Source organism: Ruegeria sp. S263 (genome assembly GCF_056780525.1).
This window is the reverse complement of the sequence record NZ_CM165558.1, coordinates 1,590,648-1,814,896: the sequence shown is the minus strand read 5'-3', so window position 1 is coordinate 1,814,896 and position 224,249 is coordinate 1,590,648. Positions and strand designations below refer to the sequence as shown.

General features: G+C 57.1%; 227 protein-coding genes, 1 tRNA gene and 3 pseudogenes (2 of these 231 cut by a window edge). 113 read left to right on the top strand and 118 right to left on the bottom strand.

Going from position 1 to position 224,249, the window contains the following annotated elements:
- From ACT2B1_RS09095 to ACT2B1_RS09085, 3 genes are all read left to right on the top strand, one after another.
- Positions 1–823, top strand: partial view of an ammonium transporter gene (locus tag ACT2B1_RS09095; protein WP_171240690.1) — the 3' portion only. 359 nt of this gene lie to the left of the window's left edge; the window shows 823 of its 1,182 coding nt (coding positions 360–1,182); its start codon lies off the left edge, out of view; its stop codon occupies positions 821–823.
- A gap of 143 nt (positions 824–966) precedes the next feature.
- Positions 967–1,644 carry an orotate phosphoribosyltransferase gene (locus ACT2B1_RS09090; protein WP_171211359.1) on the top strand — a complete coding sequence of 226 codons (678 nt, stop codon included), beginning with the start codon at positions 967–969 and terminating at the stop codon, positions 1,642–1,644.
- Between the two features lie 238 nt (positions 1,645–1,882).
- Complete coding sequence (locus ACT2B1_RS09085; RefSeq protein WP_170383012.1) at positions 1,883–3,373, top strand: replicative DNA helicase; 1,491 nt, start codon at positions 1,883–1,885, stop codon at positions 3,371–3,373.
- 1 nt (position 3,374) lies between these two features.
- Here the strand turns inward: ACT2B1_RS09085 and ACT2B1_RS09080 are convergent, their stop codons facing one another.
- Entirely contained in the window at positions 3,375–3,917 is a 543-nt protein-coding gene (locus ACT2B1_RS09080) for a GNAT family N-acetyltransferase (protein WP_171240688.1), read from the bottom strand.
- A 228-nt stretch (positions 3,918–4,145) separates the two neighbouring features.
- On the opposite strand from ACT2B1_RS09080, the gene alr reads away from it, so the two are divergent.
- Genes alr through ACT2B1_RS09065 form a run of 3 tightly spaced genes read left to right on the top strand, consistent with a single transcriptional unit; the run spans position 4,146 to position 6,702 of the window.
- Positions 4,146–5,180 carry an alanine racemase gene (gene alr, locus ACT2B1_RS09075; protein WP_171121611.1) on the top strand — a complete coding sequence of 345 codons (1,035 nt, stop codon included), beginning with the start codon at positions 4,146–4,148 and terminating at the stop codon, positions 5,178–5,180.
- The gene (locus tag ACT2B1_RS09070; RefSeq protein WP_171240687.1) at positions 5,177–5,959 is read left to right on the top strand and encodes an MlaE family ABC transporter permease; all 783 of its coding nucleotides are present in this window, start codon (positions 5,177–5,179) and stop codon (positions 5,957–5,959) included. The genes alr and ACT2B1_RS09070 overlap by 4 nt, the downstream gene beginning before the upstream one ends.
- Positions 5,956–6,702 carry an ABC transporter ATP-binding protein gene (locus ACT2B1_RS09065; RefSeq protein WP_171124778.1) on the top strand — a complete coding sequence of 249 codons (747 nt, stop codon included), beginning with the start codon at positions 5,956–5,958 and terminating at the stop codon, positions 6,700–6,702. The genes ACT2B1_RS09070 and ACT2B1_RS09065 overlap by 4 nt, the downstream gene beginning before the upstream one ends.
- On the opposite strand, the gene ACT2B1_RS09060 is transcribed toward ACT2B1_RS09065, so the two are convergent.
- Entirely contained in the window at positions 6,699–7,202 is a 504-nt protein-coding gene (locus ACT2B1_RS09060) for a hypothetical protein (RefSeq protein WP_481668972.1), read from the bottom strand. The two genes, ACT2B1_RS09065 and ACT2B1_RS09060, sit on opposite strands and share 4 nt — an antisense overlap.
- A gap of 31 nt (positions 7,203–7,233) precedes the next feature.
- Between ACT2B1_RS09060 and ACT2B1_RS09055 the strand changes: the two genes are divergently transcribed.
- The 7 genes from ACT2B1_RS09055 to ACT2B1_RS09025 all read left to right on the top strand — a co-directional run bounded on the left by ACT2B1_RS09055 (position 7,234) and on the right by ACT2B1_RS09025 (position 14,118).
- Positions 7,234–7,686 carry a paraquat-inducible protein A gene (locus ACT2B1_RS09055; RefSeq protein WP_171124769.1) on the top strand — a complete coding sequence of 151 codons (453 nt, stop codon included), beginning with the start codon at positions 7,234–7,236 and terminating at the stop codon, positions 7,684–7,686.
- A gap of 286 nt (positions 7,687–7,972) precedes the next feature.
- Entirely contained in the window at positions 7,973–8,617 is a 645-nt protein-coding gene (locus tag ACT2B1_RS09050; RefSeq protein ID WP_254449233.1) for a DNA repair protein, read from the top strand.
- 120 nt (positions 8,618–8,737) lie between these two features.
- The gene (gene radA, locus ACT2B1_RS09045) at positions 8,738–10,102 is read left to right on the top strand and encodes a DNA repair protein RadA (protein WP_171240783.1); all 1,365 of its coding nucleotides are present in this window, start codon (positions 8,738–8,740) and stop codon (positions 10,100–10,102) included.
- A gap of 41 nt (positions 10,103–10,143) precedes the next feature.
- The gene (locus ACT2B1_RS09040; protein ID WP_171121617.1) at positions 10,144–10,761 is read left to right on the top strand and encodes a CvpA family protein; all 618 of its coding nucleotides are present in this window, start codon (positions 10,144–10,146) and stop codon (positions 10,759–10,761) included.
- A 628-nt stretch (positions 10,762–11,389) separates the two neighbouring features.
- A complete protein-coding gene (purF, locus tag ACT2B1_RS09035; protein WP_171121618.1) occupies positions 11,390–12,913 on the top strand; it encodes an amidophosphoribosyltransferase in 1,524 nt (507 codons plus the stop codon).
- A 269-nt stretch (positions 12,914–13,182) separates the two neighbouring features.
- Positions 13,183–13,431 carry a hypothetical protein gene (locus ACT2B1_RS09030; RefSeq protein ID WP_171121619.1) on the top strand — a complete coding sequence of 83 codons (249 nt, stop codon included), beginning with the start codon at positions 13,183–13,185 and terminating at the stop codon, positions 13,429–13,431.
- A 42-nt stretch (positions 13,432–13,473) separates the two neighbouring features.
- Positions 13,474–14,118 (top strand): SDR family NAD(P)-dependent oxidoreductase, encoded by a 645-nt coding sequence (locus ACT2B1_RS09025; RefSeq protein ID WP_171240683.1) that lies wholly within the window; start codon positions 13,474–13,476, stop codon positions 14,116–14,118.
- Between the two features lie 61 nt (positions 14,119–14,179).
- On the opposite strand, the gene ACT2B1_RS09020 is transcribed toward ACT2B1_RS09025, so the two are convergent.
- From ACT2B1_RS09020 to ACT2B1_RS09005, 4 genes are all read right to left on the bottom strand, one after another.
- Positions 14,180–15,022: an ATP-binding protein gene (locus ACT2B1_RS09020; protein WP_171240682.1), complete on the bottom strand. Its 843-nt coding sequence runs from the start codon at positions 15,020–15,022 to the stop codon at positions 14,180–14,182.
- 118 nt (positions 15,023–15,140) lie between these two features.
- Complete coding sequence (gene tatC, locus ACT2B1_RS09015) at positions 15,141–16,019, bottom strand: twin-arginine translocase subunit TatC (RefSeq protein WP_171121622.1); 879 nt, start codon at positions 16,017–16,019, stop codon at positions 15,141–15,143.
- Positions 16,016–16,474, bottom strand: coding sequence for a Sec-independent protein translocase protein TatB (gene tatB / locus ACT2B1_RS09010; protein ID WP_171121623.1), 459 nt, complete (start codon positions 16,472–16,474; stop codon positions 16,016–16,018). Before tatB ends, tatC begins: the two co-directional genes overlap by 4 nt.
- 6 nt (positions 16,475–16,480) lie before the next feature.
- Positions 16,481–16,696, bottom strand: a complete 216-nt coding sequence (locus ACT2B1_RS09005; protein ID WP_039531114.1) for a twin-arginine translocase TatA/TatE family subunit — start codon at positions 16,694–16,696, stop codon at positions 16,481–16,483.
- A 218-nt stretch (positions 16,697–16,914) separates the two neighbouring features.
- On the opposite strand from ACT2B1_RS09005, the gene ACT2B1_RS09000 reads away from it, so the two are divergent.
- Both ACT2B1_RS09000 and ACT2B1_RS08995 read left to right on the top strand, forming a co-directional pair.
- Positions 16,915–17,220 (top strand): hypothetical protein, encoded by a 306-nt coding sequence (locus ACT2B1_RS09000; RefSeq protein WP_171121624.1) that lies wholly within the window; start codon positions 16,915–16,917, stop codon positions 17,218–17,220.
- Between the two features lie 21 nt (positions 17,221–17,241).
- Entirely contained in the window at positions 17,242–17,913 is a 672-nt protein-coding gene (locus ACT2B1_RS08995) for a helix-turn-helix transcriptional regulator (protein WP_481668971.1), read from the top strand.
- A 63-nt stretch (positions 17,914–17,976) separates the two neighbouring features.
- Here ACT2B1_RS08995 and ACT2B1_RS08990 read toward each other — a convergent pair whose 3' ends face one another.
- From ACT2B1_RS08990 to ACT2B1_RS08955, 8 genes are all read right to left on the bottom strand, one after another.
- Positions 17,977–19,134, bottom strand: a complete 1,158-nt coding sequence (locus ACT2B1_RS08990) for a peptidoglycan DD-metalloendopeptidase family protein (protein ID WP_481668970.1) — start codon at positions 19,132–19,134, stop codon at positions 17,977–17,979.
- 62 nt (positions 19,135–19,196) lie between these two features.
- Positions 19,197–19,847: a protein-L-isoaspartate(D-aspartate) O-methyltransferase gene (locus ACT2B1_RS08985; protein WP_171121627.1), complete on the bottom strand. Its 651-nt coding sequence runs from the start codon at positions 19,845–19,847 to the stop codon at positions 19,197–19,199.
- Positions 19,844–20,626 carry a 5'/3'-nucleotidase SurE gene (gene surE / locus ACT2B1_RS08980; protein WP_171240678.1) on the bottom strand — a complete coding sequence of 261 codons (783 nt, stop codon included), beginning with the start codon at positions 20,624–20,626 and terminating at the stop codon, positions 19,844–19,846. The genes ACT2B1_RS08985 and surE overlap by 4 nt, the downstream gene beginning before the upstream one ends.
- Before the next feature lie 121 nt (positions 20,627–20,747).
- The gene (locus tag ACT2B1_RS08975; protein WP_171121629.1) at positions 20,748–21,833 is read right to left on the bottom strand and encodes an ABC transporter ATP-binding protein; all 1,086 of its coding nucleotides are present in this window, start codon (positions 21,831–21,833) and stop codon (positions 20,748–20,750) included.
- An 80-nt stretch (positions 21,834–21,913) separates the two neighbouring features.
- Positions 21,914–22,960 carry a methyltransferase domain-containing protein gene (locus ACT2B1_RS08970; protein ID WP_481668969.1) on the bottom strand — a complete coding sequence of 349 codons (1,047 nt, stop codon included), beginning with the start codon at positions 22,958–22,960 and terminating at the stop codon, positions 21,914–21,916.
- A gap of 101 nt (positions 22,961–23,061) precedes the next feature.
- Complete coding sequence (locus ACT2B1_RS08965; RefSeq protein WP_481669016.1) at positions 23,062–24,174, bottom strand: hypothetical protein; 1,113 nt, start codon at positions 24,172–24,174, stop codon at positions 23,062–23,064.
- Between the two features lie 3 nt (positions 24,175–24,177).
- Positions 24,178–24,957 (bottom strand): SDR family oxidoreductase, encoded by a 780-nt coding sequence (locus ACT2B1_RS08960; protein ID WP_171121719.1) that lies wholly within the window; start codon positions 24,955–24,957, stop codon positions 24,178–24,180.
- Positions 24,958–25,030: 73 nt separating this feature from the next.
- Positions 25,031–25,393, bottom strand: coding sequence for a SnoaL-like domain-containing protein (locus ACT2B1_RS08955; RefSeq protein ID WP_171121632.1), 363 nt, complete (start codon positions 25,391–25,393; stop codon positions 25,031–25,033).
- 109 nt (positions 25,394–25,502) lie between these two features.
- Here ACT2B1_RS08955 and ACT2B1_RS08950 point away from each other — a divergent pair, with 109 nt between their 5' ends.
- The 4 genes from ACT2B1_RS08950 (at position 25,503) to ACT2B1_RS08935 (ending at position 30,371) form a co-directional block, all read left to right on the top strand.
- The gene (locus ACT2B1_RS08950) at positions 25,503–27,107 is read left to right on the top strand and encodes a peptide chain release factor 3 (protein WP_171211342.1); all 1,605 of its coding nucleotides are present in this window, start codon (positions 25,503–25,505) and stop codon (positions 27,105–27,107) included.
- Positions 27,108–27,902 carry a hypothetical protein gene (locus ACT2B1_RS08945; protein WP_481668968.1) on the top strand — a complete coding sequence of 265 codons (795 nt, stop codon included), beginning with the start codon at positions 27,108–27,110 and terminating at the stop codon, positions 27,900–27,902.
- A complete protein-coding gene (locus tag ACT2B1_RS08940) occupies positions 27,899–28,828 on the top strand; it encodes a glycosyltransferase family 2 protein (RefSeq protein WP_481668967.1) in 930 nt (309 codons plus the stop codon). The genes ACT2B1_RS08945 and ACT2B1_RS08940 overlap by 4 nt, the downstream gene beginning before the upstream one ends.
- 184 nt (positions 28,829–29,012) lie before the next feature.
- The gene (locus tag ACT2B1_RS08935; RefSeq protein WP_481668966.1) at positions 29,013–30,371 is read left to right on the top strand and encodes a DEAD/DEAH box helicase; all 1,359 of its coding nucleotides are present in this window, start codon (positions 29,013–29,015) and stop codon (positions 30,369–30,371) included.
- Here the strand turns inward: ACT2B1_RS08935 and ACT2B1_RS08930 are convergent.
- From ACT2B1_RS08930 to ACT2B1_RS08920, 3 genes are read right to left on the bottom strand one after another with little or no spacing between them, the layout of a single operon-like run.
- Positions 30,368–31,270 (bottom strand): DMT family transporter, encoded by a 903-nt coding sequence (locus tag ACT2B1_RS08930; protein ID WP_171240672.1) that lies wholly within the window; start codon positions 31,268–31,270, stop codon positions 30,368–30,370. The genes ACT2B1_RS08935 and ACT2B1_RS08930 overlap by 4 nt on opposite strands.
- A gap of 21 nt (positions 31,271–31,291) precedes the next feature.
- On the bottom strand, positions 31,292–32,176 hold the full coding sequence (locus ACT2B1_RS08925) for a fatty acid desaturase (protein ID WP_481668965.1): 885 nt from the start codon (positions 32,174–32,176) through the stop codon (positions 31,292–31,294).
- Positions 32,169–32,372 carry a DUF2061 domain-containing protein gene (locus ACT2B1_RS08920; protein WP_171121639.1) on the bottom strand — a complete coding sequence of 68 codons (204 nt, stop codon included), beginning with the start codon at positions 32,370–32,372 and terminating at the stop codon, positions 32,169–32,171. The genes ACT2B1_RS08925 and ACT2B1_RS08920 overlap by 8 nt, the downstream gene beginning before the upstream one ends.
- Positions 32,373–32,479: 107 nt before the next feature.
- Here ACT2B1_RS08920 and ACT2B1_RS08915 point away from each other — a divergent pair, with 107 nt between their 5' ends.
- Together ACT2B1_RS08915 and ACT2B1_RS08910 are read left to right on the top strand one after the other, a co-directional pair.
- The gene (locus tag ACT2B1_RS08915) at positions 32,480–33,340 is read left to right on the top strand and encodes a helix-turn-helix domain-containing protein (protein ID WP_171124734.1); all 861 of its coding nucleotides are present in this window, start codon (positions 32,480–32,482) and stop codon (positions 33,338–33,340) included.
- A gap of 71 nt (positions 33,341–33,411) precedes the next feature.
- A complete protein-coding gene (locus tag ACT2B1_RS08910; RefSeq protein ID WP_171121641.1) occupies positions 33,412–33,594 on the top strand; it encodes a hypothetical protein in 183 nt (60 codons plus the stop codon).
- On the opposite strand, the gene ACT2B1_RS08905 is transcribed toward ACT2B1_RS08910, so the two are convergent.
- The 3 genes from ACT2B1_RS08905 to bcoG all read right to left on the bottom strand — a co-directional run bounded on the left by ACT2B1_RS08905 (position 33,595) and on the right by bcoG (position 36,801).
- On the bottom strand, positions 33,595–34,356 hold the full coding sequence (locus ACT2B1_RS08905; protein ID WP_171240668.1) for an SDR family oxidoreductase: 762 nt from the start codon (positions 34,354–34,356) through the stop codon (positions 33,595–33,597).
- Complete coding sequence (locus ACT2B1_RS08900) at positions 34,353–35,819, bottom strand: carnitine 3-dehydrogenase (protein WP_171240667.1); 1,467 nt, start codon at positions 35,817–35,819, stop codon at positions 34,353–34,355. Before ACT2B1_RS08900 ends, ACT2B1_RS08905 begins: the two co-directional genes overlap by 4 nt.
- Positions 35,820–35,886: 67 nt before the next feature.
- Complete coding sequence (gene bcoG / locus ACT2B1_RS08895; protein ID WP_171240666.1) at positions 35,887–36,801, bottom strand: 3-dehydrocarnitine:acetyl-CoA trimethylamine transferase BcoG; 915 nt, start codon at positions 36,799–36,801, stop codon at positions 35,887–35,889.
- 132 nt (positions 36,802–36,933) lie between these two features.
- On the opposite strand from bcoG, the gene ACT2B1_RS08890 reads away from it, so the two are divergent.
- The gene (locus ACT2B1_RS08890) at positions 36,934–37,920 is read left to right on the top strand and encodes a GlxA family transcriptional regulator (protein WP_171124727.1); all 987 of its coding nucleotides are present in this window, start codon (positions 36,934–36,936) and stop codon (positions 37,918–37,920) included.
- A 73-nt stretch (positions 37,921–37,993) separates the two neighbouring features.
- Here ACT2B1_RS08890 and ACT2B1_RS08885 read toward each other — a convergent pair whose 3' ends face one another.
- The 3 genes from ACT2B1_RS08885 to ACT2B1_RS08875 are packed head-to-tail and all read right to left on the bottom strand — an operon-like array spanning position 37,994 to position 41,006.
- A complete protein-coding gene (locus ACT2B1_RS08885) occupies positions 37,994–39,040 on the bottom strand; it encodes an aldo/keto reductase (RefSeq protein ID WP_171121646.1) in 1,047 nt (348 codons plus the stop codon).
- A 36-nt stretch (positions 39,041–39,076) separates the two neighbouring features.
- Positions 39,077–39,535: a DNA polymerase III subunit chi gene (locus ACT2B1_RS08880; RefSeq protein WP_171121647.1), complete on the bottom strand. Its 459-nt coding sequence runs from the start codon at positions 39,533–39,535 to the stop codon at positions 39,077–39,079.
- A 4-nt stretch (positions 39,536–39,539) separates the two neighbouring features.
- Positions 39,540–41,006, bottom strand: coding sequence for a leucyl aminopeptidase (locus ACT2B1_RS08875; RefSeq protein ID WP_171240664.1), 1,467 nt, complete (start codon positions 41,004–41,006; stop codon positions 39,540–39,542).
- 240 nt (positions 41,007–41,246) lie between these two features.
- On the opposite strand from ACT2B1_RS08875, the gene lptG reads away from it, so the two are divergent.
- From lptG to rsmA, 5 genes are all read left to right on the top strand, one after another.
- On the top strand, positions 41,247–42,347 hold the full coding sequence (lptG, locus tag ACT2B1_RS08870) for an LPS export ABC transporter permease LptG (protein ID WP_171240663.1): 1,101 nt from the start codon (positions 41,247–41,249) through the stop codon (positions 42,345–42,347).
- Positions 42,347–44,509, top strand: a complete 2,163-nt coding sequence (locus tag ACT2B1_RS08865; protein WP_481668964.1) for an LPS-assembly protein LptD — start codon at positions 42,347–42,349, stop codon at positions 44,507–44,509. Before lptG ends, ACT2B1_RS08865 begins: the two co-directional genes overlap by 1 nt.
- Positions 44,500–45,753: a peptidylprolyl isomerase gene (locus tag ACT2B1_RS08860; RefSeq protein ID WP_481668963.1), complete on the top strand. Its 1,254-nt coding sequence runs from the start codon at positions 44,500–44,502 to the stop codon at positions 45,751–45,753. The genes ACT2B1_RS08865 and ACT2B1_RS08860 overlap by 10 nt, the downstream gene beginning before the upstream one ends.
- The gene (gene pdxA, locus ACT2B1_RS08855; RefSeq protein ID WP_481668962.1) at positions 45,750–46,715 is read left to right on the top strand and encodes a 4-hydroxythreonine-4-phosphate dehydrogenase PdxA; all 966 of its coding nucleotides are present in this window, start codon (positions 45,750–45,752) and stop codon (positions 46,713–46,715) included. Before ACT2B1_RS08860 ends, pdxA begins: the two co-directional genes overlap by 4 nt.
- Before the next feature lie 84 nt (positions 46,716–46,799).
- Positions 46,800–47,642, top strand: coding sequence for a 16S rRNA (adenine(1518)-N(6)/adenine(1519)-N(6))-dimethyltransferase RsmA (gene rsmA / locus ACT2B1_RS08850; protein ID WP_171121653.1), 843 nt, complete (start codon positions 46,800–46,802; stop codon positions 47,640–47,642).
- Positions 47,643–47,698: 56 nt separating this feature from the next.
- Here rsmA and ACT2B1_RS08845 read toward each other — a convergent pair whose 3' ends face one another.
- The 3 genes from ACT2B1_RS08845 to prfA all read right to left on the bottom strand — a co-directional run bounded on the left by ACT2B1_RS08845 (position 47,699) and on the right by prfA (position 50,409).
- The gene (locus ACT2B1_RS08845) at positions 47,699–48,274 is read right to left on the bottom strand and encodes a DUF4167 domain-containing protein (RefSeq protein WP_481668961.1); all 576 of its coding nucleotides are present in this window, start codon (positions 48,272–48,274) and stop codon (positions 47,699–47,701) included.
- A 237-nt stretch (positions 48,275–48,511) separates the two neighbouring features.
- Complete coding sequence (gene prmC, locus ACT2B1_RS08840; RefSeq protein ID WP_171124712.1) at positions 48,512–49,357, bottom strand: peptide chain release factor N(5)-glutamine methyltransferase; 846 nt, start codon at positions 49,355–49,357, stop codon at positions 48,512–48,514.
- Complete coding sequence (gene prfA, locus ACT2B1_RS08835) at positions 49,354–50,409, bottom strand: peptide chain release factor 1 (protein ID WP_171211326.1); 1,056 nt, start codon at positions 50,407–50,409, stop codon at positions 49,354–49,356. The genes prmC and prfA overlap by 4 nt, the downstream gene beginning before the upstream one ends.
- Before the next feature lie 64 nt (positions 50,410–50,473).
- On the opposite strand from prfA, the gene ACT2B1_RS08830 reads away from it, so the two are divergent.
- Positions 50,474–50,761: a hypothetical protein gene (locus ACT2B1_RS08830; RefSeq protein WP_171121657.1), complete on the top strand. Its 288-nt coding sequence runs from the start codon at positions 50,474–50,476 to the stop codon at positions 50,759–50,761.
- Here ACT2B1_RS08830 and ACT2B1_RS08825 read toward each other — a convergent pair.
- The 4 genes from ACT2B1_RS08825 to ACT2B1_RS08810 all read right to left on the bottom strand — a co-directional run bounded on the left by ACT2B1_RS08825 (position 50,702) and on the right by ACT2B1_RS08810 (position 54,327).
- Entirely contained in the window at positions 50,702–51,109 is a 408-nt protein-coding gene (locus ACT2B1_RS08825) for a DUF1499 domain-containing protein (RefSeq protein WP_171121658.1), read from the bottom strand. The genes ACT2B1_RS08830 and ACT2B1_RS08825 overlap by 60 nt on opposite strands.
- A gap of 65 nt (positions 51,110–51,174) precedes the next feature.
- Positions 51,175–52,122 (bottom strand): agmatinase, encoded by a 948-nt coding sequence (gene speB / locus ACT2B1_RS08820; RefSeq protein WP_481668960.1) that lies wholly within the window; start codon positions 52,120–52,122, stop codon positions 51,175–51,177.
- A gap of 63 nt (positions 52,123–52,185) precedes the next feature.
- Positions 52,186–53,151 carry an agmatinase gene (speB, locus tag ACT2B1_RS08815; RefSeq protein ID WP_171211324.1) on the bottom strand — a complete coding sequence of 322 codons (966 nt, stop codon included), beginning with the start codon at positions 53,149–53,151 and terminating at the stop codon, positions 52,186–52,188.
- Positions 53,152–53,163: 12 nt separating this feature from the next.
- Entirely contained in the window at positions 53,164–54,327 is a 1,164-nt protein-coding gene (locus ACT2B1_RS08810; RefSeq protein WP_481668959.1) for a M20 aminoacylase family protein, read from the bottom strand.
- Positions 54,328–54,393: 66 nt separating this feature from the next.
- Between ACT2B1_RS08810 and mazG the strand changes: the two genes are divergently transcribed.
- From mazG to ACT2B1_RS08795, 3 genes are all read left to right on the top strand, one after another.
- Positions 54,394–55,251 carry a nucleoside triphosphate pyrophosphohydrolase gene (gene mazG, locus ACT2B1_RS08805; protein WP_481669015.1) on the top strand — a complete coding sequence of 286 codons (858 nt, stop codon included), beginning with the start codon at positions 54,394–54,396 and terminating at the stop codon, positions 55,249–55,251.
- Between the two features lie 63 nt (positions 55,252–55,314).
- Positions 55,315–56,256: a nucleoside hydrolase gene (locus ACT2B1_RS08800; protein ID WP_171240656.1), complete on the top strand. Its 942-nt coding sequence runs from the start codon at positions 55,315–55,317 to the stop codon at positions 56,254–56,256.
- Entirely contained in the window at positions 56,253–56,702 is a 450-nt protein-coding gene (locus tag ACT2B1_RS08795; protein WP_171240655.1) for a GNAT family N-acetyltransferase, read from the top strand. The genes ACT2B1_RS08800 and ACT2B1_RS08795 overlap by 4 nt, the downstream gene beginning before the upstream one ends.
- Positions 56,703–56,750: 48 nt before the next feature.
- Here ACT2B1_RS08795 and ACT2B1_RS08790 read toward each other — a convergent pair whose 3' ends face one another.
- The 6 genes from ACT2B1_RS08790 to ACT2B1_RS08765 all read right to left on the bottom strand — a co-directional run bounded on the left by ACT2B1_RS08790 (position 56,751) and on the right by ACT2B1_RS08765 (position 61,281).
- Positions 56,751–56,918, bottom strand: a complete 168-nt coding sequence (locus tag ACT2B1_RS08790; RefSeq protein WP_171121664.1) for a hypothetical protein — start codon at positions 56,916–56,918, stop codon at positions 56,751–56,753.
- A gap of 176 nt (positions 56,919–57,094) precedes the next feature.
- Positions 57,095–57,607, bottom strand: coding sequence for a GNAT family N-acetyltransferase (locus ACT2B1_RS08785; RefSeq protein ID WP_481668958.1), 513 nt, complete (start codon positions 57,605–57,607; stop codon positions 57,095–57,097).
- 40 nt (positions 57,608–57,647) lie between these two features.
- Positions 57,648–58,925 carry a phosphopyruvate hydratase gene (gene eno / locus ACT2B1_RS08780; RefSeq protein WP_481668957.1) on the bottom strand — a complete coding sequence of 426 codons (1,278 nt, stop codon included), beginning with the start codon at positions 58,923–58,925 and terminating at the stop codon, positions 57,648–57,650.
- 145 nt (positions 58,926–59,070) lie between these two features.
- Positions 59,071–59,952 (bottom strand): DMT family transporter, encoded by an 882-nt coding sequence (locus tag ACT2B1_RS08775; RefSeq protein ID WP_171240645.1) that lies wholly within the window; start codon positions 59,950–59,952, stop codon positions 59,071–59,073.
- A gap of 136 nt (positions 59,953–60,088) precedes the next feature.
- Positions 60,089–60,502, bottom strand: coding sequence for a Fur family transcriptional regulator (locus ACT2B1_RS08770; protein ID WP_171122310.1), 414 nt, complete (start codon positions 60,500–60,502; stop codon positions 60,089–60,091).
- A gap of 74 nt (positions 60,503–60,576) precedes the next feature.
- On the bottom strand, positions 60,577–61,281 hold the full coding sequence (locus ACT2B1_RS08765; protein ID WP_171122308.1) for an endonuclease/exonuclease/phosphatase family protein: 705 nt from the start codon (positions 61,279–61,281) through the stop codon (positions 60,577–60,579).
- A gap of 236 nt (positions 61,282–61,517) precedes the next feature.
- On the opposite strand from ACT2B1_RS08765, the gene ACT2B1_RS08760 reads away from it, so the two are divergent.
- Complete coding sequence (locus ACT2B1_RS08760) at positions 61,518–62,405, top strand: DMT family transporter (RefSeq protein ID WP_171240644.1); 888 nt, start codon at positions 61,518–61,520, stop codon at positions 62,403–62,405.
- A 10-nt stretch (positions 62,406–62,415) separates the two neighbouring features.
- On the opposite strand, the gene ACT2B1_RS08755 is transcribed toward ACT2B1_RS08760, so the two are convergent.
- A complete protein-coding gene (locus tag ACT2B1_RS08755) occupies positions 62,416–63,834 on the bottom strand; it encodes a protein adenylyltransferase SelO (RefSeq protein ID WP_481669014.1) in 1,419 nt (472 codons plus the stop codon).
- An 84-nt stretch (positions 63,835–63,918) separates the two neighbouring features.
- Between ACT2B1_RS08755 and ACT2B1_RS08750 the strand changes: the two genes are divergently transcribed.
- Positions 63,919–64,338, top strand: coding sequence for a cupin domain-containing protein (locus ACT2B1_RS08750; protein WP_171240642.1), 420 nt, complete (start codon positions 63,919–63,921; stop codon positions 64,336–64,338).
- 3 nt (positions 64,339–64,341) lie between these two features.
- On the top strand, positions 64,342–65,232 hold the full coding sequence (locus tag ACT2B1_RS08745) for a fatty acid desaturase (RefSeq protein WP_171240641.1): 891 nt from the start codon (positions 64,342–64,344) through the stop codon (positions 65,230–65,232).
- Here ACT2B1_RS08745 and ACT2B1_RS08740 read toward each other — a convergent pair.
- Entirely contained in the window at positions 65,198–66,322 is a 1,125-nt protein-coding gene (locus ACT2B1_RS08740; RefSeq protein ID WP_171240640.1) for an anhydro-N-acetylmuramic acid kinase, read from the bottom strand. The two genes, ACT2B1_RS08745 and ACT2B1_RS08740, sit on opposite strands and share 35 nt — an antisense overlap.
- Positions 66,323–66,505: 183 nt before the next feature.
- Here ACT2B1_RS08740 and tyrS point away from each other — a divergent pair, with 183 nt between their 5' ends.
- A complete protein-coding gene (gene tyrS, locus ACT2B1_RS08735) occupies positions 66,506–67,750 on the top strand; it encodes a tyrosine--tRNA ligase (RefSeq protein WP_171240639.1) in 1,245 nt (414 codons plus the stop codon).
- 85 nt (positions 67,751–67,835) lie between these two features.
- Here the strand turns inward: tyrS and ACT2B1_RS08730 are convergent, their stop codons facing one another.
- Entirely contained in the window at positions 67,836–68,807 is a 972-nt protein-coding gene (locus ACT2B1_RS08730; RefSeq protein ID WP_481668956.1) for a hypothetical protein, read from the bottom strand.
- A 242-nt stretch (positions 68,808–69,049) separates the two neighbouring features.
- Here ACT2B1_RS08730 and ACT2B1_RS08725 point away from each other — a divergent pair, with 242 nt between their 5' ends.
- Positions 69,050–69,805, top strand: coding sequence for a 3-hydroxyacyl-CoA dehydrogenase (locus ACT2B1_RS08725; protein ID WP_171240638.1), 756 nt, complete (start codon positions 69,050–69,052; stop codon positions 69,803–69,805).
- A gap of 3 nt (positions 69,806–69,808) precedes the next feature.
- On the opposite strand, the gene ACT2B1_RS08720 is transcribed toward ACT2B1_RS08725, so the two are convergent.
- From ACT2B1_RS08720 to ACT2B1_RS08710, 3 genes are all read right to left on the bottom strand, one after another.
- Entirely contained in the window at positions 69,809–71,617 is a 1,809-nt protein-coding gene (locus tag ACT2B1_RS08720; RefSeq protein WP_254449230.1) for an ABC-F family ATP-binding cassette domain-containing protein, read from the bottom strand.
- Positions 71,618–71,658: 41 nt separating this feature from the next.
- Complete coding sequence (locus tag ACT2B1_RS08715) at positions 71,659–72,393, bottom strand: GNAT family N-acetyltransferase (protein ID WP_481668955.1); 735 nt, start codon at positions 72,391–72,393, stop codon at positions 71,659–71,661.
- A 97-nt stretch (positions 72,394–72,490) separates the two neighbouring features.
- Entirely contained in the window at positions 72,491–72,967 is a 477-nt protein-coding gene (locus tag ACT2B1_RS08710) for an outer membrane protein assembly factor BamE (protein WP_171122288.1), read from the bottom strand.
- An 85-nt stretch (positions 72,968–73,052) separates the two neighbouring features.
- On the opposite strand from ACT2B1_RS08710, the gene ACT2B1_RS08705 reads away from it, so the two are divergent.
- From ACT2B1_RS08705 to ACT2B1_RS08670, 8 genes and pseudogenes are all read left to right on the top strand, one after another.
- Positions 73,053–73,589, top strand: a complete 537-nt coding sequence (locus ACT2B1_RS08705; RefSeq protein ID WP_171240636.1) for a YceD family protein — start codon at positions 73,053–73,055, stop codon at positions 73,587–73,589.
- A 206-nt stretch (positions 73,590–73,795) separates the two neighbouring features.
- Positions 73,796–74,002, top strand: a complete 207-nt coding sequence (rpmF, locus tag ACT2B1_RS08700; RefSeq protein ID WP_481668954.1) for a 50S ribosomal protein L32 — start codon at positions 73,796–73,798, stop codon at positions 74,000–74,002.
- A 24-nt stretch (positions 74,003–74,026) separates the two neighbouring features.
- Positions 74,027–75,116, top strand: a pseudogene (gene plsX, locus ACT2B1_RS08695) (phosphate acyltransferase PlsX).
- 21 nt (positions 75,117–75,137) lie between these two features.
- The gene (locus ACT2B1_RS08690) at positions 75,138–76,109 is read left to right on the top strand and encodes a beta-ketoacyl-ACP synthase III (protein WP_171126589.1); all 972 of its coding nucleotides are present in this window, start codon (positions 75,138–75,140) and stop codon (positions 76,107–76,109) included.
- A gap of 96 nt (positions 76,110–76,205) precedes the next feature.
- Positions 76,206–76,508 carry an integration host factor subunit alpha gene (ihfA, locus tag ACT2B1_RS08685; protein WP_008755922.1) on the top strand — a complete coding sequence of 101 codons (303 nt, stop codon included), beginning with the start codon at positions 76,206–76,208 and terminating at the stop codon, positions 76,506–76,508.
- 18 nt (positions 76,509–76,526) lie between these two features.
- Positions 76,527–77,141: a MerR family transcriptional regulator gene (locus ACT2B1_RS08680; protein WP_171122280.1), complete on the top strand. Its 615-nt coding sequence runs from the start codon at positions 76,527–76,529 to the stop codon at positions 77,139–77,141.
- 61 nt (positions 77,142–77,202) lie between these two features.
- Positions 77,203–77,279 (top strand) — tRNA-Pro (locus tag ACT2B1_RS08675).
- 61 nt (positions 77,280–77,340) lie between these two features.
- Positions 77,341–78,420 carry a 2'-deoxycytidine 5'-triphosphate deaminase gene (locus ACT2B1_RS08670; RefSeq protein ID WP_171212720.1) on the top strand — a complete coding sequence of 360 codons (1,080 nt, stop codon included), beginning with the start codon at positions 77,341–77,343 and terminating at the stop codon, positions 78,418–78,420.
- On the opposite strand, the gene ACT2B1_RS08665 is transcribed toward ACT2B1_RS08670, so the two are convergent.
- The 6 genes from ACT2B1_RS08665 to argS form a co-directional block, all read right to left on the bottom strand.
- Positions 78,417–78,659 carry a hypothetical protein gene (locus tag ACT2B1_RS08665; RefSeq protein WP_171240633.1) on the bottom strand — a complete coding sequence of 81 codons (243 nt, stop codon included), beginning with the start codon at positions 78,657–78,659 and terminating at the stop codon, positions 78,417–78,419. The genes ACT2B1_RS08670 and ACT2B1_RS08665 overlap by 4 nt on opposite strands.
- Positions 78,660–78,723: 64 nt before the next feature.
- On the bottom strand, positions 78,724–79,380 hold the full coding sequence (scpB, locus tag ACT2B1_RS08660; protein WP_171122275.1) for an SMC-Scp complex subunit ScpB: 657 nt from the start codon (positions 79,378–79,380) through the stop codon (positions 78,724–78,726).
- A complete protein-coding gene (locus ACT2B1_RS08655) occupies positions 79,373–80,167 on the bottom strand; it encodes a segregation and condensation protein A (protein ID WP_171126585.1) in 795 nt (264 codons plus the stop codon). Before ACT2B1_RS08655 ends, scpB begins: the two co-directional genes overlap by 8 nt.
- Entirely contained in the window at positions 80,157–81,164 is a 1,008-nt protein-coding gene (nagZ, locus tag ACT2B1_RS08650; RefSeq protein WP_171240631.1) for a beta-N-acetylhexosaminidase, read from the bottom strand. Before nagZ ends, ACT2B1_RS08655 begins: the two co-directional genes overlap by 11 nt.
- A complete protein-coding gene (locus ACT2B1_RS08645) occupies positions 81,161–82,225 on the bottom strand; it encodes an SPOR domain-containing protein (protein ID WP_481668953.1) in 1,065 nt (354 codons plus the stop codon). Before ACT2B1_RS08645 ends, nagZ begins: the two co-directional genes overlap by 4 nt.
- Before the next feature lie 88 nt (positions 82,226–82,313).
- The gene (gene argS / locus ACT2B1_RS08640) at positions 82,314–84,059 is read right to left on the bottom strand and encodes an arginine--tRNA ligase (RefSeq protein WP_481668952.1); all 1,746 of its coding nucleotides are present in this window, start codon (positions 84,057–84,059) and stop codon (positions 82,314–82,316) included.
- A 132-nt stretch (positions 84,060–84,191) separates the two neighbouring features.
- Here argS and ACT2B1_RS08635 point away from each other — a divergent pair, with 132 nt between their 5' ends.
- Positions 84,192–84,743 carry a putative pterin-binding protein gene (locus ACT2B1_RS08635; protein ID WP_171240628.1) on the top strand — a complete coding sequence of 184 codons (552 nt, stop codon included), beginning with the start codon at positions 84,192–84,194 and terminating at the stop codon, positions 84,741–84,743.
- On the opposite strand, the gene ACT2B1_RS08630 is transcribed toward ACT2B1_RS08635, so the two are convergent.
- The gene (locus ACT2B1_RS08630; protein ID WP_481668951.1) at positions 84,725–85,897 is read right to left on the bottom strand and encodes a deoxyguanosinetriphosphate triphosphohydrolase; all 1,173 of its coding nucleotides are present in this window, start codon (positions 85,895–85,897) and stop codon (positions 84,725–84,727) included. The genes ACT2B1_RS08635 and ACT2B1_RS08630 overlap by 19 nt on opposite strands.
- Before the next feature lie 76 nt (positions 85,898–85,973).
- On the opposite strand from ACT2B1_RS08630, the gene ACT2B1_RS08625 reads away from it, so the two are divergent.
- Positions 85,974–86,297 carry a HesB/IscA family protein gene (locus ACT2B1_RS08625; protein WP_171122261.1) on the top strand — a complete coding sequence of 108 codons (324 nt, stop codon included), beginning with the start codon at positions 85,974–85,976 and terminating at the stop codon, positions 86,295–86,297.
- 282 nt (positions 86,298–86,579) lie between these two features.
- Positions 86,580–87,359, top strand: coding sequence for an exodeoxyribonuclease III (gene xth, locus ACT2B1_RS08620; protein WP_171122259.1), 780 nt, complete (start codon positions 86,580–86,582; stop codon positions 87,357–87,359).
- A 4-nt stretch (positions 87,360–87,363) separates the two neighbouring features.
- Here xth and ACT2B1_RS08615 read toward each other — a convergent pair whose 3' ends face one another.
- On the bottom strand, positions 87,364–88,515 hold the full coding sequence (locus ACT2B1_RS08615) for an FAD-dependent monooxygenase (protein WP_171240626.1): 1,152 nt from the start codon (positions 88,513–88,515) through the stop codon (positions 87,364–87,366).
- A 70-nt stretch (positions 88,516–88,585) separates the two neighbouring features.
- Complete coding sequence (gene dksA, locus ACT2B1_RS08610; RefSeq protein WP_171122255.1) at positions 88,586–89,008, bottom strand: RNA polymerase-binding protein DksA; 423 nt, start codon at positions 89,006–89,008, stop codon at positions 88,586–88,588.
- A gap of 373 nt (positions 89,009–89,381) precedes the next feature.
- On the opposite strand from dksA, the gene ACT2B1_RS08605 reads away from it, so the two are divergent.
- The 7 genes from ACT2B1_RS08605 (at position 89,382) to ACT2B1_RS08575 (ending at position 96,183) form a co-directional block, all read left to right on the top strand.
- On the top strand, positions 89,382–90,227 hold the full coding sequence (locus ACT2B1_RS08605) for an AAA family ATPase (protein ID WP_171240625.1): 846 nt from the start codon (positions 89,382–89,384) through the stop codon (positions 90,225–90,227).
- A 177-nt stretch (positions 90,228–90,404) separates the two neighbouring features.
- Positions 90,405–90,794, top strand: coding sequence for a GNAT family N-acetyltransferase (locus ACT2B1_RS08600; protein ID WP_254428722.1), 390 nt, complete (start codon positions 90,405–90,407; stop codon positions 90,792–90,794).
- Between the two features lie 77 nt (positions 90,795–90,871).
- Complete coding sequence (locus ACT2B1_RS08595; protein WP_481668950.1) at positions 90,872–92,155, top strand: DUF2927 domain-containing protein; 1,284 nt, start codon at positions 90,872–90,874, stop codon at positions 92,153–92,155.
- A gap of 3 nt (positions 92,156–92,158) precedes the next feature.
- The gene (locus tag ACT2B1_RS08590) at positions 92,159–92,329 is read left to right on the top strand and encodes a hypothetical protein (RefSeq protein ID WP_171240622.1); all 171 of its coding nucleotides are present in this window, start codon (positions 92,159–92,161) and stop codon (positions 92,327–92,329) included.
- Between the two features lie 3 nt (positions 92,330–92,332).
- Positions 92,333–93,517 carry a vWA domain-containing protein gene (locus ACT2B1_RS08585; protein ID WP_481668949.1) on the top strand — a complete coding sequence of 395 codons (1,185 nt, stop codon included), beginning with the start codon at positions 92,333–92,335 and terminating at the stop codon, positions 93,515–93,517.
- A gap of 171 nt (positions 93,518–93,688) precedes the next feature.
- Positions 93,689–95,410: a hypothetical protein gene (locus ACT2B1_RS08580; protein ID WP_481668948.1), complete on the top strand. Its 1,722-nt coding sequence runs from the start codon at positions 93,689–93,691 to the stop codon at positions 95,408–95,410.
- A gap of 83 nt (positions 95,411–95,493) precedes the next feature.
- Positions 95,494–96,183: a M48 family metallopeptidase gene (locus tag ACT2B1_RS08575; protein ID WP_171122241.1), complete on the top strand. Its 690-nt coding sequence runs from the start codon at positions 95,494–95,496 to the stop codon at positions 96,181–96,183.
- Between the two features lie 13 nt (positions 96,184–96,196).
- Here ACT2B1_RS08575 and ACT2B1_RS08570 read toward each other — a convergent pair whose 3' ends face one another.
- The 4 genes from ACT2B1_RS08570 to ACT2B1_RS08555 are packed head-to-tail and all read right to left on the bottom strand — an operon-like array spanning position 96,197 to position 101,025.
- Positions 96,197–96,739 (bottom strand): RSP_2648 family PIN domain-containing protein, encoded by a 543-nt coding sequence (locus tag ACT2B1_RS08570; protein WP_171122239.1) that lies wholly within the window; start codon positions 96,737–96,739, stop codon positions 96,197–96,199.
- Positions 96,736–97,938 carry an RSP_2647 family RNA methyltransferase gene (locus ACT2B1_RS08565; protein ID WP_171126572.1) on the bottom strand — a complete coding sequence of 401 codons (1,203 nt, stop codon included), beginning with the start codon at positions 97,936–97,938 and terminating at the stop codon, positions 96,736–96,738. The genes ACT2B1_RS08570 and ACT2B1_RS08565 overlap by 4 nt, the downstream gene beginning before the upstream one ends.
- 38 nt (positions 97,939–97,976) lie before the next feature.
- Entirely contained in the window at positions 97,977–98,249 is a 273-nt protein-coding gene (locus tag ACT2B1_RS08560) for a hypothetical protein (protein ID WP_171212706.1), read from the bottom strand.
- Positions 98,236–101,025 (bottom strand): [protein-PII] uridylyltransferase family protein, encoded by a 2,790-nt coding sequence (locus ACT2B1_RS08555; protein ID WP_481668947.1) that lies wholly within the window; start codon positions 101,023–101,025, stop codon positions 98,236–98,238. Before ACT2B1_RS08555 ends, ACT2B1_RS08560 begins: the two co-directional genes overlap by 14 nt.
- Positions 101,026–101,245: 220 nt before the next feature.
- Here ACT2B1_RS08555 and ACT2B1_RS08550 point away from each other — a divergent pair, with 220 nt between their 5' ends.
- From ACT2B1_RS08550 to ACT2B1_RS08535, 4 genes are all read left to right on the top strand, one after another.
- Entirely contained in the window at positions 101,246–101,668 is a 423-nt protein-coding gene (locus tag ACT2B1_RS08550; protein ID WP_171122230.1) for a DUF2852 domain-containing protein, read from the top strand.
- 67 nt (positions 101,669–101,735) lie between these two features.
- Positions 101,736–102,167, top strand: coding sequence for an RDD family protein (locus tag ACT2B1_RS08545; protein ID WP_171122228.1), 432 nt, complete (start codon positions 101,736–101,738; stop codon positions 102,165–102,167).
- Between the two features lie 78 nt (positions 102,168–102,245).
- On the top strand, positions 102,246–103,070 hold the full coding sequence (locus ACT2B1_RS08540) for an arginyltransferase (protein ID WP_171240614.1): 825 nt from the start codon (positions 102,246–102,248) through the stop codon (positions 103,068–103,070).
- Between the two features lie 6 nt (positions 103,071–103,076).
- The gene (locus tag ACT2B1_RS08535; RefSeq protein ID WP_481668946.1) at positions 103,077–103,466 is read left to right on the top strand and encodes a VOC family protein; all 390 of its coding nucleotides are present in this window, start codon (positions 103,077–103,079) and stop codon (positions 103,464–103,466) included.
- A gap of 138 nt (positions 103,467–103,604) precedes the next feature.
- Here ACT2B1_RS08535 and ACT2B1_RS08530 read toward each other — a convergent pair whose 3' ends face one another.
- From ACT2B1_RS08530 to ACT2B1_RS08520, 3 genes are all read right to left on the bottom strand, one after another.
- Positions 103,605–105,959 carry a TRAP transporter large permease gene (locus ACT2B1_RS08530; RefSeq protein WP_171122223.1) on the bottom strand — a complete coding sequence of 785 codons (2,355 nt, stop codon included), beginning with the start codon at positions 105,957–105,959 and terminating at the stop codon, positions 103,605–103,607.
- Between the two features lie 17 nt (positions 105,960–105,976).
- Positions 105,977–106,903: a TRAP transporter small permease subunit gene (locus ACT2B1_RS08525; protein ID WP_171122221.1), complete on the bottom strand. Its 927-nt coding sequence runs from the start codon at positions 106,901–106,903 to the stop codon at positions 105,977–105,979.
- 122 nt (positions 106,904–107,025) lie between these two features.
- Positions 107,026–108,108 (bottom strand): TRAP transporter substrate-binding protein, encoded by a 1,083-nt coding sequence (locus tag ACT2B1_RS08520; protein WP_171122219.1) that lies wholly within the window; start codon positions 108,106–108,108, stop codon positions 107,026–107,028.
- 248 nt (positions 108,109–108,356) lie between these two features.
- Between ACT2B1_RS08520 and ACT2B1_RS08515 the strand changes: the two genes are divergently transcribed.
- Together ACT2B1_RS08515 and ACT2B1_RS08510 are read left to right on the top strand one after the other, a co-directional pair.
- Positions 108,357–109,790, top strand: coding sequence for a cache domain-containing protein (locus ACT2B1_RS08515; protein WP_171240611.1), 1,434 nt, complete (start codon positions 108,357–108,359; stop codon positions 109,788–109,790).
- On the top strand, positions 109,787–110,434 hold the full coding sequence (locus ACT2B1_RS08510) for a response regulator transcription factor (RefSeq protein ID WP_171122217.1): 648 nt from the start codon (positions 109,787–109,789) through the stop codon (positions 110,432–110,434). The genes ACT2B1_RS08515 and ACT2B1_RS08510 overlap by 4 nt, the downstream gene beginning before the upstream one ends.
- Positions 110,435–110,525: 91 nt before the next feature.
- On the opposite strand, the gene ACT2B1_RS08505 is transcribed toward ACT2B1_RS08510, so the two are convergent.
- Positions 110,526–111,371, bottom strand: a complete 846-nt coding sequence (locus tag ACT2B1_RS08505) for a HalD/BesD family halogenase (protein ID WP_481668945.1) — start codon at positions 111,369–111,371, stop codon at positions 110,526–110,528.
- A gap of 422 nt (positions 111,372–111,793) precedes the next feature.
- On the opposite strand from ACT2B1_RS08505, the gene ACT2B1_RS08500 reads away from it, so the two are divergent.
- The 3 genes from ACT2B1_RS08500 (at position 111,794) to ACT2B1_RS08490 (ending at position 115,218) form a co-directional block, all read left to right on the top strand.
- The gene (locus ACT2B1_RS08500; RefSeq protein WP_481668944.1) at positions 111,794–113,545 is read left to right on the top strand and encodes an acetolactate synthase 3 large subunit; all 1,752 of its coding nucleotides are present in this window, start codon (positions 111,794–111,796) and stop codon (positions 113,543–113,545) included.
- A 67-nt stretch (positions 113,546–113,612) separates the two neighbouring features.
- Positions 113,613–114,173, top strand: a complete 561-nt coding sequence (gene ilvN / locus ACT2B1_RS08495) for an acetolactate synthase small subunit (RefSeq protein ID WP_171122214.1) — start codon at positions 113,613–113,615, stop codon at positions 114,171–114,173.
- 292 nt (positions 114,174–114,465) lie between these two features.
- The gene (locus tag ACT2B1_RS08490; protein ID WP_254428709.1) at positions 114,466–115,218 is read left to right on the top strand and encodes a helix-turn-helix domain-containing protein; all 753 of its coding nucleotides are present in this window, start codon (positions 114,466–114,468) and stop codon (positions 115,216–115,218) included.
- 9 nt (positions 115,219–115,227) lie between these two features.
- On the opposite strand, the gene ACT2B1_RS08485 is transcribed toward ACT2B1_RS08490, so the two are convergent.
- The 6 genes from ACT2B1_RS08485 to ACT2B1_RS08460 form a co-directional block, all read right to left on the bottom strand.
- Positions 115,228–116,010, bottom strand: a complete 783-nt coding sequence (locus ACT2B1_RS08485) for a DUF2189 domain-containing protein (protein ID WP_171240608.1) — start codon at positions 116,008–116,010, stop codon at positions 115,228–115,230.
- 36 nt (positions 116,011–116,046) lie between these two features.
- A complete protein-coding gene (locus ACT2B1_RS08480; protein ID WP_171240607.1) occupies positions 116,047–117,441 on the bottom strand; it encodes an amidase in 1,395 nt (464 codons plus the stop codon).
- Between the two features lie 186 nt (positions 117,442–117,627).
- Positions 117,628–118,752: a peptide chain release factor 2 gene (gene prfB, locus ACT2B1_RS08475; RefSeq protein WP_171240606.1), complete on the bottom strand. Its 1,125-nt coding sequence runs from the start codon at positions 118,750–118,752 to the stop codon at positions 117,628–117,630.
- A gap of 90 nt (positions 118,753–118,842) precedes the next feature.
- Entirely contained in the window at positions 118,843–121,332 is a 2,490-nt protein-coding gene (locus ACT2B1_RS08470) for a penicillin-binding protein 1A (protein WP_481668943.1), read from the bottom strand.
- 95 nt (positions 121,333–121,427) lie between these two features.
- On the bottom strand, positions 121,428–122,648 hold the full coding sequence (locus tag ACT2B1_RS08465) for an N-acetylmuramoyl-L-alanine amidase (RefSeq protein WP_481668942.1): 1,221 nt from the start codon (positions 122,646–122,648) through the stop codon (positions 121,428–121,430).
- A 72-nt stretch (positions 122,649–122,720) separates the two neighbouring features.
- Positions 122,721–123,878, bottom strand: a complete 1,158-nt coding sequence (locus ACT2B1_RS08460) for a pyridoxal phosphate-dependent aminotransferase (RefSeq protein WP_171122208.1) — start codon at positions 123,876–123,878, stop codon at positions 122,721–122,723.
- Between ACT2B1_RS08460 and ACT2B1_RS08455 the strand changes: the two genes are divergently transcribed.
- Positions 123,877–125,259: a M48 family metalloprotease gene (locus ACT2B1_RS08455; protein WP_481668941.1), complete on the top strand. Its 1,383-nt coding sequence runs from the start codon at positions 123,877–123,879 to the stop codon at positions 125,257–125,259. The two genes, ACT2B1_RS08460 and ACT2B1_RS08455, sit on opposite strands and share 2 nt — an antisense overlap.
- A complete protein-coding gene (locus ACT2B1_RS08450) occupies positions 125,256–126,014 on the top strand; it encodes a DsbA family protein (RefSeq protein WP_171122206.1) in 759 nt (252 codons plus the stop codon). The genes ACT2B1_RS08455 and ACT2B1_RS08450 overlap by 4 nt, the downstream gene beginning before the upstream one ends.
- Before the next feature lie 42 nt (positions 126,015–126,056).
- On the opposite strand, the gene ACT2B1_RS08445 is transcribed toward ACT2B1_RS08450, so the two are convergent.
- The 4 genes from ACT2B1_RS08445 to hemA all read right to left on the bottom strand — a co-directional run bounded on the left by ACT2B1_RS08445 (position 126,057) and on the right by hemA (position 130,578).
- Complete coding sequence (locus tag ACT2B1_RS08445; RefSeq protein ID WP_481668940.1) at positions 126,057–126,725, bottom strand: DUF1194 domain-containing protein; 669 nt, start codon at positions 126,723–126,725, stop codon at positions 126,057–126,059.
- A 93-nt stretch (positions 126,726–126,818) separates the two neighbouring features.
- Positions 126,819–127,940 carry a flavodoxin-dependent (E)-4-hydroxy-3-methylbut-2-enyl-diphosphate synthase gene (ispG, locus tag ACT2B1_RS08440; RefSeq protein WP_171240600.1) on the bottom strand — a complete coding sequence of 374 codons (1,122 nt, stop codon included), beginning with the start codon at positions 127,938–127,940 and terminating at the stop codon, positions 126,819–126,821.
- A 71-nt stretch (positions 127,941–128,011) separates the two neighbouring features.
- On the bottom strand, positions 128,012–129,226 hold the full coding sequence (locus ACT2B1_RS08435; RefSeq protein ID WP_481668939.1) for a helix-turn-helix domain-containing protein: 1,215 nt from the start codon (positions 129,224–129,226) through the stop codon (positions 128,012–128,014).
- Between the two features lie 128 nt (positions 129,227–129,354).
- The gene (gene hemA, locus ACT2B1_RS08430) at positions 129,355–130,578 is read right to left on the bottom strand and encodes a 5-aminolevulinate synthase (RefSeq protein ID WP_481668938.1); all 1,224 of its coding nucleotides are present in this window, start codon (positions 130,576–130,578) and stop codon (positions 129,355–129,357) included.
- A 332-nt stretch (positions 130,579–130,910) separates the two neighbouring features.
- Here hemA and ACT2B1_RS08425 point away from each other — a divergent pair, with 332 nt between their 5' ends.
- Positions 130,911–132,296 carry a M20/M25/M40 family metallo-hydrolase gene (locus tag ACT2B1_RS08425; protein ID WP_481668937.1) on the top strand — a complete coding sequence of 462 codons (1,386 nt, stop codon included), beginning with the start codon at positions 130,911–130,913 and terminating at the stop codon, positions 132,294–132,296.
- Between the two features lie 141 nt (positions 132,297–132,437).
- Here the strand turns inward: ACT2B1_RS08425 and lpdA are convergent, their stop codons facing one another.
- Positions 132,438–133,832, bottom strand: coding sequence for a dihydrolipoyl dehydrogenase (lpdA, locus tag ACT2B1_RS08420; RefSeq protein ID WP_171240596.1), 1,395 nt, complete (start codon positions 133,830–133,832; stop codon positions 132,438–132,440).
- 216 nt (positions 133,833–134,048) lie between these two features.
- On the opposite strand from lpdA, the gene ACT2B1_RS08415 reads away from it, so the two are divergent.
- The gene (locus ACT2B1_RS08415; protein WP_171126552.1) at positions 134,049–134,483 is read left to right on the top strand and encodes a hypothetical protein; all 435 of its coding nucleotides are present in this window, start codon (positions 134,049–134,051) and stop codon (positions 134,481–134,483) included.
- Here the strand turns inward: ACT2B1_RS08415 and ACT2B1_RS08410 are convergent.
- The 4 genes from ACT2B1_RS08410 to ACT2B1_RS08395 all read right to left on the bottom strand — a co-directional run bounded on the left by ACT2B1_RS08410 (position 134,480) and on the right by ACT2B1_RS08395 (position 141,027).
- Entirely contained in the window at positions 134,480–135,055 is a 576-nt protein-coding gene (locus ACT2B1_RS08410; protein ID WP_171212686.1) for a DUF924 family protein, read from the bottom strand. The two genes, ACT2B1_RS08415 and ACT2B1_RS08410, sit on opposite strands and share 4 nt — an antisense overlap.
- 110 nt (positions 135,056–135,165) lie before the next feature.
- On the bottom strand, positions 135,166–136,437 hold the full coding sequence (locus tag ACT2B1_RS08405; protein ID WP_171122197.1) for an MFS transporter: 1,272 nt from the start codon (positions 136,435–136,437) through the stop codon (positions 135,166–135,168).
- A gap of 112 nt (positions 136,438–136,549) precedes the next feature.
- Positions 136,550–137,596 (bottom strand): tRNA preQ1(34) S-adenosylmethionine ribosyltransferase-isomerase QueA, encoded by a 1,047-nt coding sequence (gene queA, locus ACT2B1_RS08400; protein WP_171240652.1) that lies wholly within the window; start codon positions 137,594–137,596, stop codon positions 136,550–136,552.
- A 44-nt stretch (positions 137,597–137,640) separates the two neighbouring features.
- Positions 137,641–141,027, bottom strand: coding sequence for a YhdP family protein (locus tag ACT2B1_RS08395; protein WP_481668936.1), 3,387 nt, complete (start codon positions 141,025–141,027; stop codon positions 137,641–137,643).
- A 68-nt stretch (positions 141,028–141,095) separates the two neighbouring features.
- Between ACT2B1_RS08395 and ACT2B1_RS08390 the strand changes: the two genes are divergently transcribed.
- The 3 genes and pseudogenes from ACT2B1_RS08390 to ACT2B1_RS08380 all read left to right on the top strand — a co-directional run.
- The gene (locus ACT2B1_RS08390) at positions 141,096–141,557 is read left to right on the top strand and encodes a peroxiredoxin (RefSeq protein WP_171122195.1); all 462 of its coding nucleotides are present in this window, start codon (positions 141,096–141,098) and stop codon (positions 141,555–141,557) included.
- Positions 141,558–141,641: 84 nt separating this feature from the next.
- On the top strand, positions 141,642–142,322 hold the full coding sequence (locus tag ACT2B1_RS08385) for a ferritin-like domain-containing protein (RefSeq protein WP_481669013.1): 681 nt from the start codon (positions 141,642–141,644) through the stop codon (positions 142,320–142,322).
- Between the two features lie 249 nt (positions 142,323–142,571).
- Positions 142,572–142,757, top strand: a pseudogene (locus ACT2B1_RS08380) (IS3 family transposase); the annotation flags it as partial.
- A gap of 197 nt (positions 142,758–142,954) precedes the next feature.
- Here the strand turns inward: ACT2B1_RS08380 and ACT2B1_RS08375 are convergent.
- Together ACT2B1_RS08375 and ACT2B1_RS08370 are read right to left on the bottom strand one after the other, a co-directional pair.
- Complete coding sequence (locus ACT2B1_RS08375; protein WP_481668935.1) at positions 142,955–143,974, bottom strand: CobW family GTP-binding protein; 1,020 nt, start codon at positions 143,972–143,974, stop codon at positions 142,955–142,957.
- A gap of 43 nt (positions 143,975–144,017) precedes the next feature.
- The gene (locus tag ACT2B1_RS08370) at positions 144,018–145,676 is read right to left on the bottom strand and encodes an amidohydrolase (protein WP_481668934.1); all 1,659 of its coding nucleotides are present in this window, start codon (positions 145,674–145,676) and stop codon (positions 144,018–144,020) included.
- Positions 145,677–145,912: 236 nt separating this feature from the next.
- Here ACT2B1_RS08370 and ACT2B1_RS08365 point away from each other — a divergent pair, with 236 nt between their 5' ends.
- Positions 145,913–146,245 (top strand): antibiotic biosynthesis monooxygenase family protein, encoded by a 333-nt coding sequence (locus ACT2B1_RS08365; RefSeq protein WP_481668933.1) that lies wholly within the window; start codon positions 145,913–145,915, stop codon positions 146,243–146,245.
- Positions 146,246–146,630: 385 nt separating this feature from the next.
- Here ACT2B1_RS08365 and ACT2B1_RS08360 read toward each other — a convergent pair whose 3' ends face one another.
- The 9 genes from ACT2B1_RS08360 to ACT2B1_RS08320 all read right to left on the bottom strand — a co-directional run bounded on the left by ACT2B1_RS08360 (position 146,631) and on the right by ACT2B1_RS08320 (position 158,497).
- On the bottom strand, positions 146,631–148,142 hold the full coding sequence (locus ACT2B1_RS08360) for a Na+/H+ antiporter NhaC family protein (protein ID WP_481668932.1): 1,512 nt from the start codon (positions 148,140–148,142) through the stop codon (positions 146,631–146,633).
- A gap of 203 nt (positions 148,143–148,345) precedes the next feature.
- Positions 148,346–150,433 carry a mechanosensitive ion channel family protein gene (locus tag ACT2B1_RS08355; protein WP_353392271.1) on the bottom strand — a complete coding sequence of 696 codons (2,088 nt, stop codon included), beginning with the start codon at positions 150,431–150,433 and terminating at the stop codon, positions 148,346–148,348.
- A complete protein-coding gene (locus tag ACT2B1_RS08350; RefSeq protein WP_170724471.1) occupies positions 150,430–151,695 on the bottom strand; it encodes a threonine/serine exporter family protein in 1,266 nt (421 codons plus the stop codon). Before ACT2B1_RS08350 ends, ACT2B1_RS08355 begins: the two co-directional genes overlap by 4 nt.
- Before the next feature lie 53 nt (positions 151,696–151,748).
- On the bottom strand, positions 151,749–152,201 hold the full coding sequence (locus ACT2B1_RS08345; protein ID WP_171127162.1) for a VOC family protein: 453 nt from the start codon (positions 152,199–152,201) through the stop codon (positions 151,749–151,751).
- Between the two features lie 71 nt (positions 152,202–152,272).
- Positions 152,273–153,631: a serine hydrolase domain-containing protein gene (locus ACT2B1_RS08340; RefSeq protein ID WP_170724469.1), complete on the bottom strand. Its 1,359-nt coding sequence runs from the start codon at positions 153,629–153,631 to the stop codon at positions 152,273–152,275.
- A gap of 39 nt (positions 153,632–153,670) precedes the next feature.
- Complete coding sequence (locus ACT2B1_RS08335) at positions 153,671–153,937, bottom strand: hypothetical protein (protein ID WP_481668931.1); 267 nt, start codon at positions 153,935–153,937, stop codon at positions 153,671–153,673.
- A 64-nt stretch (positions 153,938–154,001) separates the two neighbouring features.
- Complete coding sequence (locus tag ACT2B1_RS08330) at positions 154,002–155,006, bottom strand: linear amide C-N hydrolase (RefSeq protein WP_170621463.1); 1,005 nt, start codon at positions 155,004–155,006, stop codon at positions 154,002–154,004.
- A gap of 66 nt (positions 155,007–155,072) precedes the next feature.
- Positions 155,073–156,368 (bottom strand): serine hydrolase domain-containing protein, encoded by a 1,296-nt coding sequence (locus ACT2B1_RS08325; RefSeq protein WP_170724468.1) that lies wholly within the window; start codon positions 156,366–156,368, stop codon positions 155,073–155,075.
- Between the two features lie 443 nt (positions 156,369–156,811).
- Positions 156,812–158,497, bottom strand: a complete 1,686-nt coding sequence (locus ACT2B1_RS08320; protein ID WP_170788792.1) for an aspartate-alanine antiporter-like transporter — start codon at positions 158,495–158,497, stop codon at positions 156,812–156,814.
- Positions 158,498–158,823: 326 nt separating this feature from the next.
- Here ACT2B1_RS08320 and ACT2B1_RS08315 point away from each other — a divergent pair, with 326 nt between their 5' ends.
- The 7 genes from ACT2B1_RS08315 (at position 158,824) to ACT2B1_RS08285 (ending at position 164,893) form a co-directional block, all read left to right on the top strand.
- Positions 158,824–161,001, top strand: a complete 2,178-nt coding sequence (locus ACT2B1_RS08315; protein ID WP_481668930.1) for an FUSC family protein — start codon at positions 158,824–158,826, stop codon at positions 160,999–161,001.
- A 13-nt stretch (positions 161,002–161,014) separates the two neighbouring features.
- Positions 161,015–161,227: a DUF1656 domain-containing protein gene (locus ACT2B1_RS08310; protein ID WP_353392282.1), complete on the top strand. Its 213-nt coding sequence runs from the start codon at positions 161,015–161,017 to the stop codon at positions 161,225–161,227.
- A 4-nt stretch (positions 161,228–161,231) separates the two neighbouring features.
- Complete coding sequence (locus ACT2B1_RS08305; RefSeq protein ID WP_481668929.1) at positions 161,232–162,371, top strand: HlyD family secretion protein; 1,140 nt, start codon at positions 161,232–161,234, stop codon at positions 162,369–162,371.
- A gap of 260 nt (positions 162,372–162,631) precedes the next feature.
- A complete protein-coding gene (locus ACT2B1_RS08300) occupies positions 162,632–163,156 on the top strand; it encodes a hypothetical protein (RefSeq protein ID WP_480686594.1) in 525 nt (174 codons plus the stop codon).
- A 323-nt stretch (positions 163,157–163,479) separates the two neighbouring features.
- Positions 163,480–163,989 carry a hypothetical protein gene (locus ACT2B1_RS08295; protein WP_481668928.1) on the top strand — a complete coding sequence of 170 codons (510 nt, stop codon included), beginning with the start codon at positions 163,480–163,482 and terminating at the stop codon, positions 163,987–163,989.
- A gap of 102 nt (positions 163,990–164,091) precedes the next feature.
- Complete coding sequence (locus ACT2B1_RS08290; protein ID WP_481668927.1) at positions 164,092–164,373, top strand: hypothetical protein; 282 nt, start codon at positions 164,092–164,094, stop codon at positions 164,371–164,373.
- 187 nt (positions 164,374–164,560) lie between these two features.
- Complete coding sequence (locus ACT2B1_RS08285) at positions 164,561–164,893, top strand: hypothetical protein (protein WP_481668926.1); 333 nt, start codon at positions 164,561–164,563, stop codon at positions 164,891–164,893.
- Positions 164,894–164,961: 68 nt separating this feature from the next.
- Here the strand turns inward: ACT2B1_RS08285 and ACT2B1_RS08280 are convergent, their stop codons facing one another.
- The gene (locus tag ACT2B1_RS08280) at positions 164,962–165,204 is read right to left on the bottom strand and encodes a helix-turn-helix domain-containing protein (protein WP_170676400.1); all 243 of its coding nucleotides are present in this window, start codon (positions 165,202–165,204) and stop codon (positions 164,962–164,964) included.
- A 106-nt stretch (positions 165,205–165,310) separates the two neighbouring features.
- Here ACT2B1_RS08280 and ACT2B1_RS08275 point away from each other — a divergent pair, with 106 nt between their 5' ends.
- From ACT2B1_RS08275 to aqpZ, 7 genes and pseudogenes are all read left to right on the top strand, one after another.
- On the top strand, positions 165,311–165,613 hold the full coding sequence (locus ACT2B1_RS08275) for a hypothetical protein (RefSeq protein ID WP_170724461.1): 303 nt from the start codon (positions 165,311–165,313) through the stop codon (positions 165,611–165,613).
- Positions 165,614–166,159: 546 nt separating this feature from the next.
- Complete coding sequence (locus tag ACT2B1_RS08270) at positions 166,160–166,966, top strand: ferritin-like domain-containing protein (RefSeq protein WP_481669012.1); 807 nt, start codon at positions 166,160–166,162, stop codon at positions 166,964–166,966.
- A 383-nt stretch (positions 166,967–167,349) separates the two neighbouring features.
- A pseudogene (locus tag ACT2B1_RS08265) lies at positions 167,350–167,529 on the top strand (DUF455 family protein); the annotation flags it as partial.
- A gap of 179 nt (positions 167,530–167,708) precedes the next feature.
- Complete coding sequence (locus ACT2B1_RS08260) at positions 167,709–169,034, top strand: DUF5930 domain-containing protein (protein WP_481668925.1); 1,326 nt, start codon at positions 167,709–167,711, stop codon at positions 169,032–169,034.
- Complete coding sequence (locus ACT2B1_RS08255) at positions 169,024–169,524, top strand: bactofilin family protein (RefSeq protein WP_171122193.1); 501 nt, start codon at positions 169,024–169,026, stop codon at positions 169,522–169,524. Before ACT2B1_RS08260 ends, ACT2B1_RS08255 begins: the two co-directional genes overlap by 11 nt.
- A 122-nt stretch (positions 169,525–169,646) precedes the next feature.
- Complete coding sequence (locus ACT2B1_RS08250; RefSeq protein WP_171212682.1) at positions 169,647–170,456, top strand: M90 family metallopeptidase; 810 nt, start codon at positions 169,647–169,649, stop codon at positions 170,454–170,456.
- Between the two features lie 89 nt (positions 170,457–170,545).
- Positions 170,546–171,232 carry an aquaporin Z gene (gene aqpZ / locus ACT2B1_RS08245; protein WP_481668924.1) on the top strand — a complete coding sequence of 229 codons (687 nt, stop codon included), beginning with the start codon at positions 170,546–170,548 and terminating at the stop codon, positions 171,230–171,232.
- Positions 171,233–171,283: 51 nt separating this feature from the next.
- Here aqpZ and ACT2B1_RS08240 read toward each other — a convergent pair whose 3' ends face one another.
- Positions 171,284–171,832 carry a peptidylprolyl isomerase gene (locus ACT2B1_RS08240; protein ID WP_171212681.1) on the bottom strand — a complete coding sequence of 183 codons (549 nt, stop codon included), beginning with the start codon at positions 171,830–171,832 and terminating at the stop codon, positions 171,284–171,286.
- The gene (locus tag ACT2B1_RS08235; protein ID WP_481668923.1) at positions 171,825–172,331 is read right to left on the bottom strand and encodes a peptidylprolyl isomerase; all 507 of its coding nucleotides are present in this window, start codon (positions 172,329–172,331) and stop codon (positions 171,825–171,827) included. Before ACT2B1_RS08235 ends, ACT2B1_RS08240 begins: the two co-directional genes overlap by 8 nt.
- A gap of 132 nt (positions 172,332–172,463) precedes the next feature.
- Between ACT2B1_RS08235 and ACT2B1_RS08230 the strand changes: the two genes are divergently transcribed.
- From ACT2B1_RS08230 to ACT2B1_RS08200, 7 genes are all read left to right on the top strand, one after another.
- Entirely contained in the window at positions 172,464–173,654 is a 1,191-nt protein-coding gene (locus tag ACT2B1_RS08230; protein WP_171240592.1) for a phosphoglycerate kinase, read from the top strand.
- A 125-nt stretch (positions 173,655–173,779) separates the two neighbouring features.
- Positions 173,780–174,079, top strand: a complete 300-nt coding sequence (locus tag ACT2B1_RS08225) for an FtsB family cell division protein (protein ID WP_171122187.1) — start codon at positions 173,780–173,782, stop codon at positions 174,077–174,079.
- Positions 174,080–174,232: 153 nt separating this feature from the next.
- Positions 174,233–175,228 (top strand): pyruvate dehydrogenase (acetyl-transferring) E1 component subunit alpha, encoded by a 996-nt coding sequence (gene pdhA / locus ACT2B1_RS08220; RefSeq protein ID WP_481668922.1) that lies wholly within the window; start codon positions 174,233–174,235, stop codon positions 175,226–175,228.
- Between the two features lie 3 nt (positions 175,229–175,231).
- A complete protein-coding gene (locus ACT2B1_RS08215) occupies positions 175,232–175,621 on the top strand; it encodes a VOC family protein (protein ID WP_171126542.1) in 390 nt (129 codons plus the stop codon).
- Positions 175,622–175,624: 3 nt separating this feature from the next.
- The gene (locus tag ACT2B1_RS08210; RefSeq protein WP_171122184.1) at positions 175,625–176,995 is read left to right on the top strand and encodes a pyruvate dehydrogenase complex E1 component subunit beta; all 1,371 of its coding nucleotides are present in this window, start codon (positions 175,625–175,627) and stop codon (positions 176,993–176,995) included.
- 12 nt (positions 176,996–177,007) lie between these two features.
- A complete protein-coding gene (locus ACT2B1_RS08205; protein WP_171122183.1) occupies positions 177,008–178,306 on the top strand; it encodes a pyruvate dehydrogenase complex dihydrolipoamide acetyltransferase in 1,299 nt (432 codons plus the stop codon).
- 156 nt (positions 178,307–178,462) lie between these two features.
- Positions 178,463–178,699, top strand: a complete 237-nt coding sequence (locus ACT2B1_RS08200) for a hypothetical protein (RefSeq protein WP_171122182.1) — start codon at positions 178,463–178,465, stop codon at positions 178,697–178,699.
- Between the two features lie 7 nt (positions 178,700–178,706).
- Here the strand turns inward: ACT2B1_RS08200 and cysE are convergent, their stop codons facing one another.
- Entirely contained in the window at positions 178,707–179,516 is an 810-nt protein-coding gene (gene cysE, locus ACT2B1_RS08195; RefSeq protein ID WP_481668921.1) for a serine O-acetyltransferase, read from the bottom strand.
- Positions 179,517–179,600: 84 nt separating this feature from the next.
- Here cysE and ACT2B1_RS08190 point away from each other — a divergent pair, with 84 nt between their 5' ends.
- Positions 179,601–179,939 (top strand): TraR/DksA family transcriptional regulator, encoded by a 339-nt coding sequence (locus ACT2B1_RS08190; RefSeq protein WP_171122180.1) that lies wholly within the window; start codon positions 179,601–179,603, stop codon positions 179,937–179,939.
- A gap of 158 nt (positions 179,940–180,097) precedes the next feature.
- Here ACT2B1_RS08190 and ACT2B1_RS08185 read toward each other — a convergent pair whose 3' ends face one another.
- Complete coding sequence (locus tag ACT2B1_RS08185; protein ID WP_481669011.1) at positions 180,098–181,360, bottom strand: DNA-packaging protein; 1,263 nt, start codon at positions 181,358–181,360, stop codon at positions 180,098–180,100.
- Positions 181,269–181,631: a hypothetical protein gene (locus tag ACT2B1_RS08180; RefSeq protein ID WP_254429222.1), complete on the bottom strand. Its 363-nt coding sequence runs from the start codon at positions 181,629–181,631 to the stop codon at positions 181,269–181,271. The genes ACT2B1_RS08185 and ACT2B1_RS08180 overlap by 92 nt, the downstream gene beginning before the upstream one ends.
- 515 nt (positions 181,632–182,146) lie before the next feature.
- Here ACT2B1_RS08180 and ACT2B1_RS08175 point away from each other — a divergent pair.
- Positions 182,147–183,409: a DEAD/DEAH box helicase gene (locus tag ACT2B1_RS08175; RefSeq protein ID WP_171240590.1), complete on the top strand. Its 1,263-nt coding sequence runs from the start codon at positions 182,147–182,149 to the stop codon at positions 183,407–183,409.
- Between the two features lie 34 nt (positions 183,410–183,443).
- On the opposite strand, the gene mltG is transcribed toward ACT2B1_RS08175, so the two are convergent.
- The 7 genes from mltG to fabD all read right to left on the bottom strand — a co-directional run bounded on the left by mltG (position 183,444) and on the right by fabD (position 189,774).
- Positions 183,444–184,604 (bottom strand): endolytic transglycosylase MltG, encoded by a 1,161-nt coding sequence (gene mltG, locus ACT2B1_RS08170; protein WP_171126536.1) that lies wholly within the window; start codon positions 184,602–184,604, stop codon positions 183,444–183,446.
- Positions 184,605–185,870 carry a beta-ketoacyl-ACP synthase II gene (fabF, locus tag ACT2B1_RS08165; RefSeq protein WP_481668920.1) on the bottom strand — a complete coding sequence of 422 codons (1,266 nt, stop codon included), beginning with the start codon at positions 185,868–185,870 and terminating at the stop codon, positions 184,605–184,607.
- 201 nt (positions 185,871–186,071) lie between these two features.
- On the bottom strand, positions 186,072–186,815 hold the full coding sequence (locus ACT2B1_RS08160; RefSeq protein ID WP_171122175.1) for a 1-(5-phosphoribosyl)-5-[(5-phosphoribosylamino)methylideneamino]imidazole-4-carboxamide isomerase: 744 nt from the start codon (positions 186,813–186,815) through the stop codon (positions 186,072–186,074).
- Positions 186,816–186,933: 118 nt separating this feature from the next.
- Entirely contained in the window at positions 186,934–187,473 is a 540-nt protein-coding gene (locus ACT2B1_RS08155) for a GNAT family N-acetyltransferase (RefSeq protein ID WP_171126535.1), read from the bottom strand.
- A 140-nt stretch (positions 187,474–187,613) separates the two neighbouring features.
- Positions 187,614–187,847 (bottom strand): acyl carrier protein, encoded by a 234-nt coding sequence (locus ACT2B1_RS08150; RefSeq protein WP_008756330.1) that lies wholly within the window; start codon positions 187,845–187,847, stop codon positions 187,614–187,616.
- 209 nt (positions 187,848–188,056) lie between these two features.
- Positions 188,057–188,794 (bottom strand): 3-oxoacyl-[acyl-carrier-protein] reductase, encoded by a 738-nt coding sequence (fabG, locus tag ACT2B1_RS08145; RefSeq protein WP_171122173.1) that lies wholly within the window; start codon positions 188,792–188,794, stop codon positions 188,057–188,059.
- A 41-nt stretch (positions 188,795–188,835) separates the two neighbouring features.
- Positions 188,836–189,774, bottom strand: coding sequence for an ACP S-malonyltransferase (gene fabD / locus ACT2B1_RS08140; protein ID WP_481668919.1), 939 nt, complete (start codon positions 189,772–189,774; stop codon positions 188,836–188,838).
- Between the two features lie 171 nt (positions 189,775–189,945).
- On the opposite strand from fabD, the gene ACT2B1_RS08135 reads away from it, so the two are divergent.
- The gene (locus ACT2B1_RS08135) at positions 189,946–191,172 is read left to right on the top strand and encodes a cytochrome b/b6 domain-containing protein (protein WP_481668918.1); all 1,227 of its coding nucleotides are present in this window, start codon (positions 189,946–189,948) and stop codon (positions 191,170–191,172) included.
- A gap of 57 nt (positions 191,173–191,229) precedes the next feature.
- Here ACT2B1_RS08135 and ACT2B1_RS08130 read toward each other — a convergent pair whose 3' ends face one another.
- Both ACT2B1_RS08130 and ACT2B1_RS08125 read right to left on the bottom strand, forming a co-directional pair.
- A complete protein-coding gene (locus tag ACT2B1_RS08130) occupies positions 191,230–191,802 on the bottom strand; it encodes a YceI family protein (RefSeq protein ID WP_171122170.1) in 573 nt (190 codons plus the stop codon).
- A 126-nt stretch (positions 191,803–191,928) separates the two neighbouring features.
- Entirely contained in the window at positions 191,929–192,447 is a 519-nt protein-coding gene (locus ACT2B1_RS08125; RefSeq protein WP_171122169.1) for a hypothetical protein, read from the bottom strand.
- A 288-nt stretch (positions 192,448–192,735) separates the two neighbouring features.
- Here ACT2B1_RS08125 and rpsF point away from each other — a divergent pair, with 288 nt between their 5' ends.
- From rpsF to ACT2B1_RS08095, 6 genes are all read left to right on the top strand, one after another.
- Complete coding sequence (gene rpsF / locus ACT2B1_RS08120) at positions 192,736–193,089, top strand: 30S ribosomal protein S6 (RefSeq protein WP_171122168.1); 354 nt, start codon at positions 192,736–192,738, stop codon at positions 193,087–193,089.
- Between the two features lie 27 nt (positions 193,090–193,116).
- Positions 193,117–193,344: a 30S ribosomal protein S18 gene (gene rpsR, locus ACT2B1_RS08115; protein ID WP_005608650.1), complete on the top strand. Its 228-nt coding sequence runs from the start codon at positions 193,117–193,119 to the stop codon at positions 193,342–193,344.
- Between the two features lie 12 nt (positions 193,345–193,356).
- Positions 193,357–193,980, top strand: coding sequence for a 50S ribosomal protein L9 (gene rplI, locus ACT2B1_RS08110; protein WP_171122167.1), 624 nt, complete (start codon positions 193,357–193,359; stop codon positions 193,978–193,980).
- A gap of 154 nt (positions 193,981–194,134) precedes the next feature.
- The gene (locus tag ACT2B1_RS08105; protein ID WP_481668917.1) at positions 194,135–194,611 is read left to right on the top strand and encodes a transglycosylase SLT domain-containing protein; all 477 of its coding nucleotides are present in this window, start codon (positions 194,135–194,137) and stop codon (positions 194,609–194,611) included.
- 196 nt (positions 194,612–194,807) lie between these two features.
- Positions 194,808–195,509 carry a LuxR family transcriptional regulator gene (locus ACT2B1_RS08100; protein ID WP_171122165.1) on the top strand — a complete coding sequence of 234 codons (702 nt, stop codon included), beginning with the start codon at positions 194,808–194,810 and terminating at the stop codon, positions 195,507–195,509.
- A 95-nt stretch (positions 195,510–195,604) separates the two neighbouring features.
- Positions 195,605–196,459, top strand: a complete 855-nt coding sequence (locus ACT2B1_RS08095) for an acyl-homoserine-lactone synthase (RefSeq protein WP_481668916.1) — start codon at positions 195,605–195,607, stop codon at positions 196,457–196,459.
- 97 nt (positions 196,460–196,556) lie between these two features.
- Here the strand turns inward: ACT2B1_RS08095 and tig are convergent, their stop codons facing one another.
- The 3 genes from tig to ACT2B1_RS08080 all read right to left on the bottom strand — a co-directional run bounded on the left by tig (position 196,557) and on the right by ACT2B1_RS08080 (position 201,123).
- Positions 196,557–197,888, bottom strand: coding sequence for a trigger factor (tig, locus tag ACT2B1_RS08090; protein ID WP_171240586.1), 1,332 nt, complete (start codon positions 197,886–197,888; stop codon positions 196,557–196,559).
- 182 nt (positions 197,889–198,070) lie between these two features.
- A complete protein-coding gene (locus tag ACT2B1_RS08085; protein WP_171126527.1) occupies positions 198,071–199,195 on the bottom strand; it encodes a porin in 1,125 nt (374 codons plus the stop codon).
- Positions 199,196–199,497: 302 nt separating this feature from the next.
- On the bottom strand, positions 199,498–201,123 hold the full coding sequence (locus tag ACT2B1_RS08080; RefSeq protein ID WP_481668915.1) for an NAD(P)H-hydrate dehydratase: 1,626 nt from the start codon (positions 201,121–201,123) through the stop codon (positions 199,498–199,500).
- A 169-nt stretch (positions 201,124–201,292) separates the two neighbouring features.
- Between ACT2B1_RS08080 and ACT2B1_RS08075 the strand changes: the two genes are divergently transcribed.
- The 5 genes from ACT2B1_RS08075 to ACT2B1_RS08055 all read left to right on the top strand — a co-directional run bounded on the left by ACT2B1_RS08075 (position 201,293) and on the right by ACT2B1_RS08055 (position 205,764).
- On the top strand, positions 201,293–201,631 hold the full coding sequence (locus tag ACT2B1_RS08075; protein ID WP_170354532.1) for a P-II family nitrogen regulator: 339 nt from the start codon (positions 201,293–201,295) through the stop codon (positions 201,629–201,631).
- 32 nt (positions 201,632–201,663) lie between these two features.
- Positions 201,664–203,070 (top strand): type I glutamate--ammonia ligase, encoded by a 1,407-nt coding sequence (glnA, locus tag ACT2B1_RS08070; protein ID WP_171122160.1) that lies wholly within the window; start codon positions 201,664–201,666, stop codon positions 203,068–203,070.
- Between the two features lie 94 nt (positions 203,071–203,164).
- Positions 203,165–203,794, top strand: a complete 630-nt coding sequence (locus tag ACT2B1_RS08065) for an MSMEG_1061 family FMN-dependent PPOX-type flavoprotein (protein ID WP_481668914.1) — start codon at positions 203,165–203,167, stop codon at positions 203,792–203,794.
- Positions 203,795–203,889: 95 nt separating this feature from the next.
- Positions 203,890–204,651 carry a lytic murein transglycosylase gene (locus tag ACT2B1_RS08060; RefSeq protein ID WP_180886901.1) on the top strand — a complete coding sequence of 254 codons (762 nt, stop codon included), beginning with the start codon at positions 203,890–203,892 and terminating at the stop codon, positions 204,649–204,651.
- A 198-nt stretch (positions 204,652–204,849) separates the two neighbouring features.
- Positions 204,850–205,764, top strand: coding sequence for a hypothetical protein (locus tag ACT2B1_RS08055; protein ID WP_481668913.1), 915 nt, complete (start codon positions 204,850–204,852; stop codon positions 205,762–205,764).
- Between the two features lie 36 nt (positions 205,765–205,800).
- On the opposite strand, the gene ACT2B1_RS08050 is transcribed toward ACT2B1_RS08055, so the two are convergent.
- Entirely contained in the window at positions 205,801–206,544 is a 744-nt protein-coding gene (locus tag ACT2B1_RS08050) for a heme-dependent oxidative N-demethylase family protein (RefSeq protein WP_481668912.1), read from the bottom strand.
- A 123-nt stretch (positions 206,545–206,667) separates the two neighbouring features.
- On the opposite strand from ACT2B1_RS08050, the gene dddP reads away from it, so the two are divergent.
- Positions 206,668–208,011: a dimethylsulfonioproprionate lyase DddP gene (dddP, locus tag ACT2B1_RS08045; protein WP_481668911.1), complete on the top strand. Its 1,344-nt coding sequence runs from the start codon at positions 206,668–206,670 to the stop codon at positions 208,009–208,011.
- A 4-nt stretch (positions 208,012–208,015) separates the two neighbouring features.
- Here the strand turns inward: dddP and ACT2B1_RS08040 are convergent, their stop codons facing one another.
- Positions 208,016–208,204, bottom strand: coding sequence for a hypothetical protein (locus ACT2B1_RS08040; RefSeq protein ID WP_171240580.1), 189 nt, complete (start codon positions 208,202–208,204; stop codon positions 208,016–208,018).
- A gap of 241 nt (positions 208,205–208,445) precedes the next feature.
- Here ACT2B1_RS08040 and ACT2B1_RS08035 point away from each other — a divergent pair, with 241 nt between their 5' ends.
- Entirely contained in the window at positions 208,446–209,660 is a 1,215-nt protein-coding gene (locus tag ACT2B1_RS08035; RefSeq protein WP_481668910.1) for a bifunctional alpha/beta hydrolase/OsmC family protein, read from the top strand.
- A 5-nt stretch (positions 209,661–209,665) separates the two neighbouring features.
- On the opposite strand, the gene ACT2B1_RS08030 is transcribed toward ACT2B1_RS08035, so the two are convergent.
- The 5 genes from ACT2B1_RS08030 to ACT2B1_RS08010 form a co-directional block, all read right to left on the bottom strand.
- Positions 209,666–210,022 (bottom strand): hypothetical protein, encoded by a 357-nt coding sequence (locus tag ACT2B1_RS08030; RefSeq protein ID WP_171126520.1) that lies wholly within the window; start codon positions 210,020–210,022, stop codon positions 209,666–209,668.
- 10 nt (positions 210,023–210,032) lie between these two features.
- Entirely contained in the window at positions 210,033–210,590 is a 558-nt protein-coding gene (locus tag ACT2B1_RS08025; RefSeq protein WP_171122152.1) for a hypothetical protein, read from the bottom strand.
- Positions 210,591–210,723: 133 nt separating this feature from the next.
- Positions 210,724–211,311: a biotin transporter BioY gene (locus ACT2B1_RS08020; protein WP_171122151.1), complete on the bottom strand. Its 588-nt coding sequence runs from the start codon at positions 211,309–211,311 to the stop codon at positions 210,724–210,726.
- 76 nt (positions 211,312–211,387) lie between these two features.
- Positions 211,388–211,810 carry a DUF6314 family protein gene (locus ACT2B1_RS08015; RefSeq protein WP_481668909.1) on the bottom strand — a complete coding sequence of 141 codons (423 nt, stop codon included), beginning with the start codon at positions 211,808–211,810 and terminating at the stop codon, positions 211,388–211,390.
- The gene (locus ACT2B1_RS08010) at positions 211,807–212,139 is read right to left on the bottom strand and encodes a hypothetical protein (protein ID WP_171210748.1); all 333 of its coding nucleotides are present in this window, start codon (positions 212,137–212,139) and stop codon (positions 211,807–211,809) included. Before ACT2B1_RS08010 ends, ACT2B1_RS08015 begins: the two co-directional genes overlap by 4 nt.
- Before the next feature lie 88 nt (positions 212,140–212,227).
- Here ACT2B1_RS08010 and purB point away from each other — a divergent pair, with 88 nt between their 5' ends.
- The 4 genes from purB to ACT2B1_RS07990 all read left to right on the top strand — a co-directional run bounded on the left by purB (position 212,228) and on the right by ACT2B1_RS07990 (position 216,642).
- Entirely contained in the window at positions 212,228–213,532 is a 1,305-nt protein-coding gene (gene purB, locus ACT2B1_RS08005; RefSeq protein ID WP_171122148.1) for an adenylosuccinate lyase, read from the top strand.
- 376 nt (positions 213,533–213,908) lie between these two features.
- Positions 213,909–214,451 (top strand): tetratricopeptide repeat protein, encoded by a 543-nt coding sequence (locus ACT2B1_RS08000; protein ID WP_171122147.1) that lies wholly within the window; start codon positions 213,909–213,911, stop codon positions 214,449–214,451.
- 68 nt (positions 214,452–214,519) lie between these two features.
- Positions 214,520–215,611 (top strand): flagellar motor switch protein FliG, encoded by a 1,092-nt coding sequence (locus ACT2B1_RS07995; protein ID WP_481668908.1) that lies wholly within the window; start codon positions 214,520–214,522, stop codon positions 215,609–215,611.
- 107 nt (positions 215,612–215,718) lie between these two features.
- Positions 215,719–216,642: a lysophospholipid acyltransferase family protein gene (locus ACT2B1_RS07990; RefSeq protein ID WP_171122145.1), complete on the top strand. Its 924-nt coding sequence runs from the start codon at positions 215,719–215,721 to the stop codon at positions 216,640–216,642.
- On the opposite strand, the gene ACT2B1_RS07985 is transcribed toward ACT2B1_RS07990, so the two are convergent.
- Positions 216,643–217,344 (bottom strand): DUF1223 domain-containing protein, encoded by a 702-nt coding sequence (locus tag ACT2B1_RS07985; protein ID WP_171240575.1) that lies wholly within the window; start codon positions 217,342–217,344, stop codon positions 216,643–216,645. It lies immediately after the preceding gene.
- Positions 217,345–217,573: 229 nt separating this feature from the next.
- Here ACT2B1_RS07985 and acnA point away from each other — a divergent pair, with 229 nt between their 5' ends.
- Positions 217,574–220,264 (top strand): aconitate hydratase AcnA, encoded by a 2,691-nt coding sequence (gene acnA / locus ACT2B1_RS07980; protein ID WP_171240574.1) that lies wholly within the window; start codon positions 217,574–217,576, stop codon positions 220,262–220,264.
- A gap of 106 nt (positions 220,265–220,370) precedes the next feature.
- Here acnA and ACT2B1_RS07975 read toward each other — a convergent pair whose 3' ends face one another.
- From ACT2B1_RS07975 to ACT2B1_RS07945, 7 genes are all read right to left on the bottom strand, one after another.
- Positions 220,371–220,910 (bottom strand): DsbE family thiol:disulfide interchange protein, encoded by a 540-nt coding sequence (locus tag ACT2B1_RS07975; RefSeq protein WP_171126513.1) that lies wholly within the window; start codon positions 220,908–220,910, stop codon positions 220,371–220,373.
- On the bottom strand, positions 220,903–221,061 hold the full coding sequence (gene ccmD / locus ACT2B1_RS07970; protein WP_171240573.1) for a heme exporter protein CcmD: 159 nt from the start codon (positions 221,059–221,061) through the stop codon (positions 220,903–220,905). The genes ACT2B1_RS07975 and ccmD overlap by 8 nt, the downstream gene beginning before the upstream one ends.
- The gene (locus tag ACT2B1_RS07965; protein WP_481668907.1) at positions 221,058–221,831 is read right to left on the bottom strand and encodes a heme ABC transporter permease; all 774 of its coding nucleotides are present in this window, start codon (positions 221,829–221,831) and stop codon (positions 221,058–221,060) included. Before ACT2B1_RS07965 ends, ccmD begins: the two co-directional genes overlap by 4 nt.
- A gap of 61 nt (positions 221,832–221,892) precedes the next feature.
- Positions 221,893–222,549, bottom strand: coding sequence for a heme exporter protein CcmB (ccmB, locus tag ACT2B1_RS07960; RefSeq protein ID WP_171126510.1), 657 nt, complete (start codon positions 222,547–222,549; stop codon positions 221,893–221,895).
- The gene (ccmA, locus tag ACT2B1_RS07955) at positions 222,546–223,154 is read right to left on the bottom strand and encodes a heme ABC exporter ATP-binding protein CcmA (protein WP_171240572.1); all 609 of its coding nucleotides are present in this window, start codon (positions 223,152–223,154) and stop codon (positions 222,546–222,548) included. Before ccmA ends, ccmB begins: the two co-directional genes overlap by 4 nt.
- A gap of 180 nt (positions 223,155–223,334) precedes the next feature.
- Positions 223,335–223,688 (bottom strand): Mth938-like domain-containing protein, encoded by a 354-nt coding sequence (locus ACT2B1_RS07950; protein WP_171122137.1) that lies wholly within the window; start codon positions 223,686–223,688, stop codon positions 223,335–223,337.
- Positions 223,689–223,697: 9 nt separating this feature from the next.
- A protein-coding gene (locus ACT2B1_RS07945) for a sulfite exporter TauE/SafE family protein (protein WP_171122136.1) crosses the window boundary here: on the bottom strand, positions 223,698–224,249 show its 3' portion. It continues 195 nt past the right edge of the window; the window shows 552 of its 747 coding nt (coding positions 196–747); its start codon lies off the right edge, out of view; it ends in the stop codon at positions 223,698–223,700.

Genomic DNA, 224,249 nt, shown 5'->3' with positions numbered 1-224,249 from the left:
TGGTTTTGGCTTCGTGCTGACCTTCTCGGGCCTGTGGATGCTGCTGTGCTATGCGCCGGTGGTGCATTGGATCTGGGGCGGAGGCATGCTGACCGATGGCGGTATTCTGGGTGAGGTCGGCGTGCGCGACTTTGCAGGCGGAATTGTGGTGCATGAAACCGCAGGTCTGGCCGCGTTGATCATTGCCGTGGTGCTTGGTCCCCGCCTTAACCGCACGACGCCGCCGCACAACCCCGGATTCGTGATGATTGGTGCCGCGATGCTGTGGGTCGGCTGGTTCGGCTTCAACGGCGGGTCGCAACTGGCCGCTGACGGCGGTGCCGCGATGGCGATGACCGTGACACATATCTCGGCCGCAACCGCCTCGCTGACATGGGCGCTGTACGAGCGGATCAAGTACGGCAAAGCCTCGATGGTTGGTCTGGTGACCGGCACGATTGCGGGTCTGGCGTCAATCACCCCGGCTTCGGGCTATGTCGATCCGGTGCAGGCGCTGATCATCGGTGCTGTCGCAGGTGTGTTGTGCCAAGAGGCCGTCAATGTCATCCGCAACGTGCTGAAAATCGACGACACGCTGGATGTCTTTGCCGTGCATGGTGTCGGAGGCATTTTCGGCACGATCATGATCGCGGTGTTCGGCCTTGGCGCTTGGACCGCACAGTTGGGCGGGTTGGTTATCGTGGGTGCCTTTACGGCAGTTGTCACATTTGTGTTGATCAAGGTGGTTGCACTGATCACCCCGCTTCGCGTAGACGCCGAGACCGAGACAAACGGCCTCGACCTGTCGGTACACGGTGAGCGGGCCTATGACATGAGCAGCTAAGCCCACCTTGGCGCTCGGGCCCTTTTGGGCCATGGCGGGCCTCGCATCTGCGGGGTCCGCTTTTCTTTTGCCCGCCCTCTCGACTCTGGGTGGCGGGGCGCGCTATCAGCCCGCAACGTGTTTTCAGCCCAGAGGTTTGCACCATGATCCCCAGCTCGTACCCCGACAGCACCGAAATCGCCCGCCTGACCGCGCGGATGCTGCTGGAGATCAAAGCCGTCCACTTCAATTCGCGTGAGCCGTTCACGCTCGCTTCGGGCCTGCCTAGCCCAACCTATATCGACTGCCGCAAGCTGATTTCATATCCGCGCATCCGCTCGACTCTGATGGATTTCCTGACCGTCACCGTGATGCGCGACGCGGGGTTCGAAGCGTTCGACAACATCGCGGGTGGAGAAACCGCTGGCATCCCGTTTGCCGCCATGGTGGCCGAACGCATGGCCCTGCCGATGACCTATGTACGCAAAAAACCCAAAGGCTATGGCCGCAATGCCAGGATTGAGGGCGCAATGTCCGAGGGTGAGCGGGTCTTGCTGGTCGAAGACCTGACCACCGATGGCGGTTCCAAGCTGTCATTCGTCGACGCGATCCGCGATACGGGTGCCATCTGCGGCCATACGGCGGTGATCTTCTACTATGGGATCTTCCCCGAGACCGAAAAAACCCTGGGCGACCACGGCGTGAAGCTGCATCACCTGTGCACCTGGTGGGATGTTCTGGCCGAAGCAAAGGCGCAGAAAGCCTTTGATGCAGAGACACTTGATGGGGTCGAAGCCTTCCTGAATGATCCGCGTGGATGGCAGGAAACCCACAAAAGCTGATAATCCACCTGTGCATAAGCTGGGGGTAACTCGGCGTAGAATCGCCCCCAGACGCTTGCATCTAGTGTCGCCGGCTGGATGGCGCACTAAATGTTGCGCGGCGCAGCGTTCTTTGGCAAAGTTGTCCAAACTTATCCCAAGCTGAAGCTGAGTTATACGCAACTTATCTTCAGAGATTTACAGATGGCCCAACGGGCGCCGGATTGATTAGAACTGTCGCACGGGCAGCGGGGACAAAATGAACGAGATTAGCAGCATCGAGCAGGCAGCGGCGCAGATTCAGAATGCCGAAACTATGCCGCACTCCATCGAGGCCGAGCAGCAGCTTCTGGGCGCGATCCTGACGAATAATGATCTGTATGACCGGGTAGCCTCGATCATCGGGGCCGAGCATTTCTATGACCCGGTCCACGCCCGCATCTATGAAGTCGCCGCCAACCGCATCGCCAAGAATGCGCTGGCCTCACCCGTCACGCTGAAATCCTTCATGGCCGAGGATGAGGGCCTGAAGGAATTGGGCGGCCCCGCCTATCTGGTCAAACTGGCGGGCGCTTCGATCAGTGCGTTTGCCGTGCATGATTATGCCCAGATGATCTATGACCTGGCAATTCGGCGCGAGTTGATCCGACTGGGTCGGGACATTTCGGACAAGGCGGCGCGGGTCGATGTATCAAGCGAACCAAAAGAACAAATCGTCGAGGCCGAGCAACAGCTTTATCAGTTATCCGAGCAGGGCCAGACCGAACAGGGATTTCAATCCTTCCTCAAGGCGGTCACAGAAGCCGTCAACGTCACCAACGAAGCGTACCAGCGCGGCGGTGGCATGGCGGGGATATCCACCGGTCTGGCCGACTTGGACAAACAGCTTGGGGGCCTGCACCCCTCGGACCTGATCATTCTGGCCGGGCGTCCGTCGATGGGGAAAACCTCGCTTGCGACCAACGTGGCGTTCAACGTGGCCAAAGCATACAAGCGCGGCACCAAATCGGATGGGTCCGAAGGAGCGGTTGACGGCGGCGTGGTCGGGTTCTTTTCACTGGAAATGAGCGCCGAGCAGTTGGCGGGCCGGGTTCTGGCCGAAGCGTCCGAAATCTCAAGCCACAAAATCCGTCAGGGTGACATGACGGAATCCGAATTCCGCCGTTTCGTGGATGCCGCGAAGGAGTTGGAAGCCTGCCCGTTGTTCATCGACGACACCCCGGCCCTGCCGATCTCACAACTTGCCGCCCGCGCGCGGCGGTTGAAGCGGACACATGGGCTGGACCTGCTGGTGATCGACTATTTGCAACTCTGCCGGGGTATGTCCGACAATCGGGTGAACGAAATTGCCGAGATTTCGATGGGCATGAAGGCCATCGCCAAGGAACTGAACATCCCGGTCATCGCTCTGTCGCAGCTTTCCCGTCAGGTCGAAAGCCGAGACGACAAGCGCCCGCAACTGTCAGACCTGCGGGAATCAGGCTCGATCGAACAGGATGCCGACGTGGTGATGTTCGTGTTCCGCGAGGAATATTATAAGGAACGCGAAAAGCCCGGCGATCATGAGCTGGAAAAGATGGAAGAGTGGAAACAGGCGATGGAACGCCTGCACGGCAAGGCCGAAGTCATTGTCGGCAAGCAGCGACATGGTCCCATTGGCACGGTCGAACTGTCGTTCGAGGCGCAATTCACCCGCTTCGGCAATCTGGTCAAACCCTGGCAGCAGGACGGCCAGATCGAAGGCTACTGACCTACCACAATTCAGGCTTGTCAAACGCGGGAACGCAGCGCGACGGACCAGAGAAAGGGGCCGCGTCGCCCTCAGCCAACGACTGGCCAATCCATCCGTGCGGCTGACTTAGCGTCTGCGGTGGACGGGCGAAATCCTGCGCCATCGGTTTGAACCCTGTCTTTCCGTAGTAGGCAGGATCACCGTAAGTTATCGCGAAATCAACGCCTTGCCCCTTCAGGTCGTCCAGCGCGAAACGGATCAGCCTTTGCCCAATCCCTGCTTTCTGGCGATCGGTTTTAACGGCGACCGGCGACATCAAAACGACGTTGCGCGGGTCTTCATCGTAAAACAAGCGCGAAAAGAGGATGCACCCCAAAAGCTCTTCACCTTCGCTTGCCAGATAGCAGCGCAGATCGTCGTCTTCGGATGTTCCCATCAAATCCTGCACCAACGACGTCAAAGCCTGACCTTCGGCCACTCCTTCGGAGGCTGTGAAAACGTCCCCATAAAACGATGGTATCTGCGCCTCAAAACCGGCGTATCCCGACGTAAGTTCAATCATGTTCGCCCTTTTCCCGCCGTCACAGCCCAAGTGAACGATTCCCCTGGCTGACCGCTGTTGATCACAAGTTAAACACAATAGGGCACCCGTAAAAACGAAAACTCGACCGGCAATTTGGCGCGCCCGTTTCGAAATACAGGCCGCATGCCGCCCAAGTTCCCGTCAATCGAGGCAATAATCGGCCCGTACCCCCTTGACCTGCCGCGATCCAATGTCATGAACAGAGCCATGAGTACCGCACGTTTGACGATCAACCTTCATGCGCTGGCCAGCAACTGGCAGGCGCTCGACGCGAAAACCAATGTCGAGACCGGCGCCGTGGTCAAGGCCGACGCTTATGGCCTTGGGGCCGAGCCCGTTTCGGCAACGCTGGCCGAAGAAGGCGTGCGCAAGTTCTTTGTGGCGGCCGCGGAAGAAGGGGCCGCCGTCCGTCAGGCCGTCGGGCCTATGCCAATGATCGGCGTGTTCTCGGGCCATATGGAAGGCGACACAGATCTGTTGCGCGACCATGACCTGACACCTTTAATCAATTCACCCGAGCAGTTCCTACGCCATGTCGAGGCCCTGCCCGATCAGGCGTTCGGGGTTCAACTGGACAGCGGCATGAACCGTCTGGGCCTAGAGCCTGCGGACTGGGCGGAACTGCGCCCCAGGATCGAACCGCTGAAACCGCTTGTTGTGATGTCGCATTTGGCGTGCTCGGACGAACCTGACCACCCCATGAACCAACAGCAGTTGCGAACCTTCCGCGAGATGACCGATGGAATTTCCGCGCCGCGTTCACTGGCGGCCACTGGGGGAACGCTGCTTGGCCCCGAATTCCATTTCGACTTTTGCCGCCCAGGGATCGGTTTGTACGGTGGAATGCCGTTCGCTGACGCAAAACCGGTGGTGACCGTAGACTTGCCTGTCATTCAGGTCCGCCAACTGGCGGTCGGAGAAACGGTTGGCTATGGCAACAGTTGGACGGCCCGGCGGCCGTCGCGCATTGCAACTGTCGCGGCGGGATACGCGGATGGGTTGCACAGGGCGATTGGCGGCGGGATCGACGCGTTCGCCGGTGGTCAGCCCTGCCCAGTCGTTGGACGCATTTCGATGGACCTGATTACCGTCGATGTCACCGATTTGCCCAATGACCCCGAGCGTATGCGTATCCTGAACGGTCACCAGACTGTCGATGATCTGGCCGAGGCCGCTGGCACCATTGGATATGAAATCCTCACATCGCTAGGCGCGCGATATTCCCGAGGCTACGTGGAATGAGTGCGCTGGACTTGCTGGGCGGTCTTGGTCGCGCAGTGCTGACCCTGCTTGCGACCTTTGGCAAGGTGGCCTTGTTTTCCATTGACGCCATCTCACACATCTTCAGGCCGCCTTATTACCCACGCGAATTTGCCGTTGCGCTGATGAATATCGGATGGCTGTCTTTGCCCGTTGTCGGATTGACCGCCATCTTTACCGGCGGTGCGCTAGCGCTGCAAATCTATGCAGGCGGTGCGCGTTTCAACGCCGAGGCCGTGGTACCGCAGATCGTTGCCATTGGCATGGTGCGCGAGCTTGGTCCGGTTCTGGTCGGCCTGATGATCGCCGCCCGTGTTACCTCGTCCATCGCGGCTGAGATTGCGACCATGAAGGTGACCGAACAGATCGACGCGCTGGTTACGCTGTCGACCCACCCGATGAAATACCTAACAGCGCCCCGCGTTCTGGCCGCGCTAATTACCGTGCCCCTGCTGGTAGGCATCGGGGATATCATCGGCATCGCCGGAGGGTATGTCGTCGCGACCGAGAATCTGGGCTTCAACGCAGCGACCTATCTGCAAAACACGGTCAATTTCCTTGAAACACGCGACATTGTCTCGTCGCTGGTCAAAGGGGCGGCTTTTGGCCTGATCGCGGCGATCATGGGCTGCTACTACGGCATGAATTCGGGACGCGGCGCGCAAGGCGTCGGTCGGGCGACCAAGTCCTCGGTCGAATCTGCTGCAATCATGATTCTGGCCGCAAACTTCATTCTGACAGGGGTGTTCTTCTCGGTATGATCAGGATGGAAAATGTACACAAAGCCTTTGGCTCCAATCAGGTTCTGCGCGGCATGAGCCTTGATATCCCCAAGGGCACCTCGATGGTCATCATCGGCGGGTCGGGCACCGGAAAGTCCGTTGCACTGAAATGTATTCTTGGCCTGATCAAACCCGACAGTGGCATGATCTATGTTGACGGCAAAGACGCCACCAAGGGCGACCGGGATGCGTTTCTGGCGCGGTTCGGGATGTTGTTTCAAGGGGCGGCGTTGTTTGACTCGCTCCCCGTCTGGCAAAACGTTGCCTTCCGCCTGCTGCGTGGCCCGTTAAAGCGCCCCCCGGAATATGCGCGCGAGATTGCGATCGAGAAACTGCGGCGGGTTGGTCTGAAATCCGATGTGGCAGACCGCTTTCCGTCTGAACTGTCGGGCGGGATGCAGAAACGCGTGGGCCTCGCCCGTGCCATCGCCGCCGAGCCCGAGATCATTTTCTTTGACGAGCCCACAACCGGTCTGGACCCGATCATGTCCGGCGTCATCAACGACCTAATCCGCGAAATCGTGACCGAGATGGGCGCCACCGCGATGACCATTACCCACGACATGAGTTCGGTCCGCGCGATTGCCGACAACGTCGCCATGCTGCACGGAGGGGTGATCCAGTGGACCGGCCCGGTCAGCCAGATGGATGCCTCGGGCGATCCTTATGTGGAGCAGTTTATTAGTGGCAGCGCTGAGGGTCCGATTGAGGCGGTGCGCTAACTCACATTTGCCTGCTGTTCACGCTCCAATTTGTCAGAGGCACGTTTGGCATAGTCATATCGCAACAAATATTGTCTGCCAGCGACGACAAATTCCGGCGCCTGAATTCGGACAACACCCAATGCTTGCATCAAATGAGCTCCTGAAACCGGGAAATAGTCCGGATCTTCGCCGGAGAGCCTGTTGTAAATTCGCCCTCCGAACCAACTTGCTCTGCGTCTGGCACGGTCCGTTTCGTGCAACCGAAAATGCAGAACTCCAAGAAGCTGTTCGCGATCAAACGGCAATCTGTCTGCAGCGGTGCTTCCTTTCGAAACCAAAGAATTTGCACCGCCTGTTACGGCACTAGAAATACCCTTGCTGAACGCAGAAGGGCCATTCGGTATTTTTATGACTGGATCAACCACTTCAACCCACACAAGAACACCCCAGTCAAAATACACCTGAACCAAAGCTTTGTCTGCGACAACAAATACTTGCAGCCCTTCATGCAGCCTCATAGGTATTCATACGGATTATTCGGGATTGCCAATGACCCTCCGCCTCGCCACCCTCTCGCTACTGATCCTCTACCCTATCGCGTGGTTCGCCCCGCTGATGCGCGCGGGGCTGTTGCCAATCTTCGGCCTCAGTGAGATCAGCGTCATCACCGGCCTGCAATCCCTGTGGAAATCCGATATCTTCCTGGCGCTGATCGTCACCGTCTTTGCCCTGTTCGCGCCCTACATCAAGACAATTGGAACGGCTCTGGTGCAGTGGGACCTGCTGGATGCCCGCGTTCAACCCGCGCTCAACATCATGGGCAAGTTGGCGATGGCCGACATCTTTCTGATCGCGCTGTACATCACGCTGGCCAAGGGCATTTCCTATGCCACGATCGAAACCGCATGGGGATTGTACCTGTTTACAGCCTGCATTCTGGCCTCGATCGCGCTGGGATACATTACGGAAATGACATCCAGTTCACGAAAACCTCAGACCTAATTGATTGAAAACCTTCATCTGGGTATCATCTTAATATTTCGAGCAGCAACAATTAGTAGTTTCAGGTCCGCAGCGGATCAATCTGCGTGTGTTAATTGCATCCCGCTCTGGCCTGGTTTGTACCGGTTTGAGAAGGAGTTCGTCTATCATGACCGCCCTCCATAATATGACTTTGCAATTTCAGAATGCGTTTTTAAGACTTACTTTTTTGCTGATTTGTGCTGCGGCACTGTTCTCTGTTTCAACGACAATACTTTCTGCTTTCGGCGTGCTGCCATGGTTGTCCATGCAAGCCGGTTTCGGCACGGGAACCTATGTTGATGCGGGTATGTTCATACAGATAGCACTGACAGCACTGATTCTCATGCTGGCGTTCTATCTGCCGGCAAATGCGCGAATGATGGCGCTGGAAAACGCCCATCGGAAGTTCTCGCTGAACATGCAGGACATCTCTTACGCGTACCAGTTGGCGCATGCGGCTGATCGTGGGGATACCTTTCTACTGTCCTCGGAATTCGATGCGGTCAAGGAACGGATGGCGTTTCTGCGCCACCATCCAGACCTGCAATCGCTTGAGCCGGAAATCCTGGAACTGGCCGCGCAGATGAGCCAAATCAGTCACGAGCTGGCTGAAACCTATGGCGATGCCAAAGTTTCCCGCGCGCGTATGTTCCTGCAACAGCGACAGGAAGAGATCGAACAATTCCAGCAGCGGATCGGCGACGCCCAGACCATTCAGCAGGAACTGCGACAGTGGACACGCGATATCGAGATCGAAGAATCCATTGCCAAGTCTCAGCTTGCTCGGCTGCGCGATGAGTTGTTCGAACTTCTGCCAGAGCTGTCAGCCCAGTTACAGACGCCGGCCGAAGATCGTGAAACTTCGGCATCCAGCGTAATTGCAATGTCACCACCACGCGCGGCGGAATAGGCGCGTCAGCGCCTGCTGTCGACGATGACCCGTCGGGTCTGAGGACGCAGCCCGCCACCGTCGGAGAGGAAAGCCCATAAGGGCTTGAAGAACCGACCGTCCTCGGGCACCAAGGACGGCATGGTGAAGACGACTTCTTTTTCTTGTTCGGCCTGTGGTGCTACCCATTCCCGTTGGTCCGGGCGATGCGACAGTTGCGGCGAATGGAACACGATTGCGCAGGATGTACCCCTTTCGGCTGGCCCTGCAAAAAAATCCCTCGGCGGCAAACGTGGCCAGCCCATCGCACTCACGGACCTGTCGACCGAGGAAACTCCCCCGCCCCGCACGCTGTGCGGGGTTGATGAACTGGACCGTGTTCTGGGTGGCGGCCTTGTTCCGGCCTCGGCCTTGCTGGTGGGCGGTGACCCCGGAATCGGCAAGTCCACTTTGCTGCTGCAGGCTGCCGCCCGGTTCTCGCGTGCTGGCGTCAAGACCATTTATGTGTCCGGCGAAGAAGCCAGCGCGCAGGTGCGGATGCGCGCGCGTCGCCTTGGGCTAGAAGACGCACCAGTGCAACTGGCGGCGGAAACCAACTTGCGCAACATCCTGACCACGCTTGAGACGGAAAAGCCCGGCCTTGCCATTATCGACTCGATTCAGACCATGTGGGCCGACAATGTCGACAGCGCCCCCGGCTCGGTTTCACAAGTAAGGGCCGCTGCGCATGAATTGACCACGTTTGCGAAACGACACGGGATTTCGATCATCATGGTCGGCCATGTCACGAAAGAGGGTCAAATCGCAGGCCCCCGGGTCGTCGAGCATATGGTCGATACAGTGCTGTATTTTGAGGGCGAACGCGGTCATCAGTTCCGTATCCTGCGCGCAGTCAAGAACCGTTTCGGCCCTGCAGATGAGATCGGCGTGTTTGAAATGACGGGCAAAGGTCTGGCTCAGGTCACGAACCCTTCGGCCCTGTTCCTGTCCGAACGTGGCGCTCCCAGCCCCGGTTCGGCAGTATTCGCTGGGATCGAAGGTACGCGCCCTGTTTTGGTTGAATTACAAGCACTTGTCGCACCTTCCCCACACTCTCAGCCCCGCCGCACGGTCGTGGGTTGGGACAGCGGGCGACTGGCCATGATCCTGGCCGTGCTAGAGGCACGGTGCGGTGTGCCCTTCACCGGGCTTGACGTTTACCTCAACGTGGCCGGTGGCCTGAAAGTCAGCGAACCCGCTGCCGACCTTGCGGTTGCAGCCGCATTGCTCAGCGCACGCGAAGACACGGCCCTGCCCGCAGACACGGTCGTCTTCGGGGAAATCTCGTTATCCGGGGCACTTAGGCCAGCCTCTCAAACTGAAAATAGGTTGAAAGAAGCCCAGAAACTTGGTTTCACATCAGCCATAGCTCCGGCAGGTGGCAAAACTGGTAGTGTGGCAGGTCTGACACTCACCCGACCCTCTGATTTGGTGGGGTTTGTTGGCGAAACCTTCGGAGCAGGTTAAGGTAACGCCTTGAGAGGCTAAAAAAAATACAGGCGAGGGCCATGGAAGGTTTTACAATTATTGACGGGGTGGTTGCCCTGATCGTCGTGGTGTCGGGCCTATTGGCCTATTCCCGCGGCCTTTTGAGAGAGATTCTGGCGATTGCGGGTTGGGTCGCAGCCGCCGTGCTTGCCTTTATTTTCGCACCCCAAGCTGTGCCGCTGATCAAAGAGATCCCCGTCGTTGGTGATTTCCTGCGCGACAGTTGCGAATTGTCGGTGATAACCGGGTTCGCAGCCGTATTTGCAGTGGCCTTGATCGTGGTCAGCATATTTGCACCCCTGTTTTCCTCGGTCGTGCAACGCTCGGCGCTGGGTGGACTGGATCAGGCGCTTGGGTTCTTTTTCGGTATCGCGCGCGGCATCTTGTTGGTCGCCATCGCGTTCTTCGTCTACGACACGGTCATGACCGGCCAGTCCTATACCATCGTGGACGAAAGCCGTTCGGCGAAAGTTTTCGAACAATTCGGGGAAAAGATCGAAGAGCAAAACCCCGAGGCCGCTTTGGGTTGGGTCACCCAGCAATACGAAGAACTGGTCGCAAGCTGCACAGAGGGGTCAGCCCCCACCGAAAGCTCTACTCCGACCGAAGAAACGACGACACCAACAACGAACGAATAACAAAAAAGCCCGGCTCAGACCGGGCTTTTTCTTTGGCCGTGAGACTTTGCTTCAGGTAAAGCCTTCACCCGCGCACACCGTACAGCGGACGTTCTTCAGGCCGAAACAGCCGGTACAGTTGCTGTATATAGGTTTTCCATAGACATCGCGGCTTTTGACGACCTCGCCCGCCCCATTGCAAATCGGGCACGGAGCACGGCCCATTCCACGACAACGATGGCATCGCCGCTTGGACGGCTCTTCCTTTTTTTGTCCTTGTTTGTGCTGCCACATTTTTCAAAACCCTGCCCGATATTTTTCTATATCAGACAATCATTCTTGCGGAATTGACAGCATAAGCCGCACCGAACGTCACCTTTTGATGCTCATTGTGACAAAATCCACCTGCGTCAAATCGCAAATGTGATCCTTTGATGACACCGGCACCGTAAGGCATTATGTGAGAGCCGAACTGACATGGAATCGGAGCCACCGATCTTGCTGTATCTGTTTTTCTTCGCGCCAACCCTTCGTGACGCAGGCGCGTCTGCCCCTAAGTTTAGACGGGCAGTACAAAGCATAGATACTCCCATGCGCCCGTTCCAAACCGCGTCGCACGTCAAAACGTCATAGAAATTGGAGCCCGTACATGTGTGGGATTTTGGGGATCGCAAGCAGAACGCATGATGTGTTTGCGGAAATCTATGACGGGCTGCTGATGTTGCAGCACCGGGGTCAGGATGCCTCGGGGATCGTCACCTATACCGGAGAGTTCTTTCGCGAGAAAAAGGCCAACGGTTTGGTCAAGGACGTGTTCAACGCCAAGGACGCGGAAACCCTGCTGGGCAAGGTCGGGATTGGCCACGTCCGCTATCCGACCGCCGGGTCGCTCAGCGCGTCTGAGGCGCAGCCATTCTTCGTGAACGCCCCCTACGGCATCTATCTGGTCCACAACGGCAACATCACCAATACCGCCCAACAGCGTGCAAAGGTAACGGGCAAATACAGCCGCCACCTGCGCACGACATCAGATTCCGAGATTTTGCTGAACGTTTTGGCCGACAAAGTGGCCGATGCGATCAAAGTCAACGGCAATGCCGATCCGATCCGCAACATCTTCGCCGGTGTGAAGATGACGATGGAACGTGTTCAGGGTGCCTATTCCGTCATTTGCCTGATCGCTGGGGTCGGCATGTTGGCGTTTCGTGACCCGCATGGCATCCGCCCGCTGTCCGTTGCGATCCGCGAGGAAGGCGGCAAAGGAGATGACTATGCCTTTGCCTCGGAAGATGTTGCTTTTGGGATCAACGGGTTCAGCAAATTGCGTGACCTGCGTCCGGGCGAAGCGATCCTAATCGACCTTGACGGAAACAAACACGAGTTCCAGGCCGTCGAAGGCAAGCTGACACCCTGTATCTTTGAATATGTGTATCTTGCACGTCCGGATTCGTTGCTGGATGGCGTATCCGTTTACAAGACCCAGATGCGCATGGGGCAGACTCTGGCCAAACAAATTCAGGATTCAGGGCTTGAGATCGACCGGATCATCCCGGTTCCCGACAGCGCCCGCCCCGTCGCACTTGAGGCTGCCAAGATTACTGGTATTCCCTATCGCGAAGGTTTGGTGAAGAACCGCTATGTCGGGCGTACCTTTATCATGCCCGGTCAGGAAGAGCGTCAGAAATCCGTGCGCCGCAAGCTGAATGCGGTTCCGCTGGAGTTCGATGGGCATAACGTGCTGCTGATCGACGATTCCATCGTGCGCGGCAACACGATCAAAAAGATCGTCCAAATGTGCCGTGAGGCCGGTGCAAAAAAGGTCTATATCGCCAGCGCCTCGCCTCCGGTGAAGTACCCCAACGTCTATGGGATCGACATGCCCACCAAGCATGAATTGATCGCCAACGGTAAAGAGATCGAGGAAATTCGGCAGGAGTTGGGTGCAGACGCTTTGTTCTATCAGCACCTCGACGACCTGATCTGGGCGGCCAAGGAAGGCAACCCCGAGATCGAGGCCTTTGACTGTTCATGCTTTGACGGCAAGTACATCACCGGCAGCGTCAGCGAAGACTATTTAGACACGCTGGAAAACAGCACTCGGGTCAGCAAAAAGCGCGAGGACATGCAGATACCGGGCGGGTCGTGGAACGCGGCCAAGCTAGCCTCTGGCTAAGAGCTACATCGCGAATCAGTTGTGACAATGGCCCGCGTTGCTTAGGCGATCGGGCCATTTTTCATGCCCAGAGAGGGAACGATTGGTTGATTTCCGCGCACAACCCTCTGGCGAAGGAGGCGCATTCGCAATGGGTTCGCTGGGTCGGTATAGTATGTGGCGGAACGGCCTGCCAACCGCACCTTTTGTTCCGGCCGCGCCTTTGATAGCCCCCCTGTCACCAACCACTCAACACAAGGGGTTGGGGCCATGCGCCCCGGCCGCAGTTCATGTCAAACGCCACCGTCAAAAGCGCTGCCACGCAGAAGGGCGCGTTAAAAAAGAACTCAGTTTCCTTACTTGGAATTTTTGGCTCCAAAACCGATATGCGTGCTTTGGTGCGCTTGTCATCGGGCCGCGTGAAAGAGGTCAAACCGGGTAGCCGCATTGCCTCGGGCACCGTGGTCGCCATTGATGACGACGGAGTGATGCTGCGACAAAGCGGCCAAACCAAGCGGATCGCCATCCCCGGCAGCTAATCCTGTCTTGACGCTTTGCGCCCAGGGGTCCAAACCGCATCCATGACCGATCAGACCAAAATCGCCCTTATCACCGGGGCCTCGCGCGGCCTGGGTGCTGCTTTGGCCGAGGCCCTCGCGCCGGAGTATCACATTGTTGCCGTCGCCCGCACGACCGGCGGGTTGGAAGAACTGGACGACCGCATTCAGGCCAAAGGTGGCTCAGCGACGCTGGCCCCCATGGATATCGCCGATCCAAACGCAATGGCCACCCTGTGCCGCAGCATCCATGACCGTTGGGGCAAGGTGGATTTGTGGGCGCATACTGCTATCCACACCTCGGCGCTGACGCCCGTTCATTTTGTAGATCCCAAAGAGTGGGCAAAGGCCGCAAGCATCAACGCGACGGCAACGTCCGTTCTTATCCCATACGTGGCCCCTTTGTTGGGTGAAACTGGACATGCCGTGTTTTTCGACGATCCAAAGGCGGGCCAAAAATTCTATGGTATTTATGGTGCGACCAAAGCAGCCCAGATCGCGTTGGCGCGGAGTTGGGCGGCAGAGACCGAACGCACCGGTCCGCGCGTTTCGATCATTGAGCCTGCGCCTATGCCAACGGCTGTACGCGCCAGGTTCCACCCCGGTGAGGATCGCGCCGCGCTAACACCCACGACAGACGAAGCCGCGCGGATATTGGCCCTGCTCTAGGAATGGCCCTTTCGGGCCATGCCTCCGGCGGGGATATTTTTAGCCAGATGAAGCGGGCGGATCAGCCTATTTGGGTGCCGCTGCGCCCAGCCAGATCGACGAAGAATTGCCACGCGACGCGGCCCGAGCGCGCGCCACGGGTGGCCTGCCATTCGATCGCTTCGGCGCGCAGAGTGTCAGCGTCGACCGTGACTCCGTAGGCGGCGCAATAGCGATCGATCATCGCAAGGTATTCATCTTGATCGCAGGGGTGGAAGCCCAACCACAACCCGAAGCGATCGGACAGCGAGACCTTTTCCTCGACCGCCTCGGACGGGTTGATGGCGCTGGAGCGTTCGTTTTCGATCATGTCCCTTGGCATCAGGTGGCGGCGGTTCGAAGTAGCATAGAAAACAACGTTTTCCGGGCGGCCTTCGATGCCGCCATCCAACACGGCCTTGAGCGATTTGTAATGCTGGTCATCATGGCTGAACGAGAGATCGTCACAGAACAGGATGAACCGGTACGGCGCGGCGCGCAAATGGTTCAGCAGGCGCGCGACCGAGCCCATATCCTCGCGCTGGAGTTCCACCAGTTTCAGGTTGGGGTGGTCCGATTGCAAGGTGCCGTGGACCGCTTTGACAAGGCTGGATTTTCCCATCCCGCGCGCTCCCCACAAAAGCGCGTTGTTGGCTTTGAAACCGGATGCAAAGCGGCGGGTATTATCCAGCAACGTGTCTCGGGACCGGTTGATCCCAACCAGTAGGTCCAGATCAACCCGGTTGACCTTGGTCACCGGCTCAAGCCGGTCGGGGTCCACGTGCCAGACAAATGCCGGGGCCGCACTGAAATCAGGTGCGGCCAAGGGTGCAGGGGCCATCCGTTCCAGAGCGTCAGCAATGCGGTTCAGGGCTTGGTTGTCCATCGGGGCCTCCGGTCTTGTCGTCGCGGTTTCAAACCATGTTCCGGCTTGCGCAACAAGGTCCAGAAAAGAAAAAGGCGCGCCTAGCGGTGGCGCGCCCGATTTTCAGTTCAAAGAGCGGTTATTTACCGTCTTCGTCGCGAATAATCTCGGCATCCGCCTCTTCTTCATCATCATCGTAATAGCCATCGGCGCGCAGCTGTTCCTCGCGCTTTTTCTCGACGCGGGCGACGAGGAAGATCGAGATTTCATACAGCCCGTAGACCACCACAAACAAAATGACCTGAGTGATCACGTCCGGTGGAGTCACCAGCGCGGCCAGCACCAGAATGGCGACCACGGCGTATTTGCGGACTGATCCCAGGCCTTCGGCCGTCACCAGCCCCGCCTTCCCCATCAGGGTCAGCAGAACCGGCAGTTGAAAGCACAGGCCAAAGGCCACGATGAACTTGATCGTCAGGTTCAGGTATTCCTGCGCCGAGCCCTGGAAGACCACGCTCAGCGGGGCGGCAGTTGCACCTTCGGTCACCACCTCACCTTCGGCCCCGAATTGCTGGAACCCAAGGAAGAAGTCATAGGCCAACGGCGTAACGACGTAGAAGGCAAAACTTGCACCCAGCAGGAACATGAAGGGCGAGGCCAGCATGAACGGCAGGAACGCGTTCTTTTCGGATTTATACAACCCCGGAGCAACGAACCGCCACATCTGCATCCCGATATAGGGGAACGCCAGAATGAACCCGCCAAGCAGCGAGACCTTGATGGCCACAAAGAAACCTTCCTGCGGCGAAATGAAGATTAGTCCGCAATCCTGCCCGCGTTCGGCCAGAACATCGCATAACGGGCGCGTCAGGAAGTTAAAAAGCGGCGTGGCCACCGTAAAACAGATGATCATGCCAATCAGAAACGCTACGACGCAGTGAATAAGCCGCGTGCGAAGCTCCGCCAGATGCTCGATCAATGGGGCCGAGCTGTCCTCGATCTCGTCGGTCTTGGTCATGTCTTGCTTTCGGTATTCAGCGCGGCCTCGGCTTCTTCCGCTTTGGCCAAAGCTTCAGCAGCTTCCTTGGCCTTGCGTTCGGCAGCCGCGCGCGCGGTCGAGGCCTGAATCTTTTTCGCCTGCTCTGCCCGTTCAGCCGCCAGTTTGCCGGTTTCGCTGTCGGGGTCGAACTTGGTCGGATCCATGCTCTTGGCCATTTCCTGTGCGGCTTCTTTCACGCCGTCCATGGCTGTGCCAACCGGATTGGTCGCCGCGTTCAGCCCCTTTTTGATTTCATTGACACCAGCCTGATCTGCGGCCTCGTTCATCGCACTGCTGAATTCGCGCGCCATACCACGTGCCTTGCCGACCCAACGGCCAACATTGCGGAACAGCACAGGCAGGTCCTTTGGCCCCACAACGATCAGGGCCACGATGCCAATGACCAGAAGCTCGGTCCAGCCCAGATCAAACATCTGGTCTTATGCCTTATCTTTGTCAGTCTCGGGCGTGACGTCCTTTGCGAGCTCGGACGCGTCCTGCTCCAACTCATCCGCGCCTTCTTTGACGCCCTTTTTGAACGAAGTGATACCCTTGCCCACTTCACCCATGAGCGAGCTGATCTTGCCACGGCCAAACAGCACTAGCACCACAACCGCAATCAGCAGAAGACCGGGAAGGCCGATATTGTTGAGCATGTCATATCTCCTTGTACATCGACGCACTGCGCCGGGAATGTGATCTGAGTTCGTGTCTACGCCCGGATCCCCGATTGCAAAAGTCAGGGCTTGCAATTTGTGCAGTAAATTTGATCGCCCTACCCTTTTTTTGAGGCTCGCTTTTTGCAACTGACAGGTTTATGTCAGTTGTAGTTGGCTAGGTAGAGGACATCGAAACCTGGTCAACGGAGACTCAAATGACCCATGTTGCAGAAATCGTCACCTTCAGCCTCGCCAATAGCACCACGCCGGAAGAGTTTGTGAAACTTAGCCGGGCCTCCGAAGGCTTTGTCCGGTCTGCTCCCGGCTTCACCCATCGACACTTAAGCCAGGGCGAAGATGGCCGCTGGACCGACTATGTGGTCTGGACGGATATGAAAGCGGCCAAAGACGCCGCCGCGCAATTCCCGCAGCAGGACTTTTGCGCGGATCTGATGGCTGCGATCGATCCGGAAAGCATCCAGATGCGCCATGAGAATGTGCTATGGAACATGACCGCCTGATCGCGGTCGAAACGGTGTGTCATGCGCCGCACTGACCGCCTGTTCGACATCATCCAGATTCTGCGCGACGGTAAACTGCACCGCGCGCAGGACGTTGCGGACCGGCTTGAGGTGTCGGTTCGCACGATCTACCGCGACATGGATACTCTCGTCGCCTCGGGCGTCCCGGTCGAGGGGGAGCGCGGCGTAGGCTACATGGTGCGCGAACAAATCACCCTGCCCCCCCTGAACCTGACCCCAGCCGAGCTAGAAGCGCTGAACCTCGGCATGGCGATCGTGGCCGAAGCCGCCGACCCGGATCTGAAAGCCGCCGCCGAAACTCTCGCCGACAAGATCGACGCGGTGCTACCGGCACAGGTCGTGGCCGAGGCCGACGCCTGGAAATTCGCCGTTTATCCCTTTGCCGATGCCGCGCGCGGGCTGGCGCATATGGCGCCAATCCGATCCGCCATCAAGTCGCGCCAAAAGCTCCTCCTGTCCTACCGCCGCATCGACGGCGTATTGACAGAACGCACGATCCGCCCACTGCATATGGACTACTGGGGCCGCGTCTGGACCCTGACGGCATGGTGCGAATTGCGCGCAGGCTTCCGTGTCTTCCGCGTAGACCTGATCGAATCCGTGCACCCCTTGCCAGAAATCTTTGCCGACGAGCCCGGCAAAAGACTAAGCGACTTCGACCCCGAAGCGTGATCCGCGCTTCATCTGGCTAAAAATATCCCCACCGGAGGTATGGCCCGATCAGGGCCATTCCCTTTAGTTCAAGTAGGGTTCCGGATCGACGGCCTCGAATCCTTTCCGAACCTCGAAATGGACATAAGCATTGTCGCCGCCGCGCAATGCAGCAATCTTTTCGCCCCGGCGCACACGATCGCCCTTTTTCACCGCGATGTTTTCGACATTGGCATAAACGGTTAGCAAGTCGTTCTTGTGCTTCACAACGATGATCGGCACCTGATCAGCGTCTGCGGTGATCGCGGCCACCGTACCGGCTTCGGCGGCTTTCACCGCAGTTCCCGGTGCCGCCGCGATATCAATGCCCTCGTTCTTTCCCTTGCTATAGGTACGGATAATCGTCCCCGTGACGGGCAGACCCAACAGGGAGTTGCTCTGGTTGGTTGGGGCTTCGGCCGTAACATCAGGCGCAGGTTTTGCTGGCGCAATCACTTCTTCCGGCAAAGGTTGCGTCGCGCTTGGCGGAGTGGGCGTCGGCGACCCCTGCCCCGGCTGCGTGACATTGGTTGCCGGTTGGCTTACCTGTTGCGGCGCAGGCTGGCTTTTGATCGGGATCAGCAGGAACTGCCCCTCACGCACAGTAAAGTCTGAATCCAAGCCGTTCCAATCGGCAAGCGCGTCCACCGGCACATCGTAAAGCCTTGAGATCGTAAAGGCTGTTTCACCCCGCTTGACCTTGTGCCGGATCGGTTCTGGGCCAGCTGGGGCCGGGACTGGTGCCGCGGCAGGTTGCGCAGGCTCCAGTGTCGACGTTCGAACAGACCCATCCGTCGGCGCGTCGTCAATAGCTGTTCCGGCGATCGTTGCGATATCCACTGTACTGGCGGCACCAACCGCCCGAGGCAGGGCAACAACCTCGCCATCACGCAGGGTGTCCGTCGGCTTGAGGCCGTTGAAGGTGGCAAGCTCGCCCTCGGGCAACCCGACCCGTGCGGCCACGTCCCTCACTGTGTCACCACGGCGCGCTATGGCGACCTGATACGTCGGATAGGTGATCACGCCGCGTGCATCCGGCGCCGGTCGGCTTGTTGTCGCGGATTGCGCCGCGTCAGTTGTCGAAAACCCGCCGACCTGCCCGCGCAGATCATAATCGAGCGGACCTTCACATCCCGCCAAAAGGGCCAGAGCCGCGGCTCCGGTTGCGCAGCGTCGTATCGCTGACTTGGAAACTGCTCTCATTTTGCTGTCCTCATCACCTGCCCCTGTTGGCCGGGGTTCCGGTGCATCTGCAAAGTAATCCTTTACGCCCCTTCTTTTCCCAACCCCTCTAGCAGAGGTACGAAACGAACGGGCAACAATTCATCATATTCCAGACCGGTCTCGGTTCGCCGCACGCGGATCAACGTCTGAACCGCATCCGACTGCCCCACCGGTAAAACCATGATACCGCCGATTTTGAGCTGCGCCAAGAGCGGCCCGGGAGGGTCTTCCGCAGCCGCCGTCACAATGATGCGGTCGAACGGTGCCTGTTCCGGCAGACCAAAGGATCCATCCGACAGCATCGCTGTCACGTTGGTCAGCCCCATATCGCGGAACAGTTCCCCCGTTTCACGGACCAACCTCTTGTGGCGCTCGACGGTGTAAACCCGGCGCGCCAGCTTGGACAGGACGGCGGCCTGATATCCGGACCCCGTGCCGATTTCCAGAACTGTATCGCGCGGACGCACGTCCAGCGCCTGCGTCATAAGCCCAACAACTGACGGCTGACTTATTGTTTGACCACAGGCAATCGGCAACGGAGTGTCTTCATAGGCGCGCTCAGAAAACAGGCCTTTGACAAACTTTCCGCGATCAATCTGCTCCATCGCGGCCAGAACACGTGCATCCGTCACCCCGCGCGAGCGCAAGGCAAACAGAAATTGCATAATGGTTTCTGCGCTTGGTCCGCTCATTCGATCGACTTCAATGCCTCAAGCGTGTCATGCGCTGTCAGGTCCGCGCGCATCGGCGTAACCGAAATATAACCGGCCAGATTTACTGCGGCGTCCGTTCCGGGCGCGGTCGGGTTGTGCTGATAGCCCCCCTTGATCCACAAAAAGCGCCGCCCCGAAGGAGAGCTGTGAGGTTCGACCGAGAAATGTGTATCCCGGCGGAACCCCTGCGGCGCGATCCGCGTCCCCAACACTTCGTCCGCAGGAACCGGAGGGAAATTCACGTTATAAAACAATCGGTAATCGCCCTGTTCTGCTGGGGTAGCATCCAGAATTTTCCGCACAAGGTCGGCGCCGTGCCGGGTTGCTGTCTCAAAGGGATCGTCCAGCCCAAGATTACGCGGGCCGAAATACTGCGACAACGCGATCGCGGGGATACCTTGTAAGGCAGCTTCCATCGCGCCGCCCACGGTTCCGGAATACAGCGTGTTTTCGGCCGAGTTGTTTCCACGATTCACACCCGACAAAACCAAATCCGGCAGCGCATCCTTCATCACGTCGTGCAAGCCAGCCAGCACGCAATCGGCGGGCGACCCTTCAGCCGCAAACCGACGTTCACCCAACTGGGCCATCATCATCGGATGCGTATAGCTGATGCAGTGACCAACGCCGGATTGTTCGAATGCCGGCGCGACGACCCAAACCTCCCCATCCGGCCCTGCAAGTTCTGCGGCAATCGCCTCGAGCGCGATAAGCCCCGGGGCGTTGATTCCATCATCGTTGGTCAGAAGAATACGCATATGCCCCATCCGTCCCTGCGTTTTTTCCTTGATAGACCCGCCCCTGCGCGGCGGCAAGCGACCCGCGCACGCAATCTGCGGCTTTCACGCACCACTTGGCCCTAATCTGTGGTTACAGGCGTTACTCGGGGAACACGAAACACCGGTCCCGGCGGACCGTCAGCCACATAACGCGTCCCGGCTGGGGCACAAAGACGTTGGGTACCGTCGCTTTCAGGATCGAGCCGTCATGATCCATGCGAAACTCAACAAGGCTTTCGTTGCCCAGAAACCGCGAACGCTCGACCACGCCTCGGGCCGCGACGCCATCCGTCGCCGTTGGGAGCGGCCCTTTGCCGTTGCGATCAAAGTCCAAGCGAACGTGCTGAGGGCGGAAAACGATCTCGACATTCGTGCCATCAGCGACGCCGGGCGCCAGAAACTGCCCAAACGGCGTGTCCGCCAAGGCCCCATTCACTTGCGACCTTAAAGTATTGAGATCGCTAAAAAAGGCCACGGCCGCCTTATCAGCCGGGCGTGTATAAACGTTATAGGGCGCGCCTTGCTGAACGATCTTGCCCCGTCGCATCAACGCGATTTCGTCTGCCATGCGCATGGCCTCTTCGGGTTCATGAGTGACCAGAACCACAGCCGCGTCTTCCTGCTTGAGGATCGCCAGGGTCTCATCCCTGATGCCATCGCGCAGCCGGTTGTCCAGCCCCGAGAAGGGTTCATCCATTAACATGATACGCGGGCGCGGTGCCAGAGCACGCGCCAATGCCACCCTTTGCTGCTCACCCCCTGACAGGTGATGCGGAAAATCGTCTATGAACCGCATCATGTCGACCTTGCGCAGCAGTTCTTCGACGCGGGCGCGTTTTTCGTCCTTGCGCCCTTTCAAGCCAAAAGCGACGTTGTCCGCCACGCTGAGATGGGGAAACAGGGCAAAGTCCTGAAACATCAACCCAATTTCGCGACGTTCCGGAGGCACGCGAAACACGGTGTCGCAGATCAGTTTCCCGTCGACGTAAATCTCACCGGATTCCTGCATGTCGACCCCTGCGATCATCCGCAGCGTCGTTGACTTGCCACAACCCGACGGCCCCAGCAAACAGGTGACCTGCCCCGCCTGAACGGTCAGCGAGACATCGTCAACCACAACCCGCCCTTCATAGCGCGCGACCAGATTGCGAATTTCCAGACGTGGAGGAGTTGCGTCTACTGTCACCGATGGACCCCGTTGCCTTTCCCGATCAATTCCATCGGACTTGGGCGGGGATAGCAACCCCGCCCCTCAGGCGCAAGGGATCAGCAACACCCGCCGGACAGAGCTTCTCCGGCGGCTTCAAACGGGCTTTCCCCGCCACACCCTTCGAAAATGCCATAATGGGTCGAGAAATCGCCGATAAAGTCGAAATGCCGGGCAAATCGTGTGTCTTTCAACATCATCCACGTATTACCGCAAACCGGAAAGACCTTGCCGGTTTCAATCGCATGATGGTCATCCAACTCAAACAGATGCGGAGCATGAGGGATGGTGCCCTTGTAGATCACCGCCTGCCCGTAATCCTCGCAAGCTGGCTCCAGCTCCGGCAGCTTGAACAGACGATACGTCGCGGACAGGAACTTCAACGGCGCAACGCGCTCCTCCAGCACCGGGTTTTCAATGGTCAGCGGTCGGTGAGTCACACGGCGTGGATCGCCAAATCCTGCCTTGCGCGAGATCGACAGGAAATCATTCCAATACAGCGCCCCGGACAGGCATTCACCGTACAAAACCTCATCCTCGGCCATAGCCTGAGGCACGCGTCGATCGGCGTAGACGTCCGAGAAATACATCTCGCCGCCTTCTTTCAGCAGGCGGTGCGCCCCGCGCAAAACCGCCTCTTTATCGGTGGCCAGATTGATGACGCAGTTCGAGACGATGATGTCGAACGAGCCGGGCTCAAGGTCCAATTCGTCCAGTTTTTCGATATAGCCGTGATGGAATTCAACATTCGACGCTCCGTGACCAAAGGCCTGTGCGTGATAATCCTGATGCGCTCGGGCGACGTCCAGTTGCTCGGGCGTCATATCCACACCAACCACGCGGCCTTTTTCGCCCACCATAGCGGACAGAGCGTAGACGTCGCGCCCGGCCCCACAGCCCAAGTCGAGGATGCTCATCCCCTCAAGATCCAGCGGGGCGATCAACCCGCATCCATAGTAACGGGTCAACACATCGTCATGAATTTGCGAAAGAATTTTCTTTACATGATCCGGCATGTCATCCGGCGTGCAACATGCGTTGGTCTGCAGGTCAGAACTGCCTTGCAAGACTTCGCCATAGTAATTCTGCACCGACTCATGCTTCATCCCGAGCTTCCCTCTGTTTCGCGACAGACATCAGCTAGATCAGAGCGGTGTCAGGTGCAATCCAAGCCTTCGACATTTAACAGAACTGTGAGTTGCCCGCCTCAACCCAGCAGTTCGAAATCGACGCCCGCGCGCACCCGACCATTCACCTGAATTTCCAACCGATGTGCGCCGGGGACCAGCTTGAAGGTTGTCGCATCGGCTTTAAGCTTGTGCTTCTTTCCCAGTTTTAACGCCCCGTCGCGCAAAGCCGATTGCTTGAGTTTATGCACCTTTGTTGAAGTTTTTCCTCCAGGCCTTTGAAAGTGAATAATATAATCTACCAAAACGGGTTGATCACTCTCTCCGGTCAAAGCCACATCAAACTCCAACGCCCCGCTAATCCTGGCCTCACCAAGAACAGCGATGCTTGCCGAAACCTCGGCTTCTGGGTCAAAGCCCAGCATCTTCATGGCCTTGGGGTGGCCCGATTTGACTAGCCCGCGCAGAGTGTGCGTTGTCATCCATCGCAATTCGTCAGCGTCTTGATGCGCGTCCTGCGACCAGCTTTGCAAGCGGCTCAGAACCAGTTCGGGGTCCTTCTTTGTGATATCATTCAGATGATTGGCGACCGAGCGTGTCACGTAACGAGTCTTGTCCACGTGAAGCCGGTCCAACAATGGTAACGGATCAGTCAGGTCCAGCCCGACCGCCTGCCCCCACGGCAGCCTTGGCCGCGTTCCTTCGCTAACCAGTCTGCGCACGTGATAGCTGTCGTGATCGCACCAAACTTCCATACGCGCCATCACCTTATCAGGATGGTGGTTAAGGAATGGGCGAATGGCCCATTCCATTGAGAACCTCTGCGTCAGTTCTTCGATCACGTCCAGCGCCAGATCGGGATGGTCCAACCCAACGTCCACAACCCAATCGCCCAAGGGCGCAAAGATGAAGTCACCGAAATCATCATCCGTCTTGGTCGGGTCCAACGGAGGGGGCAAGGCTTTCAACAACGTCGGCGCAACGTCCGGCAGATCACCGGGAACGGCCTGTTGCAGACACGTGGCGATCCACGCCATACGCTCTTTCAACTCAAGACCAGACAGGCGGGACATGACCTGCGCTTGAAGCGCATCCACATCGAAACCGGGGTCGGCTGCCGCGAAAAGCCCCGCCAGATAGCGGGTCTTTTCTGCATTAAATAACTGATCTTTCAGTGAAAAATTTTTCGCCATCATCTACATCGTCAGGTTGGTCCCGCCGCCGTCCAGCAGGATATTCTGACCCACGATAAACCCCGCGTGCTGGGAACACAGAAAAGCGCAGGCCGCGCCAAATTCCTGCCGTGTGCCATAGCGGCGCGCGGGGATCGTGGCGGCGCGTTCGGCACGGGCGTCTTCCATCGAGATGTTCTTTTGCAAGGAAACCCCGCTGTCCAGCGCATCGGCGCGGTCGGTGGCGTGAATGCCGGGCAACAGATTGTTGATCGTCACCCCTTGGGGGGCCACCTGACGCGCGGTTCCGGCGACATAGCCAGTCAGCCCCGTCCGCGCCGCGTTCGACAGGCCCAGCACGGCGATGGGCGCGCGCACGGATTGCGAGGTGATATTGACCACGCGCCCCCAGCCTTTGTCCATCATTCCCGGCAGCAAGGCCTTCATAAAGGCAATCGGCGTCAGCATGTTGGCGTCCAGCGCTTTGATGAAATCTTCACGCTCCCAATCCGACCACATACCCGGAGGGGGACCACCCGCGTTTGTCACAAGAATATCAACACCCTGCGCAGCTTCTATGACCTGCTCCTGACCGTCCGGCGAAGTGACATCGCACGCGACCGTCTGAACGTCCACGCCATGGTCCGAGCGCAACCGCGCGGCTTCAAACTCTAACGCCTCGGAACCGCGCGCGTTCATCACGAGATCGACCCCCGCTGCAGCCAATGACTCGGCACAGCCCAGACCCAATCCCTTGCTACTGGCACAAACCAGCGCGCGTTTTCCTTTGATTCCCAGATCCATCTGATCCTCCCCATCTGTTGTTGTTGCCATGTCTAGCACCGGCCAGACAGGGAAGACCAGAATTCAAGAACGATCAGTAAAAGAACTCTTCCCGAACAATTTTTCCGTTCGCCACATGATAGACGCCAACCTCTTGCATATCAAAGGCTTCACCGGTTTCTTTCACCTTGCCCTGCACTGAAAAAATCACCGCAAAGCGATCTTCACCATGAGGAAAGGGATCACTGACCGAAGCGCCCGAGACCTCGTGCGCGCCTTCCCACCATTCGTGTTTACCTCGAATGGCGTCGCGACCGTGGGTTTCACGCCCCATATCCATGAAATCCTGCCCTTCGACCGAAACGGCATCCTCGGCATAGAGCTTATCCAGATTTTCCTTGGCGCGGTCTTCGCGACAACCAGCCACCAGCTCATCGGCAATCTCTTTCAAATTCATTTATCCACTCCACTATTTGTTCACTATATGTTCTTATTGCCATAGCTGTACGATTCGAACCACCCCCTTTGTCTTGCCTCGGCAGGATTCCCCGCCTATACGCGCGATTATGCTTGATACCTCGAACCAACCCTCCCTGCCGCCCGAGATCGCCCGTCGCCGGACCTTTGCGATCATCTCGCACCCGGATGCGGGCAAGACGACGCTGACGGAAAAGTTCCTTCTATACGGAGGCGCGATCCAGATGGCCGGTCAGGTCCGCGCCAAAGGTGAGGCGCGGCGCACACGCTCGGACTTCATGCAGATGGAAAAGGATCGCGGTATCTCGGTTTCCGCTTCGGCAATGTCGTTCGACTATGGGAACTTCCGTTTCAATCTGGTTGATACACCCGGTCACAGCGATTTCTCGGAAGATACCTATCGGACGCTCACCGCTGTAGACGCTGCTGTGATGGTGATCGACGGCGCGAAAGGTGTGGAAAGCCAGACGCAGAAACTGTTCGAGGTCTGCCGCCTGCGCGATCTGCCGATCCTGACCTTCTGTAACAAGATGGACCGCGAAAGCCGCGATACGTTCGAGATCATCGACGAAATTCAAGAGATGCTGGCCATCGACGTCACTCCCGCCGCCTGGCCGATTGGCGTGGGGCGCGATTTCATCGGCTGCTATGACATGCTGCGCGACCGCTTGGAACTGATGGACCGCGCCGACCGCAACAAAGTGGCCGAGAGCATTCAGATCGACGGTTTGGACGATCCCAAGCTGGCCGAACACGTCCCAGAACATCTGCTGGAGAAACTGCTGGAAGAGGTCGAAATGGCGCGCGAATTGTTGCCCAAGCTCGACCCGCAGGCAGTGCTTGAGGGGCATATGACCCCAATCTGGTTCGGCTCGGCGATTAACTCGTTCGGCGTCAAGGAATTGATGGAAGGCATCGGTGCATACGGCCCGCAGCCACAGGTTCAATCGGCTGAACCGCGTCAGATCGCGCCGGATGAAAAGAAGGTCGCAGGCTTTGTCTTCAAGGTGCAGGCCAATATGGACCCTAAGCACCGCGACCGCGTAGCGTTTGTGCGAATGGCCTCGGGACATTTCAAACGCGGCATGAAGCTGACTCATGTACGGTCGAAAAAGCCCATGGCGATCTCGAACCCGGTGCTGTTTCTGGCCTCCGACCGCGAATTGGCTGAAGAGGCATGGGCCGGCGACATCATCGGCATCCCCAACCACGGGCAACTGCGCATCGGGGACACCCTGACCGAGGGTGAGGCGTTGCGCGTCACCGGAATTCCGTCCTTTGCGCCGGAACTGCTGCAAACCGTCCGCGCGGCAGATCCGTTAAAAGCCAAGCATCTGGAAAAGGCTTTGATGCAGTTCGCCGAGGAAGGTGCAGCCAAAGTGTTCAAACCCTCGATCGGGTCTGGCTTTATCGTAGGTGTGGTCGGTGCGCTGCAATTCGAAGTGCTCGCCAGCCGGATCGAGATGGAATACGGCCTGCCTGTTCGGTTCGAGGCGTCGCAGTTCACTTCGGCCCGTTGGGTCAGCGGTGACAAGGTCGAGGTTGAAAAATTCGTCAACGCCAACAAACAGCACATCGCGCATGACCATGACGGCGACATCGTTTATCTGACGCGCCTGCAATGGGATATCGACCGGGTTGTGCGGGACTATCCGGCATTGAACCTGACGGCGACCAAGGAAATGATGGTTTGATTGCAGTGGCAAACACCCCGCCGCAATCTCTTGGGCATGAAAGAGATTGATCTGACCTATCCCGACGGTCTGACAGGCGTCCTGGACCGTTTTGAGGGCCGCCGCGCCCCGTTCGACTTTGGCGCTGAAATGCTGCCGCCTGCTGATGCTGCTCTGGAGCCTTTGACTGTTCAGATCGTTGCTGAGGATGCGGCGCGGCTGGGTCCGGGGTCGCCCAACACATCTTGGGCGCGCAAACGGGCGCGGATCGCGGAAGAAATCGTAGGCACGACCGAACTGGCATTCCTGAACGCTCAGTTGATCGCAAACCTGCGTAAAAGGGATTTTCCGACACAATGCCCGACCCTGTTTCAGCGCCTCTGGGCCGAGCAATCGGCGCATCTGTTGCAGGTGTTGGACCTGCGTTGGCTGGTATCCTCGGTGCAGACATTTGCAGATCACGGCATGACCCCGACCCAACGTGAGGTCGGTCATGCCTTGCGCATGTTGTTTGGTCTGGTCAAACTGTATGAGTTTGAACGTCTGTTTTCCGGCCACCTACCCTCGGATGCCTTTCGGTTGCGACACAAAGTCGATGCCGCCCTAACAATGGGGATGGAGGGGTTTTCGCTGGATAGTGGTGGTCTGGATATCAACCTTATTGCGCCGATCTGGTCCAAAGCTTTGACCGACCCAACCATAGCGCTGTTGGCCGATCATCTTCTGAACAGGCTTAACGCGGACCCCGGCACTGTGTTCCGACGCCTGAAACTAATGCGAGAGATGCGGGCGGCGCGGCAAAGGGCGCGGCAGTGACAACTTGGGGCATCGTATCGACTGTTCGGGGAACAGCAAAGGACATCCTGCGATTTGTGGCCTATCACCTCGATCTTGGGGCCGATCAAATCTTTCTGTTTCTGGACGAGCCCTGCCCCGACGCCTTCAACGTGCTTATTCGCCACCCGAAGGTCGAGGTTCGCATCTGCGACGCAAGGTTCTGGACCTACAGGCAACGCAAAAGGCCCGATACGCATCAGGTGCGACAGACCGCAAATGCCAGCTTTACTTATCGAAAGGCACAAGTTGACTGGCTGACTCATATTGATCTGGACGAATTCCTGTGGTCCCAGACCCCTATTGATGAACAGTTGGCAGAGATTCCGGATGACGTCCCCGCGGTTCGTGTCCGTCCGATTGAACCCGTCGGGGGCACGCAGGATCAGTACAAGGCCTATATTCCTACCGGTCAGGGCCGCGACGGGATTATGCAAACGCTTTATCCGAATTACGGCGCATTTGTACTGGGTGGATTCCTCAGCCACGTTCAGGGCAAGCTCTTCGTGCGTACCGGCCTGCCCCAGATCAATTTCCGCATCCACAACCTGTTTCAGAACGGAGAGATGTGCCCGGTAAAGACCGAGTTACCCGGAATCGACCTGTGCCACCGCCACGCGCCTGACTGGGATCATTTCCGGGCGCATGTCCAATTTCGGATGCAAAGCGGATCATACAGGGCCGGAATGTCCCCGAACGTGCCACGCGAACATGGCGGGTTGAACATGAACGAACTGCTGAGCTGGATAATGACCGAAGGCGGCGAAACCGGGCTTCGTGCGTTTTACGATGAAATCAGCGGTACAGACCCCGAGGTTTACGCGCGATTGAAGCAACATGGGTTGATCCGCTATCGCCCGTTCAATCTGGACGAAAAGCTCGCGAAACACTTCCCCGGAACCGCCTGAATTGTTGCTCGAAATCCAGACTATCACGGACCGCCGTTACGTTAACGTGTCTTCATTTGACGCTGATCGACGTTTTTGTTATGTCCCCGCCCAAGCCGAAATGCGCGCTGCTGCGTATGGTCATCCGGACCCGGCATTCCTTTGACGCGCGGGCCAGGTCTAGTGTCCGCAAAAACGGACATACATGACAAAGTTTAACGAACTGAACCTGAACCCGAAGGTCCTCAAAGCCATTGAGGAAGCCGGATACGAAACCCCCACCCCGATCCAGGAAGGTGCAATTCCCCCTGCGCTTGAGGGCAAGGATGTTCTGGGTATCGCCCAGACCGGCACCGGGAAAACCGCAAGTTTTACTCTGCCGATGATCACCCTGCTGGCCCGTGGCCGCGCACGTGCGCGGATGCCGCGATCGCTGGTGCTTTGCCCGACGCGGGAACTGGCCGCGCAGGTGGCCGAGAACTTCGACACATATACCAAGCACCTGAAACTGACCAAGGCGCTGTTGATCGGAGGCGTCAGCTTCAAGGAACAAGAGGCGCTGATAGATCGGGGCGTTGACGTTCTGATCGCCACGCCCGGCCGTCTGCTGGACCATTTCGAACGTGGCAAACTGCTGCTAACCGGCGTTCAGATCATGGTGGTGGATGAGGCTGACCGGATGCTGGATATGGGCTTTATCCCCGATATCGAGCGCATCTTTTCGCTGACGCCGTTTACGCGCCAGACACTGTTTTTCTCGGCCACCATGGCCTCTGAGATCGAGCGTATTACTGACACGTTCCTGTCAGCCCCTGCCCGCATCGAGGTTGCCCGCCAGGCGACGGCGTCTGAAACAATCGAACAGGGCGTGGTGATGTTCAAAGGTGGTCGCCGCGACCGTGAGGCCAGCAATAAACGCAAGGTCCTGCGCGCACTGATCGACGCCGAAGGCGACAAATGTACGAACGCGATCATCTTCTGCAACCGCAAGACGGATGTTGATATCTGCGCGAAGTCGCTGAAGAAATACGGCTATAACGCCGCCGCCATCCATGGTGATCTGGACCAGTCGCAGCGTATGAAAACGCTGGACGGGTTCCGCGACGGGTCTCTGCGCCTGTTGGTGGCCTCGGATGTGGCCGCGCGGGGTCTGGATATCCCGTCGGTCAGCCACGTGTTCAACTTTGACGTGCCCAGCCATGCCGAAGATTACGTTCACCGGATTGGCCGGACGGGTCGTGCCGGTCGTGAGGGCAAGGCAATCACCATCTGCTCGGGCCGCGACGAAAAGGCGCTGGATGCAATCGAAAAGCTGATCCAAAAGGAAATCCCCCGGATCGACAACCCGATCAAGGACGAGCCGAAGTCGGACGCGCCCAAGCAAGAGAAAAAAGCCAAGCCGTCGGATGAAAAGAAAAGCGACAGCAAAAAGAGCGACCGTAAAAGGGAAGAAGAACCCAGGGGCCGCAATCGTCGCGACGGTGGTGGCGCGAATGTTGTAGGAATGGGCGATCATATGCCCAGCTTTATCGCGCTCAGCTTTGATGAGCGCCGAGCCGGTTAAATCGACAACACCAGCACAACTATCGACGCACCCAGCAATGTCATCCCGGCGATCTCGCGCCGGGTGATGGTCTCGCGGAAGAACAGCAGCGAGGCGAAAAGGCTCAGGATCAACTCGACCTGCCCCAGCGCTTTGACATATGCCGCGTTCTGCAATGTGAAGGCTAGAAACCAGCAAAATGACCCGCTCAGGCTGGTGAGGCCGACAAATACTCCGGTCCGGCGGGTGTCCCAGACAGCCCGTAATTCGGCCCGGTCCCGCCACAAAAGCCAAAGCCCCATGCTGAGAAACTGGAACGACACCACAACAGCCAGTGTCACCAGCGCACGGAACCACGCGTCGATATCACCCAATTCCAACGAAGCCCCGCGGTAACTGACCGAGGAAAACGCGAACAGAACACCCGACCCAAGCCCCAATCGCGAGGCGCGATTGGTCAGGTGTTTCCACCACGCGCCATCCCCGCCGGGGTTTTTCGACAGCAACAGAACCGCCGTCAGCCCCAGAATGATCGCCGCAAACGCCCCCGCCGACACCTGATCGCCAAGGACCAGAAAACCCACAATGGCGGTCTGGATGACTTCGGTTTTCTTGAAGGTGATCCCGACGGCAAAATTGCGCTGCTTGAACAAAGCGACCACACAGATCGTCGCAAGAATCTGAGTTGTCCCGCCAATCACTGCGAACATCCAAAATTTGGCGGTCAGATGCGGAAGGCCATACCCTGTCAGCATCAAAGCCACAGCCAACCCTAGCACCGCCAGAGGCATCGAATACGCAAACCGCGCAAATGTCGCGCCAGCCGCACTCAGCTTCACGCTACTCAGCGATTTTTGCAGCATGAAGCGAACGGTTTGAAACGAAGCAGCCGCGAGAGTGACGGGAATCCAAAGGCTCATGCCGACCCTTGTGGCCTTAAATCAATCCCTTGGCCAGAGCGGATGCGCAACCGGGTCCTTCGCACGCACGAAGAACGTGCGGAAAATTTCTGCGTAAGAGCGATACACATAGGCGCTGTTTCTAGCCAGATAGCGGTCTTTCCCCTCGTGATACAAAGATGGCAGCTTGTACCAGGGCGCTGCAGGGTTCATGTGATGAACTACGTGCAAGTTATTGTTCAGAAACAGAAACGCCAGCGGACCACGGTCTTCGACGATGACGGTTCTGGCACCTGCATCTTCGTGTGCCCGGTGTTCCAGAAAAGTTCGGATCTTAACCAGACCCAACCCGATATATGCAGACGTGACATAGGCCCAAATCGGCATACCGGACTGCGCAACGACCCCAAGAACAACAGCAACTCCGACAAGATGCAGCGCCCACGCCCTCAGAACATTCCGGTCACCGCGAAAGGTGGCGCGCAGCTCATCCCGCGTGAAGACATATTGCCCAATCGCCGGGCCCAGAACGATACGCCCCAGCAGAGTGTTATTCGCAGACAGCAACAGCCGTTGCCAACCGCGTAGACGACCCCAGACCTTCGGATCGAGGTAATTCGACTCCGGGTCGTCGTACGGGTCGGTCAAGGTTGCGTCCCTGTGGTGGGCAAGATGCAGGTCTCGAAAACGCTGATACGGAATGAACAGCGTCAACGGCAGGGCCATCAAAGCCTCGTTCAACCAGTTTTGCCGGAATGGATGCCCGTGCAACGCTTCATGCGTCAGTGAGGAATGCATGGCGGCGACACACCCCATCGCCGGGATTGCCACCCATAAAGGCGCGTAGAAAATCACACCCAGCCAAGCTGCATAACATGTCAGAATCAGCGCGAAGGTGATCCACTCGGGCCCCTCACGCTCAGACATTGCGACCCCACGTGATACCAGCCCAAACGCGTTCATAAATTACGTACAAGGTCAGACCGATCGCGGTGTTCACAATCGCCAATGTCCCGCCGATTGCAGCGGACCCAGTTGCCACCAACCCAACAAGGGTCATGACAATCAGCCCCATCGCATTCCACAGCACCGCCTTCACGACCGATCTTCGTCGTGTTTCCATTCCGTCACCCATATTCTTGTTATGTCTCAAGAATTACGGACAAGAGGTCAGGTTGAAAATTCTGAATATGATTAACAAAATTCATCAAATGTGATATTTTCAAACATATGCAGAATAAAATCGACAAACGAGACCGCGCAGCACAGTTCCGACAGCGCCTTGCTCGCGCCATGGAAGAAAGGCGGGTCAGTCAAAGCGCGCTGGCACGTGAGATCGGAGTGGACCGTTCAACTGTGTCGCAGCTTTTGACGCTCGATGGCGCTCGGCTGCCGAACGCGCATGTGGTCGGCAGTTGCGCTTCGGCCTTGGGTGTGTCGGCGGATTGGCTGCTGAGCCTTTCTGACCGCCCTGAAAGCGCGGCAGAGTTACTGGCAAGCTCGCTCACCATGACAGAAGCGCCACGCGCCCTTGTGGATGAACGGATATTTGAATGGCACAAAGAGGCTGCAGGCTACAAAATCCGTTATGTTCCAGCAACTTTGCCTGACATGTTGAAAACCCGCGCAGTGCTGGAATGGGAATACGCGCCGCATCTGGGCAGAACAGCAGATCAAGCAATCGGGGCGTCAGAAGACCGCCTGACCTGGATGCGCCAGGCACAATCAGACTACGAAGTCGCGATGCCGCTGTTTGAAATCGACAGCTTTGCTAACGCGACCGGTTACTATCACGGACTGGACCTTCAGACGCGTCGGGAACAGATCGACCATCTGCTTGCCTTGTGCGAACAACTTTACCCCCGAATGCGCATCTATCTTTTTGATGCAAAGCGACTTTATTCTGCGCCCGTCACGATATTTGGCCCGCTGCTGTGTGTGTTTTATGCCGGAAGTCATTATATGGCGTTCCGAGACCGTGATCGTATCGAAACCTTCACGCGCCACTTTGACACACTGGTCCGCGAGGCCGACGTGACCGCGCGGGATTTTCCATGCCACCTGAAGTCGTTACGCGAAAGGATGCGTTAACCTCCAACCTGTGTTATCGTCGATTGGCGCGAACTTACGGGCATTCCGACCACAGACGGAGGACCACAGGAATGGACGCACTACAAACCGCACAATACGCACGCGCCCTTTATTCGGCGCACGGTGACCGGGCCGAGGCCGAAGCCGCGCTTAAAATGCGCGAATGCCAAGCCGCTGGAAACATACAGCAAGCGCAGGACTGGCAGGCGGTTCGTCAGACCATCCGCCAAATACGCGGGCCAAATCAGGGATAGTCAGAGTTTTGGATCGGGGTTGACGGTATGGCCGTCCACGGCGATCACCTGCCCCGACACCAGCCGTGCCGAATCCGAGGCAAGGAACACGGCCATATCCGCGATGTCCCGTCCCTCGACAAACCGGCCCATCGAAGTGCCGGACGCATAGCCGTTATACACTTGGTCGCGGGTCATCCCCTTGGCCGCCGCCTCACGCTCTAGCACACCTTCCATGCGCGGGCCTTCTACAGCGCCGGGGCAGATCGTGTTGCAACGCACGCCAAACGGCCCAAGCTCCATGGCAAGCGTCTTGGCCAGTCCGATCACCCCCCATTTCGCCGCCGCGTAGGGCGCGCGATTGGGGTATCCGTATTGTCCGGCAGTCGAGGATGTGATCACCACAGCCCCGCTTTTTTGACGCTTCATGATCGGCGCGGCGTATTTCGCGCACAAGAACGCACCTTCAAGATTCACCGACAGGCACGCCCGCCAATCCTCAATAGCCACGTCCTCTACCACGGCCGTCGGCCCGGCAACGCCTGCATTGGCGCATAACGTATCCAAACCGCCCCACTCGGCTTCGATCTTCGCGAAGATATCCGCGACGGTGATTTCCTCAGCCACGTTGATTTCGGACTTTCGCCAATGCGACGGGCAATGCGACAGGGCCTCGGGATCCAGGTCCGCCACCCAGACTTGCGCACCCGCCGCGTCAAACGCTTCGGCCATGGCCCGACCGACGCCCGAAGCGCCGGCTGTAATCAAAACACGCCCGCTCATGACGGTTTGCGGATCGCAGCACCCGCGCCTTCGGGATACGGCAAGGCGGCCTGCGCTTCGGAAATCCGGGCCATCGCTGCCTCAATCTCAGCTGACGGAGCACCGGGGCGGCGGGTCTCAAGACTGACATGAAGCAGGAAGCTCTCGCCCGTGGCCAGCAGCTTGTCACCCTCATACATGCTGTGGAAAACATGCAGCTTCTTGCCCTGCCCCAGCAACAACTGCGTGCGCACCTCAATCTTCGCGCCCGCATGTACTTCGTCGATATACCGAATGTGGTTTTCGGCGGTAAAATAGCTACCGCCCGAGGCGATATAGTCCGCATCACAGCCCATGATCTCCATGAACCGGTCAGTGGCGGCGGCAAAGGCTTCCAGATAGCGCGCCTCGTTCATGTGGCCGTTATAGTCCGTCCAATCCAACGGCACTGCACGCGCGACGGTCAGAATCGGCTGGCTCAGGTCGGCTTGGTCGATCGTTGGCAGGGCACCGGGCTTCAACACGGAATCGTGTTGGTTCAGGACCGCCCCCGCACCCCAGTTCTGCGCCTTGAGCGCCCGCATCATCCCCACAAGATTGTTGTCCCGAATACGCTCCAATTCACGAATCGAGTGCATACCCGACTGCGCATCCGACTGGTCGGCGATCATATCGACCAACTCATCAGTGAACTCGGGCACATCCATCAGCTTGGTCCATGGCCATTTCAGCGCTGGCCCGAACTGCGCCATAAAGTGCCGCATCCCGGCTTCACCGCCTGCCACGCGGTAGGTCTCGAACAGGCCCATCTGCGCCCAGCGGATGCCAAACCCCATGCGGATCGCCTCATCAACCTCTTCGGTGGTGGCGATGCCATCCTTGACCAGCCACAGCGCCTCGCGCCAGACGGCCTCAAGAAAGCGGTCTGCAATATGAGCGTCGATCTCTTTCTTGATGTGCAAAGGGAAGAAACCGACGGATTTCAGCAGCCCCTGCGCGCGCTCGACCATTTTTGTCGGGTTCTTGTCGGTCGGCACCAGTTCGATCAGCGGCAGCAGATAAACCGGGTTGAACGGATGCGTCACCACGATCTGTTGAGGCCGCAGCGCACCTTCTTGCAGTTCCGAAGGCTTGAATCCGCTGGTCGACGACCCGATGATCGCCGCCGGGTCACACGCCTCTTGCAGGCCCTTGTAAACCTTCAACTTCAGGTCCAACCGCTCGGGCACGCTTTCCTGAATCCACTCCGCGCCCTGCACGGCATCGGCCAAATCGTCATGGAAACTCAGCACGCCCTCGGGCGGCAACGGCACATCACTTAACCCCGGCAGCGACCGCCGCGCATTGTCCAGAACCTCCCCGATCTTGCGCTCGGCCTCAGGATCAGGGTCAAAAACCCGCACATCCCAACCGTTCAGCAAAAACCGCGCGGCCCACCCGCCGCCGATCACGCCACCACCAATGATTGCCGCCGTGTTTGTCATATCACGCCCCAAACTTCATCTTTTCCAAAATACTCCGGGGGTTTGGGGGCTGGCCCCCAATCCATGCCTACTTCGCCACAGGCGCACGCTTGGTCAAACCAAGCTTCTCGCGCACCTCGGCAGGCCCAATGACCTTCGCCCCCATATTTTCGATGATCGTCCCGGCACGTTCCACCAACTGCCAGTTCTCGGCCAGCACACCCTTGTCGAGCCACAGGTTATCCTCCAGCCCCACGCGCACATTGCCGCCCGCCAGCACCGAGGCCGCAACATAAGCCATCTGGTTTCTCGCCAGCGAGAACGCGCTGAAGGTCCAGTCATCCGGCACATTGTTCACCATCGCCATAAAGGTGTTCAGATCATCCGGCGCGCCCCATGGCACACCCATGCACAGTTGAACCAAAGCGTTGGGTTCCAGCACCCCCTCTTTCACCAGTTGCTTGGCGAACCAAAGATGGCCGGTATCAAAAGCCTCGATCTCGGGCTTAACGCCCATGTCTGTCATCATCTGCCCCATCGCCCGCAGTGCACCGGGCGTGTTGGTCATGACATAATCCGCCTCGGCAAAGTTCATGGTGCCGCAATCCAAGGTACAAATCTCAGGCAGGCATTCGGCGATGTGCGCCACACGCTCGGACGCGCCGATCATGTCTGTCCCTTCAGCCACTGGAAACGGGCTTTCCACCCCGCCAAACACGATGTCCCCGCCCATCCCGGCGGTGAGGTTCAGCACAACGTCCACATCAGCGTCGCGAATGCGGTCCGTAACCTCACGATACAGGTCCAGACGGCGGCTGGGGACTCCGGTCTCCGGGTCGCGCACATGGCAATGGACAACGGCGGCCCCGGCCTTGGCTGCTGCAATCGCACTGTCGGCAATCTGCTGCGGTGAACGCGGCACATGTGGGCTGCGATCCTGCGTTCCACCTGATCCAGTAATGGCACAGGTGATGAAGACTTCGCGGTTCATTTCCAGAGGCATGACGTTTTCCCCAAGTTATACCCGGTTTTGCCTTGAGTATTCCCCAGACTTCTCCCCGGATTCCGATTTGCTTTCGGGCCCGAGTTTGACGCAGCCTTGTGAAAACACTTGCCAGAATACGAATCAGACTTGATGAAATCCGCAAAAAACATACTGCAGCCCGAACACCGCGCCCTGAAAACGGCGGTTTTGGTGCTGGACGAATGCAACACGCTCAGCTTCGCCTCGGCCGTTGACCCGATGCGCGCAGCCAATCGCCTGGCAGATCGCCCCGCCTTTGACTGGGACTATGTAACCGCCACACCAGAACCCGCGATGCTGACCAGCGCGCTGACCGTTCCCGGAATTCCCCTGGCCCGCCTGCAGGGCTGCGATCTTATGATCGTGGTTGCCGGGTTCCAACTGGCGCGCCACGCCACCCCCAGCCTGCTGGCCGGTTTGCGCCGCATTGCCAGCAGCGGCGCAACCATCGCTGGCATAGACGGCGGCCCCTGGCTGCTCGCCGAAGCTGGTCTTCTGGACGATCATGCCGCCACCACACATTGGGAAGATTTGGACAACTTTGCCAACCGGTTCCCCGAGGTTGACGTGCGCCCTGACCGTTTCACAGTCTCGGGCAATCGCCTGACATCCGGCGGGGCCATTCCAGCCGTTGAAATGATGCTGCACATAATCGCCGCCCGGCACGGGGCGGGATTTGCCGCGCGGGTGTCTGGTCTGTTCCTCTATGACGGTGCCCCTGCCCCGACAAAACCCCAAAGCCGCATTGGCGCACCGCACCGCCACACGGCGCTGACAGCCAAAGCCAACAGCCTGATGGAATCGTCCCTGGATGAACCCTTGCCGCTTGCCGATATCGCCGAGACCCTTGGAACCAGCCCCCGCACACTACAGCAGCAGTTTCGCCTGCGCCTGAACACCACACCGCAAGACCACTACCTGCAACTGCGTCTGGCCGAGGCGCGTCGTCTGGTCACCGACACCGACATGCCTCTGATGGATGTGGCGCTTGCTACGGGCTTTGGCTCACAATCCAGCTTCGCACGCGCTTTCCGAACGGCCCACGGCCTCTCGGCCCGCGATCTGCGACAAGACCGGACGCACCCCACCCATCACTGAGCTGGATCCCCCTTCATCTGGCTAAAAATATCCCGGGGGAGTCGCGCGGCACGCGCGGCGGGGGCAGAGCCCCCTAGAACGGCATTGGATGCGCGCGGTGCGCCTCGGTAATGTCCGCCAAAACCTCGTCCGACAACTGCAGGTCCTTGCCGCTCAGGATGTGGGCAAGTTGCTCGACTGATGTTGCACCAAAGATCGCGGACATCATGAATGGGCGTGTCTGACACCAGGCCAACGCCATATGCACAGGGTCCAGTCCATGGCGCGCGGCAACCTCAAGATAAGCCCCAACCGCATCAAAGGCACGCGTTCGATGCCGCCCGCCCATTTCTGGTACCAATGACATGCGCGACCCTTCAGGCACCGCGCCACCCTGGTACTTTCCAGTGAGGAACCCGGCAGCCAGAGGCGAAAAGGCCATCAGACCCACATCCTCATGAACACTCAGCTCGGCCATATCCGTATCGAAGTGCCGGCACATTAACGAGTATTCGTTCTGCACCGAAGCGACTCTGGGACCCGCTCCGTTCTCAGCCAGACGCAACCACTGCGCGGTGCCCCAAGCGCTTTCGTTCGACAGGCCAAAGGCGCGGATATTGCCCTTGTCGACCTGCGCCTGAAGCGCCTCAAGACATTCCCGCATATTGTCCAGCACCTCGTCGGTGTTGTGGCCCGACGGCGCATAGGTCCAGTTCTGGCGGAACATATAGCTGCCCCGGTTCGGCCAGTGGAACTGATACAGGTCGATGCAGTCCGTTTTCAGGCGGCGCAGCGACCCTTCGATCGCCTCGGGGATTGTCTGACCCGAGATCGGCGCTCCATCTCGCGCATGTGCAAAACCGGCCCCCGAGTGTTTAGTGGCCAGAACATAATCAGCCCGCCGGGACGGTTGCGCGGTGTTCCAGTTACCCAGTATCTCTTCTGTGCGCCCTACAGTCTCTTTCGATATGGGGTTCACCGGATACATCTCAGCCGCATCGACAAAGTTAATACCGGCGTCCAGTGCCATGTCGATCTGCGTATGTGCATCGGCTTCGGTGGTCTGGGTGCCAAAGGTCATGGTCCCCAAACACAGGTCGGTGACCATGATACCCGTGCGGCCCAAGGGCTTCATTTCCATCTGTCAATCTCCTGAAATATCATTGAAGAAAAGGCGTTACGCCTCGGACTTCATCTCCCATCGGCCCGACTCCTCGGACCAGTATTTGGCGGCGCATCCAGCACCGGTCAACGCTTTCCACTGCCCCCGGGCATGTTGAACCGCCTGCGGGTCATTGCCGTCAAACAGGATGCAGACACGTTCCAGAGCGTTCACCTCATCCGGTTCGACAGGTGCGCCGTCGACGGCCATCACGCAGGACGGTCCGTTGGCGGCCTGCATCTCGGTCGTCAGTAAAATGGGCTGCCTAGCATCATGCGGGCCGCCTTCCCGACCATGTGGTAGGAACCCGTCATCCGGCCCCAACCACAGTCTTTCGTCCAGCCAGTCCATCCGCGCAGGATTAGTACCCCGCACGGCGATCTTCCACCCGGCCTGCCGCGCCTTGTCCAGAAGAACCGGCAAAGTATGTTCCAGCGGCTGGCGGGTCAGGTGGTAGAAATAGACGGCACCCACGGACTTACTCGAAATTGTCCTGCACAAATCGGCTCAGTGCGCGCACACCCCACCCGGTTGCGCCTTTCGGCGCATAGGATGTCTCGGCCGCGACCGAGGCGACGCCGGCGATATCAAGGTGAATCCACGGGGTTTCCTCTTTCACGAAGCGCTGCAGGAACTGCGCCGCTGTGATCGAGCCCGCAGGCCGTCCGCCCACGTTCTTCACATCGGCGATGCGCGACTTCAGCAGGTCGTCATAGGCCTTGCCCAAAGGCATCCGCCAGGCACCCTCGTCCTCAGCCCCAGCCGCTTTCAGGAAGGCGTTGCAGAATGTGTCATTGTTCGAAAACACCCCTGCGTTTTCGTGGCCCAACCCGATAATGATCGCACCCGTCAGCGTGGCCAGATCAACCATGCCCACGGGGCTGAACCGCTCTTGCGCGTACCACATGACGTCGCACAGGACCAAACGGCCTTCGGCGTCTGTGTTGATGATCTCGACCGTGTCGCCCTTCATCGACTTGACCACATCACCCGGGCGCGTTGCGTTGCCCGAGGGCATGTTCTCGACCAGCCCCACAAGCCCGACCACATTGGCCTGGGCCTTGCGTTTGGCCAGCGCGCGCATTGTGCCAGCGACGACACCCGCACCGCCCATGTCCATGGTCATATCTTCCATGCCACCGGCGGGCTTCAGTGAAATGCCGCCTGTGTCGAACACAACCCCCTTACCGACAAGGGCAAGCGGTGCGTCACCTTTATTGCCGCCGTTCCACTGCATTACCACAACCTTGGACGGGCTGACCGAGCCCTGCCCAACGCTCAGCAGCGTGCGCATTCCTAGTTCGGCCAGCTTGTCTTCTTCCAGTACCTCGACCTCAAGACCTAGGTCTTTCATCTCGGCCAGACGGTCAGCAAATTCGGTCGTGGTCAGAACATTGGCCGGTTCGTTGGTCAGATCGCGCGTCATCCGCACCCCGTCCGCAATGGCGTAAAGCGGTGCAAACGCAGCCTCAACCTCATCCGGTTTTTGGTGGCTGATCGTGACATTGGCGGTGCGTTCGGATTCTTTCGACTTGTGCGCATCGAAATCATAACTGCGCAGAGCGATCCCAAGCGCCAGCTCTTCGGCCCGAACCTGATTACCGGCCATCAGCAGCACATCCCGGTTGTCGGCCAGTTTCGCCAGCTTTGCACCGGCCTTGCGGGCCTCGGCCGCGTCCGGACGGCGCGACAGAACCAGAATGTCCAGCGCCTCGGCCGCCATGCCGGTTGGCCAAGCAAGCGACAGCACATCCCCTGACTTAACCTTTGCAAAGCGGTCGCTTTCAATCAGACGCACCACGGTGCCGCGGGTCAGACGGTTCGCGCGGCGAACGGCGGGGCTCATCTTGCCGTCCGGCGATATGATGATGACAACGCGGCCTTCAGCCTGCGTCATTGCGTCGACGTCAAAAGCCTGAAACTGGATCGGGATTAGACTGCTCATTGCGAACTCCTGAAAATCTGTTCCCCAAGACCTAGCCCGCACTGGCGCTATTGACCAGATAGCAGTTTTCCCCGACCGGCAATTGCAGTACAGTCCCGAAAAAATTCCGGCAAGATCGGGGGAAAGTACAGTGGCAAGACAGGGCAGGCATAAGCCATCGCTTCGTGGCGCATGCTGCAATGATTCCTGCTTGAACCTGACAGTGCCCGCTTTGCGCCCAACCCCTGCGGGGTTTCGCCCGTGATCCTTGACCGCTATTTTGCCCGCCGGTTCATCCAAAGCTTTCTGGTTATCGGCGGCATCTTCCTGTCTTTGTTGATTCTGATCGACCTGATCGAACAGGTGCGACGCTTTGACGAAGTTGACCTGTCCTTTGGCCAACTTCTGCACCTGACGCTGCTGAATACCCCGGCGGCCATCAGTGAAATGCTGCCCTTGCTGGTGATTCTTTCGACAATCGCGCTGTTTGTCGGCCTTGCGCGCAGTTCTGAGTTGGTCGTGACCCGAGCCATTGGCCGTTCGGGTATTCGTGCGCTGCTGGCCCCTGCAGGATTGGCCCTGGCGATCGGGGCGGCTGCCGTTGCCCTGCTGAACCCGATTTCGGCAGCCACGTCCGAGGAATACTCACGACTGTCTGACTCGTATCGCAACAACGGCGGGTCGGCCTTTTCGATCAGCGGCGAAGGTATGTGGCTGCGGCAGGGCTCGCAAAACGGCCAGTCTGTGATCCACGCGCGGGGCACGTCAAATGGCGATACGCTGAAGTTGAACGAAGTGACGATCATCGCATTTTCGCCGGACGGTACGCCGACGCAACAGATTGCCGCTGACAGCGCTGTCCTAGACGACGGCAACTGGACTTTGTCCAACGCCAAAGTCTGGTCCTTGAATCAGGACATCAACCCGGAAACCAACGCCGTCGAGCATTCGACGCTTGAAATCCCTACGTCGCTGACGCGCGAGCGCATTTTGGACACGCTGGGGCGGCAAGGGGCCGTTTCGGTCTACGACTTGCCACAGCTTATTCGTGACCTAGGCGAAGCCGGGTTTTCCACCAAGCAATACGAAGTCTGGCTGCAAGTGCAACTTGCGCGCCCGATCTTCTTGGTGTCGATGGTCCTGATCGGGGCAGCGTTCACCATGCGCCATGTCCGCTTTGGCGGAACCGGGATCGCGGTTCTGTCCGCGGTACTGTTGGGTTTTGGCATATACTTCGTGCGCAACTTTGCCCAAATTCTGGGGGAAAACGGACAACTGCCTATCTTTGTTGCGGCGTGGGCTCCGCCCTTCGCAGCCATATTGCTGTCCCTCGGTCTGTTGTTGCACGCGGAGGACGGCTGATGCGGCTTCTATCCTGCCTGTTTTTGTCCGGCGCTCTGGCGTTGGCCATACCACAGGGCGCGGGCGCCCAAAATCAGCCCGCTGGCGGCCCGCCGCAAAGTACTCCGCAAGAGGAAGAACCAGCCCTTCTGGTTGCAGATCGGATTTTCATCACTCCGCAAAGAGTGCTTGTCGCCGAGGGCAACGTCGAAGCGTTTCAAGGCGACATCAAAGTTACTGCGCAACGGATTACCTATGACCGCGACACCGGCGAACTTTTGCTTGAGGGACCGGTCCGCATTGATCAGGGCGGCGCAACGACTCTGCTGGCGGATTCAGCGGAATTGGACAGCGGCATCCAAAACGGCCTGCTCATCGGCGCTAGAATGGTGTTCCAGCAGCAAGTCCAGATCGCGTCGGTCCAGGCCAAGCGTGCGGCTGGGCGCTATACGCAATTCAGCAAGGTCTCGGCCACGTCGTGCCACGTCTGCGCCAACGGTAAACCTCCGATATGGCAGATCCGTGCGCGCAAAGTCACCCATGACCAGCTGGAACGGCAGTTATATTTTGAAGGTGCACAGTTCCGAATTCTGGACTTTCCGGTATTCTATTTTCCGTACCTGCGTCTTCCCGATCCTACACTGGACCGCGCGACGGGCTTTCTCGTCCCCTCGGTCAGAACCACGTCGCAACTGGGCACCGGCCTACAGGTGCCGTATTTCTTCAAGTTGGGCGACCACAAGGACCTGACGCTGACGCCATATGTATCGTCCAAGACCAAAACGCTGGGCTTCCGGTATCGTCAGGCGTTCAAACGTGGACGTATCCGAATCTTGGGCGCCTATACAAAAGATGACCTTCAACCAGACGAGCAGCGCGGGTATCTATTTGCGGATGGCGCATTCAACCTGCGGGACGGCTATCGGTTCACCTTTGACCTGAAGACCACGTCTGACGATGCGTATTTGGCCGACTACGGCCTGCCCGATTTCGACCGATTGCGCAGCGAAGTCGCGCTGGAACGGATCAAACGGGATACGGCGTTCCGCACCAGCTTCATCCACTACCAGACTTTGCGCGACAGCGAAGATCAGGATGAAATCCCTTCGCGCGTGTTCGACCTGTACTATCAGAAACGCCACTTCCCGACCGCAGTGGGTGGCGAGGTTCGGCTCGGCTTTGTCGCACACGCCCATGAACGTACTAGCGACGAAGACATTGTGGGCCGTGATGTCGCGCGAGCAACTTTCGATGCCGTATGGATGCGCAGTTGGATATTCACCACGGGACTGCGCGCGGACGCCAGGTTGGGCGCGTCTGTCGATACGTTCAATATTCGTCATGACAGCGGGTTCCCTAGTCAGGTTACCCGCACCACACCACGCGCGGCGCTGACGCTGCGCTACCCAATGTCACGGCGGGAAAAGTCGGGCGCGACCCAAGTCCTTGAACCGATCGCACAAGTCGGCTGGACCCATGTTTCAACCAACGACGTGCCGATCGACGAAAGTACGTTTCAGGAATTCGATCAAGGCAACCTTCTGTCCCTTTCGCGATTTCCGGCCCCCGACCGTCGGGAAGACGGCGCAACCGGAGTGGTCGGCATAAACTGGGCCCGATACGGAGCAAAGGGATGGCGCGCACTGGCAACAGTTGGTCAGGTCTTTCGCGCGGATGCCGACCCTGAATTCAACGTAACCTCGGGTTTGCAGGGAACAGCGTCAGACCTGTTGATTGCTGGTCAGTTGGAAACGGCCAATGGCTGGTCATTGGCAGGGCGCGGATTGCTCAACGGTGACTTCAGTTTCGCCAAGGCTGAATTGCGCGCCGCCTGGAGCCAAGAAACAACCAGCCTGTCGGGCACTTATGTCTGGCAGGAACCCGATCCAGCGGAAAACGCGGAAGATGAAATCTCGGAAGTTCGCGTCAATGGTCGTTACCGTATCGACCAAAACTGGCTGACCCGTGCATTCGCCCGCTATGACCTCGCCGAGTCCGAACCGATCCGTTATGGGTTGGGCGTGACCTACCAAAACGAATGTGTACAGGCAAATATGATCGTGAGTAGACGATTTACCTCGTCTTCGAGTATTGAGCCTTCGACAGAATTCGGCTTTACCGTAGCCCTGACAGGATATTCTGTTGAAGGTGGCGGACAACAGTTCAAGAGAAGATGCAGTTGATTTCACGTTTCTCCAGTTTCGTTCGTTCCGGTTGGCTGCCCTCGGTGGCTCAGGCACTGGCCGTTGCGGTAGTGAGTCTTACGCCCATGGAAGCGCAAGCCCAAAGCCCATTCTCGCCTGCGATCAAGGTTAATCAGGATATTGTCACCTGGTATGAACTGGACCAGCGCCTGCAGTTCCTTTTAGCTCTGGGCGCTCCCGGAGCATCCGAGGACGAGGTGCGAGAGGCCCTGATCGACGACCGTCTGCGCAAGCAAGCCATGCGAGAGGCGGGAATTGAAATCAACCCAGAGGATGTTCAGGTCGGCATTGACGAGTTCGCTGCGCGCGGGCGGTTGTCGACGGATCAGTTCCTGCAACTTCTTGCCGATGCGGGTGTGTCCCAAGAAACCGTCAGGGATTTTGTCGCAGACCAGCTTTCGTGGCGCGACTATGTCAGCGCCCGTTTCCTGTCGCAGGCGCGCCCGTCCGAGGATGAAATCAACCGGGCGCTGGGACAAGCCGGTGGCGGTGGATTGCAGGTTCTGATGTCCGAGATCATAATTCCGGTCAATCAGCAGACCATCGCCCAGGCCGAGTTGTTGGCCGAAGAGATCGCGCAATTGGAAGGATTTGATGCCTTTTCAGCGGCAGCCACCCAATATTCCGCCGCCGGCACACGGGACAATGGCGGTCGGTTGGAATGGCTGAACCTGACCGATCTGCCCCCTGCCTTGCAGCCGGTTATCCTTGGCCTCAAGAATGGGGATATAACACAGCCCATCAACCTGCCAAACGCCATTGCCCTGTTCCAGATGCGCGGCCTGCGCGAGGTCGCGTCTGGCGCGCCGCGTTATTCGAAAATCGACTATGCCATCTACAACCTTCCCGGCGGTCGCAGCGCCGACACGCTGGCCCGCGCCGCCAAATTGCGGGAAGAGATCGACACCTGCGATGACCTCTATGGAATTGCACAAGACCAACCGGCTGAGGTTCTGCAACGGATCGAAGCCAGCCCCTCGGAAATTCCGCGGGACGTCGCACTGGAACTAGCCAAGCTGGATCTTAACGAAGTTTCGACGAATCTGACCGCCAATAACGGCCAGACCCTCCGTTTCCTGATGTTGTGCACCCGGACGCTCGACCGAGGCGAAGAAACTTCGCGCGTTGATGTGGCCAATGCGCTGACGCAACAGCGGCTGCAGGCCTTTTCCGAAAGCCTGCTAGAGCAGCTACGCGCGGACGCAACGATAATCGAGCAATGATCGCCCCGATCGCGCTCAGTTGTGGCGACCCTGCCGGTATAGGCCCAGAGATCGCGGCTAAAGCATGGGCAGAACTACGAGATACCTGCCCGTTTTTCTATATCGGGGACGCGGCGCATATTCCTCAGGGAACTCCGGTGCATCAAATCAGCGACCCGGCAGAGTCACTTCGTATCAGCGCCTCGGCAATGCCTGTTCTGCAACTGAACTTCCCCGAACCCAATCGCCCCGGTACACCCTCAGCCGCAAATGCGCCCGGCGTCATAAACGCGATTGAACGAGGCGTGTCACTGGTTCAGTCGGGCGCGGCGTCGGCCCTCTGCACCGCGCCGATCCACAAGAAAGCACTGATTGACGGGGCCGGGTTCGCCTATCCCGGCCATACCGAGTTTCTTGCCGCGCTGGCCGGGCGTAAACGCGTTGTGATGATGCTGGCCAGCGATGAATTGCGCGTGGTGCCCACAACGATCCATATTCCCCTGTCCCGCGTCCCGTCCGAACTCACGCCAGCCCTGTTGCGCGATACGATTGAAATCACAGCCGAGGGGTTGCGAAAGCAATTCGGCATTGCTCACCCCCGCATCGCCATTGCCGGGCTGAACCCCCATGCGGGGGAAGGTGGTAAGATGGGGCTTGAAGAGCTGGACTGGATCGGCCCGCTGATTTCTTCGCTTCCTTCGGAAGACTACACTGTCAGCGGCCCAAACCCTGCGGACACCATGTTTCATGCCGCAGCCCGCGCCCATTATGACGCAGCCATTGCAATGTATCATGATCAGGCGCTGATTCCGATCAAAACGCTGGATTTCGACCGCGGCGTAAACGTGACGCTCGGCCTGCCTTTCATACGCACATCGCCCGACCACGGCACCGCCCTTGATATCGCAGGGCAAGGTATCGCAAACCCATCTAGCCTGATCGAAGCTTTGAAACTCGCCCACCGCATGGCAAAAAGCTCTTGATCCTTCACCTGGCTGAAAATATCCCCGCCGGAGGCAAAAAATCTCTGGTGCACGCAATCCCTCCTGCGCCACGGTAATCTGAAAATGAGCGCTATCGACAATCTTCCCCCTCTGCGCGAGGTCATCGCAACCCACCAGCTTTCGGCGCGAAAGTCGCTGGGCCAGAACTTCCTGCTGGACCTGAATCTGACCGCCAAGATTGCGCGACAGGCCGGAGATCTGTCCGCGTGCGATGTGTTGGAAATCGGCCCTGGCCCAGGAGGTCTGACTCGGGGTTTGCTGTCCGAGGGCGCGCGGAAAGTGGTCGCGGTCGAGAAAGACACCCGCTGCATTGCGGCCCTGAACGACATTGCCGCTGCATATCCCGGCCGTTTGGAGGTCATCAACGGTGACGCGCTCGAGATTGACCCGCTGACACATCTAACGCCACCAATCCGCGTCGCAGCCAACCTGCCCTACAACGTCGGAACTGAGCTTCTTGTGCGGTGGCTGACCCCCCCCGAATGGCCCCCGTTCTGGCAAAGCCTGACCTTGATGTTTCAGCGCGAGGTCGCTGAACGGATCGTGGCGCAGCCCGGCGGCAAAGCCTACGGACGCCTTGCCATCCTTGCGCAATGGCGCGCCGAGGCTCGGATTGCCATGTCTTTACCTCCCGGCGCGTTTACGCCTCCGCCCAAGGTTTCAAGCGCCGTGGTCCATCTAACTGCCCTGCCCGAACCCAGGTATCCCGCGAACCCCGCCACACTATCCCGTGTCGTGGCTGCAGCCTTCAACCAACGCCGCAAAATGCTGCGCGCATCGCTAAAGGGCATCGCCCCGAATATCGAAGACAGGTTATTGGCGGCCGGGATTCAACCAACTGAACGGGCCGAGCAGGTGCCGCTTGAAGCCTTCTGTGCATTGTCGCGCGAGGTTGATAACGCTTGAAACAAAAAAGCCCCGGGTCGAACCTCGGGGCTTTGTCTTGTTTTGTGCGCCTTTGATTACTCGGCGGCCTCGGGCGCATCACCTTTGTCCGACGATGCGTCTTCCGACGGCGCAGGCTTGGGCTTGCGCGTACGGGGACGGCGCGCCGGTTTTTCCTTCTTCTCGGCAGCTTCGCCTTCAGCACCCTTATTTTCAGGGGTCTCCACCAAACCGGATTCAGGCGAAGCGGCTGCGGGTGTGAAATCCATCACGTCAGGTTGCGGTGCATCGGCCGGATCTGATTGGCGCGCGGCTTCGCGTTCCTGACGCTCAGCGCGTTCGCGATCACGTTCAGCCTGACGTTCACGGTTCTGCCGCTCCTGTTCTTCGCGGCGCGCTTCCATTTCGCGTTGCGCTTCACTTAGCAGACGCAGGTAGTGCTCGGCGTGTTGCTGGAAATTTTCCGCGGCCACGCGGTCATTAGACAACTGCGCGTCACGAGCAAGCTGGTTGTACTTGTCAATGATCTGCTGGGGCGTGCCACGCACTTTACCCTCTGGGCCCGAGCTGTCGAAAACCCGGTTTACTACGTTGCCTCCAGAAGGACGATTGCGGTTATTCTTGGCCCGCGAGCGGGATTTGGAAGATCTCATCTACTTTCGTCAGCCTTGTCATTCGATGTCGAACCTTTCGCGTCTTGCACTGCTCAAAGGCTTTTGCTGTGACGCGATGTCGACTTTTTGGGCTTGGCGTCAGGGGCGCGCTGTAACGGCGTCAACCTCGCTGACTAATCCTGAGTAAACATGTCCGGCGCGTGCAGACAAGGGGTTTGTACTAAATTTCGCAGCTTTTTTACATCAATCGGCGTATTTCAGCCTCAGCGCACAGATTCACTGCGACATTCTGGCAAATACAACACGGTCGCGACCATCCAAATCGGGAATTATCCTTATGTCGACCAATCCAGCAGCATCAAACAGCGCAGAAACGCTCAGGCCCTGCGTCGGCCCAATTTCGACCAGCAAACGCCCACCGGGTAACAGAAAATCAGGAACACCGGCAGCAATACGACGGTAAGCTCCCAAACCGTCGCCCTCGTCCGTCAGTGCCATGCGCGGTTCATGCTCACGCACTTCGGGGGACAATTCCGCCATTTCCGGCAGAGAAATATACGGCGGATTGGAAACAATCAGGTCAAAGTTACCATTAATGTCTCCGAACCAATCAGACTTGATAATCTCGATACGGTTTTGAACTTGATGCTGAACCGCGTTCGCGCTGGCTTGCAGGCAAGCAGCCTCACTTAGGTCAACGCCTAGCCCCGTTGCGCTGGTTCTTTCCGCCAATAAGGTGATCAGAATGCACCCGGACCCGACCCCAAGGTCCAGAACATGACCGAAAGGTTCGCTCAACGCCGCCTCGATCAGCGCCTCGGTCTCCGGTCGAGGGTCCAACACATCGCCGCTGACCCGAAAGCGGCGGCCATAAAACTCCCTTTCCCCCAGCAGGTGGGAGACCGGCACTCGAATGGCGCGCAAGGATATCAATTGGTCGTACCGTTCGGCGATCTCCGGCGAAAGCTCCTCGGGGGCGATCAACGTGACGCGGCTGGCTTCGATTCGCGCGGCATGGGCCAACAACACTCGGGCGTCACGCGCCGGATCAGCAACCCCGGCAGCCCGAAGCCGCGCCGTTGCAGCGACCATGGCCTGCGCCGCTGTCAACGCAGCAATCATTGCGCCATCTCAGCCAGCAGGCGGGCTTGGTCATCGGCTGTCAGCGCATCTATGACCTCGTCCAGATCGCCCTGCATGACCTGATCCAGCTTGTACAAAGTCAGGTTTATGCGGTGATCGGTCATCCGGCCCTGTGGAAAGTTATACGTCCTGATCCGCTCGGAACGGTCGCCAGAGCCCACTTGGCTGGCTCGGTCGGCGGACCGTTCGCTGTCGATCCTCTGACGCTCCAAATCATAAAGTCGCGTCTTCAGAACCTGCATTGCGATTTCACGATTACGGTGCTGGGACTTCTCAGAGCTTGTAACCACAAGACCGGTCGGAAGGTGGGTGATGCGCACAGCCGAATCTGTCGTGTTCACGTGCTGACCACCCGCACCCGAACTGCGCATGGTGTCGATACGAATGTCATTCGCGTCAATCTGGATATCCACATCTTCGGCCTCGGGCAGCACCGCAACCGTCGCAGCCGATGTGTGAATCCGCCCACCGCTTTCCGTTTCGGGAACGCGCTGAACTCTGTGAACTCCGGATTCATATTTTAACCGCGCAAAGACGTTGTCGCCCTTTATATGCGCCACGACCTCTTTGATGCCCCCAAGGTCCGAAGCCTGTTCTTCGATGATCTCAAAACGCCAGCCGTGTGCCTCGGCATAGCGTTGATACATGCGCAACAGGTCTCCCGCGAACAAGGCAGCCTCGTCCCCTCCGGTTCCGGGGCGAATTTCCAGCATCGCAGGGCGCGCATCGGCCGCGTCACGGGGCAGCAATGCCAATTGCAGCGCGTGTTCCGCTTCGGGGATGCGGGCCTGCAAGTCTGGGATTTCTTCTTCGGCCAACTCCTTCATATCGGGGTCTGCCAGCATCGCCTGCGCTTCCGCCAAATCCGCCACCAACAGTCGCCAGGCCGTGATCTGTTCGACAACCGGTTTGAGGTCAGAATACTCCTTGGCCAAAGCAGCAATGTCCCCACCCGCCGCGCCGTCTGACATCGCCGCTTCGAGGTATTGGAATCGCTGAGTTATCTGTTCTAGGCGTTCTTCGGGGATCATCCCCGGGGGTGTCTAACAATCCGGGGCTTTGGTCAAGGGCCGACCGTATGCTAAGCTGCTGCGCATGAGATGGTTTACGCTTGTCCTGACGCTGTTTTCCACACCGGCCATGGCCGACTATGTTGGCCCGGATGGCAAGGTGCGCGATTGCTATTGCACCGATACATCCGGCACCCGCATCGAACTGGGCGAGATGATCTGCCTGCAGGTCGATGGCCGTATGTTCATGGCACAGTGCCAAATGTCGCTGAACGTACCAATGTGGCGCGAAGTGCAGGAAGGCTGCCTGTCCTCAGGGCTTGAGCGCAGTCAGCCACCCATCAACACGGTTGCGGTTTACCCCAAAATCTGAGCGCCCAAAGCGCAGGCGCGCGTGGATGCGCAGCGTGTCGCCATCCTGCTGGGCGGTCGCGTAGTCGGGAAAGCCGATCACTTTGGTGCGGGTGACATAGGTGACCATCCCTTTGTCCACTGACCCCGCCAAAACCGTTGTACGGGGTGTGTTACGCGCAATTGCATCCAGACGCGCCAGCCCGTCGGGGCCAGTTTCCAAAACCCGAAACACTCCGCCTTGCATATCGCGATCCGCCTGACCGGTGGGCACTACGTGCCATCGCGTAGGATCGGACGGTGCCAGCCTGATATAAGCGCCCAGTACGACGACCGCCGCAACAACAAGGAAAATGAGCATTTTCTTCATCCCGACCCTATTCTTTTAGCAACCTTATTCGGAATACAGGCCTGGACAAGTCGTGAGGCAGGCTTTTACCGCGACGTCACACCTGGCAGGATGCACATAAGCTCGAACAAAAGGTTAGCCGCCGTCAGCGCCGTGTTGCCGGTCGTGTCATAGGGCGGCGAGACCTCGACTAGATCGCACCCCACAACGGTCAGACCGCTGAGTGCATGGATCAACTGCAAGGCCTGCGGCGTGGTTAGCCCCGCTATTTCTGGCGTGCCCGTTCCCGGAGCAAAAGCCGGATCAAGGCTGTCAATGTCGAAGGTGATATAAGTCGGGTGATCCCCGATTGTCTTCCGTATCTGAGAGCCAACTTCCGTCAGGTTCTGCTGCCACAATTCCAACGCCGGAAACTGCCGAAATCCCCATTCCTTTGCTTCGTTGAAATCCGTCGTTGAATAACCCGAACCGCGAATTCCGACCTGAAAGACCTTGTCAGGAACGATCAGACCTTCTTCGTAGGCGCGGCGAAAGACGGTGCCGTGTGTCTCACGCTCACCAAACATTTCGTCGTCTACACCTGCGTGGGCATCCACGTGAACCAACGCCACAGGCCCGTGCTTGGCCGCAATTGCCCGTAAAATCGGCAGGGTGATCGAATGATCACCTCCCATCGCGACGGGCGTCACATCCTGCGCCAGAATAGCATCATAGCTTTCCTTAATGATCTCGAGGCTTTCGGACAGGGAAAACGTGTTGATCGCAAGATCACCGATATCGGCAATCTGCAGGTTGTCGAACGGAGCCGCGAATGTGGCCATGTTGAAAGGCCGGATCATCGCGCTTTCGCTGCGGATCTGTTTCGGCCCGAACCGTGTGCCCGACCGCCATGAGGTGCCGATATCCATCGGAATACCCAAAACGGCCACATCCAACCCGGCCAACGAATCCACTTGCGGCAAGCGCATGAACGTATTCGGCCCGGAAAACCGTGCCAGATCATTGCCGCTGAGGGGCTGGTTGAAGTCTTTCATGCCAGTATCTCTCCCATCCGTTATTTTGGTTAACGTGATAGAGGAAAGATGGCTAACCAATTGTTAAGGCTGCAACTTGTTCCACCCCAAAAGGCAAATAATCTGCGTGGCGACATGCGCGCCGGCGATCGCCGTTGCGCCGGATGTATCAAACGGCGGAGATACCTCGACAACGTCCCCGCCCTTGATGTTGATACCGGCGATATCGCGCAAGATGATCTGCGCCTGAATGGAACTCAGCCCACCCCAGACGGGTGTACCTGTACCCGGCGCAAAAGCGGGATCCAGACCGTCGATATCAAAGCTAAGGTAAACGGGACTGTCACCCAGAATGCCCTTAATCTTCTGCGCGACGGCAGCGGGGCCGGATTCATAAACCTCGCGCGCGTCGATGATGTTGACACCCAGCGTGTCCTCGTTGGTGGTCCGGATTCCGACCTGCACCGATCGCTTGGGATCCACGATGCCCGACTTCACCGCCTTGTAGAACATCGTTCCGTGATCCACGCGCGACATGTCGTCATCGGCCCACGTGTCCGTATGCGCATCAAACTGCAGCAAGGAAATCGGCCCGAATTTCTCGGCATAAGCCTTGAGGATCGGAAAGCTGATATAGTGATCCCCGCCCAAAGTGACCGAAGCCACATCGGCGGCTAGTATCGTGCGGATATGATCGGTCAGCGTATCTGGAAACGCCGGGATATTGGCGTAGTCATAGGCCATGTCACCATAATCGACGATCGCCAGTTCACTCAGCGCGTCAAAAGGCCAGCCATAGGGCGCATCGGGTGATTGCAGCGCACTGGCCTCTCGGATTGCGCGCGGGCCAAGTCGGGTTCCGGGGCGGTTGGTCACCGCCTGATCGAACGGCACTCCAGTCACGGCTATGTCCACGCCCTTTAGGTCCTTGGTGTACAGCCGCCGCAGAAAGGACGTCGCCCCGCCAAACGTATTTTCATAGGACAACCCCTTGAGGTCAGGATTGGTAAACGCCTCGTCTACCTGATTTTTTGCATCTTCCAGTGCCATTTATTCCCCCGTTCAGCCCAGCGGCTGCGCCTTTTCGACAATCCGCGCGAAAAAGGATGCCCCAACCGGCGCGATCTCGTCGTTAAAATTGTATTTTGGATGATGCAACCCGGCACTTTCACCTTGCCCCAGAAACAGGTACGCCCCCGGACGCGCATTCAGCATGAACGAGAAATCCTCGGCCCCCATCATCGCAGATATGTTCGTGAACACCCATTCGTCTCCCGCCACGTCCCGCGCGACATCGGCGGCAAACCCGGCTTTGTCTGCGTCATTGATCGTTGCGGGGTAATTGATCTCATAATCCAACCTTGCTTCAACCCCATAAGACAGTGCTTGCCCCTGCACGATCTGCTCCATCCGTTCCATCACCATCTTCTGAACAGACGGATCGAAGGTGCGGACGGTTCCGTTGATATAGGCAGTATCCGGGATCACGTTGTTGACCGTTCCGGTGTGAATCTGGGTGACCGAGATAACCAGATCGTCCAGCGCATAGTTGTTGCGGCTGACAATGGTCTGAATGGCCTGTGCTATTCCACAGGCCGCCATCACTGGATCGCGAGTTTCGTGTGGCATGGCCCCGTGGCCGCCAAGACCCTGAATGTGAACTTCAAACGTGTCGACAGCCGCCATGATCGGGCCGGGCGTCGTCTGGAATGCCCCCGCAGGGACACCGGGCGCATTGTGCAATGCATAGACCTGAGAAATATCGAACCGGTCCATAAGCCCCTCCTCGACCATGACGCCTGCTCCGCCGCCTTCTTCTTCCGCAGGCTGAAAGATCAGGGCCACGCGGCCGCGGAAATTTCGTGTCTCAGCCAGATAACGCGCTGCGCCCAACAACATTGTCGTATGACCGTCATGGCCACAGGCATGCATATTACCCGGTTTGGTCGACGCATATTCGACCCCGGTTTCCTCGGGGATCGGTAGGGCATCCATGTCCGCGCGCAGGCCGATTGTCGGCCCCTCGCCCTGCCCGTTGATGATCGCGACAATCCCGGTTTTGGCAATTCCTTCATGCAGCTCGTCAACGCCAAATTCACGCAGTCTGTCGGTGACAAAAGCTGCGGTTTCATGGCATTCGAACTCCAACTCGGGAATCGAATGCAGGTGTTGTCGCCAAGCGGTCATATCGGCGGCAAAATCGGCAATTCGGTTGACGACGGGCATCTGGGGTGGACTCCTGATCCTGACTGCGGAATGGATGCATCTGACACCGGAACGAAAGGGTTCGCAATGGCCGAAAATCCTCTGATCCACGATAGCGACGCAGGGATCGAGCGCCTGCTGGAAATCATGCGCCGCCTACGCGACCCGCAGACCGGCTGCCCTTGGGATATCGAACAGGATTTCGCCACCATCGCCCCCTACACCATCGAAGAAGCCTATGAGGTCGCCGACGCCATCGAGCGTGAGGCGTATGACGAGCTGAAAGGCGAATTGGGCGATTTGCTGTTCCAATCCGTCTTTCATGCGCAGATGGCCGAGGAAGCCGGGCATTTCACCTTTCAGGACGTAGTCCGCACCATGTCAGACAAAATGGTCACGCGTCATCCTCACGTGTTCGGCGACGAATCCCGCGACAAATCTGCCGAGCAGCAGACGCTGGATTGGGAAACCATCAAGGCAGCGGAACGCGCTGGCAACGAACAAAAAGGCGCGCTGGATGGAGTGGCGGCTAACCTGCCCGCCCTGTTGCGCGCGCATAAGCTGCAAAAACGCGCCGCCCGCGTGGGGTTCGACTGGCCCGATGCCAGTCATGTGCTGGCGAAGATCACCGAAGAGGCCGCCGAGTTGGAAGAGGCCCGCGACAGCATGGACGCCGACGCACTAGAGGATGAGTTCGGTGACTTGCTCTTCGTGATTGTCAATCTGGGCCGCCATCTCGGGATTGAACCCGAGGCAGCCCTGCGCCGCACCAATGCCAAGTTCACCCGCCGGTTCGAACAGGTCGAGGCCCGCCTTGCGGCGCGTGGCAAAATGCCTTCACAAAGCGATCTGGCCGAGATGGACGCCCTTTGGGACGAGGTGAAAACCGAAGAACACCGCGCCAACGGCAAACTCCCGCCGGTGGATGCGGTTGCGGACACCTAAAAACGGCTGGACAAGTGCCGGGACACTTGCGAGTGTCCGACCTTCACGCCCCCGGAGACGCCCATGCCCCCTCGTAAAATCATCATCGATACTGACCCCGGCCAGGACGACGCCGTGGCCATCCTGCTGGCGCTGGCCAGCCCCCAAGAGATTGAGGTTCTGGGCATAACCGCCGTCGCTGGGAACGTGCCGTTAGACCTGACGTCCAAGAACGCCCGTATCGTCTGCGAACTGGCCGGACATACCGAGGTGCCGGTTTACGCCGGGTGCGACCGCCCATTGAAACGAGCGCTGGTCACGGCAGAACATGTGCACGGAAAAACCGGTCTGGACGGCCCGGATCTGCCTGATCCGCAGATGCAACTGACCGACGGGCATGCGGTCGACTTCATTATCGACACCCTGCGCGCGCATGAGCCAGGAACGGTCACGTTATGCCCGCTGGGGCCACTGACAAACATCGCAACCGCCTTTACCAAAGCGCCTGATATCGTGGATCGAGTGCAGGAAATCGTGCTGATGGGCGGCGCGTATTTCGAGGTTGGCAACATTACCCCCACCGCAGAATTCAACATTCACGTCGACCCAGAAGCTGCTGATATCGTGTTTAAATCAGGTCGCCCTATTGTCGTTATGCCGTTGGATGTCACGCACAAGGCGCTGGTCACCAAACCCCGCAACGACGCCTTCCGCGCGCTGGGAACCAAGGTCGGTATCGCCGTGGCCGAGATGACGGATTTCTTCGAACGCTTTGACAAGGAAAAATACGGCAGCCAAGGGGCACCACTGCATGACCCGTGCGTCACAGCCTATCTGATCAAGCCCGAATTGTTCTCGGGTCGTTTCGTGAATGTCGAGATTGAGACCCAATCAGAACTCACGATGGGTATGACGGTCGCCGACTGGTGGCGCGTCACCGATCGCAAACCCAACGCGACATTCATAGGAGATGTGGACGCGGACGGGTTCTTTACCCTGTTGACCGAACGGCTGGCCCGACTATGAGCGCTGCCCTGCGGCTTGCCCGCCCCGAAGATCTGGACCGCTTGGTGGGCCTGGTCACTGCATTCCACTCCGAGGAAGGTATCGCTCAGGATGCGGATCAGACCCGCAACGCTCTGGCCCCGCTATTAGAGGGCATCCCCCACGGATGTGTCTACCTAATCGGACCCGGACGGGCACCGTTGGGATACATCATCCTGACATTCGGTTGGTCCGTCGAATTCGGCGGCATGGACGGCTTTGTGGACGAGATCTACATTCGCCCTGCCGTTCGCGGCCGAGGAATTGCATCCGAAGTATTGCTAGACCTGCCAAAGGCACTGGCCGGAGCTGGGCTTACCGCCCTGCATCTTGAGGTCGACCGCACAAACGAGGCAGCTCAGAAACTGTATCTGCGCACCGGGTTCAAACCGCGCGATCGGTATTTGTTAATGAGTAAGAAGCTCTGAATTCAGATCAATCACGGACGTCACTGCCCGTGATGTCACGCACAGGCCTTAGCGAGCCTCACCACGATAGATGTAAGTGGGCGATTCCATATCCCGAACCGGGTCACTTGCTGAAACCGGATCGCCAGTGATCGGATATGTGCCAGGTGCTGAACATGCCGCCAAAAATACAGTGCCGACTACCGACGCTACGAGAAGGAATTTAGAACCAGTCATGGTGTTCTCCTTTCTGTAATAAAGTCAGGGTACGAGACCAACCGGCCCTCCTAATAGGGAAAAGTTCACACATAAGTGCAATAATGCTCACTTAAGTAGCGGTTTTTTAAATTTCTCCTTCAATAACAACAGGAAAGAATGTCGAAAAATTTCGACTTTTTTAGCCCAAAATCGCGCTATTCCTGCAAATCCATTTCAAAAAACAGCAGATGACCATCTGCAACCTCGGGGATTTCCGAATAGGCGTCACGCAATTCAAACCCCATCGACAGATAAAGGCGTGTTGCGGCCTCAAGTGGTTTTCCTGTGTCCATCCGAATAATACGAAACCCCTTCAGGCGGCAGGTTTGGATCAGATCACTCATGATCGCGTACCCGGCACCGGTACCTCGGGCTTTCTCGTTCACGAATACACGCTTGATTTCAGCCACACCGGGTTCAATCGTATGGAACATCCCACATCCGACAGGCTGATCATCCTTTAACGCTAGCCGGACACCTCCTGTGGGTGCCGCGTGCTCAACCTCGATGGCATCCATCAAACGGGCGTATTTCTCACGCGGGTAGAATGTTCTGACAATGCGTTGGGATTTTTCATCCAGCGTCAGAAGAAATGCGCGGTATTCCCAACACAAACGCCGGACCGCATCAAAGTGGTCCGGCGTTTTGGGGTCTATGATTGAAAGCAAAACCTGATCCTCGAAACAAATTCGAGGATCAGGTTAACATTCACCGCTTCAGGATCGAAGCCCCAGCGTATTCGGCGACCTCGCCCAGCGATTCCTCGATGCGGATCAGCTGGTTGTACTTGGCCAACCGGTCCGACCGCGCCAGCGAGCCGGTCTTGATCTGGCCGCAATTGGTCGCCACGGCCAGATCGGCAATGGTGGCGTCCTCGGTCTCGCCCGAGCGGTGCGACATCACGTTGGTATAGCGCGCGCGGTGGGCCATATCGACGGCGCGCAGGGTTTCGGTCAGCGATCCGATCTGGTTCACCTTGACCAGCATCGAGTTCGCGCAGCCGCGCTCGATCCCTTCGGCCAGACGCGCGGGATTGGTCACAAACAGGTCGTCGCCCACAAGCTGGACCTTGTCGCCGATAGCGTCGGTCAGGGCCTTCCACCCGTCCCAGTCATCCTCGGACATGCCGTCTTCGATTGAGATGATCGGATAGTCTTTGACCAGCGCCGCCAGATACTCGGCGTTTTCCTCGGAGGTCAGCGAAATATTCTCGCCCGACAGAACGTATTTGCCGTCCCTGTAGTACTCGGTGGCGGCGCAATCCAGGGCAAGGTGGATTTCCTCGCCCGGCTTGTAACCTGCCTTTTCAATGGCTTGCAGGATGAAATCCAGCGCTTCGCGTGTGGATGCGATGTTGGGTGCAAAGCCCCCCTCATCGCCGACGCCAGTGGCCAGACCTGCCGCCGACAGTTCGCGTTTCAGCGTGTGGAACACCTCGGACCCCATGCGCACCGCTTCGCGAATATTCGCGGCCGAGGTCGGCATGATCATGAATTCCTGAATGTCGATCGGGTTGTCCGCGTGCTCACCACCATTGATGATGTTCATCATCGGCACGGGCAGAACGCGCGCCGACGTGCCGCCGACATAGCGATACAGAGGCTGCGTGGTGAAATCGGCTGCGGCCTTGGCCGTGGCCAGCGAGACACCCAGAATGGCGTTCGCGCCCAGACGGCCCTTGTTCTCGGTTCCGTCCAGTTCGATCATCGCCTGGTCGATGGCGACCTGTTCAGTCGCGTCAAAGCCAACCAGTTCTTCCGCGATCTCACCGTTCACCGCAGCAACGGCTTCCAGCACGCCCTTGCCCATATAGCGCGCCTTGTCGCCATCGCGCTTTTCCACCGCCTCATAGGCGCCGGTCGAGGCCCCCGACGGCACCGCCGCCCGGCCCATCGTGCCGTCTTCCAAAATCACGTCCACCTCAACCGTCGGGTTGCCCCGACTGTCAAGAATTTCACGGGCGTGGATGTCGATGATTGTGCTCATTAGGCCGATCCCTGTGGCTGCATTCAGTTGCACGCCTCATAGCATCACGGATTCAAAAGTAAACCGGACCCGTTATCGCTAACACTCGTATTTCCACAGGTTTAGGGCTAACAGCCAATTGTTTGGGCTAACGTGCGACGATCCGTCAGGCGGCAACGGCCAATTCGCGCGCCAAACGACGCTCACGGATAAAAGTATACATGCCAGACAGGATAATCAGAGAGGCCCCGGCAAGTGTCATTACGTCAGGACGTTCGCCGAACATCAGCATCCCCGCAGCAATCGAAAAGACAAGGCGCGTATAGCGGAACGGTGTCAGCGCCGAGGCCTCTCCGATCCGCATTGCCGTTACGATGGCGTAATACGCCAAAACGCCAAAGCCGATCGCGCCCAGATAAGGTCCAACTTGTCCGGTCTGCAGCGGAGCGACGGGTTGCGCCGACAAGACCATAAGGGCTGCACCCGCCAGCGCGATCGCCACATAAGCCTGCAACGCCACAACGGACGACGCCACACGCGCATCAAGCTTGCGCGTAATCAAATCGCGCGCAGCGATTGCGACTACGGTTGCCACAACGAAAAGCGATTCGGGCTGAAACCCCGCCAAACCAGGGCGAATAATCATCAGGACGCCGACAAAACCAATTCCGATTGCACTCCACCGCCGCCAGCCGACATGTTCCCCTAGAAACAGCGCGGCCCCCATGGTTACCGCCAAAGGCATGGCCTGAAAGACCGCAGCGACTGTTGACAGTTCCACCAGCGACAATGCCGTGACAAAAGTCACCGCCCCGAATGCCTCGGCCCCTGCCCGCGCCATCGGCAACGGTTGCCATGCCAGCGGATCAAATATGCGCTTTCGGGTTACCAGCGACATACCTGTAAACAGGAACCCGCAGCTTACCCCCAGAACAATCATGATCTGACCGGTGGGAACACTGGTCGACAGGTGCTTGATGAACATATCCTCAAGCGCAAAGGCCGCCATCGACCCGATGATCAGCAAAATGCCGTGTACGTTGTTCATGCGCGTTTCCAAAGAAAGGGGCAGGTAAATGCCAAGCCCTCAAATCAGGAAAACCGTAACATCCCAAACGCCGCAAGCGATATTGCGACGTGTTTCATGAAATCGCGTGCGACTGCCAATCGCGTTTCGTGATGGGTCAGTCCTGTTCCAGCGGAACACCGTACAGTTCTAGCCGGTGCCCTTTCAGCTTGTATCCCAGCTTTGCCGCGATCTTCTCTTGCAGCGCTTCGATGTCGGGGTCTACGAATTCGATGACTTTGCCCGACTGCATGTCGATGAGGTGGTCATGATGATCCCTCTCAGCGTCCTCATAGCGCGCGCGGCCGTCGCCAAATTCCAGACGTTCCAGAATTCCCGCCTCTTCGAACAGTTTCACGGTGCGGTACACGGTAGCTATCGAGATCCCCGAATCCACCTCTGATGCGCGCGCATACAGCTCTTCGACATCCGGGTGATCCTCACTTTGCTGCAGCACATGTGCAATGGTACGGCGCTGACCTGTCATGCGCAGGCCCTTGGCCTCACAACGGGCGATGATCGTATCGGACATGAGTGACCCTCGGGGCTTTTTCGGTTCTCTGTCTTAATACGTCTGTGCGGCTGGCGCCACAGGGGATTTGCATTCTATGCGGCGCGCCGAAGATCAGCCCATATCGGTAAATGATCCGAAGCGATATGCGCGGGCCGAGCGTCATGGACACCATGCAGGATGGCCTCTAACCCGTCGCCCAGCGCAATCCTGTCCAACGCGCCCAGCGGCTGCGCGGCGGGAAAGCTGGGAACTGGTGGCAGAAACCGCATGTCCGGCGCCAGATGATCCAACACCGGCTGCCGCGACCATTCGTTGAAATCGCCTGCCCAGACCGTCGGCATCTGATCGAGATCATCATCGAACCGCCGCAGATGAGTGATCTGCTGACGTCTGGACGCAGGCAACAGGCCCAGATGCATCCCCATAACCCGCAGTGGGCCGATTTGGGTATCAAACTCGACCCGTACCGCGCCCCTAGGCTCTAACCCCGGCAGGTCGTGGTGACCTTTCTGGCGTTCCTGAATTTTATCGCCACGCCAGATGACAGCGTTGCCGTGCCAGCCCAGACTGCCCGCACCGCCCAGATCAACGATCTGCCAACCCGCTTCATCCAACATAAAATGAGGCAGAGCCGCCGGTCGTGGAGGCAGGCGTTTGTCAGCCTCTTGCAACACCACGATATCGGCTTCCATGCTTTCGATCACCTGCAGGATGCGCTGAGGCTGGCGACGAAAATCAAGCCCGACGCATTTCTGGATATTGTAACTCGCAATGCGCAGGGTTGAATGAGTTTGCATTTGGACCTGATCAAACATTTGAACCAAGAGTGCCACGATGGTTGTCAGGTGCAACCCCCCGACGCCCGAATGATGCGCTTATACAGAATTTTGAAGGCGGCCTCGTTCAACAGCCCATGATATCCGCGTTTCAAAGCCGGACATGGACCGACGTACATGTTCCACTTGATCCCCAGCCAACGTTCACTCTATCCCGGCGACAGGCTAGTGTTGCTTGCCGATTTTCGAGGACGTTCATGATTTCGAACCCAGTTCATACGGACAATACCACCCGCGCCAGCGTAATCCTTGTCATTGGCGGAATGATGTGGGGGCTGTATTGGATTCCGGTCCGGTTCTTCTATGACCTTGGCTTGACAGGTCCGTGGCCGGGTATCGCGATGTATAGCTCGGCCCTGCTTGTTTTGATCCCTCTGGTTTGGCGCGAGCGTCTGGCACTGGCCTTACAATGGCGCAATCTCGCCCTTAGCGGGATGTTCACCGGGGCAGCGTTCAGCCTGTATTCCCTGAGTCTTGTCTACACGGACGTCGTCCGCTCGATCCTTCTGTTCTATTTGACGCCAATCTGGGGGACGATGCTTGGGCTGGCTTTCCTGGGCGAGCGTCTAAGCTGGGGTCGCTTTGCCGGGCTGGTCTGCGGGATCGCAGGGTTGTTCGTTGTGCTGGGCGGCGACGGCTTTGTGCCATGGCCGCAAAACGCAGGCGACTGGCTGGCGCTGGCGTCGGGCATCTGTTGGGCGCTGGGGACCCTTGGGCTGTATCGGGCCAGCAGTATTTCCGTTTCCGGGCAGGTGTTTGCCTTTGTGTTGGGCGCACTGATCCTGTCTTTTCTCAGCCTCGCCCTTATTCGCGGCCCGGTTCTGCCCGCCCTCGCCCAAGGCGACTATCTTTGGGTCCTTCAACTTGCCCTTCTGTCCGCCCTATACACGCTGCCCATGGTCTATATGACGATCTGGCCCGCGACCAAGCTGTCGCCCGCGCGGGTCGGCATCCTGTTGATGAGCGAGGTTGTCGTCGGTATCGCTTCGGCGGCTGCATTTTCGGGCGAACCCTTCGGTTTGCGCGAACTGTTGGGTGCCGTCCTGATCGTCAGCGCAGCAGTCTTGGAAATCGTGCGCAAATAACCACAAACACTTACGTCCCACAGAATGTCGCGTGCACCACTTCGCTCTGAGTCGGCGGGCGTTTGAGGTCGGCCTCATCGGGTTGTTCCTTAAACGGCTGCGCCAGAACCCGGTTCAAGCGATGGAACGGGCCATAGTCACCTTGCACAGCCGCCTCAATCATTTGTTCAACCCGATGGTTGCGCGGGATAAAGGCGGGGTTTGCTGCGGCCATGACCGGGAATGGATCGTCTTCCCGCTGCAACCGAGCCTTCCAACCCTCAGCCCATGTGTCAAACGCAGCCGGGTCCGTGAATTGAGCGCGGGCTGTATCGCTGCCCAGCGCGCGGAACGTATTGGTGAAGTCGGCCTGATTTTGCGCCATGCGCACCAATAGATCAGTAATCAACCCCTCATCCCCCTCTTCCGAGATCGACAGTCCCAATTTGGACCGAAAGCGCGCTTGCCAGTTCTCTTGCAGCAAGTCCGGCATGGCATGAACAATCTCGGTCGCCTCTTCTACTGCGGCCTGCTTGTCCTCGACCTGCTGGATCAGGGCGGTGGCAAGCTGCGCGCCGTTCCAAACGGCAATCTCAGGCTGGTTGGAATAGGCGTAGCGGCCCATACGGTCGATTGAGCTGTAGACCGTATTCGGGTGATAGGTGTCCATAAAGGCGCAGGGTCCATAATCTATGGTCTCGCCCGCGATCGAGCTGTTGTCGGTGTTCATAACGCCGTGAATGAAGCCCACGCTCATCCATGCGGCGATCAGTTCGGATTGTTTCTGGACAACGGCGCGCAACAGACCCATTGGCCCTTTGGCCTGAGGGTAGTGCCGTTGAATCGCGTAGTCCGTCAGTTGGCGCAGGCTGTCAAACTGGCCGCGCGACGCAAAGACTTGAAACGTCCCCACACGCAGATGGCTTTGCGCAACCCTTGTAAGCACAGCGCCGGGCATAGGCCCTTCGCGCAAGACAACTTCACCGGTCTCAACCGCAGCCAGCGCCCGCGTCGTTGGAATGCCCAGCGCGTGCATCGCCTCAGACACGATGTATTCCCGCAGGACCGGACCCAGCCAGGCCCGTCCGTCGCCCTGTCGGGAAAACGGTGTTGGGCCCGAGCCTTTGAGCTGAATGTCCCGGCGCACCCCGTCGTTTCCAACGGTCTCCCCCAACAGCACGGCGCGACCGTCACCAAGTTGAGGGTTGTAGTTTCCGAACTGGTGCCCAGAATAAAGCTGCGCGATCGGCTCTGACCCATCGGGCAGCGTGTTTCCCGCAAACGCCTCGGCCATTTCATGCACATCGCCTGGAGTGACGCGCAAAACACGCGCAAGGTCTTCGTTGAACGTGATCAGTTGCGGCGCGCGTACGGGGATCGGAGCCTGCCTTGCATAAAAGCTGTTGGGAAGCCGGGCATAGGTGTTGTCGAACGGGATCATCAGGGTCATGCGGCAAACATATTCCTGATCCGGCCGAATACCATAGCGGATCACGCAAACCCGTGCATAATCATTCGCAACCACGAGGCACCAATGACTGCACAAGACATCATCGACCACCTGAAACTGCAACAACACCCCGAAGGCGGCTGGTTTCGCGAAACCTGGCGCGCGGAAAACGAAGGTCGCGCCACGGGCACCTGCATCTATTTCCTATTGGCAGAGGGCGAGCGCAGCCACTGGCACCGCGTCGACGCGACCGAGATTTGGCTATTCCACGCTGGTGCGCCGCTTATCCTGTCCATCAGCGATACAGATACCGGGCCTGCCGTGGATCACGTGCTGATCCCTGACCTTTCCAAGGGCGCGCCCCAACTGATTGTGCCAAAAGGCCATTGGCAAGCCGCCCTGTCCACCGGAGCTTACACCTTGGTCAGTTGCACCGTGTCACCGGGGTTTGAGTTTGACGGCTTTGAACTGGCCGACCCCGGCTTTGACATTCCCCGAGGTTGAAGAATGGATCACCGTGCCCTCATAGCCTCGATTCCGCCAGAGGAAAAAGACCGCCTGCAAGAGCGTTCGAACCTCGCAGGATTGCGGCACCTTTCCCTATATGTCCTGCTGCTTTTGGTTACGAGTTTAGGCATTGCCTTACGGGTCCCGCTCTGGCCACTTCTGCTGCTGCCTCAGGGTCTGCTTCTGGTGTTTCTGTTTACACTCAGCCACGAGTGCACGCATAAGACGCCCTTTCGCACCGGCTGGCTGAACGACGCGGTTGGTCACCTTGTTTCGGTGCCTATTGCCCTGCCCTTCACGTGGTTTCGGTACTTTCATCTGGCCCACCACAAATGGACCAATGACCCGGACAAAGACCCGGAACTGGACGGCAAACCCAGACCGGAGCGCTGGCCTGACCTTTTGATCTACCTCAGTGGCTGGCCGTACTGGAAAGGCATGGCGCTCGTTCTCTTTCGCAACGCGACCGGAAAGATCGACGCGCCCTACCTACCCCAGCGACAGCATCGCGCCATACGGATTGAGGCAGTTATGTTGCTGGGCCTCTATACGCTTGCTGGCATCAGCCTGATCTTCACACCGATCCTGTTCTGGCTGTGGCTGCTTCCGGTTCTAATTGGACAGCCATTTCTGCGCCTTTACCTATTGGCAGAACACGGCCTCTGCCCACCGGTCGCCAATATGCTTGAGAATTCACGCACCACCTTCACCAACCGGATAATCCGGTTTTTGGCGTGGAACATGCCCTTTCACGCGGAACATCATGCGTTTCCGAATGTGCCTTTCCACCAATTACCGTCCCTGCACGGCTGGACGAAAGCCCATCTGCAATCCACCTCGGACGGATATTCTGAGTTTACGGCAGACTACGTGCACGCGCTGGAGCGCTGATCATACCACCGCCAACAAGCGCCCTGACTCCGGTCGTTCCCGGGCACGAGGTCGGCAAACCCTTGGCCACGCGGACGGCGAGATAGGCGAAGGCCTGCGCTTCCAGCATGTCTCCGTCCAGACCTACGGCCTCGACCGGTTCGACCGCGCAGTCGAGGCCCGCGCGCAGCATTTCCATCAAGACCGGATTGCGGCGGCCTCCGCCCGTGACCAGTACGCGCGCGGGGCGCTTGGGGCAATGCTCCATCCCCTGCATCACGCCTGCGGCGCACATGCCCGTCAAGGTTGCCACGGCATCGGCGTCGGACAGTTCCTGTACCAACCCGATCATTTCTGCGAAATCGTTCCGGTCCAGCGATTTGGGCGGCACCTTGTTAAAGAACGGCTCGGCCAGAAACAATTCAAGCGCACCCATCTCGACCGTTCCGCCGCGCGCAACTGCGCCATCCCGGTCCATCGGCAAACCAAGCCGTGTTTGCATCAGGTCATCGACCGGCGCGTTGGCCGGACCGGTATCAAAGGCCAGCAGCGCGCCGGGGGCTTCGGGGCCATCAAAACTGGGGTCCACGTAAGTCAGGTTCCCCACCCCGCCGAGGTTCAGAAAACACAGAGGTTCCTTAGCTCCGATCCATTTGGCACAGGCGAAGTGAAAGAACGGCGCGAGCGGTGCGCCCTCACCCCCCATCGCCACGTCGTCACTGCGGAAATCCCACACGACGGGAACACCCAACGCCTGAGTCAAACCGTCTCCGTCGCCCACCTGCAAGGTTCCCCGCCCACCCGGTTCATGTGCAAGGGTCTGGCCATGAAAGCCGATCAGATCGATCTCATCGAATTCAGACAATGCTTCGGCATGGGCGATGGTCACCAGTTCAGCGGCGGCATCGACTTCGGGACCATGCCAATGGCCCAGCGCAGACCTGAGTGTGGCACGTTCTTCGTCGGAATAAGCGCGATAGCCGCTGGGACCGAACCCCATGATGCGCACCCCGTCGGTTTCGACCACGGCTGCGTCCACGCCATCCAAAGACGTGCCCGACATTGCGCCCAGTGCTTTGACCGTATCCGTCTTGCCTATTACCCGGCTCATGCCTTACCTCTTGCGTCTTTCGCGCCCGTTGGATCAGCGCGTTGGCCACAACCTGCACGGTAACGTAAACACAACGCAAGCCACATAAGGCGCACCGCGTGCTTTTCCTGCAAAAGGTGCCTTTTCCTTGCCACCCCCACCGCCTATACACTGCCCCGCAACACAAACCCAAAGGGCACGGATATGACCTACCACCCCAAATCGGATTTCATCGCCACGATGATCGAGCGCGGCTTTCTTGCCGACTGCACCGATTATCAAGGCCTTGACGACGCGCTGATCAGTGGGGTGCAAACAGCCTATATCGGTTATGACGCAACCGCGCAGTCGCTGCATGTCGGTCACCTGATGAACATTATGGTTCTGCGCTGGCTGCAAAAGACCGGTCACAAGCCGATCACCCTGATGGGCGGCGGCACCACCAAGGTGGGTGACCCCTCATTCCGGTCGGACGAACGCCCCCTGCTGGGCCCCGAACAGATCGACGCCAACATCGCCGGGATGCAGAAGGTTTTCGCCAAGTACCTGTCCTATGATGACGGCGACACCGGCGCGTTGATGCTGAACAATGCAGAATGGCTGGACAGCCTGAACTACCTCGATTTCTTGCGCGATATCGGGCGGCATTTCTCGGTCAACCGGATGCTGTCCTTTGAATCCGTAAAATCCCGTCTGGACCGCGAACAATCGCTGTCTTTCCTCGAATTTAACTACATGATCCTGCAGGCCTATGACTTCCTTGAGCTGAACCGTCGCTATGGCTGTGTTCTGCAGATGGGTGGCAGCGACCAGTGGGGCAACATCGTCAACGGGATCGACCTGACGCGCCGGGTTCTGGATCAGGAGATTTATGGCCTGACGACGCCTCTGCTGACCACCAGCGACGGCCGCAAGATGGGCAAATCGCAGGGCGGAGCGATCTGGCTGAACGGAGATATGCTGTCGCCTTATGAGTTCTGGCAGTTCTGGCGCAACACCACCGACGCCGACGTTGGCCGCTTTCTGAAGATTTTCACAGAACTGCCCGTGGGCGAGTGTGACCGTCTGGCCGCGCTGCAAGGGTCCGAGATCAACGAGGCCAAAATCCGCCTCGCCAACGAGGTCACCACCCTGCTGCACGGGGCCGAGGCCGCCGCGACCGCGGAAGCCACAGCGCGCGAGGTGTTCGAGAAAGGCGGCGTGGGTGACGATCTTCCGACCCTGACCATCGGTGCGGATGAATTGCCTGCCTCAATCGTGCAGTTGATCGTTAAGTCCGGCCTCGCCAAATCCGGCAAGGAAGCCAAGCGTCTGATCGCCGAAAACGGAGCCAAACTGGACGACGCACCACTGACCGACGCGGGGTTGATGATCGACGCAGGTGCGCTGTCATCGCCGATCAAGCTGAGCGCAGGAAAAAAGCGGCACGCGCTGGTGCAACTGGGCTGAACGCTCGATTGAACCGATAGGCAACACAAGAAAACGGCCACCCTATTGGGCGGCCGTAATTTTTTGGAAAGCTGGTTTTGAGGCCTCAGCGTTTCCCGCCGTTGCCGTTTCCGCCGCCATTGCCGTTTCCACCGCCTTGGCCGTTGTTGCTACCGCCGTTACCGGTCCCGGGGCCTGAGCCTCCGGTGTTTCCACCGCCATTACCAGAGTTGCCGCTGTTCCCGTTTCCATTTCCGGGGCCGCCATTGCTGCCACCGTTGCCGTTTCCGCCGCCTTGGCCGTTGTTGCTGCCGCCGTTACCGGTTCCGGGTCCCGAGCCTCCGGTGTTACCACCACCGTTACCAGGATTGCCGCCGTTGCCGTTGCCGTTGCCGGGGCCGCCGTTGTTTCCACCGTTGCCACCGCCGTCGTTGTTGCCGCCGCCGCCGTCATTGTTGCCGCCGCCGCCGTCATTGTTGCCGCCGCCGCCGTCATTGTTCCCGCCGCCGCCGTCATTGTTGCCGCCGCCGCCGTCATTGTTGCCGCCGCCGCCGTCATTGTTGCCGCCGCCGCCGTCATTGTTCCCGCCGCCGCCGTCGTTGTTCCCGCCGCCGCCGTCATTGTTGCCGCCGCCGCCGTCATTGTTGCCGCCGCTGTCGTTGTTGCCGCCGCCATCATTGTTGCCGCCGCCGCCGTCATTGTTGCCGCCGCCGTTATTGCCACCCGGACCAGATCCCGCTTGGTTCCCTTGATCGTCGTTCGGGTTTTCACCCGAATTGGAAGTTGCCCCAATCGACGCCGTCGAGAAATCTGTCAACAATGCGGCCAAAGCGGGGCATTGCTCGCCCGTGACGGCTAATGTTGCTTCGAAATCCGACCGCCGCTGCAGGCGCTCTATGAAGCTTGGCGTCACTTGCGTACAATCACACAGGGCTTGATATTCGCCCGCGTTGGCCGCGATCCGTGCCGTTCTTGCGTTGCAAACTTCTGTCGAAGCCTGCGCAGTTGTTGCCATCAACACCCCGACGAACGGGGACACCACCAAGGCTGAAACGCTTGATTTCAGTCTTATCCGCATCATTAATCTCCTTGCGCCCTAAAAACCCAAGTCCTTCAGGATCTTCGATTACAAAGTGGAAGCCGCAGATGAAGCGCGGTTAAGCGCATGCTGAAAATGCGTTAACAAAGGGCTCGCCACCACTCATCACACTCGACCAGAACACCAGTTGTGACGGTTATGGCGCATGGATATACAATATGTACCTGCGCCACCAATCAAATGTGGTCACAATGTGTCAAAATTAAGGAGAGGTTACCGAAATGCAACTACCCTCAACCGGCGCCATAGTCACAGGCGGCGCATCCGGGCTTGGAGAGGCAACCGCTCGGTACTTTGCCGAAAACGGAGCACAGGTCACTATTCTGGATCGTGACGCCGAGCGCGGAAATGAGGTTGCGGCCGAAATCGGCGGGCACTTTGTCGAGACGGATGTGACGGATGAGGCGTCGGTCGCCGCTGCGATTGACTATGCGGTAGACAAGATGGGTCGGATCACCACTGCTGTGAACTGTGCTGGCATAGCCGTAGGCATCAAGACGGTTGGGAAAGAGGGCCCTCACCCACTGGACCCATTTCAACGCACGATCGACATTAATCTGGTTGGAACTTTCAATGTTTCGCGTCTTGCAGCCGAACAGATGGCAAAGAACGCACCCGAGTCCGACGGCGCACGAGGCGTGATCATCAACACGGCGTCGATTGCGGCGTTTGATGGTCAGAAAGGCCAAACCGCCTATGCCGCATCCAAGGGTGGCATTGTGGGTATGACATTGCCCATGGCCCGTGACCTGGCCTCATCCGGTATCCGCGTGATGGCCATTGCACCGGGAATTTTCATGACGCCCATGCTCGCTGGCCTGCCGGAAGAAGTGCAACAGCAACTGGCGGCGGATGTCCCGAACCCTGCCCGCCTTGGCGACCCGCGTGAATTCGGGCGGTTGGCCGGGTTCATCGTCGAAATGGGCTATCTGAACGGTGAAGTGATCCGTATCGACGGCGCCCTGCGGATGAGGTGACCGTCAGACGCCTTCGGCCTTTTCTTCCAGCATCAGCCATTCTTCTTCGGCTGCTGCTAGCTTCTCTTGCCGTTCAACCAGCGCCTCGGTCGCTTTCTGGAACTTGACCGGCTCGCGGGTGAACAAGTCGGGATCGGACATGAGCTCTTCGAGCTTACCGATCTCGGCCTCAAGCCGTTCCATTTCAGCAGGTAGCTTTTCCAGACGGTGTTTTTCGGAAAACGACAGGCCCGATTTGGGCTGATTTTCCTGCTTTACCTTAGGTTTTGAAGGTTTTGTTTTCTCAGCCTTCCTTTCGAAAACGTCACCGCGCTGCGCAATATAGTCGGACCACCCGCCCGCGTAGACTGTGGCGCGGCAATTGCCCTCCATCGCGATGGTGGTCGTGGCGACGCGGTCCAGAAAATCCCGGTCGTGACTGACCAACAGAACGGTCCCGTCATAATCGTCCAGCAGTTCCTGCAGCAGGTCTAGCGTTTCCACATCCAGATCGTTGGTCGGTTCGTCCAGCACCAGCAGGTTCGAGGACTTTGCCATCAGCTTGGCCAACAAAAGCCGCGCTTTTTCTCCACCTGACAAGGACTTGACGGCAGCCCTTGCCTGCCGTTCGTCGAAAAGGAATTCCTTGAGGTAGCCGACAACATGCTTGGGCTGGCCGCCCACCATCACCTGATCAGCTTTGCCGGAAACGCGCATCTCGGGGTCACCGGTCAGGCTGTCCCACAGGGTCATTTCCGGGTCCAACTGCGCGCGGGTCTGATCAAAAACGGCAATCTCAAGGTTGGTTCCAAGCGACACAGAGCCTTCGTCCGGTTGCTCCTGCCCCAGCAACATTTTCAGCAGGGTCGTCTTCCCCACACCGTTGGGGCCGACAAAGGCCACCCTGTCCCCGCGCTGCACCAACAGATCAAAGTTCCGAACGATCTGCTGCGCCCCGAAAGATTTGGCCAGCCCCTTAGCCTCGATCACTTTTCTGCCTGACTTGGGTCCGGCTTCCAGCGTCATCGCAGCCGAGCCCTGACGCTTGATCTGCGCTGCTTTCTCGGCCCGCAGCGCCTGCAACGCGCGAACCCGACCCTGATTGCGCTTACGCCTCGCACTGATGCCTTCGACGGCCCATTTCGCCTCAGATTTGATCAGGCGGTTCAGTTTGTGACGCTGCTGATCTTCTTCTTCCCAGACTTTGTCGCGCCACGCCTCGAATGCTTCAAAGCCCTGTTCTTGCCGCCGAACAACCCCACGGTCGATCCACAGAGTCGCGCGGGTCAACGCGCGCAGGAATGCACGGTCGTGCGAGATCAGGACATAAGCCGCACGGGTCGACCCCAACTCGCGTTCCAACCAAGCAATCGCCTCGATATCCAGATGGTTGGTCGGCTCATCCAACAGCATCAGGTCGGGCGCTTCGGCCATCAGCTTGGCCAGCGCTGCACGGCGGCGTTCACCGCCCGAGGCTGTCTCAACAGCGCGCGACGGATCAAATTTCAAACCCTCACCCGCGCGTTCGACCTTGTAAAGCTCTCCGGGCTCCAACCCGCTGGAGGCATAATCGCCAAGCGTGGCAAACCCCTCCATCCCCGAGTCCTGCTCCATATAACCCACAGATTTTCCAGGGGGGATGACGATGTCGCCTTGATCGGCCTCAACCAGCCCCGCCATAACTTTCATTAGTGTCGACTTACCGGACCCGTTCCGCCCGACCAGCGCAACGCGGTCGCCCGGCTGAACCACCAGATCCAGCCCCGAAAACACCGGGTCGCCCCCAAAGGTCAGGGAAATACCGGCCATCTGCAACAAAGGAATTCTCGCCATGCCCGCCAGCTAAACCGGCAGGGCCAAGGCGTCAACGGCGATTACCCGACAACCGCGCGCAACAGCCGCTTTCGCGCCGGAGGGATCGCCCTAATCTCAAGCCCGGTAAAGACGTGGAGCGTATTCATGTGGCGATCGACAACAGCGTGATCGCTGACCCAGCCGCCCATCATCAGATAAGTGCGCAGCAACGGCGGCATCCGCAGCATTGCCTTCTTGGCATCGGGCCTGCGTCGCAGCCTTGCGGCAAAGCGGAACACATCGGGCGCCTTTACGCGCGGCAACCAGCGCTTTGGGGCCAGGTGGCGATGTTTCAGCATGGCAAACGCGTCCAGATATTCGGAAGTTTCTGTCCCGGCAAACGATGAGCAACCGAACAGCATTTCCACATTGTTTTCGTCCACATAGGCGGTCATTGCCCCCCATGCGACGCGCAGGATATCGGGGTCAGTCCAGTCAGGGTGAACGCAGAATCGCCCCATCTCGACCATACGTCCGGTGAATCCTTCAAGCGCCGAGAGGTCATAGAACTGGGCGGAATAGCTGCGGCTGATCTCGGACCCCTGATCCATCGTTAGCATCCGAAAGCAGCAAACCACTTGCCCCTCGGCGCGCGTATCCTCGACCAGAATATGCGCGCAGAGAGGATCGAAACCGTCCTGATCCACCTGTTCTGTTCCAAAGGCCAGCGTCCGCAGTCCCTGCGCCGCCGCAATATCCTGCGGCGTTCGCGCCAGACGCGCGCGGTACCGGCCCTTGCCGAGCAATAGTGCCATGGTCGCACCTCCGCGGTTGCAGACCCGTTTCTTCCTGCTGCGTGACTATCACACTATGTGTGACCATCGTGTGACTGCGACAAGAACTGGCTTCAAATTAATTGGTCGCGCCGGGAATGTTCGCAGGGTTGAAGTTGCCAATGTTGCCAAGCAGTTGACGCAGGAAGCCCCGACCCTCGATACTGGAATCGGTCACGCGGCGATCCAACTGAACGACAACTCCGTCCTCAAGCCCGTAGCGCTCGATGTTGCGGACGACGCCGCGCTGATCAAAGCTGATCGCGACCAGTTGACGTTCGACGACTTCGGGGCGTTTAGGGCCGTAGTGACGGACTTTGGAACGCACATAGTAATAACCGGAATCCCGTACCACGCCGGACGACGTTGGCGCGCCGACGGCTTCGACCACGCTGTCGCGGGTGTCTACGCCGACTTTGATCTCGGCCAGTTCTTCTGGTGTGGGGACATACCCGTGATTCTCGAAAACAGGCGTACACGCACCAGCGACAACCAGACACGCCCCAAATACAAGCGCTTTGGACGCTGGTTTCAACCTGTTCACAACCTTCAACATTCACACCCTCTTGCCTTGGCCCCTTGCGGACCCTATCCGATTACATCAAACCGCAGCCCCGGTTCAACACAGGAAAGGGTCACGAATGAGCAACCAGACGTCTCTGCGGGTCGCAGACCTGCCCCAGAACACGCCAACCGCCTTTGATCTGCGCCCGGATGCCAGATGGCTGGATGTGATCAAAGAGGATCTTGGCCTGCTCGGATTGCGCAAACTCAGCTTCGTGGGCGAACTGCGCGCGCAAGGCAAACGGGACTGGGCTTTGACCGGTAAATTGGGTGCAACGGTCATTCAGCCGTGCGTCGTGACATTGGAACCGGTCACGGCCAGGATCGACACGCCAGTATCCCGCATGTTTCTGGCAGATTGGTCAGACCCGGACGAAGAAGAGTTCGAGATTCCCGAAGGCGACGACTCGGAACCTTTGGGAGCAGAGATCGACCCGGCGCAGGTCATGATCGAGGCGCTGTCGCTGGCGCTGCCGCAATACCCGCGCAAGGACGGTGCGGAACTGGAACAAGCCGACTATACTGAACCGGGCAAACAGGCGATGACAGATGAAGACGTCAAACCCTTTGCCGGGCTTGCCAGTTTGCGCGATGCGATGAAAAAAGACGAGTGACACCGCGCAGATTTCCTGTCATAGCACGCCCTCAGAAAAATCGCTTGAACATGTCGAGAATCGCAGTATTTTCGCGCGCTCATCGGAATTTGGGTTGGACATTGCGGGGCTCGTCCCCTAAACGCGCGTCAAACCACGAGAAAAACGAAGAATGAAACCCGGCCCACAGCGAATCTGTTGGCCCTTAGTAGACAAAGGTTGAGACCATGGCTGTCCAACAGAACAAAGTTTCCAAGTCGCGCCGCAACAACCGCCGCGCACATGACGCTCTGGTTGCTGCAAACCCGAACGAATGCCCCAACTGTGGTGAGCTGAAGCGCCCGCACCACGTCTGTGCGTCCTGCGGCCGCTATGATGACCGTGAAGTCGTCGCTCAGGCCGACGAAATCGACCTGGACGAAGACGCGGCCTAAGCCTTTCTTAGTGCAGGCCAAGGCATGACAGATAAGCCCAAGCACGCCGGACGGATTACCATTTCGGTTGACGCAATGGGCGGAGATTTCGGGGCCTGCCACAGTTGTGGCAGGTATTGCGCAATCAGCGAACAAGAACCCCGACATTGCCTTCATCCTGCACGGGCCCGAAGCCCTGCTGCGCAAACTTGTCGCCAAACGACGTGTCCTGAATGGGCGCGTCGTTTTTCGTGATTGCCCCGATGTGGTCACGATGGAAGACAAGCCTAGTCAGGTTGTTCGCAACGGCAAGCAGACCTCGATGTGGTCGACGCTGGAATCAGTCCGTCTGGGCGAGGCGCATGGCGCCGTGTCCTGCGGCAATACCGGCGCGCTTATGGCCCTATCCATGATGCGGCTTCGCAAACTGCCGGGCGTGAACCGTCCGGCGATTGCGATTCTGTGGCCTTCTCGCAACCCGCAGGGCTTTAACGTGATGCTGGATGTCGGCGCAGATGTACGCGCCGACGCCAAGGACCTGCTTCAATACGCGCTGATGGGCGCGTCCTATGCCCGCAACGGCATGGCGTTGGAACGACCACGCATCGGATTGCTCAACGTCGGAACGGAAGAGCACAAAGGCCGCGCCGAATTGAAAGAAGCGCATTCGATGATCGCGGACTTCGCGGATCAGGCCAGCTTTGACTTTGTGGGCTTTGTCGAGGGCAGTGACATTCCCGGAGATAAGGCGGATGTCGTTGTAACCGATGGGTTTACCGGCAACGTCGCCATCAAAACCGGAGAGGGCACCGCTAGCCTGATCGGTGACCTGCTGCGCGAGGCGTTCAAGTACTCTCCGTTGTCCCGCCTGGCCTCTGTGCTTGCAATCACTTCGCTGAATCGCCTCAAAAAGCGTATCGACCCGCGCCGTGTGAATGGCGGAGTTTTTCTGGGTCTGAACGGGACAGTGGTCAAGTCACATGGCGGCGCTGACGCGACAGGGGTGTCAGCGGCGGTAAAACTGGCTTTCACCTTGGCCCAATCGGGGTTTGCTGAAAAATTGGCGGCACGGGTTGCATCCACAGCCGAGCTTGCACAAGATGCCGCGCACGCACCGCCGAAAGCGGGCGAATAACAAAAAAGGCAGTACCTCAGGATGGCAGGCCGTTCAGTTGTAGTTGGTGTCGGACATTATTTGCCAGAGCGCATTGTTCCGAATTCCGAGTTTGAAAAGACGCTCGATACGACGGATGAGTGGATCAGAACCCGCTCGGGTATCGAACGGCGCCACTTTGCCGCAGACGATGAAACAACGTCGGATATGGCAACCAAGGCCGCCGAAGCTGCGCTGGCAGACGCCGGCCTTACGGCTGATGACATTGATGCCATCGTTCTGGCAACTTCGACGTCGGACCTGACCTTCCCTTCTGCCGCCACCATGGTGCAGTCGCGACTGGGTATGACCAGGGGTTTCGCCTTTGACGTTCAGGCCGTGTGCGCCGGGTTTGTCTATGCCCTGACCAACGCCAACGCCCTGATTCTGTCGGAACAGGCCAAGCGCGTGCTGGTCATCGGGGCCGAGACATTTTCGCGCATCATGGACTGGACTGACCGATCGACCTGCGTGTTGTTTGGCGACGGTGCAGGCGCGCTGATCCTGGAGCGTCAGGAAGGCAACGGAACCTCGGACGACCGGGGCATTCTGGCCACCGATCTAAACTCTGACGGGCGCTACAAGGACCTGCTTTATGTCGATGGCGGTGTTTCCACTCAAACCACCGGCTTTCTGCGGATGAAGGGTAACCAGCTATTCCGCCAAGCTGTTGAACGTTTGACGTCAACTGCCGAAAATTGCTTGGAAAAAGCCGGTTTAGGTCATGAGGATGTGGACTGGATCGTCCCTCATCAGGCAAATATCCGCATCATTCAGGGCACCGCCAAGAAGCTGGGCGTTCCGATGGATCATGTCGTTGTTACGCTTCAGGACCACGGCAATACTTCGGCCGCTTCGATTCCGCTTGCGATGTCAGTGGCAAAGCAACGCGGTCAGTTCAAACCGGGCGATCTGCTTGTGACTGAGGCAATCGGTGGTGGATTGGCATGGGGTTCAGTCATCCTGCGGTGGTAACAGGCGCAAAACGGCTTACACACACGACTGCAATTCATTGATATTGACAGTGAATTTGCCCTGACCCTATGCTTTACCATCAATAGGGGAATAGGCATGGGCGACAAAACACTGACCCGAATGGATCTGAGCGAGGCCGTCTTTCGAGAAGTTGGCCTTTCACGCAACGAAAGCGCGCAACTGGTTGAAAGCGTTCTAAACCATATGTCCGACGCGCTTGTGCGTGGTGAGCAGGTCAAGATTTCGTCGTTCGGCACGTTCAGTGTGCGCGACAAAACTGCCCGTATCGGCCGCAACCCCAAAACCGGTGAAGAAGTTCCAATTCAGCCGCGCCGCGTGCTGACCTTCCGCCCGTCGCACCTGATGAAGGATCGCGTCGCCGCAGGAAACCGTAAATAAGATCAGGACAGCAGGGTCATGAGCAAGTCCCCAGACGCCTTTCGCACAATCAGTGAAGTTGCGGATTGGCTGGGTGTGCAAGCTCATGTGCTGCGATTCTGGGAAAGCCGTTTCAGCCAGGTAAAACCGGTAAAGCGCGCAGGTGGTCGTCGGTACTATCGTCCGAATGACATGCGGCTGCTTGGTGGTATCAAGAAACTGCTGCATGAGGATGGCATTACCATCAAAGGCGTTCAGCGCATCCTTCGGGAACAAGGTATAGCGCATGTCGCTTCGCTGTCGCAGGGTCTCGACGAAACGGCACAACCCGATCCGATCGCTGACAATAACGTTGTTGTTCCATTTGCAACCAAGCCAGCCCCTGCCCAAGAGCAGATTACGCTGGATCTGGAGGCGGCCAAGCCACCTGAACCTGCGCGACCGGAACCGGCTCCGGTCGTCGAAACATCACAAAATGACGCCCCTCAGCAATCCGAACCAGAATATCTGGATGAAGCACCGCTGATGGGGGGCATTGCGACTCAGGCGTGGAACAGAACGGATTTCGACGACAGTCTGTTGCGCCAAATCGCACCGGTCGCCAAAGAGCTGCGGGCCGTGCTGGATCGAATTGAAAACCGATCGGCGGGATAAGAAAAAAGGCGATGATTTCCTCTTGCCCCTGCCGGGAAAGTCTTTATGAACACCCCAACGTCGGGCTATGGCGCAGCCTGGTAGCGCGTCCGTCTGGGGGACGGAAGGTCGCAGGTTCGAGTCCTGCTAGCCCGACCAAATCACACCGACGTTTATGGCAGACAGGCCAGATCCCGCTCTGGCAACAGGGTGGATCGGAATGACAGGCGTATGTCCAAACCAGCAGATCGAAGGCATGATTGCGCGCGGTGAGATTACCGCCGAGCCCGCGATCATCGACCCGCAGGTGCAGCCGGCCAGCCTGGACTTGCGCCTGGGAACAGTGGCTTACCGCGTACGCGCATCCTTTCTGGCGGGCGAAGGACGCTCAGTCGCCGACCGTTTGGCCGAGTTCGAGATGCACCGGATTGATATCAGCCATGGCGCGGTTCTGGAAAAGGGCTGCGTTTATCTTGTTCCGTTGATGGAATCACTTGCCCTGCCCGACAGCATAACCGCAGTCGCCAATGCCAAAAGCTCGACCGGGCGACTGGACTTGTTGACCCGCACCATCACCGATGGCGGGACCGAGTTTGACCGGGTGCCCGCAGGGTATTCTGGCCCCTTGTATGCCGAAATCTGCCCCCGCTCGTTCTCGGTTCTTGTACGGCCGGGTATGCGGTTGAACCAGATTCGCTTCCGCGAGGGTCAAGCGGTGCTGAGCGACGCGGAACTGACCGCACTGCACAACGACTCGCCCCTTGTCGATGGGCCTGCCGTCATTCAGGACGGGTTGGGTTTTTCGGTCGATCTGCAACTGCCGGACACCGATCTGGTCGGCTATCGCGCCAAACCGCATACTGGTGTGATCGACCTTGACCGGATTGGAGAATACGACCCACAGGAATACTGGGAGGAGGTGCGTACCACCGATGGCCGCATCATCCTTGATCCCGGTGCGTTCTACATTCTGGTCAGCCGCGAGGCGGTTCATATTCCGCCCATGTACGCTGCGGAAATGGCCCCTTACCTGGCCATGGTTGGCGAATTCCGCGTGCATTATGCTGGTTTCTTCGATCCCGGGTTCGGACATGCCGCTGCTGGCGGCGCGGGATCGCGCGGCGTTCTGGAAGTGCGCTGCCACGAAGCCCCCTTCGTGCTGGAGCACGGGCAGGTTGTCGGACGGCTGGTGTATGAGAAAATGGCCGAAATGCCCACTCAGCTTTATGGAGCGGGTATCGCCTCAAACTATCAGGGACAGGGCCTGAAACTGTCCAAGCATTTCAAAGCAGTCAGCTAGAACTTTATGAAACGGCGCATCTGACGGGTCATCCGCTGCGCCTGCTTCATATTCTGTTTCTGCCGATTGGCGTTCTGCTGCATGTGACGGTCAGCCGTTGGGTCAGCTTTGGCGTTTGGCTGTTTTCCGGATTGGCGCCCCACACGACCTGCCATGTCAAAGCCTTTGTCCACACCCTTACTGACAAGGCGGCGCATAACCTGACGCACAATCATGTCGATCAGTCGATTGGCATTCATCGCTTAACTCCGTCTTCCAGATCCGAACATAATCCTTTGGCGCCGCGACAAAAGGGACGCTCGATCACTCTTCCTCGAACAGTTCGGTCTGATCTTCGTCATCTTCGCCATCCTGCCCTTCCCCCAAGGGCATTGCACCCGGTGGTGGTCGGTTTTCCAGAAGGCCCGCAGCGCGCAATTCCTTGAGCCCTGGCAGATCGCGCGCATTCTCCAGACCGAAGTGGTCCAAGAATTGCGGGGTCACAACAAAGGTCACCGGACGCCCGGGGGTCATGCGGCGACGGCCCAGCCTGATCCACTCCATCTCAAGCAACTGATCAATGGTGCCGCGTGAAACGGAAACACCACGGATTTCCTCAATCTCGGCCCGTGTACAGGGTTGATGATACGCGACAATCGCCAATGTCTCGATCGCGGCACGGCTGAGTTTCCGCGTCTCGACCGTTTCCTTTTGCATCAGGAAACCTAAATCGGGCGCGGTGCGAATCGCCCAAGCCTCGCCCACACGGACCACGCGGACACCGCGCCCTTCGTATCGTTTATGCAGCAGTTCAACAGCTTGCGCCGCGTCGCTGCCATGGGGCATCCGGGCCTCAAGATCGGCAATCGTCACCGGTTCGGCGCTGGCGAACAGCACAGCCTCGACCATCCGCTCCTGTTCGGCCAACGGAGGGGCCTCGAACAGGGTGCCGGTGCCTTCGTCTTCGGGGGCGTCAGTCACGTGTTTCGGTCCTTTTACGCAGGTGGATCGGAGCAAAGGTCTCGCTTTGCTTGATCTCCATATGTCCTTCTTTCACCAGCTCCAGCGAGGCCGCAAAAGTCGCAGCCGTGGCCGAGCGTCGGCGCACTGGATCCGCATCCCAGCCATCGGGCAGGTAGGTTTCCATATCCGTCCATGTCCCGGCAAAACCGATCAGCGGGCGCATCCGTTCCAGCGCCTGCTCCATCGTGAAGACGGCGTCGCGGTCCATGACAAAGGGGCGGAACTCATCCCGAGTGCGGATACGGGCATATCCCTGCATCAGATCCAACAGCGTGGCCGAGTAGGTCACGGTACGGATACGCGTGATATCCTCGCCCTGCCCGCGTTTGAAGAAATCGCGCCCCAGTTGGTCCCGCGCCATCAGACGGGCGGCGGCGTCGCGCATCGCTTGCAGGCGTTCCAGTTGGAAAGCCAGATGGGCGGCCAGTTCCTCGCCCGACGGTCCTTCGTCATCCGGGTCGGGTGGCAGTAAAAGGCGGGATTTCAGAAAGGCCAACCACGCTGCCATGACCAGATAGTCCGCCGCCAGCTCGATACGCAGCGCACGCGCCTTTTCGACAAAGGCCAAGTACTGCTGCGCAAGAGCCAGAACCGAGATCTTCCGAAGATCAACCTTTTGCGTCCGCGACAGGGTCAGCAAGACATCCAACGGGCCTTCAAACCCGTCGACATCAACGATCAGGGCTTCGGCCGCAAGGCGATCCGCGACCGAGACCGGGTCTTCGCTGAAAAGGTTATCGTTCATACACCTGCCCGCCCATTAGGGCAGATAGTTCAGCCTCAGCCGCAGGGATGTCAAGTTCCGCTGGCTTCTGCCGCATCGACAGCGCCTTTTCCGCGCGGGATTGTGCCCGGTCGGTCATGTCTCCGGCGGCCTCCAGTACGCGTGCCCGGGCGTCGAACGATCCGTTGCAATGCAGAACCACGTCGCACCCTGCGTCCAGCGCCTGACGCGCGATATCCTCTGGCGCGCCGCTCAGAGCTTTCATCGAGATGTCGTCGGTCATGATCAGCCCGTCAAAGCCAATTCGGTCGCGGATCAGTTGGATCATCACGGATGAAATCGTCGCTGGCTGGGGATCAATCTGATCATATACCAAATGAGCGGTCATACCCATCGGCAGGTCGTTCAAAGCGCGGAACGGGGCAAAGTCGTCGCGGTTCAACTCATCCAAAGGCAAATCCACGTGGGGCAGATCATGATGGCTGTCCATGGTTGAAAGACCATGGCCGGGCATATGCTTGATCACTGGAAGCACACCACCATCAAGATGCCCTTTGGCGACGGCGCGCCCAATTCTAGAAACCTGATCCGGATCGGAACCATAGCAGCGGTTTTGCAGGAAAGGATGAGTGTCCTCGCGCGCCAGATCGACCATAGGGGCACAGTTGCTGTCGATCCCCAGCTCGAATAATTCCTGCGCGATCAGCCGATACCGCAGATACATCGCACTCTCGGCCTTTTCGCCAGAACGTGTGGTGTGATCCAGTGGCGGCATCCATTCGCGGGCGATTGGGCTCCGCAGGCGCTGCACGCGGCCACCTTCCTGATCAATGGTAATAGGACAATTGCGGCCCACCGCCTCTCGGAAGTCGTCACATAGGGCGCGTACCTGATCAGCCGTGTCGATATTGCGGGCGAACAAAATGAACCCAAACGGGTTCATCTCGCGGAACAGGCTTTTTTCTTCATCCGACAGGCGCAGGCCTTCTGCGTCAGTGATTGCAGCGCCAAACGTCAACGAGCGGCAACCGGGATGCAGTCAGCGCCTTCCGCCTGGAGGGCCGCGCAGAATTGACGCGAGTCGCTCAGGTCATCGAACCCCAATACACGAAGCCGGTAAAAGGTGCGCCCACCGCTTGAGGTTTTCTGTATAACACGCTGTTTTCCTGCCATATATTCGCCAAATCGGCCGTTCAGACGATCCCATTCGGTGCGGGCCACATCAGAACTTTCATATGCACCAAGCTGGGCAAGGCGCGTTCCCTTTGACAGTGCGTCGGGGTCCACATCCAGACCAACCGCCGCTTTGACGGCTGCGTTGATTGCGTTCTCGGTTGTACTGTTCGGTGTAATCGCCGCCGGTGTCGTTCGCGCCGGGCGCGTAATCGGGCGCAGCGAACGCCGGACGCCGGGCAAGGCCGCCAATTCCGGGTCGGGTAGCTGCGCCACCAGATCGGCAGGGTCAATCGCAGGCTCTTCTTCCGGGATAACCAACGATGCCAGTTGCACGCCCTGCTCTGCCGGGGTGTCGGTTGCGGTATTTTCATCTGCAAGTTCTGCAACCAACGCGTCCACCGCGCTCTGGCGCATTTGGGCAGCTTCCTGATCAGAAATCTCTTCCTCAACCAGATGCACGGCTTTGGTCGGCTTCAACGCTTCGACCGGTGTGTCTTCATCAGCTAGCGAAACCGGGCGCGGAGCAAGGATCAGTCGATCCGCAGGCGGTGCAGCCGTTCCAACCGCGGCAACAGCATTAACGGCCAACCCCTGATGATCCGCCGGAGTTCCGCCGGGGTTTTCAGGTTGAATCCTCATTGGCCCTTCCAGAGCGCGCACAACGGGCACACCACTCACGTCCCGCATTACAAGCTTGTAACCCCAGATGCCGATACCTGCGACCAAAGCCAGCGACGCGACTGCGCCCAGCGTATTTACGATACGCCCCAACCCCGCTGTCTGCGGTGCCGCTTCATATTCCAGCATGTCATCGGAATATTCGGACCCATCCTGAGGATGCGGTTGATTCGTGTAATGCATCTGCTCGGGGCGCATTTGCCCCGAGTAATCGTAATTCGCCATGTCCGCCTCACTGCCCGTTTCGCGCCAGAAAATAAGGCGCGCGGGTCATTTCTTGCCTACCTCGTACCGGCGGTTCGGGCGATATTTGTTACCGCATCTCCTGCGCCGGAGTAACGCCAAGAATACCCAAGCCCGCTGAAATCACAACAGAAACGGAACGGGCGAGTGCGATTTTTGACTGACTTGTGTCAACATCGCCATCCTGAATGAACCGAAGCTGAGTTTCGTCGTTCCCCTTGTTCCACAAAGCGTGAAAATCCCCAGCTAATTCATACAGATAGAAGGCAACGCGGTGCGGTTCGTTGGTTCGCGCGGCAATTTTGACCAGACGTGGCCATTCGGCCAGCTTCTTGGCAACAGTCAATTCCGAAGCATGATCAATCTTGCTCAGGTCCGCGCCTGCAAGGGCGGTATCATCGGCGTCAATCCCGGCCTCAGCCGCGCGACGCAGAACGCTCATGACGCGGGCATGGGCATATTGCACGTAGAACACCGGGTTCTCACGGCTCTGTTCCAGCACCTTGTCGAAATCGAAATCCAAAGGCGCGTCGTTCTTGCGGGTCAGCATGACAAACCGGGTCACATCCGGCCCTACCTGATCGACCACGTCGCGCAGGGTCACAAAGTTCCCTGCCCGTTTGGACATCTTGAACGGCTCGCCATTCCTCCACAGCTTCACCAACTGCGTCAGCTTGATATCCAGCGGTACCTTGCCATCGGACAGCGCTGAAACGGCGGCCTTCATACGTTTGACATAGCCGCCGTGATCCGCGCCAAACACGTCGATCAGTGCGTCAAAGCCCCGGCTCACCTTGTCATAGTGATAGGCAATATCGGGGGCGAAATAGGTCCACGAGCCGTCCGATTTTTTAACCGGGCGGTCAACGTCGTCGCCATGTTCGGTCGATTTGAACAGGGTCTGCTCGCGCGGCTCCCAATCCTCGGGCTTTTTGCCCTTGGGCGGCTCCAGAACGCCTTCATAGATCAGGCCCTTGTCGGTCAGCGCTTGCAGCGCAGATTCAATCCGGCCCGTGCCATAGAGCGACTTTTCCGAGAAGAACACGTCCATCTCAACGCCCAGCGCCTTCAGATCTGCGCGGATCAGGTCCATCATCGCGTCGGTGGCAAAGTTGCGCAGATCGTCCAGCCATTCGCTCTCGGGCTTGTCGATCAGGCTATCGCCGTATTTCTCTTTCAGCGCTTCACCGATCGGGATCAGATAGTCGCCGGGGTATAGCCCCTCGGCGATCTCGGGGCTCAGGCCATTGGCCTCGCGATACCGCTCATAAGCGGACCGTGCCAGCACATCCACCTGCGCGCCACCGTCGTTAATGTAATATTCGCGTGTCACCTCATGACCCGAATAGGCCAGCAAACTCGCCAAGGCATCGCCGAACACCGCACCCCGCGTATGACCCACGTGCAGCGGGCCGGTCGGGTTGGCCGAGACATATTCTACGTTCACCTTCTGCCCGGCCCCCATGGTCGAGCGGCCATAGTCAACACCCTTTTCAAGCACAGCAGCAAGCACGCCCTGCCAAACCGAAGATGCAAGCCGCAGGTTCAGGAAACCCGGCCCGGCCACCTCGGCACTGGTGATCCGATCGTCGGCTGCCAGTTTCCCGGCCAACACCTCGGCAATGTCGCGCGGCTTCATCTTGGCCGGTTTCGCCAGCACCATCGCCGCGTTCGTGGCCATATCGCCATGCGCCGCATCACGCGGAGGTTCAACCGCCACGTTGTCGAAGTTCAACCCCTCGGGCAGAGCACCTTCGGACTGCATCTGCGCCAGCGCGTCCAACACAAGGCCGCGGATCTCGGAAAACAGGTTCATTTCGGATGTCCTTTTGCTTGCCCGGCGGTTTATCACGCAACACAGCAAGGTCAATGGATGCCTAAAGTTTGACCTTGGTTTGGACGCAATCCTCGCTACAGTCGGCCCGAAACGCCCAATCGGAGTCCATTCATGCGCCTTGCATTGCCCCTGACCCTGCTTTTGTCCTCAGCTCTGCCCGCCTTGGCCGAGATGCCAGCACCCCAAGGTCATGTGCTGGTGACACTGGGCGGCGCAGTAAGCGAAACAAACCTGCCCGCCCGGGGCGAAAACGACGGCGGCCTTCTTGGGTTTCTTGAAGTGACCCATGATGGGGCTGCAGGCTTTGATGCCGCCTTGCTGGACAGCCTGCCTCAGGTCAAGATCTCCATCCCCTACGGCGCGCCCGAACATCAGCGCGACTTTACCTTCAGTGGCCCCCTGTTGTCAGAGGTCATGACAATGGCTGGGGCCGAAGGCAAAACCGCACGCCCCATGGCGATGGACGGGTATCAGGCGGAAATCCCGTGGGACAGCATTTCGACTTACCAACCCATATTGGCCACCCACGCCGATGGCGCACCGATGGGCATTGGCGGATACGGCCCCACCATGATCGTATTCCCGCCTTCACAGAACCAGGACGTCGCCGACGAGCAAGCCGGTCAACAGGTCTGGGCATTGGCTTACATCGAGGTTGAGTGAGCCGCAGTCAAAGGTTTACCCGTCAGCCGTGCATGATCCTGAATCGCAAACCGGTCCGTCATTCCTGCGATGTAATCTGACACGATCCGCGCCAGAGAGGTCTCATCAGCCGCAGCCTCGATATCTGCATGCCATCGTTCGGGCATCTGCTTGGGGTCGTTCAGGTAAATTGGGAACAGTTCTTCTACAATCCGGCTGACTTCGGCGCGCACCTCCATCACCGAAGGCGCTCGATACATTCGGGTGAACAAAAACGCCCGGATTTCTTTCAACTGCGCCCATAGCCCGTCCGAGAACCGGACAACTGGGCGGCCCAGATCGCGAATTTCTTCCACGGACTGCGCCCCTGACTCGGCAATCAACATTGCAGAGGTGTCGATGACGTCCGACACCATCACGCCAAACACACGCCGCAAAGCCTGATGCCTGCGCCGGTAGGGATCAAGCGCTGGGTATTTGCGATCGACCCCGGCATAACACTCACCCACGATTGGCAGGCATTGTATTTCCTCATCGGTGAACAAGTCAGCCCGCAGGCCATCCAACAGGTCATGGTTGTTATAGGCGATATCGTCCGAAAGGGCGGCTACTTGTGCTTCGGCGCTGGCGTGGGTGTGCAGTTCCAGATCGAACGCCTCAGTGCATTCAGCCAACGCCCAGGGCAACGCGCCCGATACGGGGCCGTTGTGCTTTGCGATCCCCTCCAACGTCTCCCACGTCAGGTTACAACCATCGAACTCGGCATAATGCCGTTCCAATTTGGTGACGATCCGAATGGCCTGCGCATTGTGATCAAACCCGCCATAAGGCTGCATGATCGCGTGCAATGCGTCCTCACCCGTATGCCCAAACGGAGTGTGACCCAGATCATGGGCCAAAGCCACTGCTTCGGTCAGTTCCGGGTTCAACGCCAAAGCCCCGGCAATGGTCCGCGCCACCTGCGCGACTTCAATGGAATGCGTCAATCGCGTGCGATAGCTATCCCCTTCATGCTCAACGAAAACCTGCGTTTTGTGTTTAAGCCGTCGAAACGCGCTAGCGTGAATGATCCTGTCCCGATCCCGCTGAAAGCACGACCGGAAACTGCTTTCTTCCTCTGGCACCAGACGCCCTCGTGCGCGCGCTGGGTCAGATGCAAAACCTGCTCTTTCCAAAGGTCTTGTCCTTGTCGCCTGCCATTGCGTTTTCTATATGGTAGAGTGAGAAAGAAATAAACCTTTGGAGTGCGGCATGAATTTGCCCCCAACAGTCACTGAACGCGCCTTTGAACGTCTGGCCGAAATCGGCGCCGCCGATCAAGGACAAGCTTTACGCGTCGCGGTGGAAGGCGGCGGCTGTTCCGGGTTCCAATACGAAATTGCACTGGATGAGCCGAAGGATGACGACCTCATCCTTGAAGGCAAAGGTCAGAAGGTCATCGTTGATTCTGTTTCTCTGCCGTTTCTGGAAAACGCCGTCATAGATTTTACCCAGGAACTGATCGGCGCGCGGTTTGTAATCGACAATCCCAACGCAACTTCATCATGTGGCTGTGGTACGTCTTTTTCGATGTAGTCGCCGGTGGGGGCTTTGCCCCCACACCCCCAGGATATTTTCAACCAGATGAAGCAGGGATCCGCTCTCCGACCCTTCCGCCGGAGAGCTTCACCTGGCGCGGCCATCGGCGTCCCCGCCTGTTCCGCACGGCACTAATCGCAGAAATTGGTTAACGATCCGTTTCTTCATCTGGCTTAAAATATCCCGGAGCGCGAGGCAGAGCCTCGCATCCCTCGCCCTCCGACTTGCCGATGGGTTCATTCTGCGCAATAGGTTGCCAAAGGCTTCGGAGGATCGCGTATGAAAATCGCCACGTTCAACATCAACGGCATAAAGGCGCGGGCCGAAGCTCTTCCACGCTGGTTGGACGACGCTCAGCCAGACGTTGTGCTGCTGCAAGAGATCAAATCTATTGATGAAAACTTCCCGCGCGAAATGTTCGAGGATCGCGGCTACAACGTCGAAACCCACGGCCAGAAAGGCTTTAATGGCGTTGCGATCCTATCCAAATTCCCTCTTGAAGATGTGACCCGCGGATTGCCCGGTGATAAAACTGATGAGCAGGCCCGTTGGATAGAGGCCACGGTTGTCGGGAAGAAAGCGTTACGCATCTGTGGGCTGTACCTGCCGAATGGAAACCCTGCCCCCGGGCCAAAATACGAGTATAAACTGGCTTGGATGGAACGCCTTTACCACCGGGCGCAAGAACTGATTGCCAGTGAAGAACCCGCGTTGATGGCAGGTGATTACAATATTATTCCGCAAGCTGAGGACGCAGCACGCCCCGATGCCTGGCGTGAGGATGCCCTGTTTCGACCCGAAAGCCGTGAGGCATTTCGAAAAATCTTGAACCTTGGATTTACCGAGGCGTTCCGTGCGCGAACTCAAGGCCCAGGACATTATTCATTTTGGGATTATCAGGCAGGCGCGTGGAACCGGAATGACGGAATACGCATCGACCATTTTCTACTGACACCCCAAGCAGCCGATCTGATGCGGGATTGTCGGATCGACTCCGAAATTCGTGGGCACGAGAAACCATCTGACCACGTTCCGGTGTGGATAGAACTCGACCTCTGAAGGGCTAGCTGGTCGCGTCGTAGCTGTAAACCCATTCATATTTGCGGGCCAGTTTTGGACCGGCAACCTTCAACGCCATTTGCGCGGCCAACCGCATTGGTCCGCGCAAATGAAAGTTTCGAGCGTTGGAACCGGCCGCTGCAACGACCTTGCGCGCTCTGGACCGGCGTAGCGTCTCATAGGCCTGCAGCGCCTGTGACACGTCGGATTGTTCGTCGAATGACCGGACTAATATCCAGGCATCCTCTAACGCCAGACACGCCCCTTGTGCCATGAAAGGCAGCGTTGGATGCGCAGCGTCGCCCAAAAGAGCCAGATGTCCGTTTTGCCAATTTTCGGCAACAGGGCGCAGAAACAAGGCCCACAGATAGGTTTCTGTCACCTTCTCGAATTTATCGCGCACGCCGCCTCCGAAATCCGAAAAACGCGCACGCAAGTCACCTGGGTCGCCTTGCAGTCGCCACCCTTCCTGCTGCCAGTCCGACCGCTCTTCGACTGCAACGATGTTCATCAGGGACTGATCCCGCAATGGATAGGTCACCACGTGACGCTCTGGCCCCATCGTCAAAGACGCGCGCGGAACGTCGCCTTGAGGGGACCACGGGATCGTTGCGCGCCAAGCGACCTGACCGGTGAATTGCGGCGTTTCGGCCCCGTTCAGAATCGAGCGGAGAATACTGCGCCCTCCATCACTTGCTATAGCGCACTCGCATCGCAGGCGCTCGCCGTCGTTCAGTACGACCTCGGCCTCGGCCTGGTGCTTTGTGACGGTCGAAACCCGAGCGCCCAATCTTATCCTCACGCCAGCACGCACAGCTTCGCTGTGCAGAATGTCCAGAAGATCAGCGCGGTGAAAATAATAAGTTGGACCGGATGCCGGGCCCGGAAGGTGGCTGATCACGCGGCCGTTTCGATAGTCCCTAAGGGTTGTGCCTTGCGACAACTGCCCGATCTCCAGCGATTTGCCTGCAATACCCAGTGCACGCAGAACGGTCACGCCATTGGCGCTAATCTGAAGCCCCGCGCCGACCTCTGTCAGCGCTGGCGCCTGCTCAAGCACCGTGACATCTGCCCCGCGCTGCCGCAGCGCCAATGCACTGGCCAGGCCGCCTATTCCGCCGCCGATCACAACAAAACTGAGACCGTCAATATTCATGTTCAACGCTTAACGCAAAAACGCCGGAGCGACAGGCCCCGGCGTCTGAGATTATTGAATTCTTCAGCGATTAATCGTCGCGGTGGACTTTCTCGCGGCGTTCATGACGCTCCTGTGCTTCCAGCGTCATTGTTGCAATCGGACGCGCATCCAGACGCTTCAACGAGATCGGATCACCGGTCATCTCACAATAGCCATACTCGCCTTCGTCAATCCGGCGCAGGGCCGAGTCGATCTTGGCAACCAGCTTGCGCTGGCGGTCACGGGTACGCAGCTCCAGCGCGCGGTCGGTTTCCTCGCTTGCGCGGTCGGCAACATCAGGGATGTTTCGGGTGTTGTCTTGCAGCCCCTCAATGGTATCACGGCTGCCTGCCAAAAGTTCGCTTTTCCAGTCCAGCAACTTACGGCGAAAATACTCCAGTTGCTTGTCGTTCATAAATGGTTCGTCTTCGGCTGGACGATAATCTTCGGGCAGAAATACTTCCTGCTTCATTTTTGCTCCCTCGGTGTGGCCTGCAACGCCGAGTGCTCTCTCTTCACCAGACATGAGGCATTCCCTTCTGCGGAGCGTTTATCTGACGGCGCGAGGATTGTCACTATGCAAACGTGTCGGCGGCACCGTGTGACCCTGTGTCGTCTAAATATGAGACATAAAACAACAAAACGTTGTTTTTCTGTGAAACTCACCGGGCGATTTCGTGGCGTAAGTTAAAAATTTTCCACGACCTGAAAGGCACCGAATCGTGCCAAGCATTTAAGTTGCTTGGAAATTTGGCGGCACGCGACGCTGCAACCTGCCTTGTCAAAATTCCTGTGCCGCGATAACCCCATGTTGCAATTACCGCGCGACACTTGATGAGGGGCCGATGACCGCACGATTCCAAGGAACAGCAGAATATGTTGCCACTGACGACCTAACGATAGCGGTGAACGCCGCCGTGACGCTGGAACGTCCGCTGCTGGTCAAGGGCGAGCCGGGCACAGGCAAGACCGAATTGGCCAAACAAGTCGCCGGGGCGTTGGGCCTGAAGATGATCGAGTGGAACGTTAAATCGACCACGCGCGCGCAGCAGGGTCTGTACGAATACGATGCGGTAAGCCGTCTGCGCGACAGCCAGTTGGGTGACGAGCGGGTTCAGGACGTGTCCAACTATATCCGCAAGGGCAAACTATGGCAGGCGTTTGAAGCCGACGAAAAGGTCGTGCTGCTGATTGATGAAATCGACAAGGCCGATATCGAATTTCCCAACGACCTGCTGCAGGAACTCGACAAGATGGAGTTCCACGTCTACGAGACCGGCGAAACGATCCGGGCCAAGAACCGCCCCATCGTGATCATCACCTCGAATAACGAAAAGGAACTGCCCGACGCGTTCCTACGCCGCTGTTTTTTCCACTACATCCGGTTCCCCGACGAAACCACGATGCGCCGTATCGTCGAAGTGCACCATCCCGGTATCAAAGACGGGCTGCTGACCACCGCCCTGACACAGTTCTACGAAATCCGTGAAACGCAGGGGCTGAAGAAAAAGCCGTCGACCTCCGAGGTGCTGGACTGGCTCAAGCTGCTTCTGGCCGAGGATCTGACGGCCGAGGACCTCAAGCGTGACGGTGCCAACGCTCTGCCCAAGCTACACGGCGCGCTGCTGAAAAATGAGCAGGACGTGCATTTGTTCGAACGTCTGGCGTTCATGGCCCGCAGCAAACGCTAAGAGATGTGAAGTTCCGCTGATCGACGCTTGCCTTATAGAAGGCCGGGTGTCAGCATCAGCGCAGAGGCGTCCGGGTCAGTCCGGGCGCTTGCTCACGTTACGAATGGGACATGTTGCTTGCCTGATACTCTTACAATTCGCGCATTGCGGCCCGAAGATCGCCCGGAATGGCAAGAGATGTGGCACGACTATCTGGCATTCTATGAAACAACTGTTTCAGCCGAGATTTACGACAGCACCTTTGCACGTCTGCTGGCGGACGATCCGCACGATTTTTCCTGTTTCGTCGCCGAAAAAGACGGGCAGTTGATTGGTCTGACCCACTACCTTTTTCACCGCCATGCATGGAAAGTGGAAAGCGTATGCTATCTGCAGGACCTCTTTGCCCGACCAGAGGCGCGTGGGACAGGTGTGGGACGGGCCCTGATTCAGGCCGTTTATGACGAGGCCGACAGAGAGGGTGCTCCGTCCGTTTACTGGCTGACACAGGAATTCAACCATACGGCGCGCAAGCTGTATGACCGTATCGGCAAGGAAACGCCCTTTATCCGGTATCAACGCCCATGATGCGATGGGCGTTAATCCTTTTTGGGCTTGCCCTGGTCGGGTGTACTGCGGTTCCCCCGCCCCAACCGCCGACACGTGTGAACGCGGTTGAAGAAATCCTACCGCCGGTCAAGGCCTTCACGGCGTCGTACCCCACCGCCCCATCGCGGTCGAACACCAATATCGCGTCGGACTTCATCAACCTGCATTTCGCGTTGGAAAGCGGCACCCCGCTGCCCGCGTTGACGCGGTTCGAAGGACTGGTAACCCTGCGTTTGACGGGCACACCGACCCCGTCCATGCAGCGTGATCTGACCCGGCTTCTGACCCGTCTGCAACGCGAGGCCAGGATTGACATCCGCCAGATTTCAGAGGGTCAGGCCAACATCACGGTCGAGGCCGTCAGTCAGGACCAGATTCACGATATTCTGCCGAACGCGGCCTGTTTCGTTGTCCCCAACTCATCCAGCTTTGAAGAGTACAGCCGCGATCGCCGCAAACGGAAAAGCAGTTGGACCGCCTTGCGCAACCGGGAACGGATAGGAATTTTCATACCATACGACGTCAGCCCGCAGGAAAAACGGGATTGCCTGCATGAAGAGATCGCGCAAGCACTGGGGCCGCTGAACGACCTGTATCACCTGCCAGATTCCGTCTTTAACGACGACAACATCCACACCGTTCTGACCGGTTTCGACATGTTGATCCTGCGCGCAACTTATGCCCCCGAACTGCAAAGCGGCATGACGCGCGAACAGGTCGAGGCCGCCATCCCCGGTATCCTGTCGCGGCTGAACCCGCGCGGGGACGCGATCCAACCGCAACCCATCACTGAAACCCCGCGCGAGTGGGTCAACGCCATTCAAAAATCCGTCGGTCCGGGGCCCGGATCGCGCAAACGCTTTCGCGCCGCGCAAAAAGCTGCCCTGATAGGTCAGGAACAGGGATGGACGGACCACCGCCGCGCCTTTCCCTATTACCTGATGGGACGCATGGTGCAGTTCGACGATCCGCAGCAGGCTTTGCTGCACTATGACGTCGCCCTGCAATTTCTCCGCGCCAACCCGGGCACCGAGTTACACCGCGCCTATGTCACGACCCAAACCGCCTCTTACGCGCTGGCGCAGGGGAAGGGTTCCGAGGTTCTGCCCGAATTGGACAAGGCCATCGACGTGATGACACGCGCTGAGAATGCCTCGCAACTGGCTACTTTGTTGCTGCTGAAGTCAGAAGCGCTCAGTCAGACTGGGCGGCTTACGCAGGCACGCTCCGTCAGGCTGGACAGTCTGGGATGGGCGCGCTACGGCTTCGGCTCAGAAATCGTGGTCAGGTCGCTGGTGCAGGACGTTGCCGAAGCCCCTGCAAACAACAAAGGCGGGTAACGCATGGTAGTGGTTATGGGCATGGCAATCCTTGGGGCTATCCTTGGGGCATTGACCGCGCGCAAGCGCAACGGCAGCACGGCGGATATTGCCCAATACGCAGCAGGTTACGGCATTGCCTTTGCCTTAGTCGGCCTTGTACTTTCCCTCATCCTTGTTCGTTTGGTGGTCTGAGCCATGTTCCTGCCCTTCTTCGAAAATCTCCGCAAAGCCGGTATTCCCGTTTCACTCCGCGAGTACCTCACTTTTCTGGAGGGTATGAAAAAGGGCCTCGCGACCCATGACGTTGAGGCGTTCTATTATCTGGCCCGCGTCTCGATGGTGAAAGACGAACGCAACATCGACAAATTCGACCAGGCATTTGCCGCCAGTTTCAAAGGGCTGGAAGAAATCAGCTTTGATCAGGTTTTGGAAGCCGTCGACATCCCGGCCGAGTGGTTGGCGAAGATGGCCGAAAAGCACCTGTCAGACGAAGAAAAGGCCGAGATCGAGGCACTTGGCGGGTTTGACAAGCTGATGGAAAAGCTGCGCGAGCGGCTCAAGGATCAGGAAGGCCGCCATCAGGGCGGCAACAAGTGGATCGGCACCGCAGGAACATCACCGTTCGGGGCCTATGGCTATAACCCCGAGGGCGTGCGTATCGGCCAGAAGGAAAGCCGCCACCAGCGTGCGGTCAAGGTCTGGGACAAGCGTGAATTCAAGAACCTGGATGACACGGTTGAACTGGGCACGCGCAATATAAAGGTGGCCCTGAAGCGCCTGCGCCGTTGGGTCCGCGAAGGTGCGGCGGATGAGCTGGACTTGGACGGCACAATCCGCGCCACGGCCGAGCACGGCTATCTGGACGTCAAAACCCGGCCCGAGCGTCACAATGCAGTCAAAGTCCTACTGTTTCTGGACGTAGGCGGATCAATGGACCCGCATATCAAGGTGGTCGAAGAACTGTTCTCGGCTGCGCGGACCGAGTTCAAACATCTGGAATACTACTACTTCCACAATTGCCTGTACGAAGGCCTCTGGCGGGACAATGTACGTCGTTGGGACCAACAAACCCCGACCCACGAGGTGCTGCGGACCTATGGCCCGGACTACAAGTGCATCTTTGTCGGGGATGCATCCATGAGCCCGTATGAGATCGCCTATCCTGGCGGCGCGAGCGAGCACTGGAATCAAGAACCCGGTCAGGTCTGGCTGCAACGGGCCCGCGAACAGTGGGCATCGCATCTTTGGATCAATCCGGTGCCCGAAAAGTATTGGCAGTACACCCACTCGATCAATATGGTCCGCGAGATATTCGAAGACCGCATGGTGCCAATGACATTGGCCGGGCTGGAACAGGGAATGAAGGAACTGACACGATAGGTCTTTTGGACTTTCGTTCCCAGCCGATGCGGTTTCCGATCCCGAAACAATACGGCAAATTCCAGGAAAAAATCCGGAAATCGCAGCCCCTGTAGAAACAATCCCCCTTAGTCCGGCCAGGATTCCCAAATCCGTGGTATATTGCGAAGTGGTTAAGGCTGGGGGGCTAAAATGACCAAGTTTCGTTTCCGCGCATTTCTTACGACCATTGTTACATCCGCTTCTTTAATCCTGACATCTGGGGCCGTTGCCACGTTTGCACTTGCCCCAGACGCTGCGTTTGCCAAAAGCGACAAGGCAAAAGGCGCAGGGAAAGGTCGCGGCAAAGGCAGCGGAAAAGGAAAAGCTGGAAAAGGCAACAAAAACAGCAAGACAAGCGAATACGGGAAAAGCCGGGATAAAGCCCGAAAGAACAATTCCTTTCAGAACTTGTTCAAAAAGAACAACGGCTCGAATAAAGCCAAAAGCAAGCCTAAAAACGGAACCACGCAAAGGGTTTCGTTTTCAGAATTCGGACGCGAGTTCAAACGGGACGTCGAAGAATTGTTTGGAACGCGCTCAAGCTCTCGGTCGAATCGCGGTTCGAAACCGGTCAAAAAGTCATACCGACAAGCCTCGATAGACCCGGTAGATCGGTCGCCGCGCCCGGTGGCACGGTCCACGGGGGCATATACATGGCATCAGGATGACGGGGATCTGAAACCGCCAAAACGGCGCAAGCGCGATCCTCTTGTTGCGTCGATTACCGATCCGTATGGCTCGGACAAGTTGCGCAACTTGAACGCTTCAAATGCGGCAGCGCCTGCTTTCCGAAATGCGTCACCGAACAGTAATGTCGGAAAGATCGCGACCTATCAGGCCGAAGCAACCGAGTATTACGATCTGCGCGCCGACCTATACGAGGCGCGCCGTGATTTGCGCGACCTCAACGAAGGATATGATGGCCGTTCGAGCTATGAAATTGCTGATGACATCGCCGGGCTTGATCCAAGTGACCCGGACTATGATGAGCAACTAGATGAGCTGGAGGCTGAACTGCGCGAAGCTGAATTGTACGAGGAAACACGCGACGACCTTCGGCAGGATGTCAAAGACTTGTCATACGAGACCAAGGATGCGTTGGCCGACGCAGAATCCGCCTTTTTCGAAGCATCAAAAGGGCGCACTCTGACCCGCAGCGCGTTGGGTGAGTTTCACGAAAATCTTGATCTGCCACAACCAAAAGATCGCCTTCAGGACGACGTGACGATTCAGCCGGTGCCCTACGACCCTGACTATCACCGCTATTCTGATAACCATGCGTATTTTGCCAAAGACGCCGCTTATATTCTGCGCTACGACGACGTCGAATACCCGCACAAAAAGGGCTGGAACCGTTACAAACGCGATCCGCTTGTCGCCGCGATCACGGACCCTTACGGATCGGACAAGTTGCGGAACCTGAACGCCTCAAACGCGGCGGCTCCTGCGTTCCAGAATGCGGCACCCAACAGTAACGTCGGAAAGATTGCGTCCTACCAGTTTGAGGCATCCGAGTATTACGAACTGCGGGCTGAGCTATACGAAACAAGGCGCAACTTGCGGGCATTGAACGAAAACTACGGCGGTCGCAGCAGCGATGAGATTGCAGACGACATTGCCGATCTCGACCTTGGTGATCCGAATTATGACGACAAGCTGGATACTCTGGAACGAGAGTTGCTTGAAGCGGAGGCGTATGAGGAAATTCGGGACAATCTGCGTGCTGATCTCAAAGACCTGCGGGTCGATACATTGGTCGCCCAGAAAGAGGCCGAGTATGCATTCTTTCAGGCGTCCAAGGGCGAGGTGTTGACCACAGACACTCTTTCCGACCTGCATGATAACCTAGACCTACCCACGCCTGTCGAGTGATCGGACACACAGCTATGGTCCCAAACCGGCAAAGCAGGAACTTGTGGCTTGTCTAGTTCGCGCGCGCGGCCCATATCTGAATTATGCTTCGCCTAACCCCAATATTGCTGGCAATCGCCTATGCCGTTGTCATGTATCGAATTTCCGTCTGGCGCACCCACCGGGAACTGGACGCCAAGTCAACAGAACTGGCCGACCCCGCTCTCAAACGCATGACGGATCGGCTTGCGGCGGCGCTGGGGATCGACCGCGTGCCGGTTTATATCTACGAGATTGACCCGGTGAACGGGCTTGCCGCACCGGATGGACGAATTTTCATAACACGCGGATTCTACCGTAAATTCAGCAATGGTGAGGTTTCGGCCGAAGAAATGGCCAGCGTGATTGCGCATGAACTTGGCCATGTTGCGCTAGGCCATGCCCGGCGCCGCATGATTGATTTCTCGGGGCAGAATGCGCTTCGGGCGGCGTTGATGATGTTGCTGAACCGTTTCATCCCATTCATTGGAGCGTGGATCGCAAACATGCTCACCCATCTTCTGGCATCACGACTGTCGCGGGGGGACGAGTATGAGGCCGATGAATACGCCGCCGCATTGCTGACCAAGGCCGGAATCGGGATCGAGCCGCAAAAGTCCCTGTTTCACAAACTCGAAGATCTGACGCAACAACGCGCAGGTGTGACCCCCGCTTGGCTGATGAGCCATCCCAAAACCGATGAGCGTATTGCGGCGCTTGAAGTGCTTGAACAGCGTTGGGGCGCGGGCGGATAGGCTGGATCCTTATCTAGTTTGCGAGCGCCTTGCCCAGACGCGGAAGGCGGGCTTTTTTCATCAGGGCACGGAGGTTCCATTGGTCGCCCGACAGACGGTTGGCTTCGGCCAGAACCCTGTCGGCGAGCTCTGCCATGTCGACCGGATTTTCCGACCAGAACCCGTGAAGCAGCGCGTCGGGATCGCGGCGCTCAAGCCCTTCTTCCGAAAGGACGTTTCTTGGGAAATCCCTTGCATTCACGGTAACGATGACATCCGCAGACGAGGAAACAGCCGTCGCCAGAACATGAATATCCGCCGGGTCGGGCAACCAAAGTCTCTGCGCTAGCCCTGGGTTCTCCGCGTGTTCGGCTTTTGGCCAGTTTGCCTGTGTCAAAGCAATTTCAGCGCGAGCTTGCGCCTCACCTTCCGGGCCGAGTTTACGGGCCGCGCGCGCCCATTCTTCTAGAATGCGCGCGGACCAAACCGGTGTAAAATGACCAAGTTTGGCCGCCCCCAGCAGCATCTCTCGCATCACCGTCGGGTAAATGACGCAGGTATCAAGAACGGCCTTCACAGCCGATAAAACACAGCTTTGAGGTAACCGCTTTCGGCCAATTGCGGCAATTGCGGGTGATCGGGTCCGGCAAACCCGGTGTGGATAAGCTGCGCCTGCCGCCCTGCCCGACCAATCCCGCGCGAAGAAGCATCGCGGAACCGACCAAGGTCAGCCGCGTGCGAGCAAGAACACAGGCCAAGATAACCGCCCGCTTTCACCAGCGGTGCGGCCAGTCGCGCCACACGTTCATACGCGCGCAGCCCCGCGTCCAGTGCCTGTTTCGACGGGGCAAAGGCCGGCGGATCACAGATAACGACGTCGAATTGAGCCCCCTCCTGCCCCAGTTGTGTCAGAACATCGAAGGCGTCGCCTTGCCGGGTGTCGAACCTTCCGTCAAACCCCGAGGCTTGCGCACCCTTGGTGGCCAGTTCCAGCGCAGCGGCTGAGCCATCGACGGAAAGCGCGCGTGCCGCACCGCCGGCCAGCATCGCAAGACCAAACCCACCAACGTGGCTAAAAACATCCAACACTTGTGCGCCGGGTTGCACCAAACGCGCGGCAAACGCGTGGTTGGGGCGCTGATCGTAGAAAAGACCGGTCTTTTGCCCGCCGGTCAGATCGGCCATGTAGGTCGCGCCATTCATTGGAACCGGCAGCGGGTCATCGGGGGCCTTGCCGCGCAACGTGAGGTTAGCATCATCCAACCCCTCAAGGCCGCGTGTCCGGCCCGAAGCGTTTTTCAACACGACCGAAACGCCCGTCACAGAAACCAGAGCATCGGTCAGAGTCTCAAGGTGTTTTTCAGCCCAAGCCGCATTTGGCTGAATAACGCAGGCATCACCGAAACGGTCGATGATCACGCCGGGAAATCCGTCCGCTTCGGCATGGATCAGGCGATAATATGGCGCGTCAAACAGCCGTTCACGCATCTGAAGCGCGCGGCGCAGACGGGTCTCAAACCAATCGGAATCCAACGTGGCCTCCAGATCACGGTCCAGAACGCGGCACATGATCTTGGAGTTCGGGTTCACCGCGACCAGCGCAATGGGCGAGCGCTTTTCATCTTCGAGAACCGCAAGGGCACCGGCCTCGATCTTACGCGTCCGGCGGTCGGTCACGATGTCATTTGCATAGACCCAGGGAAAGCCATGGCGCAGCCCGCGTGCGTTGGCTTTGGGTTTCAGGCGAATACGGGGGCGATCGGCGGCTTGGGTCATGGCGCCCTCTTAGTGCCGATTGCCCGCAGGGAAAAGCCCTAGCGCGAACGCGAACGCCATCCGCCCCGTCTTTTAGGGGTTTTGGCGGCTTGCAGACCTTCGGCCAGAACCTGCGTCATAGGATGATCCGCTGCCTGCGCTGAATAGGCGGCGTGTAGGTCGACCAGCGCCAGAGCCTGATCCCGTTCCGCAGGCAGGCTGAGCGCCCAGTCCAGAAAGATAGAGCGGCATTCCGGCAAAGTGATGCCATCAATGCGATAGGCTTCGCGGATAAGACCTTTGTGGTCGTTCGGATCGTCACTGCGCGCCATTGCCGTCCTCCTTGATCACGCTGGCGATAATTTCGGCAGCGCTTGAATACCTCTGCTGCAGCGCGGCCTGAAGCTGTTCAACCTGTTCGAACCCAGTGGCCCGGCACAGGAAATCTGACCCGCCCTGGCCTATTTTGTCCGCTTCGATCATCTTACCGGACAGCAGCCGAGCCGCACATTGTACAGACCAGCATAAATCGTAGCATTCTTTGAGTGTTTGCGCCTGCGCGACGTCCAAAAGCCCGGCAGCGACCGCGCCGTCCAACCCTGCGTGAACATCGTGCTTGGTCTCACCCGACAACAAGGCTCCGGTTTCGGCCAACAACTCAATATCCATCATGCGCCCTGCGCCGTTCTTGGCGTCCCAAATACCAGACGGGGATTTCGCCGCCGCCAAACGGACGCGCATTTCTGCCACATCGTTCAATATCTGCGCTTGGTCTCGGGGGTGGGACAGGAGTACTGCGCGAAACGCCTCAATATCCTCGGCCAGTCCCGGATCGCCCGCCACGACCCTGGCACGGGTCAGGGCGAGATGTTCCCAAACCCACGCTTCATTTCGTTGATAATTGGTGAAACTCGCCCAACTCGTCGCAACGGGACCCTGATTGCCGGAAGGGCGCAGGCGCATGTCCACCTCATACAACCTGCCCTGAGACATAGGGGCAGACAGCGCCGTAATCAGCGCCTGCGTGAACCGGGCATAGTAAGTCCGGGTTGCCAAAGGTCGCGGGCCGTCAGACATGTCCTGATCCAGCGGATCGTAGATCAGGATGATATCCAGATCGGATTGCGAGCTTATTCGGCCAGCGCCAAGCGACCCCATGCCCAGAACGGCGGCCCCACGTCCCGGCGCGGGGCCGTGTTTCAGGGCGAATTGTTCTTCCACGCATGGCAGGATCGCGGCGATCACAGCCCCTGCCAGTTCCGCATATTGTTGTCCGGCCTGCGCCCCGTCGATCAATCCACGCAAGTGATGCACACCGACCCGAAAGTGCCACTCTTTGCACCAACGCCGCGCGAGGTCCAACTGGCTTTCATAATCCCCTTCCTGCGCCAGTGCCTGCTGCAAATCGGCTTGCAGAGCAGATTGCCCCGGCCAGTCATCAAAGAAGCTGCCCCCAATCACCGCATCAAACACCGAAGAATTGCGCGACAGGTGCGCCGCCAGCGCATGAGAGGTTCCGACAATGTCAATCAACAGGTCAATCAGGTGAGGGTTGGCTTCGAACAACGAAAATAGCTGTACACCCGCCGGCAAGCCCGAAAGAAACCCGTCCAGTGCCAACAGCGCCTCATCCGGTTTCGCAGTTTTCGAAAGGCGCGACAGAAGCTCGGGCTTAAGCCTCTCGAAAATATGCGCGCCCCGTTGCGATCGCAACGCCGGATAGGTGGGCCAGCGGGCCAGAATGCTTTGATCAAACCCGGCCTCTCCGGCAGGTTTCGGCGTAGACGAGCCGGGCGCAAAGAACCCTTCGGTCAGCTCGTGGACTTCGGTCAGGCGGCGGGTCAGGTCCGCCGTCAGTTCGGCGCTGTCGATCCCCATGAGGCAGGCGACACGTTCGATCCCATCAGGCGACTGAGGCACCTTGTGGGTCTGGGCATCGTGGATCATCTGAATCCGATGCTCGACATCCCGATGGGCGCGATAATGGTCCGTCAGCTTTTCCGCGACATCCCGTGGAACCCAGCCCTTGTCAGCCAAGGCTGCCAGCCCGGGCACCGTACCACGAACCCGCAGATCTGGGTCGCGCCCTCCGGCGATCAACTGGCGGGTCTGTGTAAAGAATTCGATCTCACGGATGCCGCCCTGCCCCAGCTTCATGTCATGGCCCGGTATGGTCAACGCGCCGCCGGTGCCTTTGTTCTCGCGGATACGCAGACGCATGTCATGGGCATCCTGAATGGCGGCAAAATCCAGATGCCGCCGCCAGACAAACGGCCGCAGCGTGTCCAAAAAGCGCTGTCCTGCCTCGATATCACCTGCGCAGGGCCGCGCTTTGATATAGGCTGCGCGCTCCCATGTGCGGCCAAGGCTTTCGTAATACCGTTCGGCGGCCTCAGCCGCGATGCACACAGGCGTCACCCCCGGATCGGGACGCAGACGCAGATCGGTGCGGAACACATAGCCATCTGCCGTCTTGTCGCTGAGCGTCGCGCAGAAATTCCGTGTGGCCCGGACCATTCCGTGTCGCGCATCATAGAAATCGTCCGGATCAAACCGGGTTTCATCAAACAGAACGATCAGGTCGATATCCGAACTATAGTTCAGCTCGTGCGCACCCATCTTTCCCATGGCCAGAATGATCATCCCGGCAGCAGTTTCCACATCGTCCTCGGTCATGCCCGGCAGTTTGCCCCGCCGGATCAGCGCGGCGATCTCAGCTTTGGCCGCAACGTCGGCCGCTAGTGCGCCAAAATCCGTAAGGGCCGCCGTAACTTTCTCCAACGGCCACGCACCAGCCAGATCAGCCAGAGCGGTCAGAAGCGCCACCCGCCGTTTGGCCTGTCGTAATCCGGGCTTCAACTGATCCGCTGGCAGATTTTGTACGCCCTGCATCACATCTGCCAGTGCCTGATCTGGCTGAGTTAAAGCCTGCGCAAGCCAGTCCTTTTCTTGCGCGACAAGCCCATTCAGATAAGGGCTCGATCCGGCGGCCCCAGCGATAAGTTCGCCGGCTTCAGGTGCGAGATCAGTGACAAGCGCACGCGCCTCTGCCCCCAACGACAGATCGAAAGGTCGAGGCATTCGTTGGATGGCGAGTGGTCCTGACATTAACCCTCCGGCGGAAAGACTATACAAGGGATTCAAGCCCCAATTAGGAGATGGCGTAATTTCAATGTCTTGCGCAAGCGGAAACTAACCTTTTCTCGGCGCTTTGCTATGCACCGCCCATCCAAGATGTAAATCTTTTTCACATTCACCCCTTGCAACCTGCCGCATACCCCCCATCTAGATGATGTGAACGAAATTTACATTAACCCGGAGACCCCAAATGACCGCACTTTCCGACCACGCCGTCCCTGAAAATCCGGGATGGCTCTACCGCGCCGAAGCCTGGCTTGATGATAAGGGAAAAGGGGCCTGGATCGCTGTAATGGTCCTTGGATTCATCTTCTTCTGGCCCGTAGGCCTGGCCATTCTGGCCTATATGATCTGGAGCAAACGCATGTTCAGCAAGTCCTGCAGCCGCCGCAAAACCTGGCACAGCCACATGAGCGCCATGAAACCCTCGGGCAACAGCGCCTTTGATGCATATAAGGCCGACACCCTTGCCCGTCTGGAGCGCGAACAACAGGATTTTGAAGCGTTCCTGCGCCGCCTGCGCGAAGCCAAGGACAAGGCCGAGTTCGATCAGTTCATGGACGAACGCGCCCGCGAAAACCGCGATCCAAGCGAAAACGGCGAGAACGCCTGATCCAGACTTGCCCTGCCCCGCCTGATCGGGACAGGGTAAACCACACAACAACTCGGAAATTCCCTACATGACCCATTTGCCTGACCCTGACCGCCAACCGGAGTTCTATCAGTCCGTGGCGATCAAACGCTTTGTCGCGTGGTTGTTTGACATCGCCTTTGTCTCGCTGCTCTGCACAGTTGCGATCTTTCTGACCTTGGGCATGGGCTTGTTTATTCTTGCCCTGATCTACGCGGTCGTCAGCTTTATCTATCGTGTCGTGACCATCGCAAATGGCTCAGCCACTTTGGGTATGCGGTTCATGGGCATAGAATTGCGCGATTCCTTTGGGGCCCGCATGGATACCGGCAAAGCCTTGGCACACACCGCGGGCTATTTCGTCAGCATGGCTTTCCCAGTTCTGCAGATCATCTCGGTCATCATGATGCTGACCAGCGCGCGGTGCCAGGGGCTAACAGATGCTTTCCTTGGAACGGTCATGATCAACCAGCGCGCGTAAAAATTCTCCAACTGCTTGAATCACTTGGCGGTACCGGGATCGGTTGTTATCATCCGTTTCAGGAAACCTGGAACATTCATGCGACACACGCTGCCAATAGCGCCACAATTTTATGTGACGGCCCCACAACCCTGCCCTTATCTTGAGGGCAGGATGGAGCGTAAGTTGTTCACCGCCCTACAGGGCGAAGGCGCGGATCAGCTCAACAACTCGCTGTCTCAACAAGGATTCCGCCGGTCCCAGAACGTGCTGTACCGCCCGTCTTGCGCCGATTGCGCAGCCTGCCTGTCCGCCCGGATAAACGTCTCCGAGTTTTGCACCAGCAAAAGCCAGAAACGCGCCATCAAACGCAACGCCTACCTCCAGCGCAAGGCGAACTCGCCTTGGGCAACAGATGAACAATACGAACTGTTCCGCCGATATCTGGACACGCGCCACGCGGACGGCGGCATGGCCGATATGGATGTATTCGAATTTGCCGCGATGATCGAGGAAACTCCGATCCGCAGCCGGGTCGTGGAGTACGCGGACCCGACCACCGGTGACCTGATCGCCGTAAGCCTGACGGACGTCTTGGATGACGGGCTTAGCATGGTCTATTCTTTTTACGACCCGAACCAGCCGCAAAGCTCTTTGGGGACGTACATGATCCTCGATCACATCGACATCGCCCGCGAAGCTGGCCTGCCATACGTCTATTTGGGGTATTGGGTACCCGGAAGCCCCAAAATGGGATACAAGGCCCGCTTCTCCGGGCTCGAAGCGTACGTTCGGGGCGAATGGATCAATGTCGGCAATCCGTCGGAGTTGCCGGACTCCAGTCATCATCCACTTTCCACTGCCCCCATTGCCGAACAGGTAGCCAATATCCAACTACCCGACCGCCACCCGACCAAGGGCTGAGGCAACATGCGCCAAAGCCTTCACGCGGTGACGCTAGTGGTCCCGGATTATGATGCAGCCATCGCTTTCTACTCGCAAACACTGAAATTCACCGTCCTGCAGGATATTGACCTGGGCGCAGGAAAGCGATGGGTCCGCATCGCACCGCCAGGATCAAAGCAGGGATCGCTACTGCTCGCCCGTGCGGACGGACCTGACCAATCCGCAGTAATCGGCAACCAGACCGGTGGGCGCGTAGGCTTCTTTCTGGAAACCGATGACTTCGACCGCGACCACGCCAAAATGAACGCCGCAGGTGTTCACTTCGAGGAAGCCCCCCGACACGAGCCCTACGGAACGGTCGCCGTCTGGCGCGATCCCTTCGGAAACCGCTGGGACCTCATTCAGTTCACCTGATCCATCCCTTCATCTGGCCAAAAATATCCCGGGGTTGAATTGGCCGCAGGCCAAGAAGGGGCTGGCCCCTTCCCAAAACGCCAAAGCAAAGGGGGCCAGCAGGCCCCCTTTTCATTTTCACTGAATGACACCCAAAGATCAGTTCGGGATCAGATCCGGAACGATTGTCACAATCGACGGGAAGAACCACAGGATTGCGATTCCGACCACCTGGATCAGCACGAAAGGAATGATCCCGCGATAGATATGCCCAGTCGTGACCTCCTTCGGTGCAACCCCCCTCAGATAGAACAAGGCAAATCCGAACGGTGGCGTCAGGAACGAGGTCTGCAGGTTCACCGCGACCATGATCGTGACCCATTTCGGATCAAACGATCCGCCATAGATCACCGGGCCTACGATGGGGATCACGATGTAGATGATCTCAAGGAAATCCAGCACGAACCCAAGGATGAACAAGACCAGCATCACGATCAGGAAAACCGTAAACTCGTTGTCAAAGCTCCTGAGGAATTGCTGAATGTAATGTTCCCCACCAAACGAGATCACCACAAGGTTCAACAATTGCGACCCGATCAGGATGGTGAACACCATCGAGGTCACCTTGGCGGTTTCCCGTACCACCGGCGTCAGAACACCACTGGTAAACAGAACCCAGCACCCATAGATCAGGCCGAACAGGGCGAACAGGTAAGCGCCATACGCGATGAAGAAGGCAATCCAGGTTTCCGCCGTCACACCGCCCTGGTTGATGCGCAGGTCAAAGTTGACCCCCATGAGCAGGGCAATGATCACGGCAAATGTCGACCAGATGATCACCTTGCCGGATCGTCCCTGATCCTGCAGTTTGCGATAGGCCGCCAGCATGATCGCACCACCAGCCCCCAGCGCAGCCGCCGGAGTTGGGTTCGTCACACCACCCAGGATCGAGCCGAGAACCGCGATGATCAGAACCAGCGGTGGGAACACCACACGGATCAGATCATTGGTCGCGCACCGCGCCGCAGCTTCCTTACAGCCATACATGGCCAGCGCAAACGGCACCGCCAACAGCAGGAAGGTCGCCCCGGACGATGTTGTCGGCGCGATCAGAAGCACATCCACCAATAGCATCAGCAACAGGCCAATGGCCCCAACGATCAGGGGCTGCGTAGACTGCGACGGTGCAATTCCCCGTCCCATGACCAGCGTCAGACCCAGCAGAACAACCATCACGGCGACACCTGTTCCGATCGGTGCAGCCGCTGCGATTTTGGCTTCCTGAGCAGCGGCCAGTTCCTCTTCGGTCAGTCGTGTGGCTTCGCTGGTTCCTCCTGCAGCGTCGATGGCCTCCTGCTCGGCCACGGCCTGATCCCAGGCGGATTGACCATGCAGGTCGATCATCGAGGCCTTACATTCCGCAGACACGTTGGTGCGCAGGGATGCGCCCTCGCCAATGTCAGAGAACGCCGAAACGCTGATGTTCTGGCTGCCGATGATACCGGCGCTACTTAGCATTACCGCGCCCACGATCAGGGCGACCGGCGCGCCCAGCAACCAGGTCAGACCTTCGGCGCGAGTAATCACTTCGCCACTGCCGCCCGACAGTTCAACAGCCGGAGCCTTATCGGGGTTAAGCAACGCATATCCGAACGCATAGAGCGCATAGAGCAATGCCAGCATGATCCCCGGCAGCAGCGCCGCCTGGAACAACGTGCCGACCGAAACCACCGCCGGCTCACCCAGATAGGTCAGCGCGTCGGTACAGCCCGCTTCAACTGCGCGGGTTTCCTGAGCGGTTGAATACAAATCTCCCGCCAGAGTTCCCAGCAGAACGATCACGATCGAGGGCGGAATAATCTGCCCCAACGTACCCGAAGCGGCGATCACACCCGTCGCCAGTTCAGGCGAATAGTTGTTCCGCAACATCGTCGGCAACGCCAGCAGGCCCATGGTCACCACGGTGGCCCCGACGATCCCGGTCGAGGCCGCAAGGAACGCGCCCACAACAACAATCGACACAGCCAGACCGCCCGGCAGCGGTCCGAAAACGCGCGCCATCGTCGTCAGCAGATCGTTTGCAATCTTCGAGCGTTCAAGCGTGATGCCCATCAGGACGAACATCAGCACGGCCAGCAGAGTTTCGATCGACTGCCCCGCCAGAACACGTTCATTCATGCGGTTCACGATGAACGAGACGTTGCGGTCAAGGGCCGTTTCCCAGCCCGATACAAAGACCGGCTCAGCTATGCGCGGTAAGTCCGGGTATCGGAACACCGATATCACATCTGGCTTGATCCCAGAATTCACCACATCCCGATAGGCTTGTGAGCTGGTATCAATCGCTTGGTGTATCAGCAGCCCGGCACTGTCCAGCGCCGCAATGATCCCGAATGAGATGATCCCCGCCCCACCGATGGCAAAGGCCACCGGAAAGCCGGACAGAATGCCTCCGAAAAGGCAGAAGAACACGATAATGAGGCCTATCTCGACGCCATCAAGTCCGAATAACATAGTCTGGGTCCCCGTCCCTAATGTGCGCCTTCGTAGGCTTCTTCACCCTCACCAAGGCTGTCCTTGTCGAGGTATTTTCCAACGCTGTCTGGCCCTTCCACATATTCCAGATACGACCGGTACAGGAACGCGATGGCGTGCAGGAACACCATGCCCGCGAAAGCCACCAGAAGAATCTTGAACAGGAAGTAGGCGTTGAACCCATTCGGGCTGAAGCCGATGGTTTCCACGTTCCAACGCAGCGCGCGGGATTTCAGAACCAGCTTGTCCAGCGTATCGCTGGCCGAGGGCTTCGGCACGATTAGGTGCCGCCACATGAAGTACCATCCGTACATCCATGTCAGCACCGCCATCGGCATCATGAACAACAACGCACCCAGCATGTCGATCACACGTTTGGCCCGGTGGCTGATGCCTGCATAGATCAGGTCAACCCGAACATGTCCGCCCTGCACGAAGGTATAGGTGCAGCACAGGCACACGACCATTGCGTTATAAAGCTTCAGTTCTTCGGCATACCAACTGATATCCATCTGGATCGGGATACCGAAACCAAAGGCCATATCGGGCCGCGCGAACACCCGCTGCATGAAAACGATGACGATTTGCTGGATGACCATCAGCAGGCCCGCCCACGCAAAGAAGCGTCCGGTTGTGTTGGCGAACCCCTCAAGGCCGCGCACCATGCCCCACATGAAGTTCCGATAATACAGACCGATGGCGGTCAGAACCAAAAAGATGGTGAAGATCACAAAGAAGAACTCGACCGACCCGCCATAATAGACAAAGCGCATGATGGCTTCTTTGTCCGACCAGTTCAGCCAGAGTTGCGGATGCGTGATGGCATATCCGAAATTATAGAAGGCTTCGGCAATGTTCTGAATGAACCAAACCAGTCCATTCCACAGGGCGCCGAAGAACGAGATACCGTTTTCGTCCTGCATGTTGTCCCCAGGTCGCGTCAGTTGCACCGCAGCTTATTGTTGGCTTGTCCGAGCCCTGCATGTGCAACGGGAAAGGTTTCCCCGCACCAGGCGGGGAAACCAATTGAGTTTAGTTCCTGCGATTAGCCGCGAACGCGGTCGCGCTGTGCAGTGTAGGCACCCGACGACAGGTTCAACCAGGCCGAAGACGCCGCCATCGAAGCCATCGCGCTGTCGTGGATCTTCTTGAACAGCTCGTCGCCCATGTTTTCGTCCAGAACTTCCTGGCTGGCGGTGCCGAAGGCATCCCAAACGCTGTCCGGGAATTCCATGACCTTCACGCCGCCCGACTGCAGACGCTGCAGGGCCGCACCGTTGTTGGCCAGGAATTGCGCCAGGTTCCACTGGTGCGCTTCGGCGGCAGCGATCTCGATGATCTTCTGCTGTGCGGGTGTCAGTTCCTCGAACACGTCGCGGTTGGTCGCCAGCGACAGACCTGCGCCCGGCTCGTGGAAGCCAGCGGTGTAGTAGGTCTTGGTGATTTCCTGGAAACCGGCCTTTTCGTCGGCCCAAGGTCCGATCCACTCGGTCCCGTCGATCGCGCCGGAGGACAGTGCCTGATACACTTCCGAACCCGGGATGTTCTGAACGGACGCGCCCAGTTTACCCAGGGCTTTACCGCCCAGACCCGGCATGCGGAACTTCAGCCCGTTAAAGTCTTCGGGGCTGTTGATCTCTTTCGAGAACCAGCCGCCCGCCTGCGCACCGGTGTTACCGGCCAGGAACGACTTCAGGCCAAAGATCTGACCCAGCTCGTCATGAGCTTCCATGCCGCCATCATGGTAGTACCAGTTCACCAGTTCCTGCGCGGTCATGCCGAACGGAACAGCGGTGAAGAAGGCATAGCCCGGGTGCTGACCCACAAAGTAATAGTCCGCCGCATGGTACATGTCGGCCTGACCCGACGATACCGCGTCGAAAACTTCGAACGCGCCAACCAGTTCACCGGCTGCTTTGATGTCAACGGTCAGGTTGCCGTCAGACATTGCGGTGATGCTGTCGGCGCAACGCTGCGCGCTGTCGAAAACACCTGCCAGACCACGACCCCACGAGGTCACCATGGTCAGAGTGCGCTTGCCCTGCGCGTAAGCCGGAGCCGCCAGCGTGGTGGCCGCAGCTGCCGAGCCGCCCAGAGCAGATGTTTTCAGAAATGAACGACGATCCATATGAGTGTTCCTCCCCTACATATCCAATACCCCAGCCGATGCCGGGGGCAGTCGTTGTCAGTGCGCGCCAGCCTAATGACCCCGAATTGAATGTGAATACCTACTACTACGTAGGAACCTCGGTTTTTGGGCGGCTTGGGTCGTGAATTTGACGCCAAACACCACAATTTTCTGACCTATGGCCGGGAAGAACGATCAAAAGTCCAAAAATTTTGCAATTTGCCGCAGGCTTGCGTATCGATTCGACCATGAGGGGATTCCGAAATCTGATTTCGCTGACCTATGGCCAGAAATTGTCGCTTGTCGCGGCGATTCCCTTGGTCGTGGCCGTCGCTGCGATCGCACTGTTCGTGACGTATGAATCCCGTGCAACGGCCGAGCGCGAGATTCAGGCGCTGGAACGCAGGCTGATCGAGGCCAAGAAGGAAGAACTGCGCAACTATGTAACCCAAGCCCGCAACGGGTTCGCTTACATCTATGGCCGCGCATCAACTGACGACAAGGTGGCACAGAACCTTGTGACGCAAATCCTGTCGGCGATGATATACGGCAAGGATGGGTTCTTTTTCGTTTATGACTATGACGGTAACAATCTGGTCAGCCCGCGCCAAACCCAGTTCATCAACCGAAACTGGGAAGGTCTGACCGACAGCGACGGCACGCCCATTGTTGATGAGTTCATTCGCCTCGCTCGTCAGGGGGCCGGATGGCACAGTTTCATGTGGCAAAAGCCCTCAACCGGGGAAGAGGCGCAGATGATCGCCTATGTCGTCGGCCTGCAAGATTGGCGCTGGGCCGTGGGGACCGGTGTTTTCATAGACGATATCGTTGCCACCGTCGCCAATGCCCGCGCCGAGGTCGAGGCGCGCGTTCAGCGTACCTTCATGTATATCGGCGGCATCGTACTGGCCGCCGTACTGATCGTCTTTGCCTCGGGCATGTTGCTGAACTTCCGCGAACGCAGGCTGGCCGACGCCAAACTGAAAGAGCTGACCCAGCGTGTGTTTGACGCGCAGGAAGAAGAACGCGGTCGCGTGGCCCGTGAGCTGCATGACGGGATCAGTCAGATATTGGTCGGTGTGCGCTATGCTTTGGACAACGCCCGTCGCCGCTTGGCGCGGGGTGATGACGCAGGCGCACGCGATCCGTTGGAGAAAGGGATCGACCACCTTGGCACTGCCATCACCGAGGTCCGCCGCATCAGCCGCGACCTGCGCCCGGGCGTTTTGGACGATCTGGGGCTTGGCCCGGCGCTCAAGGCGCTAACCGACGATTTCCGCGAACGCACCGGGATTGAGACCGAGTTTTCAACCGTTGTCTTCCGTAACCGTCTGGATCAGGACAGCAAGATCGCGCTGTATCGCATCGCCCAAGAAGCCCTCACCAATATTGAGCGTCATTCGGGGGCAACGCGCGTTACAATTGATTTGCGCGGCCATAAGAAAGGCGCGACAATGCGCATTACCGATAACGGTCGTGGTCTGCGTAGCGACCCCGGACAGGCAAGCGCCGGGATCGGATTGCGGAATATGCAAGAGCGTATCGAACAGCTTGACGGCTCATTGCGTATTCTGTCATCACGCGGCCCACGCAGCGGCACGGTGATCGAGGCCAGCCTGCCCCTGAGTCATTTGTTGCCACCACGCGAAGACGCGACCCCAAACCGAAAGGCCGGTACATGAGCGACCAAACGATCCGGGTCCTTATTGTAGATGACCACCCGATGGTTGCCGAAGGGATTCAGTCGATCCTTGAAAGCTATGACGAAATTCAGGTCGTCGGAACGCTCAGTAGCGGACAAGAGGCGGTGGAAAAGGCGACAGACCTGGCCCCAGACGTCATCCTGATGGACCTGAATATGCCGGGGCTTGGCGGGTTAAGCGCCACCGAGATCATCCTGGAACGCCTGCCCCGGACCCGCATCCTTATCCTGTCAATGCATGACAGCCCGGAATACATCTCGACCGCGCTAAGTCACGGTGCCAAGGGATATGTCCTCAAGGACGTCCCAACCGAAGAGATCAAACAGGCCATCGACGCCGTAATGCGCGGGGAACAATACCTTTGCACGGGTGCCAGCGGCTCGTTACAGCCCAAGGGCGAAAGCACCCGTGAGGCGCTGACTGGGCGCGAACAGACAATCCTGCTGGAGCTCGCCCAAGGCAAGTCGAATAAAGAAGTCGCTCAGGCGCTGGATATCTCTGTTCGCACCGTCGAGACGCACCGCAAGAACATCAAACGCAAACTAGGCATATCATCGACAGCCGGTCTTACACGCTATGCGCTGGAACACGGCGTCCTACAAGGCACAAGCCCCGGATTTTGATCCCGCAGCGCGCAGCGCAGCGACGCCCAACCAGCGGAGGCGCGCCAAAGGCGCGTCGACAATGGGCGGGAGGGCCTTCCGCCGACCAGCATCAGTCAAGCAGACTGTCTCGCCTTACCCCTTCCCGATCCAGGTGATGCGGCAAAACACGGCCATATAATTGCCGAGTTCGTTCGACCCCGCCGCACATACCTTCGGCCTCGACAAATGAAAAAATCCCCACATACCGGCTGCACGACCCTTTGACAGGCGCAACGCGGTGTAGGGAGTAGCGCCCTTTGAATATCTGCAGGTCGCCGGGTTGCAGTTCAAGCTTGCGCACCCGCGCTCTGTTCCCGTCCAACACCGAAGCGACCGTGTCAAAATTCTCGTCCGAAGAACTGCGCAGGTTCGGCACATACTCGAACGCGCCGCCCTCCTCTCCGTTTTGGATGGCCAATGTCACGGTGTAGTTGTTGGTGTCGAAATGCCAAGGGAAGCCCTGCCCTTCCTCAACGACATTGATAATGACGTCCGCCAGCGGGTCATCATAGCGAAAGAACCGATCCTCGGCCTCATCCAAGGCCGCGCGGATGAAAGGTAGAAAGCCCTCAAATTCATAGATTCGGCGCAAAGGTCCGGATGTTTTGAAATTATCAGCCGGCACAAAGGCATTGGACCGATCATAGAACCGCCGGACAGGATGATCCGCCGCCAACCCAGGATCATCCTTCGTGAAATAGGCGTTTGTTCGATTGAACGAGCGATGCGCTTTTGGGGCGGTCGCCCGCGCCTCTTGCAGCAATTGCGCCAACCCTTCGGCGTGCACAAAACCCGGCAGGACGGCGCATCCGTCCTGATCCAGTTCACGCCGCAAATCGCCGATCAATTGATCATACGCCCGCGAGCCCGGACAATCGATCGGATACCGTCCCAGATCCACAAGATCGTGCAACATTTCCCGCCTCCTCTGCCTGCAAAGACAAAGTCAGCGTACTCAACCCAATCGGCCGATCATGCTTGTTTGGGACATTGCCATGACGCTTTCCGACACTGTTATTTTTGCGATGCACATGCAGACGACAGGAAATCTTCTCGAATCTTCCGGCCAGGCGCCAAAACGCGCAATAAAATGTCGCAAAATTCACCGCTCAAGATACAAAATTGGTACGATTGCCTGTTGACGCCCCCTTTTACCGCCCATAATGTCCCTGCACGCAAAAAAGGAGCCTCTGGCGATGAAAGCGCTAGTCGTAATCGTAGGAAACACGCGCATGGGCCGGTAACGGTAAACCATAATCCAACCCATGCGCCTCCGAAAATCTCGGGGGCTTTTTTTTGGCAAAACGCAAGACACATGTCGCGAACGGAGCAAAGCAGATGACACGTGAGATGACCGGCGCAAAGATGGTGGTTCAGGCCCTCAAGGATCAGGGCGTGGACACGGTATTCGGATACCCCGGCGGCGCCGTGCTACCGATCTATGATGAGATTTTTCTGCAAAACGACATTCGCCACATTCTGGTGCGTCACGAACAAGGGGCCGTCCACGCCGCCGAAGGCTATGCCCGGTCAACCGGCAAACCCGGCGTTGCGCTTGTGACCTCGGGTCCCGGTGCCACTAACGCGGTGACCGGCCTGACCGACGCGCTGCTCGACTCGATCCCGATTGTTGTTCTGACCGGTCAGGTACCGACCTTCATGATCGGCTCGGACGCGTTCCAAGAGGCTGACACCGTCGGCATCACCCGCCCCTGCACCAAGCATAACTGGCTGGTGAAGGACACGGATTCGCTGGCCGAGACCATGCATGAAGCTTTCCACGTCGCCACCTCGGGCCGCCCCGGTCCGGTGCTGATCGACATTCCAAAGGACGTGCAATTCGCATCGGGTGAATATATCAGCCCGAAACCCTCGACCTCGCATTACCAACCGGTAATGAAGGGCGATCTGGAAGAGATCACCGAACTGGTCGCCGCGATGGAGACCGCCAAGAAGCCCGTCTTTTATACTGGCGGTGGCGTGATCAACTCAGGCCCTGCGGCCAGCCAGTTGCTGCGTGAACTGGTGGATTCGACCGGCTTTCCCATCACCTCGACCCTGATGGGTTTAGGTGCATATCCAGCTTCGGGTGAAAACTGGCTGGGCATGCTGGGCATGCACGGCCTTTATGAGGCCAATCTGGCGATGCATGATTGCGACCTGATGATCAATATCGGCGCTCGGTTTGATGACCGGATCACGGGGCGGATTGATGCCTTTTCGCCGAATTCGAAGAAGGCCCATATCGACATTGATCCCTCGTCCATCAACAAGGTGATCCGTGTGGACATCCCGATTGTGGGCGACGTCGCGCATGTTCTTGAGGATATCCTGAAGGTCTGGAAAGCGCGCGGTCGCAAGACCGATGCTGCGGCAGTTTCCAAATGGCAGGAACAGATCAGTGACTGGCGCAAGGTCAACTGTCTGGCCTACACCAACAGCGAAAAGACGATCAAACCGCAATATGCGCTGCAACGCCTTGAAGAGCTGACCAAAAAACACGACCGCTATATCACCACCGAGGTCGGCCAGCACCAGATGTGGGCCGCGCAGTATCTGGGCTTTGAAGACCCCAACCGCTGGATGACATCCGGTGGTCTGGGCACCATGGGCTATGGCACCCCGGCCTCGATCGGTGTGCAGATGGCCCACCCGGACGCGCTGGTGATCAACGTCGCGGGTGAGGCTTCGTGGCTGATGAACATGCAGGAGATGGGCACCGCCGTTCAGTACCGCCTGCCTGTGAAACAGTTCATCCTGAACAACGAACGCCTGGGTATGGTCCGCCAGTGGCAGGAGCTGCTGCATGGTGAGCGGTACTCGCATTCGTGGTCCGAAGCCCTGCCCGACTTCGTTAAACTCGCCGAGGCATTCGGGGCCAAGGGTATCCTGTGTTCCGACCCCGCAGATCTGGATGACGCGATCATGGAAATGATCAACTATGATGGCCCCGTTATCTTTGATTGTCTGGTAGAAAAGCACGAAAACTGCTTCCCCATGATTCCGTCGGGCAAAGCCCATAACGAGATGCTGCTGGGCGAGGCCGAGACGCAGGGCGTGATCGACTCCAAAGGTTCGGTTCTGGTTTAACAAAATTCGTCGAATTTTGTCGGGCGCCCCAGTGCCCGACCTTCGCAGGATGATGAAAGGGACGTAAATGTCTGCCCTACATATCAAAAAAGGCGCCACTCGCCATTCGGCCTATAACCTACGGCCCACCTTCTCGGACGTTCAGGAACGTCACACGATAGCAGTTCTCGTCGAGAATGAGCCCGGTGTACTGGCGCGTGTGATCGGGCTGTTCTCTGGTCGCGGCTATAACATCGAAAGTCTGACCGTGGCCGAGGTTGATCATACCGGCCATCTCAGCCGTATCACCATCGTCACCACCGGTACCCCACAGGTGATCGAACAGATCAAAGCGCAGTTGGGTCGGATCGTGACGGTGCACGATGTCCACGACCTGACTGTCGAAGGCCCCTCGGTCGAGCGGGAATTGGCGATCATCAAGGTCGTCGGCGAAGGCGACAAGCGGGTCGAAGCCCTGCGTCTAGCCGATATTTTCCGCGCCAACGTGGTCGACAGCACCTTGAATTCGTTCATTTTCGAAATCACCGGCGCTCCGGACAAGATCGACGCCTTTGCCGATCTAATGCGCCCGCTGGGATTGGTCGAAGTGGCCCGCACCGGAGTCGCAGCCCTGCTGCGCGGTGACTGATAATATCCACCCCGCCCTTGGACGACCCCGTGGGCGGGGTATCTGTTTCCAAAATCCGCACCTAGCAGGATTTCGGGATTCCCTTTTCCGCCCTCTGCGGAAAACCGCCATAAAGATCAAACAAAACGAACTAAAGCCTATTGCGTTTACGCTTTTGCACGCTAGCATCATGGAGTAGCGTGGCGTTGGGATGCGCCCGTTAGCGTATTCAGTGAGATTAAGCGCAATACCATTCGTTGGGCCGTGCGCTGTTTGTTACCCTGAAAGGTCACAATAAGAACCTGGGACACAAATGACGAATAACACTCGCAGCCCGGCGGAACTGCGCAAGATGTTCGGCGCAAATCTACGGCGATTGGCAAGGCAGTACCCCTCGGTTTCCGAACTCTGCCGCCAGCTTGGAATAAACCGGACGCAATTCAACAGATATCTCGGCGGTGAAAGCTTTCCGCGCCCGGACGTTCTGGACCGGATTTGCAATTTCTTCGAGGTCGACGCGCGCATTCTTCTGCGCCCTATTGACGAGATCGACTTACCCCCGGTCCACCCAGCAGCCTCGGCGCTGACTGAATTTCTGGGTTCCGGCCCCGGGACACTTACGGAAAACCTGCTTCCGGCGGGTTTCTATTTTGTCTCCGAGACAGGGCTGGACGAACCCCATGCGACCCGGCACAGGGTCCTGCATGCGCGCAGGCTACCGCAATGCACACTGGTCCGAAGCTATGAACCACCCTCAGGAGAAGATAGCGTTGCGTCCAACCTGCGTGAGGTTCAGGGTATTGCAGCATGCGCTGGCCGCCAGATCTATATCCTCATGTCCAGCCGCGCATCGCAGAACAGTCGAATTTACCTCGTGAAACGCGGGAACGACGCGCAATCTGATCAATGGCGAGGCGTTGCGATTTGTCTGTCAAAAACCACCGCGAATGACACAACAATGCGCAGGCTTGCGCTGCGCTATCTTGGCCCCAAACCCAAGGCGGCGCTTTCAGCGGCAAGGGCCGCCCGACGCGCGGAACGAACAGCCGAAGAAATAGTGGCCTGAACTGAAAACTTAATCCGGCTCTACCGTTTCTGCCTGAGTAATCAAGCGGTAGAGATGCCAACTTGCATGGCCAAGCAGAGGCAACACCAAAAACAAGCCCAGAAACCAGGGCACCATCGCGACAAAAGTCAGAACAGCCACGAACACGCCCCACCCCAGCATGACTGGAAAATTTGCGCTGACATAGCTGTAACTGGCAATCATGGCGGTCACAAAGTCCAATTCCCGATCCAAAAGCATCGGAATTGACAGCACCGTGATCATGTAAAGAACGGTTGCGAAAACCGCCCCGACCACCGATCCCACTGCCAGCATCGTAAGTCCATTGGGCGTCAGATACACCTCAAGCGAGGTGGATACGTTGGTCATGGTGGACAATCCCATGAACAGGGCAAAGATCATATGACCCAGAAAGAACCAAAACAGAAACATCACGACGATGATCGCACAGATAGATGGCAGTTGACGCCGACCTTGTTGTGCAACCACCCCAAAGATTGCCCCGAATCCCAGCGGCTCATTCTGCTCTAGCCTGTGCGACACCTCATACAATCCAACAGCGGCAAACGGACCGAGCAGAGGAAACCCAATCGCGGCCAACACAAGCCAGTAAGACGTTTGCGTCTGAATCGTGACCCAGGCAATGGCCCAACCCGCCACCACGTAGACCCCGGCAAAAATCAACCCGAACATCGGCGCGCGACGAAAATCCACCCAGGCCCGGCGCATGGCCTCGCGCAGCATGTCCGTCGTGGCGGGCCCCATCTTCGGAACGCCAAAAGGCTTTTCCATTCTCAGTCTCTCCTCCCCTTATTCCACCCGAATTCGTCAGGCGGGTCGCTTCTGCGGCCATTTCGTAGCTTCGTGATACGCAGCCCCAATGGACAAAACACGCGCGTCCGCACCACGAGGTCCAAAAATCTGCATACCCATCGGCATCCCGTCGGGCCCAAACCCAGCCGGAACCGACAAACTTGGAAGTCCGATCAGGCTGACGGGCACAACAACTTGCATCCACCGATGGTAGGTATCCATCTTTTTCCCGGCGATTTCGGTGGGGTACGGCGTATCCAGATTAAAAGGCCAAACCTGCGCAGAAGGCAGGGCTAAGACATCAAATTCGTCAAACACCTCAACTGCGCGACGAAACCAGTCCGACCGCACGAGGCTTGCTCGATGCACCTGCATTGCAGTCAACCCCAGCCCGCGATCAAGCTCCCACTGGGCTGTATCCTTCAGCATCGACCTGTGCTCGGTAAGCGGTGCAAGACCCGCGGCCACACTCCATGATCTCAGAGTCTCCCAGCTTTTCCACATCCTCTCAGATTCGAATGGCGCATCTACGGCTTCAACAGTGGCCCCTAAGCGCGAGAAAACCTTCAGCGCATCCTCACAAAGATCGAATATTCCATCCTCATATGGAAATGCGCCGCCCCAATCCCTCAACCAGCCTATGCGCACCCCTTTCAGATCAGCCGGTGTAACCGGTGATACGGCCTGAACTGGCACGCTCAGAGGCTGCCGCTTATCGGGGCCGGAAATCACGTCCAGCAAAAGCCCAAGATCCTCAGGGCTTCGGGCCATCGGCCCCAATGTCGATAATTGGTGCAGAAACCCATCCCCAATGGGCTGCGCGGGTACGCGCCCCCACGACGGGCGGAACCCGTAGACATTATTCCACGCAGCCGGGTTACGCAGACTGCCCATCATGTCCGACCCATCCGCTAAAGTAACCATCCCGGTGGCTAACGCAACAGCAGCGCCTCCGGATGATCCACCGCAGGATCGTTCCGAGTCATAGGGGTTTCGTGTAGCCCCGTAGACAGGGTTAAACGTATGCGACCCAAGCCCAAATTCGGGCGTGTTAGTCTTACCGATCAATATCGCACCAGCATCCCGCATCCGCGCCGCGATCAGATCGTCCTCGTCAGGCACATCATCCTTGAATAATGGCGACCCCTGCGAGGTCGGGATCCCCGCCACATTCACAAGGTCTTTGACAGCGACGGGCAACCCATGCAGCGGTCCTTTGATCGGCCCCTCATCCAAGGCCCGCGCCTCTGCCATCAGATCATCTTCGTCGCGCAAAGCAACGATAGCATTCAAAGCTCCGTTGACCTCAGCGATTTTGTCCAGGGTTGCGCGCATAACGGCGACTGCTGAAACACGTCGCCCGGACATCTCTGCCAACAATGCAGTCGCGCTCGTTTGTCTTAGGTCCATTCGGGGCTCTTTGGCATTCTCATCACTCTGTAGTGGTCAGCCTAGCGGGGGTGCCCTGTCAATAAAACCCACTGTTTAGATGTATCTTTCCCGGCCACCCGCAACCTGGGGATCCCCTTCATCTGGCCCAAAATATCCCGGGGGAGTTGCGGCTTGCCGCGGCGGGGGCAGCGCCCCCTACCCAGCTTAATCGCTCTGCGCCTCGGACCGGCTTTTGCCCGCCACGTTCAGCGCCAGCGTCGCCGCCATGAACTCATCCAGATCACCATCAAGTACACCTTTGGTGTCCGAAGTTTCGTGGTTCGTCCGCAAATCCTTGACCATCTGATAGGGCTGCAACACGTAAGACCGAATCTGGTTACCCCAACCTGCGTCACCCTTGGCCTCGTGCGCGGCGTTGATATCGGCGTTCCTGCGATCCAGCTCTTGCTGGTACAAGCGCGATTTCAGGGCCTTCATCGCAATATCGCGGTTCTGGTGCTGCGATTTCTCGGAACTCGTCACAACTATGCCAGTTGGGATGTGCGTAATCCGCACGGCAGAATCCGTGGTGTTCACGTGCTGACCACCTGCGCCAGAAGACCGATAGGTATCAATTCGAATATCCGACGGATTCACCTCAATCTCGATATTGTCGTCCACCACCGGGTAAACCCAGACCGAACTGAACGAGGTATGCCGCTTGGCCGCCGAGTCATAGGGCGAAATCCGCACCAACCGATGCACACCGCTTTCCGACTTCAGCCAGCCATAGGCATTATGGCCGGAAATCTTGTAAGCTGCGGACTTAATCCCCGCTTCTTCTCCGGCGGTCTCAGATTGTAGCTCGACCGTGTAACCCTTCTTCTCGGCCCAACGCACATACATCCGCGCCAGCATTGACGCCCAGTCGCAGCTTTCTGTGCCGCCCGCGCCCGAGTTAATCTCGAGAAAGGTGTCGTTGCTGTCCGCCTCACCGTCCAACAGCGCTTCAAGCTCTTTCTTGGCGGCTTTGGCCTGCAAGGACTTGATCGCAGACTCGGCGTCTTCGACAACCTCGTTGTCCTCTTCCATCTCGCCCAGTTCGATCAGTTCGATATTGTCGCTCAAATCCGTCTTGATCGACTCATATGTCTCGATCGCGTCTACCAGCATCTGACGCTCGCGCATCAGTTTCTGCGCGTTTTCCGGGCTGTCCCAGAGGTTGGGATCCTCAACCCTCGCGTTGAATTCCTCCAACCGATGCGGCGCAGTTTCATAGTCCATGCGCTGCGCAAGCAGCTCCAGAGACTTTTCGATTTCCGCCACGATATTCTGGGTTTCGGCGCGCATGGTTACGTCCCAACTTGCTCAATCAGGCCTGCGTGATAGCAAGTGCGTGGGGTCACCACAAGACGGCGTGACCCCGAATACTGCGCATCGTTAATATAGCCCGCCGCCCTGCAACTCACCCTGGCTGGCATTTGGGCCGACGGTGACTGTGTTGCCTGTCGATGTGGTCACCTGACGGCCTGAACTGTGGACCTCTTCAAACAAGGGCAGATCTGACCCCATCGCAAAACCGCCGTCGTAAACGCGGTCGATAAAGCCATCTACGCCGTCACGGAAATACTCGGCCACAACGTATTCGCCGGTTGCATCCGCAGGCAGGCGCGCGCCGCTGAAGCGGTCGATTTTAATGAAATGTCCACCCGGGGGAACTTCGAATGGACCCCCGCCGTACTTTTCGACGGCTTTTTCCATAAAACTCTGGAACACCGGGCCGCACATCGTGCCACCATACGCCCCCCGCCCCATCGGGCGCGGGCGGTCATATCCAATGTAGCAACCAGCGACGATGTTTGATGTAAAGCCAATGAACCAAGCGTCCTTGGATTCATTGGTCGTGCCGGTTTTGCCAGCCGTCGGCACCGGAAGATTGACGTGGCTCGACGCTGTACCGCGATCGACAACGCCCTTCATCATCGAGGTCAACTGATAAGCCGTTATCGCATCCATGACCTGACTACGGTTGGTTTCGATGGTGGGCGACTCGTCCGGTTCCAGCCAGCTTGAGTTACAATCCAGACATTGCCGGTCATCGTGGCGGTAGATTGTCTTGCCGAACCGATCCTGAATCCGGTCAACCAGTGTCGGTTCAACCCGCTCGCCCCCGTTTGCGAACATCGCATAGGCTGCGACCATCTTGTAAAGCGTCGTTTCCTCGGACCCCAAAGAGTTGGCAAGGAACGCACCCATCCGGTCATACACACCAAAGCGTTCGGCGTATCCGGCTACCACCGGCATCGTGACCTCTTGCGCCAGACGAATGGTCATCAGGTTCCGCGACTGTTCAATCCCGGTGCGCAGCGGAGTCGGGCCGTAGAACTTGTTGGACGAGTTCTTAGGCCGCCACAAACCTTGCGGGGTATTCACCTCAATCGGGGCGTCCACAACGATCGTTGCCGGGCTGTATCCGCTGTCAAGCGCCGCGGCATAGACGAAGGGCTTGAAGCTCGACCCCGGCTGACGTTGCGCCTGCGTCGCTCGGTTGAACACCGAGTCCTGGTATGAGAACCCGCCCTGCATCGCCAGAACACGCCCCGAGTTTACGTCCATCGCGACGAAACCGCCCTGTACTTCGGGCACCTGTCGGGCGGACCATTGGCCCTCTTCCCCGGCCATGACCAGAATGACATCTCCGCGCTTGAAATTATCCTGAAAATTACCCTGCATCCACTGAATGTCAGAGCGCGGGACAGTGCCGTCTGCTGGGCCATTTTCAATACCCACGGTCAGTGACTGATCGGCGACATTCAAAACGACGGCAGGATACCATTGCGTTGGCAGGACCACGTCACGCGGGACTTCGGTGATGGCCAGCGCCTCGCGCCACTGCACCTCATCCGTCAGCTTGTTTTCAGGGATCACCTCGCCCGTGCCACGCCATTTACCGCGGGAACGGTCGTATTTTTGCAAAGCTACACGCAAAGCTCGGGCCGCCTCGACCTGCATCTCTTCGTCAACCGAGGCGCGGACGGTAAAGCCACCGGTGAAAAATTCGCCCTCACCAAAATCCTCACTCAATTGGCGGCGGATTTCGTCGGTGAAGTAATCACGCGGCGGCAAAGCGGTGCGGAAGCTTTCGAAATCACCGTTCTGGACCGAGCGCAGAGGCATGTTGGTTTCTGCCTCAAAGGTCGCCTGATCAATATATCCGTTCTGGTTCATCTCACGCAGCACATAGTTGCGGCGGGCCAGCAGGCGCTCTTTCTCGCGCACCGGGTGGAAATCGGACGGTGCCTTGGGCATAGCGGCAAGGGTTGCCGCCTCATGCGGGGCAAGTTCCTGCAAAGTTTTGTTGAAATAGGTCTGGGCCGCTGCGGTGACACCGTATGAGTTCTGACCCAGAAAGATTTCATTCATATACAGCTCAAGGATCTGTTCTTTGTCCAGCGTATCCTCAAGCCGCGTGGCGAGGATGATTTCCTTGATCTTTCGCTCGGCCCGACGGTCGCCGGATAGCAAAAAGTTCTTCATCACCTGCTGTGTGATCGTGGACGCCCCGCGCACATTCTCTCCCTTGGATTTCACCGCTTCGACGCCCGCCGCAATGATGCCGCGCGGGTCATAGCCCTGATGGGTGTAGAAGTTCTTGTCCTCGGCCGAGATAAACGCCTGTTTCACCAGATCCGGAATTTCCTCGGACGGTGTGAACAGGCGGCGTTCCTGCGCGAATTCGTCGATCAATTGACCCTCGCCGGAATAAATCCGGCTGATCGTCGGCGGCTTGTATTGCGCCAGCGATTCATGGCTGGGCAGATCGCGCCCATACATCCAAAAGACCGCACCAATCACCAGCGCGGCCATGAAAATGCCCAAGGTCACGAGGCTAAAGATCGCCCCGAAAATGGATAGAATGAAACGGATCACGTTACTGCCTTTTGCTCGCGGTGCCGCCTATATAGTGATGCCCCTGCCCGGGGTCAAAACACGATGGCCAATATTAGCCGTTTTGCGCCGCAGGGTCACTGCCCAATAAGCGACCGTCTGACCAGATCATCCTGACGCCAGCGCTCCAGCCCGTCGCGAATGCCGCGCGCCATACCGGTACGCCATTCAGGGTTTCGTATGTTCTCAAGGTCTCTGGGGCTGGACAGAAACCCCAGTTCAATCAGAACAGATGGGATGTCAGCCGCCTTTAACACCGAAAACGAGGCCTTTCGGATCGGGCGGTTGTTCATCGGCCCACCCTGCTGTGTCATCCCTTCGGCCAAAGCTCGCGCAAGCGCGTCGGTGCGCGGCTTGGTTTCCCTGCGGGCAATGTCCAACAAAACATCCGCCACCTGATCGTCCGAACCGCTCAGATCAATTCCAGATATCAGATCGCCGCGATCATGACGCTCCGCCAGTCTGAGGCTGGCCACATCCGACGCATCCTCGGACAGAGTATAGACGGCAGCACCGTGCGCCCGCCCCTCGGACAGAATGTCTGCATGCAACGAGATAAAGACGTCAGCACCTGCCCGATGCGCCAGCGTGATGCGGCGCTCCAACGACACGAACTGATCGTCGACGCGGGTCATGACCACGTCGTATCCCCCAGCACGCAACAGCATTTCGCGCAGCTCGCGCGCAAAGGTCAGCATGAGGGTCTTTTCGTTGAGCCCGCCAACCTCGGCACCGGGGTCGATCCCGCCGTGCCCAGGATCCAGCATCACCCGAAGCAGGCGTGTTCCGTCCTCATCCCGCGCCGGAGGGGTAACCGATGCTTCCGGCAGATCCCAACCGGGCTGGCGCGGCGCGCCCGCACTGGCGGAAAACGTATCAAAATCAGCCCCTTTCAAGTCCAAGATCAACTGCGCCTTACCCGATACCGGATCAACGCGCATATCCGAAGTCTCAACCGCCAAAGGCGCCCCAAGCTCCAGAACCATGCGCGACCACCCGGGCACATAGGCCCCATACTGCACTCCACTGACGCGATCCGTTTGCAAAAAGCTGTCGCGGTCCAGGCCGGTCCAGTCGACCTCCTGGAAATCCAGAACCATTCGATAGGGATCGCGCAGGGTGAATACCCGGTATGGCACACCCTGACTGAGACCAAGCTGCACCTGAACTCCGGCGCGCCCGTTATCAGCGACACGGCTGTCATCGGGCAACACGCGTGCAAGCGCACTGAAATCATGCGCAACGGCAGCACCGTTCAGCGCCCAGATCAGCGCAATGGCGAATAGAATTCTGCTCATGGCCTCAAGTTTTCCCGAGATCGTTTGACGCCCAGCTTAGCCGAACAACGCCCGCTTGTGAACGCCCCGCGCTCAACCCACCGACACAGAGCGTTCAGCCATGAACCGCTGCAGACGCAACAGGCCTTCTTCTATGTCTGCCGTCGATCTGGCGTAGGAAAACCGCAATGTCGTATGGCCACGCACAGGATCGAAATCGAGACCCGGAGTGACCGCCACACCCGCCTTTTCAAGGATTTCCGCAGCAAAGCTACGGCTATCATGCGTCAGGTCGGACACATCGGCATAGACATAAAATGCCCCGTCAGGCGGTGCGATGTTCGTGAAGCCTGCCTTGGGCAACCCCTTAAGCATCAGGGCGCGGTTGGCCCGGTAGACATCAAGGTTTGCCTGCAATTCATCTTCGCACTCCATCGCGGCCAAAGCCGCAACCTGACTGGCGTGCGGCGCGCAGATGAACATATTCTGGGCGATCCTCTCGACAACGCGCACCTGATCTTCGGGCACAACCATCCAGCCCACACGCCAGCCCGTCATCGAGAAATATTTCGAGAACGAATTGATCACATAGCAGTCATCCGTCACCTCCAACGCTGTGACGGCCTTGGCCTCATGTTCCAGCCCATGATAAATCTCATCACTGATGAACGAGGCGCCCTGCTCGTGCGCGGCCCCGATAAGCGCCTGCATCGCCGTATGATCCAGCATTGTCCCAGTTGGATTGGCTGGCGACGCGACCATAAGCCCCTGAAGATCAAGCCCCGAGAAATCTGACGGCACAGGCTGGAGACGGTTTTCCGGCGCGGTTGGCAGATCGACCGGCACCAGCCCCAAAGCCTTCAAAATCTGTCGGTAGGACGGATAACCCGGCGCGCCTATACCGACACGATCGCCGCTGTCAAATAGCGCCGTGAAGGCCAAAAGGAATCCGCCTGATGAGCCCGGCGTGACCACAACACGCTCGGGGTTGAGGTCGACGTTATACCATTCACCATACATCCGCGCGATCCGCTGCCGCAGAGCCGGAAGGCCCAGAGCAACCGTGTACCCCAGTGGCCCTTCTTTCATGGCCTTTGCCAGAGCATCAGTCGCTCCTTGCGGCGCACCGGTTCCCGGTTGGCCAACCTCCATGTGAATGATGGTGCGTCCGGCCTCTTCAGCCCGGCGCGCGGCCTCCATAACGTCCATCACGATAAAGGGATCGACCCCGGACCGGGTTGAGTTTCTCATGCCCATCTCCCATGTTGCAGCCATGGCTTTTGAGCGCGTATCCAGGCTGGCGTCAATCCCGGCCCTGTTGCTGATCGCAGTGACATGGTTTTCAAGCGCCATTCAAACCGCAGCGCAAAGCCTGATCCGTGACCCCGATATCGAATACGGGCTGCGTGAATTGGCATTTCCCGTCTTGCGCGCAGCGGGGCTGAACACCAATCGTGTGCAAATTCTGGTGGTGAATGACAGCACGTTCAACGCCTTCGTCATCGACTATAACGCGATCTACCTGAATTACGGTCTGATCCTGACGGTCGAAAGCCCGGAAATGCTGCAGGCGGTGATTGCACACGAAGCCGCGCATATCGCCAATGGCCATCTGGCACGGCGGGTGGAGAACCTGAAAGCCGCGCAAAGGAACGCGCAGTTGGGAACCGCACTTGCCCTTGTGGTGGCCGCCGCGGGCGGTGGCGAGGCTGCTGCTGGCATCGCGGCGGGCACCTCCGGCTCGGCCCTGCGCAGTTTTCTGGCACATACCCGTGCCGAAGAATCTTCGGCTGATCGCAGTGCTGCCAGCTACCTCAGATGGGCGGGTATCTCGCCCAGCGGAATGGTTGCGCTGCACCAGAAATTTGCGGGACAGGAACTGTTGAGCACAATCAATCAAGACCCCTACATGCGCTCGCACCCCACCAGCCGTGAGCGCCTGCGGGCTGCCGAAGCTTTCATGGAAGAATTCGGAGATAAAGCGCAACCCAACCAAAGTGCTGATTACTGGTTCGCGCGCACGAAGGGTAAACTGTCGGCCTTTCTACGGTCACCGACCTGGACCATGCGCCGGGCTAAGGAAGAAAGCGCGCGGGACATCCGCCTCATGCGCGAAGCGGCGGCCTATCACCAGAACCGCGATCTGGCGAACGCCAGAGCCGCAATCAACCAAGCACTGGATATTCGGCCCGATGATCCATTTTATTACGAACTCAAAGGGCAAATATTGTTGGAAAACCGCAAGGTACAGGACGCGGTTGCTGCATATGGCAAGGCAGTGGATCTGGCCCCCAACAATGCGCTGATCCTTGCCGGATACGGTCGGGCGCTCCTGGCGCAAGGTCAGACCAATAACGCATTACAAGCCCTTGAAAAGGCAAGAAATAGAGACTACCGAAACGCCCGATTGATGCAGGATTTGGGCGTTGCATATGCGAAAGTCGGCAACAAAGGCATGGCCTCGGCCGTGACGGCCGAAAGATATGCCTTGCAAGGTCGGCTGGCAGATGCAGGTATTCACGCAAGACGGGCTGTCGGGCAATTGCCCGAAGGCTCACCTGGTTGGCAACGCGCACAGGATGTGCTGATTGCCTCAGAACAAGCTAAGAAAACAAAAAGGAAACGAAAATGATCCTCAGACACGCTGCGCCAGCCCTGCTGGGGCTTTCGTTGATCACAGGCCCCGCTCAGGCATTGGACCTGAACGCCATGACCGAGGCTGAAAAGCAACAATTCGGAGAACAGGTTCGCGAGTATCTTCTGGAAAACCCGGAAGTGATCATCGAGGCCATCAATATCCTTGAGCAGCGAAATGCCGTGGCCGAAGCACAGGCCGACAAGGAGTTGGTGAGCGCCAACGCCGATGAGTTGTTCAATGATGGATATAGCTGGGTTGGCGGCAACCCGGACGGCGATATCACTCTGGTCGAGTTCATGGACTATCGCTGTGGCTATTGCCGCCGGGCCGTCCCCGAAGTGGCCGAGCTTTTGTCAGAAGACGGCAATATCCGATTGGTTATAAAAGAGTTTCCGATTTTGGGCGATGCATCGGTCCTGTCATCACGCTTTGCCGTTGCAACCAAACATGTGGCTGGCGACGACGCTTACAAACAGGTTCACGACGCACTTCTGGAATTCGGCGGCGAGCCGTCCGAAGTAACCCTGCGCCGTATCTCGGACGGGTTGGGTCTGGACAGCGACGCAATCCTCGAAGCGATGAACAGTGATCAGGTGACGAATGAGATCAACCAAACGCGCGAGTTGGCGCGGCGCATGCAGATTTCCGGCACGCCTTCGTTTGTTCTGGGAACCGAGATGCTGCGCGGATACCTGACGGCTGACCAGATGCTGCAAATCGCAGACGCTGTGCGGGCCGAACAGGGCTGAATTTGAATAGTGGCGGTGCGCATCTGTGCGCCGCCCTATCCCTTACCGATCTGCTACAGCCATCGGAATTTCACGCAGCAATTTGCGCCGAAGGGCTGCGGCATAATCCTCGTAACCCGCGGCAATTTCCACAAACGCGCCCTGCCCTGAAATGACGTGGTCGACGTAATAGGCCAGCACTTCGGGCTCGGCCCCCTCAATCACAAGCGCGTTCACGGTGACACCCTGCATCACCTGCATCTCGCGCGCGACATGGGGACGATAGCCGTTATTGTGTTTGCCGTCCCCCGACACATCAATGACGCGCCGACGGCAATCCGGCCCGTAGTCGAACATCAACGCCCCGAACGCCACCGCCGGACCGATGCCGGTTCCACCCGTTGCACTTCGAGGGGCCGCCAGCACCTCGGCGGCGATCGCTTTCAATTCGTTTAGCCCTCGGACCAGACGCCAGGCCGAAATCTGCGTCTGTTGCCGCGAGTTTGACCACTCATACACCATCAAGGCCACACCACCGGGTTGGGCAGAAATTGCCGTCACCACGTCAGGGTCCAGCAAGGCTGCGGCGACGCCATCGCGTTGCAACTGATGTTCGCTCTCATTGACGCTGCCCGACACATCCAACGCAAAGGCCAAGGCCAATTCACACGCGCGCGCCGCGCCAAAGGGGGCGGTCCACATCAGTAAAACAAGGACGAGTAAAGCCTTCATAGGCCCGACTTGGCCCCAGAACAGCGCGGCCTGTCAACACAGACCTCTTCACCCTGTCGAGAACCCGGCCCTGCCCAGAGCCGTGTGCTTGCGCTATTCCGCAGCCTCGGCCGCTGCGTCCAGTTCAGCCGCTTTCTTTTCGACCTGTTCAACGATGTGCTCGATCATCTGATCGTTAGACATCTTGTGACTGGCCTTACCCGCAAGATAGACCATGCCAGAACCGGCTCCACCGCCGGTAAAGCCAACATCGGTCATCAGCGCCTCACCCGGCCCGTTCACGACGCAGCCGATGATGGATAGGCTCATGGGCGTCTTGATGTGTTCCAGTCGCTGCTCCAATGCTTCAACTGTCTTGATCACGTCGAATCCCTGCCGCGCACAGGATGGGCACGAAATGATGTTCACGCCGCGATGGCGCAGGCCCAGAGATTTCAGAATCTCATAGCCCACCTTCACCTCTTCGACCGGGTCGGCGGACAGGCTGACACGGATCGTATCGCCGATACCCATCCACAGCAGATTGCCCAGACCGATGGCCGATTTGATTGTGCCGCTGACCAGCCCCCCAGCCTCGGTGATGCCCAGATGGATGGGGGCGTCGGTGGCCTCGGCAATACCCTGATAGGCGGCGGCTGACAGGAACACGTCGCTGGCCTTCACGCTGATCTTGAAGTTGTGAAAGTCGTTGTCTTGTAGAATGCGGATATGTTCCAATCCGCTTTCGACCATCGCGTCGGGGCACGGCTCGCCATATTTTTCAAGCAGGTGCTTTTCCAAAGACCCAGCGTTAACCCCGATACGGATCGAGCAATCGTGGTCACGCGCGGCCTTGATAACCTCCTGCACGCGTTTTTCATCACCGATGTTGCCCGGATTGATCCGCAGGCAGGCGGCACCTGCCTCAGCAGCCTCGATCCCGCGTTTATAGTGGAAATGGATATCGGCAACGATCGGAACCGGGCTTTCGCGCACGATTTCCTTCAGGGCCTTTGAGGACGCCTCATCAGGGACCGAAACCCGCACGATATCCGCTCCTGCCTCGGCCGCCGCCTGAACCTGCGCCACGGTCGCCGCGACATCCGTCGTCAGGGTGTTCGTCATCGTCTGCACGGCGATGGGCGCATCGCCCCCGACCGGAACACTGCCAACCATGATCTGTCGGGACTTGCGGCGATAGATGTTTCGCCACGGGCGAACGTGATTAAGGGACATGGGATCGGGTCCAAGGCAGTCTGAGTTGCAGCTTTAAATAGTTCGCCTGCCAAGGCTCCGCAATGGCAAGATCACTCAGTCGGGTCTTGCAGCGCCTCAGCCTGCAATTCGGCGACCAAACGCTTAAGGGCGCTATTCTGTTCAGCCTCAAGATCGGCAACATCGTAACGCTCAGCCACGGCATCCTTGGACAGGATTACGCCTTTTGCGACCGTTCCAGAATTTCCAACAGGGCCAAAATGTTCACCGTTCATCGAGAAATATACCGAACCGGACGCCCCGGCGCGCAGTTGCGGAGGTTCTTCTGTAAGCGGAACTTCGAACGTGTTGCCCTGCTCGACCGTGCCAAGAGTGCCTTCGAATATGATACTGCCATCCGCGGCTGTAACCCGCATCCATGCCGGGTTGACGGCTACGATTTTGAGCGTCGTGTCCAGTTGTTCAACCACCTGCGGTAGTGCCGGGCGTTCTACAGTGTGAACCTCGGCCACTTCGATCTTTGGCGGCTCTGGTGGAAGGAATGTTCCGACCGAACGCGGATCAAGCGTGGAAATCGGTGCGTCACGTGCGACAAGCACGGGAACATCCAGGGCCTGTGGCCGATACAAACGATCCAGTGCTTCGGCGCTGGGGGTTTGAATGGTCGCCACCTCTTCCACTGACCCGTCAGCACGCGCGACATTTAGCGGGTCAAGGTCGGACAGAACGACAGGGGCTTGTTCAACCGGGCTAACCTGCACTTGCTGGATTTTGTTCAGAACTGCCCACCCGCCGTAGCCAATACCGCAGATCAAAGCCAACAGCACGGCGGACGATCCAATCGCACGAGGTTCAATTTGGCTGACCAGAGACTCTTTGCCAGGAATATACGGCGTATTCGGCGAAATGAACGGGTCGCGGCCCATCGGACCACGGGCAGGCAAGCCGCCCACCGGTTTGCGGACAACGGACGCCTCTGCGGACATGCCGTGCGCGACCTCAAATCCGCTTTCTTTGCAGAAGGCCGCAAATGTCTCATCAGGGTTCATACCCAGATAACGCGCGTAAGAACGCACATACCCGGCGATGAAGCCGGGTGTGTCGAAGGCATCTGGATCAGAGTCTTCTATGGCTGCGATGTAATTGGCTTTGATCCGCAATTCTCGCTGAACATCCAGTAGAGATTTGCCCATGGTGGCGCGTTCGCCGCGCATCATATCACCAAGTCGCACCTCATAATCGTCATAGCCTTTCGGCCGGACGTCAACGTCGTCTTCGGATTCGCGCTGAGATCTGCGCCCAATCATCCCTGCTGCCCCATTTTGCCTACGCGTGTTTTACGCTAGCGCCGAATCACTGCCTAAATGATTCGAACACTGATTTTGTTAGCGTAAGCTTAACACGCGACAAACAAGTTGCACACTTTGGCGTGAGGTTAACCAGCAAGTTCGGCGCGATTTAGCGCACAATGTGACCAAAGTTCGTCCATCGCGACCACCAGACGGTTCATTTCGTCGGGCCCATGCACCGGCGAAGGGGTGAATCGCAAGCGCTCGGTTCCACGCGGAACCGTCGGGAAATTGATCGGCTGAACGTAAATTCCATGGTCGTCCAACAACCGATCGCTCAGGATTTTGGTGTGGACCGGGTTACCGACGATCAGAGGAACGATGTGGCTGCCGTGATCAATCAAAGGCAGTCCCAGCCCCTTGAGGCGCAGTTTGAGGATCTGTGCCTGAGTTCGATGCTGTTCGCGCAGTTCTGTCGCATTCTTAAGATACGCGACAGACGCCGCTGCGCCCGCTGCGACCGCAGGCGGCAGAGAGGTCGTGAAGATGAAGCCCGGCGCGTAAGAGCGTACGGCGTCGCACATCTTTTCACTCGCGGCAATGTAGCCACCCATCACGCCAAAAGCTTTTGCCAATGTACCGTTGATGATGTCGATACGATGCGCCAAACGATCCCGCTCTGTCACACCGCCTCCGCGCGGGCCGTACATGCCGACAGCGTGGACCTCATCAATGTAGGTTAACGCGCCGAATTCATCCGCCAAGTCGCAGATTTCTTCGATCGGGCCAAAATCACCGTCCATCGAATACACGGATTCAAATGCGATCAGCTTGGGCACCTTGGGATCGTCAGCCTCAAGCAACTCTCGCAGATGGGCGACATCATTGTGGCGGAATATGCGCTTGGCACCTCCATTGCGGCGCACACCTTCGATCATTGAGGCGTGGTTCAATGCATCAGAATAGATGATCAGACCCGGAAACAGCTTTGGCAGCGTGCTCAGCGTTGCGTCATTGGCGATATAGGCGCTTGTGAACAGCAGCGCCGCTTCTTTTCCGTGCAGATCAGCAAGCTCGGCTTCAAGCTGGTTGTGATACACAGTCGTCCCCGAGATGTTGCGCGTGCCGCCCGAACCAGCTCCGGCGGCGTCAACGGCCTCGTGCATCGCGTTTAGTACCACCGGGTGTTGCCCCATACCCAAATAGTCGTTGCCACACCATACGGTGATATCCTGCTGCGACCCGTCAGGACGCGTCCGAACAGCATGAGGAAAGTGGCCATTGCGCCGTTCGATATCAATGAAAGTCCGGTAGCGGCCTTCGTCATGTAGCCTTGCGATCGCTGAATCAAGCTGAGCAGTATAGTCCACCGGTTTCTCCTTACTTGCCCGACCTTGTTCACAACGGTCGAACGTCTTTCATGGCACCGATTCCGGAAGATCCGAAACTGCACCGATGCACTCAATTTAAGCTCAAGACATATAACGAGCTAAGAGAATGCGTATTTGATTTGCATCAAATATCTTTTTGCATCCCACTCGACAAGTAAAGTTTCGGCAAACAGACGCGGGGAAACGACGCAGGCAATACGGAAAATCCACCTACTATTTTCGCCTCCCGCCCTACGATCGTCAAAAGCGCACTGGACGGCGCCGATAGCGCTGATAGGGTTCCGCCAAATCATCATGGCAGGAGACCCCCAATGTCGCTGGACTCTGTTCTGGACCGTATCGACACCGATCTTCAAACCTCAATTGACCGCCTGATGGAACTGCTCCGCATTCCTTCGGTTTCAACGGATCCGGCCTATGACGCTGATGTCAGTCAGGCCGCCGACTGGTTGGTCTCGGATTTGAAATCCATCGGAGTTGCGGCGGAAAAGCGGGAAACCACCGGGCATCCCATGGTCGTGGGACATATAGGTGAGGGCAGCGACGCGCCGCATGTGCTGTTCTATGGTCACTATGACGTGCAGCCCGTCGACCCTTTGAACCTGTGGAATCGTGACCCGTTCGATCCTGCGATTGAAGAGACCGAAAAAGGCCCTGTTATCCGGGGCCGAGGCTCATCCGATGACAAAGGTCAATTGATGACCTTCGTCGAAGCATGCCGCGCCTGGAAAGCCGTTCACGGCACCCTACCCTGCCGCATCACTTTCTTCTTTGAAGGTGAAGAGGAATCCGGCTCGCCCTCACTGGTCCCGTTCCTGCGCGAAAACGCGGCTGAACTAAAGGCAGATCTGGCCTTGGTCTGCGACACGTCAATGGTGTCACGTGGCGTTCCCTCCATCGCATCTCAACTACGCGGGATGCTCAAAGACGAATTCACAATCATCGGACCCCGGATTGACCTGCATTCGGGTCACTATGGTGGCCCCGGCCTGAATCCCCTTCGCGAATTATCTAAAATTGTGGCGTCCTTTTACGATGAAGAAACTGGCCGCGTCGCCGTTAACGGTTTTTATGAAGGTGTCCACGACGTTCCAGCCGAACAGCTTCGCCAATGGGAAGGCTGCGGGTTTGATAAGGCCGAATATCTCAACTCAGTTGGATACACGCAGCCACACGGCGAAAAAGGGTTTTCCGCGCTTGAACAGCAATGGGCCCGCCCAACGCTTGAGGTAAACGGGCTTTGGGGTGGATACAACGGTGCCGGGTCAAAAACGGTTATCCCGTCGCGAGCCCATTGCAAAATCACTTGCCGTCTTGTCGGCGAGATGGATCCGGATGACTTGCGCGACAAGATTCGAAAACATGTCGAACAACGCCTGTCGACGGATGCAAAAATCGAATGGGATAACGACCTAGAAGGCTCGCCCGCTTCTGTCATGAATCTGGACCGCCCCGAATTCGAAGCAGCGCGGGGTGCCTTATCCGATGAATGGGGCCGCGAGGCCGTCTTCACAGGTATGGGCGGCTCTATCCCGGTCGTCGGCTATTTCAACACTGAACTCGGGCTGGACTCGATGCTGGTTGGTTTCGCCAACGACGATGACGCGATCCATTCCCCCAATGAGAAATACGACGTCAAAAGCTTCCACAAGGGCATCCGATCGTGGGCGCGCATTCTGGACGCTCTGACCAGATAGACTTTAATGCGAGGCTCTGCCTCGCGCTCCGGGATATTTGGGGCCAGATGAAGTACGGATCCCCCGCTTCATCTGGCTAAAAATATCCCGGGGGAGTCGCCCGGTACGGGCGGCGGGGGCAGAGCCCCCATGCTCGGCCCATCACATATGGATTACCCGGTCATAGGCGTCCAGTACGCTTTCATGCATCATTTCCGACAGTGTCGGATGCGGGAAGACCGTATTCATCAGGTCTTCTTCGGTTGTCTCCAACTGACGCCCGACAACATACCCCTGAATCAACTCCGTGACTTCGGCGCCGATCATATGTGCACCCAAGAGCTCTCCGGTCTTGGCGTCGAAAATAGTCTTGATCATCCCTTCAGGTTCGCCCAACGCGATCGCCTTGCCATTGCCGATGAAAGGGAAGCGGCCAACTTTGATATCATAGCCTAGCTCTTTGGCTTTCGCCTCGGAATACCCCACTGACGCGACCTGCGGCTGGCAATAGGTACAGCCCGCGATGCTTTCTGGCTTGACCGGGTGCGCGTGCTTGCCCGCGATCAGGTCGGCAACCATGACCCCTTCGTGGCTGGCCTTGTGCGCCAGCCACGGAGCGCCTGCGATATCACCAATGGCGTATAGGCCATCGACCCCGGTCCGGCAGTATTCGTCCGTCACCACATGTGTCCGGTCAATCTTGACGCCCAATTCTTCGAGGCCCAACCCCTCGACATTGCCAACGATTCCGACCGCTGAGATTACAGCGTCAAAGTCGTGCTTTTCCACTTTTCCCTTGACCTCAATATGTGCGGTCACCTTGCCCTTGGCACGGTCCAACTGTTTGACCATCGCCTGTTCCATGATGGTCATGCCCTGTTTGGTAAACGCTTTTTTGGCGAAGGCGCTTATTTCTGCATCTTCGACGGGCAACACGCGATCCATCACCTCGACCACTGTCGTATCTGCCCCCAACGTGTTGTAGAAGCTGGCGAATTCGATACCGATCGCACCGGATCCGATGACAAGCAGTTTCTTGGGCATGCGCGGCGGCTGCAATGCGTGCTTGTAGGTCCAGACCAGATCGCCGTCCGCCTCAAGGCCCGGCAATTCACGAGCGCGGGCGCCTGTGGCCAGAACAATGTTCTTGGCCGTCAGCTCTTCGGTTCCCTTGTCGGTTTTAACCGAAACCTTGCCTTTGGCAGGGATTGTCGCCTCGCCCATCACCACGGTGACCTTGTTCTTCTTCAGCAGATGACCAATGCCGCCGGACAACTGCGCGGCAACCCCGCGTGAGCGTTTGACAACAGCGTCCAGATCATAGCCGATCTTGTCCGCCTTCAGTCCGAAATCCTTGGCCCGTTCCATCAGGTGAAATACCTCTGACGACCGCAGCAGCGCCTTGGTCGGGATACATCCCCAGTTCAGGCAGATGCCGCCAAGATGTTCACGTTCTACTACAGCGGTTTTCAGGCCTAGCTGGGCCGCGCGAATAGCTGCGACATACCCGCCGGGACCGGCGCCAATTACGATCAGATCAAAAGATTGTGCAGCCATGTTTCCCTCTCGGCGCAGGTCGATTTAGAAATTAGTTTACCATTAAACTAATTGCTTTAACGCATCAATACATTGCCCCCGCGACAAAAGCGACGCAGGGTCAAGTGGCGCCAAATGCACTGATTTGAGCCTATACCCAGCGGCCTTCTATGGCTAGAAGTTAGGGGCCAGTCGTCGATGGCAATTGTTTAACCCAAGAAATTCAAGAGGCTTATCATGGCCAGAACGCTTAAAGATCTGTTACTTGCATTGCTGAACGCCACACTCATCCTGGTAGCGCTGTGTCTGTTTCTGGGGTGGAAATTGGCCTCAACGGTCGAAGGCATCACGACAGCCTTCGCTGAGAATATCCAGATTGTTGCTCCCCTCAAACAGGAACTCCAGGGGGTTCGAGGTGAGTTGGCGGCTTTGCGCAGCGACTTGTCCTCGATTCAAATTGGCGAAAGCCTTGCGAATAGCGCAGCGGCACAGAAAATCTCGACCGCTTTAGCCAAGCTCGACGATTTGGAAAAAGAGCTACAGGCAAAGCAGGCCCGGATTTCGGAACTGACTGAATCACCGGACGAATTGATCAATACGGCCATTGAGGCCTCGGCCGACGCAATCGCCGACCGGATCATTGAAATACGTGGATGCGTGCCTGCGTCTTAACCGGCGGCCTGCAACTCTCGGACCGTCGCGCCATAGCCGCCCATGTCCACATACGCCGCTTCAGGCTCGGTCATTGGCCGCGACAGCGCTTCGTTGCGGTATGGGAACCGCCCAAATTGCCGGATTACCTCACGGTGTGCACGCGCATGCAAAAGATTACTCGAATCCTTGCTGACATTTTGACACATCAACCGCACACAGCGTTCCTGATCACACAGATTTTCCGAATGCATCAGGGGAAGATAAAAGAACTGCCTTGCGGGCTCGTCGATCTTCAGATCCCACCCCTTGTCCACAGCGCATTTGGCCGCTGACAAGGCCGCACGGTCAGATGCAAACGCCTTGGCGCTGCCTCGGAACATGTTGCGTGGAAATTGATCCATCAGGATGATGTAGGCCAACGCACCACTGGGATAGGTCAGCCAAAGGGAAAACTTGCCCTCATTTGCTGCCTCCCACATGGTTTGGAATTTTTCGCGGATTTCAGCGTCAAGCGCATCGTCCTGCAAATACCAACCCTTGGGACCGACTTCATCCAACCAAAAACTCAGTACGTCTTCAGGCCCTGCCATTGCCCTAAACTCCGTCTGTTCGCCTCCCCCAGGGACGTAACGTCATTTAAGGACGTTTTACAGGTTTGTTACAGTAACATATTGCAACACTTGCGACATAAATCTGTGTCTTAGGCAATATCTTGCGTGTCCTGCTCGGCTTCCGCCGCCTCGATGGCCACTTCCTGCGCTACTTCAAACGCAACGGGTGAGGCTGTGGGGTAAAGCGGAGACATCGTACCCGTTTCGTCGACCGGGATCGCGGCGCGTTGAGTCATGCGATACATTGCGTACCCTGCGGTTATGACCAGCAACATCGCAATGAACAGGAAAAACCCCTGAGGGCCAAACACGGCGTCGCCCATTAACCAACCGGTGATCAGCGGCCCAGCAATCGCACCCAACCCGTTGATAAAAACCAGACCGCCAGAAGCGGCCGCCATATCCTCATGCTCGAGGAAGTCATTGGCATGCGCAATCAACAGGGAATAGAGCGGATTCGACATCCCACCGATCACGAAAGCGGCAATCAGCAGGATCGGAAATGTCGTTCCGAACAACATGCCGGCAATCGACCCTCCGGCCCCGGCGATGGCGACCAGCATGATAAGAAACCGGCGATCCATGCGGTCGGAAAACCAGCCAAGCGGATATTGCAAGACGACGGCCCCGACGTAGAACGCGGCGATAAAGGTCGAGATTTCGACCAACGTCAGCCCAGCCCGTGCACCATACACCGACGCCATACCGAACTGAGCCGAGAACACGCCGCCCAACAGGAACATGCCGACACAGCCGAGCGGTGACTTACCCATCAATTCGCGCAGGGTCATCGGCTTGGTCGTGTCAAAGGCTGGTGTAGGTGAAATTGACAACAGGATCGGCCCGAAGGAAATCGAAACCAGAATCGACGCGATCACGAAAGTCTCATAGCCCGCGGGGTCTCCGACCAGCATCAAGCCTTGCGCCGTAATGATCCCGGTCATCTGGACGATCATATACAGCGAAAGCGCCTGCCCCCTGTTTTCGTTGCTGGCGGCATTGTTCAGCCAACTTTCGGCCGTAACGTACACGCCGGAAAAGCAAAACCCGATAACGACACGGCCCAGGATCCAAGCCACAGGCTCGGTCAGCATCGGATACATGATCATCACGGCCGAAATGAACGAAGCCAGCGCTGCAAAGACACGGACGTGCCCCACGCGCCGGATCATCTCAGGCGCCAAGCGCGATCCGCCGAGGAAACCCACGAAATACGCCGACATCACAAAGGACATCTCGAGAGTCGAGAACCCCTCAATCTCGCCGCGAACACCAAGGATCGTGCCTTGCAAACCGTTGCCGACCATAAGCAGGCCCACGCCAAGAAGAAGCGCCCATGCGCTGGACAGGACCTGGATCATTAGGACCTCCGCGAAAAATCGGTCTGAATTACGGATTCATTTTGATATGAAAAACGGCTCTGGGCATGCTTGTCTACGACATAACCGTAATGCGATCCCGACAACGCGGCGGTCACGGTATCAAAAGCGACGCATCTCCGTAGGAAAAGAACCGATATTTCTGGTCGATTGCGTGGGCGTAGACATCGCTCATGCGAGTCTGCCCCATCAAGGCCGACACCAGCATAAGAAGCGTGGATTTCGGCAAGTGAAAGTTGGTCATCAGCGCGTCGGTGACGTGAAATTGGAAGCCGGGATAGATGAATATGTCTGTCTCGCCTTCCCACGGTTCGATCCGGCCAGAGCGCGCGGCGCTTTCGATCAGGCGCAGCGCAGTGGTTCCAACTGGTATAACCCGTCCGCCAGCGGCCTTGGTCTTTTGGATTTCGTGGGCAGCCTGCGCGCTGACCCTGCCCCATTCAGCGTGCATTTTATGCGTAGTCACGTCTTCGACTTTCACCGGCAGAAAGGTCCCCGCACCGACATGCAGTGTGACATGAGTGATTTGCACACCGCGCTCGTCCAACGCGCGCATAAGCGCGTCGTCGAAATGCAGCGACGCGGTCGGTGCAGCCACCGCACCCGAATTTCGGGCCCAGATTGTCTGGTAATCTGTCTTGTCTTGATCGTCCGCCGGACGCTTGGCCGCAATATAGGGCGGCAAGGGCATCGCACCGGCATGTTCCAGCGCGGCATCAAAGTCCTCTCCGGTCAGGTTGAACCGCAGAAACGCCTGCCCGTCATCTACCCGCTCCAAAGTGGCGCTGAGTTGGTCCGAGAACCTGATCTCTTCGTGCAGCTTCACCTTCTTCAGCGGTTTGATCAGCGCGGCCCACGTTCCATCGGCTTGCGGGTCTAGCAGGGTTGCTTCGATCGCCGCTGAAACGGGGCCCTGTGCGCTGTCACGGTGCCGCCGTCCGTTCAGGCGCGCCGGGATCACACGCGTATCGTTAAGGACAAGGCGATCCCCGGGCTGCAACCAATCGGGTAGATCAAACACATGCGCGTCCGAGATTGCGTCGCCATCGACCACAAGCAATCGCGCCGACGAACGCGGCGTTGCCGGGCGTGTGGCAATCAGATCTTCGGGCAGGTGGAAATCGAAATCGCTGAGTTTCATGCGCGCGCCATACAAGGCCAGACCGGATTCAGCAACAGCCCAGATCAATGATCCTTCGGAGGGGAGCCAAAGGTCTTTTTCGGCTCATCAGGCTTTACAGGCAGGGAATTCGGGCCGTCGGTCACAGTGGGAGCCGGGGCGCGCAAGAGGTTGCGCAAGAACAACGGCGCAAGGCCCGACAAGGGGTTCACAGACACTTTGGGCGAAGTCAGTGGGCCCGTTAGATTATAATTGAAGCCAATAACGCCCTCACCCTTTTTGGTGAAAACGCTGCCGATCGCGTTGACCAGATAAATCGGCGAAATCGCACCCCGCAGATTCAGCATTCCCGCGACCGTATCTATCGTCCCATCAAAAGACAGCCCCATGGACGGGCCAACCGCGCTTCCGCTGAGGACTTTGACCTCGGTCGGCGTAATGCGCATCCGGCTTTCAATGGTCGAGAAAAAGATACCCTGCCCCGCCATTTCATCCAACAAACCAACAAGGCTGATCGCGTTCAGCAAGGCGGCCATCGCAGGGGCATCCGTGATCCGCGTATTCACGATCTTTAGGTTAACGTCATAGTTCCCGGGCGCGCCAACGGGCTCGAGGCTCATATCGAGCGAGCCGCCACGTGCCTGAGTGATGACCCCTGCCGATCGCAGCACCTCACCGGCATCGGACGACTTTAATTCCACGGCGCTGCGCCCACCGCGTGGGGTGACCTGCCCGCGAACCGACGCGCCTCCGTTCACGCCGGCGGTGAATGCGCCAGTGATGCCGCCCGACGTCTGGAATGATCCGTTGAATCCCGTCAGCGCGACCGATTCTGTGACCTGCAAGCGGTCCAGCACGACGTCCAGTGCAGGCCCGCGCCCGCCGCCTCCACCACCGCTGCTACCTTCGCCGAAAGTGGCACCACCCAAATTCATGACACCGCCCAGCACGCGGATATCCGGCAAGGAAGACCCACGATTCACCAGCTCGGCAGGGACGGCCAGCCAGTTGCCCAGATCGAAAGAGCTGAACTGAACCTTGTTAAAATCCCCCCCTTCGCGAAACGAGATCGAAGCCGTGGTACGCAAACCCGCCGCATCCAGCTTTAGCTCATCCACACGCAACTGATCGCCCAGCGTGGCGTCGACGTTCAATGTTCCGGTGGTCTGTCTGCCTTTGCGCCAGCCAAGTTCGGGTATGGCCAAGGCAACACCAACCAGATCAGAGGTCGCTGCCAGCTTTATTGGATCGCCTGCTCCGACGCCGATAGAGACCTGTGCGGTTCCCTGCCCCGTCAGCATACCCTGCGGTAATCCGGCTTTCAGCTCGGTCATCAGACGGGGCGACAGTTCGATTTCACCGGTAACCTCGCTGCGTTGTGGGCCTGAACCACCGATGGGTTGGCGCCATGTCACGTCAACCGGAACATCACCAAACAGACCATACCCGCCAATCTCGACCGAATTCTGATCGCCCTGTACATTCAGGCGGTCTGAACTGACCGAGAATCCCGGCACCAACCGGTCGCTTGCAACGTTGTCGATTTCGCCGGTGAAGTGGAACTCTGTTTCTTCGAATTTCAAACCTTTCTTCATAGGCAACGCCAAAGTACCCGACAGGTTGACCTCACCCTGAGCCAGATCCACAGGCAGCCCGGCTTTCGTCAACAACTTTAGAGGCTTACGATCAAGCAGCGACAGCGCCGCAGTCGCTGAACCCCGCGCTTTTATCCGGGCAATGGCCGGTGACGGACCCTTGATTGTTGTATCGGGAATGATGAACGACGTGCCCGAAGCATCGACCGCCCCGCCAGCATCGGCGATCACCACCCCGCTTTCGGCAGATGCGGTAAACCGATCGTCAAGCAAGCTGACCCGACCCTGCGCGTCCTGAATGGGGGGTAAGGTCTTGGCGTAGCGGATTTTGGCGTTTTCGAACCCAAGCCCCAAGTAAATGTCCGGCTTGCGCCCCGGTTGCAGTCGCAATGCAAACTCGACGTTCCTAAATTGGCCATCATACAGGTTTTCAGACACCCAGAGCCGTGGTTTCGGGGCCAGAATTTCAGGCCAGTAATTCAGCAACCGGTCGGCAGTCATTGTATCCAGATGCGCATCCAGCGCCGCCACCCATCCATCCGGGCGGCCGATCAAATTACCCGAAGCACGCAAAGTGTGGTCTGCGTCGACCAGCGTCAGTTGCCCCAATCGCACCTCGAACGGTGCCAGCTTCAGTTGGAAATCAAGATTTGCCCGTGCGGATTCAAGTGACTCGGGGAAAAGACCACCGGGATAGATATCAATTTTGTTCAGATCCAGTTGCGCCGTCAGGCTTTCCAATGTCCCGTCGTCAATCCCCTGCAGATAAGCCGAGCCGCTGGCCTGAACCGCCCCCAGATCGGAAACGATCGAGACTTCGTTGAAATCCAGCACCTGAGCAGCGGGATCATAGGTGAAATAGGTCCGCGCAGAGTCAAATCGAATGGGTTGTGTCTCGGGCGTCGGCTGGATGACACCTGCGGCAATATTCAGTGTCGCGAACAGGGGGCCCAATGCGGCCTGATCGTCGACGCTGCCGCGAAGGGCGCCGGAAATCGGCGCGTCAAGCTCTTGCAACCACGCCAGCGCAAGGCTTTGTCCTGCGATATCCTCGGCGGGCAGATCGGTGATGGAAATGCCGAAACTTGCCTCGGGCGTGCCCAAAACGCTGGAATAATTGGCCTCGATCGAGCTGGCATAATCCCGGCCGGTCAAAACCGAAAACCCGGTGGCAAGGCGCATTTCGTCCCCGCTGCGCGCAATCGAAATATGCCCTCCGTCGAACACCCAGGCACGGCCCAGGCGCAAATCCTGATAGTCCAACGTCAGGTTCTGCAACTCAACCGATCTAAGGCCCGACAGGATCGGAGAAAGAAATACATCGTCGGATTCTTCGATCAGTTCAGCCAGTGTGGGTGCCTGCTGTACAGGCGAGCTGCCGGTGCCGACCGTCAGCGATAGCGCGCCATCTTCGCCGCGCGTCAGGGCGATCTGGGCATCTTGCAAGACTATGCGCCTTGGCCGGATTTGCCCCCGCAAAAGCCCCCGCATCGACAGGCGTGTGCGCAAGTCCGACACTTGAGCGATCTGCTGTCCGGCGGCATCGCTAATGGTCACATCCGTCAGGCGAAGCCGGGGGCGCCACTGCTCATTTACAAAAAAGGTGGCATCCCCGAAGCGGATTTTCAGCCCGCCCAGCGTTTGATCAAGCCGCTTTTCAGCCTGAACCCGCATCCAGTTCGGGGCGTGCAGTTGCTGACCAATCAGAAAGAACCACCCTGCAAAAGCCATCGCAGCAAGCGAAAGAGCGAACCACATCGTCCAGCGAAGGGCAGTACGACGACGCGACCGACCGCGCCGGGGTTTGCCCGGATGGTCTGCACTTTTGTCTTCGTGCTGCACCAATTTTCTATCCACGCCTTTCAACCCGCTCGCGCCGCCCTATGATGACGGGCAGCACTTAAAAACCTTTAACGGAGTTTCCAATGCCCGACGTTACAGACACCGCCCCTGATTTCACGTTGCCCCGCGACGGCGGTGGCGAGGTCACGTTGTCAGACCTGCGCGGCGGTGCCGTCGTTCTTTTCTTCTATCCCCGCGATGATACGCCGGGCTGCACCAAGGAATCCATCGGTTTCTCGGAACAACTTCAAGCCTTTGCCGAGGCGGGCGCTCAAGTTTTCGGCATTTCGCGGGACACCATTGCCAAGCACGACAAGTTTGTAGCCAAGCACAACCTGACCACCCCGCTACTGTCTGACGAGGGGTCAACCGTTTGCGAGGACTTTGGCGTCTGGGTGGAAAAGAACATGTACGGGCGCAAATCGATGGGGATCGAACGCTCGACCTTTCTGATCGACGCCGACGGCAAGATCGCCCGCGTCTGGCGCAAGGTCAAAGTTCCCGGTCACGTGGATGAGGTACTTGAGGCTGCTCGCGCGCTCTGACCCTCTTTTCTGCAACCGCCATCCAGTCTAAGACCCTCGCAAACGCAGAAGCGGAGAAACCCGGTGTCGAAAACACTGACCCAGATGGCGACCGAAGTCCTGACCACTGCAGAAGGGCGCGCAAAAACCGCCCTTTCCAAACGCTATGCCGCTGAATGGTTCGCGTCGCGCAAGGGTGATGCACCTGAGATTGAGATTGGGACAGCGACCCCACCGCTTTACCCGTCGCGGCCAGAAAAGCCTGAATTGCTGTCGCCCCGCGATGTTCCAAAACGCCGACCAGGAACCGAGGCCGGGCGGATTGCCCTGCTGCACGCCGTGGCTCATATCGAACTGAACGCCGTTGATCTGCACTGGAACATCATCGCCCGGTTCGGACATGTGCCGATGCCAATCGGTTTCTACGACGACTGGGTGAAATGCGCAGAAGAAGAGTCACGTCATTTCGAGATGGTTTGCGACTGCCTTGAGCAGATGGGCAGCTATTACGGTGCCCTGCCCGCCCATTCGGGAATGTGGCGCGCGGCCAAAGATACGGCCGAGGATTTGATGGGACGGCTGGCTGTGGTTCCGATGGTGCTGGAAGCCCGCGGGCTGGATGTAACCCCCGGAATGATTGACATCTTCCGCAAGGCGAAGGCTGAGAACGCCATCGCCGCACTCGAGGTGATTTACGCCGAAGAAGTCGGGCACGTGGCCTATGGATCAAAGTGGTTTCATTTATATGCCAACCATTTCGTTCCAGAGGGAGCTTCGAGCACCTAAACCTTTGTAAATTATTAAAAATATTTTCATCAGGTCAGGTTCTCGCTTCGAAAGACTTGCTTCATCACTTGGGATTACAGAACAAGTATTTTTCGGATGGAACTTTCGAAATGTGGCCACATACACATACGCAGCGCCTACAAAAAACAAATCATCACAATGCCTTACAAGATTGGACGTTCTGGGATCAAAAATGACCGACAGCACTTGATGCCACTTAGTTAGGTACTCGTTGCTGACTAGATTTGACTGGAACGCCAGATCGGGGCGTTCGTCGATCACTACAACAACCATCGCTACCACGAGAGCCGGGACAACCTAACCCCCGCCGATGTCTATCACGGCCGCAGCGCGAAGAACCTAAAGAGGAGAGAGGAGATCAAGAAGCAGACAATCCGAAAACGCAGGTTGCAGCACCAAGCCGCTGCTGCCTAAACTCAAACAGAAACCGAACCAGAGCCTCCGTTACAAAACGGCCTAAATTCTCCGGAAAACCCTGACGACGTACAGGGCTGAGAGCGGTCATCGATTGGTCGGGTTCTCTACTAAATTAGACAAAATCATCCCCACACGACTTATCCACAGGACACACTGTCCGGGAATTAAGGGCACAGTGACATTTGTAGAAGCGCTTATCTTGTTTTTTGCGCCTTGCAAGAAAGAACACCCCCGCGCAGTGCGTCGCCATAGACTTGTCCTTTCGGCCCTATAAAGACCAGACGCGTGTGTGGACCTGTCTCTGTCCAACAGTCGCCCTCTCGCATGCTCCATCTGGAACCGACTCTTTGGAAGATCAAACGCTGATCCGGCTTTTGGGCAATGAAAACAAATCCCTTTGCCCTGAGTATCGTATCAGGCAGATCAGAGAAGAACTGCTGCAAAGCTTTTTCGTCGAGCGCGTCGTTGGTTTCCACACTGATGGTTTCAAAACCGTGTTCGGCTTCGGGCACAGGGGATTCATAATCGGAGACGTCTTGTTTTGTGTCAATGCCAAGCGCCACATCTGTCGGTATCCGGCCTTCAATAGCCTCAAGTATTGGCGTATCCGCATACAGAGCCCCGACGCGCGACTTTGCTCGAGCGCGGCTTTCATCGGAAAGCAAATCAAGTTTGCTCAGCAAAATCATGTCCGCTGACACGAGTTGGGCGTTGAATAATTCGCGTGTCGCAGGGTCGCTCGCACGTGCTTCAAGTGTTTCCGCGTCGACAACTGTGATGATACCGTCAAGCCGGATCGCTTCATTTGCAAGCGCGATCTGAGCAATCGAGCCGGGTTCGGAAATGCCGCTACATTCCAGAACGATGGCATCTGGGCGATCTCTACGCTGGGCAATGTCGACGAGTGATTTGGACAGGTCACTCGCAACAGCACAACAGGCGCACCCGTTGGTCAAAGTAATCGTGTCGTCGGTTTGTTCGGCAATAAGTTCCGCATCGATGTTGATCTTGCCGAAGTCGTTCACCAAAACAACGATTTTGCGGCCTTGCGGGTCCGCCAGTAACCGATTGAGTAGAGTGGTTTTCCCCGCGCCGAGAAATCCTCCGATGATTGTTAAAGGCAGCGACCTTGCAGGGGCCGCCAATTCGCGAGGCATCGACATGGCGGCAAAGATCAAGCCAGCAATTGTTTGCCTCTGGTCAAGCGCTCGCATGAATTGATCATGCCGCGACGCGGTGTTTTGAGCATGCGGGCGCTCAGTCATTCGGCGCCTCAATAACGCGTCCACCCAAGACTGTGCCCCAAATACCAATGTCTTTGATTTTCTCTGGTTCGACTTCCATCGGGTCTTCCTCCAAGACGCAAAAATCCGCGAACTTGCCAACTTCAAGGCTTCCAATTTCGTTTTCGAGATTGAGAATGTAGGCGGCATCAATAGTAACAGCGCGCAATGCCCGCTCCACACTGATCCGCTCGCCAGGTGCGACGACTGTCTTTTCGTCTTCGGCCAGACGAGTGACGGCTGCATACACGGCAGTCAAAGGATGCATTGGCACGACGACCTGCGGGTAATCGGAGTGCAGCGCAAAAATCACGCCCTCTTTTTCCAAACTTCCAAGGCGGGCTTCGGTCTGCGCGCGGTCTGGGCCATAGGCATTTTCAGAATGCAGGAGAGCGCGGAAATGCGAGAAGTAATTGTTCACACTGGCGTTAGCGCCTAGGGCCTTAAGGCGGCGCGCCTGCATCGGGTTGCTCATGGCATAGTGCTCGATGGTAAACCGATGATCGAACCGAGGATGTTCTGCCTGTAATCGAGCAAGTAAGTCCAAAGTAAAGTCTACCGCCTGATCGCCATTGGCATGGCAGTGGATCTGGTGGCCACCTTTCCAAAACGGCACCATGCCTTCATAAGTGGCGTCGCCCGGGAAACCATTTCCACCGTCCAGGTAGCCGGGAAAGTTCAACAGCGCTCCCATGAGTGGGAACGACCCGTCGCTCAGGAATTTAACACCGCCAATAAACAGGTTGTCCTTTTCGTGCTTGGCGAGCTCCCAAACAACGTCGGATGCCTTGTCCCCATGCGCCCCCACAAAGGACATGGCATGCGGTTTCAGACAGAACCGGATAGGCAGGTTCGGGTCTTCTGTTGCAGTTTCGTGGTCATTCAGTTCGGCGTCAATGTTCATCACGCCGAACATAAGGTCGGCGACTGTCGTAATGCCTGCCTTTAGAGCAATTTGACCAAAAAACTTCAAGCCGTCCACGCCACCCAATTGGGCGATAATTGGCATGATCGGGGCGATGCCAATCGAAACACCTTCCACCTCCGTGAAAACGCCGTTCAAGCGCCCGTCCGGATACTGCAAAATGTGGGTCGGGTTTGCACCATCCGCCACGTTGGCCATTTCGATGGCAGCTGAGTTCAGATAGGCGAAATGCGGTGCAAAACCCAAAATGTAAATGGGCCGCGTGGCCGTGATCTTGTCGAGCGTGTCACGATCAATCGACCCGCCTTGGTTCGCAGGGTCAAAGCCCCATGCGATGATGGGTTCACCTTCCTTTTTCGTCTCGTGGAGTTCGCCAAGATATTCGATCACATCGTCAAAGTGCGGATGCGCAGGGTTCATGCCCTCGCGTCCCGGCCAAGGCAGCGGCCCGATGTAGTCGACCGCCATGAAGCCTGCGGACATCCAGCAATGCGAATGCGGCTCGATCAAGCCTGGCAAGACGATTTTGTCTTTCAGAGTTTCATCGACCGTCACGTCGTAGCGCGACAGCCAAGGCTGCATCTGATCTATCGTTCCGAGCGAAAGGATACGGCCGTTCAAAACCGCGACGGCATCAGCCTCAGGTCGGCCCGGGTCCATCGTGCGAAATTTCTTAGCGATGAAAACCGTGACTTTTTCCTTGGTCATCCCAAACTCCTAAAATATCTCCATAACAAGGTTAATGCTCGGGATCGGGCAATCAAAGTAAATTGTGGAGAGTCGGACAATGCACACAACCGCAATCCTCGCCTAAAACGAAAAATAAGCATTTTGAGTTACGTGAGTGGGAGGATCCGTGTCAGCATCGTGTATGAGACTGGACACAAATTCTTAGGAGCCACTTCGGGCTTATCCCTCGTGATTATGGAAACAAGAATTCTAAAATGTCGTTTTGGACACTTCTCATGATAAAAGTGCCTGCGGAGAAGGCAAAGCAAACCGCAGAAGCATTCATTCACCGCAACATTATCGAGGAATGCGCCGATGCCATTCCAGGATTTCGCCACGGCGAGTTGATGGTGTCGCATGAAGGCGATGGGCAGCTTTGCGTTATGTGCAACTGGACGGATAAAGCCGCCTACGAGCAATGGGTCGCAAGCCCCATTCGTGACAAGCAAAATGTGGACGCCCTCGGCTTCCTAACAGAAAAAGGTTACGAAGCGACTGACATGCATACACTCATGTTCGACAGTCTGCACACCGTCGCACAACAATAGCAACAAAATCGCTTTTGCTTCTTGGCTTTTCCCTGCGCCTGAGGGCAGACGCAGGACTCCGTTTTTAGTGCGTCATTTGTAAGACTGCGCCGCCGGGCAGCGATGCTGGCTCTTTCGATGGTTTGAACCGATGCACAATTTCGCCACTGGCCGGCACCCCGTCACACCCGGCGGGTTTTTTGTTTTTAGCTCCAATCATTTATTGGCTTGAGAGAGCTTTGACTGATACCGCCCTGCCCTTCTCAGATAGCATAAGTCCATTTTTCATTGGCATCTCACATATGCATTTGTATGAAAAGTTTTTTAATCATGCAGTTAGCCGCATAGTCGCCAAAGTTTCAACGCGTTCCAGAAAGCGACCCCAAGACGGAAAATTTTCGGCCCTCTAAGTTGAGGTTCGCCGCTGCGGTAGTTCGCTGGGTTCGGCACCATAGGACTCTTCCGCGGTCACGGAATCTGGGATTTCATCCCGCTTGAACTTTGTAATTCCAATACCAATCAAAACGACGGGTGTGATCCAGAGCAGGACGGCGTAAGGCGCTATCGAAAGAACGCCTATGCCCATTGTGCCCGCCACAAAGGCGCCATGAACGTTCCACGGAATCAATGGTGAAAAAATGGACCCTGATCCCGCTATTGCTGCTGAGGCGACATATGGTTCCAGACGAGCCTTTATATAGCGTTCTCGATAGGTCGCTGAATTTAGTATTATCGACATGTAAGGATCTGCCGTAGCCGCGTTCAAGCCAATTCCAGTTACTGCTGTAGCGACAATCAGACGTGCGCCTCCAGTGGCCCATGCCAGCAGCGGAGCAAGCAAGCGCCTAAGCATCCCGGAAAACTCGACCAGCGCTCCAAATGCAGCCGCAACGAGTATCAACCAAATAGTCGGCAACATGGACACAACGCCACCGCCTACGAATGTGGAGTCGAGTGTTTCACTCCCGCTGTTTAGTGAAAAACCGTTGCCCAATACTTCAAGTGAAAGCTTACCCCAGCCTCCTAACGTTCCAAGGCCCTCGTCGATCATTAACGCGTCAATCAGATCCTGCTGTGTAAATGCAGCGAGTACTGCCGCAGTTATTGCTCCTGCCATTAGCGACAAGAACGCGGTCGTCCGCGCCGACAGCACGAGAACCAAGATGAGTGGCAAGAATGAGATGAAAGACACGGTAAAATGCTCTTCAATAGCCTGGAGTATTTGAGCACTGTCATAGTTGTCAGACATACCGTGTCGCCAACCAAGAAAAAGGAAAAGCACTGCGCTAGCAATCCAGCCAGGCGCAAGGACAGTACGTAGCGCGCGTGCGTGGTCCTTAGCTTCGGCACCCACCACCGATGCCGTGAGAATGAAGGTATCCGAAATTCGACCTAGGCTGTCCCCCGTAAACGCTCCACAAACGGCAGCGGCTGCTGTGACCAGTGGAGAAACATGCATAGCTGGTGCGAGAGCTACAAACGGCAAACCCACAGCGGCTATCGTGGTGAATGAACTTCCAATTGCATACGAAAGACCAGATGCGACCACAAAGACGATTATGTACAGAAAGCGCGGCGAACCGTATTGAGCTCCGAAATAAATCACTGAAGCAATCGTCCCAGACATAAAAAGTGCTCCAATTAGAGCACCCACCGCAATCAGCACAAAAATTGTTCCCAGAGCTGAATTGATACTATCGGACATGACCGCCGCGAGGTCTTCGGCGGAATTGCCAGTCGTGATGGCGATCACAAGTGCAAGTGTGAGACCAAGCGTCATGGCAATCTGTAATGGACCATCTTCGGCTTTTTCACCGAACAGCAAAACTGATGCGAATATCAGTGACACCATTCCACCGACGGTTACGAGCGAGGCGATCAAAGAACTGGTAGCGCGAGATTCCACTTCATCGTTCATAACATCAATCCCCTGAGCCGATTGTTTTAAGGTTCAATTGGTTTGCAACCTGGCGTTGCTTCCATATTGATATCGAAACGTGTTTCCGTACCGCAGACTGCAACAAAGCATACTTGGTCGTATCTTTCTAGTTTCCGGTTGTTTGCGGCCAAGTTCCTAAAACCAAGTGGGGGTTTGAAGGTGGGACTTTCCACGGCTTTCGTTCATGAGGGTTTGTCTTCTCGAGATTGACGGAGCGGGCTGTTTTCTTCATCGTTCGGTGTACTTTCCTCGCTCTTGCTTGTTTCTTCAGCCTCAGGCTCCTCAACCGACAACGGTTCCTCAACACTGCTTTTCTCATCGTCCGGGCCATCAAATTCCGGAGATCCTCTTGGGGGATAACGTAACGTGCCCTCAAGCCTGTCGCGTTCGGCAGTTGCAAAATCCGGGAATGGAAGTTCACGCCGGCGGCGCCACTGTTCAACCTGTTCGACGGCATGCTTTGACTTTGCAGCATCAAGCCCTCCGTCCTGAGACATGTAAACCGTTTGGCTGGGAAACGCGAAGCCAGTACCCGAAGCTTCGACAATTTCCTTCATTCTGAACAAGACATCTTCCTGAATAGCATAAAAAGCGTTCCACTCGCGGGTTTGAGCGTAAACACGGATTTCAATATTCAGAGATGAGTCTCCATACCCTATAAACCTCACCCGCGCTGTATCTGAAGTGATACGTGGGTGTGCGTACATCATTGAACGAGTTTCGGCGAGAACATACCTCAACTGGTCAGTATCCGTTTCAAGTCGCAAGCCAAGCGTTGTCCGGATCATCATTTCATCACAACGGGCCCAGTTGACGAGCTCCATATTCACAAACTTTGAATTCGGAATGGCTATCGTGGTTCGGTCCAATCCACGAACATGGGTTGATCGTACTCCAATGCTTTCAATTGTTCCTTCCTTGTCGAGGAACGAACAATAATCACCAACCTTCACAGCCTTTTCCATATAGATCACAAAGCCGCTGATCAGGTTCTCAAGGGTCGGGCGGATCGCGAGCGCGACTGCAAGACCGCCAACGCCAAGTCCTGCTATAATGCTTAAGAGCGGGAATCCTAGGGTTTGCGCACCGTAGGCGAGAATCCATGTGGCTCCAACAAGAGCGATAATATGGTTGAGCAAACGCATCATACTTTCATCATACTGACGCACAATGGACGTTTTTTTCTCGGCTACCCTGTCGCTTAAGAGCGACATAAATCGCCAGAAGGTTACAGCCGCAGCTGCATAGATCGCGATTGTTGCAAAGAACGTCTCCGTTAGAGCCAAAGAACCTGTCAAAAAGAGTTGGTTGTTAAAGAAATTGTTGAGCGCGAGTAAGATCAAAAGCCCTGCGCTGGCAAAAACGAACTTCCTTGTCGACTCTGGCATTTGTCCCGAAGCAACGCGACGGTTAAGCAGAAAACTAAGCCCGTAAAGAAGTGCCAGAGAGACAATTAAGAAGAAGACAGTGAAACAAATCTTCCAAATTGGAGTTCCCCAAAAGATTTTACGGGAGGCGGGGGGAAGGGCGTTTTCGACAAACAAAGGGATAAACGGTCCACTCAGTTGAAGAAAACGAGTGCTCCATAACTCGCCGATGCGATGCGGTGACTGCATTGCAATTTCACGCAAGTAGCGTGGAGCGATTTGCGACGAACTCGCCGAGAAAAGAAACTCACCCTCCCGGTTTCCCGCGTTGACCCTTTGGATTATTAGTGGGGTATTGGGCACCAAAAAAGTAGTTCGATCCTCCAAGTACACCGTCTCATCGTCGGGTAGAGCTTCCGCTTCTTCCGTTCCAACTTCACCAATGATGTCGATGAGAGCCAGGGCAGTTCTAATGCTCGCATCACGTCTCTCCGCAACGTTTTCTTCCGTTAGATCAAGAAGTGAAATGAGCGCATCACCGATTAGAACCAGTTGCTCCCATTGTTGAGCTGATTTCCCAACCTGGTATTCCAAGTAGATACCAATGAGTGCATCGCGCAAATTTTCCAATGACTGCAACGTGTCTCGTGGCGAATGCGTCAAAACTGGCGGCAGGCTTTCGAATGGCTCAATATCTTCCGTAATTGCCTGCGCAATCACTTGCTGACCGATAAATATCCAGCAAAGAAATGCGGCGATGACCTTTGTCCAGCGGCGTAAACCAAGAACACTCAGCACTGACGTGCCAAAAGAACATCTTTTTGCAGCACACTTCGCGCAAAAATCTTCTTGCTTTCGGGTGACGCGTAGCTCGTGTTCTTGGCTTGCTGGAAGGTTGATCATGCGCTCATTTTTTCCTCAAACCCCCTGATCCAATGCTTCCCGGAGATCATTCGTCCAATCAGCATCCCTAGGCCAATCGCGAGGAGATTACCAAACAGCGGCATGAGGTCTGCAATACCTGTCATCTCACCATGAGAAATCCACGTTTCGATTTCACGAACACCGTGAGATCCCGGCGACAACGCAAAAACGACCGGCACCATCAGCACAAACGTCGGAACAGCGCGTGGTTTTTGTGAAATCCACAAGCTTACGTACATACACACTGCTGCTGAAACCAACGTCCCAAAGATACCATTTGTGCCTATCGCTACGGCCTGCGCTGTTGCCGTGGAGAGCAGCAAGACGCCCAGTGCAGTCAGGAAATGGTCTTTGTCCATCTGAAACGCCCACATGATACCAAGAAGGAATGGAATTCGAGCGAAATAGATGGCCCACCACGGAAACTCCTCGCCGTCAGGCGCAACAGGGAGAAGAGCTGAGACCGGTGTCGAAGTAACAACCGCAGCGAAGTATGCACCAGAAGCCAACAGCACCAGTATGAAGACACTGTAGAAAAATCGATCTACCGCAGGCGACCACCTACCCTGCGCCAGCTCGTAAGCCTGCATACTGATGGAGTCTCCTGGGATGAAGACAAAAGTGGATGCGATCAGCAAAAGTCCCGGTGCAGCTAAGGCATAACCCGTTTGCCAACCGACCATAGCAATCAGGCCACTCGCAAATGCTGCAATTAAGGGACCAAGCCTCGCCAAAGCCGGGTTCTTGTCCACGGCCAAAAACACAGCACCAGTTGCCATGCCCGTCAAAATACCGAAAAAGATACCTTCCCACGTACCGACGACTTCAACAGCAAAAGCCGCCGACACCGAGACGACGCCAAGCCAAACGAGCAATGGCGAATAAGGAGGTTTACTCGACTTCAGATCAGAAAGATTTTTGCAGGCTTCTTCCGGAGTCAGCTTGCCTTCAAAGACATCTGCGAGGTGGTTCTTTAGTTTTTGAGTGTTCGTGAGCGCCGGGAACCCAGGCATATCTACCTTCACGAGAACCGTCTGACCTTTGTACTCCAATATTGCAGACTCTGCACCATAGACGACCGTGACATCCTTTACACCAAAAGAGGCCGCAGCCTTTTCTACGACTTCCTCATGGCCTACGACCCCTTCCCAACTCCACGATAGAAGGAGCTGCATTAGATCGACCAAGTATTCCCTGATTTGTGCGTCGGGTTTCGCCGGGTCTGGTGTTTTGTTAGTCACTCGTTTTCCCTCTCATACGCTGGTCAAAGAAATCGTGTTGCACGCTTGGCCTACTATTCCATCTCCAGGAATTCGACTGTGATGCCGTCTGAGTTACGGACCCAAGCAACGGCATTAACCGGGCTGGAAAAATGATCGCTGTCCACCTCAATGAAGTCACCCAGAAGCGCAAAGCCGTGCCCGGTGGCTTTGGCAACCGCAGCCTTGGCATCATCAACGTAAACTCCGATGTGGACGGACCCCGTATCTACTGGCGTTGAGGAAATGACCGTGCGATTGGGCGGCGACTGGTAACAAAGCAACTCGATACGACTTCCGTTACCGGTCAGAAAAGCCTGCTCTGCCGTCGCATCTGCCACACCGATAAGGCGTCCGATCACCCCCGGCACCTGCTGCCGGAGCTCTACTTGGTAACCGAGACATTCCTCGAAAAACTGAATAGTCTTTCCAATATCGGTGACCGTAAAGCATGTATGATTCAGACTAACACAGTCGCTTTGTTCCACGAGCCTCTATCTCCGGTCCTAGAATAGTGCGATGTGGGCCGCGCGAAAGCATACGAGCGGCCCATCGATATTCAACCGCCTGCCAACTGCTTTGCCGCTGCGCGCATATAGCCGGGGTTGAGGTCCGGCGCGAGATTGACAGGCGACGTCGAGAAGAACACGCCCACGACATCGCGAGCCGGATCGGTGTAAATGCCCTGATACAAGTTACCGTGCTTGAAAAGCGCTCCGTCTTCCCACACTGCATCCCACTGGTGCGAGTTGAAGATTGGCATATCATTACCAAAGCACATCTTTACCCACGAATGGTCGGTAAAATCACCCGCCAGGTAGGCCTCTTTGCTGCTGGCGGTCTGCATCTTGCGCAGCACATCCGGCGACACTACGGGCTCTGCCGAAACCTTGCGCCAGCTTGGCGTAAATATCAGCGCATAGCGCGCTAGGTCTTCAAGCGTGGAATTCAATAAACCATAGCCAATGGCCAAACCGGCAGGAGAAATATTGATCGCCAATGGCGACCGCGCGCCGATTTTCGACCAGATACGCTCGCCAAGATAGGCGGTGTAGGTTTGTCCGGTCACGCTTTCCACTGCTGCGCACAATACTTTGGTGATAACGGAGCTATAGCGCGCAACTTTGCCCGGCGACTCGCCTGCTATGGGGGCTACGTCGCGCAGCACCTCATATTCATCTTCCTTTACCCCATCCGCATTCGGGATCCCAAAATCAGCCGCCAGCATCCGTTGAAACACAGAATGGGGGTCCATCGTGGCCTTGGCATCCTCGGAGATATCGAGACCTGACGCCATGTTCATCGCATCGATGAGCGCGACCTTGTCCCACTCGGACCCTTTTAGCATAGCCGCAAAATCAGTAACTGGCTTGGATGTGTCGACCTTGCCTTCAAGCTCTAGCATCGTAAGCAGAGTGCCCACGGCCGACTTAGCGACTGAAGCCCAGATGTGCATCTGTTCAGGATGCATGCCCGGAAAGGCTTCGTAGACGACCTCGCCTTTGTGCAGGATCATCACGCCTTGAAGCCTCGTGTCAAAATCCGCGATGTGGTCATCCAAGGTTGCACTTTCACTGCCGTCACCCAGCATGTAGGTTAAGTCCCCCAGCGATGGGTTTGGTCGACGAGCTAGTTCACTGACCGGACCTTTGGAATAGGTAAAGGCAGCCGGCACGAATTCGGTCATGTTTGTGGTGTAATACAGCGCGTGGTCGCCACCCAACTGCATGTGCGTGTTGCTAAAGTTTTTTCGGGCTGCGGCGACGAACTCGAGGTCGAACCCATCGTGTACGGCACCTACTGGCAGCGTTACTTTAGCGCCTGGTACGCTCATTGGATCGTCTGGTGCATGAACAATACGATGGCCTAAGGGCAGAAAAATACCAGAAATCTCTGACAGGGGCGTTCGTGGTTTCATTTCAGTTTTTCCTTTTCACAGTGCATTAGTTTTGCTCAGTCAAAAAGCCCCGACGTCGCGATGGGCCTCAGGTATTGCATGATCGAATTGTCCGCCGCGTTCACCGAAAAATGCACGATAACCAAATCGCGAGACGACGACGCATAGATTGCCTGCCGTTGGAAGCCAGCCTTGAACATGTCGCCGTCCGGCCAGAGTGATTGTGCCGAAATTCTTGGGTTCAGTCGCGATTTTACCGATTTCCGGGTTGATGGGCTTCGGCAGGGCAGCTGGTGGCAACAGGTTCGGGGCGGGACCACTGGTCATAATTGCTTACTCCTATTGAAAAATCAGATCGGAGGAGGCAGAATCTTCTCACCTTTTTGGCTATTCACAATTCGGCTGGGTTGAGCACTGATCCGCCGCGCAACCACGCCAGTTCTTTTGATGGATTGAAACAGTCCGAAACCTCTCCCGTTGCTCGAATGTCCTTCTTAAGATCGAACATTACGACCGGCGCTCCGTCGCTCAGGTTGAGCTTGTGCAAATCTATCCAAGCGACTGTCGGATTCTGAGTGAACTCGAAATAATACCTTCCATTGGTCAGATCACTGATCGTGCGCCAGCGGGTGGGAGAGACGTTGGGCCGGGTTGGATCACTAATACCCCAAGGCGTTGACATGTTCCGAATGACGGCCAGTACATTTGCGACAGCCTCATGGTAGTCAGCCGGCTCCTCAGGCAGCGCACTGAGATAATAGGCGCCGCGCACAAAACGTTCGTCGGCCTGCGAGCCGCCCGGAAGCGGTTGATCCCCGCCAAGACCAACATACTTCTTCATGTTTTCAAGCTGTTGTTCGTATGGTGGCGAGTTCGTCATGATTGTGACATCACGGCCTTTGTGAACGCTGAACTTTCCGTCCAACACCTCGATTACCGCCGAGTTGCCGGTCTTGTCGGCAATTGAGTAGTGGAAGGGTGACTGCACCTTGTCATCAAAATGCATCATGTAGATCGGCACGATCTGAATGCTGTCTAGCGCAGCGAGCACTTCGTCCACCGTCGCGAAGTTGTCGAGCATCCATTGCGCAAAAATCGAAACTGACAGACCGCCCTTTGAGGTATCGCGAGGGCCAAAGTCCGACTCCGCGAGATACAACAGGTTGGCGTTCAATCCCGCTTCGTTCATGCCATCAGTAATTGCCGCGCCGTAGCAGGCCCCAACTATACTTCCGTACTTCGATGTCCAGGTCTCAGGATTGTCGTCTACCGCGCCGTCACGCTTCATCCCTTTGGGAAACGCGTAAACTTTGGTTTGCAAGCTCTCGAACCAATCCTCATTCCGGCCTACCAGCATTGGTTGGCCATCCTTGTTGAAAAAAATGCGCGAACACATGGTCTTCTCCCTGTCTCAGACTCTACTGTTGATCTTGGCCTGACTGTCGCTTCAAAACTTTGAAGGTTACCTAGGCAGCGGATTACCGTTGATTGCCCGAACGATAGCACGCGCCATGCCTTCTTCCTGGTTTTCCCCATCACTGGTGCTGAAGAATGCCACGACGGTGTCGGTCTCGGGTGAGATGTAAATCCCCTGCCCGCCCACTCCGGCCTTGAACAGGTCGCCGTCTGAAAAGACAGCATCCCACTGGTAACGGTTAGAGATCGCGCCGGCATCATCCCAGAAGGTGATGCTGTTCTTCTTGCCGATCCAGCCCTTGTCGTACATGTCGAGATACGTCCGGTCATAGATCTTGGCCATGACCGCGTCAGGGATCAGTTGCTCACCAGCCAGCTTCGCGCAGCTTGGCGAAAAGGCCATGCCGAACCTGGCCAGATCGCGCAGCGTAGAGTTCATGCCGAAAAAACCGAGTGTATTTCCGGTCGGGCTGACCACGTAAAAAGCGTCATGCTCCATGCCAAGCTTAGACCACAACCGTTCTGAGAACTGCGCGTAGAGCGGTTTGTCGGCGATCCGCTCATTAATCCGGTTCATGACAAAGGTGTCGATGGAGTTGTATTCAAACTTCTGATGCGGTGGAGAATGCCGCTCCATATCGCGCAAGACATCAACCCATGTTTCATTGCGACCGCGCACATCGGGCAACATGCCGACCGCGCTCGTCGCCGCCCAGCGAAACCAGATTTGGTCAGGATCGGTGCGCGAGTTTGGCTCCGGCTCATCGTGCTCTGTGCCGTTGAGGCCCGTGGCCATGTCCATGGCTTCGACGACTTTCACCGTGTCCCATACCGATCCTTGCAATTCTGTCAGGTAGGAACTGACCGGCGCGTCCACATCGACATTCCCCTCATGTTCATGCATCGCCATCATGGTTGACCCGGTGACTTTGGTGACGGACATCCACAGATGCTTCTCATGCGGTTTCATCGTGCGATAGCGTTCGTAAACGATCTCACCACCTTTCACGACCATCATGGCGTCGATTGGTTTGGTGGCAAAATGTTCATCCACGCTGACCCAGTCACCATGCTTGTTCCGGTATTCGATATTCCCGATTGACGGGTCGACTGCGTAGGGCAGGTCGACCACGGGTCCACCGCGCATTACCTGCGCCGTTGGTCTGATTTTTGAGAAGTTCACATAGGAGTACTGCGTTTCAGGAGATGGAAACTGTACCTTGACCATATTCTCCGGCGCGTTGAGATAGGCGCTGATCTCGAGAACGCGGTCAAGCGGCACGTTTGTACTGAGATCTTCGGGTTTCGCGAGGATAGGTCCATCGGTCGATGTATTCGCCACTTTTTTGCTCCCAGCTGTAATGAAACTTGCGTTTGTCCAATATCACAATGAAATCAAACAAGATCATAAATCGAGATAGATGCAACTGTTTTCTGGTCAAACTTGTGGGTCATTCGCTTGGCGCCCCTATCTTGACCAAAGGTGCCTTACCAAAGACGTGGAAAGTAACCTTCCCCCGGTCTTTCGCGTGATGGGATACAGCCCGCCAGACCGGATCAAAGTCGGTGAATTCCTTGGTATCGAGGCGGAAGCCTAAAGTTACCCCTGAAGCTTGCGAGTCGCCGTTGAAAAAAGCTGCCCACAAGTAGGCACTTCGACAGATTTTTCTTTTTTCGCACTTTCACCAGTCGAGAGATGCACGTGCACCTCGCGACCTGTTTGATCAACAGCAAGACAATACACAATCGATTGAGAAACCGATCCAGTGGCGGCAAGAAGTCTTTTCAGGGCACTATGGCCAGAATGACGAGTCCGACGACGATAAATGTCAAGCTGGATACAGCGCCTGGTAAGCCAAAGGCAACAGCCGGTGCGGAACTCTTGGCATCCTTGCAGACCTCAGCGATTGCGACGCCTGTCATGACGCCAGTCGTGGCACCGGCGTTCTCAGCAACGTTCAACCTCATGATGAAGTGCCCGAACAAGAAACAAGAAATCGTGCAAACCGTCGTCACAAATGCTCCGGCAATCAGAAGGTTTACCCCAAAAGCCTGCATGGTCGAAATCAACGAACCACCTGCGCCAATTGCGACAGCCGCGATAAAGAGTGACAACCCTAGGTCAGAGAGCGCCGTTGCCGCGGGCGCGGATACCGACCCCATGCTGGGGCTGCGGGTCCTTAACCAACCGAGAATAGCCCCGCCAAACATGGCACCCATTGCGGACCCCCCGAGGGGTGGAATTTCAATCCCGGCTACGGTCACTGAAATCGTACCCAAGGCCGCAAATATGGCGATGAAAAATGAAGTATTCATCAAATCAGTCGTCATCTGGTTTGTGACCTCGTAACCGACTTCGTCGGCAAATATCGACACACACCGTGCTGAACCAAACACAAACAGCACGTCCCCAGCGATCAGTTCAAAATCCTCGTCGTCTATTGGCATTTCTGTACCGAGCCGCACTACGCGCTCCAGGCTGACACCGTAGCCATGCTCGTTTAGCAGTTCCGAGAGTCTTCTGCCGACGTGTGCATTGTTGGTGAGAACGAGTTCTGCCGATGCCATATCCACGGCCAAAGCGTCATTATCCGCAACTTCCGGCCCCAGCGTCTCATTACCCCTCAAGAGCAAATGGCTGGGCGCAAGGAAGGTCAAGATATCATCTTTTGCAAGGACCAGATCATCGGTGACGGTCAAACGTTCTCCATTGCGAATTACCTGCTCAAGTGAAGGTAAAGCTCCTTCTTCTCGCCGCTTTTCAACGTTTTTGACAAGCTCGCCAGTTGTACTTCCGATGTACTTCGGTAATTCCAGCCTCCAGGCCCGAACGGATGGCGCTACGCGCTTCTGGGGCACACTCCCGACTGCGTCAAGTTTCGCCGCTTCTTTAGCTATGTCTGCTCCCACAAGCGTTGGGCACAATTTAATAAGGATAATTAGTCCAAATGTGCCATACAGATAAGTGATGGCGTAGGCGCTGGCGAGGATATTGCCCGCATCTGACGGCGCCATACCCTCTGGAAGCTGGACCGATCCGGAAAACACAGCGCCTTGAGCGGCGGCTAGGACCGCAGATGTTGTGACCGCGCCGGCAGTCAGCCCACCGGCGACAATGTTGTTCAAGCCAAACACCAAAGCCATGAGATAAACCGAGACCCCAGCGACCACGGCAGTAAAAACGCACATTACCAAGTATTTGAAAGCCGACTTACTTGTTAAAACACGCACCAGGCCAGGTCCAACCATCGTTCCCAGAACAAAAAGGTAAATTGTAAACGTCAACCCTTTGATTATTTCCGGAACTTCGATTTGTGCCAATCCGATAACCAACCCGACAATCAGTATTCCTGTAGTTGGTCCAAGCCCGATACCGGCAATCTTCAGCTTGCCGACCAGATACCCCAATCCGATGACAACAAAGAGAAGAATGACAACATTTTCTCGAGCATAAGAAATCAAAGCTTCCACACGTCTCTCCCGATCAGGCTAGTTCCTCAACTGCAATATTGCGGCACACCAATCGATGTCCAAGGCCAAGTATTTTGTTTCAAACACCTTCGTTTCTGGCTGCTTTAGGCAAGTTATTCAGCAAAATATGACTTGTCATCAAGCGTTTTCAACAGCTTCACAATGTAGGCAATCATTCTGTGACACAGGGCTGTCACACGGGGCAAGGCTAGCTAAGGAGGAGAGTGAACGCGCCATTTCAGCCTGTTTAGGATTGCAATTGGAAAACTCATAAGATCAAGATACATCTCGATTAATGCATTATTGTGATCTCATCAAACGATGCCATGACCATGGACTCCTTGCGCCTTAAAGCTGCTATCAAATTGGCGTTGGCTTTGGTGCTTGCGTATTGGATCGCTTTGTCGATGGACTGGGCTAAGCCCTACTGGGCCGGTCTCTCAATAGTTGCTTGTTCGTTGACAACATTTGGCGAGTCCTTTCACAAAGGACTACTCCGGCTGGGTGGCACGTTCTTGGCAATTGTCGTTGCGATTGCTCTGCTGTCGCTGTTCCCGCAGGATCGTTGGCTATTTATCGCAGCGCTCAGTTTATGGCTGGCATTCTGTTGCTTCAATATGTTTCGAACGTCTCGCTCATACTTCTGGATGACTGCCGGATTTGTGGTGCCCATATTGGTCATTGGAGGCGGCGAAAACCCGGTCAATGATTTTACTGTTGTGGTTCTTCGGGCTCAGCAAACCGTCCTTGGTATTGTGTGCTTCAGTGTCGTCTACTCACTGCTATGGCCCTACAGCAGTCGGGAACAGTTCGAAGAAGAAGTACGCAAAGCACTTACTTTAAAACGACGTCTTCTCATGGCGACCTTGGACATCTTGACTGGAAATGAGCGCAAGGAAGACCTGCCAAAGCTTCGGATGCAGATCGCTCAATTGCGCTCCACTGTCGAAAGGCTTTTGGATGCCGCAATTGTCGATAGTTATGACGTCTGGGATAGACGCCTTGTCTGGCGGCAATTCGTGGCAAATATGGCGTCACTGGACCGAGAGCTTCAGCGTTTATATTTGAACGCAAGAGACTTGGAAGACTCCCGTGACACAGCCCAAGTCCAATCTCTTTGCTCCGCGATACTGAGTACCGAGCAATATCTTCTTGAAGCGGAGAAAATTCTGTCCGCAACCGCATCGCAAGCTGGGTATCACACCGAAAACCAGATTACCCAAGAAATGGTCAACAGCGGGCTAGGACACTTCCAACTTGCTGCCATGACTGCCACCCGTCACAATGTCCAACGGTCGCTAGAATACAGTCGGTCTTTGTCAGATTTGATGACCAACATTAAAGATGCAAGCTGGAAGGCAAACACCCGGCATTTGGCCTCATCCCAACAACCTAAACCCACATCCGAATTCCTTGATCGGGATATGTGGAGCGCGCTAATCCGTGTTCAGGTTATATTTCTTGCGACAGTGGCATGTGTCCTGTTTGTTCCAGGCTTTCCCAATCCGGCTCTTGTAATATGCATAGGCGTTTCTCTCGCTCTGAACCTTGCTTTACATCCGCAGGCGTCTGTCTCCGTCGCGCTGCCTTTCGCAGCGATCCTACTGTTGATTGTTGGAACTGTGCACCTTGTTCTATTACCGCTATTGGCCACCTTCTGGCAGTTGGCTTTATTAATCTTCGGCACCACAGTCCTGGTGGCTTACTTAACTTCCCGCCCGGAACAAATGATTGTTCGAAGTTTTTTCCTGAACTTGTTTCTGGTCGGCCTTCAGATCGATAATCAGCAGCAATACAGTTTCCTCTTCTTTGCAACCATGTTCATCGGTTTGTTCTGTGTAATTGTGATCATCGAATGCACGCGTTTTTTCCCGGTTTCTTTAAGGCCGGAAATCCGTGTGGAAGCTCTAATAAAGCGTTTCTTTTCTAGCGCGGATTATGTGGTCCGACACAGCCTTACCGACCAAAGAGAGCAACCAAACTGGTTTAATCGGATGCGCCTTTCGCTACATGTCAGCGAGATAGATAGCATTCCGACCAAACTTGTTCCTTGGCTATCTGCATTGTCGGAACCAGCACTGGGCAATACCAAAAGGACGGATACGCTTCAAATCGCGACAAGTTTGGAAGCGCTGAGCAGCAAGCTAATTGAATTTGCCGCAACCCGAAGACTGTCACAGGCAGCTTCACTGAGAGAAGGCGGTGGCGAAGCAATGAAGCAGTGGCGCTTGGCCGTTGCGGATGTAATGTTGGATATTGAACGCGACCCAGGGGGGATTGACCCTGAATATCTGCAAAACAGGCTTCAAAGCGCTACTGTAGCCCTTGAGAAGACTGTAGAAGTCCTAATTAACAAAGAGTCTAGTTCAAATTTGAATACCGCTGACTACGAAAACATGTATCGTCTTCTTGGCGCGTATCGCGGTCTTGCGGAGGGTGTTTTGGGGTACACCGGCAGAGCGGAATTCATTGATTGGCACGCACTACGAGAGTCCCGTTTCTGAAGTCGAGGAAAAAATGCTACCTGTTCCAAGCGAATTCGACTTTTTTGGCGTCTACCTCTCACCACTTTTCATATCTTCCCTACTGGCAGTCGTTCTAACTATGATGACGGCGCGTGTTTTGAACCGTTTCCGAATGTCGCGTTTCATCTCTCATCCGGCGTTGGTTTTTGTTGCACTTGTAGCAATCTATACGTCCGTCATCGGAACCTTTCTTATCCCGGCATAGTCAAATGAACCGAAACACCAAGTTGATCGTCACAGTTGCAATCGTACTCGTCGCTTTGGGCGCCGTGTTCTTGAAATATGCCATTTACGTATCCAACCCATGGACGCGCAATGGGCAGGTTCGCGCAAATGTTCTAGAAGTTGCACCGCGCGTTTCCGGGCCAATCGTCAACCTTCCGATACGAGACAACCAGTTTGTAAAGGCTGGGGATCTTCTCTTCGAAATCGATCCGCGCACTTTCGAAGCAGCACTGTCGCAAGCACAAGCGAGATTCGACAAAACCGTCGAAGATCTGGCTTCTTTGGATAAGCAAATTAAGGCCGCCCGTGCGAGTGTTCAGCAATATGAATCGTCGATCCAACAAGCCGAGTCTCAATTGTCTTCCGCAAAAGCCCAGCAGACAGAGGCACAACGTCAATTTGACCGGGCCTCTGTTTTGGTAAGCGACGGTCGCATCCCCGAGTCACAGTTCGACGAATTACAAAGAGATTTGGACGTTGCTCAAGCAAACACCGCCAGAGCACAAGGCGGAGTGGTTCAAGCCAAAGCCGCGCTCGCCCAAGCGCAGGCTTCGCTGGAGGGCTCAATTGCAAGCCGCGGCGTAACTGGTGAGGAAAACTCAAGCCTCCGCGAGGCTAAAGCTGCTCTAGAAGCTGCGCGCCTCAACCTTGAATTCACTAAAGTACATGCCTCAGTTGACGGATATGTGGCAAATCTGACATTGCGTCTCGGCAGCCAGGCTGTCGCTAATCAACCGATCCTTGCACTCATTGATGCCCAAAGCTTTTGGGTCGACGCTTATTTCCGCGAAAACTATGTAGGCGATATATCCCCTGGTAACCGCGCCGCCATAACGCTCATGTCTAACCCCGATATCGTAATTCCTGGGGTGGTGGATAGCATCGGGCGAGGAATTGCCAAAAGTGATGGGAGTGTTGGAGTCAATCTCTTGCCAAACGTGAGTCCAACGTTTGAATGGATCCGACTGGCACAGCGAATTCCGGTAAGAGTAGAAATTGACCAACTCCCCGAGGGAGTCGAATTGCTTGTAGGCACAACGGCGTCGGTTCTTGTGATGACTAATACGGATTCAACCGATGTAAATGAAGCGTTACCACCGCCGGCGCCGACAATTCTACAATAGTCGGTTCAATAGGTTCGGTACTCGCGAGGCCTACAAGACGACTGGTTGGTGATACGTGAGTGGTTGGAAGCGCACGGTGTCGCTGCCCCTGATCGCGTCTTTTCTAAAGTGCCTGAGTTGGCGGGCAACATGTCCGATTGGCGCCCTATGTCAAAGCATGGCGCACAAGACTAGTGACGAGACGCCAGTTCTGCTGGCCACCAGTTGTAGTGCCGCATTCCTAGTTATAACAGTGCTTTGTCAGTATCGAGAGGCGCAAAATGAGCAGAAGACACCCCATTTGGTATGGCATAGGCGTTACTATTATCCCGTTGGTCGTTCTGATTGTCGGGTACTTTAATATCCACCCAGAAATCTATCGAGGAATCCCGCAAGGCTTTGGATCGGAGCGAGACTCTTCGCGATCTGGTATCGCGTGGGACGATGATGAAAAGGAAGATCCGCCCTTGGATTATGTGTCTGATTCTTTCGAGGGATTGTACATTTCAACCGAACGGGCGTCCGTGACTAGCTTTTGGAGCCTTTGGAACGCACCAAGCTCAGAAATCGAGTATGAATGGCGATACCGAGTTAAGAACCTGACTGATGATGACCTACGAATTTCCGTCGAATATGAACTCGTTGGAAAACATGATCGGGTTTTTGCCACGTCTGACGGCTACGAAGATGCCAAACCCGGCGAAACGGTGGAAATCACCGGCAAGGGCCGTATCGACTATTTCGACGCCAGACAGGTTTTGGGTTCAAGATGGGGAATTCGTCGAAGGCCAGTTCCTGGATCGTAGCACCGAGAGATTACAACGAGCACAGGGTTTGCCGCGAAACGAGGACTCAGGCACAGTGTCCGCACGGGGGTAGCTGGATAGGATTGTGCCCGCGGACACATCTAAGTGTGGCATGAGAGGCACTTCACAACTGTGACGTCTTGAGCTATGCCTAAGTTATGACTTGCTGCGTACACCAATTGAGCAACCGAATAACTCGCTGATTCAGCGAGCCTTTGGGAGTGCCATGGTGGGCCAGGAGTCTTATAAGCTCTTTACGCCAGATTAGCGTCGACGGTAAGGGATCATGCCCCTCCACTCCTACCATTTAGGAGGAGTCCGTCATGTCGGATAGCAATATCGGCGTCGTCGATTATGGCGACATCAAGAATTCAGTTGAGAAAGAGCTGGGTTACACGCCCGACGGCTGGGCAGGTCATGTCACGGATCTTTTCCAGAAGATCAAGGAGCACTGCGACAAGCAGGAGGTCGAGTATCCTGTGGTCTCTCAGATAAAGCAAAAGTTTGGCCAGTTGCGTATCTATTTCAGGACTGTGGTTAAGGACGAGCGGATCGACAGCTTGTTTCAAGCGACAATCGAACGAGCCAATCACAGCTGCGAAAAGTGCAGCAACGCAGCCCAGGTGCAGCTCGTAGAGGGCTTTGTCACAACGCTGTGCTGTTGGTGTGCACATGAGCTCGTGTCGTCCAGGCGTCCGCAGAGTAAGCGCCTATTCGGAGATGGGCGGCCTTTGAAGGATGGGATGGCCTGCAATGTGTGTGGCTATAGGGGTCAGATCGACCGGACTGATGAGCACGGACGTTGCCCTGCTTGCGTGAAGAAGAATTGGTGAAACATGCTCAAAGTCGTTGTCTTTGTGAATGAGAGAGAGGTTGCCAGGGCGCACCTGAGCAACATCAGCGACCTCGCTGAAATCTCCGACTATGAAGTCCAAATGAACGAAAGAGAATGCGCCAAGCTCGGCATTGCAGAGCGAGGCATCAAGGGCGAGATCCTGAGCCACAAGCGCAAGCAGACCGTCTGGGCTTTGGTCGAGAAGGCCGCAACGCTCTGGATGCGGAAAACAGGTGAGCGAGGTGATGAACTGACTAGGGCATTCCTGGCAAGGAGTAAGGCCGAGTTTATCGCCGGGCGACTGCCGCTGTCTGATCCGATCACCGCAGAAGAGATCAGGGCGCGCAAAGTGTATGATGAGAATGACGATGAGAGTGATTGAGCCGGTTTACACCGAGACTGAAGATCCGCGTTTTAGCGGATGACATTTGCTGTCAGAGACGACGAAAGCGGCCGGTGGTTTCCCATCGGACCAAAGGATCGCGCAGACCTGACTTATGAAGAGATGGCGGAAAAGCGGAGCTCTGAGATCATCGACGCGAAGGCGGAGTAGCTGAAAGGAGGGCGAAATGAACGGAATCCATTTGAGGCCTGAAGAAATCGCCTATGGCTGGGCCGCATGGCGAGAGCAGATGGTCCTTCAACTCGAAGACGATGATGCGCCTGAGTATATCAAGCGAACCGTTAGGGAGTGGTTTTTCGAGGAATACGAGAAAGCCACCCTCCGCGGCATGGAGATGCCCTGCCCTGATTTCTTCGACATCCGGTGGACCGGCAATGATGGACTTATCACGCAACATGAGGACACGCCCATGGCAAACATCCTAGCATCGACGCTGCGAACGAAGCTCCAAGCTAACGTCATCCAGATCGAGAAGTTCATTGATCGGTGGCAGTTGTGACTATCGTCAGAGTTGTTTTCTGCGATAGATTCAATGTCCAGAGGTGTACCGAGAGAATTCGCTAGATTCTACTCAGCTTCTTCTTCAATTTCGGATACCAATCTGGTCAAAGATAGACCAAGTGCGCCACTGAGAAGTTGTAGCGTTCCGAGAGTTGGTTGGTGGTGGCCGGATTCCAGAAGTGAGATGTATTGCATGCTTCGGTTAGCCTGCGTGGCGAGCTCTAGTTGCGATAACTTCTTGGCGAGTCTGTGGCGACGCAAAACTCTTGAAAATGCCAATAGCAGAGGGTCGTTTTTTGCGTTCGCCATATTTTGACAAATCGCCCACGTAACGCTAGTCGTCTATACAGTATACTTTGAATCTCGGGGTAAATTTCAACTGCACAAAGGTTTGGCAAAAAGCGGGGGCCGTTAAATGGCGGAAAGAGTTCATCTGACAGAAACCCAGATGATTGAAATACTGAACAGACTGGAAATGCGCTTTTTGGAGCGATTGGCTCTCGAAAATGAACACAAGATTTTTGTCAAACCGCACCTTGCATCAGGTGAAAAACCAACTCGAACAGGTAGAAGGCCAAGGTCTCAATACGTTGGGCAACTGCATCTCTCGATTTTGGAGGAAGATGAAGCTTGGTTCAAAAAGACTGCACAAGCCAACAACCTTCAATACGGAAAGTTCTTCACCTGCTTACGCCAAATTTTCGAGCGACACGGTTAGGTTCGTAATGAAAGAAGGTCAAAAGCCAAACAGCTTTATGCTTAGCAAAGGCGCGAAAGTATAAACGGGATTTGAATCCAAATACCTGATGGGGGGGGCTCAAGGGCTACTGCACCGCAATCTAGGGCTGCGATGATTAAGGTCGTCACCCCCGATAGCAGTGCTGTATCCCGCTTCGTCTAGTTTACCAGCCCCACTCACCGATCCGTGCGCCAGTATCCCGAGTTAAAGGGCTGGCTCATCAACTCGGATTCAGTCCGCTCATCAACCGTCCGATCTTCTATTGAACCGGTCACTCAATATGCGCTCTCACGGACACACAGCCGTTGAATCGGGAGCGCATGACGGTTCAGACCACGCAGCAACCTGAAATCTGGACGCAGGCTGCGCCCTATAGTAGGCGTACTGGGCAACCTTAAAAAGTTTGTTGCACCATTTGGTTAAAAGCCAAGCTCTGATAATTCTACCGGCCCGGGAGCAAGTTACCCATTGTCTAGCCGTACTGAAAAAGATGCTGAAACGCAGCATCCGACTACGCTAACTGCGATGGCAGTCGACGTGCTCTCTACGAAGGATGGTCACGCAAAAACAGCCAAATCACGAGCTTACGCTTCTGTTTGGAAAACTGCGCGGACTACAGGGGAAGTCATTGAAATCGGACGTTCTATTCCACCAGATCATCCTGCTCGCCCGCGGCAACCAGAGTTGCTCAGCCCCCGCGACGTACCAAAGCGCAAGCCTGGATCTCCGGCAGGAAGAATAGCGCTGCTGCATGCAGTCGCTCATATCGAACTCAATGCAGTCGATCTGCACTGGGATATTATCTCACGTTTCGCCCACGTACCGATGCCGATGGGATTTTATGACGATTGGGTGAAAGCCGCAGACGACGAAGCAAAACACTTCAGTCTAATCTGTGATTGCCTGGAAACGATGGGAAGCTACTACGGAGCCCTGCCCGCTCATGATGGAATGTGGCGTGCGGCATCAGATACTGCAAATGACCTGCAAGGGCGGTTAGCTATCGTTCCAATGGTATTGGAGGCACGAGGGCTAGATGTAACGCCAGGAATGATAGAAATTTTCGAGAAAGCCGGCGAGACCGCGGCTGTTGAAAGCCTCAAAACCATCTACAGCGAGGAAGTCAGCCACGTGGCGTATGGGGCGAAATGGTTTAACTTCGGCTGTGGCAGGGAAAACAGTGATCCAAAAGAAGTATTCCATGCGCTAGTGAAGCGCTATTTCAAAGCGGGCTTAAAGCCTCCGTTCAACGAAGAAAAACGCGCAGACGCCGGATTGCCACCTGATTTTTATTGGCCGCTCGTTGAGGAGCTTCCACCCTATGTTCGCTGAGTATATTGGCATTTGCCCGCGCCACTGAAGCGTTTTGCTTGCGGACCTCGTACTTCAAGTGGTCACCTGCGCGTCGATTCACTAGGCGACAGTTCCGGCGCACAGACGCGAAACCGCTTCGGCAAGCGGGATCTCGTCCAAGCAAAGCAGAAGAATTGCCCAAGCCAAACCCCTTTCTCTTCCCGTTTGCGGCTTCTGTCCTCGATTCGATCCGGATTGGAACTCAAGCGCATGGAACTTTTGATAGGGTTTTAAGGAGAAGAAGTTCCATAATGCACGTGGAACTTTTTGAAGTGGAAGTTTTTCGGCTCCATGCATTGATTGTTACAAGGGGATTTCGCTGATTGATACGGGAAAAAATCGGTTTTGGTTGGTATAACGACTTCCTATGTGGGCGTGAGAATGCCGACCCAAAGGATGTGTTTCACGAATTGGTCCGGCGGTATTTCCACGGCGTCCTGAAGCCCCCTTTCAACGAGGAAAAACGCGCCGAAGCGGGGTTGCCGCCAGATTTCTACTGGCCTTTGACTGAAGACCTGCCTCAGCCCGGACACGACCATTAAACGTGCTCAAGTTGACGTTATCGGCAATTTCCCGCCGAGAATTGGCGGGAAAAACCTACTTTGTTGGGTAAACTGGTTAACAAACTTGCCCAAAACCTGAGCTCCCTCTATGCACTTCGGCCAAGGGACGGCTATCACTCACGACCGAGTCCGATCTTGGGGATTAAGAGGGAAGACGCGTGCGAACACGTCTGGCAATCAAACTACACTCGCTGCTTGAACGGCATTTTCCGGAACGCAGGGTTTTTCTGAAATCCGACAACGACACACGGTTCATCCGGCTTAGTTCGGAAACGCAGATCGCTGCTGTTGCTGGCGTTGCGGTGATTGTTGGCTGGACCGCTGTCGCGACCGCGATCTTGCTGATGGACAGCATCGGATCCGGCAACTTCCGCGAACAGGCGAAGCGAGATCAGGCCACCTATCAGGAACGGCTGAATGTTCTGTCGGCCGAACGGGACGTCCGCGCGCAAGAAGCGTTGATGGCGCAAGACCGGTTCAACGCGGCGCTCGAACAGATTTCCGCCATGCAGTCCGAGCTGCTGGCCTCGGAAAACCGCCGCCGCGAGCTTGAGACCGGGATCGAAGTGATCCAGACGACCTTGCGCGCGACAATGAAGCAGCGCGAAGAAGCCCGCACAGAGCTGGCCAAGATGAACCAAGAGGCAGGTTCGGGCGAGGTGCAGATGGCATATGCCACTAACCCTGCCCAAATGAACTTCATGACCGAGGCATTGGTCAGGACCGCGATGGAACGTGATCAGATCGCGGCCGATGCCAAGGTTGCGCTGGATCAGCGCGACGAGCTGGAACTGGAAATCCAGCTAATGCAGGAACGCAGCGACGAAATTTTCCGTCAGCTAGAAGAGGCAATGGTCATCTCTGTCGAGCCGCTCGACAAGATGTTCCGCAAAGCAGGAATGCCCACCGACCGTATCATCGAAGAAGTGCGGCGTGGGTACAGTGGCATGGGTGGCCCCCTAACCCCCATATCCTTCAGCACGCGCGGTGAGGAACTGACCCCCGACGAAATCCGCGCGAATACCCTGCTGCAGCAGATGGATCAGCTGAACCTCTATCGCATTGCTGCAGAAAAAGCGCCGTTTGCAAGCCCGGTAAACGCGGTTGTCCGCTTCACCAGTGGCTACGGGACACGCCGCGACCCCAAGACCGGAGGTCGCCGCATGCATAACGGTGCTGATTTTGCAGGTGCACATGGAACGGATATATTTGCGACCGCTGACGGAGTGGTCACCCATGCAGGCTGGCAATCCGGGTTTGGACGGCTGGTAAAAATCAAGCATGCCTTCGGAATTGAGACACTTTACGCCCATAATACCAAGATCAAGGTAAAGGTTGGTCAAAGGGTCTCGCGCGGGGATCATATTGCTGATATGGGTAGCACCGGACGGTCGACCGGCACGCATCTGCACTATGAAGTACGCGTGAACGGAAAACCTGTTAACCCAATGACTTACATCAAGGCTGCGAGAAATGTTTTCTAAGAGCAAAATCAACGAGCCCGGTTCGAATGCACCAGAAGCGGCAAAACCCGCCGCACCAGCAACACCGGCTGCCCCTGCACCGTCAGAAAACAAGGCGAGCACCGCGCCCAAGCCCAAGCCTCCGGCGTCGGTTCTGTCTTCGGATCTGCACATCACCGGCAACCTGAAAACCTCGGGCGATATCCAGGTTGAAGGAACTGTCGAAGGCGACATTCGCGCGCATCTTCTGACGATCGGTGAAACCGCGACCATCAAGGGCGAAGTCACCGCAGATGACGTGGTAATCAACGGCCGTATTGTGGGCCGTGTGCGTGGTCTAAAAGTACGCCTGACCTCGACCGCACGTGTCGAAGGCGACATCATTCACAAGACCATCGCCATCGAAAGCGGCGCGCATTTCGAAGGTTCGGTCCAGCGTCAGGACGACCCGCTGAACCCTGGCCGTAGTGCCAAGGGCGGCGCAAATCCGGCGGCGGAGGTCAAGCAGTAACACCTGCTTCGCCCGGATTGAAAATTCAACGCCGCAGGGAAACCTGCGGCGTTTCTTTTTTGCCTTGGACCACGGCGCACTTTCAGGTTCCAAGACGCAACCCGCCTGTATAAGCTTGTGAAATGTGGATTTTCTTTGCCTTAGTTCTGTTGATCGCAGGCTTTTTTACCTATCGCCATTGGGCCAGAACACAGGAGCGTAAGGCCCTGCTGTCCACCCCACTTACCCCTGAACAGCGCGCCATAATCGAAGCCCAGGTTCCCTTGGTGCGCCGTTTGCCGCCTGACCTGCGCGTAGGCCTCGACGGCAAGGTGAACCTGTTTCTGAATCAGGTCCGGTTTTTTGGTTGTGACGGTCTTGAGGTCACGGAAGAAATGCGTCTGGCCATCGCCGCGCAGGCATGTCTCCTGATTATCAACAACACGCTCTGGTACGATCACCTCACCACGATCCTGATCTACCCCAACGCCTTCAAGTCCCGGCAACGCAGGCAGGACGGCTATGTGGTCAGCGAAAAGGAAATCATCCGCACCGGGGAAAGCTGGGATCGGGGGCCGGTCATTCTGTCGTGGTCTCACAGCAGGCAAGGCGCATTGGATGATCATGATGGACAAAACGTAGTCCTGCACGAATTCGCACATCAGATCGACGATCTGTCGGGCGGAACCAACGGCGTTCCAATCCTCAGCGAAGGCCAGACCTTCGCCGAGTGGGAACGAGCATTTCTGGCGGCATACGATGCCCATGTTCAATCCGTAGAAAAAGGGCGGCACACGGTCATCGACCCATATGGCGCCGTCGGGCACGAAGAGTTCTTTGCGGTATCGGTCGAGGTCTTTTTTGAACGGCCCCGCGCCTTGAAGTCCGAGGCGCCCGGCATTTACGAGCAGTTGGCCAAGCTGTTCCGGCTGGATCCCGTGACCTGGAATTAACCTGCCTTGGCGGAACCGGGTTCCGTAAAAATTTCACAAAACAGGTTTTTTGAATTACACTGAACCCATTGTTTTTCGGAGGGCTTTTCATGTCATCAAAACTCATGGCCGAATTCTTCGGCACGTTCTGGCTGGTACTGGGCGGCTGCGGCAGCGCCGTCTTAGCGGCAGGCGTCGCCGATGTCGGCATCGGCTGGCTGGGTGTATCTTTCGCTTTTGGCTTAACCGTTCTGACAATGGCATACGCAGTCGGCCATATTTCGGGCGGGCACTTCAATCCTGCCGTCAGTCTTGGCCTGATGATCGGTGGAAGGTTCCCGGCAAAAGACCTTATTCCCTATTGGATCGCCCAGGTCGTCGGCGCAATTGCCGCAGCGGTCGTCCTGTACCTGATCGTAAGCGGCGCACCCGAATTCACTGGGGTCGGAAGCTTTGCCAGCAACGGCTATGGCGAAGCGTCCCCCGAAGGGTATTCGATGATGTCCGCCTTGATCATCGAGATCGTACTGACGGCGTTTTTCATCGTAATCATTCTGGGCGCGACGTCTGAGGGTGCTCCGGCTGGTTTCGGCCCCATCGCCATCGGGTTGGGCCTGACTCTGATCCACCTGATTTCGATCCCGGTGACGAATACATCCGTAAACCCGGCGCGCTCAACCGGTGTTGCGCTGTTTGCCGACGGCCCGGCCCTTTCACAACTCTGGTTATTCTGGTTGGCCCCGCTGATCGGCGGTGCGATTGGGGCCGTGATCTGGAAAGCCATGGGCGACGACTAAGCCCCGTCTATCAAAAAGGCCCCGGCGCAATCTGCGTCGGGGCCTTTTTTGTTACTCGGTTACAGTAACTTTTTTCATCACGTCGGGCTGTCCGATGACTGCTCCGTTGGGGCCATCGCCACGCTTGATCGCGTCGACAATGTCCATCCCGTCGGTCACCTGTCCAACAACAGTATATTGGCCGTTCAGAAACGGACCGGGCGCAAACATGATGAAGAACTGCGAATTGGCACTGTTGGGGTCCTGTGCCCGTGCCATGCCCACGACACCGCGGTCGTAATTGAAGTCCGAGAACTCGGCAGGCAGGTCAGGCCGGTCCGACCCACCGGTGCCAGCACGACGCAGATCGCTGCCCAGACGGCCATGTTCCACGTCGCCGGTCTGTGCCATGAAGCCGTCGATCACGCGGTGAAAGACCACACCGTCATACTTGCCTTCGGCGGCAAGGGTGCTGATCTGTTCAACGTGCTTCGGAGCCAGATCGTCAAACAAATCAACGGTTACGGTGCCATTAGCCCCCTCGCCCTCGATCTCGATCTGCAAACCAGTGGCCAACGCGGGGCTGGCCAGCAAAGCAAATGCGGCTGCCAGCTTATACATCGGCTGCCACCTTAACGCTGATCATACGGTCAGGACTCATCGGCGGCTCACCCCGGACGATGGCGTCCACGTGCTCCATCCCGTCGATAACGCGGCCATAGACGGTGTACTGGCCGTTCAGGAAGTGATTGTCCTTGAAGTTGATGAAGAACTGCGAGTTGGCCGAGTTTGGGTTCTGCGAACGTGCCGCGCCCAATGTGCCGCGATCGTGGGGCAGTTTCGAAAATTCTGCCGGAACGTTCGGCAGCGACGACCCACCTGTACCGGCCATGCGGATGTTGAATCCGTCTTCCATATCGCCGTGCTGCACGTCGCCTGTCTGCGCCATGAAACCGTCGATCACACGGTGGAAGGCCACGTTGTCATACTCACCACCACGGGCCAGTTCTTTCATCCGGGCCGAGTGCTGGGGGGCCACATCGGGCAGCAGCTCGATGACGACATTGCCGTCTTTCAGTTCGATGATGATGGTGTTTTCGGGATCCTTGATCTCGGCCATGAGGCCCTCCTGTCGTTTATCTTGCGCAAATACCTATGACGCGGACGCATGAATGCCAAGTGACGCATTGACCTGAGGGCAAAATGCAGGAAAAGAACCGCCTAAAGCGGTTGTAACGACAAGGATGAAACGATGGGCTGGAAAACGCTGGATGATATGGACCTGAACGGCAAGCGTGTGCTGGTACGCGTGGACATCAACGTACCAGTTGTTGACGGCGTTGTGACCGACGCGACCCGCATCCAGCGCATCGTGCCCACGGTACGCGACATCCTTGCGGCGGGCGGCAAACCGATCCTGCTGGCGCATTTTGGACGCCCCGGCGGTGAACGCCGCGAGAACCTGTCGCTGAAGCAATTGGTCCCGACGCTTGAGACCGCTTTTGGCTCGACTGTCCTATTCGCCGCCGATTGCGTCGGCACCGAGGCGGAACTGGCCGCCGAACAGTTGCAACCCGGTCAGGTGCTGCTTTTGGAAAACACCCGCTTTCACGCAGCGGAAACCAAGAATGACGCTGATCTGGCTGCCGGTATGGCGCGTCTGGGCGATGTATATTGCAACGACGCATTTTCCGCCGCGCACCGCGCTCACAGCTCGACCGAGGCTATTGCCCGCATGCTGCCTGCCTGCGCTGGTCGGCTGATGCAGGCCGAGCTTGAGGCGCTTGAGGGCGCTTTGGGCGCGCCCAAACGCCCTGTGACAGCCGTTGTGGGCGGGGCCAAGGTCTCGACCAAGCTGGAACTGCTGGGCAATCTGATCGACAAGGTGGACTACCTGGTTATCGGTGGCGGCATGGCCAACACGTTTCTGGTGGCCAAGGGTCTGAACGTGGGCAAATCGCTGGCGGAAACAGCGATGAAGGACACCGCAGCCGAGATCATGACCAAGGCCGAAACCTCGGGCTGTACCATCGTCCTGCCCACCGACATCGTCGTGGCCGAAAAGTTCGAAGCAGGTGCCCCTCATCAGGTTCTGCCCGCCGATCAATGTACGGATGACGGAATGATCCTTGACGCAGGCCCCGACAGCGTGGCGGCGATTTCAGACATCTTCGGACAAAGCCAGACCCTGATCTGGAACGGGCCGCTGGGCGCGTTCGAGATTGAGCCTTTCGATACCGCAACCAACGCGGCAGCGCTGAAAGCCGCGGCACTGACGCGGTCCGGGCAATTGGTCTCGGTCGCGGGTGGGGGTGACACGGTCGCGGCTTTGAATGCGTCGGGTGCGGCCAAGGATTTCTCGTACATCTCGACTGCAGGCGGCGCGTTCCTGGAATGGATGGAAGGCAAAACCCTACCCGGTGTTGCCGCGCTAGAGCAATAAATCCGCTAGCCCGCGCGTTTTTGTCGAATCAGGGGATTCACAACCCGAATCACCTGTGACATAGTGCTTTCAGAGGTCCAAAAAGGACCCGTTATTGAGGCAGACTTCATACGGCGGTAAACAGAGTGTCCCGTTCCAATCGGCCCGGTTTGGGCGCAGTCGCATTCTTTATGGTGGCGTTTATGCTGGGTGTTTATTTCACCTTTGCCGCCGTGCAAGGTGACTATGGCCTGTTCCGACGGGTCGAGATTGCAGCGGAACGGGACGCTCTGTCGCGCGACCTCGACAAGCTCGAGGCTGAAATTGCAGAGATGGAGAACCTGACCCGCCGTTTGTCGGATACTTATCTGGACTTGGATTTGTTGGACCAGCAAGCACGCTCTGTGCTGGGAATGATCCGCTCAGATGAGGTTGTCATCCGTTGATCCTCCACTGAATTGTTCGATTTTGAAGCAAGCCGCACCCCGATTTTCGCGAGATCGGACGCTGCGTCACATTTACCCTCGCCAGAAAGCGGCAAATGCTTTATGAGATAGTTTAACGCTAAACTATCTTGCCGAGAGGGGGAGATCGCCACAATGGCTGCGCGAAAAACCGCAAAGAAACCAAATGTTTCGTCGGAAGAACTGACCACCTACTACCGAGAGATGCTGCTGATCCGCCGATTCGAAGAAAAGGCCGGTCAACTTTATGGCATGGGTCTTATTGGTGGATTCTGTCACCTGTATATTGGCCAGGAAGCCGTTGTTGTGGGCCTCGAGGCCGCAGCCAAGGACGGCGACAAGCGGATTACTTCTTACCGCGACCACGGTCACATGCTGGCCTGCGGCATGGATCCGGGCGGTGTGATGGCCGAACTGACCGGACGTATTGGCGGCCTGTCCAAGGGCAAGGGCGGCTCGATGCACATGTTCTCTAAAGAGAAGCACTTCTATGGTGGGCACGGCATCGTTGGCGCGCAGGTCCCGTTGGGCGCAGGTCTGGCCTTTGCCGACAAGTACAAGGAAAACGGTGGAGTCACCTTTACTTATTTCGGTGATGGTGCGGCCAACCAGGGTCAGGTTTACGAGACATTCAACATGGCCGCCCTGTGGGAATTGCCCGTCGTATTCGTGATCGAAAACAATCAATACGCTATGGGGACCTCTCAGGCGCGCTCGACCTCGACCAAAGACATCTACCACCGAGGTGAGGCCTTCGGTATCCCCGGTGAAATTGTCAATGGCATGGACGTTCTGGCCGTCAAAGAGGCCGGTGAGAAAGCCGTCGCCCACTGTCGCGCCGGTAAGGGACCCTACATCCTCGAGGTCAAAACCTATCGCTATCGCGGCCACTCGATGTCCGACCCGGCCAAGTATCGCACCCGCGAAGAGGTTCAGAAGGTCCGCGAGCAAAGCGATCCAATTGAGCATGTGCGCGAACTACTGCTGACCGGCAAACACGCGACCGAGGACGACCTGAAGGCGATCGACAAAGAGATCAAAGAGATCGTCAATCAGGCTGCCGAATTCTCGAAAGAAAGCCCCGAGCCTTCTGTGGAAGAGCTCTGGGCAGATATCTACGCCGAGGCCTGACAGATGCCGCATTTCGAAATTCACGTCAGTGACGTCGAACAGGCCAAGGCGTTCTATACCGGCCTATTCGACTGGGCGTTCACACCAATGCCCGGCGGCGAAGAAGTCGGCTATCATCTGATCAGTGGCGACCAGATCGGCGGCAGCCTAGGGCTGACCGGTGGCCTGATGCAGCGCCATGGCGAAGCGCCCGCTGCCGGTAGCCCGGTGCGCGGCGGCACCATGACCTTTGAGGTCGGTGATTGCGACGAACGCTATGCGTGGGCATTGGCAAATGGCGGCGCCGAAGCGTTGCCGCCAACCGATTATCCTGGCATAGGCCGCTGCGCCTATGTGGAAGATGGACAAGGAAACATCGTCGGGATGATTACCCCGGCCCCGGAAGGAAACTGAGACATGGCAACCGAAATTCTCATGCCCGCCCTTTCGCCCACGATGGAAGAGGGCACGCTGGCCAAGTGGCTGGTCAAAGAAGGCGACACCGTATCCTCGGGCGATATCATGGCCGAGATTGAAACCGACAAGGCCACGATGGAGTTCGAGGCCGTTGACGAAGGCATCGTCGGCAAAATTCTGATCGCGGAAGGTACCGAAGGGGTCAAGGTGAACACACCTATCGCGGTCCTTGTGGAAGAAGGCGAGGACGCCTCTGCCCTGCCCACGGCTGCGCCCGCAGCCGCAGCGGTGGCTGAGGCCGCCCCTGCGGCGGTTGAGGCCCCCGCTCCTGCCGCTGCCCCTGCTGCACCGGTGGTCGATCTATCCCCGGACTGGCCTGCGGACGCCGAGATGAAATCCGAAACCGTTCGCGAAGCCCTGCGCGACGCGATGGCCGAAGAAATGCGCGGCGATGAAGACGTCTACCTGATGGGCGAAGAGGTCGCCGAATATCAGGGGGCATACAAGATCAGCCAAGGCCTGCTGGACGAATTCGGCAGCAAGCGTGTGATCGACACGCCCATCACCGAACACGGTTTTGCCGGGATCGCAGTTGGTTCGGCCTTTGGTGGGTTGAAGCCGATTGTCGAGTTCATGACCTTTAACTTCGCCATGCAGGCGATTGACCAAATCATCAACTCTGCTGCCAAAACGCTTTATATGTCCGGCGGTCAAATGGGTTGCCCCATCGTGTTCCGGGGGCCCAACGGTGCTGCCGCCCGCGTGGCCGCACAGCATTCTCAGGACTATGCCGCCTGGTACATGCAGATCCCCGGTCTGAAAGTGGTCATGCCTTACTCGGCTGCTGATGCAAAAGGGTTGCTGAAATCGGCGATCCGCGACCCCAACCCGGTGATCTTCCTTGAAAACGAGATCCTTTACGGACGCTCTTTCGATGTCCCGCAAGTGGATGATCTGACCATCCCGCTGGGCAAGGCGCGCATCTGGCGCGAAGGCTCGGACGTGACCATCGTGAGCTTTGGCATCGGCATGCAATACGCGCTGGAAGCCGCTGACAAGCTGGCCGAGGAAGGTATCAGCGCCGAGGTGATCGACCTGCGCACTATCCGCCCGATGGACACCGGCGCGATCATTAACTCGGTGATGAAAACCAACCGTCTGGTGACAGTCGAAGAAGGCTGGCCGCAAGGCTCGGTCGGCAGCTATATCAGTTCGGTGGTGATGCAAGAGGCGTTCGACTATCTGGATGCTCCGGTCATCAACTGCACCGGCAAGGACGTTCCGATGCCTTATGCAGCGAACCTCGAAAAACTGGCACTGATCACCACCGATGAGGTGATCGCAGCCGTCAAACAAGTGACCTACCGGTAAGGAGCGACACAGATGCCCACAGAAATTCTGATGCCCGCCCTTTCCCCCACAATGGAGGAAGGCACCCTTGCCAAATGGCTGGTCAAAGAGGGCGACACCGTATCAAGCGGCGACCTGCTGGCCGAGATCGAAACCGACAAGGCCACGATGGAGTTTGAGGCCGTTGACGAAGGCACCATCGGCAAGATCCTGATCCCCGAGGGCACCGAAGGAGTCAAGGTCAACACCGCCATCGCAGTTCTGCTGGAAGATGGCGAAAGTGCTGACGACATCAGCGCGTCAGATACCGCAGCCCCCGCGGCTGCTCCGGCAGCCGCCGCGGGTAACGAGGCCGCCTCTGGGGCGTCCGAGGCACCTGCCCCTGCTCCGGCAGCACCGGCCAAAGCCGACGGTGGCCGTATCTTCGCCTCGCCGCTGGCCCGTCGTATCGCTGCGCAAAAGGGTCTTGATCTGGCGCAGATCACCGGTTCGGGACCGCATGGCCGTATCGTCAAAGTAGATGTGGAAGGCGCTACAGCCACCGCGCCTGCTCCGGCCCCTGCACCTGCAGCAGCGGCTCCGGCAGCGGCAGCCCCGGCTGGCCCGTCGGCGGATGCCGTGGCAAAAATGTACGAAACCCGCGATTACGAAGAAATCAAGCTGGACGGGATGCGCAAAACCATTGCCGCGCGCCTGTCCGAGGCCAAGCAGACCATCCCGCATTTCTACCTGCGTCGCGATATTAAGCTGGATGCGCTGCTCAAGTTCCGCAGCCAGTTGAACAAACAGCTTGAAGGCCGTGGCGTGAAGCTGAGCGTCAACGACTTCATCATCAAGGCTGTCGCAAACGCGTTGCAGCAGGTTCCGGCCTGCAACGCGGTCTGGGCCGGTGACCGGGTGCTGCAACTGAAACCCTCGGACGTGGCCGTGGCTGTCGCTATCGAGGGCGGTCTGTTCACCCCGGTTCTACAGGATGCCGACACCAAGTCGCTGTCCGCGTTGTCGACCGAGATGAAAGACCTTGCCGGTCGCGCTCGTGAACGCAAACTGGCACCGCATGAATATCAGGGCGGCACATTCGCAATCTCGAATCTGGGCATGTTTGGCATCGACAATTTCGACGCCATCGTGAACCCGCCGCACGCTGGCATTCTTGCAGTGGGTACAGGCGTCAAAAAACCAGTTGTAGGCGATGACGGAGAGCTGACCGTTGCAACAGTGATGTCCGTAACGATGTCCGTGGACCACCGCGTGATCGACGGAGCGCTTGGCGCGGAACTGCTGCAAGCCATTGTCGAAAACCTTGAGAACCCCATGGTCATGCTGGCCTAACACCAAGAGAAACCGCAACAGCCGCGCCCGCACGTTCTGGCGCGGCTTTTTCGTGTCTGGCCGGGAAGTGAGGAAACGTGATCCGGCCAACTGTTGTTTGGGCACGCGCGGGGCGTCAAGTTGTTTGCAAATCAGACACGGATGCAAAGGTGCCCCATGACCTTCACACGGCTTACTCGGACAGGTTTGATTTTGTTGATGCTGGCTTCAATTGCACCTGCGGATGCCTATGCCAAGCCCAACAGCTATCCAGGTGAAAACTCGAAGTTCAATTCCAAAAGCGCGGTTGCCAAATGGGAAGCCGAGCGCAGCAAGCGGATTGAAGAGCGAAAGAAACGGCGGGAAGAAAAGCGGCTCAAGCGGTTGAACGAAAAGAACAACCGCCCGAACTGAGTGTGAGTTACTGATCTTTGCCCAGCATGTGGTCCATTGAAATTGCAGGCTGATCACAACCTGCTTCGCCGACAATCTTTGCAGGAATGCCCGCAACGGTTTTGCACGCAGGCACGGCCTGCAAGACAACCGATCCGGCAGCAATTCGGCTGCAATGACCCACTTCAATATTGCCAAGCACCTTAGCACCCGCACCAATCAGAACACCGTCACCAATTTTCGGATGGCGCTGTTCTTCTTCCTTGCCGGTCCCGCCAAGCGTGACGGAATGCAGCATCGACACATTGTCACCGACAACCGCAGTTTCGCCGATTACGATGGAATGGGCGTGATCAATCATGATCCCTTTGCCTATTTTCGCGGCCGGGTGGATATCAATCCCGAATATCTCGGACGAGCGCATCTGGAAGAAATACGCCAGATCGTAGCGCTTCTTTTGCCATAGCCAATGCGCCACGCGATAGGCTTGCATTGCCTGATAGCCCTTAAAGTACAGAATCGGCTGCAGCAGGCGATGGCAAGCCGGGTCGCGCTCGTACACAGCCATCAAGTCGGCACGGGCCGCCTCGATCAGCGAGTGATCATCCGCATAAGCTTCGTCCACGATCTCTCGTAATACCATCATGGACATTTCATTCGAGCACAGCTTGGCCGATACCCGGTAGGACAATGCCCTATCTAGACTGCGGTGGTGCAGAATACAGGCGTGCACCAACCCGCCCATCAACGGCTCATTCTCAACGGCCAATTGAGCTTCGGTCGTGATGCGATCCCAGACGGGGTCGACGGGTTTAACGTGACTGCGCGTTTCCAACATGGCTTTTGATCCTTTGCTGCGCCTAGAATGCCATTTAGAGGCAAAAACGCCAAACGCAAACCCGTGATCAGCAGGATAACGAAAATGAATGCTTCTTTGATGGCCGAATTCGAGGCCCGAATACGCAGTCGTTTAGCGGAACTTGCTGACAACTCGGAAGCAGGAAAGAAGGCGCAAGCCATTGTTGAACTGGACCAACAAGCCATAGGGCGCCTTAGCAGGATGGACGCGTTGCAGAACCAGGCAATGGCCAAGGCTCAGCAAGCCAACAGGGACGTCGAAATGAACAGATTAAAGGCGGCATTGCTTAGGATCGACGAGGGAGAATACGGATTCTGCGAAGACTGCGGTGAAGAGATCCCAATTGGTCGCCTGAACTTGGATCATGCGGCCACCAAGTGCGTTAGCTGCGCATCCGGGTGAGCCGTTTACTTGGTTATTTTTGCATTCTCACCACTCTGTCGGTGATTTTGCCTCGCTCACCATACAGGCGAAATGGCGATGTCGTGTCGCAGGCGGCGCCTTTTGTTGCTCACGTCGCCTGAGAAGGCTTCTAAGAAGAAGGCTAATTACTTAGCCATCTAACCTACCGTAAGAAATGCTTGCAGACCGGGACCATAGCTGGCCGAAACCTGTGCCACCTGGACTGTGTAGGAACCGGACACACCGTCGGCGAGTTTTGCAGCCGACGTATATGTCCAGCGGGAAATTTGAACCAATTCCTCACGCACCAATGACCCTTCGGCCCAAATCTGTATCAGATAAGCTTCGGACTCTTCGCCCAACGGGACGTCGATTCCGGCCCCGAACTCATCCATCGCGTCAATCGCCGCCTGCGCCCAGCCCGCAGGACCAACGCCCTGCACAGTGCGGTCGGCCAGCACATAGGCGCACCATTCCTCAAGCGGCCCCTGTAGTTGCGCGCCGACCACTACGATACCACAGGCATCCGCATGCGCCCCCACTGTCACCGCAGGGTCCAGTGCCACTACGATACGATCCAAACCGGGCACTTTATCTACCCGCGCCGCATCCAGCATCGAGCCTGTCCACAACGCGCCCTCAGCATCCGACAGCAAAACCCCATCCAATTCCTGCCGCCCCAGCCGCGTACCAGCATAGCGCGCGCGTACCTCGGCCAGAAACGAGTCCGCCAGATTGGCCCGGTTCGCCTCGGTCGGCGCGTGGGTCTGCACGGTGGACGGAGAGGCCAGCAAATCCTTCAAAACCTTCACATCGCGCGGCGTGGTCGTCACGCAGACCCGCGGCCGCTCACCCAGACGCAAGGCAAACTGCAACATATCCCAGGTCTCTTCGGCCTTTTTCCACTTGGCCAGTTCGTCTACCCACGCGGCATCGAATTGCGGGCCGCGCAGCCCTTCGGGATCATGCGCCGAAAACGCCTGCGCCTCGGCTCCGTTGGGCCAGATCAACTTGCGTTCCGATGCCTTCCAAACAGGTCGACGATCCGGGGGCGAGCATTGCAAAATCCCGCTATCGCCAAAAATCATCACGTCGCGCACCTGATCAAATGTCTCGCCCACCAACGCCACCCGACTGGCCTCTCCCCTGTCCAGCGGCTTAGCCCCTTCGACCATCGCACGCACCCACTCGGACCCTGAGCGCGTCTTACCTGCCCCGCGTCCACCCATGATCACCCACGACCGCCAGTCCCCCTCGGGCGGCAATTGATGCGGCAGCGCCCAAAACTCGAACAGGAAAGGGAGGGCACACAGCCCCCCCTCCCCGATCTCACTCAGAAATCTGTCCCTCACCGCAGCATCGGCGGAGGCGAGCCAGCCTGCACCCGATTTCAAATCGAGCGCGCTGAAGGTCGAGCGCATAGCCCCCTTGGGCAATTCCGGCTTGTCTGTGATGTTGTTCGACAAAGCTTATCTCCACTTTCTGGCAACTTCGGATCAGCCCCTCTAACTGACCCAGTTGCTTGCCTGCTCCGGCAAAGTCTGCATCCTCCCCGGCACCGATCTGCCTGCGCAGTTCTTCCGCTGCTTCGCGCAGATCGCGAATGGATCGCTCAAGCGACTGCAACAAGTCAGCCGTCTGGGTAATCCGCTCTTCCGGGGTAATCAAAGTCATGTGTGCCTGTGACCTCATGCGTGAGTTTTCTCCGCACGAGAGAAGCAAAAATCGGCCACCGGGCTTACCCGCGCCGATACCCACCTCTTCTAGCATGACACCAAGCCTAAGATAATAAGTTCGTAAAGTCAAATAGTTACGCAACACTCACGCAACAGGAACCGACCTGTAATTTAACTATTTCTCAAGACCTTCCACCTCTGGGTCACGACCCGCCATATCCTTGACAACAAGCACACCGATTGGGAAACTCGACAATTACACAGCGGTAAACTTGACATTCCCTCGCCAAACACGCATGTGCCCCGAAACAAGGCGCTTCCGCGTGAGCATAGACGGTCGTATTCGACCTTACAGCGCCCAAACCTCTCCAGTTCCCCTTCACGCAGGGTTCTTGTTGCGATGGCCGGACGGCACAGGGCTCGCCTGCGCGTCCCGAGGCTTCGCGAAACCCTGTAGGCTCGTGCGGTGCGCACGTGTCGATGTATTTGTTCGTGGCTAATAGGCGGCCACGGATTGAAAAGGATGATTACTTGTTCGACTTTGACATGCTGGGCCTTGCCCCGGCCCTGAATGACGCGCTGAAACGCGCAAACTTTACGCAACCCACACCGATCCAGAATCAGGCCATTCCGATGGCGCTGCAGGGTCACGACATTATGGGGCTGGCGCAAACCGGCACCGGAAAAACTCTGGCCTTTGGGTTGCCGCTGATTGATCACCTGCTGGCGCAACCCGGCAAACCTGCCCCCAAGACAGCCAAGGCGTTGATCCTTGCGCCGACGCGTGAGCTGGTCAATCAGATCGCGGAAAGCCTGCGAACCCTGACAAAAAAAACAAAAATCCGCGTCGCAACCGTTGTGGGTGGTCAGTCTATCGGCAAGCAGATTTCCTTCCTTGCACGCGGAACCGATATCCTTGTCGCAACACCCGGTCGCCTGATTGATTTGATGGAACGCGGCGCTGTTGATCTCAGCTCGGTCCGCCATCTGGTGTTGGACGAGGCTGACCAGATGCTGGACATGGGGTTCATTCACGCCTTGCGCCGTATCGCGCCCGAACTTGGCACACCGCGTCAAACCATGTTGTTTTCCGCTACGATGCCCAAGCAGATGGAAGAAATCAGCCAGACCTATCTAACGAACCCACAGCGCATTCAGGTCTCTCCTCCGGGGAAGGCGGCTGACAAGATCACACAGTCGATCCACTTCCTGAGCCGGACTGAAAAGCCCGCCAAGCTGCGCGAGATTCTGTCTGAAGACGCCGATGCTCTGACATTGGTATTTGCGCGCACCAAGCATGGCGCAGAGCGATTGATGAAAGACCTCGTCGCTGACGGCTTTAACGCGGCCTCCATTCACGGCAACAAAAGCCAAGGCCAACGCGACCGTGCAATCAAGGCGTTTCGCGCGGGTGAGATCAACGTGCTTGTGGCAACTGACGTGGCCGCGCGCGGCATCGACATTCCCGGCGTGGCATATGTAATTAACTACGATCTTCCCGAGGTGCCCGACAACTATGTGCACCGGATCGGCCGCACCGCTCGCGCAGGTCGCGAAGGTGAAGCTATTGCATTCTGTGCGCCGGATGAACTGGATCAGTTGAAGCAGATTCAAAAGCTGATGAAGATCGAAATCCCCGTCGCCAGCGGCACAATGCCCGAGTTTGCAGAGCCCAAAAAACCGCGCAAACGTGGCGGGTTCCGCCGTCGTGGGCCAAAGCCACAGGCAGCCAACGCGTCGGCCAAGCCCAGGTCAAACCAGCGTCGGCGGCAGAAAAGAAAACCGGCCGCATGAATTGAAAAAGGTGCCGCAACACGCGGCACCTTTTTTAGTTTCCTGAACTTTGGCGTTCGGCTTCTATCTCACGCCATTTGGCGACATTACGGTTATGCTCGTCCAACGTTTCCGCAAAAGCATGCCCGCCTGTACCGTCCGCAACAAAGAACACATAGTTCGTGTCTTCCGGGGCTACGGCGGCTTCCAGGCTTGCTAGACCTGGACTTGCAATCGGAGTTGGCGGCAAACCGTCAATCACATACGTATTCCAAGGCGTTGCGCGGCGAAGTTCGCTCCGACGCAAGCCGCGACCCAAGGTCCCTTGACCTTTCGTTACGCCGTAAATGACGGTCGGGTCTGTCTGCAACTTCATGCCACGCTCAAGACGGTTCACGAAAACACTGGCCACCTGTCCACGCTCATGCGGAACGCCTGTTTCCTTTTCGATGATCGACGCGAGAATTAGCATTTCTTCCGGGCTGCTGATTGGCAGATCATCCTGTCGCTTTTCCCAGACCGCGTTGACGCGCAACTGCTGCCTGTCCTGCATACCCTGCAGAATGGCGTTCCTGTCAGCGCCGCGTACCACATCATAACTGTCGGGTGCCAACATTCCCTCTGCAGGAATTTCGGTAACTTCCCCGGTCAGCGCATCAATCTGCTTCAGCCCTTCGACCACCTGCCACGCGGTAACGCCTTCGGCCACCGAAACCCGATAGCGCGTATCAGCGTCATTGCGTTTCTCGGTATAGGCCGCGGGTGCCTCCTCTTCGGCGACATCGAATGACGCAATCTCATCAAAATCGAGCGTTGCTGGATTCAGCTCACGCACCCGAGTCTGGATACGCGTCACACCAATGCGGTACTCAATCTCGGACCCGCAGGTACTGGCACCGCTACGCGTGATTTCGTCGATGATCTGCTCCATCGACGAACCTTCGCGCACCAGGAAACTGCCCGCTTTCAACTGCGGGGCTTTGTCCGTGTAATCTGCCGCCATACGAAAGATCATCGCGCTACTGATCGCGCCCTGATCCTCCAGTTTCTGACTGACTTCGGTCATGTTGGACCCGCGCTCGACCTGAAGGCAGATCGCGGTTTCCAGTGGGCCTTCGTTTTTGTAACGCGACTGCCCCCAAAGGATAAGTCCGCCCGACAAGAACAGGCCGACAACCAGAATGGTCAGCATATTGGACGCCAGAGCGCGCCACATTTAGCTGGCCTTTCCGAAGATCACGCTGGCATTCGTGCCACCAAACCCGAACGAGTTGGACAGTGCCACGTTGATCTCACGCTCTCGCTTGGCGTTCGGAGCCAAGTCGATAGGTGTTTCAACAGCGGGATTGTCCAGATTGATCGTCGGCGGGGCCACCTGATCCCGGATTGCCAGGATAGAAAAGATCGCCTCAATCGCGCCAGCAGCCCCAAGCAGGTGGCCTGTGGCAGATTTGGTCGAGGACATGGTCGCGTTTGCGGCGTGTTCGCCTAGCAAACGTTCAACTGCGCCCAGCTCAATTGTGTCCGCCATGGTCGACGTGCCGTGCGCGTTGATATAGTCCAGATCCTTTGGCTCCAGCCCGGCACTGCGCAGCGCGGCCTGCATTGAACGCTCTGCACCATCACCATCCTCGCTGGGGGCGGTGATATGGTAGGCGTCGCCGGACATGCCGTATCCCAACACTTCGGCATAAATCTTCGCGCCACGCGCCTTGGCGTGCTCGTATTCTTCCAGAATGACGATTCCGGACCCCTCACCCATGACAAACCCGTCACGATCAACATCGTAAGGACGGCTCGCGGCTTTGGGGTTATCTGCATATTTGGTCGATAGCGCCTTGCAGGCATTGAAGCCCGCGATGCCGATCTCGCAGATGCAGCCTTCGCCGCCACCTGCGACCATGACATCGGCGTCTCCTGCACGGATAATCCGGCTTGCGTCGCCGATTGCGTGGGCGCCTGTCGAACATGCAGTCACCACCGAATGGTTCGGCCCCCTGAAACCGTGGCGGATGGAAACCTGACCCGAGGCCAGGTTGATCAACGCGCCGGGAATAAAGAAGGGGGACACCCTGCGTGGCCCCTTGTCACGGATCAAGTTCGCCGTTTCCGCAATGGATCCCAGACCACCAATCCCCGAACCGATCAGAACACCGGTACGTAGGCGCGCCTCTTCATCTTCGGGAAGCCAATCCGCGTCCTTGCAGGCCATTTCAGCAGCCGCGATCGAATATAGAATGAAGTCTTCAACCTTACGCTGCTCTTTTGGCGACATCCATTCATCGGGGTTGAACGTCCCGTTTGTTCCATCGCCGCGGGGGACTTCGCAGGCATAGGTCGTCGTGACCCCACTTGCCTCGGCGTCGAACAGCGTGATTGGTCCCGCGCCGGATTCTCCATCCAACAGCCGTGACCAGGTTTCCTCGACCCCGCTGGCCAACGGAGTGACCAATCCCAGACCGGTTACAACGACTCTGCGCATGAAGTGCCTCTTGCCTGCTTCGTGTTTAAGAAACGCTCATACCCCGTGCCGGGGTGCGGGGGCAAGAGCAACAGCAAATTCTGCGTTGAACACCTGACGCTGCGAAAGGCAAAGAAATGCCGAAAGCGGTAACCCCAAGCCTAAAAAATAATCCGCCCCCTCAAAATAGATGAGGAGGCGGACAGAGGATTCGGACTTATCTTACTGAAATTCCGCCACGGGCTCATGAGCCGCGCTTGCGACGCTCAGGGCTTCTGACAAGTCAATTGTCTTGCGGAACAACGCCCGACCGACAAGTGCACCCGAGATATTGGGGATGTAGGCCAAACGAGAAATGTCATCCGCAGTACGCACAACGCCGCTTGCGATGATAGGCGTACGAGACTTTTCGGCCAGACCCGAGATCAAACCCAACTGCGCCTCAACGTCTTCCATATCGCTGTCGATATCAGTCACGAGAATGGCGGCGAAAGGCGTGTCGGCGAATGCCTCAATAAATGCCTCGGGGGTAAAGGCGCTCTGACTGCGCCAGCCCTCGGTCATGACCTGACCCTGCCAGACGTCCACGGCCAAAACGATCTGGTCCGGATGCAGCTTGGCAAGCTCTTTGACCAGATTGGGGTCCCAGGCCGCCAAGGTACCGATCACGATCCGCCCGGCGCCCTTGTCGATCCAATATTCAACTTGCTCGCGGGTCCGCATGCCACCCGCCAACTGCACGGGAATCTCTGCCGAACGGATAATCTCTTCGACCAGTTCCGAGTTCGTGTCGCGCCCTTCGATTGCGTCGAAATCCGTCAGGTGCATCCACTCAGCTCCGGCGGTGGCCCAGCCATGCGCCGTTTCTGAAGGATTCACATGCCAAATCATCGCCTCGTCCAAGCGGCCCTTGTCCAGCGTAACGCACCGGCCGCCCTGCAGTTCCATCGTGGGGTAAATCCTCATGAGCTTGCTCCTCCGCCCAATCAATCTGGAAATCCAGAATATCATAGTCAGAGAGCAGCGGCCGCGTTCTTCCAGTTTCGGCAAACTACGGGCAATTTGCGGCATCGCACCTTGCGTTTCAGTGGCGCATAGGAGGTCCGTTTCGACGCAAAAGATGAACGGGTGAACCTTGGAACTCGCTTTCTCTTATCAACTCGTACCCCAGCTTTTCCGCCAGCTTCTGAGAAGACGAATTTGAAGAATTCACCAATGCAACCAATGGCCCAGGCATAATTCGATCAAACCAATCATGCGCGGCCTGCGCCGCCTCCAAGCCCAAACCCCGACCCTGCGCTTCGGGTGCCAGAACCCATCCAGCCTCAGGAAAACTGTCAAAGTCGTCGCCCAAGGCACGATTTCCATAGAAAAACCCCGCCTGCCCGATCATCTGACGATTCGATTGTTGAATGACCGCCCACTGGCCAAATCCGGCCATTTGCCAGTGCCCTGCGTTTCTAAGGAACGAATCCCACGCTTCGCCACGGGATCGAGGCGTGCCGCCGATATGGCGCACGACACAGGGGTTGCGCCAGATTTCGGCGAACCGGTTAAAATCCTCGGGCCGCATGCCGCAAAGCGTCAGACGTGCCGTGTTGATCATCGGGGTGGATCGTATCATGCCCTGCCCGCTCAGATATTTATGCCTCGCCCAAATGGTTGCGTAGGAATATCACGGCTGACAAGCAAGAATTCCGCTGGGGCACAAAAAACGGCGCCTCCGTTGCCCGGAAGCGCCGCTTTTTACTGAATTCGAAGGTCTTAGGACGCTTCAGAGATGAACTTGACGGCGTCGCCAAAGGTCTGGATGGTCTCGGCTGCGTCATCGGGGATTTCGATGCCGAACTCTTCTTCGAAGGCCATGACCAGTTCAACAGTGTCCAGGCTGTCCGCGCCCAGATCGTCGATGAAAGAAGCGTTTTCCGCTACTTTGTCTTCTTCGACACCCAGGTGCTCAACAACGATCTTTTTAACGCGATCTGCGACGTCGCTCATGTCTATTCCTCATTCCGTTTCAGGGCGTAGTGCCCGGTTCTGCCCTTGCCCGCTCAGGCTGGCTTTGATTTGCCCGATCCGGGCGGTTAAGGTCCCCGATTACCGGGAAAGTAGAAGGCCGACCATGTGGCCGACCCCTGCATTTATGCGCCGCCTATAGCACAGACAACGCCCGAGGCAAACGCTTTCGCACCTGCCCCGATCCGCGCTCACAACATGGCCATACCGCCGTTAACATGCAAGGTGGTTCCGGTAACATATCCAGCTTCGGGGCTGGCAAGATACAGAACCGCCGCCGCAATTTCCGAGGCATCCCCCATGCGACCTGCAGGAACCTGTCCCAGAATTCCCGCCTTCTGGTCGTCTGTCAGCTTGTCGGTCATTGCGGTCGTGATGAACCCCGGTGCCACAGCGTTCGCTGTAATCCCGCGGCTGGCAACCTCATAGGCCAGAGACTTGGTCATACCAACCATTCCCGCCTTTGACGCGGCATAGTTCGCCTGACCGGGGTTGCCCGTGGCCCCCACAACAGACGAGATGTTGATGATCCGGCCCCAACGCGCCTTCATCATGCCACGCAGCACGCCTTTGCACAGCTTCGCGGTCGAGGTCATGTTGACGTCGATCACACTCTGCCATTCCTCGTCCGACATACGCATAAACAGGTTGTCGCGGGTAATACCTGCGTTGTTGACCAGAATATCGACCGACCCCATTGCATCGGCCGCCTGCTTCGGCAGGGCTGCCACAGCCTCGGGGTCACTCAGATTACAGGGCAGCACATGGGCGCGACCACCCAGTTCGCCAGCAAGGGCTTCCAACGGCTCAACCCGAGTACCCGACAGCGCAACAGTCGCGCCCGCAGAATGCAAAACGCGCGCGATCTCACCGCCAATCCCGCCCGAGGCACCGGTGATCAGTGCGTTCTTACCTGTCAAATCAAACATTCGATTATCCTTTTCATACGCATCCAGCGATGCGCTGTGTCTTACAATTCGGCCTGGGTCACATTCTGCACGTCATCCGGCGTGCCAACAGCTTTACCCGCGATCGCGCGGTCGATTTTGCGGATCATGCCCGACAAGGCTTTGCCTGCCCCGATCTCCCACGTTTCGGTCACGCCCTGCGCGGCCATGTACTGAACGCTTTCGCGCCAACGGACCGAGCCGGTGACCTGTTCGACCAGCAACTGGCGGATCAGATCCGGGTCACTAACGGCCTCGGCGCGGACATTTGCGATCACCGGCACGGCAGGCGCCTTGATTTCAACCCCGGCCAGAGCTTCAGCCATCACATCCGCCGCAGGCTGCATCAACCCGCAGTGGAAAGGGGCGCTCACCGGCAACATCACGGCACGCTTGGCACCTTTTTCCTTGGCAATTTCAGCAGCGCGTTCCACAGCGGCCTTCGCTCCCGAAACCACAACCTGCGTCGGATCGTTGTCGTTTGCAGCCTGACAAACCTCACCCTGCGCGGCTTCGTCGGCCACAGCGCGGACGGCATCCAAATCCAGCCCAAGGATCGCGGCCATTGCGCCCTCGCCCACTGGAACAGCGCTTTGCATCGCTTGTCCCCGGGTGCGCAACAGGCGCGCCGTATCCGAAACAGACAACGCACCAGCCGCTGCCAGAGCCGAATACTCGCCCAACGAATGACCCGCCACAAATGCGGCATCCGTGATGGAAACGCCCTCAGCCTCCAATGCGCGCATCGCTGCGATCGACGTGGCCATCAATGCGGGCTGTGCATTCTGGGTCAGAGTCAGTTCAGCGATATCGCCTTCCCAGATCAGGCTGCTCAGCTTTTCGCCCAATGCCTCATCGACCTCGTCGAATACCGCCTGCGCGGTGGGATACGCCTCGGCCAGAGCCTTGCCCATTCCGATGGTCTGGGCGCCCTGCCCGGGGAAAACAAATGCGCGTGTCATTGCAACCTCTTGGATGACGTTAGGTTGCGGCGGGGTGTAAACCGTGTGACCGCGCGGCACAAGCACTGCCTTGGGTCTGCGCCTTGGCACCATAGCTGTGCGCGGCCCGCTATTGTGTCCTGACTGTATGGCGATAGGTTGATCAAAGCGATACTACCTCCGGAGCATCAGATGTCCGCGACGAATACCTTCTCCAGTTATGGCAGCGTCACAAAGACCTTTCATTGGCTGACCGCCCTGTTGATTTTGACCGCCCTACCGCTGGGCTGGATCGCAAACGACATTGCCCATGCCATTTATGATCCGACGGTCCCAACCACCGAGGACGACATCGCGCGGGCTGCTCGTCTGTTTTCAATGCACAAGACTGTGGGCATCACGGTTTTCTTCGTCGCGCTCGCCCGTATCCTTTGGGCTTTCTCACAAACCAAGCCCGGCCTCTTGAACGCCGATAACAAACCCGAAGCCTTCGCCGCCGAGACCGTTCATTGGCTTCTCTATGGGTCATTGGTTCTGGTCCCTCTGACCGGTTGGGTGCATCACGCAGCGGCGGAAGGTTTTGCGCCGATCCTGTGGCCGTTCGGGCAAAACTTGCCATTCGTTCCAAAATCCGCGCATCTGGCAGAGCTCACAGCCAGCCTGCATTGGCTGTTCGTCTGGACACTTGCGGGATCTCTGGTCCTGCACATTACCGGGGCACTCAAGCACCATGTCGTCGACAAGGACAGCACCCTTCGGCGAATGCTGCCGGGCAACGCAAAGGCACCTGAACCACCTGCGCAACATCACTCGGCCATTCCGGCTTTTACAGCACTGGCTGTCTGGGGCGCAGTTCTGATCAGCGGATGGAGCATCGGTGCATTCGACCATCATTCCCACGCCGACACCGACACCACCGAACTGGCCGAGGTACAATCCGACTGGCAAGTTCAAGAGGGCACCCTAGCCATAACGATCGCACAATTGGGCAGCCCCGTGACAGGTCAATTCGAGGAATGGACCGCCGCCATCGCGTTTGATGAGCCGGAACAGCCCGGGCTAGCCGGGTCAGCCGAGGTGACGATTGCTATCCCATCGCTCAGCCTTGGCACTGTCAGCGGTCAGGCCATGGGCGCGGATTTCTTTGACAGCGCGCAGTTTCCAACAGCCCAGTTCAAAGCAGACCTGTACAAAACCGAAACCGGGTATGAGGCACGAGGGCCCCTGTCAATCCGTGACAAATCCGTAGATGTCATTCTGCCATTCACGCTGGACCTTGAAGGCGATCGCGCAACCGTCAACGGGCAATTAGAGCTGAACCGTATGGATTTCGACATCGGCACATCACAGCCCACCGAGGAGTCCTTGGGCTTTGCTGTTGTTGTCTCGGTGGACCTGACCGCGACACGCGGCGAATGATAAAAACCGCCGGAGCTTATGGCTCCGGCGGTTTCGCATTCGATATCTGAGATTGCCTTAGTCGGCTTTCTGGGCCTCGACGGAAATGCGCACCTCAACCTCATCACCAACGAAAGGCGCGAATTGGCCAAGGTCGAACTCGCTGCGCACAAGTGTCGTTGTTGCGTCGAAACCCGCCCAAGGCTTGCCAGCCATCGGGTGTTCGCCAACCTGATTGAGCTTGGCGTCCAGTACAACCGACTTGGTCACGCCATTCATGGTCAGGTCACCTGTGATATTCGCAGTATTCTCGCCAGTGACCTCGATACCAGTCGAGGTGAATGTCACCAGATCACCTTCAACTGCGCCAAAGAAATCCTCGGTCATGAAGTGATCTTCGCGCGGCTTCCAACCTGTGAACATCTCAACAACAGGCATGGACACGGTCACGCTCGAAGCTGCCGGGTTTTCCTGATCAAACATGATCTCGCCTTCAAATCCCGAGAACATGCCGTAAGTGGTCGAAAAGCCAAGGTGGTTATAGCTGAAGATGACTTGGCTGTGGCTGGGGTCCAGAACGTATTTTTCAGCGCTCGCAAACACCGAAGTCGCTGATACGGCCAGTGCAGCAGCAAGAAGTGTGGATTTCATGACAATCTCCGCAATGTTATGGATGCAAACCTGTTGGGTTGCTCGATAACGAAAATGTGCCGCCCAAGGGCGGCACACAAGTCTTATTCTCTCACAACATCTGTTCCTTTTTGAACAGAGTGGAAATCACGCGAAGATCGTTACACTTCCGCTCAATTGACCCTTGAGCGCTCGGCTGACATCCGCCGACTGCAGTGGCAACTTCATCAACAGGCTGCCATCGACGTCGAACAGCTCAACCTGATCGTCGGAAAATTTGGCACCACCCAGCGTGTCATAGCTGCGACGCAGTACGGTCTGAGGGCGTCCATTTTCGTTCTTTTGCAACACCCGAACCTCGCGGCGGATCGGGTCGAAATAGGCATCAGGCCGCGCATCCAGAACCTGAATTGTCAGCAGACTGACCCCAACGATCAAGAAAGCAAGCGATGCAACCAGTTTGATTGGCCATACTTCCGCAGCCATGACCGAGCCCGGTGCCAGCCACATCGAAAAGGACATTACAATCAGAAATGCGCCTACAACGCGGGCCAGAACCATCCGCACCTTCCAGTTGGGGGCGAAAGTGATGAGGACTGGAACTGATTTTTCAAAAGCCGCGTTGCTCGCGGACTGTTCAAACGTATTCGTATTAATCGCGGTCATTTTTCTCACCCTGTTTTCAGGTTGCCGACTTGGGTCCGGTGTGTGGTCCGGTTTTTGTCCCGGTATGCAATTCAATTTCGAATTGAAAAGCGTCAGGAATTGGGCAACCCAAAGGAAATAGCAGGACTTCACCAAGGCATATGTGACGGGACTTGCCCCCCGGCCATAAACGTGTATACGGGGCCATCCTTCGCTAATCGTATGAATCGCGCAGCCTCTCGTGGCAGGGTCGCGAAGGGTTGAATGGCCCCGCCTTTGAAGTGCGCCTTGATATAAACAGGAGTGCACATGCCACTGTATGAGCATGTAGTGATCGCGCGTCAGGATCTGTCCAACGCGCAGGCAGAAAGCCTTGTCGAACATTTCGGCACCGTTCTGGCTGACAACGGCGGCAGCGTCGTCGACAGCGAGTACTGGGGCGTCAAGACGATGGCTTACAAGATCAACAAAAACCGCAAAGGCCATTACGCCTTCCTCAAGACTGACGCGCCTGTGGCTGCGAAAGACGAGATGGAGCGCCTGATGCAACTGCACGACGATGTTATGCGCGTTCTGACCATCAAGGTCGACGAGCATGCCGAGGGCCCTTCGGTCCAGATGCAGAAGCGCGATGAGCGCGAAGGCCGCCGCGAGCGCCGCTGATCAACGCCTGACGAAAGGACATAAACCATGGCCGCAAAACCATTTTTCCGCCGCCGCAAGGTCTGCCCGTTCTCGGGTGAGAATGCGCCGAAGATCGACTATAAAGACACCCGTCTGCTGCAGCGCTACATCTCTGAGCGTGGCAAGATCGTTCCCTCGCGCATCACCGCCGTTTCGGCCAAAAAGCAGCGTGAACTGGCCCGTGCTATCAAGCGCGCCCGCTTCCTCGCCCTGCTGCCCTACGCCGTGAAGTAAGGAGAGACTGACATGCAAGTTATCCTGCTGGAACGCGTTGCGAAACTGGGTCAGATGGGCGACGTCGTTGACGTAAAGCCCGGCTTTGCCCGCAACTTCCTGCTGCCCCAAGGCAAAGCCCTGAGCGCATCGGACGCCAACATCGCGTCGTTCGAAGCCCAGAAAGCACAGCTTGAAGCACGCAACCTGGAAACCAAGAAAGAAGCTGAAGCGCTGGCTGAAAAGCTGGACGGTCAGCAGTTCATCGTGATTCGCTCGGCATCGGATGCTGGCGCGCTGTACGGCTCGGTCACCCCGCGTGACGCCGCAGACGCCGCGACCGAAGCTGGCTTTACCGTCGACAAAAAACAGGTCGCTCTGGTCGCCCCGATCAAAGAGCTGGGCCTTCACGCGGTTGCAGTCAAACTGCACCCCGAAGTCGAAGTTGAGATCAAGATGAACGTCGCCCGCTCGGAAGAAGAAGCCGAACTGCAGGCTTCGGGCAAATCGATTCAAGAACTGGCGGCTGAAGAAGAAGCCGCCGCAGAGTTCGAGATCGCCGAGCTGTTTGATGATATTGGGTCCGCTGCGTCTGAAGACGAAGATCTGGTGGCCGAAGAAGCTCCGGCTGAGGAAGAAGACGAAACCAAAGCCTGATTTTGGTAGTCTAACCTATGAAAAGGCTGCACGGTTCGTGCGGCCTTTTTTTGTCGGCTCGTTTTACGGGCAAAATTCGGCCAGATTTTTCACCTACGCTTGCAGTCTGACGATTGATTCCTATCATCACGCCCAGAATGACCGGAGACCTTTTATGCCCCTCCTCCTACGACGCAGCGTTTTGGCCATGCTGCTTGCCGCCCCCCTAGCCGCTTGCGGTGGCCCTGAAACGCCAACCCGCGCCCAGTTCGATCCGCCGCTTTACCCCAACGAAACGCCCGAACTGCGTGCTTCGATCAACAAATGGGCCGATCATTATGAATTGCCTCGCGAGCTTGTCCACAAACTGGCAATCCGGGAAAGCACCCACCGCCCATGGGCAGTAAACCGGCCTTATTATGGCTTGCTCCAGATCCTTCCCGCGACTGCAAGGTCAATGGGATATACCGGTACCCCCAAAGGCTTGCTTGATGCGGATACCAATCTGGAGTTTGCAGGAAAATACCTGCGAGGCGCTTGGCTTTTGTCTGACGGCGATCAGCAGCGCGCAATCTTTTTGTACGCGAAAGGGTATTACCCCGAGGCGAAAGTGCGCGGGATGCTTGTTGAGACCGGCCTGAGGTCAGAATAGCGGCGTCGCGACAAGCAAAAATCCACCGACAGAATGTCACGTTGGCCCTTTGTTCGCAGCTAATTCACTGCGACACACCTGCCGAAGCCTCACAAATTGCTTGCCCTTCATGGCATAGGTGACACAACGTATGATTTAGTATGGACAGATATGGCTTTTCTTTGGGGAAAGAACTGCCGCCACAAAGGTTGGACAAGTGAAACTAATAGACTTGGCCGCGATCGACCATGAGGAGAAGTCGGCCGCCGACATATTAAATGCCGTCTGCCAGGAGCTCGGCTTTGACTATGCGTCTTACGCCACGTTCAATCCCGTCAAGGGGGATGTGCAGGGGTACGCGAACTATCCCGATGAATGGAAGATTCACTATGGGAACCAAGGTTTTCACCATTTTGACCCCACACTGCATCAATCTCTCCTCAGCATCGCACCTGTGGATTGGAGCCGGTTCCATCACGACGAAAAATTCCACACCGTATTTCGCGACGCGCATGATTTCGGGATTACGTCCCGCGGATTAACGGTGCCGGTGCGGGGGCCTTACGGCGATTGTGGGCTGCTAAATGTTACCCGGGACTGCTCGGATGACGAGTGGGAAAGGCTGAAAAGACATATCATGGGCGATTTGCAACTGGCCGCGGTGCAAGCCCATGACACGGTCATGCAATCCGGCCTGTTGGCCAAAGCGCTATACCTGCCCGCCTTGTCGACGCGGGAAAAAGAAATCCTGCAGTGGGTCGCGGAAGGTAAGTCTCAGCAGGACATCGGCGACATCCTTTCAATTTCGCATCGTACCGTTGAAGTACACATGCGGTCTGGTCGGGAAAAGCTTGGGGCCTTGACGACTCCGCAGGCGATTGGGCGCGCAATTGGTCTTGGTTTGATAGCTCCTGGTTAACAAAACCACAAAACCCTACGGGATACCCCCAATAGCCTAAGATTCGAACATGGTTAATTTTGCCTCCACGGTAACCAGACTGTAGGGGGATGGATATGATCATCGTAATTGATGGTATCAACCAACATAAATTCAAAGATGTCCTTGATGAAATGTACCAATTGCGGGCGCGTGTATTCGGCGACCGGTTGGGATGGGATGTAAACATTGTAAACGGGCGCGAACGCGATCAGTTCGACGACTTGCACCCTGCACATGTTGTCAGCATCAACGACGATGGGGATGTCGTTGGCTGCATGCGGCTGTTGCAGACCACGGGGCCACACATGCTGTCCGATGTGTTTCATTCGATTTTGGACGGTGAACCTCCGATCCGCAGCGCGCAGGTCTGGGAAGCCACCCGGTTTTGCGTCGACACCAAAAAGTTATCGCATGGTCGTGGCAAGAACACCGTTTCATATGTCACCAGCGAAGTCATGATCGGCTCTTTCGAATATGCGATGGCCGCGGGGGTATTGGACTCTGTTGCCGTGATTGATCCCGTCATGAACCGGGTTCTGCAACGGTCCGGCAACGCACCATACGACTATGTTGGCACTGCCAAGCCGATGGGCAAAGTGGTCGCAATGGCGGCGTTGATGGATTGCTCCGAAGAGCGGATTTCAGGAATTCGGGACTACGCGGGTATCAAACATGATGTCTTTCTAAGCGACGAGGCTGCGCTGGATCTGTTCGCCGGAACGAAAATCAAGCCAAAGCAGGTTGCAAACTTCGACCGCAAGCCACTGACCCAATTGGAAAAATATTTTGTGGAACAGATGAAAGCCGCCACAACCAAAGCAGAGGTCAAATCCGTTCTGCAATTGATTGAAACGCTGTCCGCGAGTTTCACGCCAGAGCAAAAGATCGCTCTGCTGAATACCCCCCGTGCTTTAGCTTATGAGGCCTAACCCCCTTACCTCATTCAACTAAAGCCACTCAAGCGGAGCCGTCATTACCAGACGGCTCCGCGTTTTTCTTTGCCCACCCAAGATGGGCGGAAAAGGCTTATTCCTCTTCCAAAGCCTCTACAGCTTTTTGCAGGTCGTCTTTGCTGACTTCTTTGTCAGCCACCTGAGCCAGCTCGACAATATAGTCGATGACTTTGTCTTCGAAGATCGGCGCGCGCAGTTGCTGCTGCATCTGGGCGTTCTGCTGAACGAATTCAAAGAACTGACGTTCCTGACCCGGGTACTGACGTGCCTGGTTCATGATCGCCTGAGTCATTTCGGCATCAGTCACCTCAACCTCGGCTTTCTGGCCCAGTTCCGCCAGCAGCAGGCCCAGACGTACGCGACGTTCAGCCAGCTTGTTGTGCTCGTCTGTAGGCTCGATCTCACCATGGTCGTGGCCTTCCACGTCCGGGTTTTCCTCATGCCAAAGCTGATGCGCGATCTGTTTAGCTTCGGCTTCCACCAGCGACGGTGGCAGGTCGAACGAAACCTTCTCGTCCAGCACGTCCAGCAGCGCACGTTTCATCACCGCGCGCGAAGCACCCGCATATTCAGCTTCCAGACGCTCGGCGATCTGTCCCTTCAGGGCTTCCAGATCTTCGGCACCGAACTTAGTGGCCAGCTCGTCGTTTACTTCGGCTGCGACAGGCTCTTTCACTTCTTTCACAGTGCAGGTAAAGACAGCCTCTTTGCCCGCCAGATGCTCGGCACCATATTCTTCGGGGAAAGTGACGTTGACGTCTTTTTCTTCCTCGGCTTTCACACCAACCAGTTGCTCTTCAAAACCGGGGATGAAGCTGTTGGAACCCAGAACCAGCGGGTAATCTTCGGCCGAGCCACCTTCGAATTCTTCGCCGTCCACTTTGCCGACAAAGTCGATCACGACCTGATCGCCATCCTTGGCTTTTGAACCCTTACGGCGCGCTTTAAAGTCTTGCGCGGTTTCGGCCAGATTGTTCAGTGCTTCTTCGATGGCCGCGTCGTCGGCTTTTACGACCAGCTTTTCCAGTTCAACCGATTTCAGGTCAACTTCGGGGATCGCAGGCAGCGCCTCATAAGACATCTCGACATGGACGTCGTCGCCTTCTTTCCAGTCCTCGTTGGTCATCTTGACCTCGGGCTGCAGCGCAGGACGATCACCGCTGTCTTCAAAGTGCTTGTTCATCGCACCGTCGATGCTTTCCTGCATCGCTTCGCCCAGCAGGCGCTGACCAAACTGCTTTTTCAGCAGCGCCATCGGCACCTTGCCTTTACGGAAGCCTTTCATTTCGACTTCCGGCTGCGCCTCGGTCAGCTTTTCGTTGACCTTTTCATCCAGCTCAGCGGCGGATACGACGATGTTGTAGCCGCGTTTCAGACCTTCGTTCAGCGTCTCGGTAACCTGCATTATGGTAGTCCCCATAGGATTCGGGGCGCGCAAAACGGCGCGCCGGGCAAATTTGACGCCTTCTATTTGTCCTGTAGCCCGCGTGCAAGAGGCAAAGCCGGGATCAACCTTGTTTTACCGCCGAAAAGGGCAAAAAAACGCCCCGAAATGCGCCGGGACGTTTCAGGCCGTTTTACAACAGATCAGAAGCGCCAGCGCGCACCCAAGGCCCAGGCTTCGTTGTTGTCAAAATCCACAGTTCCATCGAAATCATGGCTGCGATATTTCAGGTAAGCATCGGTATTGATGCTGTCGATCCGCTGAACGACCGCGATCCCCCAGGACTTGGTGCTGGACCCTTCATTATTGAAGTCAGAACCGTCGAAATAGTCGATGCCGATCCCGGTTTGCCCCCACGAAATCCAGTCGTCTTCATAGGCAACCTTGGCATACCAGTAATCGGGGTCGCTTGCGCCTGCGGCTGTGTCATCACGTGTACCCAAGGCCGCCGTAAAGCTAAATCCGCTGGGCAACAGAACAGAGGCCGACCCGATCGTGTCCTTCCGCTCTCCGGAACTGTCATCGAAATCACGTACCGCGTAAGCAATGCTTGCGGCGAACTCTACCCCGTTGGCAAAGGTGTTCCCGTATGAAACCGCGATATCGTAATAGTCATCATCATCGCTGTCGGACAGGATATTCTGGCCGTATGCGATGGCCGCAGAAAAACCGTTGAAATCCGGGGTGTCATAGCGAATTCTTCCCCTGCGACCACCGTCGAAGTTGCTGGCCGAATCGCCAACCGTGATCGCACTCAGCAGACCGTCAGGCTGCCTGTAGAAGAACGCCCCGTTTTCATCGTTTGTGAACGAATAGAGCGTCGTACCGACATAAGACAGATCAACTTCGGCAGCGCCGTCCGACGCCATGCTGCCCTGTCCTGCCGAGAATTTTCCATAGCTTCCCCGCAGCGCAAAATCCACGTGGCGCAGATCTTCTCGTGACCAACCATCGTTGTTGGTTCCATCCTGGTTGGCCGAACCTGTGCTGGGCAGGCCAAGGCCGGTTTCGAACCAGAACGTAAACTCGTTGCTGCCATAGGGTTGCATCAGACGCAGTCCGACACGGCTGTTCGACAGATCGTTGTCAAGCAAGCGCGTTTCCGTTTCCTCGCCATCGTCAACAGAGACAATCACCGGGTGGAATTGCCCGTATAACTCGACATATCCACCACTGTTATTTTCATACTTAAGCTCTGCCACAGCAGGCGCTGCTGCAGACGCCGCCAAAACAGTTGCCACTGAACTAAGCACAATTCTCTGGGTCATTTCACTCACCATGAAAAAATTCCGGTTTCCGGCACTGCCCAATCGCGCACCAATCCCCATTTTTTAACAAGCATCCAGCCATTCCGATCAAGTCGCGTAAGTCGAGCGCAACCGCTGTAACCAAACGCTTGTAATATTAATATTATTTAAAATCTCAAAAGGTGTTTCGTTTATTCCCTCCCTACGCTTAAAGAGTGCCGCCCAGCCACGCGTGTTGCAAACATTCGCTGCTGATCCGCAATGCTTCGGTAAGCCAATAGCCGCCGAGATTGATTACGCTCGGCCAAATACCGCCGAAACAATCACATATTCATTTTTTTAAAAACGCAAGGCAATTGTTCGGACAAATCCTCTGCAATCAGCCCGGGACCGAATGTCAGCGCGCATTCAACATGCAACCAGGCGGCAAATTCCGCTGCCTGCATCGGGTCAAATCCCCGCGCCAAAAGCCCTGCGATGAACCCTGCCAGCACATCCCCCGACCCTGCCGTCGCCAGCCAGGGCGCCGCGCGCTCATAGAATGCCCCGTTGATCGAGCACCTCCCGTCCGGAGCAGCAATGACTGTATCCGGCCCTTTGAACAACACGACACATCCCGCCCTTTCGGCGGCTTCGCGGGTGGCCTCTACTTTGGAATAGGCCGGGCCTGTGGTCGGGGTGGCTGACAGTTTCTCGACAATATCCGGGAACAGCCGCGCGAACTCTCCCCCATGCGGGGTCAAAACGCAATTTTCATGCAGAAGGGTAAACAAGGCCGCCGGATCATCCGCAAAAGCCGTCAGCGCGTCGGCATCCAGCACCGTTCCCCGCCTTGCCTCAAGCGCAACCGGCACCAATTCCCGCGCTCGCTCAACCCCTATACCGGGACCAAGACACAGGGCATTCAGACGTTCATCCCTCAGCACATCGGACAATCCGTCCGCCCCTTCGACCCGCAGCAACATGATCGCCGTCACCTGCGCCGCCACTTCCATCTGAGCACCCGGAGGAACACCCAGCGTCACCAACCCCGCTCCAATCCGCAAAGCCCCCCGCGCAGCAAGCCGCGCCGCGCCAGTCTTGGCTGGACCACCTGAGAGGATAAGGGCGTGACCGTGGGTGTATTTGTGCTGTCCAGTCCACTTGCCGTGGAATCCCCTACTTGCAGGATCAGGCGCCAACTGAACAATACTCTTGGCATAGGCGGGCTTTAGGCCGATATCGGAAATCACAAGTTTACCCGAAAGCCCCGGTCCTCCGCCATAATGACCATCTCCCATCAAGAAAAGTCCCAGTTTTGGAGAGTGAAACGAAACGGTCAAATCCGTTGGCAGAGCGCCGAAATTCATTCCGGAATCGCAACACAGCCCGCTAGGGCAGTCCACTGCTACATATTTCGGCCTGCGATCTTGTGGATGAGTACCGGTGACCGTTGGAACGAACCCATTCCATGTTCGATATGTATCATCCGGCATTGATCTGGTTATTCCTGTCCCAAACAACGCATCGACAACTAGGTCATGCTCTTGCTCATCCAAAATGTCCTCGATTTCTTCATCATCCCAATCATGAACGACGTTGGAGGCTGACCAATTTGCAAAATTCTTCTTTGCATCCGGCGGCAGCTTCTCGGCGTCCCCATACAAAAACACCTCAACCTGCCACCCCAGCCCATGCAACAGCCGCGCCACGACAAACCCGTCACCGCCGTTATTTCCCGGCCCGCACAGCACCACAGCGCGCAGCGGATCCTCTTCATCTGGCCCCAAATATCCCGGGGAGCGCGAGGGGCTGGCCCCTCGCCTGTCCAACTCCGGCCATTCCTCGAAAATTGCCTCGAAAACACCCTGCCCGGCGCGCTCCATCAACTCCAGCCCGGTGACTTCACCAGACTCAATTGCTGCCTGTTCAATGGCCCTCATCTGCGCGGCGGTCAGTAATTCCGTCATCTCAATCCCCCAGTCGATTCAATACTGATTACTTTTTGTGCAAGTCGATCAAAATTTAACCGGCGCACTATTTTCTCTTCACCCAAACAGGGGCAATTACGCAATCAGATTGCCGACCGATCTTAGACGTGGTCAGTCCCAGTCTGACAAGAGTTAAAGGGAGCCCGGGATGAAGAAGATCGAAGCGATCATCAAACCGTTCAAACTCGATGAAGTGAAAGAGGCCTTGCAGGACGTCGGCGTCCAGGGCCTCAGCGTGATCGAGGTGAAAGGGTTTGGTCGTCAGAAAGGCCACACCGAACTGTATCGCGGTGCGGAATATGTGGTCGACTTTCTGCCCAAGGTGAAGGTCGAAGTCGTTTTGGACGACGATCAGGTCGATGCTGCCATCGACGCCATCGTCTCAGCCGCTAAGACCGACAAGATCGGCGACGGCAAGATCTTTGTCTCGCCCGTTGAACAAGCCATTCGCATTCGGACCGGTGAGACCGGCTCGGAAGCACTGTAATCGAACGCACTCAAATCAGAGGAATAGAAAGTATGAGCAAGGACGCAGTTCTTCAGCTGATCCGTGATGAAGACGCAGAATACGTCGACATCCGCTTTACCGACCCGCGCGGCAAGCTTCAGCACGTCACCATCATGTCCGATCAGGTTGACGAAGACTTCCTGGAAGAAGGCTTCATGTTCGACGGTTCGTCGATCGCTGGCTGGAAGTCGATCGAAGCATCAGACATGAAACTGATGCCCGACACGGAAAGCGCCTATGTCGATCCGTTCTACGCGGAAAAGACCATCTGCCTGCACTGCTCGATTGTTGAGCCCGACACCGGCGAAGCCTATGAGCGTGACCCGCGCGGCACCGCCCAGAAAGCCGAAGCTTACCTGAAATCTTCGGGTATCGGCGATGTGGCTTACATGGGCCCCGAAGCTGAATTCTTCCTGTTTGACGACGTCCGTTTCTCGAACAGCATCAACAAGGTATCCTACGAAGTTGATGCAACCGACGCGTCGTGGAACACCGACACCGAGTACGAGATGGGCAACATGGGCCACCGTCCGGGCGTCAAGGGTGGCTACTTCCCGGTGAACCCGGTTGACGAAGCGCAGGATCTGCGTTCGGAAATGCTGTCGACCATGAAACGTCTGGGCATGAAAGTCGACAAGCACCACCACGAGGTTGCGTCCTGTCAGCACGAACTGGGCCTGATCTTTGACAGCCTGACCAAACAGGCCGACGAGCTGCAGAAGTACAAATACGTCATCCACAACGTTGCACATGCCTACGGCAAATCGGCCACCTTCATGCCGAAGCCGATCGCAGGGGACAACGGCACCGGTATGCACGTGAACATGTCGATCTGGAAAGACGGCAAACCGCTGTTCGCTGGCGACAAATATGCCGACCTGTCAGACGAAGCGATCTACTTCATCGGCGGCATCCTGAAGCACGCGAAGACGCTGAACGCCTTCACCAACCCGTCGACCAACAGCTACAAGCGTCTGATCCCGGGCTTTGAGGCCCCCGTTCTGCGCGCCTACTCGGCCCGTAACCGTTCGGGTTGTGTCCGTATTCCGTGGACCGAAAGCCCGAAAGCCAAGCGCGTTGAGGCCCGCTTCCCTGACCCAGCCGCGAATCCCTACCTGGCGTTTGCTGCGCTGCTGATGGCTGGTCTGGACGGCATCAAGAATAAGATCGATCCGGGCGAAGCCATGGACAAGAACCTGTACGATCTGCCTGCCGAAGAACTGGCCGACATCCCGACCGTTTGCGGTTCGCTGCGTGAGGCTCTGGAAGCTCTGGCATCCGATCACGACTTCCTGCTGCAGGGCGACGTGTTCACCAAAGACCAGATCGACGGCTACATCGCACTGAAGATGGAAGAGGTCGAAACCTACGAGCACACCCCGCACCCGGTAGAATACGGTATGTACTATAGCTGCTGATCCGGACTGGGTTTACATCTACAAGGGCGTCCGTTCGGGCGCCCTTGTTTCATTTGGGGCGATCTTCCAAACTGGGACGACAGGAGAAGATCGCATGGACACTGAATTTTTAGACTTCGTGACCACCACCGAAGAGTTAGAGCAGATAACCGGCGCTCCTCTGCCTCAGGTTATCGCCAAAGAGCTGCCTGCGCTGGATCAGATGTGCCGTGACTTTATCGCCAAGTCTTCCTTCTGCGTGATCGCCTCGGCCAACCCCGACGGACATTTGGATGTTTCACCGCGCGGCGATCCGGCAGGTTTTGTTCACGTGTTGTCGGACAGTTTGATCGCAATTCCCGACCGCCCCGGCAACAAACGCGTGGATACGTTTCACAATGTTCTGAAAGACCCCCGCGTCAGCCTGATTTTGTTTATTCCTGGCAAGATGGAGACACTGCGTATCCGCGGCGCAGCCCGTATTTGCGCGGACCCTGCGTTGCTACGTAAAATGGCGGTGCAGGATCACCCTCCCAAACTCGCCCTGCTGATTCAGGTTCAGACCGTTTTTGCCCATTGCCCCAAATGCGTCATCCGATCAGGCATCTGGCAGCCGGACGCTTGGCCGGACTCGTCGGATCTGCCAAACATGAACGCGATGATGGTCAAACATGCCAAAATCAACAAAACGCCTGATGAGTGGTTTGAAAGCCTGAAGGGAACAGGCGAACTGGACCTGTATTAAACTTCTTTGCGCATCGGGGAATACGGCATAGGCTTGGATACAGTATTTCAGCCGACCGGATTTTGACCGTGCTTCGATTAGCCTTCATCCTTGCCATGTCGCTTCCAACGATTGGCGCGGCAGCGCCCTGCGGAAATACCGGCGCAGGTTTTGAGGCGTGGAAGTCCGACTTTGCCCGGACAGCCAAACGCGCCGGAGTGAAAAAGCGGGGGCTGCAAGCCTTATCCCAGACAACTTACGCAACGCGCACTATCGCTGCTGATCGCAACCAAAAGAGCTTCAAGTACTCGCTGGACAAGTTCATGCAGGTGCGCGGCGCAAATGCGATCGTCGCACAAGGCCGCAAACGCAAAGCCCGCAACCCACAGTTTTATGCAGCTCTTGAGCGGCAATACGGGGTGCCGGCGGGTGTACTGATCGCGATCCACGGTATGGAAACCGGCTTTGGCAACTTTATGGGGGACAGTCAGGTAGTGTCAGCAATAACGACGCTTGCCTATGATTGTCGCCGATCCGAGTTCTTTGTCCCTCATGCCATCGGCGCCCTTAAACTGGTCGATCAAGGCAGCATTACGACAGCGACACAGGGGGCGAAACATGGCGAATTGGGGCACACGCAGTTCCTGCCCGGTAACGCTCTGACATATGGGGTCGACGCCACAGGCGACGGCAAGGTCGATTTCTACAATATGACTGACGCATTGGCCTCAACCGCCAATTTTTTGCGCAAGAAGGGTTGGAAACCTGGCCGGGGCTATCAGCCCGGACAACCTAATTTTGCCGTCATTCAACAGTGGAACGCGGCCACTGTGTATCAGCAATCTATTGCGATCATGGCCGCCCGAATCGACGGCTGAGGGCGCCACAATTTCAAGCCAGACCTCCTCAATTCCGCCACATTGCTGCCATATACATTAAAAGGCCCCTAAAATGCCTAGGTTTCCAGAGCGTAATCAATCTTGGCGTTTTCTGATTTTTTTCCATTTTCGCCTAAATCTGCCCAATATCGCTTGGTAAATTTGTTTGCACTACGGGATGCGACAAAGGAAAAAGCAGTGACACCGAAGCACAGCTACCATGGCGGTCTGCAATTCAACGGTAATACCGATGGCGCGATCGAGCGGTTCGCAGCAATCGTCGCGGCCACGCTGGAAGACTACGGTCATCTGATCGAGCGCAAGACCGTTCGGGACACGACCGAGGCCAGTATCGTATCCAGCCAGTACCTCGTGCGCATGACTTTGGACACACAGGTTGTTCAGACCGAAGACCGCTTTGAACGTATGGATCGTGCGGCGGGTTTGAAAACCATTGAAAGACCCGCTGTAACGCTGCCTGAAAACCGGCTTACAATCACGATCAGCCCGGTATCCGCCCTGTTGGACGACAGTGAGATCTCCGAGCTTATGCTGGTTGTGATCCTGTACCGTATGGTCGACATTTGTGCGACCCAGCGGGTTGAATGGCTAACGCCCAATACCGTACTGACAATCGAACAGTTCCTAAGTGCCTTTGACACTCTACCGCCCGCAAAAAAGCGGAATAGAAAACAGATTTTCGAGGCAGTTTCCGGCCCGTTCGCAGGGCAGAAAATTAATGAAGAAGTCCTGGACGAGCCACAAAAAACGGCGCTGAAACCAGCAGCCCGGCCGATCCAGTTGTCGGATGAGCAGTTGCTCAGCATCGCTTTTCGGACAGAAACAGAAACAACCGAGCAGTCATCAGATCGGGACGACACGCCCCCCCTCGACCACGACCAACCCAGTGATATCCTCCGGCTTACAAGCTGGGGTCTCACGGGTGCCGTGGCTAGTGTGTCGGTCCCGATTGCGGCGTCCATGGCCGCTGTGAACCTGATCAGGGGCGAAGACTTTCGTCTGAACACGCAGGTACTTGCCTATACGGTCGCGATATCCGCTCTCAGCACAAGCGGTGCGTTCGCCGGCGTTGCCAGCGCCTTGGGCATGTAGTTCACACTCCAAAGACCCTCCTAGGAGGCCCCGCCATCAGGCGGGGTTTTCCATTTTTGGCAGGCTGCTTGCCTCCAGAACATAGGTATGAATTGAAAACACCACCGCTCGGGTCTTGGGCAGTCGCAATAGGGTTTGCCGTTCACTGCGTAAATACCGGGCGTCGCCGGGCGTCGTTGTTTCGCGCCGTGCGTTTTCACTTCGGGGTTGGTGCAGCTCGGCATCCTCATACCACAACGCATTGAACCGCCAGAGCGGACGGTCAGGTTGAATCCCGTCGAACAAACGCTGGACACGACGCGCGATATTCTCGTCATAACTCGCAACCGGCACGTGGATATCGACCAAGGGGCGCATGAACTTTTCGGACAAGCGCCAACTGGCAGGAAAACACAGAATTGCACCTGTCAGTACATGCTCATCCCCATGTTTTTGCAGAATGCAGATGTCCTCTTGAACCAGGCGGCACAAAGTATCCATCGGATTTTTATGGTCGACCGACACCTCTTTGCCATCCGGTCTAACGACGTGATCCGAACACCCCGGATAGGCGTGTTGCAGCACGAGGTCCAGAACCTCCTGCGCTGCGGGTTCGGCGAAAGTATCCAGCGCCAGAACATCGTCGCGCCTTTCCCTTAGCAGGGCTTCCCGGTGCTGCATCTGGGCGGCAAAGGCGTCATCGCGGTGCAGCCAAGTGTCCAGCGACGTTGGCTGAATGCCCGGCAAAGGCCGGGGGGTCAGCGGGTCATAAGGGATCGAGTTTTGCAGTATGATCGTCATGAGATTCACCTATCACCAGAAGCCCTCCCTGTCGGTCAAAAAGCGACGAACAGGTCGTCGCATTTTTTCCAGACTAGACAGTAATGTTTCTCCACGGTTTACGAACAAGCAGGGAGGCCCAACATGAACGAACACTATCGGGACAACCGCAAGATCGACCCGACAAAAGGAGCCACTCTTGGGGACGGCACCCCGAACGATTTGGACCGGATCGAGATCGGCCCCACCCAACTCGCCTTCGCCGAGTGGGAGGCAGCGGGCCTGAGCCTACCCAATCTGAGCCAGATGCGAGAGTTTCGGTGGAAACGTTTGACGCAAGCAATCGTGGACCGGGGGTATGGCGGTTTGCTGATGTTTGACCCCCTCAACATCCGCTATGCGACCGACAGCACGAACATGCAACTTTGGAACACCCATAACCCGTTCCGCGCGGTTCTGCTGTGCGCCGATGGCTACATGGTGATCTGGGACTACAAAAATTCACCGTTCCTTTCGACGTTCAACCCGCTGGTGCGCGAGCAACGATCCGGTGCCGATCTGTTCTACTTCGACCGAGGCGACAAGGTTGATATCGCAGCAGATGTGTTTTCAAACGAAGTACGCGTGTTGATCGAAGAGCATGGCGGCGGCAACAAGCGGCTGGCAGTCGACAAGATCATGCTGCACGGCCTGCGCGCGCTTGAGGCACAAGGGTTCGAGATCACGGAGGGCGAAGAGGTCACCGAGAAAACCCGCGCGATCAAAGGCCCTGATGAAATACTGGCCATGCGCTGCGCCAACCATGCCTGCCAAGCCGCCGTGGCCGAGATGGAGAAATTCGCCCGCGCCAATGTGGGCGATGGAAAGACGTCCGAGGATGACATTTGGGCCGTTCTGCACGCGGAAAACATCCGACGTGGCGGTGAATGGATTGAAACCCGCCTGTTGGCCTCGGGGCAACGCACGAACCCGTGGTTTCAGGAATGCGGGCCTCGGATCACGCAAAAGAACGAAATCATCGCCTTTGATACCGACCTGATTGGATCTTACGGCATCTGCATCGACATCTCGCGCACTTGGTGGGTTGGGGACAAGAAACCTCGGGCCGATATGGTCTATGCCATGCAGCACGCGCACGAGCACATCATGACCAACATGGAGATGCTGAAACCCGGCGTGATGATCCCCGACCTGACCGCCAACACCCACAGGTTGGACGACAAATTTCAGGCTCAGAAATATGGCTGCCTGATGCACGGGGTCGGACTGTGTGATGAATGGCCGCTGGTTGCTTACCCGGACAAGGCGGTGGAAGGCGCTTATGATTACCCACTGGAACCCGGCATGGTGCTTTGCGTCGAAGCCGCAGTCGGAGAGGTTGGTGGTGACTTTTCAATCAAACTCGAAGATCAGGTTTTGATCACCGAGGATGGGTACGAAAACCTCACCACCTACCCGTTCGATCCAATGCTGATGGGACAAAGCTGACCCCTTAGCCGGGCCAGTTTGAACGCCGCACATTGCCGTGCCAGTCTTCGACTTCCGTGCCAACCGACGGGGTCACCAAAGGTTGCGACGAATACTGGCCGGCAGCGAAGCCGATAATCCCGGTCAGGACAATCGCGATCAGAATGTTAGGACGCGGGGCAAATCCGCGTGATGCTGTGATGATATGCGCCATGATACCCTCCTTGGCTGCAAACTAATGACAGGCAAAAGATGAGGGTGAGAGATCAATTCTAAAAACGAATATTTATTTGCGTCAACATCACAAACATTGATACTTTAATTTACTCCCCAACATCAGGCGTCCCCGACCTCCCACTGTCGGCTCACCTTCCCGTGACGCTTCCTACATAGGGGTTGAGCAGCCCACTTGTTGACCACAATATTGACGGCATCAAGAAGTGTAAGGAGCCGCCATGCCTACGGAACGCATCACATTCGCCGGTCACGACGGCAATCAGTTGGCGGCTCGCCTTGATCTTCCGGACGGACCAGTTCTGGCAACAGCCTTGTTCGCGCATTGTTTTACCTGTTCCAAGGATATTCCTGCGGCCCGCCGGATTGCGGCGCGCTTGGCGGGTATGGGTATTGCCGTTCTGCGTTTCGACTTTACCGGCCTTGGCCATTCGGAAGGCGAGTTTGCAAACACCACTTTCACGTCGAATGTCGAGGACCTGGTCGCCGCAGCCCAGTATCTGGCCGGGCGCAACATGGCTCCGTCGTTGTTGATTGGTCATTCGTTGGGGGGCGCAGCCGTATTGCGCGCGCGTGCGGGCATTCCCACCGTGAAAGCCATAGCAACGCTGGGTGCCCCGGCCGATCCGGGGCATGTGTCGCACCACTTTGAAAACGCCCTACCCGAGATTCAACAGCAAGGCTCTGCCGAGGTCACGCTGGGCGGGCGCCCTTTCCGTATTGGCAAAGCCTTCGTAGACGACATCTCGGAATCCGCTTTGACACCTGCCATTGCTAATCTGAAAGCCGCGCTTTTGGTTTTGCACGCCCCGTTGGATGAAACGGTCAGTGTAGACAACGCCAGCACGATCTTTCTAGCAGCCAAACATCCCAAAAGCTTTGTGACGCTGGACGATGCGGATCACCTGATCACACGAGCAGCGGATGCTGAATATGCCGCTGACGTAATCGCGGCATGGGTCACACGTTATGTTCCTCTGTGTCCGCCAGCCCCTCCGCCGGGCGCGCCCGAAGGTGTCGTGCGCGTGACCGAGGCTGATCCTGCGGGGTTTCTGCAGGATATCCAGTCCGGCCCCCGGCATCACGCCGTAGCCGACGAGCCCGCCTCGTACGGAGGCACCGATCAGGGCATGTCGCCCTACGGCTTTGTGTCGTCAGGGTTAGGGGCCTGCACCTCGATGACGATCCGCATGTATGCGCGGCGCAAGGGCTGGCCGCTGACCGGCATCACTGTAGACGTCTGCCACGACAAGGTTCACGCACAGGACGCTGGTCTGGTCAGTGACGGCAAAGTCGACCTGTTTCGGCGGAAAATCCGTCTGGAAGGTCCGCTTGACGAAACCCAACGCGCGCGCCTGCTAGAGATTGCCGACAAGTGCCCTGTACACAGGACACTTGAGGGCTCAGCTCAGATCACAACCGAGCTCCTGACCTGACGAACTCAGCGCCGCGGGGCCGGACGGTGAATTGGCGGTCGCGCCGCAGGTGGGCGCGCGACCGGCGGGCGCGGACGCGCCGGTGGTTTGGCCACGGGAGGTCTGGGGCGTGCGGGCGGCTTGGCCACGGGCGGTTTGGGACGCGCTGGTGGTTTGGCCACGGGCGGACGTGGACGACCTGGGCGGTCTACGTCAATGTCGATGTCCACGTCGTGATAATAGTCGTTCCACAGCATCGAGTCGTAGAACGGATCGTACCCGTACCCAACCCCGACCGTCACGCCATCACAAGCCGACAAGGTAAAACTTGCAGCACCAAGACCTAGCGCCAGAATAGACCGTTTCAACAGTTTATGTGTCATCGGAGCCTCCCTACTGCGCGGACCGGAACGATGCGAACACAGCGTTCAGATCGTCCACATAGGCCGGATCAGCGCCGTCGCGCAGTACGGCTATGATCACCGCGACACGGTCGCGCGGCAGGTCAATCACGGTAGCGGTAAAGTTCACGCCACGCCCCTCGCGCGTGCCTGTCCCTCGGATCACTCGGGCAGGCAAACCACCGATCTGCGTAGTGACGGTCTCGGAAACGTCGGGGTCTTTTACAAGGAACTTGTCTATATCCTGCAGGTAACGAAGCCCTCCGTTGATTGAGGCGACACCGGCAGGCGAAACAAACCCCATCCACGCGCCGTCATCGGTCACGGGGCGAACGCCAATCACGCGCGCAACGGCGCGCGGGTCGCCCAGTTCGGTATCCTCAATCTCGCGCGGGCCGCCGGTACGGACCGCCCAGAAATCAGGGACTGCAAAGCTGAACAGGGCACGCCCTTGGTCTGTGTAAGTGATCGGAGTATCCGCAACAGCCGGAGCACCGCCCAACAGCAATGCCGCGCACGTGGGCAAGACGGCAGCCAATCGAATATGCATGTCTCAAAAACCTTTTGTTTCAGTCAATTTAAACTGAACTGTGGCGGTGCGACTTGTCCAGTATCTGAATGCAACAAAAAACCCGCGCCGGGTCTTCCCGGCGCGGGTTCATTCATTGCGAATATGCCGTGGATCAGGTGCGGGCGTCGCCGACCAGCTTCCACAGGCCAGGGATCAACAGCGCAGCCAAAGCCAGCTTGATCGCGTCACCCACCAGGAACGGTGTCAGACCCCATTCCAGGATTGGCTTGTCCCAGCCATAAAGCTGACCCAGCCACAGCAGGCCGGGGACATAGATCAGGACGTTGGCCAGAACCAGTGCCAGCGCCAGCTTGCCAACCGAACGGTCCCAGCCGCGCGCAGCCAGAGCGCCCAGCAGGACGGTCGCCATCAGGTAACCCACCAGATAGCCGCCAGTGCCACCCATCATGTAAGTCAGGCCAAATTTTTCAGCCGAAGACCCAGCGAAAACGTCAAAGCCCAGCGCCCCAACCAGCAGGTAACCCAGCATCGTCACCAGACCCAAACGGGCGCCATAGGCGGTGCCGATGGTCAAAACAGCAAAGGTACCCATCGTGATCGGCACAGGCCACATCGGTACTTTGATCTTCGCAGCAACGGCCAGGGCAACGATGCCCAGCGCAACCAGAACAACCTGCTTGACACGCAGCGCTGTTCCCTCGCGCGGACCAATCGCGTTGGCCAGAACATTTGCATTCATCTTCACTTCTCCCAATTCGGACCGAAATTCTGCGACAGCAATGCCCTGTCGTAGCTAATTCTGCAAGATGATTACGCTACCGCAGCATAAATTCCATGTCCATTTCATAGGATTTCCGAGGTCCGGACACGATCCACCGCACCTTCCAATGCGGCCAGTTCGAAAAATCGTACTCTGCATCATAGCTGTCCGGCGGGCAGTCATGGTGATCCGACGCAAACGTCTTTCCTAGCTTTAGCGTGTGGAAAAAGCGGCCGTCGTCGAAATGCACGGCGATACCATCGCCGCCATCACGCCAAAGATAGCGACGCGTTCCCTTCATAGCTGGTTGCCCCGGAAGGCGCAAAGAAACGTCTTCATCATAGACCAGCCCATCGTCAGACCGGCTCAGGATCGCTGTTCCGTCTGCGCGCACGACGTGCCCTGCCCTGGCATCGCGAATGACACGGGTCAGGCTCCAGCGGCCCTCAAAGTCCGAAAGGCTTTGCGGCAAGGTCATTTAGCGTAAGTTCCGTCTGTTAGCTCGCCATTGCTGTCGACAAACCGAATGATATGCCCCGAACGGTGCACGTCATAACAGGCCCAAAGCTCTGACGGGGGCCAGACCGAGCAGTATTGGTCCCCCCGCACAACCCAACGCCCCGCGCTTGGACCGCCTGAGAAGTAGTTTGTCACCCCAGATGCGTCGAATGTCTGCCAGATGCCTTTGCCGTAGCCAAGCTTATGGCCGGTCAAAGCCTCCAGAATCTCATCTCCAGTCAGCGCGCGGAACTCCTCTGCGGCCAAAATACTAGGCCAGAGCAACAAAATCAGGGCAAACCGTCTCATACCTGCACTCGTACCTTGTTCCCACAGACCTGCACGGCTAAACCCCGCGCCAACGCCTAATCCCAATCACAAAAAGGTGCTGCCGCCAATGATTCCCCGCTATTCCCGCCCCGAGATGGTCGCCATCTGGTCGCCCGAGACCAAGTTCCGCATCTGGTACGAAATCGAAGCCCATGCCTGCGAAGCCATGGCCGATCTGGGCGTGATCCCGCGCGAAAACGCCGATGCTGTGTGGAAAGCCAAGGACGTGGAATTCGACGTGGCCCGCATTGACGAGATCGAGGCCGTCACCAAGCACGACGTCATCGCATTCCTGACCCACCTGGCCGAGCATGTGGGCAGCGAAGAGGCCCGCTTTGTGCATCAGGGCATGACGTCTTCGGATGTGCTGGACACCTGCTTCAACGTACAGCTTACCCGCGCGGCAGATATCCTGATCGCTGATCTCGAAGGTCTGCTGGCTGCCCTGAAACGCCGCGCTTACGAGCATAAGGAAACTGTTCGTATTGGCCGCAGCCACGGCATCCACGCCGAACCCACAACTATGGGCCTGACCTTTGCGCGCTTCTATGCCGAGATGGACCGCAACCTGTCCCGTATGCGCGACGCGCGTGCCGAAATCGCCACCGGCGCGATCAGTGGCGCGGTCGGTACATTCGCCAATATCGACCCGCGCGTCGAAGAACATGTCTGCGATCAACTGGGTCTGGTGCCCGAGCCGATCAGCACGCAGGTTATCCCCCGCGACCGCCACGCAGCCTTCTTTGCAACGCTGGGCGTCATCGCCAGCAGCATTGAAAACATCGCCATCGAAGTCCGCCACATGCAGCGGACCGAGGTTCTGGAGGCCGAAGAGTTCTTTTCGAAAGGTCAAAAAGGCTCGTCCGCGATGCCGCACAAGCGCAACCCGGTTCTGACCGAAAACCTGACTGGTCTGGCCCGACTGGTTCGTATGGCCGTAGTACCCGCAATGGAAAACGTGGCCCTCTGGCACGAGCGTGATATCTCGCACAGCTCGGTCGAGCGCAACATCGGCCCTGATGCCACCGTTACGCTGGACTTTGCCCTGTCACGCCTGACCAGCGTGGTCGACAAACTGGTCGTCTACCCGGAAAACATGCTGGCCAACATGAACAAGTTCCGTGGTCTGGTCATGAGCCAGCGCGTGCTTCTTGCCCTGACCCAAGCTGGCGTCAGCCGCGAAGACGCCTATCGTCTGGTACAGCGCAACGCGATGAAGGTCTGGGAAGAAGGCAAGGACTTCAAAACCGAGCTTCTTGGGGATGCCGACGTTACCGCCGCCCTGAGCACTGATGAAATCGAAGAGAAATTCGACCTCGGCTACCACACAAAGCACGTCGATACGATCTTCGCCCGTGTTTTTGGAGAATAAGTAAGCCTATTCAAACAGCGAAAACGGCCCGGACCTCAAGATCAGGTCCGGGCCGTTCTTTTTGCCAGAACGTTCATTTTCGGGTAACATGTCGGTGTATTTCCGAATAGGAGACCCAAAGATGATCCGCATCCTTCTTTGCGCACTTGCACTTTCTTGCACAACTTCCGCCGCGTTGGCCTGCAGCGGCCATTCAAAGCAAACGCAATCCTGTGCGCCCGGCACCTATTGGGACGCCGATAGCCATAGTTGCGCAAAAATTGTGAATAGCTGAGAATATCTTTCCTACTTGTGAATAAAAGCGAGCGAACTGCTGGTAGCTTTTCGCCAGAACGCGCTAGCTTGGTTAGAACGGCCCAGATAACGGAGTAGGAAAATGCGCATCGTATTCGCTTCAGCTATTGTCCTTCAGGCATTCGCATTCGCACCTGCGTTGCACGCAGCAGGCGGGGACAGCGCAAGCCCTCCCAAGCCGACGAACACCACCAAGAAATGCCTGTTCGGACGCGTTTTTGACAAAGAACGCGGTCGCTGCGTCAAGCCTGACAAAACAAACTTCACCCAAGACGAACTTTATGAGGCCGTTCGCGAACTGGCTTATGACGGGCAGTTTGAGAATGCGCAAAGCATTCTGCAGGTCATGGATCAGAACGATGATCGCGTGATGACATACTGGGGCTTCACCTACCGTAAGATAGGCGAACTAGAGTTGGCGAATGCTTTCTACACCAACGCGATTCAGGCGAACCCGGACAACCTGCTGGCCCGGTCCTACATGGCACAGGGTTTTGTTTCAGAAGGAAAAACCGACCTCGCGATCGAGCAGTGGCGTGAAATCAAAGCACGCGGCGGCGAAGGTACATGGGCCGAAGCGTCGCTGCGCGAAGCGATCCGCACAGGCCTGACATATAGCTACTGAGGTTCAGTCTTTCTTTACCCGACTCTCGCTAACCTGACTGCGGAACAAAAGAGTGGCACCGCAGGCAGATGCAGGACGCGAATACTTTGGTACAGGTGGCATCGGGCGCAAACGCCCCGTTGCCCGAACAAAACCACGAAACGCCGCGTGTAGTTCCACGCAAGCTCAGCAACAGGCAAAAGGCTGCGGTCGTCGTGCGCCTTTTGTTGAACGATGGCGCGGATATACCCCTGGAAGAGCTTCCGGATGCGTTGCAGGAAACGCTGACCCACCAACTTGGCCAGATGGGCTTGGTGGACCGCGTAACACTTGACGCGGTCGCACAAGAGTTTGCTGAGGCTTTGGAAAGCGTCGGCCTGTCTTTTCCGCATGGACTTGCGGGGGCTCTGGACGCGGTGAACGGGAAAATTGCACCCACAACGGCAGCGCGCCTGCGCAAGGTCGCAGGTGTGCGTCAGGTTGGTGATCCATGGGAACGCCTGCGCCAGACCCCGCCCGAAAAGTTGGCTGAGATGGTTCAAGCGGAAAGCACCGAAATCGCCGCTGTCATGCTGTCAAAACTTGAAACAGCAATGGCCGCGCAGCTTCTGGGACATCTTCCGGGTCCGGTCGCGCGACGTATTACCTATGCCATTTCAAAAACCGCCAATGTCACCCCCGAGGCCGTTGAACAGATCGGGTGGTCTCTTACGGCGCAGCTCGATCAGCGCCCTGCCACAGCCTTCGCTGACGGGCCCGGGGAGCGCGTAGGCGCCATATTGAACCAATCTGCCGCCGCAATGCGGGACGGATTGCTTGTCGCGCTGGACGAAGAGGATTCGGATTTTGCCAGTATCGTAAGACAGTCGATCTTTACCTTCGCGCATATCCCTGCGCGCCTGATGCCTCGGGATGTACCCGCTGTTTTACGAGGGGTGGACCAGCCCGTATTGGTCACAGCCCTCGCAGGCGCAGAAACCGACGGGGACAAGGCTGCTGTGGATTTTATGTTGTCCAACATGTCGTCGCGCATGGCTGAAAATCTGCGCGACGAAATCGGCGAACGCGGCAAGGTCAAACAGGCCGAGGCCGAAGACGCCATGGCACAAATCGTTGGCGCCGTTCGGGCCTTAGTGGAAGCCGACACCATCACATTGATCAAGGAAGAGAAAGAAGAATAGGCCGACGCGACTGCACAAACCACTGGCTCTGCGTTGAATGCTTGTGGTTACGGGTTCCGGCTTGTATGTCTGACCCGGCAATTTCAAATAGTCGCCGAGACCCCCTGATGCCCGTTGAAAAGTCTGAACTCAGCCGCTTTGAGCTTGGCAAATACTACCTGACAGGCCTATTTCTCAAGGGCGTCGTGGGAACCATGCGGCTTTTGCCTTATGAACGGCGCATCGCTACGATGGGTGCTATCGTGCGCGGTCTTGCCCCTGTAGTGGGCTTCTCGAAACGGGTCCGCAACAACCTGAACCTGACCTGCCCCGAGCTTTCCGAAGCCGAAGTGGCGCGTATTTGCCGTGCCGTTCCCGACAATGCGGGCCGGGCGATCATGGAGCATTTTTCGCCCGAAGGGTTTACTGAGCGTCAGCGCACTGCAAAAATCTCGGGCCCCGGGGTCGAGGCATTTGATGCAGCCATTGCCGAGGGAAAGCCGATCATGATGATCACGGCGCATTTCGGGCACTATCTTGCAGCGCGCGTCGCGCTACAGGCACGAAGCGGAAAAGCAATCGGTTGCCTGTACCGCCGTATGGCGAACCCCTATTTCAACGACATGTATGTGGATGCCTTCTACAAAACCGGAGCTCCGATGTTCGAACAAGGACGCCGTGGCATGGTTGAAATGGTGCGCTCGTTGAAAAAGGGTGAGATCATCGCGATCGTTTCCGATCTCCATGCCCATGGCGGAGAGGAACTGATGTTCTTTGGCAAACCCGCAGTCACATCAGTGCTGAACGCGGAACTTGCGATGAAGTACAAGGCAGTCATGATCCCCTGTTACGCCGTGCGGCAAGAAAATGGGCTGGATTTTGAAATTGTGCTCCACGATCCGGTGCCACACACCGATGCCAAAACGATGACTCAGTACACCAATGACGATCTGGAATCCGTAGTCAGACAGCACATGGGACAGTGGTTCTGGATTCACCGACGCTGGAAACCATGGAACGGGCTTGGGGTTCAACCCCAAGACATGCCCTGATCATTCCACCCGAGCAGCGGCAATGATGGGGCCGTGCCCCACCCTCTGAACAAGAACAACGGCTGGCAGGTCGGATACTAATGAGACGGAAAACTCTTGCGGGGCATCGCCGGTCCACTGACCGGCGATCTGCCAGCTTTCGACCACGTTTGCGTAATCCAGTTCATGCCCGGCCAACTCACCGCGCCGTATCGACGCGTGGCGCATCGGCGAATACTGGACAACCCGAACGTCAAACAGCGCGCCCTTTGGCACATCAACCGGAGTCACGTCGATTGTCACCTGATCCCCTGCATGTTTCGCCGTTACAGATGCCTCGGGCGCTGCCTTCAAATGCGCATCAATCAGTTTGTCCAATTCACGAGATTGCGCGCCAACGACGTCCTGCTGGCCATTGACCACCATCTGCGGCGTATAGATCATTGTCCGACCGCCCTCGCGGGCATAGGCTCTCTGCCGTGTTGTATGACCGGGGTCGGCGTATTCGTCTTTCCAACCAATGTAGTCCCAGTAATCCACGTGCAAGGCCAGGCCGATGACATCCTCTCGGCCTGCAAGATCGTGCATGATCCGATCCGCAGGCGGACACGACGAACACCCCTGAGATGTAAACAACTCGACCACGACAGGATCACTTTCAGCAGCGGCTGACGTAGCCAAAAGCAGGGAAACGAACGCAGTCAACTGAGCGATTCTGGACATTTGGGTCTCAAGATTTTGTACGGTGCCCAGTCGGTTTAAACGGATCGTCGTTCAACCTCCAATCAAGGTTTCTTGAGAGTCTGGACAAAGGCGCCGGGGAAAAATGTGTGCAATGGTATACAAAAAGCAGGGGGTTGAGCGCCTAGAACCTTGAACCGCGCGCTGTGGTAATGCAGATAACCATCAGCGAGTCCCAAAATCCAAGTCATTTGAGAGGGAGGCCAAAATTATGCCCATCAAAGTCGGACAGGATACCGCCAAGACACGTCGCAGCCTGAACGTGAATGGCAAGTCCATCTCTTATTATTCTATCCCCGCGGCGCAGGATGCCGGTCTGGGTGACTTTTCCAAATTGCCAGCCGCGCTGAAAGTGGTGCTAGAGAATATGCTGCGGTTCGAGGATGACGGGTTTTCCGTGTCCGTCGACGACATCAAAGCCTTTGCCGAATGGGGCGCGAATGGCGGTCAGAACCCGCGTGAGATCGCCTATCGCCCGGCCCGCGTGCTGATGCAGGATTTCACCGGCGTTCCGGCGGTGGTTGATCTGGCCGCGATGCGCGATGGCATCAAGGGCTTGGGCGGCGACGCGCAAAAGATCAACCCGCTGAACCCGGTTGATCTGGTCATCGACCACTCGGTCATGATTGATGAGTTCGGCAACCCGCGCGCGTTCCAGATGAACGTGGACCGCGAGTATGAGCGCAACATGGAACGCTATCAGTTTCTGAAGTGGGGCCAGAATGCCTTTAACAACTTCCGCGTTGTGCCCCCCGGAACCGGTATCTGCCATCAGGTGAACCTGGAATATCTGGCCCAAACCGTCTGGACCGACACCGATCAGGACGGCAACGAAGTCGCCTACCCTGACACGCTGGTTGGCACCGACAGCCACACCACCATGGTCAACGGTATGGCCGTTCTGGGCTGGGGCGTTGGCGGGATCGAGGCCGAGGCTGCGATGCTGGGTCAGCCGATCTCGATGCTGATCCCCGAGGTTGTGGGCTTTGAACTGACCGGTGAGATGGTTGAAGGCACAACCGGAACTGATCTGGTGCTGAAAGTGGTTGAAATGCTGCGCGAGAAAGGCGTGGTAGGCAAATTCGTCGAGTTCTACGGCGAGGGTCTGGACTGTCTGCCGCTGGCCGACCGAGCGACCATTGCGAACATGGCCCCGGAATACGGTGCAACCTGCGGCTTCTTCCCAATCGACGGCGAAACGCTGCGCTACATGCGTAATACCGGTCGCGACGAGGATCGTATTGCGCTGGTCGAAGCCTATGCCAAGGAAAACGGGTTCTGGCGCGGCGCGGATTATACGCCGATCTATACCGACACCCTCTCGCTGGATATGGGGACTATTGTCCCCGCGATCTCGGGTCCGAAACGTCCTCAGGACTATGTGGCGTTGACGGATGCGAAGGCCGCGTTCACCAAAGAGATGGCCGAGACATTCAAGCGCCCGATGGGCAAGCAGGTCGAGGTCAAAGGTGAAAACTATGGCATGGAATCGGGCAAGGTCGTGATCGCCTCGATCACTTCTTGCACCAACACGTCGAACCCCTACGTGATGATCGGCGCGGGGCTTGTGGCACGCAAAGCAGCGGCATTGGGTTTGGATCGCAAGCCGTGGGTCAAAACCTCACTGGCGCCGGGGTCGCAGGTCGTCTCCGCCTATCTGGAGGCCGCGGGTCTTCAGAAAGATCTGGACAAGATCGGATTCAACCTTGTTGGTTATGGCTGTACCACATGCATCGGTAACTCAGGTCCAATCCAGAAAGAGATCTCGGAAGCCATCGCCGAGGGCGATCTGGTCGCCACTTCGGTTCTGTCGGGCAATCGCAACTTTGAAGGCCGCATTTCGCCCGATGTGCGCGCCAACTATCTAGCCTCGCCGCCGCTGGTCGTGGTCTACGCACTTGCCGGCACTCTGGACATTGACCTGACGTCGGAACCGATTGGCCAGGACATGAATGGCAACGATGTCTTCATGAAGGATATCTGGCCGTCGACCCAAGAGATTGCCGAACTGGTTGAACAGACAGTGACGCGCGAAGCGTTCCAGTCGAAATACGCCGACGTTTTCAAGGGCGACGAGAAATGGCAGAGCGTCGAGGTTCCGCAGCAGGAAACTTATGACTGGCCACCCGCGTCGACCTACATCCAGAACCCACCCTATTTCCAGGGCATGGGCGCTGAGCCGGGCACCATCTCGAATATCGAAGGAGCCAAGGTTCTGCTGATCCTGGGTGACATGATCACCACCGACCATATCTCACCCGCTGGGTCGTTTGCGACGACAACGCCAGCTGGAAAGTATCTGATCGACCGGCAGGTTCAGCCGCGCGAGTTCAATTCTTACGGGTCGCGCCGCGGCAACCACGAGATCATGATGCGTGGCACCTTCGCCAACATCCGCGTCAAGAATGAGATGTTAGATGGTGTTGAAGGCGGCTACACCAAAGGCCCCGATGGGCAGCAAACCTCGGTCTACGAGGCATCGATGGCTTATCAAGAACAAGGCACCCCGCTGGTTGTCTTTGGCGGTGAACAATATGGCGCGGGTTCTTCGCGGGATTGGGCCGCCAAAGGAACAGCATTGCTGGGCGTCAAGGCCGTAATTGCCGAAAGCTTTGAGCGCATTCACCGTTCGAACCTTGTTGGAATGGGCGTGATCCCGTTCGAATTCACCGGCGGTGACACCCGCAAGACGCTGGGCCTGAAGGGCGACGAGACTGTTTCGATTGAAGGATTGGATGCGGTCGAGCCCCTGCAAGAGGTGCCCTGCACAATCGTCTACGGTGACGGCACCGAGAAAACCATCACTCTGAAGTGCCGCATCGATACCGCGCCCGAGATCGAATACATCGAAAACGGCGGTGTGCTGCAATATGTTCTGCGGAACCTCGCCAAGGCGGGGTGATGGTTGGGTAAGCCCGAACAATAAAGGACGCCTGCGGGCGTCCTTTATTCTTGCGAGGCTCTGCCTCGCGCTCCGAAGTATTTTTCAACAGGAGAAGGGGCGAGGTTTAGTTGGCTGCCGCTTTTTCTAGGGCCGGTCGGATCGTGCTTTCGATCACGCGCTGCGTTATTGGTCCGGGAAACCGCAAGATGATCGTGCCCTGCCCGTCTATGACATAGGTTTCAGGCACGCCGTAAACGCCCCAGTCAAGGCCCAACCGCCCCTGTTCATCCCGTCCAATCCCGGCATAGGGATCGCCCAGTTCGGACAGGAAGCTTTCGGCATTGTTCAACTGATCTTTGTAGTTGATTCCATAAACCGGGATACCCTCATCCGACAGAGCTTGCAGATTAGGATGCTCGACCCGGCAAGGCGCGCACCAACTGGCCCAGTAGTTCACCAACTTGACCTCGCCATCGCGCAGCGTGGCGTCATCAAAGCTGGCTTTGCCGGGAAATTCGGTCAAAACGACGGGCGGCGCCGGATGCCCCTCCAAAGCCGATGGGAGTGTTTCATCAGACCCGCTTTGCAATTGCACCAAGGCTGTGATCGCGAAAATTCCAAAGATCACTGGCGGAGCGATCATCAACGGCGAGATTTTAGCCATTTCGGGTCATCCTGTCCTCGACCTTCTCAAGTTCGGCCCTAACCTTGCGCCCTCGCATTACGCTAAATGCGACCAGCACCACCAACAGGCCGATGGATACGACATAAGACCAGATAACCGTATCGGCGTATTTTCCAAGATCAGGGATCATCCGTTTACCCTTTCCCGTGCCAGCAGTGCCTTGATCCGGCGCGCGCGAATTTCCGTACCCGTGCGGTACAGCACCAGCGCAATGAACAGCAGGACAAACCCGATGATGCACAGAAGCAGCGGGTAGAAATAGATGTTGCTGACCTTTTCTTCTGTATCCTTTCCGGTAATCGCAGCAGCGCGCATTACCGAAGCCCCCTGATGCAGGCCCTGGTTCCAGAAATTCACCGCATAGCGGCTGAGGATCGCAAAGACCGAGCCCACCAGACACAGGACCGATGTCAGGTCGGCGGCTGTATCAGGGTCTTCGATCGCTTCCCAGAGGGCCACGTAGCCCAGGTAGAACAGGAACAGGATCAGGAACGAGGTCAGGCGCGGATCCCACGCCCACCAGGTACCCCACATGGGTTGGCCCCAGATTGCGCCCGTCGCCAATGCGATCAGTGTCATCACGATGCCGATGGGAGCAGCCGCGCGGGCCGCCAGCGCGCTGACATGGTGACGGCGTACCAGCCAGACCAACGAGGTTACCAGCATCATCAGCCAGCAGTTGATCGCCATCAGCGCCGCAGGAACGTGCAGGTAGATGATCTTGACGGTCGAGCCCTGTTTGTAGTCATCCGGCGTAAAAAAAAACCCCCACACCAGCCCCACCACGATGCTCGCGACAGAGGTGATCCAGAAAAACGGCATTACCCGTTCGCTGGTGGCAAGGAACTTGCGCGGATTGGCGTATTCCCAGAGGGCGTTGGCTTTAGCTGCGATAGACATGGGCCTTATCTAGTCCGAGTCGGTTTCGTTCTCAATTGACCTTGGTCAATCTTTAAATGGGTCACCGAAGGTTGATACGCAAAACGGCGGCGCTGGCAAAGGGCAACAGCGCAATTGTCGCGGCGGTGATCCCGGCCAGCATGAGCAGTGGGGTCTGTGTCTCCATCCCCGTGGCACCACGCCGGGCGACTTCGGCGCCAAAGATCAGCGTGGGGACATAAAGCGGCAGGACCAGCAGCGAAAGCAGCAAGCCGCCACGTTTCAGGCCCACGGTCAGGGCAGCGCCGAAGGTTCCGATAACGCTCATGGCCGGGGTGCCGATCAGCAGCGAGATGACCAGCCAGAAATACCCCGGCACCGGCAGGTTCAGCAGAACGCCCAAAAAGGGTGCGGCCAGAACCAGCGGCAGGCCAGTGGTCAGCCAATGGGCCAGAGCCTTGATCGTCACTACCGATTCCAGTGGCAGCGGCGCGGTGGCCAGCAGGTCAAGCGAGCCGTCCTCCCAATCCAGCGCCAGTAGGCGGTCCAGCGATAGCAGGCAGGCAAGCAGCGCGCCTAGCCACAGGATACCCGGCGCGATGGTCGACAACAGCGAGGATTGCGGCCCGACTGAGAAAGGCACCAGCACAGTGACAATCAGGAAGAAGGCCAGTCCCAGGCCAAACCCTCCGCCCGCGCGGAAGGCCAGTTTCAGGTCACGCAGCAGCAGAGCGATCACAGGAAACCTCCGTCGAAATCGTCAATGGGTTTGGCCTTGTTGGGGCCGACATCCAAAACCTCCCCGTCCAGACCGAGGTCGATATGGGTGGCGATCAGGGCCGAGCCCCCCTGCCTCAGATGCGCACGTACGGCATCAGCGAACATTCTCACCGCATTTTTGTCCAGCGATACGGTGGGTTCGTCCAGCATCCAGATCGGCCGCCCCGTGACCAGCATCCGCGCCAACCCTAGCCGCCGCTTTTGTCCGGCCGACAGGTTGCCCGCATGCCGGTCCGATAGCTCATTCAGAGCAAATGCGTCCAATGCAGGCTGTATACCCCTTGTGCCAAAAACCGATGCCCAAAACGCCAAATTCTCGACCACTGTCAGAGTTGGCTTTATCCCGTCAGAATGCGACGCATAGGCGATCTGATCCTCGGCCCCCTCGATTTGACCTGCGATAGGAGGTTGCAGCCCCGCAAGTGTCCGAAGAAGGGTTGTCTTCCCGATCCCGTTCGGGCCGCGCAGGATCAGCGCCTTGCCGGGCTGAAGCGCAAAGTTGAGCCCTTCGAGCACGGGAACGCCCCCTCGGGCGATGGCCAGTTCAGTTACAGTCAGTGTCATGTCCTTCGCTTAACGGATTGCACGAAAGGACAAAAGGAAGGATTTGCAGCAGAACTTGAATAGGGTTTGTGGTGACACTGGAGGAAGCGAGGGGCCTGCCCCGCCGCCAATGGCGCTTGAACCAAAGGCGCGCCTATGCCGGCTCCCCGGGATATTTTTGGCTAGATGAAGACGGATCCCTTAGACAGGGATTAGGGCCAGCGCGACGCGGCGCCCCTCGGACAGCAGTACATTATACGTGCGGCAGGCAGCGGGAGAGCTCATGATCTCGACCCCGATGCCCGCGCTTTCAAGTTTGGTCCGGAGATCGGCCGGAATATGGGCAAGTTCGGCCCCGGTACCGATGAACAGTACATCTATGTGATCGGCCAACGCCAACAATGCGGCTTCGTCCGAATAGCCATTCCAAACCGTTGTCCCCTGAGGGCTGGTCAGAACCGTGCCTTCGTGGATCTCACCGCCAATCCGGAAGAACCCCGGGCCATAGCCGTCAATGGGTACTGCGTTGTTATACGTGATCTCATTCAGGCGCATGGATGCGTTCTAGCCCCAAAGAGGCAGGCCGGACAAGGCCGCAAGCGCAATCGCAAGATAGGCAGCAATGCGATAGGCTTTTTCACGCGAAGGGCGAAACAACCAACCACCGAGCCAATTGCCCAAAAAGTTCGGGATCGCCAGCAGAAATCCCAATGCAGCCGCGGACAGCGTGACCAATCCCATGCCGGACAAATAACCCAAGATCAGGAAATCGAAGGCAAACAGAAAAAGCAAAATAGTGGCGCGGATAACTTCAATCGGCAGAGGGCGAGACATGTAGAAAAGAATGACGGCTGGCCCTGGCAGCCCCGCCACACCGCCCAGAAAACCTGCCGCGGCACCGATGCTCATAACCATCTTTCGACCGACGTGACCGTGATAGCGCAGCCCCGAAATCAAGATCACCAGCATTGCAATCGCCAGAATACTGACCGTATAGCGAAAAACGTCCGGCTCAACTTGGGTCAGCAGCCACAATCCCACAGGCAGCAGTATCGCGCAGCCTCCGACAAGCCGAAGCAAGTCGCCTCGATCGACAGCCCCCCAAGCGCGGCGCAA

What these genes read in the sequence shown, in the direction of transcription:
- ACT2B1_RS09090 (WP_171211359.1), top strand. Translation starts at nt 967, where the DNA reads ATGATCCCCAGCTCGTACCCCGACAGCACCGAAATCGCCCGCCTGACC.
- ACT2B1_RS09085 (WP_170383012.1), top strand. Translation starts at nt 1,883, where the DNA reads ATGAACGAGATTAGCAGCATCGAGCAGGCAGCGGCGCAGATTCAGAAT.
- ACT2B1_RS09080 (WP_171240688.1), bottom strand. Translation starts at nt 3,917, where the DNA reads ATGATTGAACTTACGTCGGGATACGCCGGTTTTGAGGCGCAGATACCA.
- alr (WP_171121611.1), top strand. Translation starts at nt 4,146, where the DNA reads ATGAGTACCGCACGTTTGACGATCAACCTTCATGCGCTGGCCAGCAAC.
- ACT2B1_RS09070 (WP_171240687.1), top strand. Translation starts at nt 5,177, where the DNA reads ATGAGTGCGCTGGACTTGCTGGGCGGTCTTGGTCGCGCAGTGCTGACC.
- ACT2B1_RS09065 (WP_171124778.1), top strand. Translation starts at nt 5,956, where the DNA reads ATGATCAGGATGGAAAATGTACACAAAGCCTTTGGCTCCAATCAGGTT.
- ACT2B1_RS09060 (WP_481668972.1), bottom strand. Translation starts at nt 7,202, where the DNA reads ATGAGGCTGCATGAAGGGCTGCAAGTATTTGTTGTCGCAGACAAAGCT.
- ACT2B1_RS09055 (WP_171124769.1), top strand. Translation starts at nt 7,234, where the DNA reads ATGACCCTCCGCCTCGCCACCCTCTCGCTACTGATCCTCTACCCTATC.
- ACT2B1_RS09050 (WP_254449233.1), top strand. Translation starts at nt 7,973, where the DNA reads ATGCAAGCCGGTTTCGGCACGGGAACCTATGTTGATGCGGGTATGTTC.
- radA (WP_171240783.1), top strand. Translation starts at nt 8,738, where the DNA reads ATGGTGAAGACGACTTCTTTTTCTTGTTCGGCCTGTGGTGCTACCCAT.
- ACT2B1_RS09040 (WP_171121617.1), top strand. Translation starts at nt 10,144, where the DNA reads ATGGAAGGTTTTACAATTATTGACGGGGTGGTTGCCCTGATCGTCGTG.
- purF (WP_171121618.1), top strand. Translation starts at nt 11,390, where the DNA reads ATGTGTGGGATTTTGGGGATCGCAAGCAGAACGCATGATGTGTTTGCG.
- ACT2B1_RS09030 (WP_171121619.1), top strand. Translation starts at nt 13,183, where the DNA reads ATGTCAAACGCCACCGTCAAAAGCGCTGCCACGCAGAAGGGCGCGTTA.
- ACT2B1_RS09025 (WP_171240683.1), top strand. Translation starts at nt 13,474, where the DNA reads ATGACCGATCAGACCAAAATCGCCCTTATCACCGGGGCCTCGCGCGGC.
- ACT2B1_RS09020 (WP_171240682.1), bottom strand. Translation starts at nt 15,022, where the DNA reads ATGGACAACCAAGCCCTGAACCGCATTGCTGACGCTCTGGAACGGATG.
- tatC (WP_171121622.1), bottom strand. Translation starts at nt 16,019, where the DNA reads ATGACCAAGACCGACGAGATCGAGGACAGCTCGGCCCCATTGATCGAG.
- tatB (WP_171121623.1), bottom strand. Translation starts at nt 16,474, where the DNA reads ATGTTTGATCTGGGCTGGACCGAGCTTCTGGTCATTGGCATCGTGGCC.
- ACT2B1_RS09005 (WP_039531114.1), bottom strand. Translation starts at nt 16,696, where the DNA reads ATGCTCAACAATATCGGCCTTCCCGGTCTTCTGCTGATTGCGGTTGTG.
- ACT2B1_RS09000 (WP_171121624.1), top strand. Translation starts at nt 16,915, where the DNA reads ATGACCCATGTTGCAGAAATCGTCACCTTCAGCCTCGCCAATAGCACC.
- ACT2B1_RS08995 (WP_481668971.1), top strand. Translation starts at nt 17,242, where the DNA reads ATGCGCCGCACTGACCGCCTGTTCGACATCATCCAGATTCTGCGCGAC.
- ACT2B1_RS08990 (WP_481668970.1), bottom strand. Translation starts at nt 19,134, where the DNA reads ATGAGAGCAGTTTCCAAGTCAGCGATACGACGCTGCGCAACCGGAGCC.
- ACT2B1_RS08985 (WP_171121627.1), bottom strand. Translation starts at nt 19,847, where the DNA reads ATGAGCGGACCAAGCGCAGAAACCATTATGCAATTTCTGTTTGCCTTG.
- surE (WP_171240678.1), bottom strand. Translation starts at nt 20,626, where the DNA reads ATGCGTATTCTTCTGACCAACGATGATGGAATCAACGCCCCGGGGCTT.
- ACT2B1_RS08970 (WP_481668969.1), bottom strand. Translation starts at nt 22,960, where the DNA reads ATGAAGCATGAGTCGGTGCAGAATTACTATGGCGAAGTCTTGCAAGGC.
- ACT2B1_RS08965 (WP_481669016.1), bottom strand. Translation starts at nt 24,174, where the DNA reads ATGGCGAAAAATTTTTCACTGAAAGATCAGTTATTTAATGCAGAAAAG.
- ACT2B1_RS08960 (WP_171121719.1), bottom strand. Translation starts at nt 24,957, where the DNA reads ATGGATCTGGGAATCAAAGGAAAACGCGCGCTGGTTTGTGCCAGTAGC.
- ACT2B1_RS08955 (WP_171121632.1), bottom strand. Translation starts at nt 25,393, where the DNA reads ATGAATTTGAAAGAGATTGCCGATGAGCTGGTGGCTGGTTGTCGCGAA.
- ACT2B1_RS08950 (WP_171211342.1), top strand. Translation starts at nt 25,503, where the DNA reads ATGCTTGATACCTCGAACCAACCCTCCCTGCCGCCCGAGATCGCCCGT.
- ACT2B1_RS08935 (WP_481668966.1), top strand. Translation starts at nt 29,013, where the DNA reads ATGACAAAGTTTAACGAACTGAACCTGAACCCGAAGGTCCTCAAAGCC.
- ACT2B1_RS08930 (WP_171240672.1), bottom strand. Translation starts at nt 31,270, where the DNA reads ATGAGCCTTTGGATTCCCGTCACTCTCGCGGCTGCTTCGTTTCAAACC.
- ACT2B1_RS08925 (WP_481668965.1), bottom strand. Translation starts at nt 32,176, where the DNA reads ATGTCTGAGCGTGAGGGGCCCGAGTGGATCACCTTCGCGCTGATTCTG.
- ACT2B1_RS08920 (WP_171121639.1), bottom strand. Translation starts at nt 32,372, where the DNA reads ATGGAAACACGACGAAGATCGGTCGTGAAGGCGGTGCTGTGGAATGCG.
- ACT2B1_RS08915 (WP_171124734.1), top strand. Translation starts at nt 32,480, where the DNA reads ATGCAGAATAAAATCGACAAACGAGACCGCGCAGCACAGTTCCGACAG.
- ACT2B1_RS08910 (WP_171121641.1), top strand. Translation starts at nt 33,412, where the DNA reads ATGGACGCACTACAAACCGCACAATACGCACGCGCCCTTTATTCGGCG.
- ACT2B1_RS08905 (WP_171240668.1), bottom strand. Translation starts at nt 34,356, where the DNA reads ATGAGCGGGCGTGTTTTGATTACAGCCGGCGCTTCGGGCGTCGGTCGG.
- ACT2B1_RS08900 (WP_171240667.1), bottom strand. Translation starts at nt 35,819, where the DNA reads ATGACAAACACGGCGGCAATCATTGGTGGTGGCGTGATCGGCGGCGGG.
- bcoG (WP_171240666.1), bottom strand. Translation starts at nt 36,801, where the DNA reads ATGCCTCTGGAAATGAACCGCGAAGTCTTCATCACCTGTGCCATTACT.
- ACT2B1_RS08890 (WP_171124727.1), top strand. Translation starts at nt 36,934, where the DNA reads ATGAAATCCGCAAAAAACATACTGCAGCCCGAACACCGCGCCCTGAAA.
- ACT2B1_RS08885 (WP_171121646.1), bottom strand. Translation starts at nt 39,040, where the DNA reads ATGGAAATGAAGCCCTTGGGCCGCACGGGTATCATGGTCACCGACCTG.
- ACT2B1_RS08875 (WP_171240664.1), bottom strand. Translation starts at nt 41,006, where the DNA reads ATGAGCAGTCTAATCCCGATCCAGTTTCAGGCTTTTGACGTCGACGCA.
- ACT2B1_RS08865 (WP_481668964.1), top strand. Translation starts at nt 42,347, where the DNA reads ATGCGGCTTCTATCCTGCCTGTTTTTGTCCGGCGCTCTGGCGTTGGCC.
- ACT2B1_RS08860 (WP_481668963.1), top strand. Translation starts at nt 44,500, where the DNA reads ATGCAGTTGATTTCACGTTTCTCCAGTTTCGTTCGTTCCGGTTGGCTG.
- pdxA (WP_481668962.1), top strand. Translation starts at nt 45,750, where the DNA reads ATGATCGCCCCGATCGCGCTCAGTTGTGGCGACCCTGCCGGTATAGGC.
- rsmA (WP_171121653.1), top strand. Translation starts at nt 46,800, where the DNA reads ATGAGCGCTATCGACAATCTTCCCCCTCTGCGCGAGGTCATCGCAACC.
- ACT2B1_RS08845 (WP_481668961.1), bottom strand. Translation starts at nt 48,274, where the DNA reads ATGAGATCTTCCAAATCCCGCTCGCGGGCCAAGAATAACCGCAATCGT.
- prmC (WP_171124712.1), bottom strand. Translation starts at nt 49,357, where the DNA reads ATGATTGCTGCGTTGACAGCGGCGCAGGCCATGGTCGCTGCAACGGCG.
- prfA (WP_171211326.1), bottom strand. Translation starts at nt 50,409, where the DNA reads ATGATCCCCGAAGAACGCCTAGAACAGATAACTCAGCGATTCCAATAC.
- ACT2B1_RS08830 (WP_171121657.1), top strand. Translation starts at nt 50,474, where the DNA reads ATGAGATGGTTTACGCTTGTCCTGACGCTGTTTTCCACACCGGCCATG.
- ACT2B1_RS08825 (WP_171121658.1), bottom strand. Translation starts at nt 51,109, where the DNA reads ATGAAGAAAATGCTCATTTTCCTTGTTGTTGCGGCGGTCGTCGTACTG.
- speB (WP_481668960.1), bottom strand. Translation starts at nt 52,122, where the DNA reads ATGAAAGACTTCAACCAGCCCCTCAGCGGCAATGATCTGGCACGGTTT.
- speB (WP_171211324.1), bottom strand. Translation starts at nt 53,151, where the DNA reads ATGGCACTGGAAGATGCAAAAAATCAGGTAGACGAGGCGTTTACCAAT.
- ACT2B1_RS08810 (WP_481668959.1), bottom strand. Translation starts at nt 54,327, where the DNA reads ATGCCCGTCGTCAACCGAATTGCCGATTTTGCCGCCGATATGACCGCT.
- mazG (WP_481669015.1), top strand. Translation starts at nt 54,394, where the DNA reads ATGGCCGAAAATCCTCTGATCCACGATAGCGACGCAGGGATCGAGCGC.
- ACT2B1_RS08800 (WP_171240656.1), top strand. Translation starts at nt 55,315, where the DNA reads ATGCCCCCTCGTAAAATCATCATCGATACTGACCCCGGCCAGGACGAC.
- ACT2B1_RS08795 (WP_171240655.1), top strand. Translation starts at nt 56,253, where the DNA reads ATGAGCGCTGCCCTGCGGCTTGCCCGCCCCGAAGATCTGGACCGCTTG.
- ACT2B1_RS08790 (WP_171121664.1), bottom strand. Translation starts at nt 56,918, where the DNA reads ATGACTGGTTCTAAATTCCTTCTCGTAGCGTCGGTAGTCGGCACTGTA.
- eno (WP_481668957.1), bottom strand. Translation starts at nt 58,925, where the DNA reads ATGAGCACAATCATCGACATCCACGCCCGTGAAATTCTTGACAGTCGG.
- ACT2B1_RS08775 (WP_171240645.1), bottom strand. Translation starts at nt 59,952, where the DNA reads ATGAACAACGTACACGGCATTTTGCTGATCATCGGGTCGATGGCGGCC.
- ACT2B1_RS08770 (WP_171122310.1), bottom strand. Translation starts at nt 60,502, where the DNA reads ATGTCCGATACGATCATCGCCCGTTGTGAGGCCAAGGGCCTGCGCATG.
- ACT2B1_RS08765 (WP_171122308.1), bottom strand. Translation starts at nt 61,281, where the DNA reads ATGCAAACTCATTCAACCCTGCGCATTGCGAGTTACAATATCCAGAAA.
- ACT2B1_RS08760 (WP_171240644.1), top strand. Translation starts at nt 61,518, where the DNA reads ATGATTTCGAACCCAGTTCATACGGACAATACCACCCGCGCCAGCGTA.
- ACT2B1_RS08755 (WP_481669014.1), bottom strand. Translation starts at nt 63,834, where the DNA reads ATGACCCTGATGATCCCGTTCGACAACACCTATGCCCGGCTTCCCAAC.
- ACT2B1_RS08750 (WP_171240642.1), top strand. Translation starts at nt 63,919, where the DNA reads ATGACTGCACAAGACATCATCGACCACCTGAAACTGCAACAACACCCC.
- ACT2B1_RS08745 (WP_171240641.1), top strand. Translation starts at nt 64,342, where the DNA reads ATGGATCACCGTGCCCTCATAGCCTCGATTCCGCCAGAGGAAAAAGAC.
- ACT2B1_RS08740 (WP_171240640.1), bottom strand. Translation starts at nt 66,322, where the DNA reads ATGAGCCGGGTAATAGGCAAGACGGATACGGTCAAAGCACTGGGCGCA.
- tyrS (WP_171240639.1), top strand. Translation starts at nt 66,506, where the DNA reads ATGACCTACCACCCCAAATCGGATTTCATCGCCACGATGATCGAGCGC.
- ACT2B1_RS08730 (WP_481668956.1), bottom strand. Translation starts at nt 68,807, where the DNA reads ATGCGGATAAGACTGAAATCAAGCGTTTCAGCCTTGGTGGTGTCCCCG.
- ACT2B1_RS08725 (WP_171240638.1), top strand. Translation starts at nt 69,050, where the DNA reads ATGCAACTACCCTCAACCGGCGCCATAGTCACAGGCGGCGCATCCGGG.
- ACT2B1_RS08720 (WP_254449230.1), bottom strand. Translation starts at nt 71,617, where the DNA reads ATGGCGAGAATTCCTTTGTTGCAGATGGCCGGTATTTCCCTGACCTTT.
- ACT2B1_RS08715 (WP_481668955.1), bottom strand. Translation starts at nt 72,393, where the DNA reads ATGGCACTATTGCTCGGCAAGGGCCGGTACCGCGCGCGTCTGGCGCGA.
- ACT2B1_RS08710 (WP_171122288.1), bottom strand. Translation starts at nt 72,967, where the DNA reads ATGTTGAAGGTTGTGAACAGGTTGAAACCAGCGTCCAAAGCGCTTGTA.
- ACT2B1_RS08705 (WP_171240636.1), top strand. Translation starts at nt 73,053, where the DNA reads ATGAGCAACCAGACGTCTCTGCGGGTCGCAGACCTGCCCCAGAACACG.
- rpmF (WP_481668954.1), top strand. Translation starts at nt 73,796, where the DNA reads ATGGCTGTCCAACAGAACAAAGTTTCCAAGTCGCGCCGCAACAACCGC.
- ACT2B1_RS08690 (WP_171126589.1), top strand. Translation starts at nt 75,138, where the DNA reads ATGGCAGGCCGTTCAGTTGTAGTTGGTGTCGGACATTATTTGCCAGAG.
- ihfA (WP_008755922.1), top strand. Translation starts at nt 76,206, where the DNA reads ATGGGCGACAAAACACTGACCCGAATGGATCTGAGCGAGGCCGTCTTT.
- ACT2B1_RS08680 (WP_171122280.1), top strand. Translation starts at nt 76,527, where the DNA reads ATGAGCAAGTCCCCAGACGCCTTTCGCACAATCAGTGAAGTTGCGGAT.
- ACT2B1_RS08670 (WP_171212720.1), top strand. Translation starts at nt 77,341, where the DNA reads ATGACAGGCGTATGTCCAAACCAGCAGATCGAAGGCATGATTGCGCGC.
- ACT2B1_RS08665 (WP_171240633.1), bottom strand. Translation starts at nt 78,659, where the DNA reads ATGAATGCCAATCGACTGATCGACATGATTGTGCGTCAGGTTATGCGC.
- ACT2B1_RS08655 (WP_171126585.1), bottom strand. Translation starts at nt 80,167, where the DNA reads ATGAACGATAACCTTTTCAGCGAAGACCCGGTCTCGGTCGCGGATCGC.
- ACT2B1_RS08645 (WP_481668953.1), bottom strand. Translation starts at nt 82,225, where the DNA reads ATGGCGAATTACGATTACTCGGGGCAAATGCGCCCCGAGCAGATGCAT.
- argS (WP_481668952.1), bottom strand. Translation starts at nt 84,059, where the DNA reads ATGAACCTGTTTTCCGAGATCCGCGGCCTTGTGTTGGACGCGCTGGCG.
- ACT2B1_RS08635 (WP_171240628.1), top strand. Translation starts at nt 84,192, where the DNA reads ATGCGCCTTGCATTGCCCCTGACCCTGCTTTTGTCCTCAGCTCTGCCC.
- ACT2B1_RS08625 (WP_171122261.1), top strand. Translation starts at nt 85,974, where the DNA reads ATGAATTTGCCCCCAACAGTCACTGAACGCGCCTTTGAACGTCTGGCC.
- xth (WP_171122259.1), top strand. Translation starts at nt 86,580, where the DNA reads ATGAAAATCGCCACGTTCAACATCAACGGCATAAAGGCGCGGGCCGAA.
- ACT2B1_RS08615 (WP_171240626.1), bottom strand. Translation starts at nt 88,515, where the DNA reads ATGAATATTGACGGTCTCAGTTTTGTTGTGATCGGCGGCGGAATAGGC.
- dksA (WP_171122255.1), bottom strand. Translation starts at nt 89,008, where the DNA reads ATGAAGCAGGAAGTATTTCTGCCCGAAGATTATCGTCCAGCCGAAGAC.
- ACT2B1_RS08605 (WP_171240625.1), top strand. Translation starts at nt 89,382, where the DNA reads ATGACCGCACGATTCCAAGGAACAGCAGAATATGTTGCCACTGACGAC.
- ACT2B1_RS08600 (WP_254428722.1), top strand. Translation starts at nt 90,405, where the DNA reads ATGTGGCACGACTATCTGGCATTCTATGAAACAACTGTTTCAGCCGAG.
- ACT2B1_RS08590 (WP_171240622.1), top strand. Translation starts at nt 92,159, where the DNA reads ATGGTAGTGGTTATGGGCATGGCAATCCTTGGGGCTATCCTTGGGGCA.
- ACT2B1_RS08585 (WP_481668949.1), top strand. Translation starts at nt 92,333, where the DNA reads ATGTTCCTGCCCTTCTTCGAAAATCTCCGCAAAGCCGGTATTCCCGTT.
- ACT2B1_RS08580 (WP_481668948.1), top strand. Translation starts at nt 93,689, where the DNA reads ATGACCAAGTTTCGTTTCCGCGCATTTCTTACGACCATTGTTACATCC.
- ACT2B1_RS08575 (WP_171122241.1), top strand. Translation starts at nt 95,494, where the DNA reads ATGCTTCGCCTAACCCCAATATTGCTGGCAATCGCCTATGCCGTTGTC.
- ACT2B1_RS08565 (WP_171126572.1), bottom strand. Translation starts at nt 97,938, where the DNA reads ATGACCCAAGCCGCCGATCGCCCCCGTATTCGCCTGAAACCCAAAGCC.
- ACT2B1_RS08560 (WP_171212706.1), bottom strand. Translation starts at nt 98,249, where the DNA reads ATGGCGCGCAGTGACGATCCGAACGACCACAAAGGTCTTATCCGCGAA.
- ACT2B1_RS08555 (WP_481668947.1), bottom strand. Translation starts at nt 101,025, where the DNA reads ATGTCAGGACCACTCGCCATCCAACGAATGCCTCGACCTTTCGATCTG.
- ACT2B1_RS08550 (WP_171122230.1), top strand. Translation starts at nt 101,246, where the DNA reads ATGACCGCACTTTCCGACCACGCCGTCCCTGAAAATCCGGGATGGCTC.
- ACT2B1_RS08545 (WP_171122228.1), top strand. Translation starts at nt 101,736, where the DNA reads ATGACCCATTTGCCTGACCCTGACCGCCAACCGGAGTTCTATCAGTCC.
- ACT2B1_RS08540 (WP_171240614.1), top strand. Translation starts at nt 102,246, where the DNA reads ATGCGACACACGCTGCCAATAGCGCCACAATTTTATGTGACGGCCCCA.
- ACT2B1_RS08535 (WP_481668946.1), top strand. Translation starts at nt 103,077, where the DNA reads ATGCGCCAAAGCCTTCACGCGGTGACGCTAGTGGTCCCGGATTATGAT.
- ACT2B1_RS08530 (WP_171122223.1), bottom strand. Translation starts at nt 105,959, where the DNA reads ATGTTATTCGGACTTGATGGCGTCGAGATAGGCCTCATTATCGTGTTC.
- ACT2B1_RS08525 (WP_171122221.1), bottom strand. Translation starts at nt 106,903, where the DNA reads ATGCAGGACGAAAACGGTATCTCGTTCTTCGGCGCCCTGTGGAATGGA.
- ACT2B1_RS08520 (WP_171122219.1), bottom strand. Translation starts at nt 108,108, where the DNA reads ATGGATCGTCGTTCATTTCTGAAAACATCTGCTCTGGGCGGCTCGGCA.
- ACT2B1_RS08515 (WP_171240611.1), top strand. Translation starts at nt 108,357, where the DNA reads ATGAGGGGATTCCGAAATCTGATTTCGCTGACCTATGGCCAGAAATTG.
- ACT2B1_RS08510 (WP_171122217.1), top strand. Translation starts at nt 109,787, where the DNA reads ATGAGCGACCAAACGATCCGGGTCCTTATTGTAGATGACCACCCGATG.
- ACT2B1_RS08505 (WP_481668945.1), bottom strand. Translation starts at nt 111,371, where the DNA reads ATGTTGCACGATCTTGTGGATCTGGGACGGTATCCGATCGATTGTCCG.
- ACT2B1_RS08500 (WP_481668944.1), top strand. Translation starts at nt 111,794, where the DNA reads ATGACACGTGAGATGACCGGCGCAAAGATGGTGGTTCAGGCCCTCAAG.
- ilvN (WP_171122214.1), top strand. Translation starts at nt 113,613, where the DNA reads ATGTCTGCCCTACATATCAAAAAAGGCGCCACTCGCCATTCGGCCTAT.
- ACT2B1_RS08490 (WP_254428709.1), top strand. Translation starts at nt 114,466, where the DNA reads ATGACGAATAACACTCGCAGCCCGGCGGAACTGCGCAAGATGTTCGGC.
- ACT2B1_RS08485 (WP_171240608.1), bottom strand. Translation starts at nt 116,010, where the DNA reads ATGGAAAAGCCTTTTGGCGTTCCGAAGATGGGGCCCGCCACGACGGAC.
- ACT2B1_RS08480 (WP_171240607.1), bottom strand. Translation starts at nt 117,441, where the DNA reads ATGGACCTAAGACAAACGAGCGCGACTGCATTGTTGGCAGAGATGTCC.
- prfB (WP_171240606.1), bottom strand. Translation starts at nt 118,752, where the DNA reads ATGCGCGCCGAAACCCAGAATATCGTGGCGGAAATCGAAAAGTCTCTG.
- ACT2B1_RS08465 (WP_481668942.1), bottom strand. Translation starts at nt 122,648, where the DNA reads ATGAGCAGAATTCTATTCGCCATTGCGCTGATCTGGGCGCTGAACGGT.
- ACT2B1_RS08455 (WP_481668941.1), top strand. Translation starts at nt 123,877, where the DNA reads ATGCCCATCTCCCATGTTGCAGCCATGGCTTTTGAGCGCGTATCCAGG.
- ACT2B1_RS08460 (WP_171122208.1), bottom strand. Translation starts at nt 123,878, where the DNA reads ATGAGAAACTCAACCCGGTCCGGGGTCGATCCCTTTATCGTGATGGAC.
- ACT2B1_RS08450 (WP_171122206.1), top strand. Translation starts at nt 125,256, where the DNA reads ATGATCCTCAGACACGCTGCGCCAGCCCTGCTGGGGCTTTCGTTGATC.
- ACT2B1_RS08445 (WP_481668940.1), bottom strand. Translation starts at nt 126,725, where the DNA reads ATGAAGGCTTTACTCGTCCTTGTTTTACTGATGTGGACCGCCCCCTTT.
- ispG (WP_171240600.1), bottom strand. Translation starts at nt 127,940, where the DNA reads ATGTCCCTTAATCACGTTCGCCCGTGGCGAAACATCTATCGCCGCAAG.
- ACT2B1_RS08435 (WP_481668939.1), bottom strand. Translation starts at nt 129,226, where the DNA reads ATGATTGGGCGCAGATCTCAGCGCGAATCCGAAGACGACGTTGACGTC.
- ACT2B1_RS08425 (WP_481668937.1), top strand. Translation starts at nt 130,911, where the DNA reads ATGTCGCTGGACTCTGTTCTGGACCGTATCGACACCGATCTTCAAACC.
- lpdA (WP_171240596.1), bottom strand. Translation starts at nt 133,832, where the DNA reads ATGGCTGCACAATCTTTTGATCTGATCGTAATTGGCGCCGGTCCCGGC.
- ACT2B1_RS08415 (WP_171126552.1), top strand. Translation starts at nt 134,049, where the DNA reads ATGGCCAGAACGCTTAAAGATCTGTTACTTGCATTGCTGAACGCCACA.
- ACT2B1_RS08410 (WP_171212686.1), bottom strand. Translation starts at nt 135,055, where the DNA reads ATGGCAGGGCCTGAAGACGTACTGAGTTTTTGGTTGGATGAAGTCGGT.
- ACT2B1_RS08405 (WP_171122197.1), bottom strand. Translation starts at nt 136,437, where the DNA reads ATGATCCAGGTCCTGTCCAGCGCATGGGCGCTTCTTCTTGGCGTGGGC.
- queA (WP_171240652.1), bottom strand. Translation starts at nt 137,596, where the DNA reads ATGAAACTCAGCGATTTCGATTTCCACCTGCCCGAAGATCTGATTGCC.
- ACT2B1_RS08390 (WP_171122195.1), top strand. Translation starts at nt 141,096, where the DNA reads ATGCCCGACGTTACAGACACCGCCCCTGATTTCACGTTGCCCCGCGAC.
- ACT2B1_RS08385 (WP_481669013.1), top strand. Translation starts at nt 141,642, where the DNA reads ATGGCGACCGAAGTCCTGACCACTGCAGAAGGGCGCGCAAAAACCGCC.
- ACT2B1_RS08375 (WP_481668935.1), bottom strand. Translation starts at nt 143,974, where the DNA reads ATGCGAGCGCTTGACCAGAGGCAAACAATTGCTGGCTTGATCTTTGCC.
- ACT2B1_RS08370 (WP_481668934.1), bottom strand. Translation starts at nt 145,676, where the DNA reads ATGACCAAGGAAAAAGTCACGGTTTTCATCGCTAAGAAATTTCGCACG.
- ACT2B1_RS08365 (WP_481668933.1), top strand. Translation starts at nt 145,913, where the DNA reads ATGTCGTTTTGGACACTTCTCATGATAAAAGTGCCTGCGGAGAAGGCA.
- ACT2B1_RS08360 (WP_481668932.1), bottom strand. Translation starts at nt 148,142, where the DNA reads ATGAACGATGAAGTGGAATCTCGCGCTACCAGTTCTTTGATCGCCTCG.
- ACT2B1_RS08355 (WP_353392271.1), bottom strand. Translation starts at nt 150,433, where the DNA reads ATGATCAACCTTCCAGCAAGCCAAGAACACGAGCTACGCGTCACCCGA.
- ACT2B1_RS08340 (WP_170724469.1), bottom strand. Translation starts at nt 153,631, where the DNA reads ATGAAACCACGAACGCCCCTGTCAGAGATTTCTGGTATTTTTCTGCCC.
- ACT2B1_RS08335 (WP_481668931.1), bottom strand. Translation starts at nt 153,937, where the DNA reads ATGACCAGTGGTCCCGCCCCGAACCTGTTGCCACCAGCTGCCCTGCCG.
- ACT2B1_RS08330 (WP_170621463.1), bottom strand. Translation starts at nt 155,006, where the DNA reads ATGTGTTCGCGCATTTTTTTCAACAAGGATGGCCAACCAATGCTGGTA.
- ACT2B1_RS08315 (WP_481668930.1), top strand. Translation starts at nt 158,824, where the DNA reads ATGACCATGGACTCCTTGCGCCTTAAAGCTGCTATCAAATTGGCGTTG.
- ACT2B1_RS08310 (WP_353392282.1), top strand. Translation starts at nt 161,015, where the DNA reads ATGCTACCTGTTCCAAGCGAATTCGACTTTTTTGGCGTCTACCTCTCA.
- ACT2B1_RS08305 (WP_481668929.1), top strand. Translation starts at nt 161,232, where the DNA reads ATGAACCGAAACACCAAGTTGATCGTCACAGTTGCAATCGTACTCGTC.
- ACT2B1_RS08300 (WP_480686594.1), top strand. Translation starts at nt 162,632, where the DNA reads ATGAGCAGAAGACACCCCATTTGGTATGGCATAGGCGTTACTATTATC.
- ACT2B1_RS08295 (WP_481668928.1), top strand. Translation starts at nt 163,480, where the DNA reads ATGTCGGATAGCAATATCGGCGTCGTCGATTATGGCGACATCAAGAAT.
- ACT2B1_RS08290 (WP_481668927.1), top strand. Translation starts at nt 164,092, where the DNA reads ATGAACGAAAGAGAATGCGCCAAGCTCGGCATTGCAGAGCGAGGCATC.
- ACT2B1_RS08285 (WP_481668926.1), top strand. Translation starts at nt 164,561, where the DNA reads ATGAACGGAATCCATTTGAGGCCTGAAGAAATCGCCTATGGCTGGGCC.
- ACT2B1_RS08280 (WP_170676400.1), bottom strand. Translation starts at nt 165,204, where the DNA reads ATGGCGAACGCAAAAAACGACCCTCTGCTATTGGCATTTTCAAGAGTT.
- ACT2B1_RS08275 (WP_170724461.1), top strand. Translation starts at nt 165,311, where the DNA reads ATGGCGGAAAGAGTTCATCTGACAGAAACCCAGATGATTGAAATACTG.
- ACT2B1_RS08270 (WP_481669012.1), top strand. Translation starts at nt 166,160, where the DNA reads ATGGCAGTCGACGTGCTCTCTACGAAGGATGGTCACGCAAAAACAGCC.
- ACT2B1_RS08255 (WP_171122193.1), top strand. Translation starts at nt 169,024, where the DNA reads ATGTTTTCTAAGAGCAAAATCAACGAGCCCGGTTCGAATGCACCAGAA.
- ACT2B1_RS08250 (WP_171212682.1), top strand. Translation starts at nt 169,647, where the DNA reads ATGTGGATTTTCTTTGCCTTAGTTCTGTTGATCGCAGGCTTTTTTACC.
- aqpZ (WP_481668924.1), top strand. Translation starts at nt 170,546, where the DNA reads ATGTCATCAAAACTCATGGCCGAATTCTTCGGCACGTTCTGGCTGGTA.
- ACT2B1_RS08240 (WP_171212681.1), bottom strand. Translation starts at nt 171,832, where the DNA reads ATGTATAAGCTGGCAGCCGCATTTGCTTTGCTGGCCAGCCCCGCGTTG.
- ACT2B1_RS08235 (WP_481668923.1), bottom strand. Translation starts at nt 172,331, where the DNA reads ATGGCCGAGATCAAGGATCCCGAAAACACCATCATCATCGAACTGAAA.
- ACT2B1_RS08230 (WP_171240592.1), top strand. Translation starts at nt 172,464, where the DNA reads ATGGGCTGGAAAACGCTGGATGATATGGACCTGAACGGCAAGCGTGTG.
- pdhA (WP_481668922.1), top strand. Translation starts at nt 174,233, where the DNA reads ATGGCTGCGCGAAAAACCGCAAAGAAACCAAATGTTTCGTCGGAAGAA.
- ACT2B1_RS08215 (WP_171126542.1), top strand. Translation starts at nt 175,232, where the DNA reads ATGCCGCATTTCGAAATTCACGTCAGTGACGTCGAACAGGCCAAGGCG.
- ACT2B1_RS08210 (WP_171122184.1), top strand. Translation starts at nt 175,625, where the DNA reads ATGGCAACCGAAATTCTCATGCCCGCCCTTTCGCCCACGATGGAAGAG.
- ACT2B1_RS08205 (WP_171122183.1), top strand. Translation starts at nt 177,008, where the DNA reads ATGCCCACAGAAATTCTGATGCCCGCCCTTTCCCCCACAATGGAGGAA.
- ACT2B1_RS08200 (WP_171122182.1), top strand. Translation starts at nt 178,463, where the DNA reads ATGACCTTCACACGGCTTACTCGGACAGGTTTGATTTTGTTGATGCTG.
- cysE (WP_481668921.1), bottom strand. Translation starts at nt 179,516, where the DNA reads ATGTTGGAAACGCGCAGTCACGTTAAACCCGTCGACCCCGTCTGGGAT.
- ACT2B1_RS08190 (WP_171122180.1), top strand. Translation starts at nt 179,601, where the DNA reads ATGAATGCTTCTTTGATGGCCGAATTCGAGGCCCGAATACGCAGTCGT.
- ACT2B1_RS08185 (WP_481669011.1), bottom strand. Translation starts at nt 181,360, where the DNA reads ATGCGCTCGACCTTCAGCGCGCTCGATTTGAAATCGGGTGCAGGCTGG.
- ACT2B1_RS08180 (WP_254429222.1), bottom strand. Translation starts at nt 181,631, where the DNA reads ATGAGGTCACAGGCACACATGACTTTGATTACCCCGGAAGAGCGGATT.
- mltG (WP_171126536.1), bottom strand. Translation starts at nt 184,604, where the DNA reads ATGTGGCGCGCTCTGGCGTCCAATATGCTGACCATTCTGGTTGTCGGC.
- fabF (WP_481668920.1), bottom strand. Translation starts at nt 185,870, where the DNA reads ATGCGCAGAGTCGTTGTAACCGGTCTGGGATTGGTCACTCCGTTGGCC.
- ACT2B1_RS08160 (WP_171122175.1), bottom strand. Translation starts at nt 186,815, where the DNA reads ATGAGGATTTACCCCACGATGGAACTGCAGGGCGGCCGGTGCGTTACG.
- ACT2B1_RS08155 (WP_171126535.1), bottom strand. Translation starts at nt 187,473, where the DNA reads ATGATACGATCCACCCCGATGATCAACACGGCACGTCTGACGCTTTGC.
- ACT2B1_RS08150 (WP_008756330.1), bottom strand. Translation starts at nt 187,847, where the DNA reads ATGAGCGACGTCGCAGATCGCGTTAAAAAGATCGTTGTTGAGCACCTG.
- fabG (WP_171122173.1), bottom strand. Translation starts at nt 188,794, where the DNA reads ATGTTTGATTTGACAGGTAAGAACGCACTGATCACCGGTGCCTCGGGC.
- fabD (WP_481668919.1), bottom strand. Translation starts at nt 189,774, where the DNA reads ATGACACGCGCATTTGTTTTCCCCGGGCAGGGCGCCCAGACCATCGGA.
- ACT2B1_RS08135 (WP_481668918.1), top strand. Translation starts at nt 189,946, where the DNA reads ATGTCCGCGACGAATACCTTCTCCAGTTATGGCAGCGTCACAAAGACC.
- ACT2B1_RS08130 (WP_171122170.1), bottom strand. Translation starts at nt 191,802, where the DNA reads ATGAAATCCACACTTCTTGCTGCTGCACTGGCCGTATCAGCGACTTCG.
- ACT2B1_RS08125 (WP_171122169.1), bottom strand. Translation starts at nt 192,447, where the DNA reads ATGACCGCGATTAATACGAATACGTTTGAACAGTCCGCGAGCAACGCG.
- rpsF (WP_171122168.1), top strand. Translation starts at nt 192,736, where the DNA reads ATGCCACTGTATGAGCATGTAGTGATCGCGCGTCAGGATCTGTCCAAC.
- rpsR (WP_005608650.1), top strand. Translation starts at nt 193,117, where the DNA reads ATGGCCGCAAAACCATTTTTCCGCCGCCGCAAGGTCTGCCCGTTCTCG.
- rplI (WP_171122167.1), top strand. Translation starts at nt 193,357, where the DNA reads ATGCAAGTTATCCTGCTGGAACGCGTTGCGAAACTGGGTCAGATGGGC.
- ACT2B1_RS08105 (WP_481668917.1), top strand. Translation starts at nt 194,135, where the DNA reads ATGCCCCTCCTCCTACGACGCAGCGTTTTGGCCATGCTGCTTGCCGCC.
- ACT2B1_RS08095 (WP_481668916.1), top strand. Translation starts at nt 195,605, where the DNA reads ATGATCATCGTAATTGATGGTATCAACCAACATAAATTCAAAGATGTC.
- tig (WP_171240586.1), bottom strand. Translation starts at nt 197,888, where the DNA reads ATGCAGGTTACCGAGACGCTGAACGAAGGTCTGAAACGCGGCTACAAC.
- ACT2B1_RS08085 (WP_171126527.1), bottom strand. Translation starts at nt 199,195, where the DNA reads ATGACCCAGAGAATTGTGCTTAGTTCAGTGGCAACTGTTTTGGCGGCG.
- ACT2B1_RS08080 (WP_481668915.1), bottom strand. Translation starts at nt 201,123, where the DNA reads ATGACGGAATTACTGACCGCCGCGCAGATGAGGGCCATTGAACAGGCA.
- ACT2B1_RS08075 (WP_170354532.1), top strand. Translation starts at nt 201,293, where the DNA reads ATGAAGAAGATCGAAGCGATCATCAAACCGTTCAAACTCGATGAAGTG.
- glnA (WP_171122160.1), top strand. Translation starts at nt 201,664, where the DNA reads ATGAGCAAGGACGCAGTTCTTCAGCTGATCCGTGATGAAGACGCAGAA.
- ACT2B1_RS08065 (WP_481668914.1), top strand. Translation starts at nt 203,165, where the DNA reads ATGGACACTGAATTTTTAGACTTCGTGACCACCACCGAAGAGTTAGAG.
- ACT2B1_RS08060 (WP_180886901.1), top strand. Translation starts at nt 203,890, where the DNA reads ATGTCGCTTCCAACGATTGGCGCGGCAGCGCCCTGCGGAAATACCGGC.
- ACT2B1_RS08050 (WP_481668912.1), bottom strand. Translation starts at nt 206,544, where the DNA reads ATGACGATCATACTGCAAAACTCGATCCCTTATGACCCGCTGACCCCC.
- dddP (WP_481668911.1), top strand. Translation starts at nt 206,668, where the DNA reads ATGAACGAACACTATCGGGACAACCGCAAGATCGACCCGACAAAAGGA.
- ACT2B1_RS08040 (WP_171240580.1), bottom strand. Translation starts at nt 208,204, where the DNA reads ATGGCGCATATCATCACAGCATCACGCGGATTTGCCCCGCGTCCTAAC.
- ACT2B1_RS08035 (WP_481668910.1), top strand. Translation starts at nt 208,446, where the DNA reads ATGCCTACGGAACGCATCACATTCGCCGGTCACGACGGCAATCAGTTG.
- ACT2B1_RS08030 (WP_171126520.1), bottom strand. Translation starts at nt 210,022, where the DNA reads ATGACACATAAACTGTTGAAACGGTCTATTCTGGCGCTAGGTCTTGGT.
- ACT2B1_RS08025 (WP_171122152.1), bottom strand. Translation starts at nt 210,590, where the DNA reads ATGCATATTCGATTGGCTGCCGTCTTGCCCACGTGCGCGGCATTGCTG.
- ACT2B1_RS08020 (WP_171122151.1), bottom strand. Translation starts at nt 211,311, where the DNA reads ATGAATGCAAATGTTCTGGCCAACGCGATTGGTCCGCGCGAGGGAACA.
- ACT2B1_RS08015 (WP_481668909.1), bottom strand. Translation starts at nt 211,810, where the DNA reads ATGACCTTGCCGCAAAGCCTTTCGGACTTTGAGGGCCGCTGGAGCCTG.
- ACT2B1_RS08010 (WP_171210748.1), bottom strand. Translation starts at nt 212,139, where the DNA reads ATGAGACGGTTTGCCCTGATTTTGTTGCTCTGGCCTAGTATTTTGGCC.
- purB (WP_171122148.1), top strand. Translation starts at nt 212,228, where the DNA reads ATGATTCCCCGCTATTCCCGCCCCGAGATGGTCGCCATCTGGTCGCCC.
- ACT2B1_RS08000 (WP_171122147.1), top strand. Translation starts at nt 213,909, where the DNA reads ATGCGCATCGTATTCGCTTCAGCTATTGTCCTTCAGGCATTCGCATTC.
- ACT2B1_RS07995 (WP_481668908.1), top strand. Translation starts at nt 214,520, where the DNA reads ATGCAGGACGCGAATACTTTGGTACAGGTGGCATCGGGCGCAAACGCC.
- ACT2B1_RS07990 (WP_171122145.1), top strand. Translation starts at nt 215,719, where the DNA reads ATGCCCGTTGAAAAGTCTGAACTCAGCCGCTTTGAGCTTGGCAAATAC.
- ACT2B1_RS07985 (WP_171240575.1), bottom strand. Translation starts at nt 217,344, where the DNA reads ATGTCCAGAATCGCTCAGTTGACTGCGTTCGTTTCCCTGCTTTTGGCT.
- acnA (WP_171240574.1), top strand. Translation starts at nt 217,574, where the DNA reads ATGCCCATCAAAGTCGGACAGGATACCGCCAAGACACGTCGCAGCCTG.
- ACT2B1_RS07975 (WP_171126513.1), bottom strand. Translation starts at nt 220,910, where the DNA reads ATGGCTAAAATCTCGCCGTTGATGATCGCTCCGCCAGTGATCTTTGGA.
- ccmD (WP_171240573.1), bottom strand. Translation starts at nt 221,061, where the DNA reads ATGATCCCTGATCTTGGAAAATACGCCGATACGGTTATCTGGTCTTAT.
- ACT2B1_RS07965 (WP_481668907.1), bottom strand. Translation starts at nt 221,831, where the DNA reads ATGTCTATCGCAGCTAAAGCCAACGCCCTCTGGGAATACGCCAATCCG.
- ccmA (WP_171240572.1), bottom strand. Translation starts at nt 223,154, where the DNA reads ATGACACTGACTGTAACTGAACTGGCCATCGCCCGAGGGGGCGTTCCC.
- ACT2B1_RS07950 (WP_171122137.1), bottom strand. Translation starts at nt 223,688, where the DNA reads ATGCGCCTGAATGAGATCACGTATAACAACGCAGTACCCATTGACGGC.